Annotated in this window: 204 protein-coding genes, 3 tRNA genes and 1 riboswitch (2 of these 208 only partly in view); of the genes, 95 read left to right on the forward strand and 112 right to left on the reverse strand. The window is 46.0% G+C overall.

The annotated features are described in order from the left end of the window. The 3 genes from Q1A08_RS02190 to Q1A08_RS02200 form a co-directional block, all read right to left on the reverse strand. Window positions 1-520, reverse strand: partial view of a GGDEF domain-containing protein gene (locus Q1A08_RS02190; RefSeq protein WP_299769103.1) — the 5' portion only. It extends 428 nt beyond the left edge of the window; the window shows 520 of its 948 coding nt (coding positions 1-520); it begins with the start codon at window positions 518-520; the stop codon falls past the left edge of the window. A gap of 319 nt (window positions 521-839) precedes the next feature. Further along, window positions 840-1,142, reverse strand: coding sequence for a hypothetical protein (locus Q1A08_RS02195; RefSeq protein ID WP_299769106.1), 303 nt, complete (start codon window positions 1,140-1,142; stop codon window positions 840-842). A 197-nt stretch (window positions 1,143-1,339) separates the two neighbouring features. Then, a complete protein-coding gene (locus Q1A08_RS02200) occupies window positions 1,340-2,158 on the reverse strand; it encodes a DUF5694 domain-containing protein (protein ID WP_299769109.1) in 819 nt (272 codons plus the stop codon). Between the two features lie 270 nt (window positions 2,159-2,428). Between Q1A08_RS02200 and Q1A08_RS02205 the strand changes: the two genes are divergently transcribed. The 3 genes from Q1A08_RS02205 to Q1A08_RS02215 all read left to right on the forward strand — a co-directional run bounded on the left by Q1A08_RS02205 (window position 2,429) and on the right by Q1A08_RS02215 (window position 4,660). Continuing rightward, window positions 2,429-3,208 (forward strand): enoyl-CoA hydratase/isomerase family protein, encoded by a 780-nt coding sequence (locus Q1A08_RS02205; RefSeq protein ID WP_299769113.1) that lies wholly within the window; start codon window positions 2,429-2,431, stop codon window positions 3,206-3,208. Window positions 3,209-3,279: 71 nt separating this feature from the next. Then, entirely contained in the window at window positions 3,280-3,717 is a 438-nt protein-coding gene (locus Q1A08_RS02210; RefSeq protein ID WP_299769116.1) for a DoxX family protein, read from the forward strand. A 196-nt stretch (window positions 3,718-3,913) separates the two neighbouring features. Next, window positions 3,914-4,660, forward strand: coding sequence for a hypothetical protein (locus tag Q1A08_RS02215; RefSeq protein ID WP_299769119.1), 747 nt, complete (start codon window positions 3,914-3,916; stop codon window positions 4,658-4,660). Between the two features lie 13 nt (window positions 4,661-4,673). Here Q1A08_RS02215 and hpaR read toward each other — a convergent pair whose 3' ends face one another. Both hpaR and Q1A08_RS02225 read right to left on the reverse strand, forming a co-directional pair. Continuing rightward, window positions 4,674-5,111, reverse strand: a complete 438-nt coding sequence (gene hpaR / locus Q1A08_RS02220; protein ID WP_299769122.1) for a homoprotocatechuate degradation operon regulator HpaR — start codon at window positions 5,109-5,111, stop codon at window positions 4,674-4,676. Window positions 5,112-5,149: 38 nt separating this feature from the next. Next, on the reverse strand, window positions 5,150-6,010 hold the full coding sequence (locus tag Q1A08_RS02225) for a fumarylacetoacetate hydrolase family protein (protein ID WP_299769125.1): 861 nt from the start codon (window positions 6,008-6,010) through the stop codon (window positions 5,150-5,152). A 169-nt stretch (window positions 6,011-6,179) separates the two neighbouring features. Here Q1A08_RS02225 and hpaE point away from each other — a divergent pair, with 169 nt between their 5' ends. The 7 genes from hpaE to Q1A08_RS02260 all read left to right on the forward strand — a co-directional run bounded on the left by hpaE (window position 6,180) and on the right by Q1A08_RS02260 (window position 13,230). Beyond that, window positions 6,180-7,697, forward strand: a complete 1,518-nt coding sequence (hpaE, locus tag Q1A08_RS02230; protein WP_299769128.1) for a 5-carboxymethyl-2-hydroxymuconate semialdehyde dehydrogenase — start codon at window positions 6,180-6,182, stop codon at window positions 7,695-7,697. A 72-nt stretch (window positions 7,698-7,769) separates the two neighbouring features. Then, window positions 7,770-8,873 (forward strand): hypothetical protein, encoded by a 1,104-nt coding sequence (locus Q1A08_RS02235; protein ID WP_299769131.1) that lies wholly within the window; start codon window positions 7,770-7,772, stop codon window positions 8,871-8,873. A gap of 10 nt (window positions 8,874-8,883) precedes the next feature. Further along, the gene (gene hpaD / locus Q1A08_RS02240; RefSeq protein WP_299769134.1) at window positions 8,884-9,735 is read left to right on the forward strand and encodes a 3,4-dihydroxyphenylacetate 2,3-dioxygenase; all 852 of its coding nucleotides are present in this window, start codon (window positions 8,884-8,886) and stop codon (window positions 9,733-9,735) included. 38 nt (window positions 9,736-9,773) lie between these two features. After that, entirely contained in the window at window positions 9,774-10,163 is a 390-nt protein-coding gene (locus tag Q1A08_RS02245) for a 5-carboxymethyl-2-hydroxymuconate Delta-isomerase (RefSeq protein ID WP_299769137.1), read from the forward strand. 54 nt (window positions 10,164-10,217) lie between these two features. Then, window positions 10,218-11,036, forward strand: a complete 819-nt coding sequence (hpaH, locus tag Q1A08_RS02250; RefSeq protein ID WP_299769141.1) for a 2-oxo-hept-4-ene-1,7-dioate hydratase — start codon at window positions 10,218-10,220, stop codon at window positions 11,034-11,036. 51 nt (window positions 11,037-11,087) lie between these two features. Further along, entirely contained in the window at window positions 11,088-11,897 is an 810-nt protein-coding gene (locus Q1A08_RS02255) for an aldolase/citrate lyase family protein (protein ID WP_299769144.1), read from the forward strand. 361 nt (window positions 11,898-12,258) lie between these two features. Further along, window positions 12,259-13,230, forward strand: coding sequence for a GGDEF domain-containing protein (locus Q1A08_RS02260; RefSeq protein ID WP_299769147.1), 972 nt, complete (start codon window positions 12,259-12,261; stop codon window positions 13,228-13,230). Window positions 13,231-13,233: 3 nt separating this feature from the next. On the opposite strand, the gene Q1A08_RS02265 is transcribed toward Q1A08_RS02260, so the two are convergent. Beyond that, complete coding sequence (locus tag Q1A08_RS02265) at window positions 13,234-14,598, reverse strand: HD domain-containing phosphohydrolase (RefSeq protein ID WP_299769149.1); 1,365 nt, start codon at window positions 14,596-14,598, stop codon at window positions 13,234-13,236. Between the two features lie 97 nt (window positions 14,599-14,695). On the opposite strand from Q1A08_RS02265, the gene Q1A08_RS02270 reads away from it, so the two are divergent. The 7 genes from Q1A08_RS02270 to Q1A08_RS02300 all read left to right on the forward strand — a co-directional run bounded on the left by Q1A08_RS02270 (window position 14,696) and on the right by Q1A08_RS02300 (window position 22,682). Continuing rightward, window positions 14,696-15,244, forward strand: coding sequence for a heme NO-binding domain-containing protein (locus Q1A08_RS02270; RefSeq protein ID WP_299769152.1), 549 nt, complete (start codon window positions 14,696-14,698; stop codon window positions 15,242-15,244). Beyond that, window positions 15,195-16,163 (forward strand): ATP-binding protein, encoded by a 969-nt coding sequence (locus Q1A08_RS02275; protein ID WP_299769156.1) that lies wholly within the window; start codon window positions 15,195-15,197, stop codon window positions 16,161-16,163. The genes Q1A08_RS02270 and Q1A08_RS02275 overlap by 50 nt, the downstream gene beginning before the upstream one ends. Before the next feature lie 211 nt (window positions 16,164-16,374). Beyond that, the gene (locus Q1A08_RS02280) at window positions 16,375-17,568 is read left to right on the forward strand and encodes a polysaccharide biosynthesis/export family protein (protein WP_299769159.1); all 1,194 of its coding nucleotides are present in this window, start codon (window positions 16,375-16,377) and stop codon (window positions 17,566-17,568) included. 26 nt (window positions 17,569-17,594) lie between these two features. Next, complete coding sequence (locus Q1A08_RS02285; RefSeq protein WP_299769161.1) at window positions 17,595-18,965, forward strand: hypothetical protein; 1,371 nt, start codon at window positions 17,595-17,597, stop codon at window positions 18,963-18,965. Next, a complete protein-coding gene (locus tag Q1A08_RS02290) occupies window positions 18,920-20,203 on the forward strand; it encodes an O-antigen ligase family protein (protein WP_299769164.1) in 1,284 nt (427 codons plus the stop codon). Before Q1A08_RS02285 ends, Q1A08_RS02290 begins: the two co-directional genes overlap by 46 nt. Before the next feature lie 275 nt (window positions 20,204-20,478). After that, window positions 20,479-21,657 carry a polysaccharide pyruvyl transferase family protein gene (locus Q1A08_RS02295; RefSeq protein ID WP_299769167.1) on the forward strand — a complete coding sequence of 393 codons (1,179 nt, stop codon included), beginning with the start codon at window positions 20,479-20,481 and terminating at the stop codon, window positions 21,655-21,657. Then, on the forward strand, window positions 21,642-22,682 hold the full coding sequence (locus Q1A08_RS02300; protein ID WP_299769170.1) for a glycosyltransferase family A protein: 1,041 nt from the start codon (window positions 21,642-21,644) through the stop codon (window positions 22,680-22,682). The genes Q1A08_RS02295 and Q1A08_RS02300 overlap by 16 nt, the downstream gene beginning before the upstream one ends. Window positions 22,683-23,262: 580 nt before the next feature. On the opposite strand, the gene Q1A08_RS02305 is transcribed toward Q1A08_RS02300, so the two are convergent. The 3 genes from Q1A08_RS02305 to Q1A08_RS02315 form a co-directional block, all read right to left on the reverse strand. Then, a complete protein-coding gene (locus Q1A08_RS02305) occupies window positions 23,263-24,273 on the reverse strand; it encodes a glycosyltransferase family A protein (protein ID WP_299769173.1) in 1,011 nt (336 codons plus the stop codon). Next, the gene (locus tag Q1A08_RS02310; protein WP_299769176.1) at window positions 24,266-25,537 is read right to left on the reverse strand and encodes an oligosaccharide flippase family protein; all 1,272 of its coding nucleotides are present in this window, start codon (window positions 25,535-25,537) and stop codon (window positions 24,266-24,268) included. Before Q1A08_RS02310 ends, Q1A08_RS02305 begins: the two co-directional genes overlap by 8 nt. Window positions 25,538-25,714: 177 nt before the next feature. Beyond that, a complete protein-coding gene (locus tag Q1A08_RS02315) occupies window positions 25,715-27,256 on the reverse strand; it encodes a sigma-54 dependent transcriptional regulator (RefSeq protein WP_299769179.1) in 1,542 nt (513 codons plus the stop codon). A 312-nt stretch (window positions 27,257-27,568) separates the two neighbouring features. On the opposite strand from Q1A08_RS02315, the gene Q1A08_RS02320 reads away from it, so the two are divergent. The 3 genes from Q1A08_RS02320 to Q1A08_RS02330 all read left to right on the forward strand — a co-directional run bounded on the left by Q1A08_RS02320 (window position 27,569) and on the right by Q1A08_RS02330 (window position 30,465). Continuing rightward, on the forward strand, window positions 27,569-28,828 hold the full coding sequence (locus tag Q1A08_RS02320; protein ID WP_299769182.1) for a WecB/TagA/CpsF family glycosyltransferase: 1,260 nt from the start codon (window positions 27,569-27,571) through the stop codon (window positions 28,826-28,828). Window positions 28,829-28,840: 12 nt separating this feature from the next. Next, window positions 28,841-29,527 (forward strand): sugar transferase, encoded by a 687-nt coding sequence (locus Q1A08_RS02325; protein WP_299769185.1) that lies wholly within the window; start codon window positions 28,841-28,843, stop codon window positions 29,525-29,527. Window positions 29,528-29,610: 83 nt separating this feature from the next. After that, window positions 29,611-30,465 (forward strand): DMT family transporter, encoded by an 855-nt coding sequence (locus Q1A08_RS02330; protein ID WP_299769186.1) that lies wholly within the window; start codon window positions 29,611-29,613, stop codon window positions 30,463-30,465. A gap of 44 nt (window positions 30,466-30,509) precedes the next feature. Here Q1A08_RS02330 and Q1A08_RS02335 read toward each other — a convergent pair whose 3' ends face one another. Beyond that, window positions 30,510-31,367 (reverse strand): VOC family protein, encoded by an 858-nt coding sequence (locus tag Q1A08_RS02335; RefSeq protein ID WP_299769189.1) that lies wholly within the window; start codon window positions 31,365-31,367, stop codon window positions 30,510-30,512. 419 nt (window positions 31,368-31,786) lie between these two features. Here Q1A08_RS02335 and Q1A08_RS02340 point away from each other — a divergent pair, with 419 nt between their 5' ends. From Q1A08_RS02340 to Q1A08_RS02355, 4 genes are all read left to right on the forward strand, one after another. Continuing rightward, window positions 31,787-33,940: a carboxy terminal-processing peptidase gene (locus Q1A08_RS02340; protein WP_299769192.1), complete on the forward strand. Its 2,154-nt coding sequence runs from the start codon at window positions 31,787-31,789 to the stop codon at window positions 33,938-33,940. Window positions 33,941-34,016: 76 nt separating this feature from the next. After that, window positions 34,017-34,829, forward strand: a complete 813-nt coding sequence (gene xthA / locus Q1A08_RS02345) for an exodeoxyribonuclease III (RefSeq protein WP_299769195.1) — start codon at window positions 34,017-34,019, stop codon at window positions 34,827-34,829. 336 nt (window positions 34,830-35,165) lie between these two features. Beyond that, window positions 35,166-35,804 carry a hypothetical protein gene (locus Q1A08_RS02350; RefSeq protein ID WP_299769198.1) on the forward strand — a complete coding sequence of 213 codons (639 nt, stop codon included), beginning with the start codon at window positions 35,166-35,168 and terminating at the stop codon, window positions 35,802-35,804. Window positions 35,805-35,938: 134 nt separating this feature from the next. After that, window positions 35,939-39,325, forward strand: coding sequence for a sensor histidine kinase (locus Q1A08_RS02355; protein WP_299769201.1), 3,387 nt, complete (start codon window positions 35,939-35,941; stop codon window positions 39,323-39,325). 30 nt (window positions 39,326-39,355) lie between these two features. Here Q1A08_RS02355 and Q1A08_RS02360 read toward each other — a convergent pair whose 3' ends face one another. Together Q1A08_RS02360 and Q1A08_RS02365 are read right to left on the reverse strand one after the other, a co-directional pair. Next, window positions 39,356-39,793, reverse strand: a complete 438-nt coding sequence (locus Q1A08_RS02360; protein WP_299769204.1) for an OsmC family protein — start codon at window positions 39,791-39,793, stop codon at window positions 39,356-39,358. Between the two features lie 110 nt (window positions 39,794-39,903). Then, window positions 39,904-41,358, reverse strand: a complete 1,455-nt coding sequence (locus Q1A08_RS02365) for an NAD(P)/FAD-dependent oxidoreductase (protein ID WP_299769206.1) — start codon at window positions 41,356-41,358, stop codon at window positions 39,904-39,906. 210 nt (window positions 41,359-41,568) lie between these two features. Here Q1A08_RS02365 and Q1A08_RS02370 point away from each other — a divergent pair, with 210 nt between their 5' ends. Beyond that, window positions 41,569-42,606, forward strand: coding sequence for an AraC family transcriptional regulator (locus Q1A08_RS02370; protein WP_299769209.1), 1,038 nt, complete (start codon window positions 41,569-41,571; stop codon window positions 42,604-42,606). Here the strand turns inward: Q1A08_RS02370 and gorA are convergent. From gorA to Q1A08_RS02385, 3 genes are all read right to left on the reverse strand, one after another. Further along, window positions 42,599-43,963 carry a glutathione-disulfide reductase gene (gene gorA / locus Q1A08_RS02375; RefSeq protein ID WP_299769212.1) on the reverse strand — a complete coding sequence of 455 codons (1,365 nt, stop codon included), beginning with the start codon at window positions 43,961-43,963 and terminating at the stop codon, window positions 42,599-42,601. The two genes, Q1A08_RS02370 and gorA, sit on opposite strands and share 8 nt — an antisense overlap. Window positions 43,964-44,110: 147 nt before the next feature. After that, window positions 44,111-44,350 carry a hypothetical protein gene (locus Q1A08_RS02380; RefSeq protein WP_299769215.1) on the reverse strand — a complete coding sequence of 80 codons (240 nt, stop codon included), beginning with the start codon at window positions 44,348-44,350 and terminating at the stop codon, window positions 44,111-44,113. Window positions 44,351-44,580: 230 nt separating this feature from the next. After that, complete coding sequence (locus Q1A08_RS02385) at window positions 44,581-44,811, reverse strand: GrxA family glutaredoxin (RefSeq protein WP_299769218.1); 231 nt, start codon at window positions 44,809-44,811, stop codon at window positions 44,581-44,583. 168 nt (window positions 44,812-44,979) lie between these two features. Between Q1A08_RS02385 and Q1A08_RS02390 the strand changes: the two genes are divergently transcribed. Then, the gene (locus tag Q1A08_RS02390; RefSeq protein ID WP_299769221.1) at window positions 44,980-45,642 is read left to right on the forward strand and encodes an acyltransferase; all 663 of its coding nucleotides are present in this window, start codon (window positions 44,980-44,982) and stop codon (window positions 45,640-45,642) included. Between the two features lie 85 nt (window positions 45,643-45,727). Here the strand turns inward: Q1A08_RS02390 and Q1A08_RS02395 are convergent, their stop codons facing one another. The 3 genes from Q1A08_RS02395 to Q1A08_RS02405 form a co-directional block, all read right to left on the reverse strand. Beyond that, a complete protein-coding gene (locus Q1A08_RS02395) occupies window positions 45,728-46,498 on the reverse strand; it encodes an AsmA family protein (protein WP_299769224.1) in 771 nt (256 codons plus the stop codon). Between the two features lie 13 nt (window positions 46,499-46,511). Beyond that, window positions 46,512-46,904 (reverse strand): hypothetical protein, encoded by a 393-nt coding sequence (locus Q1A08_RS02400; protein WP_299769227.1) that lies wholly within the window; start codon window positions 46,902-46,904, stop codon window positions 46,512-46,514. A gap of 62 nt (window positions 46,905-46,966) precedes the next feature. Then, window positions 46,967-48,010 (reverse strand): nucleoid-associated protein, encoded by a 1,044-nt coding sequence (locus Q1A08_RS02405; protein WP_299769230.1) that lies wholly within the window; start codon window positions 48,008-48,010, stop codon window positions 46,967-46,969. A gap of 151 nt (window positions 48,011-48,161) precedes the next feature. Here Q1A08_RS02405 and Q1A08_RS02410 point away from each other — a divergent pair, with 151 nt between their 5' ends. After that, window positions 48,162-48,695 carry a DUF3806 domain-containing protein gene (locus Q1A08_RS02410; RefSeq protein WP_299769233.1) on the forward strand — a complete coding sequence of 178 codons (534 nt, stop codon included), beginning with the start codon at window positions 48,162-48,164 and terminating at the stop codon, window positions 48,693-48,695. Window positions 48,696-48,758: 63 nt separating this feature from the next. Here Q1A08_RS02410 and Q1A08_RS02415 read toward each other — a convergent pair whose 3' ends face one another. The 3 genes from Q1A08_RS02415 to Q1A08_RS02425 form a co-directional block, all read right to left on the reverse strand. Further along, window positions 48,759-49,514, reverse strand: a complete 756-nt coding sequence (locus tag Q1A08_RS02415) for a TIGR00266 family protein (protein WP_299769236.1) — start codon at window positions 49,512-49,514, stop codon at window positions 48,759-48,761. Window positions 49,515-49,666: 152 nt separating this feature from the next. Then, window positions 49,667-50,248, reverse strand: a complete 582-nt coding sequence (locus tag Q1A08_RS02420) for a hypothetical protein (protein ID WP_299769238.1) — start codon at window positions 50,246-50,248, stop codon at window positions 49,667-49,669. 149 nt (window positions 50,249-50,397) lie between these two features. Next, window positions 50,398-51,324, reverse strand: coding sequence for a hypothetical protein (locus Q1A08_RS02425; RefSeq protein ID WP_299769241.1), 927 nt, complete (start codon window positions 51,322-51,324; stop codon window positions 50,398-50,400). 102 nt (window positions 51,325-51,426) lie between these two features. On the opposite strand from Q1A08_RS02425, the gene Q1A08_RS02430 reads away from it, so the two are divergent. Next, entirely contained in the window at window positions 51,427-51,678 is a 252-nt protein-coding gene (locus tag Q1A08_RS02430) for a hypothetical protein (RefSeq protein WP_299769244.1), read from the forward strand. A 131-nt stretch (window positions 51,679-51,809) separates the two neighbouring features. Here the strand turns inward: Q1A08_RS02430 and Q1A08_RS02435 are convergent, their stop codons facing one another. The 6 genes from Q1A08_RS02435 to Q1A08_RS02460 all read right to left on the reverse strand — a co-directional run bounded on the left by Q1A08_RS02435 (window position 51,810) and on the right by Q1A08_RS02460 (window position 58,597). Continuing rightward, complete coding sequence (locus tag Q1A08_RS02435) at window positions 51,810-52,469, reverse strand: invasion associated locus B family protein (protein ID WP_299769247.1); 660 nt, start codon at window positions 52,467-52,469, stop codon at window positions 51,810-51,812. 158 nt (window positions 52,470-52,627) lie between these two features. Next, window positions 52,628-53,119, reverse strand: a complete 492-nt coding sequence (locus Q1A08_RS02440) for a peptidylprolyl isomerase (protein ID WP_299769250.1) — start codon at window positions 53,117-53,119, stop codon at window positions 52,628-52,630. Window positions 53,120-53,132: 13 nt separating this feature from the next. Further along, entirely contained in the window at window positions 53,133-55,772 is a 2,640-nt protein-coding gene (gene hrpB, locus Q1A08_RS02445) for an ATP-dependent helicase HrpB (RefSeq protein ID WP_299769253.1), read from the reverse strand. Window positions 55,773-55,783: 11 nt separating this feature from the next. After that, window positions 55,784-56,887 (reverse strand): patatin-like phospholipase family protein, encoded by a 1,104-nt coding sequence (locus Q1A08_RS02450; protein WP_299769255.1) that lies wholly within the window; start codon window positions 56,885-56,887, stop codon window positions 55,784-55,786. A 238-nt stretch (window positions 56,888-57,125) separates the two neighbouring features. Then, window positions 57,126-58,184, reverse strand: coding sequence for a zinc-dependent alcohol dehydrogenase family protein (locus Q1A08_RS02455; protein WP_299769258.1), 1,059 nt, complete (start codon window positions 58,182-58,184; stop codon window positions 57,126-57,128). Continuing rightward, window positions 58,184-58,597 carry a thioesterase family protein gene (locus Q1A08_RS02460; RefSeq protein WP_299769261.1) on the reverse strand — a complete coding sequence of 138 codons (414 nt, stop codon included), beginning with the start codon at window positions 58,595-58,597 and terminating at the stop codon, window positions 58,184-58,186. Before Q1A08_RS02460 ends, Q1A08_RS02455 begins: the two co-directional genes overlap by 1 nt. 120 nt (window positions 58,598-58,717) lie before the next feature. Here Q1A08_RS02460 and Q1A08_RS02465 point away from each other — a divergent pair, with 120 nt between their 5' ends. Both Q1A08_RS02465 and ylqF read left to right on the forward strand, forming a co-directional pair. After that, on the forward strand, window positions 58,718-59,425 hold the full coding sequence (locus tag Q1A08_RS02465) for a hypothetical protein (protein ID WP_299769264.1): 708 nt from the start codon (window positions 58,718-58,720) through the stop codon (window positions 59,423-59,425). Between the two features lie 24 nt (window positions 59,426-59,449). Beyond that, window positions 59,450-60,382 carry a ribosome biogenesis GTPase YlqF gene (gene ylqF / locus Q1A08_RS02470; protein ID WP_299769267.1) on the forward strand — a complete coding sequence of 311 codons (933 nt, stop codon included), beginning with the start codon at window positions 59,450-59,452 and terminating at the stop codon, window positions 60,380-60,382. Between the two features lie 88 nt (window positions 60,383-60,470). Here the strand turns inward: ylqF and Q1A08_RS02475 are convergent, their stop codons facing one another. From Q1A08_RS02475 to Q1A08_RS02505, 7 genes are all read right to left on the reverse strand, one after another. Continuing rightward, window positions 60,471-61,298, reverse strand: a complete 828-nt coding sequence (locus Q1A08_RS02475) for a trypsin-like serine protease (protein WP_299769270.1) — start codon at window positions 61,296-61,298, stop codon at window positions 60,471-60,473. 250 nt (window positions 61,299-61,548) lie between these two features. Further along, complete coding sequence (locus Q1A08_RS02480) at window positions 61,549-62,364, reverse strand: ion transporter (protein ID WP_299769273.1); 816 nt, start codon at window positions 62,362-62,364, stop codon at window positions 61,549-61,551. 33 nt (window positions 62,365-62,397) lie between these two features. Then, on the reverse strand, window positions 62,398-62,622 hold the full coding sequence (locus tag Q1A08_RS02485) for a DUF3012 domain-containing protein (RefSeq protein ID WP_299769276.1): 225 nt from the start codon (window positions 62,620-62,622) through the stop codon (window positions 62,398-62,400). Between the two features lie 15 nt (window positions 62,623-62,637). Beyond that, window positions 62,638-63,615 carry a porphobilinogen synthase gene (gene hemB, locus Q1A08_RS02490; RefSeq protein ID WP_299769279.1) on the reverse strand — a complete coding sequence of 326 codons (978 nt, stop codon included), beginning with the start codon at window positions 63,613-63,615 and terminating at the stop codon, window positions 62,638-62,640. A 97-nt stretch (window positions 63,616-63,712) separates the two neighbouring features. Beyond that, window positions 63,713-64,441, reverse strand: a complete 729-nt coding sequence (locus Q1A08_RS02495) for a hypothetical protein (protein ID WP_299769282.1) — start codon at window positions 64,439-64,441, stop codon at window positions 63,713-63,715. A gap of 31 nt (window positions 64,442-64,472) precedes the next feature. Next, complete coding sequence (gene cysS, locus Q1A08_RS02500) at window positions 64,473-65,858, reverse strand: cysteine--tRNA ligase (protein ID WP_299769285.1); 1,386 nt, start codon at window positions 65,856-65,858, stop codon at window positions 64,473-64,475. An 85-nt stretch (window positions 65,859-65,943) separates the two neighbouring features. Then, window positions 65,944-67,647: a glutamine--tRNA ligase/YqeY domain fusion protein gene (locus Q1A08_RS02505; RefSeq protein ID WP_299769288.1), complete on the reverse strand. Its 1,704-nt coding sequence runs from the start codon at window positions 67,645-67,647 to the stop codon at window positions 65,944-65,946. A 278-nt stretch (window positions 67,648-67,925) separates the two neighbouring features. Between Q1A08_RS02505 and Q1A08_RS02510 the strand changes: the two genes are divergently transcribed. The 3 genes from Q1A08_RS02510 (at window position 67,926) to Q1A08_RS02520 (ending at window position 70,544) form a co-directional block, all read left to right on the forward strand. Continuing rightward, a complete protein-coding gene (locus Q1A08_RS02510) occupies window positions 67,926-68,426 on the forward strand; it encodes a peptidylprolyl isomerase (protein WP_299769291.1) in 501 nt (166 codons plus the stop codon). Between the two features lie 14 nt (window positions 68,427-68,440). Next, on the forward strand, window positions 68,441-69,154 hold the full coding sequence (locus Q1A08_RS02515; RefSeq protein WP_299769294.1) for a UDP-2,3-diacylglucosamine diphosphatase: 714 nt from the start codon (window positions 68,441-68,443) through the stop codon (window positions 69,152-69,154). Between the two features lie 229 nt (window positions 69,155-69,383). Continuing rightward, window positions 69,384-70,544: an iron-containing alcohol dehydrogenase gene (locus Q1A08_RS02520; protein WP_299769297.1), complete on the forward strand. Its 1,161-nt coding sequence runs from the start codon at window positions 69,384-69,386 to the stop codon at window positions 70,542-70,544. A gap of 29 nt (window positions 70,545-70,573) precedes the next feature. On the opposite strand, the gene Q1A08_RS02525 is transcribed toward Q1A08_RS02520, so the two are convergent. From Q1A08_RS02525 to Q1A08_RS02545, 5 genes are all read right to left on the reverse strand, one after another. After that, entirely contained in the window at window positions 70,574-71,716 is a 1,143-nt protein-coding gene (locus Q1A08_RS02525; RefSeq protein ID WP_299769299.1) for a patatin-like phospholipase family protein, read from the reverse strand. Window positions 71,717-71,719: 3 nt separating this feature from the next. Beyond that, window positions 71,720-72,169, reverse strand: a complete 450-nt coding sequence (locus Q1A08_RS02530; RefSeq protein ID WP_299769301.1) for an NfeD family protein — start codon at window positions 72,167-72,169, stop codon at window positions 71,720-71,722. Between the two features lie 9 nt (window positions 72,170-72,178). Beyond that, window positions 72,179-73,093, reverse strand: coding sequence for an SPFH domain-containing protein (locus tag Q1A08_RS02535; protein WP_299769302.1), 915 nt, complete (start codon window positions 73,091-73,093; stop codon window positions 72,179-72,181). A gap of 227 nt (window positions 73,094-73,320) precedes the next feature. Next, complete coding sequence (gene ggt / locus Q1A08_RS02540) at window positions 73,321-75,069, reverse strand: gamma-glutamyltransferase (protein WP_299769305.1); 1,749 nt, start codon at window positions 75,067-75,069, stop codon at window positions 73,321-73,323. 175 nt (window positions 75,070-75,244) lie between these two features. After that, window positions 75,245-76,891: an aminotransferase class V-fold PLP-dependent enzyme gene (locus Q1A08_RS02545; RefSeq protein ID WP_299769308.1), complete on the reverse strand. Its 1,647-nt coding sequence runs from the start codon at window positions 76,889-76,891 to the stop codon at window positions 75,245-75,247. A 174-nt stretch (window positions 76,892-77,065) separates the two neighbouring features. Here Q1A08_RS02545 and Q1A08_RS02550 point away from each other — a divergent pair, with 174 nt between their 5' ends. Then, window positions 77,066-77,515 carry an Lrp/AsnC family transcriptional regulator gene (locus Q1A08_RS02550; RefSeq protein ID WP_299769311.1) on the forward strand — a complete coding sequence of 150 codons (450 nt, stop codon included), beginning with the start codon at window positions 77,066-77,068 and terminating at the stop codon, window positions 77,513-77,515. A gap of 251 nt (window positions 77,516-77,766) precedes the next feature. Next, window positions 77,767-77,961 (forward strand): hypothetical protein, encoded by a 195-nt coding sequence (locus Q1A08_RS02555; RefSeq protein WP_299769314.1) that lies wholly within the window; start codon window positions 77,767-77,769, stop codon window positions 77,959-77,961. 326 nt (window positions 77,962-78,287) lie between these two features. Here the strand turns inward: Q1A08_RS02555 and Q1A08_RS02560 are convergent, their stop codons facing one another. Then, a complete protein-coding gene (locus Q1A08_RS02560) occupies window positions 78,288-80,102 on the reverse strand; it encodes a sigma 54-interacting transcriptional regulator (protein WP_299769317.1) in 1,815 nt (604 codons plus the stop codon). A 303-nt stretch (window positions 80,103-80,405) separates the two neighbouring features. Here Q1A08_RS02560 and Q1A08_RS02565 point away from each other — a divergent pair, with 303 nt between their 5' ends. The 10 genes from Q1A08_RS02565 (at window position 80,406) to Q1A08_RS02610 (ending at window position 88,689) form a co-directional block, all read left to right on the forward strand. After that, window positions 80,406-80,837, forward strand: coding sequence for a DUF1348 family protein (locus Q1A08_RS02565; RefSeq protein ID WP_299769319.1), 432 nt, complete (start codon window positions 80,406-80,408; stop codon window positions 80,835-80,837). Between the two features lie 24 nt (window positions 80,838-80,861). After that, complete coding sequence (locus tag Q1A08_RS02570) at window positions 80,862-81,281, forward strand: nuclear transport factor 2 family protein (protein ID WP_299769321.1); 420 nt, start codon at window positions 80,862-80,864, stop codon at window positions 81,279-81,281. A 17-nt stretch (window positions 81,282-81,298) separates the two neighbouring features. Further along, entirely contained in the window at window positions 81,299-81,922 is a 624-nt protein-coding gene (locus tag Q1A08_RS02575; RefSeq protein ID WP_299769324.1) for a glutathione S-transferase, read from the forward strand. 80 nt (window positions 81,923-82,002) lie between these two features. After that, window positions 82,003-84,045, forward strand: a complete 2,043-nt coding sequence (locus Q1A08_RS02580) for a pyridoxamine 5'-phosphate oxidase family protein (RefSeq protein WP_299769327.1) — start codon at window positions 82,003-82,005, stop codon at window positions 84,043-84,045. A 62-nt stretch (window positions 84,046-84,107) separates the two neighbouring features. Next, complete coding sequence (locus tag Q1A08_RS02585) at window positions 84,108-84,857, forward strand: cupin domain-containing protein (protein ID WP_299769329.1); 750 nt, start codon at window positions 84,108-84,110, stop codon at window positions 84,855-84,857. Between the two features lie 32 nt (window positions 84,858-84,889). Beyond that, window positions 84,890-85,288, forward strand: coding sequence for a VOC family protein (locus Q1A08_RS02590; RefSeq protein WP_299769332.1), 399 nt, complete (start codon window positions 84,890-84,892; stop codon window positions 85,286-85,288). A gap of 99 nt (window positions 85,289-85,387) precedes the next feature. Next, window positions 85,388-86,440 carry a potassium channel family protein gene (locus Q1A08_RS02595; protein ID WP_299769335.1) on the forward strand — a complete coding sequence of 351 codons (1,053 nt, stop codon included), beginning with the start codon at window positions 85,388-85,390 and terminating at the stop codon, window positions 86,438-86,440. A 53-nt stretch (window positions 86,441-86,493) separates the two neighbouring features. Further along, window positions 86,494-86,910, forward strand: a complete 417-nt coding sequence (locus Q1A08_RS02600; protein ID WP_299769338.1) for a DUF350 domain-containing protein — start codon at window positions 86,494-86,496, stop codon at window positions 86,908-86,910. A 19-nt stretch (window positions 86,911-86,929) separates the two neighbouring features. Next, entirely contained in the window at window positions 86,930-87,520 is a 591-nt protein-coding gene (locus Q1A08_RS02605; RefSeq protein WP_299769341.1) for a DUF1190 domain-containing protein, read from the forward strand. Continuing rightward, entirely contained in the window at window positions 87,520-88,689 is a 1,170-nt protein-coding gene (locus Q1A08_RS02610) for a glutathionylspermidine synthase family protein (protein ID WP_299769344.1), read from the forward strand. Before Q1A08_RS02605 ends, Q1A08_RS02610 begins: the two co-directional genes overlap by 1 nt. Here Q1A08_RS02610 and Q1A08_RS02615 read toward each other — a convergent pair. The 3 genes from Q1A08_RS02615 to Q1A08_RS02625 all read right to left on the reverse strand — a co-directional run bounded on the left by Q1A08_RS02615 (window position 88,686) and on the right by Q1A08_RS02625 (window position 90,778). Next, window positions 88,686-89,615 carry a glycosyltransferase family 2 protein gene (locus Q1A08_RS02615; protein WP_299769354.1) on the reverse strand — a complete coding sequence of 310 codons (930 nt, stop codon included), beginning with the start codon at window positions 89,613-89,615 and terminating at the stop codon, window positions 88,686-88,688. The genes Q1A08_RS02610 and Q1A08_RS02615 overlap by 4 nt on opposite strands. Further along, window positions 89,608-90,219, reverse strand: coding sequence for a tRNA isopentenyl-2-thiomethyl-A-37 hydroxylase MiaE (gene miaE / locus Q1A08_RS02620; protein WP_299769357.1), 612 nt, complete (start codon window positions 90,217-90,219; stop codon window positions 89,608-89,610). Before miaE ends, Q1A08_RS02615 begins: the two co-directional genes overlap by 8 nt. Window positions 90,220-90,322: 103 nt before the next feature. After that, window positions 90,323-90,778, reverse strand: a complete 456-nt coding sequence (locus Q1A08_RS02625) for a DUF1289 domain-containing protein (protein WP_299769360.1) — start codon at window positions 90,776-90,778, stop codon at window positions 90,323-90,325. Window positions 90,779-91,015: 237 nt separating this feature from the next. Here Q1A08_RS02625 and Q1A08_RS02630 point away from each other — a divergent pair, with 237 nt between their 5' ends. From Q1A08_RS02630 to Q1A08_RS02640, 3 genes are all read left to right on the forward strand, one after another. Beyond that, window positions 91,016-91,237, forward strand: a complete 222-nt coding sequence (locus Q1A08_RS02630) for a hypothetical protein (protein ID WP_299769362.1) — start codon at window positions 91,016-91,018, stop codon at window positions 91,235-91,237. Window positions 91,238-91,716: 479 nt separating this feature from the next. Beyond that, window positions 91,717-94,341: a bifunctional aconitate hydratase 2/2-methylisocitrate dehydratase gene (gene acnB / locus Q1A08_RS02635; protein WP_299769902.1), complete on the forward strand. Its 2,625-nt coding sequence runs from the start codon at window positions 91,717-91,719 to the stop codon at window positions 94,339-94,341. Between the two features lie 267 nt (window positions 94,342-94,608). Beyond that, window positions 94,609-97,464, forward strand: a complete 2,856-nt coding sequence (locus tag Q1A08_RS02640) for an EAL domain-containing protein (protein WP_299769365.1) — start codon at window positions 94,609-94,611, stop codon at window positions 97,462-97,464. A 144-nt stretch (window positions 97,465-97,608) separates the two neighbouring features. Here Q1A08_RS02640 and Q1A08_RS02645 read toward each other — a convergent pair whose 3' ends face one another. The 3 genes from Q1A08_RS02645 to Q1A08_RS02655 form a co-directional block, all read right to left on the reverse strand. Continuing rightward, window positions 97,609-98,958 (reverse strand): SPFH domain-containing protein, encoded by a 1,350-nt coding sequence (locus tag Q1A08_RS02645; RefSeq protein ID WP_299769368.1) that lies wholly within the window; start codon window positions 98,956-98,958, stop codon window positions 97,609-97,611. Between the two features lie 241 nt (window positions 98,959-99,199). After that, on the reverse strand, window positions 99,200-99,325 hold the full coding sequence (locus tag Q1A08_RS02650; protein WP_299769371.1) for a hypothetical protein: 126 nt from the start codon (window positions 99,323-99,325) through the stop codon (window positions 99,200-99,202). A gap of 189 nt (window positions 99,326-99,514) precedes the next feature. Then, the gene (locus Q1A08_RS02655; RefSeq protein ID WP_299769373.1) at window positions 99,515-100,114 is read right to left on the reverse strand and encodes a TetR/AcrR family transcriptional regulator; all 600 of its coding nucleotides are present in this window, start codon (window positions 100,112-100,114) and stop codon (window positions 99,515-99,517) included. Window positions 100,115-100,258: 144 nt separating this feature from the next. Here Q1A08_RS02655 and Q1A08_RS02660 point away from each other — a divergent pair, with 144 nt between their 5' ends. Genes Q1A08_RS02660 through Q1A08_RS02670 form a run of 3 tightly spaced genes read left to right on the forward strand, consistent with a single transcriptional unit; the run spans window position 100,259 to window position 103,593 of the window. Further along, a complete protein-coding gene (locus tag Q1A08_RS02660; RefSeq protein WP_299769376.1) occupies window positions 100,259-101,101 on the forward strand; it encodes a crotonase/enoyl-CoA hydratase family protein in 843 nt (280 codons plus the stop codon). Window positions 101,102-101,111: 10 nt separating this feature from the next. Continuing rightward, window positions 101,112-101,513, forward strand: a complete 402-nt coding sequence (locus Q1A08_RS02665) for a hypothetical protein (protein ID WP_299769379.1) — start codon at window positions 101,112-101,114, stop codon at window positions 101,511-101,513. A 58-nt stretch (window positions 101,514-101,571) separates the two neighbouring features. After that, window positions 101,572-103,593, forward strand: a complete 2,022-nt coding sequence (locus tag Q1A08_RS02670; protein ID WP_299769904.1) for an NADPH-dependent 2,4-dienoyl-CoA reductase — start codon at window positions 101,572-101,574, stop codon at window positions 103,591-103,593. A gap of 72 nt (window positions 103,594-103,665) precedes the next feature. Here the strand turns inward: Q1A08_RS02670 and Q1A08_RS02675 are convergent, their stop codons facing one another. The 4 genes from Q1A08_RS02675 to guaB form a co-directional block, all read right to left on the reverse strand. After that, window positions 103,666-104,247 carry a thymidine kinase gene (locus Q1A08_RS02675; protein WP_299769382.1) on the reverse strand — a complete coding sequence of 194 codons (582 nt, stop codon included), beginning with the start codon at window positions 104,245-104,247 and terminating at the stop codon, window positions 103,666-103,668. Between the two features lie 7 nt (window positions 104,248-104,254). Beyond that, window positions 104,255-106,093, reverse strand: coding sequence for an alpha/beta fold hydrolase (locus Q1A08_RS02680; protein ID WP_299769385.1), 1,839 nt, complete (start codon window positions 106,091-106,093; stop codon window positions 104,255-104,257). Window positions 106,094-106,181: 88 nt separating this feature from the next. Continuing rightward, window positions 106,182-107,759, reverse strand: a complete 1,578-nt coding sequence (gene guaA, locus Q1A08_RS02685) for a glutamine-hydrolyzing GMP synthase (protein ID WP_299769389.1) — start codon at window positions 107,757-107,759, stop codon at window positions 106,182-106,184. A gap of 74 nt (window positions 107,760-107,833) precedes the next feature. Beyond that, a complete protein-coding gene (gene guaB, locus Q1A08_RS02690; protein WP_299769391.1) occupies window positions 107,834-109,309 on the reverse strand; it encodes an IMP dehydrogenase in 1,476 nt (491 codons plus the stop codon). 323 nt (window positions 109,310-109,632) lie between these two features. On the opposite strand from guaB, the gene xseA reads away from it, so the two are divergent. From xseA to Q1A08_RS02705, 3 genes are all read left to right on the forward strand, one after another. Then, the gene (xseA, locus tag Q1A08_RS02695) at window positions 109,633-110,976 is read left to right on the forward strand and encodes an exodeoxyribonuclease VII large subunit (protein ID WP_299769393.1); all 1,344 of its coding nucleotides are present in this window, start codon (window positions 109,633-109,635) and stop codon (window positions 110,974-110,976) included. A gap of 163 nt (window positions 110,977-111,139) precedes the next feature. Then, the gene (locus Q1A08_RS02700; RefSeq protein WP_299769395.1) at window positions 111,140-111,649 is read left to right on the forward strand and encodes an NUDIX hydrolase; all 510 of its coding nucleotides are present in this window, start codon (window positions 111,140-111,142) and stop codon (window positions 111,647-111,649) included. 12 nt (window positions 111,650-111,661) lie between these two features. After that, entirely contained in the window at window positions 111,662-113,173 is a 1,512-nt protein-coding gene (locus Q1A08_RS02705) for an alkaline phosphatase (protein ID WP_299769397.1), read from the forward strand. 85 nt (window positions 113,174-113,258) lie between these two features. On the opposite strand, the gene der is transcribed toward Q1A08_RS02705, so the two are convergent. The 18 genes from der to trmJ form a co-directional block, all read right to left on the reverse strand. Continuing rightward, on the reverse strand, window positions 113,259-114,671 hold the full coding sequence (gene der, locus Q1A08_RS02710) for a ribosome biogenesis GTPase Der (RefSeq protein ID WP_299769399.1): 1,413 nt from the start codon (window positions 114,669-114,671) through the stop codon (window positions 113,259-113,261). Window positions 114,672-114,868: 197 nt separating this feature from the next. Then, window positions 114,869-116,005, reverse strand: coding sequence for an outer membrane protein assembly factor BamB (bamB, locus tag Q1A08_RS02715; protein ID WP_299769401.1), 1,137 nt, complete (start codon window positions 116,003-116,005; stop codon window positions 114,869-114,871). Between the two features lies 1 nt (window position 116,006). Continuing rightward, window positions 116,007-116,681: a tetratricopeptide repeat protein gene (locus Q1A08_RS02720; RefSeq protein WP_299769403.1), complete on the reverse strand. Its 675-nt coding sequence runs from the start codon at window positions 116,679-116,681 to the stop codon at window positions 116,007-116,009. Between the two features lie 120 nt (window positions 116,682-116,801). Then, a complete protein-coding gene (gene hisS / locus Q1A08_RS02725; protein ID WP_299769405.1) occupies window positions 116,802-118,091 on the reverse strand; it encodes a histidine--tRNA ligase in 1,290 nt (429 codons plus the stop codon). 140 nt (window positions 118,092-118,231) lie between these two features. Further along, a complete protein-coding gene (gene ispG, locus Q1A08_RS02730) occupies window positions 118,232-119,347 on the reverse strand; it encodes a flavodoxin-dependent (E)-4-hydroxy-3-methylbut-2-enyl-diphosphate synthase (RefSeq protein WP_299769407.1) in 1,116 nt (371 codons plus the stop codon). A gap of 13 nt (window positions 119,348-119,360) precedes the next feature. Further along, window positions 119,361-120,365, reverse strand: coding sequence for a RodZ domain-containing protein (locus Q1A08_RS02735; protein WP_299769409.1), 1,005 nt, complete (start codon window positions 120,363-120,365; stop codon window positions 119,361-119,363). Next, window positions 120,365-121,132, reverse strand: a complete 768-nt coding sequence (gene pilW, locus Q1A08_RS02740; RefSeq protein WP_299769411.1) for a type IV pilus biogenesis/stability protein PilW — start codon at window positions 121,130-121,132, stop codon at window positions 120,365-120,367. Before pilW ends, Q1A08_RS02735 begins: the two co-directional genes overlap by 1 nt. A gap of 14 nt (window positions 121,133-121,146) precedes the next feature. Then, window positions 121,147-122,286 carry a 23S rRNA (adenine(2503)-C(2))-methyltransferase RlmN gene (gene rlmN, locus Q1A08_RS02745; RefSeq protein ID WP_299769413.1) on the reverse strand — a complete coding sequence of 380 codons (1,140 nt, stop codon included), beginning with the start codon at window positions 122,284-122,286 and terminating at the stop codon, window positions 121,147-121,149. A gap of 17 nt (window positions 122,287-122,303) precedes the next feature. Then, entirely contained in the window at window positions 122,304-122,729 is a 426-nt protein-coding gene (gene ndk / locus Q1A08_RS02750) for a nucleoside-diphosphate kinase (protein WP_299769415.1), read from the reverse strand. Window positions 122,730-123,173: 444 nt separating this feature from the next. Next, on the reverse strand, window positions 123,174-123,377 hold the full coding sequence (gene iscX, locus Q1A08_RS02755) for a Fe-S cluster assembly protein IscX (RefSeq protein ID WP_299769906.1): 204 nt from the start codon (window positions 123,375-123,377) through the stop codon (window positions 123,174-123,176). Between the two features lie 12 nt (window positions 123,378-123,389). Next, complete coding sequence (gene fdx, locus Q1A08_RS02760; RefSeq protein WP_299769417.1) at window positions 123,390-123,728, reverse strand: ISC system 2Fe-2S type ferredoxin; 339 nt, start codon at window positions 123,726-123,728, stop codon at window positions 123,390-123,392. Between the two features lie 42 nt (window positions 123,729-123,770). Further along, the gene (gene hscA / locus Q1A08_RS02765) at window positions 123,771-125,648 is read right to left on the reverse strand and encodes a Fe-S protein assembly chaperone HscA (RefSeq protein WP_299769418.1); all 1,878 of its coding nucleotides are present in this window, start codon (window positions 125,646-125,648) and stop codon (window positions 123,771-123,773) included. Between the two features lie 74 nt (window positions 125,649-125,722). After that, window positions 125,723-126,271 carry a Fe-S protein assembly co-chaperone HscB gene (gene hscB / locus Q1A08_RS02770; protein ID WP_299769420.1) on the reverse strand — a complete coding sequence of 183 codons (549 nt, stop codon included), beginning with the start codon at window positions 126,269-126,271 and terminating at the stop codon, window positions 125,723-125,725. A gap of 116 nt (window positions 126,272-126,387) precedes the next feature. Further along, complete coding sequence (iscA, locus tag Q1A08_RS02775) at window positions 126,388-126,711, reverse strand: iron-sulfur cluster assembly protein IscA (protein WP_299769422.1); 324 nt, start codon at window positions 126,709-126,711, stop codon at window positions 126,388-126,390. A gap of 49 nt (window positions 126,712-126,760) precedes the next feature. After that, entirely contained in the window at window positions 126,761-127,147 is a 387-nt protein-coding gene (iscU, locus tag Q1A08_RS02780) for a Fe-S cluster assembly scaffold IscU (protein ID WP_299769424.1), read from the reverse strand. Window positions 127,148-127,199: 52 nt separating this feature from the next. Next, window positions 127,200-128,414 carry an IscS subfamily cysteine desulfurase gene (locus tag Q1A08_RS02785; protein WP_299769426.1) on the reverse strand — a complete coding sequence of 405 codons (1,215 nt, stop codon included), beginning with the start codon at window positions 128,412-128,414 and terminating at the stop codon, window positions 127,200-127,202. Window positions 128,415-128,459: 45 nt separating this feature from the next. Then, window positions 128,460-128,957, reverse strand: a complete 498-nt coding sequence (gene iscR / locus Q1A08_RS02790) for a Fe-S cluster assembly transcriptional regulator IscR (protein WP_299769428.1) — start codon at window positions 128,955-128,957, stop codon at window positions 128,460-128,462. Between the two features lie 146 nt (window positions 128,958-129,103). Next, a complete protein-coding gene (gene trmJ, locus Q1A08_RS02795) occupies window positions 129,104-129,904 on the reverse strand; it encodes a tRNA (cytosine(32)/uridine(32)-2'-O)-methyltransferase TrmJ (protein WP_299769430.1) in 801 nt (266 codons plus the stop codon). A 266-nt stretch (window positions 129,905-130,170) separates the two neighbouring features. Between trmJ and Q1A08_RS02800 the strand changes: the two genes are divergently transcribed. Then, window positions 130,171-130,971 (forward strand): inositol monophosphatase family protein, encoded by an 801-nt coding sequence (locus Q1A08_RS02800; RefSeq protein ID WP_299769432.1) that lies wholly within the window; start codon window positions 130,171-130,173, stop codon window positions 130,969-130,971. 97 nt (window positions 130,972-131,068) lie between these two features. Here the strand turns inward: Q1A08_RS02800 and Q1A08_RS02805 are convergent, their stop codons facing one another. Next, entirely contained in the window at window positions 131,069-132,487 is a 1,419-nt protein-coding gene (locus Q1A08_RS02805) for a sodium-dependent transporter (RefSeq protein WP_299769434.1), read from the reverse strand. 300 nt (window positions 132,488-132,787) lie between these two features. Further along, the gene (locus Q1A08_RS02810) at window positions 132,788-133,216 is read right to left on the reverse strand and encodes a YiiD C-terminal domain-containing protein (RefSeq protein ID WP_299769436.1); all 429 of its coding nucleotides are present in this window, start codon (window positions 133,214-133,216) and stop codon (window positions 132,788-132,790) included. Window positions 133,217-133,465: 249 nt separating this feature from the next. Between Q1A08_RS02810 and Q1A08_RS02815 the strand changes: the two genes are divergently transcribed. Continuing rightward, a complete protein-coding gene (locus Q1A08_RS02815) occupies window positions 133,466-135,307 on the forward strand; it encodes an ABC transporter transmembrane domain-containing protein (protein ID WP_299769438.1) in 1,842 nt (613 codons plus the stop codon). A 126-nt stretch (window positions 135,308-135,433) separates the two neighbouring features. Next, a complete protein-coding gene (locus tag Q1A08_RS02820; protein WP_299769440.1) occupies window positions 135,434-136,813 on the forward strand; it encodes a DEAD/DEAH box helicase in 1,380 nt (459 codons plus the stop codon). A gap of 120 nt (window positions 136,814-136,933) precedes the next feature. On the opposite strand, the gene Q1A08_RS02825 is transcribed toward Q1A08_RS02820, so the two are convergent. The 5 genes from Q1A08_RS02825 to purL form a co-directional block, all read right to left on the reverse strand. Beyond that, window positions 136,934-137,860, reverse strand: coding sequence for a hypothetical protein (locus tag Q1A08_RS02825; RefSeq protein WP_299769442.1), 927 nt, complete (start codon window positions 137,858-137,860; stop codon window positions 136,934-136,936). A gap of 111 nt (window positions 137,861-137,971) precedes the next feature. Continuing rightward, a complete protein-coding gene (locus Q1A08_RS02830) occupies window positions 137,972-138,274 on the reverse strand; it encodes a DUF3144 domain-containing protein (RefSeq protein ID WP_299769444.1) in 303 nt (100 codons plus the stop codon). Window positions 138,275-138,431: 157 nt separating this feature from the next. Then, window positions 138,432-139,043 carry an FKBP-type peptidyl-prolyl cis-trans isomerase gene (locus Q1A08_RS02835; protein ID WP_299769446.1) on the reverse strand — a complete coding sequence of 204 codons (612 nt, stop codon included), beginning with the start codon at window positions 139,041-139,043 and terminating at the stop codon, window positions 138,432-138,434. A gap of 63 nt (window positions 139,044-139,106) precedes the next feature. Beyond that, window positions 139,107-139,592: an NUDIX domain-containing protein gene (locus Q1A08_RS02840; RefSeq protein WP_299769448.1), complete on the reverse strand. Its 486-nt coding sequence runs from the start codon at window positions 139,590-139,592 to the stop codon at window positions 139,107-139,109. A gap of 82 nt (window positions 139,593-139,674) precedes the next feature. Continuing rightward, complete coding sequence (gene purL, locus Q1A08_RS02845) at window positions 139,675-143,544, reverse strand: phosphoribosylformylglycinamidine synthase (RefSeq protein ID WP_299769450.1); 3,870 nt, start codon at window positions 143,542-143,544, stop codon at window positions 139,675-139,677. A 579-nt stretch (window positions 143,545-144,123) separates the two neighbouring features. On the opposite strand from purL, the gene mltF reads away from it, so the two are divergent. Both mltF and Q1A08_RS02855 read left to right on the forward strand, forming a co-directional pair. Continuing rightward, window positions 144,124-145,557: a membrane-bound lytic murein transglycosylase MltF gene (gene mltF, locus Q1A08_RS02850; protein ID WP_299769451.1), complete on the forward strand. Its 1,434-nt coding sequence runs from the start codon at window positions 144,124-144,126 to the stop codon at window positions 145,555-145,557. 88 nt (window positions 145,558-145,645) lie between these two features. Continuing rightward, window positions 145,646-145,912 (forward strand): hypothetical protein, encoded by a 267-nt coding sequence (locus tag Q1A08_RS02855; protein ID WP_299769453.1) that lies wholly within the window; start codon window positions 145,646-145,648, stop codon window positions 145,910-145,912. A 38-nt stretch (window positions 145,913-145,950) separates the two neighbouring features. Here Q1A08_RS02855 and azu read toward each other — a convergent pair whose 3' ends face one another. After that, window positions 145,951-146,388 (reverse strand): azurin, encoded by a 438-nt coding sequence (gene azu / locus Q1A08_RS02860; RefSeq protein ID WP_299769456.1) that lies wholly within the window; start codon window positions 146,386-146,388, stop codon window positions 145,951-145,953. Between the two features lie 488 nt (window positions 146,389-146,876). On the opposite strand from azu, the gene Q1A08_RS02865 reads away from it, so the two are divergent. The 9 genes from Q1A08_RS02865 (at window position 146,877) to Q1A08_RS02905 (ending at window position 155,765) form a co-directional block, all read left to right on the forward strand. Then, window positions 146,877-147,287 carry a hypothetical protein gene (locus tag Q1A08_RS02865; RefSeq protein WP_299769459.1) on the forward strand — a complete coding sequence of 137 codons (411 nt, stop codon included), beginning with the start codon at window positions 146,877-146,879 and terminating at the stop codon, window positions 147,285-147,287. Between the two features lie 155 nt (window positions 147,288-147,442). Then, the gene (locus tag Q1A08_RS02870; protein ID WP_299769462.1) at window positions 147,443-147,994 is read left to right on the forward strand and encodes a hypothetical protein; all 552 of its coding nucleotides are present in this window, start codon (window positions 147,443-147,445) and stop codon (window positions 147,992-147,994) included. Between the two features lie 108 nt (window positions 147,995-148,102). After that, the gene (locus Q1A08_RS02875) at window positions 148,103-148,561 is read left to right on the forward strand and encodes a DUF4124 domain-containing protein (protein ID WP_299769465.1); all 459 of its coding nucleotides are present in this window, start codon (window positions 148,103-148,105) and stop codon (window positions 148,559-148,561) included. 62 nt (window positions 148,562-148,623) lie between these two features. Further along, window positions 148,624-148,748: riboswitch (TPP riboswitch) on the forward strand. 68 nt (window positions 148,749-148,816) lie between these two features. Continuing rightward, window positions 148,817-150,718: a phosphomethylpyrimidine synthase ThiC gene (gene thiC, locus Q1A08_RS02880; RefSeq protein WP_299769468.1), complete on the forward strand. Its 1,902-nt coding sequence runs from the start codon at window positions 148,817-148,819 to the stop codon at window positions 150,716-150,718. Between the two features lie 6 nt (window positions 150,719-150,724). Continuing rightward, window positions 150,725-151,852, forward strand: coding sequence for a glycine oxidase ThiO (gene thiO / locus Q1A08_RS02885; protein WP_299769470.1), 1,128 nt, complete (start codon window positions 150,725-150,727; stop codon window positions 151,850-151,852). Between the two features lie 56 nt (window positions 151,853-151,908). Beyond that, a complete protein-coding gene (gene thiS, locus Q1A08_RS02890) occupies window positions 151,909-152,127 on the forward strand; it encodes a sulfur carrier protein ThiS (protein WP_299769473.1) in 219 nt (72 codons plus the stop codon). A 3-nt stretch (window positions 152,128-152,130) separates the two neighbouring features. Next, window positions 152,131-152,919, forward strand: coding sequence for a thiazole synthase (locus Q1A08_RS02895; protein ID WP_299769475.1), 789 nt, complete (start codon window positions 152,131-152,133; stop codon window positions 152,917-152,919). Window positions 152,920-152,976: 57 nt separating this feature from the next. Further along, window positions 152,977-154,599 (forward strand): thiamine phosphate synthase, encoded by a 1,623-nt coding sequence (thiE, locus tag Q1A08_RS02900; protein ID WP_299769478.1) that lies wholly within the window; start codon window positions 152,977-152,979, stop codon window positions 154,597-154,599. Between the two features lie 26 nt (window positions 154,600-154,625). Beyond that, on the forward strand, window positions 154,626-155,765 hold the full coding sequence (locus Q1A08_RS02905; RefSeq protein WP_299769481.1) for a HesA/MoeB/ThiF family protein: 1,140 nt from the start codon (window positions 154,626-154,628) through the stop codon (window positions 155,763-155,765). A 69-nt stretch (window positions 155,766-155,834) separates the two neighbouring features. Here Q1A08_RS02905 and Q1A08_RS02910 read toward each other — a convergent pair whose 3' ends face one another. The 3 genes from Q1A08_RS02910 to Q1A08_RS02920 form a co-directional block, all read right to left on the reverse strand. After that, window positions 155,835-156,935 (reverse strand): hypothetical protein, encoded by a 1,101-nt coding sequence (locus Q1A08_RS02910; RefSeq protein ID WP_299769484.1) that lies wholly within the window; start codon window positions 156,933-156,935, stop codon window positions 155,835-155,837. Beyond that, on the reverse strand, window positions 156,914-158,059 hold the full coding sequence (locus tag Q1A08_RS02915; protein WP_299769487.1) for a hypothetical protein: 1,146 nt from the start codon (window positions 158,057-158,059) through the stop codon (window positions 156,914-156,916). The genes Q1A08_RS02910 and Q1A08_RS02915 overlap by 22 nt, the downstream gene beginning before the upstream one ends. Window positions 158,060-158,557: 498 nt before the next feature. After that, window positions 158,558-160,231 (reverse strand): hypothetical protein, encoded by a 1,674-nt coding sequence (locus Q1A08_RS02920; protein WP_299769490.1) that lies wholly within the window; start codon window positions 160,229-160,231, stop codon window positions 158,558-158,560. A gap of 764 nt (window positions 160,232-160,995) precedes the next feature. On the opposite strand from Q1A08_RS02920, the gene Q1A08_RS02925 reads away from it, so the two are divergent. From Q1A08_RS02925 to Q1A08_RS02960, 8 genes are all read left to right on the forward strand, one after another. Further along, window positions 160,996-161,448, forward strand: coding sequence for a hypothetical protein (locus Q1A08_RS02925; protein ID WP_299769492.1), 453 nt, complete (start codon window positions 160,996-160,998; stop codon window positions 161,446-161,448). A 2,577-nt stretch (window positions 161,449-164,025) separates the two neighbouring features. After that, window positions 164,026-164,349 (forward strand): hypothetical protein, encoded by a 324-nt coding sequence (locus Q1A08_RS02930; RefSeq protein ID WP_299769495.1) that lies wholly within the window; start codon window positions 164,026-164,028, stop codon window positions 164,347-164,349. A 36-nt stretch (window positions 164,350-164,385) separates the two neighbouring features. Then, window positions 164,386-166,635: a hypothetical protein gene (locus tag Q1A08_RS02935; RefSeq protein ID WP_299769497.1), complete on the forward strand. Its 2,250-nt coding sequence runs from the start codon at window positions 164,386-164,388 to the stop codon at window positions 166,633-166,635. Beyond that, window positions 166,632-167,156 (forward strand): hypothetical protein, encoded by a 525-nt coding sequence (locus Q1A08_RS02940; RefSeq protein WP_299769500.1) that lies wholly within the window; start codon window positions 166,632-166,634, stop codon window positions 167,154-167,156. The genes Q1A08_RS02935 and Q1A08_RS02940 overlap by 4 nt, the downstream gene beginning before the upstream one ends. Continuing rightward, on the forward strand, window positions 167,153-167,947 hold the full coding sequence (locus Q1A08_RS02945) for a hypothetical protein (RefSeq protein ID WP_299769502.1): 795 nt from the start codon (window positions 167,153-167,155) through the stop codon (window positions 167,945-167,947). Before Q1A08_RS02940 ends, Q1A08_RS02945 begins: the two co-directional genes overlap by 4 nt. Next, window positions 167,940-169,229 carry a hypothetical protein gene (locus Q1A08_RS02950; RefSeq protein ID WP_299769505.1) on the forward strand — a complete coding sequence of 430 codons (1,290 nt, stop codon included), beginning with the start codon at window positions 167,940-167,942 and terminating at the stop codon, window positions 169,227-169,229. Before Q1A08_RS02945 ends, Q1A08_RS02950 begins: the two co-directional genes overlap by 8 nt. Then, window positions 169,222-169,917 (forward strand): ABC transporter ATP-binding protein, encoded by a 696-nt coding sequence (locus Q1A08_RS02955; protein ID WP_299769507.1) that lies wholly within the window; start codon window positions 169,222-169,224, stop codon window positions 169,915-169,917. The genes Q1A08_RS02950 and Q1A08_RS02955 overlap by 8 nt, the downstream gene beginning before the upstream one ends. Before the next feature lie 274 nt (window positions 169,918-170,191). Then, window positions 170,192-171,058, forward strand: a complete 867-nt coding sequence (locus Q1A08_RS02960) for a phage integrase N-terminal domain-containing protein (protein ID WP_299769510.1) — start codon at window positions 170,192-170,194, stop codon at window positions 171,056-171,058. A 96-nt stretch (window positions 171,059-171,154) separates the two neighbouring features. Here Q1A08_RS02960 and Q1A08_RS02965 read toward each other — a convergent pair whose 3' ends face one another. Continuing rightward, a complete protein-coding gene (locus Q1A08_RS02965) occupies window positions 171,155-173,266 on the reverse strand; it encodes a prolyl oligopeptidase family serine peptidase (RefSeq protein ID WP_299769513.1) in 2,112 nt (703 codons plus the stop codon). Window positions 173,267-174,123: 857 nt separating this feature from the next. On the opposite strand from Q1A08_RS02965, the gene Q1A08_RS02970 reads away from it, so the two are divergent. Beyond that, a complete protein-coding gene (locus tag Q1A08_RS02970; RefSeq protein ID WP_299769516.1) occupies window positions 174,124-175,215 on the forward strand; it encodes a tyrosine-type recombinase/integrase in 1,092 nt (363 codons plus the stop codon). 72 nt (window positions 175,216-175,287) lie between these two features. Here the strand turns inward: Q1A08_RS02970 and Q1A08_RS02975 are convergent. From Q1A08_RS02975 to Q1A08_RS02985, 3 genes are all read right to left on the reverse strand, one after another. Further along, a tRNA-His gene (locus tag Q1A08_RS02975) sits at window positions 175,288-175,363 on the reverse strand. Between the two features lie 54 nt (window positions 175,364-175,417). Continuing rightward, window positions 175,418-175,494, reverse strand: a tRNA-Arg gene (locus tag Q1A08_RS02980). Between the two features lie 30 nt (window positions 175,495-175,524). Next, a tRNA-Pro gene (locus tag Q1A08_RS02985) sits at window positions 175,525-175,601 on the reverse strand. A 277-nt stretch (window positions 175,602-175,878) separates the two neighbouring features. Here Q1A08_RS02985 and folD point away from each other — a divergent pair. From folD to Q1A08_RS03005, 4 genes are all read left to right on the forward strand, one after another. Further along, window positions 175,879-176,724 carry a bifunctional methylenetetrahydrofolate dehydrogenase/methenyltetrahydrofolate cyclohydrolase FolD gene (gene folD / locus Q1A08_RS02990; protein WP_299769519.1) on the forward strand — a complete coding sequence of 282 codons (846 nt, stop codon included), beginning with the start codon at window positions 175,879-175,881 and terminating at the stop codon, window positions 176,722-176,724. Window positions 176,725-176,913: 189 nt separating this feature from the next. Next, window positions 176,914-177,678, forward strand: a complete 765-nt coding sequence (gene truC / locus Q1A08_RS02995) for a tRNA pseudouridine(65) synthase TruC (RefSeq protein WP_299769521.1) — start codon at window positions 176,914-176,916, stop codon at window positions 177,676-177,678. Between the two features lie 8 nt (window positions 177,679-177,686). After that, window positions 177,687-178,376 (forward strand): pseudouridine synthase, encoded by a 690-nt coding sequence (locus tag Q1A08_RS03000; RefSeq protein ID WP_299769524.1) that lies wholly within the window; start codon window positions 177,687-177,689, stop codon window positions 178,374-178,376. 31 nt (window positions 178,377-178,407) lie between these two features. Then, entirely contained in the window at window positions 178,408-179,451 is a 1,044-nt protein-coding gene (locus Q1A08_RS03005) for a methyltransferase (protein ID WP_299769528.1), read from the forward strand. 78 nt (window positions 179,452-179,529) lie between these two features. Here the strand turns inward: Q1A08_RS03005 and deoD are convergent, their stop codons facing one another. The 7 genes from deoD to recQ all read right to left on the reverse strand — a co-directional run bounded on the left by deoD (window position 179,530) and on the right by recQ (window position 187,715). Next, entirely contained in the window at window positions 179,530-180,237 is a 708-nt protein-coding gene (gene deoD / locus Q1A08_RS03010; RefSeq protein WP_299769530.1) for a purine-nucleoside phosphorylase, read from the reverse strand. 57 nt (window positions 180,238-180,294) lie between these two features. Continuing rightward, window positions 180,295-181,611, reverse strand: coding sequence for a phosphopentomutase (locus Q1A08_RS03015; protein WP_299769533.1), 1,317 nt, complete (start codon window positions 181,609-181,611; stop codon window positions 180,295-180,297). Between the two features lie 11 nt (window positions 181,612-181,622). Further along, window positions 181,623-182,204: a phosphoribosyltransferase family protein gene (locus tag Q1A08_RS03020; protein WP_363323477.1), complete on the reverse strand. Its 582-nt coding sequence runs from the start codon at window positions 182,202-182,204 to the stop codon at window positions 181,623-181,625. A gap of 380 nt (window positions 182,205-182,584) precedes the next feature. Then, window positions 182,585-183,478: a transporter substrate-binding domain-containing protein gene (locus Q1A08_RS03025; protein ID WP_299769536.1), complete on the reverse strand. Its 894-nt coding sequence runs from the start codon at window positions 183,476-183,478 to the stop codon at window positions 182,585-182,587. Window positions 183,479-184,091: 613 nt separating this feature from the next. Next, entirely contained in the window at window positions 184,092-184,715 is a 624-nt protein-coding gene (locus Q1A08_RS03030) for a DUF998 domain-containing protein (RefSeq protein ID WP_299769539.1), read from the reverse strand. Window positions 184,716-184,758: 43 nt separating this feature from the next. Next, a complete protein-coding gene (locus tag Q1A08_RS03035) occupies window positions 184,759-185,553 on the reverse strand; it encodes a pseudouridine synthase (RefSeq protein WP_299769541.1) in 795 nt (264 codons plus the stop codon). After that, window positions 185,553-187,715, reverse strand: a complete 2,163-nt coding sequence (gene recQ, locus Q1A08_RS03040; RefSeq protein ID WP_299769544.1) for a DNA helicase RecQ — start codon at window positions 187,713-187,715, stop codon at window positions 185,553-185,555. The genes Q1A08_RS03035 and recQ overlap by 1 nt, the downstream gene beginning before the upstream one ends. Before the next feature lie 227 nt (window positions 187,716-187,942). Between recQ and Q1A08_RS03045 the strand changes: the two genes are divergently transcribed. After that, entirely contained in the window at window positions 187,943-188,209 is a 267-nt protein-coding gene (locus tag Q1A08_RS03045; protein WP_299769547.1) for a hypothetical protein, read from the forward strand. Between the two features lie 129 nt (window positions 188,210-188,338). Here Q1A08_RS03045 and Q1A08_RS03050 read toward each other — a convergent pair whose 3' ends face one another. Then, window positions 188,339-190,111 (reverse strand): DUF885 domain-containing protein, encoded by a 1,773-nt coding sequence (locus Q1A08_RS03050; RefSeq protein WP_299769550.1) that lies wholly within the window; start codon window positions 190,109-190,111, stop codon window positions 188,339-188,341. Window positions 190,112-190,324: 213 nt separating this feature from the next. On the opposite strand from Q1A08_RS03050, the gene Q1A08_RS03055 reads away from it, so the two are divergent. Beyond that, a complete protein-coding gene (locus Q1A08_RS03055; RefSeq protein ID WP_299769553.1) occupies window positions 190,325-190,564 on the forward strand; it encodes a DUF2970 domain-containing protein in 240 nt (79 codons plus the stop codon). Between the two features lie 93 nt (window positions 190,565-190,657). On the opposite strand, the gene Q1A08_RS03060 is transcribed toward Q1A08_RS03055, so the two are convergent. After that, complete coding sequence (locus tag Q1A08_RS03060; protein WP_299769556.1) at window positions 190,658-191,116, reverse strand: MarR family transcriptional regulator; 459 nt, start codon at window positions 191,114-191,116, stop codon at window positions 190,658-190,660. Window positions 191,117-191,619: 503 nt separating this feature from the next. On the opposite strand from Q1A08_RS03060, the gene Q1A08_RS03065 reads away from it, so the two are divergent. From Q1A08_RS03065 to Q1A08_RS03075, 3 genes are all read left to right on the forward strand, one after another. Continuing rightward, complete coding sequence (locus Q1A08_RS03065) at window positions 191,620-193,284, forward strand: nitrite/sulfite reductase (protein WP_299769559.1); 1,665 nt, start codon at window positions 191,620-191,622, stop codon at window positions 193,282-193,284. Further along, window positions 193,268-193,765: a DUF934 domain-containing protein gene (locus Q1A08_RS03070; RefSeq protein ID WP_299769562.1), complete on the forward strand. Its 498-nt coding sequence runs from the start codon at window positions 193,268-193,270 to the stop codon at window positions 193,763-193,765. The genes Q1A08_RS03065 and Q1A08_RS03070 overlap by 17 nt, the downstream gene beginning before the upstream one ends. 516 nt (window positions 193,766-194,281) lie before the next feature. Next, window positions 194,282-195,841 (forward strand): PAS domain-containing methyl-accepting chemotaxis protein, encoded by a 1,560-nt coding sequence (locus Q1A08_RS03075; RefSeq protein WP_299769565.1) that lies wholly within the window; start codon window positions 194,282-194,284, stop codon window positions 195,839-195,841. 161 nt (window positions 195,842-196,002) lie between these two features. On the opposite strand, the gene sohB is transcribed toward Q1A08_RS03075, so the two are convergent. Genes sohB through Q1A08_RS03095 form a run of 4 tightly spaced genes read right to left on the reverse strand, consistent with a single transcriptional unit; the run spans window position 196,003 to window position 200,320 of the window. After that, on the reverse strand, window positions 196,003-197,091 hold the full coding sequence (gene sohB, locus Q1A08_RS03080; protein WP_299769568.1) for a protease SohB: 1,089 nt from the start codon (window positions 197,089-197,091) through the stop codon (window positions 196,003-196,005). Window positions 197,092-197,115: 24 nt separating this feature from the next. Then, window positions 197,116-197,766: a cation/multidrug efflux pump gene (locus Q1A08_RS03085; RefSeq protein ID WP_299769571.1), complete on the reverse strand. Its 651-nt coding sequence runs from the start codon at window positions 197,764-197,766 to the stop codon at window positions 197,116-197,118. Window positions 197,767-197,783: 17 nt separating this feature from the next. Then, entirely contained in the window at window positions 197,784-198,614 is an 831-nt protein-coding gene (gene nudC / locus Q1A08_RS03090) for an NAD(+) diphosphatase (protein WP_299769574.1), read from the reverse strand. Next, window positions 198,611-200,320 (reverse strand): pilus assembly protein, encoded by a 1,710-nt coding sequence (locus Q1A08_RS03095; protein WP_299769576.1) that lies wholly within the window; start codon window positions 200,318-200,320, stop codon window positions 198,611-198,613. Before Q1A08_RS03095 ends, nudC begins: the two co-directional genes overlap by 4 nt. A gap of 443 nt (window positions 200,321-200,763) precedes the next feature. On the opposite strand from Q1A08_RS03095, the gene nhaB reads away from it, so the two are divergent. Next, a complete protein-coding gene (gene nhaB / locus Q1A08_RS03100; protein WP_299769579.1) occupies window positions 200,764-202,266 on the forward strand; it encodes a sodium/proton antiporter NhaB in 1,503 nt (500 codons plus the stop codon). Between the two features lie 97 nt (window positions 202,267-202,363). Beyond that, a complete protein-coding gene (locus Q1A08_RS03105; protein WP_299769581.1) occupies window positions 202,364-203,023 on the forward strand; it encodes a DUF488 domain-containing protein in 660 nt (219 codons plus the stop codon). A gap of 7 nt (window positions 203,024-203,030) precedes the next feature. Here the strand turns inward: Q1A08_RS03105 and rraA are convergent, their stop codons facing one another. The 3 genes from rraA to Q1A08_RS03120 form a co-directional block, all read right to left on the reverse strand. Continuing rightward, window positions 203,031-203,525 (reverse strand): ribonuclease E activity regulator RraA, encoded by a 495-nt coding sequence (rraA, locus tag Q1A08_RS03110; protein ID WP_299769584.1) that lies wholly within the window; start codon window positions 203,523-203,525, stop codon window positions 203,031-203,033. A gap of 167 nt (window positions 203,526-203,692) precedes the next feature. Further along, window positions 203,693-204,016, reverse strand: a complete 324-nt coding sequence (locus Q1A08_RS03115; protein ID WP_363323478.1) for a Rieske (2Fe-2S) protein — start codon at window positions 204,014-204,016, stop codon at window positions 203,693-203,695. After that, window positions 203,955-204,908, reverse strand: coding sequence for an alpha/beta fold hydrolase (locus Q1A08_RS03120; protein WP_299769587.1), 954 nt, complete (start codon window positions 204,906-204,908; stop codon window positions 203,955-203,957). Before Q1A08_RS03120 ends, Q1A08_RS03115 begins: the two co-directional genes overlap by 62 nt. A gap of 515 nt (window positions 204,909-205,423) precedes the next feature. Between Q1A08_RS03120 and pabB the strand changes: the two genes are divergently transcribed. Beyond that, on the forward strand, window positions 205,424-206,806 hold the full coding sequence (gene pabB, locus Q1A08_RS03125; RefSeq protein WP_299769589.1) for an aminodeoxychorismate synthase component I: 1,383 nt from the start codon (window positions 205,424-205,426) through the stop codon (window positions 206,804-206,806). 383 nt (window positions 206,807-207,189) lie between these two features. Here the strand turns inward: pabB and Q1A08_RS03130 are convergent, their stop codons facing one another. The 9 genes from Q1A08_RS03130 to ccmA form a co-directional block, all read right to left on the reverse strand. After that, window positions 207,190-209,760 carry a TonB-dependent receptor gene (locus Q1A08_RS03130; RefSeq protein ID WP_299769592.1) on the reverse strand — a complete coding sequence of 857 codons (2,571 nt, stop codon included), beginning with the start codon at window positions 209,758-209,760 and terminating at the stop codon, window positions 207,190-207,192. Window positions 209,761-210,205: 445 nt separating this feature from the next. Next, window positions 210,206-212,794 (reverse strand): TonB-dependent receptor, encoded by a 2,589-nt coding sequence (locus tag Q1A08_RS03135; protein WP_299769594.1) that lies wholly within the window; start codon window positions 212,792-212,794, stop codon window positions 210,206-210,208. Window positions 212,795-213,192: 398 nt separating this feature from the next. After that, window positions 213,193-213,723 (reverse strand): DsbE family thiol:disulfide interchange protein, encoded by a 531-nt coding sequence (locus Q1A08_RS03140; RefSeq protein ID WP_299769596.1) that lies wholly within the window; start codon window positions 213,721-213,723, stop codon window positions 213,193-213,195. A 24-nt stretch (window positions 213,724-213,747) separates the two neighbouring features. Then, entirely contained in the window at window positions 213,748-215,724 is a 1,977-nt protein-coding gene (locus tag Q1A08_RS03145) for a heme lyase CcmF/NrfE family subunit (protein ID WP_299769598.1), read from the reverse strand. Between the two features lie 14 nt (window positions 215,725-215,738). Next, window positions 215,739-216,227, reverse strand: coding sequence for a cytochrome c maturation protein CcmE (gene ccmE / locus Q1A08_RS03150; protein ID WP_299769911.1), 489 nt, complete (start codon window positions 216,225-216,227; stop codon window positions 215,739-215,741). A gap of 37 nt (window positions 216,228-216,264) precedes the next feature. After that, window positions 216,265-216,477 (reverse strand): heme exporter protein CcmD, encoded by a 213-nt coding sequence (gene ccmD / locus Q1A08_RS03155; protein ID WP_299769601.1) that lies wholly within the window; start codon window positions 216,475-216,477, stop codon window positions 216,265-216,267. Window positions 216,478-216,485: 8 nt separating this feature from the next. Beyond that, window positions 216,486-217,226, reverse strand: a complete 741-nt coding sequence (locus tag Q1A08_RS03160) for a heme ABC transporter permease (protein ID WP_299769604.1) — start codon at window positions 217,224-217,226, stop codon at window positions 216,486-216,488. Window positions 217,227-217,254: 28 nt separating this feature from the next. Continuing rightward, window positions 217,255-217,959, reverse strand: coding sequence for a heme exporter protein CcmB (gene ccmB, locus Q1A08_RS03165; RefSeq protein ID WP_299769607.1), 705 nt, complete (start codon window positions 217,957-217,959; stop codon window positions 217,255-217,257). Continuing rightward, window positions 217,960-218,640, reverse strand: a complete 681-nt coding sequence (gene ccmA, locus Q1A08_RS03170; RefSeq protein ID WP_299769610.1) for a cytochrome c biogenesis heme-transporting ATPase CcmA — start codon at window positions 218,638-218,640, stop codon at window positions 217,960-217,962. A gap of 225 nt (window positions 218,641-218,865) precedes the next feature. Here ccmA and Q1A08_RS03175 point away from each other — a divergent pair, with 225 nt between their 5' ends. The 4 genes from Q1A08_RS03175 to Q1A08_RS03190 all read left to right on the forward strand — a co-directional run bounded on the left by Q1A08_RS03175 (window position 218,866) and on the right by Q1A08_RS03190 (window position 222,682). Then, the gene (locus Q1A08_RS03175) at window positions 218,866-220,593 is read left to right on the forward strand and encodes a flagellar hook-length control protein FliK (protein ID WP_299769613.1); all 1,728 of its coding nucleotides are present in this window, start codon (window positions 218,866-218,868) and stop codon (window positions 220,591-220,593) included. Window positions 220,594-220,596: 3 nt separating this feature from the next. Continuing rightward, entirely contained in the window at window positions 220,597-220,893 is a 297-nt protein-coding gene (locus Q1A08_RS03180) for an EscU/YscU/HrcU family type III secretion system export apparatus switch protein (RefSeq protein ID WP_299769614.1), read from the forward strand. A 127-nt stretch (window positions 220,894-221,020) separates the two neighbouring features. Continuing rightward, entirely contained in the window at window positions 221,021-221,872 is an 852-nt protein-coding gene (locus tag Q1A08_RS03185) for a sulfurtransferase (RefSeq protein WP_299769617.1), read from the forward strand. Window positions 221,873-221,950: 78 nt separating this feature from the next. Next, a complete protein-coding gene (locus tag Q1A08_RS03190; RefSeq protein WP_299769620.1) occupies window positions 221,951-222,682 on the forward strand; it encodes a sulfite exporter TauE/SafE family protein in 732 nt (243 codons plus the stop codon). Window positions 222,683-222,791: 109 nt separating this feature from the next. Here the strand turns inward: Q1A08_RS03190 and msrA are convergent, their stop codons facing one another. The 3 genes from msrA to Q1A08_RS03205 form a co-directional block, all read right to left on the reverse strand. Beyond that, a complete protein-coding gene (gene msrA, locus Q1A08_RS03195) occupies window positions 222,792-223,436 on the reverse strand; it encodes a peptide-methionine (S)-S-oxide reductase MsrA (protein WP_299769623.1) in 645 nt (214 codons plus the stop codon). 47 nt (window positions 223,437-223,483) lie between these two features. Continuing rightward, window positions 223,484-224,650: an acyl-CoA dehydrogenase family protein gene (locus tag Q1A08_RS03200; protein WP_299769626.1), complete on the reverse strand. Its 1,167-nt coding sequence runs from the start codon at window positions 224,648-224,650 to the stop codon at window positions 223,484-223,486. 154 nt (window positions 224,651-224,804) lie between these two features. Then, a complete protein-coding gene (locus tag Q1A08_RS03205; RefSeq protein WP_299769630.1) occupies window positions 224,805-225,239 on the reverse strand; it encodes an Lrp/AsnC family transcriptional regulator in 435 nt (144 codons plus the stop codon). A 257-nt stretch (window positions 225,240-225,496) separates the two neighbouring features. Here Q1A08_RS03205 and Q1A08_RS03210 point away from each other — a divergent pair, with 257 nt between their 5' ends. After that, window positions 225,497-226,684 carry a type III PLP-dependent enzyme gene (locus tag Q1A08_RS03210; RefSeq protein WP_299769633.1) on the forward strand — a complete coding sequence of 396 codons (1,188 nt, stop codon included), beginning with the start codon at window positions 225,497-225,499 and terminating at the stop codon, window positions 226,682-226,684. Window positions 226,685-227,111: 427 nt separating this feature from the next. On the opposite strand, the gene panP is transcribed toward Q1A08_RS03210, so the two are convergent. After that, complete coding sequence (gene panP / locus Q1A08_RS03215; protein ID WP_299769636.1) at window positions 227,112-228,722, reverse strand: pyridoxal-dependent aspartate 1-decarboxylase PanP; 1,611 nt, start codon at window positions 228,720-228,722, stop codon at window positions 227,112-227,114. A 223-nt stretch (window positions 228,723-228,945) separates the two neighbouring features. Between panP and Q1A08_RS03220 the strand changes: the two genes are divergently transcribed. After that, window positions 228,946-230,686, forward strand: the 5' portion of a protein-coding gene (locus Q1A08_RS03220; protein ID WP_299769639.1) for a DEAD/DEAH box helicase. The gene runs 62 nt beyond the window's last position; the window shows 1,741 of its 1,803 coding nt (coding positions 1-1,741); it begins with the start codon at window positions 228,946-228,948; the stop codon falls past the right edge of the window.

Raw genomic sequence — 230,686 nt, forward strand, 5'->3', positions numbered from 1 at the left:
GAGATAGGGGTTTGGAATCACGCTTGCACTGACGCCATTGCATTGAAAGAAAATCATCGAAGGCCCTGCGATTAGAAATCTTTGTTAAGGGATCTTGTTTCGCAAGTGTTCTAGCTTCTTGTTCTAATTTGACGCGCTGAGTAATATTTTTATGTGTGATGACAAAGTACTTGTCTGCGTCCATGCAAAACGATTCAATTTGCATATTAAACCAACGATCTTCAGACGCAGAGTGACAAGGGTAGTCCATATTGAACTGATCGATTTTACCGCTCAAAATATCGTCAAGCCCTTTCAACACAAGCGTCGAAAATTCATCACCGTCTTCAGCGGCGTTTATACAGGCTTTACGATAATTGATGCCCAGCCACTCGAAATCTAGTGCTTGTCCATTCTCAAAGCCGAAATTTCGCCAGGAATCATTGACTAAAACAATATTAAAATGCTCATCGAGCACTGCGATATTATTGCCGAGTGTATTTAACACCTGCATCAAAAATCCATTTGATAAAGACGTCATGATTAAAATTACTCTAAGTGGTAAGGGCTAACACAGTAGAATTCACCCAAGCTCATTATCATCAATGATTAAGCGCTCAAGCAAAAAAACTCTACATTCTAGATTGCTGTTTCCTTGAGCCGTGCAGAAGACATTAAAAAACCCTATTAATAAGACGACAAGTCTTCCACTTCTCGAAGCAGATGTTTAACACGTAATGCTAGCAGCCTAAAAGTGATTGATAAAGATTGTTTAGGCATACATTTCTACAACTTAGAATTTATTGTTATTTAAGCTATCAGTCATTGCTATTACCAGTAGGCTGGCGTTTGCAGGAGCTTTATTTAGGGCAATCTACTCTAAGCTCTTGATTTTCTGGGGTTTCAATACCATTAAAAAGGTCAAGCTGACGCTTTATTTCTCTTTTTCGGGATGAGGGGTTTTGTTCGAGGAGTAACTGATAAGCCCTTCTAGGAGTTAGAAAGATACCACCACTTGTAGGGCCTCTAAGGCATTCACCGCTAAGTAGCCAATACCGCTGCCTTTCAGGGCAGGAACTTGCCACTTGAATCTGGCAAACATCCTTTACGCCATAGACGATCTTGCCTGAGCTTAACTCTTTAAAAACAACGTTAAATTCCATTTAAAACGCTCCTTTTATTTCAGCTTAAAAGCTACCACAAATGACAGTATATCTGGAGTGAGTTTTAGGAATATCAAGACGAAAGGTCTTAAAAACGGTACTGCAGGTAAATAAGCCAACAGGTCTAAATATTGTTGGCTTTTTGTCGAGAATATTTTGAGAGTGTTTTAAATAATCTAGCTTTTTACGGTGCTTTGCTACAAGTAATCCAGTGGGTTTACCAGTGTTCGTTCACTATCTATCTGTAACAAACCCCTAATAATTGCCGTATGACCTGTTCCGCCGATCAAAACTATTCGCTGCCCTGCTTTGGCCTGTTGTTGTAAGTTTGCGTACATTCTAAAGTTTCGATGCCACCAGCTAGCCGTCGAATCGGCGCCAGAATAACTGCCAAATGCCCCTACTTCGTTTAAAAGTAGGTAAAGTGCTTTGTTCTTTCGCTCAGTTTCCACAGTGTTGTTAAAACGTAGAATAGTTTTAAGACTTTCTGTTTGATGAAGCCGATTGCTTTCCAGGCTCATTTCTTCAATTTGCTTATTAACTTTTTGACCGATTGCTGGCGCATGCTTGCTCATTTCTTCAAAGACCGAGCTAGATTGCCAGTGCACTTCTTGCTCGTCATAACAAATGATATTTTTTAAGCCAGATTGCTTGGCTATTCGAAAACCTAGCTGCTGATTTTCGTTAATGCTTAGCTGGTGTTTGTTGGCAAGATAATTTCTGTAAAATTCGTTTAGGCTGGTCTGCTGTTCTTTTCTACATTCCAAAAGAACCTTAGTTGGCTTATAGCCTTTGGAAATTTCTTTGCTTAAACCGATTAGATAGGATTGACTTTCCTCATCTGTAACATCCAATACTTCAGTTTTTACTTTATCTAAGCCAGGGTTGGCAAAGTGGAATACGCTTATCGGCATAACTTGTGCTGGGCTGCTCGCAAAGCTGATACTGCTAAAGACAATTGTCAGCCAAGCTAAAGCGCCAATCTTGTTTTTATCTATATAAACTTTTCTTTTCACCTGCTCTTTACTCCGTTAAAAAATTACTTTTTATTGATTTTCAGCTTTAGACGAAACTTCTCTTTGATTGGATGTTGCGAATACTGCCTGCCTAAATATCTACCTATCTACTTTCTCCTCGGTATTGCTTTAGCCTATGAATTGACCTTATTTACCAGTGTTGAGACGACCGGACTGTGGCTTAATAGCCAATTGAGCCAGATTTAGCTCGAGGCCGTATATGCTTCGACAAAGGATCTAGTTTTTGACGCATAGAGAGTTGGGAAAGTCATGGGTAATAACGACGTCATTATTAGTTACGAGCAAGAGCTAGTGCGGGTGCATCTTAACCGACCTAAACAGCGCAATGCCTTAAACGATAGTATCCGACAGAAAATATCGACTCTGCTTGATGAGCTAATGGAGCGGCCAGACATCCGCGTATTGCTCTTTACTGGTGAGGGTGAATCTTTCTGCTCTGGCGCCGACCTTAAAACGACCTCATACCCTAAGGTAGAGGGCTCTTGGTCGCAGAGGCGAAACCGAACATCTACCTGGCAGCGTGTTCTCGAGCAGCTAGACCGTATCCCACAAGTTACCGTCGCAAGCATGCAAGGCTTTGTGATTGGTGGCGGCGCCCTTCTCGCAACGGCCTGTGACTTTCGCCTGGTGGCAGATAATGCCATTCTATCCATACCCGAGGTTGCCATGGGGATACCCAATGTCTGGAATGGCACCCCTTTATTGGTTCGAGAAGTGGGCTTGCCGGTAGCTAGAGATTGGGTGATGACGGCTAAAAGAGTTAATGCCGAAGAGCTACTCAAGGTCAACTGGGCCCAGCGCCGCTTTCAAACTGAGCAATTGGGCAAAGAAACCCAGGGTTTTATTGAAGAACTACTGGAAATGCCTGCCGCTTCACTGGCTATGACAAGATCTATGTTCTCTGCCTTAGCTCGGAGCCAATCAGGCATGCAATTGGGCTGGGCAGATGCTGATTTGCAGCAATGGTCCTTTACCGAAGAAGAATATCAGCAAAGTACCATGCGCTATTTAGAGAAACTTAAAAAATAATCTAAAGCTAATTTAAGCGATATTAAATAAAACATAAATAGAAAATAAATAAAACACAAGAGAAGCTAGCCATGTCCAACACAACAAACAGTAAGCTAATACTCAGCGGCAAGATCCTGATCGCCCTCTACTTCCTACTACCCGGTCTCATGAAATTTTTGCAGTTTGAGTTGCACCTAGGGCTAATGCAGCGCCATGGTGTTCCCGCAGCAGAGCTAATGCTCATACTGGCCGGTATCGCCAATATCGGCGGTGCAGTTCTGCTGCTCGCCAACCGTCATGTTCGCTTGGTCGCCTTGGGTTTTGCAACCTATGTGCTATTGGTTAATTTTATGCTGCATGATTTTTGGAATTTTGAAGGCATTGAGGCCAAGCACGAGCTACAGAACTTTATCAAGAACCTGGGAATATTGGCCGGTTTGCTAGTGCTGGCAGGGGCAAGCAAAAAGCGCTCGCTTGAGATGTCTAACTTACTTGAATCTGATTCTAAGGCGACATCCGCTAGCTAAGGCTAGCTAAGTTGGCTGGCAACCCAAATTTGGGGCGCCTTCAACGATGTTGAAGGCGCCCATTGGCTTATCACACAGCGGTACAAGAACCAAATGAGACTAGCCACAGCAATAATGCGCCAGAACGCTTTTTAGCCTCTTTGGGCGCCCCTTAAATCTTGTTACTGTATGGTCGTTGTTTACATTTGGTACGATCATGTTGTGCAAGCCCCCTATCCTCAAACTACTGCTAGTCTCTTTTATAAGCGCTCTGCTTAGCTTTAACTCTTATGCTAAGGATACAGAGCAGCTTACTGCTGAGTACAAAAAGCTCGCTAATGGCCCATCAGCCGAGCTAGTAAAAAACAAGCTGCGAGAAGCCTTTGGCGGCAAAGAGGCGCTTCAAGGGCTACGCAGCTTCGAGGCGAAACTTACTATTCGCGCTCCGCAGGAGCCAACAAAGAGTAGCCGAAGCTTTTACTCATTTGCCCGTAAAACCATCGCTAAACAAGATACCGATGGAAGCTTGTCAATGCTCAAAGGCCAGCATGCCATTAAGCTTGTGAATGAAAATGTGATCCGTTTGAGCCGCAAAGAAGTTAAAAGCTTGGCAGGAAATATGAAGCTTAACTTTTTCTACCTTTTAAGAAACAAACATTTAAAACTTATTGGTCCTTTGGAAGTAGCCGAACACCCGAACGAGAGTTGGTGGATATTCAAGCTTAGAAAGACTCAGTCACCGCCGATTGGTGTTGACCTGAAGAGCGGCCAAATACGCAAGGTGCTGTTTGATGATGGAAGCTATGTAGCCGAAAGCAATTATCAAAAGATCAGCTGTGGCTTGAACTGGCCTTTAAATTTTACCGTATTTAAAGGCAATTCTGTTCAGCTGCAGGGTGAGTTTAGTGATATTAGGATCAATCAATCGCCCAGCTTTGAAACGCCGCTATGGTTCTACCCTTAGATACGGCTTTCACTTAGTCCTCGATCTTTTCGACCAGTTCATCGAGTAATTCATACAGTAACTCTAGCTTACCCGGGCCAAAGCGCTGGCTAATAAATTCGTATCGTTCGCTGGACTTTGGTGCAATCTCTACAAATAGCTGATGCCCAACATCGGTTAAGGAAATCAGCGATCGTCTTTGATCGCTAGAAGAGCTAGAGCGAGAAATGATATTTCTTGATTCAAGGTTCTGAATAATTCGACTTAAGCTGGGTTTTAATAGATAACAGGCCTCTGCAAGCTCAGAAATATCCATATCGCCATCGGCCTGCAATGCTCGTATTACTCGCCACTGTTGTGCGGAGAGGTTGTGGGCTTTTAGTGCCGGCATAAACTTTTTCATTACCGCTTCCCTTGCCCGCAATAAAGACATGGGCAAGGAGCGGTCAAAACTGCGTAAACTGTCGTTCATAGATCCTCAGTATCCCGCAGCATTAGTAGTGCGGGCAATTACAGGGGCTCGTCGATCACCCCATTTACCAAGGTGCCCACCCCTTCTACTTCTACCTTAATTTCGTCTCCCGGTACTAAGTACCTTGGAGGATCGAAGCGTGCTCCAGCGCCATTGGGCGTACCTGTAGCTATGACATCACCGGGTTTAAGATGATAAAACTTCGAAAGATAGCTAATGATATATTTAAAGGGGAACATCATACTAGCGGTAGTGTCATCTTGGCGTAATTCACCGTTTACCCAGGTGCGCACGCGCATATCTTCGTACTGCTCGGCGGTAAATTCATCGGCGCTAACCATCCAGGGGCCAATACTGCCGGAATTAATAAAGTTTTTACCTTGGGTAACATTAAATTTTGCGTGACGTACCCAATCTCTCAAGGTGCCCTCGTTCATAATGCTCAGCCCGGCAATATGTTCATAGGCGTCTTCCTCCGCAATACGACGTCCCTCCTTGCCAATAATAATGACAATTTCACCCTCATAATCTAACTGATTGGATTCAGGTGGCCGCCACAAGGGCTGACTGTGCGCGGTAAAGGAGTCGCTCGTGCGCATAAACAAGCTAGGAAACTTAGGCTGTTCAGAGCCATCTTTGTATTCGGCATTGCGATTTGCATAGTTCACACCAATACAGGCGATCTTTTCTGGTGTTAACACCGGCTGCAACAGCTCAACGTCAGATAATGCACAATCGGTGCTGGCATCAGCTGCAAGCGATTTGGCCTCCTCTAAACGCCCCTCCCTAAGGGCCGAAAACAGGCTTCCCCCGAGTTTTTGACCTAAATCTACAATTCCATCCTCTTTGAGCACGCCCCAGCTAACTTCGCCCGCTTTTTTAAAGCTAATAAAACGCATTTTTCCACCTTTGAAAGCAATTTATAATTAACATGTTAATTTAAACCCAAGGGGAATGGCAAGTTCGGCAGCCTATTTAGCGCATTATTAGCTAATAAAAATGGGCTTGCAGCGAATATAATTAACATGTTAACTTAAATAACACGTTAATCAAATCCATGGAGTTACCATGTCTAGCTTTGCTCAGAACAAAGAATCGGCAGCACGCTATCTAGAGCGCTTTAACAGCCAGAGCACGGGCCATTTTATTAATGGCGAATTTGTCTTGCCGAACAATGCTACAACTTATGAAAACCTGAGCCCTAGCGATAATCAGAGCATGGGTAGAGTTGTTGCTGGCACTGCAGAGGATATGGATGCGGCTTGCCAAGCCGCGGCAGACGCCTTTCCCGAATGGCGAGATATGCCCGGCCAGGAGCGCAAAAAACTGCTGAATCATTTTGCCGACTTGATTGAGGCCAGAGCTGAAGAGATAGCCCTAGTAGAATCCTCTGACTGCGGCCAGGCGATTCGCTTTATGAAACAGGCGGCTATCCGAGGAGCTGCTAACTTTCGATTCTTTGCCGATAAAGCCCCAGAGGCCCAAAATGGCTTAGCACTTCACCAAGCTGAACATACCAATTACACCCTTCGCAGCCCAATCGGCCCTGTTGGCATTATCACACCTTGGAACACGCCATTTATGTTGGCGACATGGAAAATTGCACCGGCCCTAGCAGCCGGCTGCACCATCGTTCATAAACCAGCGGAGCTCACCCCGTTAAGTGCTATGTTGCTGGCCGAAATAGCTCAGGAAGCCGGCTTACCAGCAGGTGTTTGGAATACCGTCAACGGGTACGGCGAAACAGTAGGTAAGCGACTCAGTGAACACCCAGCTATACGAGCCGTGGCCCTGGTAGGTGAAAGTGCGACGGGCAGCCACATCATGCGCCAAGGTGCCGATACTTTAAAGCGTGTGCATTTTGAGCTTGGTGGTAAGAACCCAGTCATCGTTTTTGACGATGCGGATTTCGAGCGCGCTTTAGATGCCGTCGTTTTTATGATTTATAGCTTAAATGGTCAGCGCTGCACTTCTTCCAGCCGCTTGCTCATTCAAAGCGGTATTAAGGATAAATTTTTAGCGGCTCTTGAGCAGCGAGTCAAGAACCTAAGCATTGGTCACCCGCTCGACCCAGCGAGCGAAGTGGGCCCACTTGTGCACAAAGGACATTATGAAAAAGTCATGTCTTATATGGATATCGCTAAGCAAGATGGCGCAACGGTAAAAGTGGGTGGTGTAGCTCGTAAAGATCTAGGGGATGGTAATTATGTTAGCCCGACCTTATTCACCGACGCGGATAACACCATGCGAATCGCTCGTGAAGAAATTTTCGGGCCGGTATTAACTACCATCGCTTTTGATACCGAAGACGAGGCCATCGCCTTAGCCAATGATACCGAGTATGGCTTATCAGGTTATATATGGACAGAAAACAGTGGTCGAGCGATGAGAATGGCCAGAGTGGTAGAAGCCGGAATGCTTTGGGTTAACTCAGAAAATAATCGCAATCTGCCCTCACCTTTTGGTGGCATAAAAATGTCCGGCATTGGCCGTGATGGTGGTGACTATAGTTTTGATTTTTATATGGAAACCAAAAACGTATGTATTGCGCATGGTACTCACAAGGTACCGGTCTTGGGTGGCTAGTTACCATTGAAGTGATAGCTAACGATAAGACGTGGTTAGCTTTTAGTATCGAAACCAGAGCATGAGACCATTATGAAACAACCGATTTTAGGCCTAGTCAGCACAGCGATAATTGCAGCGCTCGCACTAGGAATAATTGCTTTATCAGAACCGTCATTTTTTATGGGCTGGCTTTCTTTTGCGGTAATGGCCTGTATCCCAACCCAAATCATCGCTGCCTTTGTGTGGGGGCCATTATTAGAAAATACGCCAACCGTCCGAAAAGGCGGTATTCAAACCGCCATCAGCCTGTTAGGTGGATTAATCTTTGGCTCCGCCTTACACTTTTTAGCTGGGCAAAGTTTTGGCCCAACACCCCAACTGATGATGCTAACAATTGTCACTGTTATCGCTACATTTTGGATTATGGTGGCTTGGAATGCTTGGCCCTTTCCCGCAATAATCCAGTCTCCGATTGCCTTAGGTATTGTTATTCTCTGTTCAGCCTATGTTTTAGCCTACGGCGTTTTTGTCAGTCTGTTTAACTTTCACTTTTTGGCGGGAGCAGATATCTATATTAGCAGCTTAGAAACAGACGGTTTATTTTCAGCCTGGCCAGTTTTAGCCTATCTGGTTACCACCGTCGCCATAATAATGCTGTGCTTGCTACTCGACTTTTACCCAATTAACCAGTTATCCCTTGAGGGATCTAAAGCGGCCTTTGTTAATAGCCTCTGGATATTGGCCTTAGCGGCAATTCCCTTTTATGGTTTTGTCTATCTTGCGGGATTTGATCCTGTTAAGTATATGGTACGTGGCCCGGTCAGCTTTATTTTCGGAGCTTTCATTGTGCTTAATCTCTTGGAGAATAGCCTATTTGGAAATCAGCGAGCGATTATCAAAGCGCTACTCTCAGCGCTCTTGGCACTGGCATTGGCTTTTGCCATGCAGCTGATTTATCAAGCCTTTGCCCAGTGGCTAAATCCAGATATCAATTCTGGGCTACCTGACTATCAGCTAGAACTTTGGTTGGCAAACGCTATGCTGGCGATTACCTTTCCATTGATTGTGATGTTCAGCGATTTCTTTGGTTTTTGGCCATTTCGAAATCTACGTGACCAACAAACACGAAACGAACAAACAACGAATGGTTCGCCAAGTGTTAATGACACACTAAAAACAGAAATTCAAAACTAGGAGTATTAACATGGGGCAAATATCTTTAGCAGCAAAAATTACTCATGTTCCTTCCATGTATCTCTCCGAGATGGATGGGCCCAATAAAGGTTGTCGCGAAGCGGCCATCAACGGTCACAAAGAAATCGCGCAGCGTTGTCGTGATGCAGGCGTCGACACACTGCTGGTATTTGATACCCACTGGCTGGTAAATGCGGGCTACCATATTAACTGCGCCGAGACCTTTTCAGGTGTATACACCAGTAACGAACTGCCCCATTTTATTAAAAATCTTCCCTACGACTACAAGGGCAATAAAGCACTAGGTCATCTTTTAGCGGATGCCGCAACAGAGGCTGGAGTTGTCACCCGAGCCCACAGCGATACCAGTTTGCCTTTAGAGTACGGCACCCTAGTGCCAATGAGGTATATGAACGACGATAATCATTTTAAGGTGGTCTCTGTTTCGGCTATGTGCCAAGTGCACAACTTAGAAGACAGTCGACGACTTGGCGCTGCTTTTCGCGAGGCAATCGAAAAGGACTATGACGGCAATGTGGCGATACTCGCATCGGGCTCCTTATCCCATCGTTTTGCGCAGAACGGCGTATCTGAAGAATATCTTTTTAGAGTTTGGTCTGAGTTTTTAGAAACCACCGATCGAGAAGTTATCGATATGTGGAAAAACGGCGAGTGGGAGCGCTTTACCCAAATGCTGCCTGAATACGCTGAAAAGTGTCACGGCGAAGGCTTTATGCACGATACGGCAATGTTATTAGGCGTATTAGGTTGGGATAAATATCAGGGCCAAGTAGAAGTAGTAACGCCCTACTTTGGAAGTTCAGGTACTGGGCAGATTAATGCCGTCTTTCCAGTTGAATAATGCATCTACCTGAAAATCTACGCTCTAGGATACAAAAAATGGCACACTTTATTCTTGAATATTCAAGTAACCTTAGTACTGGCGAACTGCAGTTTGAACACTTGTTTGCTTCCTTACATGAGGCGGCCCTTGATACTGGGCTTTTTCCAGTAGCGGGCTTGCGCAGTCGTGCTCATTGTTGTGAGCATTTTCGAGTGGCTAATGGCGATCCAGATTTTGCCTTTATCCATTTGGAAGTTCGCCTTGGCGCTGGTCGAAGTGAGGCGGAAAAACAAACGGCGGCCGATGCAATTTTTGCAGCGCTTAGTAATCACTTAAAAGAACTTTACGAACAGAGAGCTTTGGCCATATCCTTCGAAATGAACGAATTGCCAGCGAGCTTAAAGTTTAATCAGAACAACCTCAGAACTTATCTTGCAGAGCCCTAAGCCCTCTTTCAGAAAACAAACACGTGAAAACTTGCACCCTATACAGTGATTATTATGAGCGAACAGCTAACACTATCAACTTCCGAAATTAAGCAAGCCGCCAAGGAACTCTATGAAGCCGAACGTCAAGCTCAGCCTATAGATCCGATTAGTTTACGCTTCCCAGAAATGACTATTAGTGATAGCTATGCCATCCAAGAGAAATGGGTACGGCGTAAAATCGATGATGGCCAGCGGGTAGTCGGTTATAAAATTGGTTACACCTCCAGGGCCATGCAGAAAGCGCTCAATATTAAGGAGCCCGATTATGGTGTGCTACTGGAAGATATGGTTTTCGCTGATGGTAGCGAAATTGAGGTCAGTCAATTTTGTGACCCGCGCATTGAAATGGAGCTCGCATTTATTCTGAAAGAAGAGCTTAGCGGTGAAAATGTCACTGTCTTTGATGTGCTCAATGCCACTGATTATGTGGTGCCAGCATTAGAAATTATCGCTGCTCGAAGTCATCGCGTTCACCCAGAGACACAATATAAGCGCACCGTAAAAGATACTATTGCCGATAATGCAGGCAACGCAGGAATTATTATGGGCGGCCGCCCTATTAAACCCGATGCTAAAGATCTACGCTGGTGCGGCGGCTTGTTGTATCTCAATGGTTTGCTGGAAGAGACCGGCTTGGCTGCTGCCGTTCTCAATCATCCTGCTAATGGGGTTAGCTGGGTAGCAAAACGATTTGCGCCACACGGGGTAAGCTTAAAGCCTGGGCAAATCATTTTATCGGGCTCCTTTACAGCGCCGATAGCCGTAAAAGCGGGTGACACGGTTCATGCTGATTACGGCCCATTGGGCGGAATCTCCTGCCACTTTGTATAGCGCCCTCGGCTACGAGTACAAAATTTCTGGGATAAAACAAGGCGAGCGATAATGCAACTAGAAGAAAATCAATTTAAGCGAAAGCTCAATAGCGGCGACTGCCAGTTCGGTCTTTGGCTTGGACTACCCAATCCTATTTGTGCAGAAATTGCGGCAACAGCAGGCTTCGACTGGCTGTTAATTGATGCAGAACATGCGCCCTTTTCCCTAAAAGATATTCAAGGGCAGCTGCAAGCTTTGGCCCCATATCCCAGCAGTGCGTTGTTGCGCCCACCGGAAGGCAGTACCAGCAATATTAAGCAGTTGCTCGATTTAGGGTGCCAGACACTATTGATTCCCATGGTGGAATCTGTCGAGCAAGCTAAACAACTTATTAATGCCATGTACTACCCACCTAAAGGAGTGAGAGGTCTGGGTACTTCAATGGCAAGAGCCGCGAAATGGAATGGTATTAATAACTACGTTGAGCAAGCCAATGATAATGTTTGCCTTATCCTGCAAATCGAAACCCAGCAAGGACTGGAGCAGCTTGATAAGATTCTAGAGCTGCAAGACTTCGACGGAGTTTTTATCGGCCCTTCAGATCTCTCTGCATCCTTAGGCTATATTGGTCAACCCAACCACCCAGATGTGGTCGACAAAATTGAACAAGCCATTTTAAAAATTAAATCTAAGGGCAAAGCTTGCGGATTATTATCGGTCGATACCGGTATGACCCGACATTACGAGAAGCTAGGCGTCGATTTTATTGGGCTTGGTGTCGATGCTGCCTTACTGGCCCAATCCTTACGCTCACTCTCCGCGGAGTTTTGTGGGCATGCTGGTGATAACGACATGAGTAACAATCGTGCCGGATATTGATTGCTCGATGTATGTATAACTGTAACTGTAAAAACTACCCCTATTGTTTCGAGCCACAACATCGAGATGAGCTGGACTTATTGCTTAGTACCCTAATGCTTATTGGGAACGATCCCGGCGCTGAACTCGCTCATTGCCCAATCTGTGGGCAAAGTTACAAAATAGAACAACTCAGAATGGGCACATTAGTGACTAAGTTACTGAACCCATACTATGCCTGTTTCTAGGGATAACTCTCATTTCTTGCATATTTCTTCTTATCAATACTTCTGGGCTGGTAATTACCTAAATTTATTTCTTGTATTCTCTCTATTGTATAACTACAGTTAGCTCTGTTACTAAGGATAAGTAAGAGGCTAGCATGACTGGGCTCCAACACTGGTCTACAAGCCTCAATGCCTACCCAAGCTTGGATTTAGATCAGCAAAGCACAAAACTGGATGCGTTATTTAAGCAGGCTTTACAATATAAAAGTGTGCTCGAAACCCTTCTAAGCATCACTGATGACTTTGTTTATATCAAAGATGCACAACATAAGTTTATGTTTGCCAGCGACGCCTTTGCACGCCTTACGGGTCATGAGCAATGGCGTGAACTGCAAGGCAAGGACGACTTCGATATCTTCCCTAAAGAGCATGCCGAGCTTTATTTTGAGCACGAGCAAGATGTTATTAACAAAGGCATTAGTCTTGCTCAGCATGAAGAGCCCTACTATTTGCCCAGCGGCGAACTCGGTTGGGTGAGTAGCACAAAAAATCCAGTATTCGATGACAAAGGTAAGGTCATTGGTCTTATTGGCATCAGTAAAGACATTACCCAGATAAAGCGACACCAGGAACTAATAGCTCATCAAGCCACTCATGACTGTTTAACCGATGTCTACAATCGTAAGGCTTTCTATGATTTTGGTGAAACCATGTGGGCCAAATTGCAGCGCGATAAAGCTGAATCTACCCTGCTCTTTTTGGACCTCAATGAGTTTAAACAAGTTAATGATCGCTTAGGGCATCAAGTTGGCGACAAAATACTCTGCAGCTTTGCGAGTTTTCTTAAAGAGGAATGCAGGGATTCTGATCTTTTGGCTCGATTAGGTGGAGATGAATTTGTTATCTATATGGGCGGAGATAAAGACGCTGCGCTTAGTTTAGCCCGAAGATTGATTAGCGCTTCACACAAAGAAGAATTGTTAGGCTGCGCAATTAGTATCGGTATTGCACATAGCAGTAATGCCGAAAATTTAGCTGAGCTGGTAAAACATGCTGACGATGCGATGTATAAAGCTAAAAGAAGCAAATCTCAGCAGTATTGTTTTTATCCATTTTTAAGGGCCTAAAAATCATTCCGGCTCTTTGACGTAGACTTTTAGCTCCTCTTCCATTTGCGCGGCCAAACTCTTAAGTCGCGTAATCATGTCCTGATCTATTTCAACACCCTCGGCAAGCAGAGTGGCACCATTGCTGGCCACCAGATCACGTTGCAAACACATGCCAGCCTGAAGTTGATCCAACTTAATATACTTGTCTGCAGCATCTCGCAGAAACAGTTTCAACTCACTTTGTAATGTACAAAGCTGCTCGACAATAACAGGATCATATTTGCTGCCAGACTGCTCTTTTAGTTTTCCTAGCGCTTCATCGATAGACAAGCAATTCGTTTCAATCAATCCTTGGCAATACAACAACAAGTCTGACACTACGGATAAAATCTTGGCTGCTGTAGAGATGTCTTGTGAATTAAGCCCTTTGGGATAACCTTGGCCATCAAGCTGCTCATGGCGCTGGCTAATAATCTCGGCGGCACCCTTTAAAGGCGGCATACTGGACATCATGTTTTCTGCAATACTGATATGCGTTTGGAAATCGCGCTGCTCTTGCACGTCAAGGTCCAGGTAGGCACGCTTTATAAGTTTGTCTGGAAAACTAACCTTACCTAAATTTCGCAGAATTCCCGCATAGATTAATGCCCGAGTTTCATCTTTTTCAAGTTCAGACAGCTCAGCCATCTTTTTCAGCAATAACATAAGGTTCTGCTTGCTGATCAAAGAGTTACCCATTCTTTGTTCTATTAGGCTAGAAAACAAATTGGTTGTCTGTTGGTAATTGACTTTAAGCTGATCCAAGGAGCTCTGTAACTTACTATTACTAGCTGCTAGGTCTTTGCTTCTCTCGGCGACTTTATTTTCCAAACTCTCATTGAGTTCTTTAAGTTGTTGGTTTTGTAATTTTACCTTGTCTTCAAGCAGTTGCGTACGATGCTTTCCGTGGCTAATCTCTATGCCCTTTTGAACAATTCGGCGCAGCCTATCGTCATCCCAAGGTTTTTCCATATAGAAGTTGATTTTTCCCTTGTTGATAGCCCCAATGGTGGATTCTAGGTCGGCATAACCGGTAAGTAGAATGCGTTCAGTTTCTGGCCAAGCATTAGCAACTTCATTGAGAAATTCAACACCATCCATTCCCGCCATGCGCATATCCGAAATGACAATATCGGCTGCTTGATCTTGTAAAGCCTGGAGGGCCTCGTGGCCGCTTGTTGAGGTGCGAATATTACAGTCCATATCAAAAAGCAGCCTTTGTAGGCTGTTTAAAATCGACTGCTCATCATCAACAATCATAATCTCGATGGCTGGCAAATCACCGCTATCAAATGACAGAATGTCGCTACTATTGGAATCCATGCCGAATTTCTCTTTAGATTTCATGGCTTTAGTATAAACCTAATACAAAACTTAGCCATTACAGTTTGCTATTTGTGATATTCAGCATAAACTGAATACGTCGCAACATGGAGGCTGTGCTATGAAAGGAGTGGTTTTTACAAATTTTGCCGAATTAGTAGAGGACAACTACGGTTTGGCTATGTGGCAAAATATTCTCGATACGGCGAATCCGCCATCCGGAGGTATCTATGTCGCTACCGCACAATATGACGATCAAGAGTTGATTTCTCTTGTCGGGGCGGCCTCTGAGCTACTAGATATGCCTGCTCCAGTGCTTATTCGACGTTTTGGCCAGTTTCTATGGCAGTATTTTGAGGAAAACTACCCTCAGTTTATCACCAGCCACGATAATCTCTTCGATTTCTTAATCTCGGTAGACTCTGTGATTCATATGGAGGTGAATAAACTCTACCCCAATGCCTCTACCCCTGATTTTGAATACGATCGAGAATCACCCAAGCAACTATTGATGCACTATCGCTCTCCACGAAAGCTATGCCACCTATCTGTCGGATTAATAGAAGCATCCGCAAATTACTATCAAACCCCCATACGCATAGAGCACCCAGTGTGTATGCATGAAGGCTCAGACCATTGCGAAATACGAGTTACCATTGCCGATGGATGAGATTGAAGTTTATAAAAAATCACTGGCACGTGAGCGCAAAGCCAGGCAACAAGCTGAGCTTCTTCTGGAATCCAAAGTAAGAGATATATACGAGGCTAATCAGCAGCTCGAGGCTGCAAACGCAAAGCTTAAACAGCAGCAAAAAGAACTTATACAAACCGAGAAACTGGCCTCTTTGGGTACGCTTTCTGCGGGCATTGCCCATGAAATCAATAACCCACTGGCCTTTATCAAAAGTAATATAGGCACCTTAGAGCGCTATTTTTTGTTTTATCAGCAGCACCTCCCTGAAAAAACTGGCGCTCAACACAGCGATATTAACCACGCCCGCCTAGAAAAAATCAAGTTCATTGCTGGGGATTCAGAAGCGATATTCTCTGAGCTGCGAGAAGGCGTGGATCGGGTACAAGCCATTGTTGCCGATTTAAAATCTCTTGCTCGTTCAAAATCTGCGGATGTGCAACTTAACGATAGCAATGACGCCGTCCTTTCGTCGATTCGCATTACCAATAATAAGGTCAAATACCACTGTGAAATTCACACTGACTTGGCCGAATTACCGCCTATCATGTGTAACCTAAATGAATTGAGCCAAGTTTTCATTAATCTTATCGTCAACGCTTGTGACGCTGTCGATGAGAACGGCCTGATCAAAATAAAAGGTTATCAAGAGAGCGGCTATATTCACTACCTAGTAGAAGATAATGGCAAGGGCATATCTGAAGAGGACATGGATAAAATTTTCACCCCCTTCTATACCTCCAAGGAGGTTGGTAAAGGTACTGGTCTAGGACTTTCCGTTTCCTATGGCATTATAGAGAGCCTTGGAGGCACGATTCGCGTCTGCAGTGACATTGGCAAAGGCACCAGTTTCCACATCAGCTTACCGATCAATCGCGAGCCTATCGCAGCCGAATAAACTCCTTCGAATAGCTTTCTATCCTGCGACTTACATAGGATTTTCCTCTTTGCAAAATGCAAAAATTGCAATTTGGCAATACATTCACAAAACCCCATGAAGCAATAAACCCCTTATTATCAATCGCTTACAGGTACAAATTTATCATGGCTTAAGTTTTGCAGTGCTAGTACTAAGAAATCATCTTAATTTAGCTATGTGGAGTTATGCCATGAGAAAACAAGCCAGCTATCCCCTGCTTGGACTTGCAGCCATACTCAATTTAGCGGCCTGTACCCAGCAACATGGCCTAGGCCTGCCTGACAATGGCAATAATAGCGAGCGCCACTTTTTATACGGTAGCCAAGTTGACGTGCCAAACCACGTTTACGGTATCGAGCCCATGTGCAACGCCAGCTCCTTAAACAACCCGCGTAACTCTCCCCAGCAGAACAACAATGCGCCGAAATCCGTGCTAGGCCCTGGAGATCTAATCGAGATCGAAATAAGCCTGGATAAAGCACACTCAGGTCACTTTATCATTTCCGCTGATGGCTATTTGAAGTTAGCCATGATCGAACCCATTAAGGCCTCAGGCTTGAGCAGCGTCGAGCTACAACAGCAGCTAGAACTGGCCCTTATCAAAGGTTCTATCTACCAAGCCCACGCCCTGATGGTTGATGTGCGAGTCCTGCAATGGGCCGCAATCGATATTACGGTGCAAGGTTCTGTATTCGAGCCTGGTCGTGTTCGTATCAATGAAAAAAATAAAGAGCAGCAGGCCGAAAGTAAGTTGCTTGCTAGGGGTGACTTTGCACAAACTCGCTTGCTGTCTGAAGCATTACGTGCAGCCTCCGGCGTAAGACCAGATGCGGATCTTAAAAATGTGCAGATCAGTCGCGGCGATTGGCGCTATCGTGTTGACGTTTCGGGAATCGTAGATGGCGGTGACTACCAAGATGTCGGTTTACAAGCTGGCGATAAAATTCATGTGCCGAGCACCGGCTGCATGCAGGAATACTTAATCCGCCCGAGCATGATCACGCCAAAAGGAATGCGTGTATTCCTCTCTAACCTCAGTGAAACCGCTTCTAACAATGCTAATGCGGCCGTGGGGCGATACAGCAGCAACCTACCCTATGGTTCACGTCTGCTGCATGCCGTCACCTCGGCTAACTGTGTTGGAGGCGCGAGCCTGAGTAACTCCTCTCGTAAAGTGATCCTAGCAAGCCGTAATCCATTTACTGGAAAGACCCGCGTCTTAGAACGATCCGTCGAAGAACTTATTAGGCACCCAGGTAGAGACAGCCTCAACCCTTATCTAATGCCTAATGACGCTGTTGCCTGCTATGACTCTGACATAAGCAATGCTCGTTCATTAGCACGCTCTTTGTTAGACATATTGTCACCGATTAAATTGTTGTAAAAGCCAAACAAATATTGAGAACTGATATGAAATCAAGCAAGAAACAGCTAAAGAAAAAGCAGGCAAGCCGCACTAAGCGTCGCTTGACTGTGCTGCTGTTTCTTGCCTTGAACATAATCCCAATATTGATGGTTGGACTGTATCTAATAAAGACACCGATTTTTCAAAGTAAAATGTCCATTCTTCTGCCGGGCAAAGGCAGCAATAGTAATGTAAAACTAGAAAATGTTGGCCAGGTTAGTTCCAGTTCGAGCTCACCGTTCAGCCAGCAGTTTAATCCTAGAGCGAATTACAAATCGATTCTAGAAAGCCGAGATGTCGCCGAAAAAGTAAAGCGTCAACTTAATCTAGCTGAAGCCCCTGCTAGGCCCAAAGTTAAGCTATTGCAGCAAACTTCAATTATCGAGCTCGACATTCGAAGTGTTAATGCCGATCACAGCCAAGAACTCGCATGGGCTTACTTTTCTGCACTGCAAGAACGCTTATCGGAGCTGCGTGAGGATGAGTTAAAAAGACGCCAACAAAGCACACGCAAGGCCCTGTCTGTACAACTGAGTACGCTCAATGACAGTCGCTTGAAACTACTTAGTTTTCAGCAGCAATCCTTACTGCTAGACAAAAAAATGATGAGTGACCACCTCGCGTTAATTTCAGACACTCGCAGCAAAAAATCATCGCTAAGCGCCGAAATCAAGCGACTTGAGTACGAGGTGGATAGGCTCAGTAAGGATCTTGGCATTTCACCCTATATTGCTGCAAAAGCCCTTAATTTACAGTCTGATATCCGTTTCAACGTATATCTGGAAGAGCTGGCCATCATTAACGTTAAATACAATGAGCATCGCGCTAAATTTGCTAAAAATCACCCAGAGATGCGCAAAGTTCAGCAACGTTACAGTACCGCTCGAGCCAATATTCGCAAACGTAGCGAAGAAATAGCTGGTGGGTTTTCAGCACAAATACTGCAAAACACTAATTTAGGATCAAGCAAACAGTTGGCATCACTATTTTCTAAGTTGCTCATGGATAATGCCGAGCTAGAGGGTCTCAATGCAGAATACGAACAGATCAAACTTAATGAACTTCGCCTACAAGACGAGTTAAAAATTCTGGCCCGTGAAGCTGCTGAGTTAGACCGTCTTGAACGGGAGTTTCAAAGAGCGGAAGCTGTTTATAATTCCGCGGCGGCGCGTCTAGAGCTTAACCAAAGTGATATTTATGCGTCCTACCCTATTGTTCAACTACTCGCTGCACCGAGTATGGCTCTGAATCCAATCAGTCCTAATCCGATGATTGCCTTATTGGCCATTATTGCTGCGCTAGTTTTACTGAATTGCGGAGGGGTTTTGCTATGGCAAAGACAAGCCATTATTCAATTCTTATTGAAGAAAAACTGATCATTTATGCAATTCTAGCAACCTGGCCAGCGTATATTTTTGGATTGCTATATCTATTGGGCTCAGTTATTGCCTGGGTACTATTGCTTATCGTAATGCTTCGCCTGTATATCGAGGGCCCTAAGCACTACCAACACTTATCTGTTTTGGTACTACTCTGGGCCTTAGGCATGTTATTACTGCTTATTTGTCTATTGATCGCGCATGGAGAGTGGCAACTGGGCGCGGCGAAAACAATTAAGTCCAGTTTTGGCTGGGCTAAGGGCTGGGCGCTATTCTCCCTGTTTATTGGTCTTGGCGCATTGCTGCCTTTAAATTTATCGAATATCAGCCGTGCTTGCTGCTGGCTTGCACTAATGGGCGGGCTTTATGCATTTGTATCGGTATTTGCCTTTATACTAAAACTGCCGCAGAGCTTATACATCTCTCCTTTGCAGTTTATGGGTGGTGGTGGTCCAGAGTTCTTTGATGTGCGTTTATACGGTATCAACCCAGAGACGGGCTGGCCACGCTGGTTTTTCTATGCGCCTTGGGCCCCAGCTGGGGGGCTAGTCGCCAGCTTGCTGCTGATCATGTGTAGTCGCACAGAACATCGACCATTGAGATTTGCGGGAATGGCGAGCTGTATACTTATGATGATACTTTGCCAGTCTCGTGTCGCTTGGATCTTACTCGTTATTTGTGGGCCCCTTTATGTTTTTATGCGCTTGAGCGCGCGGCGTCCGATATATCTTTTACTTGCGGTCATTGCGCCGGTATTGCTGTTGTTTAGTGTTGAGGCTATAGAGCTTTTACAGACGACTATGGACGACATTAAGAATGCCCGACCAGACTCCACGAGAGTTCGTGCCGAGTTGGCGCAGATCGCCATCCAAAGCTGGCAGAATGACGCCTATTGGTTTGGCCATGGGATCGTAATCGCTGGACCTAAGAGCGTAGAGTTTATGCCTATTGGCTCGCACCACAGTTGGTATGGTCTGCTTTATGTTAAGGGACTAGTGGGCCTACTGGCATTTGCTTGCCCACTCATCATAACTGCACTCTATCTGCTCTGGCGTGCCCACGAAAATGCTGATATCTGCTGTGGCTTCGTACTCTGTTTTATACTCTGTATTTATAGTTTCACTGAAAATCTAGAAATCCTCGCCTATATAATCTGGCCCGCTTTGCTGTGGATTGGCGCAAGCCTAAAAATACCTTGGGCACCTCTGAATAATGGCTTTGGTGCTCAGGCCTAGTATCTGGGAGCTTTAAACCTCCGCTGAGCACTAACGCCATTATTCAGAGCTGCCCTAGCTATCACTGAATCGATAAAAGTTGCCTTGAGCCAATTTTGCAAAATGCAAAATATTCCTAAACTGCAGTGAAATATGCTCTTGCAGGACCGTAGCTTTCCTTTGCCTCAGCAAAAAGATTTCATTTAATCCATATAAAACAGCAACTTACCAACACTCAATTTACTGGTACAGCGATTGCAATAACAGCTGTACGACTACAGAAATGGAGTGGTGTTATGAATAAAGCATTCTTATTTGGCTACTATGGCATGCACAATGCAGGTGACAATGCCCTTCTGCTAGCCAGCGCCTGGGGCGCAAAGCGTTACTTCCAAGCTGAGCAAGTTACAGTCAATGCATGCCATGAACTCAAATTGCCACTACTCGGCTCTATTCCCTCGTTGATTAATGAGCATCAAGACTTTCCCGGACAGAATAGATTGCTGCAATACCGAGCTGCCTGGCAAAACAAGCACTTAATTTTCGGCGGCGGAAGTGTCTTTCATTGTGCCCGTGATATTCAACATATGCGTCATTTGTGCCGCATTAACCAAGGGCGCAACTCCGCCTTAGGTGTTGGGCTCGGGCCTTTTAAAAATACTGCCGCTGAAAAAGAGTGTAAAAAGTTCTTAGAGCAATGTGATTTTGTTGGCGTTAGAGACCTGCAAAGTTATGAAATCGCTAAATCTCTATCTGTTAACGCGAATGTAGAATTAACTTTCGATCTCGCTGCGATACTAAGTGAAATCCCCAAGGCTGAGTTGCATCGCTGTTCGGAAACTCAAGCGAAACCTGGAGATAATAGCATTGTAGTAAATACCTCAGAGAAAGATAAACGACGTGGGATTGCTGTTGCTCTATGCCCAGTTGAAAGACTCGGTGGCGACTATGCCGCTGAAACCTATCGCTTAAAAACCTTAGCGCGGAGCCTAGCCTTAATACACGCATTAACGGGTGAGCCTATCTATTTATTTGATTTTAATGGTCATCCTTCTCTGGGTGATAGCGCGGTTCACAAGCAGCTCAAAAACCTTATTCCCCAAGGTGTTCCCGTTATCTATTACTACTACCAAAGCAACCCCGCCTTGATAATAGAAAAATTTAAACAAATGCGTGTTGTTTTGGCTATGCGTTTGCATGCCGCTGTTTTTTCCTTTTTGGCTGAAACACCCTGCATCAATCTTTCCTACCACAGTAAATGTGATGGCTGGCATCAGCAAGTTAAGGCTCCAGCTCGATATCGCTTTGATGCATTTAAACTTAATGAAATGAGACTACAAAAAGAGCTGATTGACGGACTTGAGTATGGTTTTGACGGCGCGCAGCTTGCTATCTCGGATGCATTGAGAGCTTCTTTGAAAAACTTTGATCTTCGTTCAATCGCTATGGAGGATCTGCTATGCGTAAATCACTAAGCATTAGTGTGGTAATACCCTTGTACAATAAAGCTGAGGAAGTTATTGCCACTCTTGAATCGGCAATGAAACAAGATCGTGCAGCCGACGAAGTTATTATTGTTGATGATGGATCTACAGATTCTTCCTTTGAAGTTGTCAGCGCCTATATTTCCAGCTTAGCTAGTAACCAAAAAGACGCCATAAATCTTGTTAGGCAACATAATCAAGGCGTTTCGGCTGCTAGAAACCACGGCATTGAACTAGCCAATAGCGAGTACATTGCCTTTTTGGATGCTGATGATGTTTGGCTGCCCCAGTTTTTAAGTCAGATTGAACAACTATATTTTGAAAGCCATTCAAGTGAATTTCTTGCTACAGCCTATCAATATCAGCTTGGTAAGCTTGATTACCAGGCTGCTAAATTTCGCTATGGTCGCAATGCTGATTTAGAAAACTATTTTGATATGGTGGCTGAAGGAGATCTTCCTTTTAATGCTTCAAGTGTTTGTATCGCTAAGGCCTTATTACTCAAGCTAGGTGGCTTTCCGCTTGGCCAGCGTATGGGCGAGGATCAGGAGCTGTGGCAGCGAGCGGCATTGTGTGGCCGTATCGCCTATTCGCCTCTACGCTTAAGCGTATACCGTTTGGAAGCGGATAATCGTGCCTGTGAACAAAAACCTGAAACCCAGGAGTGTCAGTACAGCCAGCAGTTGCTAGATATAGCTAGCCATGATGGCTTGCAAGATAGTCTGCGTGACAGTTTGCTTTCTTGTACAGCCACGCACCTTAGACATTTAGCTAAGCTCAATATTGATGCTGCTTGTTTTGATCAAGCTAAGAGTTTGCTCGTCAGTAGTTTAGAGAGAAAATTTACTTTTAAGAGCTTGTTGTATCTGCTTTTTTGCCATGCTTTTTTGTACAAACAAGGGCTAAAGGCTTGGTTCTGCAAGATAGTTGAATTGAGGAAAACCGAGAAGAATTCGCAGCTGTCGCAGCTACGGTATAAAAAGCGCTGGAGAGGTAGTTTGGATCAGCTTTATTAATCAACAGTACTTATAGGCTTTTTGTACTTCTAGGTAAATATCCAGCCCCCAGCTTGGAGGAGCGATTTTCCGTTCCGACGCTGCATGGACTCGCTACATCCAGTTGCTCACCCTTCGGGCAAGCCCTATTCTGCTCCTCGCAGAATAGTCATGCAGCCACCCGTTCCGTGGATTCGCGCCATCCGGGCGCTCAGCCTTCGGCCAAGCCCAAAACTTCTCCGAGAGATTTTGTCAGGAGCCTAGTCACTCCAAATCGATCCCCCAAGCTGGCGTCTTCTCTATGTGGCCAAATTGAGATTTTTTTACTTGTTATACTAACGATGAACGATTCCGTTATTGCTCATCATAAAACTTTACTCCAACACAACTCTCGCTGCTGAAGCTCAATATATTGGTTTTCATTAATCGATAAATATAATTTGGAACTAGATAATGCTCTAGGGATAGTTGTACAAGCCCGAATTCAACACACTCGAGGCTTGAGTGGAACCCAACTCTACACTAATTGTCGAGATAACAGATTAAACGAGGGCTATTTTAGGTGCCTATCAAGTAGCCAGGCACCTATTTACATTGGGTTCTATGCACCACTTGATTTCATATTAGAAAAGGCTAAAGACTTCACCTTTTCAAAAACAACACCAGGCAGATAAGATGCTATTACACCGGCGAGCGTCATTAGTGTGCGTATCGGCTCTTGGATGATGATCTTGCTATTACAGGCTATTGCTTTAATAAATAGCACGGTTGCTTTAAGGCTTTCTTGATTCATAACCGCACGCCTTGCCAGGTAGCGTAGTTGATAGGCCCTGGCCAAGGGGTAATAGCGATTAAAAAACTTCTTATGCTTTTGCTTAAGTTTGGCAACTGCAGATTCCCAGCTAGCCAGTTGCTTGGAAACATTACCTGATAAACCCTGCTGATTTACACGGTAGAATGTTAAGGCTTGCCTTAGTCCCTGTACCTCCCATTGTGTTTGTAAGGCAAGACGTAGCCAGCAATCTACATCTTCAGACTGTCGTAGATCTTCATCAAAGTATTGTAATTGGCTGGGCTTGGCACTGTTGGGGTTGAAGAATGCAATCTGATTTAATGCGGCTCTTCGTAAAACAGCAGCTGAGCCATTGCCTACTGGATTACGGCAAAATACATCGGCCGCGCTAATATTGCTTAATTTAGGATACTGGCCAATGCCTAGAGCTTGATCAAGCTCATCGACAAACAGAGATGCGCTATAGCTCAGTCCTAACTTAGGGTTCTGTAGGAAGTGTTCATGATGCAGTTTGAGCTTGTCTTGATGCCAAAAATCATCAGAGTCTAGGAATGCTATGTAGATACCACGACTATAGCGGATGCCTGTATTACGCGCGGCAGCCAGTCCGCTATTCGCTTGCTGAACTAATCGAATTCTTCCATCTTGGTATCGATTGAGCTTTGCGAGCGTTTTGTCGGTGCAACCATCGTCAACGCAAATGATTTCAAAGTCTTTATAGCTTTGATTTAGCAGTGAGTCTAAGCAGCACTCAATATAGTCCTCGACGTTATACATAGGCACGACGACTGAAAATACTGGACGTTTACTATTATTCATAATGGCCTCCTGGCATTTTGTTGAAATATAAATAGGCAATTAGTGCAATCATCAAAAGAAAGCTCATAAGCCCTAGCCCGATAACAAAGGCTTGAGCGAAGGAATAGGCGGAATCAAAGTAGTTGAATTGCAACAATGCACATAGGCTTAGCAGGCCAGCGCTTTGTAATAGAGCTTCCCATTTAAAGTAATTTAGGCAGCGAATAATCAATAAGCTGCAATCAAGCAGCAATAGAGCTACGCTGGCATAGCAGAGTAGACTCACTAGTTTTACAGCCCCCTGCCATGCCTCACCAAAAAGTAGCGGCACATATAAGGGCGCTAACAGAGATTGCAACACGAAAAAACTGCTAGTGATTAGACAAAGTCCATAGCTACGCCAAATCGATGAAAAACCTTCATTGCGGGAAAATTCTTTAGCTAAATAAGGATGAATAGCTCTTAGGAAAGCATTGCCCAGTGATTGGGCAATACCAATTGCTGCATTACGAGCGAAGCTATAAAAACCGAAAGCCTCAGGCCCAAGTACTCTTGCTGCAATAAATACATCACAACTTAGGCGAAATTGTTTCGCGAGTTCCGAACCAAAAACGGGGATAGCTTGGCGTAAGAGTTTGTGTGCTAGATTTGCTTTGAACCTAGCTTCAATATTATCTTCGCTATAGCGATAGAATAGAAAACACCACATCGCTGCGGAAGCCAACTTTGCAAATACTATGCACCATGCGGATTGCAGGTAAAAGGCTAAGAATGCACAACTTAGATCTTCTACAACAACAGAACTGGTGCTAAGAACAGCGAAACGTTTTAGCTGTTGACGACGATGCATTAGATTTACACGCACCATAACCAATGGATAAAGCAAGTGGGCAAGCGCACTGTACTTTAGAAGCGTTGCTGCCTCCAATTGATTAAAATAGCTGCCGATAACGTTGGCCAATTGCCACTGGAGAATCATCGTAATAATAGCGATACCCCAGTTTAGGCTGGCAGCCTGCTGGGCTATCCAAAGTAGATCTCGCTGTTTGCATTGGATAATGAGCAGGCCGCCAGATAGCTTGGAAAGGCTTCGGAAACTCTCATGACAAATCGCGACAAACACCATTGTGCCATAGGCCTCGACCCCCAGTGCCCTCGCGATCACGATTATACTGAGCAAGCGACTAATACGATGAACCCCTTCTGCACTCAGCAGTGATAAGAGGTTCTGTAACAAGCGACGATTGCTTTTGTCTAGCCGTTTAAAGGCTGCCGATAGATCCATACCCAATCTCCTTTTGTAGGGTATTTCAATATTCGGGCCAATCTAGATAGTTGCTGTAAGTGCTTGATTATTATAGAGGTGCAGGGGTTTTACAGCTGGGGTACGAATTCGTTTTTTGCAAATTGCATTGCGTTTTGTTGATAGTGGGAACGCCTCTGATGGGTCCCCAAGAGGGTTCTAGTCCTGCCACTGCTGCATTTTACGATATAAAGTAGACGGGCTGACTTCCAGCATGGCGGCCGCTTTTGCTACATTCTGATCACAATACTTGATAGCATCTTCAACCGCTTTACGCTCAACTTGGCTTAGGGGTATAGGGCATGGAACAGCTGAACTATCAATGACAAATCCATGTTGCTGAGTAGCCGCCTGCTCCATCACTGCCTCGCCGGCCTCTCCTTGCACTTGGGAAACTGCTAAGGTTTTAGCGCTTTCAACCGCAGTACTGTATGACTTAGAGCGTATTTTCTTCGGCTTAATAAGTTGGGCAAGTTCATCAGCGCTCAATTTAAGGCTGTTATTGAGTTCAGTGCTATTAATCAACTGCTCCGAACTAAGGATTACCGCACTATAGACCGCGTTCTCTAGCTGGCGAACATTTCCTGGCCAATGATAATTACTAATCAAGGCTTCCGATTTTTCATCAAAACCGATAATCAGCTTGTCTTCCTTTTGAGCAAAAAGCTGAAGAAAGTGGTTTGCCAATAGTAAAGCATCCCACTCACGCTCTCTAAGGGCTGGCATATCGACAGCGATGACGTTCAGTCGATAATACAAATCTTCCCGTAAAATACCGTTTTCAATTGCGGCTAATGGATCCCTATTACAGGCGCTAACGAAACGAATATTGACAATCTCTTCCTGACTTGAACCGACTTTTGAATAGAGACCTGTTTGGATAAAACGCAACAGCTTCGACTGCAAAGACATATCCATTTCGCTGATTTCATCGAGAAAGAATGTTCCTCCGTCCGCTTTACTGGCTAAGCCATCATGCTCTTTGTGTGCCCCCGAAAAAGCACCTTTTACATGGCCAAATATTTCCGATTCCAATAATTCACTGGGTATGGCGGCGCAGTTCAGAGTAACAAATGGTTTATCTTTACGTTTACTATGTTTGTGTAAGGCTGCGGCCACTAGCTCCTTACCCGTTCCGCTTTCGCCTGTTACAAAAACACTGGCTTCACTGGGCGCAGCTTTGCTAATAAGCTGATATACGCACTGCATGGCGAGGCTGTCGCCTATAAAGTCATCGAATTGCTCTTGGTTCAAGCAGCTAAGCTGACTCACGCTACGCTGCAGCATGAGTCGCTCTAGAATTAGACTTCGCAGGTACACAGCTTGCTCTAAGCTGTTTAGCAATTGATCGTTATCCCAAGGCTTTGTTATAAAACCCCAGATACGGCCTTGATTGATGGCATCCAGCACCGTGTCTTTTTCACTCATGCCACTGAGGGCCATGCGAATAATTTCTGGATATTCTTCGGCGACTTGAGCGAGCAATTCAATACCACTCATTTCGGGCATATTAATATCAGATACCAGAATGTCGACCGGGTTTTCCCTTATATAATCCAGCGCTTGTAAAGGAGAACTGAAAAATAGACAGTTGGCTTCGCTTTCGAAGGTAACACGTTCGATAGCTTTTAAGATCGATTGCTCATCATCCACAAAAAGGATGCTGTACTGTCTGCTTCTTGCGACGATATTTGCTTCCATACCCTGGCCACTAATTCAGAAAAAGGCGTTAGCAGTTTAGCTTATAAAGGCCAGTTTTGCATGAAAGCTCATAATGTTTGGAGGCTATTCTGACCAAGAGTAATGGCCATCGAACTTTCCGCTTGGCCACTATTACCTCTATTTGCATATCCATTCGCATTCTGCCTTGCACAGTAAAAATTTTAGCAAAATGAAATAAACACATAGAAACCAGAGAATGCATATCTTCTTTATTTTCAATGACTTAAGTGATTCTTAAGTTTTGGAATAGCCATTGCAATAGCCCTGTTACATAACAAACAGGAGCTTGCTATGACTAAAGATAAACTATCCATCGTACCCCAAGGGAAGTTGACGCGCGCCTGCGACGTGGTTACTGCAAGCCTCGCATTAGGTCTCTATAGCCCATTTATTTTAAGCGCCGCAATACGCTCATATTTCAAATCTGAAAGCCTCTTCAAAAAGGAAATCGCACTAGACGCCTTGCACCGACCTGTCCACCAGCTGTTACTTAGAAACAGTGAGCACGCCAATATTGGCCTGTACTTGAGTGTATTGAGGGGCCAGTTAAGTATTATCGGGCTCGATCGCTTGCCCACTGATAGCCGCCTCGTTCCCAATGATATTAGTCCAGAGAATAGTAAAGCAGCTTATCCGGCAGGAATATTCAGCTTGGCCAGCAATCATCGTTCGATCGGCTTGTTAGGCCCTAGCGAAACCCTCTCTTTGGAGCGGCAGTTCCAATCTCTGCAGGGAATTACCTACTTTAAAACCCTTGCTAAAACTGCCTTATGCAGTTTGCTGTATAAAGGCAAAAAACTCAAAAGCGAAACAAGTTTCTATTTGTTTGGCTTAAAGATAGACAACCATTCCATGAGCGAAGCGATTGATTGGCTTTTCGACAAACCTGAACAAGGTTGTGAGACCGCCGTTTTTGTGAATGTTAATTCTGTCAATCTTAGCCACGAGCAAGCTGAATTACGCCATGCAATCAACTCGGCCAATAAAGTTTTTGCAGATGGCTCAGGTGTGCGAATGGGAGCGCGTAAATTAGGTATTGCGCTAAAAGGTAATGTCAACGGAACCGATATGCTACCAATTCTGTGCCGCCAAGCCAGCTCGGCCTCCAAGCGTTTGTTTTTGTATGGCGCAGCGCCCGGTGTGGCTGCTAAAGCCGCAGATAAACTCCGCAAGAAATACCCTGGCCTACGGATCGTAGGCGTACAACATGGCTTTGCTAATACTGGGAATAATGACAAGCTGGAACAACAAACCATTGACAGCATTAATAACAGTAAAGCGGATATTTTATTGCTAGGTTTGGGCTCGCCTTTGCAGGAGCAGTGGCTAAAGCGTAACCGCCATAAACTCAAAGTCGACAAGGCCTTAGCCGTTGGTGGTTTGTTTGACTATCACTCTGGAAACATTCCCCGCGCACCACTGTTTTTACGAGAGCTTGGTTTTGAATGGCTATGGAGGCTGTTCCAGGAACCAAGTAAAAAATTCTATCGCTATGTTATCGGTAATCCACTCTACCTATTGCGCCTGCTTCGTTTAAAGCGCCAGTTATAAGGAGTGTTTGTAATGAATAATACAAGAATTAATTTTGACGCCATCAAACACAGTGGCCAGTTATACGTGCACGCTAATTGGCTTTATTACCAAAACCCCGATCGAGGCTTACCAATCCTGCTGCAGCGCACAGCGGCGTTATTGGGGATTGTAATCTTATCGCCACTATGGCTCTTGCTTGTAATTGCAATACGAATGGATTCTAAAGGTAGCGCTATTTACCGCCAACTCCGGGTGGGCCGGCATGGGCAATGTTTTGCATTTTACAAGTTCCGAACCATGTATTGCGATGACGATCCAAATTATATAAAGCCTGATCCGAAAGACAGTAGTCGTGATGGTATTTGCCTGAAGTTTAAAAATGACCCACGCATTACCCGCATTGGTGGCTTTCTGCGGCGCTCTTCGATTGATGAGCTGCCACAATTGTGGAACGTGCTAACAGGCGATATGGCCCTTGTCGGCCCTCGCCCTGCACTAGCCCAGGAAGTCGCCCAATACAGCCTTGCACAAATGGATCGCTTAAAAGTGCTCCCCGGTATTACGGGTATTTGGCAGATTTCCGGTCGTGCAGATATCCCATTTGAGCAGCAGTTAGAAATGGATCGCCAATATATCCACTCGCAATCGGCATTAGCCGACATAAAAATTCTACTGTTGACCATTCCAGCGGTTATACAAGCTAAAGGCGCCTATTAATAGGCGCCCGTTAATCTGTAATTCCTGCTTTAGTTTACTTAGCGCATAGACTATTATCCGCAGCCGCAAAAACGGATTCTATTATGCCTATTCGACTCATTTTAATTGCTGTCCTTGCTGTGCTCAGCATGTCCTTAGTGCCGGTGTTGATAAAGTCGACCAGCGCTAACGTGGTGAGCATTGGCATTTTTAGATTAGCCATAGCGCTCATTATTATTAGCCCTCTGGTTTTTTACAAAAAGTTATTGAGTACTTTAAGTCGCCAGCAATTACTGGGATTGCTTTATATCGGCTTTTGCTTTGGGCTACATTGGCTGAGTTATTTTTATAGTATTAAAACCGCCGGGGCTGCCCTAGCCGCTATCGCTGTATCCACTTATGGGGCCCATCTCATACTGCTAAACGCCCTATTTAAGGGATACCGTGTTTCATTGCCGGAATGCTTAGCGATTACTGTGTGCATCGGTGGCTGTGTATTGGTTTCTCCAAAGGTCAATTGGCAAGAGGCCTCATCTATCGGTCTTATCAGTGGCTTAATTAGCGCCATTTTATACGCCGCTATGCCATTACTTCATCAGCGCGTTAGCGAGCTGCCTACTCTAACGCGTACCTGGGGACAATTCGCCTTTGCGCTGCTGGTCTTTCTTTTGTTCTTTAGTGAATTTGAGATGCCCAAAACAACACTGGATTGGCAACAGCTATTGGCACTGGCGATCATTTGCACATTGCTGGCTCATGGCCTTTGGGTAAAAGCCAGTACCGAACTACCCGCCTTGTTTACCGCCATGATTTATTATTTGTATGTGCCACTGGCCATGCTATCGAGCTATTATTTTTTGCAAGAAGAAGTTGGATTTCAAATGATACTCGGCGCCGCATTAATTATTCTGGCGAATATGAGTTTGGCCCTATTACAGTGGCGTCGTCAAAAATCATAAACCCAAATACTTAGTAACTGCACTTATTAAAATTGCGGGCTACGCTAATCCAAGCTAATTAACAATGTCGCTATACCACAGTGGCTACTCTTGACAGTAGCTACCTTTGTTCCCGCTTTCCGCCCTTTTCGCGAGTTACTCACTTTGACAGAATCTTCTGCCAGGCGTTCGAGGCAGCTATCGAGATCTGGTACAGAAAAAGCGATACCCCAAAAGTGGTCATGCTCTGCTTTTTGCTTCCTATCAAGGAACTCCATCGCCTCAAGAATGTTGGCGCCAACCCTGAAAAATAATTGCCGAGCCCCCCATTCAGGTCGACTTTGATCAAGGCGAAGTGATAAGCCAAGTCCTTCGGTCAGATAACTTTTCAACCTATCACCATCACTACTATTGAGCACAATATGGTCGACATCGTCTATCAGGCTTGCTGGATTAATACCCTCCCTAGCCTTTGCGAAAGGTAAGCGCAGCTTGTCTGGGCTTTCAACAACAAATATACCTAAATCCATAAAGTCTGCTGACTCGCTGATTAACATTTGTTCGCCAGCCAGATAGTCTTCAGCTTCGATACGAGTATAGGAAGCCCCCTGCTCATCTAATAGATTGCAGCCAGCTTCCAATTTTTCACTTCGTAGTGCAATTGCCATAATGCCTTCGCCATAGCTCGTAAGGCGATTGGAGAGTAGGCTTGAAAGAGGATTAGCGGAGCCTTCCTCGGGTAACTTAGCGATAAGCTCAAGGGTAGAACTTAACAGTCGAAAACGGGCATATCGAATGCCAAGCTTGTTGTCTTGACCAAGCTCAGACTCATATCGACCTAGTAAGGCCCGATAGCTACTAACGCCATTTTCGAGATCATTTACAGCGATCATAATTCGGTCAATAGCACTAAAAGTAGCCATAGCGGTTCCTTGTCTCGGGTTGTCCGTATCTCAGGTATTCAGCAGTTATCTGTTGGGACAGCAGTTTACGTTATCACGACAATTGGATTTAGGGCGCAGACCGCCAATATTGGCGGATAAAACGCCCATTTTGGGGCTTGTTCCAGTCGAGTTGGTTTTGGAAGAGCATGTACCCACGTGCTTAAACGCTCCTAAAGAGCTTATTTGGACTTAGTTCTTGCTGTATTTTTGAACAATTTAGAGGCATTTAACGCGAAAACCGCTCCGATCGTGGAGGCTCGGGATCAAACGAGCTAGTATTGGGTCTATAAATGCATACTAAAGCAAGTCTGATGCTCGCTGGCATAGCGCTCAGCGCCCGTTCAGATCAATGGATGTAACAATAACGTCCCATGTGGGCTAAATAGCGATATATGATTATGAGAAAAACTGCCTTGTCTCTTTGCCTTCCGCTGTCGACCTTTTTGATTAGTGGTGCACTCGCCCTATTGCCGGGCCAGGCTGCTGCGCTGCAGAAGCTCAGCTACGACAAAGACCAATCTAAAACGGCCCAGGACATTCTGGAAACCCTCAATAGTCAGCATTATCGTCGTCAAAATATCGATGACAATCTGTCACAACGCTTGTTTGAAGAATATTTAGACCGGCTAGATCCTTATAAGGCCTATTTCCTTACACAGGATGTCGCCTTGTTTTCAGAGTATAAAAAGCAATTCGACGATCAGCTAAGAGCGGGCTCCCTAGATGCCGGTTACGATATTTTCAATCTGTTCAGAGAGCGACTCAGTGAGAGAACCCAGTGGGTCCTTGATCAACTGGGCGATGAGCAATATAAAGTCGATTTTAGTAAGGACGAAGTTCTTAATTTAGACCCTGATTTACGCCGCTGGGCCCAATCGAGCAAAGATCTCGACGAATTCTGGCGCAAACGCCTTAAAAGCGATCTGTTAAACCTTAAGCTCGCCGACAAAGACTTAGCGGAAGCCAAAAAAACCCTGAAACGCCGTTACAGCAACTTGCTAAAACGCGTGGAGCAACAAGATACCCATGATGCCTTTGAGGCGTATATGAATGCCCTGGGTGCTTTGTATGACCCTCACACTAATTATCTATCGCCAAGAACGATGGAAAATTTCAACATCAATATGTCTCTATCCTTAGAGGGTATTGGTGCGGTGCTACAAACCGAAGATGAATATACCAAGGTCGTCCGTATCGTGAGTGCGGGCCCTGCTGATAAACAAGGTGACTTAAAGCCTTCAGATCGCATCACCGCTGTTGCCCAAGGTCGTGACGGTGAAATGGTCGATGTAATTGGCTGGCGCCTTGATGAAGTGGTCCAGCTGATTCGAGGCAAAAAAGGCAGTGTTGTACGCTTACAGGTTTTGCCTGCAGGTGAAGACAGCGGCTACAAAATTGTAGAGATACGTCGTAATAAGGTGAAGCTTGAAGAGCAAGCCGCGCAAAAACATATCTTTGAAGTGAGCGATGGAGACAAGCTTTACAAGCTAGGCGTGATTGATCTGCCAGCGTTTTATTTGGATTTTAACGCCGCTCAGCGTGGCGACCCGAATTATAAAAGTACAACTAAAGATGTACGCCGTTTAGTGCAAGAACTTAAAGCTGCAAAAGTCGACGGCATTATTTTGGACCTACGTAATAATGGCGGTGGATCTCTTCAAGAAGCAACACGATTGACAGATTTATTTATTCACCGAGGTACTGTTGTACAAATTCGCCAAGCCAACCAGACGATTAGCCGCGCCCATAGATCACATAATACGCCAGTCTATCAAGGACCATTATTGGTGCTAACCAATCGCCTTAGTGCTTCAGCGTCCGAGATTTTTGCTGGCGCAATTCAGGACTATGGCCGCGGTCTTGTTGTTGGTACCCAGACCTTTGGTAAGGGTTCCGTACAATCTTTAAGTCGCGTACACAAAGGGCGTTTAAAAATTACTGAGTCGAAATTTTACCGAGTTTCCGGTGATAGCACTCAGCATCGTGGCGTTATTCCAGATATTGCCCTACCTTCAATGTTTGATTTGGAAGAAGTGGGTGAAAGTGCTTATGACAATGCACTAGCATGGGACACTATTCATCGCGTTCGCCACGGTTCTTATAGCGATATAGGCGCCATTAAACCAAGCTTACAAGAGCTTCATGATAAGCGTATTGGCAAGGACCCAGATTTTAACCACCTACTCTCTCAGCTTGAAATTATTGAGCAACAAAGAGAGAAAAAATACGTTTCCTTAAACGAAGAAAAACGTCGAACTGAAAAGAAAGAACGCGAAGAGACGGCTTTTGAACTGGAAAACACCCGTCGAACTGGTAAAGGCATGGAGCCTTTTGCTACGATCGATGAGTATAAAAACGACGGCAAAGAAGAAACTGAGGGTGAAGAAGCCGAAGAAACAGCTCAAAACCAAGAGCCGGAGAACCGTATCGACCCAGATAAAGATCCCCTTTTGATGGAAAGCGGATATATAATGGCGGACTTCATTCGTATACAGTCTGATCAGAGCCAATTTGCCAAGCGCTCGCAGTCTGACAAGCTTACGAAACGATAATACTAAACAGTAATCCCCGACGAGAAAGCAAGCGATTGCTTTCTCGTTTTATTTTTAGACCTGGTTTTCAAAAAATATGCGCGCAATCTCATTCAATACCAACAGTATTCGCATGCGCCTGCACCAATTGCAGGCTTTAACAGACACCCACCAACCTGATTTTATCGGCATTCAAGAAACGAAAGTAACCGATGAAGACTTCCCAATCGCTGATATAGAGGCCTTAGGCTACCATGTTATTTTTCATGGTCAGAAAACGCACTATGGTGTGGCCCTATTAAGCAAACACCCCTTTAAAGAAGAATTTAAAGGCTTCAGCGGTGATACCGAGGACAGTCAACGCCGTTTTATCGGCGGTCGTTTCGATGTCGATGGCCGGGAGATCACCGTATTAAATGGCTACTTTCCTCAGGGCGAAAACCGCGAGCATCCTGTCAAGTTTGTCAATAAACGTAACTTTTATTCGGATCTAATGGGCTTCTTAGACGAACACTGCAAGCCCGAAGATGACTTAATTGTTATGGGTGATATGAATATTTCACCTGAAGATATCGATATCGGTATTGGCGACAGCAACCGTAAGCGCTGGTTAAAAGATGGTAAATGCAGTTTTTTACCTGAAGAGAGAGAGTGGCTAAAGACCCTATCCGATTGGGGCCTAAGCGACAGTTATCGTGAAATTCATCCAGAAAAGGATGATAAGTTCAGCTGGTTTGATTATCGCAGCCGCGGCTTTGAGCGCGAACCTAAACGCGGTCTTCGAATCGATTTAATTATGCATACGAAAAGTCTGGCTACAGGCTTAAAGGATGCTGACATCGACTATGATGTGCGTGGCATGGAAAAGCCTTCCGACCACTGCCCCATCTGGGCTCACTACGAGTTGTAGCGCTAACAAATAGCCCGACAATCGAGCGGCAAGTCTGGCAATAGTCGGACTTGCTGGATTGGTTTTAATCAATTAAGGCCGTTACGCAGTCCAAAAGCTTTTCCCCTACCCTTTCTAGCGATTACTGCATCTAAAAGTCTAACCATTTCTAGCACTATAACTTTTGCCATCTTCTGCCGACAATAGAATTCATACGCCAACAGCGACAAGATAAATAACGCCAAGGACTCTATATTCAAGCTCTTAAGTAAAATGTTTAAGACCTCCTTGTTTACAAGGTCAAAATAATATTTTGCTTAGAATATAACGGCTCTATCCAGCCATCGGATGCGCAACATGAACACAGCTGCCCTACTTTTAACCGTTTTTGGAAGCCTATTAGGAATCGGCGGTTTTTATGGTGCTTACTTATCCATTCAGCGAGTCCAAAGCGCAGCGGTACGATACGATTTCAGTCAAAAGCTGAGCCCCTTGGTTATAGCGATCATACTGTTTCTCTTATCTTGGTATTGTTGGGCAGAATTGCGGAGTGATTTGGGAAACAAGCTCATATACACAAAGCAAATCAATCATCAGGTATTAAACCAAAACAAAATCATCAAACTAAATATTCCTCTAAGTAGCCAACACGTTGTTTTATCCAGCGATTCTCCCAATATTTTAGCTAAGAACAGCTCAGCACTGCTGCTCGACATAAAACCCGTGGAAAAAAATAAGGAAGCAAAAGAAGCCCTGAGCTATTCTGTACAAATAAAAAATCAAGATGGCGCTATAATCTTTAGCCAAAGTAGAGAGCATCGTTTGTTTGAAGCTAAGACTAAGAGCAGTGCAAAACCGAGTAAGGAGACGGCCAAACAACACTGGTTAGACTTACCCGCCATACATCTTAATCCTCATGGGCGCTACTTCACCTTGCTGTTAAGTGAAATAGATGTGACAAATACTGATCTAAGTATCACTGTCACTAAACAGTAGTAGAAAGATCAATCCCACCTTCCCTTACGACAATTAAGGCGCCTGTTCGACAGCTGATTAGCCACAACAAGTGCCCAAAGCCTCCATATTTGATCTACGCTTAAAGTATTCGCTTATTCTCATAGGTTCACCCTGTGCAACATTGCGCCTCTATAGCGGTAAATGGCGGCCATAAATCAAGGCAGAACAGCTCAAAGACACCGGGATATTGCCTAATCCACTGTATTGCTAAGATACTGATATTTCTATTTGCCAGCATGACTCAAGCCGGCATCTTCGATTTAGCCTCACCGGAATTTCATAAAACAATCGATAATCGTGATGGCAATGCCCGCATTACTACCTTTGCGCAAGATCAGCAGGGCTTAATCTGGGTGGGCACAGAAACCGGCCTGTATTACTACGATGGTTATAATTATCAGGCGGCTGACTTTATTAATAGCGAACACACTGCTCTGCCAAAAGCCTGGGTAACTGATATAGCGATAGATGGAGCAGGTACTATTTGGGTATCCAGCTATCAAGAGGGATTACTCAAATTAGACCCTCTTCTAAAGCGCTATAAACAATATAAGAATGACCCAGCGAGCTCACATAGTATAAGCGCGAATCGAGTCGCTAAAATACTCCCGGACAACAATCGCGGTTTATGGCTAGCAACAGATAATGGCCTTAACTACCTTGATATAGAAAACGAAGTTTTTAGCCACCATCAACACCCAATACATCAAGCACAATCAAAGCTCGCCAATAGAACCAGAGAAATACTTATCAATAAAAAAGGAGAGCTACTTATAGGCAGCTGGGACGGCATTCATCAATACGACCCTAGCCAAAACAGCTATCGCCGAGTAAGTGGTCAGAATAGTAATCTTTTGGCCAATAAAATTGTTCGTAAGATCGTTGAAGATAGCCAGGGACGACTATGGATAGGAACCTATGATGATGGCCTCTATACATTGAGTTCACGGGGAGAATTACAGCGCCTGGAATCCGATCAAAGAATAAACGATATCCTGCAAGTTAACGGACAGCACATTTGGACGACCTCATTAGAACAAGGAATATCTGTCTATGACATCGATAGTTTAAAGAGAATTCAAATTTATCGACATGATCCCTACAACCCCGCCTCACCCAGCGCCAATTACTCAAGAGGATTATTGCTAGATCAGGCGGGCCAAATCTGGATTGCCATTACAGATTTCGGTGCTAATCGCGTGGACCCAAACAATCAATTCAGTCGTACTCTATTTCCTTCCTCCCAGGACGCTAGCAAACTCAGCTTTAAGGATGTCTATAGTATTGCCCAGCTTCAGGATGGCAGCATTTGGTTTGGCAGTTCTGGCAATGGCATTGATGTTTTCGATCCTAACACTGGGCGCAGCCATAGCTATCGTGCCAATAGTGATATTAAAGGTGCGTTGCAAAGCAATTTTATCACTCGAATTATGGAACATAGTAATGGTGATATTTGGATCGGAAGCGCAGGTAATGGATTGTTCCATTTTGATAAGCGCAGTGGAGTATTCGAACAGTTTTCGCTTGGCGAGAGCAGCGCCGTTAACACTATTTCCTACATTATCGAAGATGGCAATGGAGACTTAATTCTAGGCACTGGATCAAGCTATATTAAGTTTGATGTCAACAATCAAAAATTTATTGATATTGAATTTCCAGAAAATCAATCATCTAAAGTCGGCAATGTTATGGCCTCTGGGCCGGATGGCAGTGTCTGGGTGGCCAGCTTCAATGAGATTGCGGTTCTTAGACAAGGCCGCACACAACTAGAACAAGTGCCTTTGAGTATACCCACAGATGTCGATAATAATTTTAGGATTCAAGGCCTGAATATTTACCCGGATGGCGAGCTGGTATTGGTTAGCAGCAATGCGATACTAAAAGCCGAAAGTGTACAAACAAATCAAGATGGAGCTTTAGAGCTTGATCTATTAGCCCGCCACCAATCCCCGATAGAGACATTATTTCGAATGAATAATGGTGACTACTGGGGAGCAACCGCCTTTTACGATGCCAGCCAAAAGAAAGTCATTGCGCTCAGTCAAGCAGACGGTGTTTACAACCGTAGCCAGTTCCTAAGCAGCGCCATTCAAAGTTCAGATGGAACACTACTTTTTGGCGGTGGTTTCGGTGTTACTGTTGTACGGCCGGACTATTATCGACCTTGGAACTTCAAGCCCAGCATCATCACTACCGAGATAAAGCTTGACGGTAACATTTTACATGGAGATGCTAGAAACTTAACTATTCCAGCAGGATATTCAAGCTTCAGTATAGGCTATGCAGCCTTAGACTATACCTCCCCAGCTGAATTAAAGTACATGCAGAAGCTGGAAGGATACGACGATGACTGGGTAGAAGTCAGCAGTAAGGATCGCAAGGCTACCTACACAAACCTTGCAGCAGGTGACTACAGCTTACAACTTCGCGCCAGTAATCGCAGTGGCGCCTGGAGCGACAAGCAGCTCACTATCAACATCAGCATCTTGCCAGCTTGGTATGAAACATTAGTTTTTAAATTGCTTGTATCTCTCACGATTATTGCTCTTATTTGGCTAGCTTTTCAGCTGCGCCTCAAGCAAATCAATGCCAAGCGCCAGCAGCTAAGCCTACTAGTAAAGCAACGTACTCAGGAATTGGAAACTTCGCTACAGGAACTTCGCGAAACTCAGGATCAATTAGTGGCTAGCCAAAAAAATGCAGCACTTGGGCGTTTAGTCAGCGGTATGGCGCATGAATTAAACACGCCTATGGGCGTCGTTAAAACAGGCTTCTCACTGGTAAAAGAGCAAGCCAAATTCGCCATCGAAGAACGCGCTTCAATGCCTATCAGTCATGATGTAATTAGTCGAAAACTCAAACACTTAGAAAAATCATGCGAGCTGGTGGAAAGTAATGTAGAGAAAATGATCAATTTAATCTCTAATTTTAAACTGGTCAACGCAGATCAAGACAATCCTCGCCCGCAGCGTTTTATGGTTATGCCGATGTTAGAGGAACTACTGAATCCTCTTAAAGACAAGCTCAAGCAAGCAAAGGTAGAAGCTTTTATTACAGGGGAGCAACATGTATTCCTTAATTCTCTGCAAGGAAGTCTTCGGCACTGCCTAAATGAGCTCATTGAAAATGCGCTGCGCCATGGCTTTGATAAAACGGCATCAGTGAGCGGCCCACGCTTTATTGAGATTCGAGTCAGTCAGTTGCCCTGCGCCCATGAGAACAGTCGAATTTCTCATTGGGTAAAGCTTCGTATTCGGGACAATGGCAAGGGTATAGACGATCAACTCATTGGCAATATATTTGACCCCTTTGTAGCCAAACAAGCCCAGGATACTGGCTTAGGTCTGCACATCGTCTATAACACCATCACCTTACAAATGCGCGGTGAAATCTCCATAGCGAACGAAGACGGCGCCTGCATCGAGATAAAGCTACCCAGCTATCACTTCAATACCGAATCACTGCCTGAATTGGATAGCTATGAGCCTAGCAATGACTGAACTTAAATCAACAGCGCAAGCTAGTAGCCTCTAACTGCGCTGGGAAACATTGATTTTTAGAAAGCTCTCAGCCGTCATTGACGCACTGATAAAACAGCTACTTTCTGCCTTATGCAAACATTTTTCAGCCTTCTCGCGGTCGTTTATATCGTCGACTACCAAATGCACCGTGTTATGAATCTCAGTAAATTCAACGTTTTTACCGGCTTTAGCTAATACCAGCTCTACCTCGGAATTTATGGAGTTCCAAGACAAATTAGCGGCTCGAGCAATTGCTCGAAACGACAAGCAAAAACAGCTGCTGATTGCTGCACTTTGCAAATCTTCTGGTGACCAGATGTCCCCTGGACCACCAAAATTAATCGGAGCAGCAATATCCTGCTCCGACAATCCCGTAACCGAGACCTTTACTGTGCCCTCAGACTGGGTCTGGCTTTTACTAATATAACTATGTGGTAACGCGGCCATATAAACTCCCTAAGTGAATGATGTCTTAGGGGCTATCCTAGCAGTAGCATAGATAAAAACCTTGATTTACATTAGGATTAGCTTAATTAATGGTTTTCACCTAGCTTTAACTAAGCTCCCTTACTAAGGCTTAAGTCTTGATAGTCAATTTGATCCATTTCCTGGCACCACTGCTTCCAGGTAAATGGCCAAAGTATAGGATCACCATCGGCATCTTGGTACCAACTCTGGCAACCACCCACCCAAGTGGTTTTTTTCATACCCGCTTTCATGCGCTGATTAAATGTATCAACGGCAGAGTCTTTTACATCAAACTCATCATATTTTTCTTTTTGCCAGTCTTTAATCAACTTGAGAATATAGTTTGTTTGCACTTCGCTCATTGCGATAACTGAAAAATTTCCAATCGGCGTGTATGGACCAAGCATAAGAAACATATTGGGAAACTTTGGCACTAATAAAGATCGATAGCAGTTAATTTTGTCCTTCCAAGCGCTATCAATATGCAGGCCATCTTGGCCTAGCAGCTCCATAGGACGCATAAAGTTAAATGGCTTAAAGCCGGTCGATAAGACAATGACATCAAAGTCATGCTGTTGACCATCTTTGGTTTTTATACCACCTTCATTGATGCTATCTATACCTTCACAAATCAAGCTGGCGTTTGGTTTCTGAATGGCATCGTAAAAGGTGTTATTAATGATTACGCGCTTACAGCCCACCTTATAGTCGGGGGTCAATTTTTCGCGTAACACAGGGTCTTTAATGCTCTTACGCAAATAACGCTTACAAGCCCAGCTTAATAAGGCGCCTTGAAGCTTCTGCCCGGTTACCGCCTTGGTAAATATATGCTCTAATCCAAGTTCTGCTTGTTTACGTATACGTTGGATGGTTTTTGGATTGCGGCGCATTTTGGCTTTATCAGCTTCGCTGTATTGCTTTGAGCCTAAACTTAGCAGCCACTGTGGGGTTCTCTGAAAGATCGAAACTTCCGCCCCCGCATTGACTAACTCAGGGATAAACTGCGCCGCCGTAGAACCCGTACCGATAACGCCAACGCGCTTGCCCTTGAAATCAATACCTTGATCCCAGCGAGCCGTATGAAACATTTCCCCTTTAAAGCTATCGATACCGGCTATATTCGGCAAGGAGATGTGATGGAGGATTCCTGTTGCGTGGATGAGGAAGTCAGCTTCATAACGCTCCCCGCTTTTGCAAGTGACCTGCCAGCGACCGTTTTGGCGCTCAGCCTGGCTAACCTCCTGCTTAAACTTAATATGCTCATGAACCTTATATTTGTCAGCTACATGCTCAAAATACTGCTGTATCTCGGCCCCTTTGGCGAAAAAATCACTCCACTCAGGGTTATGCTCGAAAGAATAGGTATACATATGGGCTGGCACATCGCAGGCGACACCTGGATAGCGATTTTCACGCCAGGTCCCACCTACTTTTTCCGCCTTCTCTAAGACCGTAATCTTGTTGATGCCCGCTTCTCGCAGCTTGATCGTCAGCAGGATGCCTGTCATGCCAGCACCGACAATAATAATTTCAGGGGAACGCATTGTCTTATTCTCTATTATTTTGATTTATGGGCTCTTGGGGTAGTTTAACCAGCTTATGGCAGTACTGGCATGTGACAGCAGGTCATAAAATTGTGAATTTCGGCCATTGCGAAGATTTATTAGATTGCATAGCATCAGCATTTCGAGATTTTCATGAAATAAGCTGTTAACAGGCCCTAATAAGACAAACAGCAGTAAATAGAACCCTAAATGGTGAATATACAGAACATGCACCTAGAGCAAGCTAGTAAACACCATTTAAAAGGCCTGCAGCCTGTTTTACGCCTAATGCACGCCAAAGGTATCTCTGCGGAACGCTGTTTAATGGATACAGGCTTGGATCTGGCAGATATCCTTTCGGATCAGTCTGAACTCAGCTTGGCCCAGGAATTCAATATCTACCGTAATATACTATCCGCCAGTGAAGAAGAATGCTTGGGGCTATCTTTGGGGCAGGCCTTTGAGCTGCAAAGCTATGGTGTATTGGGCTATGCCATTTTAAGCGCAGCAACGGTCGCCGAAGCCCTGTCGCTGGTAGCCGACTTTAGCGAACTCACCTACTCCCATTTTAAAATATCACTTGAACAGGTTGGTAGGCTCGCCGGCCTCGTTTTTAGCCCGCGAATTCCTCTACCTAAAGATCTCCTGCCGCTATACGCAGACCGAGATATTTCTGCGGCTGTCACGGCCTTTAATAGCTTCTCGCTTCAGAATCATCAGGCCCAAAAAATCTTGATGATGCATAGTGAAAAAAAACACGAGAGCACTTATAGAGAATTTTATAACTGCGATATCGAATTTAATGCAGAATATAATGCCCTGCTGTTTGAGCCAGAGTTGCTAGAACAGTTGTTACCACAGCGCGACCCACAAGCGGCCAGCTATTTACGTAAACAATGTGAACAACTGCATCGTAGTTTTAGTCAAAACAGTGAACTTGCTAATAAAATCAGAGAGCTAATGCTGTCTGAGCCAGGTATATTCCCAGACATAAAAACCTTGTCTGAAGAGCTTCATATATCGGAAAGAAGTTTACGAAGAAAACTAAAAGAAGAAGGTTTTAGCTTTCAACAACTGTTGAATGATGTACGTCGGGAGTTGGCCAAACAATATTTGGAAGCCGGCTTGAGTGTTGAGCAAATCGCAGAACTATTGGGTTACAGTGAAACTGCAAACTTTTCCCATGCTTTTAAACGCTGGACCGGCATGTCGCCGGTCCAGTATCGAAAGACAAAAATACTTAGCTAACCGGCTCTCGCATCGTCACAAACTCTTCTGCCGCTGTTGGGTGAATACCAATAGTGCTATCAAAAATAGCCTTAGTGGCACCGGCACGAATGGCGACTGCCAAGCCCTGAATGATCTCGCCCGCCTCACTGCCTACCATATGACAGCCTAAAACTTTATCAGTATCGCGATCAACGATAATTTTCATCAAGGTGCGCTCAGGCAAGCCACTCAAGGTGTGTTTCATATGCTTAAATTCAGACTTATACACATCTACGTTGGCATACTTTTCATTGGCTTGGGCTTCGGTTAAACCAACCGTAGCAATATTAGGCTGGCTAAATACCGCCGTTGGAATATTGTCGTAATCTACCTTACGACCGCCTTCGCCAAATAAATTATGCGCTAAGGCCATGCCTTCGGCTAGCGCTACCGGCGTTAACTCAATGCCACCAATCACGTCTCCCAGTGCATAAATGCTCGGCTCAGCGGTTTGATAATTTTCGTTAACGACAATTGAGCCATTCGCACGCATTTCTACATTGGTGTTTTCTAAACCTAAGCCTTGAGTTTTCGCTCTACGGCCAGTGGCATACATAACACAGTCGACTTCGATCTGTTCACCGTTATTAAAGCTAACCTTAAGACTACCATCAGCATTTTTAACAATTTCAGTCACATCGCTATTAAAATGAAGATTCACGCCCTTCTGTTGCATTTCGTTTGCTACAAACTCACGTAGATCATCATCAAATCCTCGCAGGAACATAGGTCCGCGATAAGCTTGGTGGGTTTGAGCGCCTAGTCCTGCAAAAATACCCGCAAACTCAACAGCAATGTAACCACCACCGACAACCAAAGCACGCTTTGGAAACTCTTCTAGATAAAAAACTTCGTTAGAGCTAATAACATGCTCACTGCCTGGAAATTCTGGTACAAAAGGCCAGCCACCTACAGCGACAAGAATGTATTTGGCCGTGTACTGCTGCTGGCCAACCATAACGCTATTTGGGCCACTGATAACGCCGCGTCCATTGATAAGCTCTACACCGGCACCGCCTAAGATATTTCCGTAGATACCGTTTAGGCGCTCAATCTCGCTGGTTTTACGATCACGCAAAGTTGGCCAATGAAACTCAGTATTTCCTACGCTCCAACCAAAACCTTCGGCCGCTTCAAACTCTTCGCTGAAATGGGAGCCGTAAACAAATAGCTTTTTAGGTACACAGCCAACGTTTACGCAGGTTCCACCTAAGGCACTGTCTTCAATCACCGCTACCTTTGCACCCAAGCCAGAAGCCATTCGGCTAGCGCGTACGCCACCAGACCCAGCGCCAATCACCAAAAAATCGTAGTCAAATTGGGTTTCACTGCTCACAAGATTGTCCTTTATTTATCAAATTCTGAATGACCTTACTTTAGGTCAAGTGGGGAAATTGTGGAATTATTTTAATCCAATGCGAATGATAGATTTTAGCTATTTTGCTGAACTTTACTTCACTTATCTATCACAAACACTTAATGGCTAAGCGTTAATATCTATATGCGGGTGCTCGTCATCGTCCTTGCGGCGTTTTTCCTGGCGCGTGTCCAAAACTTTCTCTTTGTCTTCTTTACGGCGTTCGCCTTGACGACGATCAATGTTGCCATATTCACCCACAGAGTCAGTGGCCTGAGTATGGGTAACATTACTCTGCCCTGGAAGTTTGCGCTTTAGCGCCTTGCGGCTAATGTTAGGGCGAAAGATATTCGGAATATTGATCATGTGGCACCCATTTTCTTCTAAAGTTTGCTGCCTTGCAGCCTTCTGAACAAATAACGGCCTACCTATTTGTAACAGTTTAGCGCACTTTCACGCATGTTTAATGGTTTGATAACTACTATAGCGACCAAAATGTCTATTTATTAAACAATACACTAAAGCATAAAAAAACCCGAGTTAAGCTGAGCTTAGCTCGGGTAAAGGGTTCGGCAGGGATGTATGAAGAAAAAGGATTAACTATCGAAACTCGCCGCTAGGTCGGTATATCCACCGATATACTCACGACCATTGAAGATCTGTGGCACAGTTTTAACCGGCTTGCCAATGGTCTTCTCTAAATCGGCTTGGCTAATGCCTTCAGCGTGAATATCGACATATCGAAACGGCAGCTCTTTTTGCTCTAACAAACGCTTGGCTTGCTCACAAAAGCCACAGCCTGGACGGCCAAAAACGGTATAACTCATTACTAAATCTCCTAGAAACATTTCGTGTTGCAGTTGCTATGTTTGTTATTATCCACACGGAGATCTATATAGATATTTAATTTAGCAAATGCGCCTGATAGGTTTTATTAATCATCAAGGTTTTGCCTTCTAAACACCGAATAAAGTTAATTCACATTAAATAGAAATATGAACAATAACAATGAGATAGACTACATACCTCAACATAAACTTAGATTAAGTTATATGCCATGGTTGTATTTTCGGTTAAAAGCTAAACAGATTGCCTGGGCTAAACCTTGGCAAGAAGCCCTACAAGAGCAGCTTGAGCATCTCGAAACGGTTGAGTTTGCAGGCAATTGTTTTGTGGCTCCAGAGGCCCGCCTGTTTGCTGAGCCGGGGCGTTTAATCCAAGTAGACGAAGGCAGTTTTATTGCCGCTGACAGCGTCCTGCACGGCCCAATCCAACTGGGTAAACGCGTCAGTATCAACCACCATTGCTCCTTAGATGGCGGCAAAAATGGTATTAAGATCGGCGATAATGCTCGTCTAGCGCCCTATTGCAGCTTGTACGCCTTTAACCACAATATCGCTTTGGATCGCCCTATCAACCAACAAGGGGTCAGCTCTAAAGGCATCACCATCGGCAACGATGCATGGCTAGGCACGAAAGCAGCTATTGTGGACGGGATTAGCATTGGGGATCACGCCGTTGTTGGTATGGCTGCAGTTGTGACCAAAGACGTGCCCGCCTATGCAATCGTGGCAGGGAACCCAGCGAAGTTAATTGGTGATCGAAGAAAGTTAAGCCCTGAAGAATTAGCCAACTTGGCTATTGAAATTGGGCTATGAGTGAAGTGAGTGCAGGGAATGCTGCAAATATTGGCGAAGATATATTACCGGACTAGGCAGTGCCGCAAGGGCACTGCCAGTAGGGTTAACGACCAAACAAGCCTTTTAGCTTATCTACCGTATCACCACCAATCTTGTCTTTTAACTTTTCTTGTAGCTTCTCTTTAAGTTTTTCTTCCGCTTTATCTTTGGCCAGTTCGGTAATTTCAGCCGTTACAGCAGTTTTGACTTGCTGCAAAAGTGGAGCCACAACGGCCTGCCCCAATTCTTCTGGGGTCAATCCTTTTGTCTTGTCGCCAATATTATCTAAGGCAATTGTTGGTAAGCTTATTTCACGCTCGCCAAATTGAGCGCTCTTGAGCTGTATTTTACCGTTGGTAAAACGAAATTTCTCGACCATCAGGCGTACATCGGGGCCTGCTTTAGCCTCAGCGGGCTCACTACTGCCAGCGCCCTGTTGGATGTTATCCAATAGCGCCTGCAAGTTAGTGTCTTTTAAATTCTTTTGCTCGGCCAATAACTTGGCGCCATCAACACTGATCTCTTTGATAACTTTCACATCACCAAGCAGTGATTGAGGGTCGATTTGCAATGTTACGGCGCCCATCTCAACCGCGTTGGCCGCACTAAAGCCGGGAGGGTTTGCCACGGTAAGATTTTGCAGACTGCCCTTGCCTTCGCTTAGCTCGATATTGGCTGCGCCAAGCTTCACATCAGTCTTAAGCAACTGTGAGCCTTGGCTCTGTACAGTATCTACCGTTAACTGGTTAATATTATTAAGAAACAGCATGGTAATAACCACGGCGGCGATAATCACCACGACTACCAAGCCTAGAATGATTTTTAGGGCTTTCATAAATTATCCTTAATTAAGTCTCTGTTGCGCTACTATCATTTTTGGAGCCTTGATCAGCGGGCGGCGTTGCAGGCTCAGACTGCTTGCGGCGTTGCTGCTCTAGGTTTTTACGTGCTTGATCGATTTCCTTACCTACTATACCGATAAGGGATTCCCATCCCTCTAAAAATGCATCATTGGCCTGATCGGCAACACCCTTCAGGCTATGTTTTTCAAACTCTAGCAGCTTTTCTCGCATAAAGCTCATTTCATCTTGATTGGCTTTAAGTTCGGCCAATAACTCTTCATTATGGCTCTGAATGGATTGCATTTGTGTGGCAAGCTGCTGCGACTGCTGCCATAGCTGATAGCAGGTAACGGCCAATAGAATACTGACGATTAACGAAAGCAAGGAAAGGTATTTCATAAGCAACACTCCACGGCTGTATGACTACGGACAATTATTCTAAAAGCCAGGTTAACCCAAACTTAATCAGGCTTGCTTAGGTGATCCATTAAACGCATTTTTAAGGCGCTAGGGATGGCTTTGATGGTTAAACTATCCGCCGATGGATCATAGACAATACTATCGCCCAAACATTCCGCATTAAAGCTCATACTAAGCTGTTCGCTGCGCCCACTGATCCTAAGAAATTGGCGCAATTTTGAACGATCGGGAATCAGCTCTTCGGTTTTAGCGATATCGCGCTGAGATTGGTAGTCCGCGACAAAGTCCGAGAAACTACTATCGTCTTCAATCGCTTTTGATTCGGCTAATGCGCTAGACAGTTCTTCAAAAATCACGGTCTCGCCAAGTTTGTCTTGGGCGATGCAATAATCAACCACCTCGTTTCGACATAGAGCAGCCTTATCCTCGTCCATATCCCGAGTAAACTCCTCGACAGCATCAAGGAAACTAGCGGTATCGGCCTTTGTATCGAGCGGGTCACCCATCCCCATAACTTCACAAAAGAAGTCACTGAGCTCTTTATCCCCCCTTGGGCGTAGCATGGCGATAGGGCTATCACTTTGTATCTCTTCGTCATTTATCAGTGCATCGGTGATGTTAATTTTGCAGCCCGCAATAATCTTGCTGACATCAAGATATAGACTGTCACCCAGCTGGATGTCGCTGTCCAGATACAAGCCTTCCTTGTGATCTAACAAGTAGAGGTGGAGGAAATCACACTCAGCGAGGCTTTCGATAAACACTAGAATATGCGCATCTAAATCCACGCTACTACCGGCCAAGCTGGTTTCGAAATGCTGCCAGAGTTTATCCGACAGACTTTTGAAGCTCATCTTTTCTTCTTGCAGTTCCTGCAACCAAGGCTTTAGCGGGGCCTCAGATAAGTCGCGGCTAAAGTTACCGTGAATTTTGCCCGCTTTACCGACAAAGGCTTGTTTCAATTCACGTAATAAATACTCTGGCCTACCGCCGGTGCCGAGCTCTTGTGCGGGTTGTTGACAGCGAAACTGATTAGCCTGTGCAGTGTGCTGCATATAACAAGCCGTAAAAAAACTAAGCGCCATAAATAGTAAACACCCTTGTGATGGTAGCGGTTCAAATACAAAGCACGATTATACCTCGCCCACGGTGCTAATCACATCCTATCTATCAGCAATGTGCTTGGTTATACTGCGCTTAATAGCGTGATCCGCCGACTTTATTCAAGGAGTTAATATGGTGAATAAAATACGCCACAGCAAAGCGGGCCTGCTTGTAGGTCTGGCCTTATTTACTCAACTGTTTAGCACATCGACCTTGGCCCAAGATGATGAGCTAAGCGTAAAAGACTTTCGCTGGATCGACCGTAGCCATATCCAAAAGCAGATCGACAGTGTAGAAGAAATAACCCGCCGCCATTTTGGTAGTGGCCTGCATGGCAGCAAACAAGACCTAAAGCTGATCCAGCGTGTGATTGATCGAAGCTTAATAAAGCGCGATGACCGCCTGATGCTACAAGCCCTAGGTGCTGTTCTAGGTCGAGTGCTAGTCAATGAAGAAAATCTCGTTTGGCAAAACTACGAAGATCAACTGGGTAAAAGTCGTGCCGTTTGCGTGCCTAAAACACAGCACTGCCTATTCCCAGTCACTATGCTTTCAAGGCGTATGGAAGTTGGTTTATTGCCGAGAGTCGATGATGTCTACAAAAAGGCCATGGAGCAAATCGCCGACTATCAACCTAAAAACCCTTATGACGTTGACGCCAATTAGCTCGTAATCGTGCTTGCGGCATTTTTTTATATGCCGCAAGCCTCTATTCAGTTTAATGCCGTGCTAGCTTTCCCCTTGATCACTGCCACCCATACTTGGCGCGTGAGAGATGATTCGATCCGCCAAACGAGAGAAAGGTAAGCTTTGTAGCCAAACCGTACCCGTGCCACTTAACTCTGCTAGAAATAGCCCTTCGCCACCAAAAAACATACTTTTCAGTCCGCTGGCAAGCTTGATGTCGTAATCAATTCCCGATGTAAAACCAACAATACAGCCAGTATCTACTTTTAGAGATTCGCCGTTTAGCTCTTTTCGAACCACTGAGCCGCCAGCGTGAACGAACGCCATTCCGTCGCCATTTAGGCGTTGTAAAATAAAACCTTCACCGCCAAAAAAGCCCGCCCCTAAACGTTTTTGCAAGGCGATACCAATACTGGTGCCCTTCGCGGCACATAAAAAGCTGTCTTTCTGGCAAATCAATTCGCCACCGATGCTCGCCATATCAAGGGCGACAATACTGCCTGGGAACGGGGCCGCAAAAGCTACTTTAGATTTACCTTCACCACGATGGGTGAAATGTGTCATAAATACTGATTCGCCTGTCAATGCGCGTTTGCCGGCACCCCAGAGCTTGCCAAGGATGCCCTGTTCAGCATCAGAGCCATCTCCCATTTTAGTTTCAAACTCAATCCCTTCCTCGAAATAGTTCATCGCTCCGGCTTCGGCAATCACCGCCTCACCTGGATCCAGCTCAACTTCCACTAACTGCATGCTTTCGCCGATGATCTGATAATCTACTTCGTGACACTTTGTGCTCATGGAGGCTTTCCTTTAATCCAATGTAAAGAACAATAATAAGCCGCAGTGTAAACAAAATTGGCGCTTTAAGACAAGAAAAGCCCGGCTCATGGCCGGGCAAAAGATAACTAACTGCAGGGGTGTTAAATGACTGAAAACGGTAAGGTCTATAATCAATAGTTGCCTAGATCATTACTCAAACGCTGCCTAGCGGCGCTCAGCTGATTCCGGTAGGTAACCGCTAAAAAGCTCGGATCATTTACACCTTGATCCTTTAAGCGACGTCTTTCCTGGTGTAAGTAGCGCGCAAAGTTGTGATACTTAGCCTTATCAATACCGTACAAGACCTTCACCCAGCGATTGATGCACTCGATATAATCTCGGCCGTGTAGACAAAAGTAAGGAGTAAACTGATTGTGAATACCCTGTAAAGTCTTTTCACCTGGGGCATTGAAGCCGCGCGGTGGTAGGAAGGTTCCTAGGTATCTGAAGGGAAACAGCATCCATAACCAGCACTGCTTCAAAAGCTGCCACAGGATGTTAAACGGCAAAAAAAGTAAGTACAAAAATAGCTGCACTGTAAGACGCCAAGGGGTTTTGGACCAGCTTAGCGAGCTCATGCTAATCGCACGAAAAAAACCTGCACCGTCGAAGGACCTTTTACACAAAGCCTTACGCTGTAGTTGACGCCCTATTTCGAAGCACTCGACTTCTGCCTCTGTAAGGAGCGTGTCAGAAAATACCAGACTTTTCATGCTAGTCCCTGCGTCAGCTACGGTTTGCACTATGACCTCCATTTGCGCAGCTCTGTTGAATCTCTACAAGTGCGCTGCGCTTTTTACTTAATATGAAGGTATTCTGGCAAAGTGGAGCTTAACAGGGTCTGAATTTGATGGGCTAAGCATTAAAGGTGCTGATATGACTCGACACCCCTCTCTAGAAGCTGGCGGGCCAAGGTTTCATCCAATTGAGCCAAATCGGACAGGCTCAAACTAATATAGGAGATTCCGTGTCGATCATAGTATTCCTGTCTTTGAAATTGAGCGCTAATTTCCTGGGGAGCTAGGTTTAAGCCCCATACCTCGATATAAAGACGGCTATCTGGCAGATAGAACTGACTTTTTAGCTCACGAGCCTGAGGCAGGGGTCGGCCACAACTATGCCCTAAGCCCGCCAGATAGAGCCAGTCACCAACTAACTTTAGCGCTCGACAAGGGTGGCTTTGCCCATCTAAAGCAATGCACTGGCAAGCTTCAGCTAAGGTCTCTTCACTCAGTTGATTGCCGGCTGCGAGATCCTGCAGCTCCGCAGCCATGGGCTTTAAGCGGTCTAGCAAGTCTTGCCCCCACAAGGCGAAAGTTCGACCAGAGGGCTCATGAATATGGATACTGCCGCCACTTTGCCTACCAAAATCACTTAGCCGCCACCCTCTGATGTCCCGCTCTATAAGGCCCTGCTCTGCCAACAGGGCGTTGACCTGGCGAGCCTTAATGCCGAATTTTTGTGCAATCGCCGAGGCATTGAGTTGGCTGGGTGCTCGATCAGCGAAGATTGCGTGATCGCGGACTTTTGCGGGCCAGACAATATATTCACCATAACGCTTGCTATGACGAATCTCTCCGCCCTCGAACTCTCCTTTAGCAGTCAACTTCCAAGCCTCGTCCACATACTGAATCCAGCCAGCATCTAATAACGTTTTGGTCAGTAACTTAAGCGGCATATCGAGCTTTTCTGCTAGCGCTGTGCGCGAATAGAAGCCTGCCATTGTTTCATTTCGTTCTTGAGTCACTGTTTTACCATTAGCCTTAAAGGATCGCTCATTATAACGCATAAAAGATCGTCAGGCTCTAACACCTCATTTCGCAAAACTCGACAAGCTTCTATGCCTCAGGTAAGGTGGCGCGAAATCAGCCAAGCAATCGGATTAACATCAATGGACCCACAAAAACTACTCGCTAAGCACAATATCCATTCCGCGGAATTGGAGCTTATATGCCAGCAATTTGAGTCAAGAGTGGCCGAGAAAGGGCTACCAAGGCAGGCAAAGATTTTGTTGGAAACAGCCGCAGTAGATCTCGCTTTAGGGGCTATCGAAATGAGTCAAGAAACCGAATCAGCCATGGGTGAATCTCTCAGCGCGGTACAGCTACTTGAAATTTTGTGCGGGTTAGAATTAGCCTCCTAAGAGGCTTTAAAAATACCCACCAGCCCCTAGATTTTGAAAAACTTTCTTTGCGTCTCAAATCAAACCAACCAAAAAACAATACAAGCGCCAGCAAAGGCGCTTGATCAGAAATCTTTAGTCTATCTAACTAGCTAGCGTTTAAGCTTAGTTTTGGCGATCGCAGGAAGTTCTTTAAAATGCTCAAGAGCCTTGCTAAAGCCAAACAAAGAGTGAATAGAATTAACCACTCGGCCATCCAAGGCCGCAAAGGCCAGCTTTAATTTACGCCCCGCCTGCATTGGTTTAATCAATTCGTCACCGAGTGTGTAGGTCAACATGCATCCTATCTGGGTGCAATAGGAATAACCGTAATTTTTCTTATATATCTCTTTACCATCGTATCGAATAATACTGAGATCGACACCATGATCGATACGCGTCATTAATGGCACGGTAAAGGTGATTAGAATTGAATCGGCTTTTTGATGTAATGATACAGAGCTGATAACGCGTTTTTTTTCGTCGAGGATGTATTGGTGAACAATGCAGTCTCCGTCGCCACAATTTAGCACCCAATCTTTAAATACTGTTCGATCAGTTTCTCTTTGGGCGCTAGGGTTTGTTGCTGGGCTACTAGCCGCTTCATCAGGTAAATTGTTAGGTTTGCTCAAGGTGGTGGTCTTAGCGACATTGCCATTCAGTTCAGCTTGCGCGCTACTGTGCAAGCTAGCACTCGCCGCAAATAACAATGTTATTAGTGCAAAACCCCTACGAAGATTAAAGTCCTTAGACTGACTGCGTCGTTTATCCATATCACACCCTCTTCCTTTAGTGATTTCTATTTATATTATATACATCCGGGTCGAGTAGCAGAAAAGCAATACCTTTCTGCTCACTAGGACCTGACAACACTCATTCAGCCATCACTGCAAAATTAGTGTTAACAGACCCTAGCTAAGTATGCCCTGCTTTAATGTTGATGGCCACCGGGTCCATGGGCATGGCCATGGTCGATCTCGGAGTTGCTAGCTTCGCGGATGCTCAAGATTTCAATATCAAACTGAACTTCTTTACCTGCCAGAGGATGATTCGCATCAACATCGACATTTTTAAGGCCAACTTTAAGAACGGTTGCTTGCTTTTGGCCCTGGTCGGTATTGATATGAACGATGTCACCTTTCTTGGGCTTTTTGTTACCGAGTAAATGCTTGATTGGCACGCGCTGCTGCCAATTGTCACGACGCAAGCCATATGCTTTTTCTGGGCTCAAGGCAACACTAAAGACATCACCCTCTTCGTGATCTAGCATCGCCTCTTCTAGCGTCGGTAAAATATTGCCGTAGCCATGCAAGTACAGGCTAGCTTGTTCGCCATGGGAGGATTCCAACTCGACTGAAGGCTCTTCTGCACAATTCCAAAGTCGGTAATGGAAAGAAACAACTTTGTCTTTACTGATTTTCATAACTCACTCTCGTTTAGTTTTTCTTCTCTCGTGCTAGAGAAGCTTTTGTCTTAGCAGTGGCGATTGCCTCCATCGGATTATCCGGCCATGGGTGTTTAGGATAACGGCCACGCATTTCTTTTTTAACATCTTGGTAAGCATTTTCCCAAAAACTCTCCAAATCATTAGTAAGTGCCAATGCACGTCCAGCCGGCGATAGTAACTGAAGCTTAATGGCCAAGCGGCCATTTAATAAAGTGGGCGCTTGTTTGGCACCAAACATTTCTTGTAGCTTTACCGATAATTCGGGCTCACCAGTTAAGTAATTAATATCTTTAAAGCTGCCACTGGCGACTTTAATTTTGCTAGGCAAATGCCGATCTAAGTACTGCTGTTGCTCCCAATCAATAATGGCCTTTAGCGCTACAGCGATATCCAGCGCTTCGAGCTGGCTAAGTTTGTCAATTCTAGTCAACTGAGGCTCTAAAACCGGCGCTATCCTATCCAAAATGCTCGGCCAACTCACCGCAAAGGGCATTTTATCAGGCGCATTTTTGTGCATGATATTAATCCGCGCGCTTAGTTGCCGGGCCTCTTCGTTAAGCGATAGACAATCACCGTGATGCTGTTTTATATAGCGTAACAACGCTTGAACTTTGATTTCGGGATCTAGCTTTTCAATCGGCTTATTATCGAGTAATAGCTTTCCGAAATAGTGGCGCTCCTGTGCTATAAAGCGCCCTAGCCTTTTATCCCAATCGACAAAGTGGTCTACTCTGAGCTCATCCGAGCAATGGCTTAATACACTATTGTGATCAGCTGCAGCAGCAAGATAAATTCGGTCATATTGCTGCCCTTTGCGGCCACCCAATTGCGCTACGACTAAAAAATGCTCCTTTGCAATCGGGTCTGCGGCATCCAAAATCGCTTGACGGCCGTTACTTAGATGATAAATAACCTCGGCATTGTCGGTTTCACGAATACGTTTGGCCAGGCGATCAGGATAGGCAAGCAGCAGTAGTTCGGTAACGTCGAGTGTGGCTTTATCCTCAAACCTTACAACATTGGGTTTTTCAAGCTGCTGTTTTCTTAGCTGTTGTACACTGGCGTTGATACGCTTTCTGATGGAAGCTCTTTGCTGACTGTTATCATTTAGCCATTGCAGGCGTAAGCCAATATCACAGCTATGGGCTTGCGAGGACAAAGGGTCCTTTTCCAGTAATAAAGCCGCCAGCTTTTCAGCTAGCTTTTCTTCGGCTACATTGTGCTCCCTACTCAAGGAAATCATATGTGCTAAACGCGGATGCAATGGTAATTTAGCTAGGCCCTCTCCATGAGCCGTGATTGCCAAGCCAGGCTGCTGATTACTGTCAGCAGTGATGCTCGAGTGCTCTATAGCTTGCAAAGAGTGCAATAAATCATGCGCTTGCCAAGCATTTGCAACGGGTGGCTTATCTAACCAATGAAGCTCATCGAGACTTTCGGCCCCCCAAGCTGCCGACTGCAAGCAGAGATTACTTAAATCAGCCCTGAGTATTTCAGCTTGACCGTGTTCAGCTAGGCCTTGCTGTTCACTTTCACTCCAAAGGCGCAGGCAAAAGCCCGCTTTTGTTCGCCCTGCTCGGCCAGCTCTTTGCTTGCTGTTTGCCTTAGAGCTGCGCTCAGTAAGTAAGCGATTCATGCCGGTGTTAAGATCAAAAGCAGAACTTCTTTTTAAGCCACCATCAATAACAATGCTGACATCTTTGATGGTTAAACTGGATTCTGCAATATCAGTGGCCAGCACAATTTTACGCTCACCATTCTTAGCAGGAGCAATCGCCTGAAACTGCTTTTCTAATGCCAATTCACCATATAAGGGCACAAACTTTAAGATCGATTGATCGCTAATCGTTCCGGCTTGATACTGCTCCTCTAAATACTGAAGGCAGCTTTGAATTTCGCCTTGCCCTGGAAGAAACAGCAGAATCGAACCTTCGTGTTTCCCTAAGGCAATCTTAATAGCTCGAGAAATAGCTTCGCATAGTTCCCGGCGAGATTTGCCATAAATAGAAAGCTCAGGAAAATAATCCACACTTACCGAGTACTGGCGACCTTCGCTGGCGATAAGAGGTGCATCGGGAAAGCTCTCTTGCAGTTGCTCACTTTGCAAAGTCGCCGACATCAACAGCATCTTAAGGGGCTGTTCATCTCTAAATATTTCTCTGGATTGCAGCGCAAGTGCCAGCGCCAAATCCCCATCTAAATGACGCTCATGCAATTCATCAAAAATGATCAGAGCAACATCCTTGAGCTCAGGGTCCTGTTGCAGGCGACGAATAAATAAACCCTCAGTCATGACCTCCAAACGAGTCTCTTGGCTGACACGGCTCTCCATTCTTACGCGGTAGCCCACGGTTTTCCCTACGGGCTCAGCTAAGAGGCTGGCCATTCTTTCAGCTGCCGCTTTTGCGGCTAATCGTCTAGGTTCCAGTAGGATAATTTTCTGTTGTGCAAGGGATGGCATCGCTAAGGCCAATAGAGGTAGCACAGTGGTTTTACCGGCTCCCGGCGCAGCCTGTAAGATCAGGGTGTCTTGCTGACCATCCAAAGCCTCGGCTAATTCGTCAAGCAATTCAATTATCGGAAGCTCTGGTAGCGTAATATTCGCTAATAGATTTGATGCAGCAGACATAGCAATCGGTTTTAAAAATCTTTTAATTTGGCCGCTAGATCATCGCCATTAACCCAAGACAAAAATTCTTCGCCTAGCTGGGTGCTAGCGTGCATCGCTTGTCGCCAGCGCTGTTGTCGAATTTCGTTGCGCCCTTTGTAAATAGAGAAATCTTTTCGATCAGGTAAGCGGCCATCCGGCAAAGCAGCCACAAACTCAGCGCTTGGCGATAGCATTATGACATTGTCCAATTGCTTGGCGCTGGCTTTACGCGAAGCGTAGAATTTATCGAACCAGTTCGGTACCAAGTAATTGTAAAAATGCGGATATAAAACCAAACCACTTGCTTGCCAAAAACGACTGGGTATCGGGTGATAATCCAGCAAGCCGCCATCGCGATACAAACCTTCGCTTGCCCCTTCTATTCCGGATATTGGATCCATAATATAGGGAATGGCCGCTGAAGCGCGCAAAGCCTCACGTAAGTTTTGCTGGCTTAATGGTATATGTTGGGTTTGAACACCGGCTTCGTCTTTTAACTCTGGTAAATCTCTTGCGTCGCTAAAGACTGCCCTATCAAACATTGCGCCATAATTTTTGTTGCTGACTGAACGAACAAAGCCTTCACTCATTCCCAGTGCCAAACTAAAGGATTTTTCTCTAGATAAAAAGCTGTGACACTTTACGGCACCGCAGCTGTACCTAAGGTAAGGATGCTGCAATAACTCATCGAGCTTATTTTCAGGCATCAATGTATCAAGAATTCGTTCGGTTTGATAAACCACCTCCGCTGGCTTCGCTTTTCGGCCATAGCTTTGGTTGATATAAGCGTTCGCTAAACGCTCTAAGCTTGGCCCTGGATCAGCTTGGCAGGCCGCTGCCAACTTCCAAGCTCCTACGGAGGTGCCATAGAGCTTGATTGGCGAGATAGCCTTATCAATTACCGCATCATTTTTCTCACCATCGAAATATTGCGGCAGCCACTGTTCAAATACTGCACGATCCAAACCGTATATTGCTAACCACTTGGCAGCACCGGAAGCGCCAAAAATGGCTTGGATATCTTGTGGTTTTAAACCGTGTTCTTGTATATGTCGCTTAGCCTTTGCGCCCGCGGATATTTCTAATAGAGCCATAGTGACCGAAAAACAGTAATCTAATGGTATTTAAGGTAAGCCATCAGGATCTAAATGATACGCCGATAGCAATCGAGGCGGTAATGATAAGCTAAACGGCGTAAAGTATCAGCACAGCGAAAAGCCTTATTTTAATACTCTAACTTAAGGCTTTTAGCAGTGACTTAAGAACTTAAGTGTCCGAACCTAATAAATGGCCGCCAAAAACAAGATTTTCTAGCCATAGCGGCAATGACTATCAAAAACTCAGTAACACCTTTCCACCGCGAGAGGGCTGCTGACTTAACTCAAGTGCCTTTAGATAATCTTCCAGCGCAAACACTTCAGCGACCTCAGCCTTAAAAATACCTTTTGCCGAGAGCTTTGCCATCTGCCGAATCGTCGAAATCAGTTTTAAGGTAGATTGCTGAGCAAGCCAGTTCCCAGCAAAAAAACCTTCTATTCGACAACCGGGCATCATTAGATCACGGCTGTTCACTGAGAAACCATTCGCAGCTAAAGTGCCATAAAGCAGCATGGTGGTGTTTACCGATAGGCAGCGCGACATATCGCTAGTGAGCTGCCCACCAACACAATCCATCGCATAGCGCACACCACGGGAGCCCGTAATCGAAGAAACCTTCTCGAGCAGATCTTCCTCCGGGTAGACGATCACCTCATCGGCTCCCAAACTTTTCAGCTCGTCTTTTTGAGAACTGTCGCGCACAATATTGATGGTACGAAATCCAAACTCCTTACTCAAGGCGATTACCATTCTTGCCAAGGCAGAGTTTCCAGCACTCTGTAACAGGTACTCTCCAGCTTCTACTTTTAGCACTTTGCGCACCATGGCAAAGCTAGACAATGGGTTAATCGTGTACATTGCAGCCTGCTCATGGCTGAGCTGTTCTGGAACCGGTATCGCTTTTTTGGCATCGACAAGGGTATATTCCTGCCAGCTACCTTCAGGCGGACCGGCGCTAATAGCCACCCTCTTACCTTTTAGCCGTCGCGCCAAAAGACTACTGCCACAGGCCTCGACGATCCCCACACCTTCTCCACCCAATACATAAGGGTGCTCGGGATAAGGCATTGTTCGGGCCGGATCGAAGCAACACTGCTCTTGTTGATAATTCCATATAAGACGTTGCAAGGCGTCTTTGTAATCGCCACGAATAAAATTGAAATCCGAAGGGTTAATGACCGCGCGAAGCATCTTAACTCTAACTTGATTAGGGGACGGCTCTGGCAGCTCACGCTGCTGCAGCTGCATATTGGTTAAATCTTCAGCAAAGCCTGTTGCAACAAGCGCTTTCATCAAACTGCACCTCTGTCATTGTTTTGTTTAATCGCTTCGGTAATTTTTTCTATGAACTCTGCAGGCATTGGACAGGTATGCTTGTTCTTTAAATCGAAGTACACCAATGTTGAACTTGCCTTAAGCAGTTGGCGATCTTGCTGAAAGATGTCCGTACGAATCTGCAATGAGCTATTACCCACTTTATCGATCCAGCTGTGATTGCTTACCTGGTGTCCGAAATAACCTTCAGCCATAAAATCCATATTGACGTTTGCCAAGACGAAATTGAAGCCGGCCGGCAGCTCTACGGCACGATCCCCCATCAGCAAACTGGTTCGGCTCTGCTCAACCCAGGCACTGTAGCTGACATTATTAATATGCCCCAGGGCATCAGTCTCGCAGAAGCGAGGCATAAAGTGTTCTACCAGCATTGCTTATCCTTATTATTGCTTAGCGTGAGTAGACGTCTTAGCGGCAAGTTTGGTTTTTACCTTTATCGCTCTTTGTTATACTAGAGCCTTTGTAGACGGCTAGTTATAGGCGATTTTAGCATGAATATTTTGGCGAAATTTGACAGAAAAAGGCTATTGGCAGCGGGCGCTTCAAGCCTATTCTGCCTATTGCTAAGTGCCTGCGGTCCGGCACCTGACAGCCCTCCAGAGCGTATTGTCAAAGGGCTTCCTTGGCAGATAGAGCAATTTGAAGATGGCAGCAGTGAAGTCTTTGGACTTAGACTCGGTCAAACTACCCTTGCTCAAGCCCTAGAAATCATTGGCAAGGACAGTGAGAGCGCTATCGTTATCGACCAGCAAAACAATGCCAGCCTTGAAAGTTACATCAGCCATTACAAGGCGGGGCCACTGCAAGGCAAATTGATCTTATTGGTCGATATACCAGCAAGCCAGCTACAACAGATGATTCAAAACCTTGAGCATGGCGATTATATGGCCAGTGGCGCACGCAAGCTGTTACCGACAGAAAGCGATTGGCAACTTGCACAGCAAGCCAGCATCGCAGGCATTAGCTTTATCCCGGCGATTAATCTTGATGACGGCATCATCAACAATCGCTTTGGCACTCCCGAAACCCAGCTGCATTCAGAGGAACTGACTCATTACCTCTACCCCCAAAAGGGCCTAGATATTGCGTTAAGTGAAAATGGCAAAGAGGTTTTGCAGTATATTGCGCCCCGCCAATTTCATAAATTAAGCCAACCACTGCTAAATGACCCAAGCTTTAAAGTGGCCAGCCAGCAATAAGTACAACTTCATAGGATTTTAAAGATGGCCATTCAGTGGTACCCAGGGCATATGCACAAGGCCCAAAAGCAAGTTCGTGAAGCGGCCTCGCAAATTGATTTGTATATTGAGGTTTTGGATGCGCGCCTGCCCTATTCCAGCCAAAACCCAATGATTGCCGAGCTTCGTCGCAATAAACCTAATATCAAAGTACTTACCAAAACCGATCTGGCTGACCCCAAAATGACGGAGTTGTGGCAACAGCACTTCGAACAAGAGGCTGGCGTTAAAACACTGCTAGTAAGTAATGATCATAATTCGAAAGCTAAAATCTTGCCCGATCTATGCCGCAAACTACTACCGGATAGCAATCAGTTTAAAACCATCAATGCGATGATCTTAGGCATACCGAATGTCGGCAAGTCTACTTTGATAAACACCCTAGCCGGGCGTTCCATCGCCAAGGTGGGTAATGAGCCTGCTGTCACCAAGGGACAACAAAAAATTAATCTACGCAATGGCATCATGTTATGGGATACCCCAGGAATGCTCTGGCCTAAAGTTGAAAATGAGCACAGTGCTTATCGACTTGGCGTATCTGGCGCCATTAAAGATACGGCTATGGAATATGAAGACATCGCTTTTTATGCGATTGGCTTTCTTCAGCGCCACTACTCTGAACAACTACAAGAGCGCTATCAATTAGAAGAGGTATTTGAAAGCGAGATCGAAAACCTAGAAGCGATAGCGAAGCGTCGAGCTTGTGTTAGAGCGGGCGGGAGAGCAGACCTTCATAAGGTTTCTGAACTGCTCATCAAAGATCTTCGTGGCGGAGTCATCGGAGAGATAACTCTGGAGACACCAGAAATGATCGCCAAAGAACTGATCGAGGTTGAACGTAAAAAAGCAGAGAAAGAAGCTCAAAAAGAAGCTCGCCGAAAAGCAAGAGCTCCACAACGTGGCAACCACAAGACCTAACTACTTGCCCGACCTTGAGTATTGGTTTAGTGCTTGGCGGCTGGTACTTGATGTTTGATTCTTGATGGCTGAATATTGAGATTAGTAACTAGCGGCTAGCAGATTTAACCGCCCTGCTGGCCACCGCCACTCCCCACCGTCGCGCTTCCGTTTTAGCCTCCAGAGATTGAATACCTAAAACCTGCCATTCGCCGTTTCGGCGTCGCAAAATTGGCCCGCCAGAGTCGCCCTGAATAATCTCGCAACTATGATCAAAGGCAGAGCCATCTTTATTCCAAGCCAGCAGCTTACAGTTAAGCTGGGCCGTTAATACCTCAGGGCGATCGCGACGATAGCCAGCGAGACTAATCACATCACCCGCAGTAACAGTGTGCTCCCGAGATAGATCTAAAAAACCTACCTCAAGCCCTATATCTTGCCGCAGATGAAGTATGGCCCAATCGGTATGAACAGAGTCCAAATCTATTTCACCTTTTTCATTGAACTTGCCGGCCGCTTGGAATGATTCAATCCGGCTATACGCTAAATAGTCGCCGCGCGCATAAGCCGCCACAAAATGAATTTCCGATGGGCCATACCAATCCTTGTTATAAGCATCCCAAAGACAGTGGGCCACAGTAAGAACCTTATCTTTGGCTATTAACACGCCACTGCAATAGTGAGAGGCCGCAACATTGACCTGGCCAATTGCACGCCACGGCCACAACTTAGAGTTCACTTGTTGGCGCTGTTTCGGGTAATTTAGGTGTAAGCCCCGTTCATCTAAGGTGATTACTTTAGAGTTGTTGGCCTGATCGTCTAACAGCAAATGGTGGGGAATACTGGTAGTACGAGAGGATTCCTCAGCAACAAGTTGCCCACAAACAACTAGCAAGACTATGGTCAGACATACCGACATCTGCAGTTTATGATGCATGGCGAGGCTCCTTGCTTGCGCTAAAAAACTGAACAAAATGGTTCAAGCTCTAGCAAGTGTAGCCAAGAATGTGAGGCTAGAATGTATACAATCGATTACAGCGATTGCCACAGCAAAGAATTGCGCTGCATGCGCCGCAGAATAAGCACTTTAGGCGACTTACAACGTTAAGATTGTTTCTTCATTAAGCCGTGGCCACTTAAGCATATTGCTAATGTGGCCGGTTAATTGCTCGACAACCGTCGTGACTTTATTTAGTTTGTTTTAGGTGCGCCAACTGTTCTTGAATGTCTTTTAACTGATCTTGCAAATCAAACATTGTTGGCTCACCACTAGCTTCGGCGGCCTCCTGGCGCTCTCGGTTGTGCTCTTCTTCCAGGACATTCACGACGATGCCAATGATCATGTTTAAGAAAGCAAAGGCCGTAAAGAAAATAAAGGTTAGATAGAAGATCCAGCTCAGTTTGTAAACCGCCATGGTTTCATACATGACATCGGTCCAATCTTCAAAGGTCATTACCCGGAACAAGGTCAATAGCGCGATACTGATATCGCCCCAGAGTTCCGGGTTAATCTCGTGGAATAAGGTACTGCCTATAGCGGCATAGATGTAAAAAATAATAAACATCAAAAGCATGACATAACCCAGCTGCGGCAAAGCCTTAGCTAGGGAATTCAGCAGCATCCGCAACTCTGGAATGATAGAAACCATCCTCAGCACCCTAAAAATACGGATCAATCGCCCAAGTAATGCCATCTCACCATTTTCGATGGGAATCAAACTCACCACAACAATCAAGGTGTCGAATATATTCCAGGCTTTATGAAAAAACCTTTTCTTATTGGGCTCAGCAATAAAGCGAATGCTAATTTCGATCAAAAAGATAAAAGTAATCACCCAATCCAAAACCGCCAACACTTTGAGAGCAGCTGGAGGGACAGCATAGGTTTTTGCACCGACAACTAGGGCGGACAATATAATGACCGAGACAACAAACATCTCAAAAGCCTTATTGGCCATCAAGCGAGTAAAAACATTGTCTTCAACAGTTGCTTTTTTCACCATATCATTTCTACTTTATCTAGCTATCGATTGATCTTACAAACACTCTTCGGCAAAGCGCTGAAAATCACCTTCTTGCCACTGTTTGTTGGGTTTGTTTTCCATATCAGCACACCATTGCGATGCACTTGTATTCTGCGGTGCTTGAACCGTGTCTTCGCTGCCTAAAAAGAGCGCAAGCTCTTCTGGTCCAACGAGCGCAGCAAACAACAATAACAGCACGCTAAGCCCAAGCAGAAAAAAGGTGAATTTTTTCAACATATAAGGTTCGTACCGTTACTCTTCTTTTAGCCAGTTAATGATGTCTTCGGCATAGTAGGTCAAAATCAAATCGCAACCGGCACGCTTAAAAGCAATCATGCTTTCTAGAACAATAGACTTCTCATCGATAACGCCAGCGGCGGCGGCCGCTTTGATCATCGCGTACTCACCGCTCACATGGTATACCGCCAAGGGTTGATTACTGCCGTCACGTATCTCACGGATAACGTCGAGGTAGGCCATGCCGGGCTTAACCATCAAAATATCGGCACCCTCGCCTTCATCCTGCAAGGATTCAGCTAAGGCCTCACGGCCATTGGCGGGGTCCATCTGGTAGGTATTGCGAGTGCCTTTAAAGTTACTGTCAACCGCATCTCTAAACGGACCATAAAACGCCGAGGCGAATTTTGTCGAGTAGCTCATAATCGGTATATGGGTATAGCCCTCACTGTCGAGCGCCTCTCTAATGGCGGCGATCATGCCATCCATCATGCCCGACGGAGCAATCATATCGACACCGGCACGTGCAGCGGTTATCACTTGTGCCTGTAGGTTCTCTAGCGTGGAGTCATTATCAACATCATTATCATGCACCACACCACAGTGACCATGATCGGTATACTCGCAAAAACAGTTATCACTGATGATTAGCATATCTGGCGTAGCGGCTTTGGCCGTTCTAATGCAACGAGCCATTAAACCCTTGTCGTTCCAAGTATCGCTGCCGCAGTCATCTTTATGTTGACTGACACCAAAAAGAATGACGGCCTTAACACCAAGCTGCCATAAACGACGTAGTTCGCCCCCTAACTGAGTTTCAGGGAATCGCTTAACGCCTGGCATGCTGGCGATTTCAACCGGCTCCTGAATGCCCTCTTCAACAAAAATTGGCAGAATAAAGTCTTCAGGGCGTAAATGATTTTCTCGTACCAACTGTCGTAGAACTTTGGTACGGCGTAGCCTTCTAAAACGAAAATCAGGAGTCGTCGTCATTACTGTCTCTTAAATTAGTTTAGTTTTAAACAACACAATTATTTGTTTAACACATAGTACCAGCTAACAAACTACTAGCCCTAAACAAGCCGAAATATCAGTGGCTTTTTTCTGCACGAGGTTTATAAGGGCTAAAGAAGTACCAAGCCAGCATCAGCAGCAACAAAGCGCTGCTTACTGTAAAAAGCTTATTCCACAAACGCTTTGCTTCACGTACCACTTCAAATTGCTCAACATAAATGGTTTCACAGGCACCATTCCCGGTATCATCCCGGCGAATACTGGTGCCTCGAATTGCACCTTGATCATTACCATATTCAGATAACCAGCCTTTAATAACAATTTGATCGCCGATATTGATATCGGTAATTTTCTTTCGAATGTATGGATCTGCGCTAATTAAATGGTTATTTGAAAGCTGATTCATATTAAAGCTTTGCCAAGCTTCATTACTCGAGGTTCGCACATTGCAAGTGAACTGGCCATTCCAAAAATCAATTTGGTTTAGAAAAGGCGACTGCGCAGTATCGCTCCATACCACACAGACATCTGCAATATTCAAATGATCGCCCCAGCTTTTATGAAGCATTTGGTCGCCATCGTGCTCCCGAAACGAAACCACCATGCCGTAGAGTTCATAGCGAAACTTTCGATCAACAAAGTACTGGCGATCCTCAAACGGCAATTGCTTGCGTTGGTGCTCATCGGCGTATTGCAGAGGCTCATTCAGTAAGCGTGAATCTAGCGAGACATTGCTTTCAAATTGATTGCGTAGAAAAAAGCTCAACACACATAGCAATACCAGTGACCACGCTAATAACTTCATTCAACGCCCCTGCAATCTACGCAATACTAGCCTAGCTTTCTCGGCGCCATTTGGTGGCGATACCGCCGCCTTCAGCACGATAGTCATCAAGCAGAACGCCTTGTTTTTTTAGCTGATCACGAATCTCATCAGCGCGCGCAAAGTTTTTATCCGCACGTGCCTGTAGCCGCTCTTCGATCAACGCCTCGATCACTTCAGCCGCTAAATCGTCAGCTCCACCCTGGGTGAACCATTGCTCAGGATCTTGCTCAAGCAGCCCTAAAACCTTAGCGATGGCCATAAGCTCGCCTTTAAGAGCCGGTTTGTCTTTGGCCTCTGCTAACTTCAAACGCTTGGCTACCGCCAACAACTGAGTAATTGCCTCACGTGTATTCAAATCATCCAGCAATGCCGCAAATACAGGCAAGCTTTGAAGCTCACATTCGGCACTTGAGGTATCAGCCTCGTCTCTTAAAACACCGTAGATATAATCTAGGTTATCTTTTGATTCCGACAGCAGCTTCTGAGAAAAATCCATATCCGAGCGGTAATGTGCCGAAAGAATGGCATAACGCAACACCTCGCCCGGGTAAGCTTTCAACAGATCGCGGACTAAGCGGAAGTTGCCTAAGGATTTAGACATCTTCTCGCCATCAATATTGATATAACCGTTGTGCATCCAGTAGCGTACATACTCTTCAGCGTCATTGGCGCAGCAGCTTTGAGCAATCTCATTTTCATGGTGAGGAAAGATAAGATCTTTACCGCCGCCATGAATATCAATGCTTTCACCCAAGTGCTTTTTAATCATAGCCGAACACTCTAGGTGCCAACCTGGGCGACCGAAGCCCCAAGGACTTTCCCAGCCCGGCTCATCACCAACTGAAGGCTTCCAAAGTACAAAGTCGCCGGCATACTTTTTGTAGTCAGCCACTTCAACACGGGCACCATCAAGCATATCTTCCAACTTTCGATTTGAAAGCTCGCCATAATTTTCCATGGATCGAACATCAAATAGGACATGCTTTTCGGATTCATAGGCATGCCCTTTTGCGATGAGCTTTTCGATCATCTCGATCATCTCAGGCAAATGCTCTGTCGCCTTTGGAATAATATCGGGCACTAGGCAGTTAATCGCGGCCATATCTTCGGCATAGGCAAGGGTATATCGCTCGGAAACGTCCTGGATGGTTTCGCCATTATCTTTTGCGGCCTGCATAATTTTGTCGTCAATATCAGTAATATTGCGAGCATAGCTAACCCTTGGGTAGGCAGACTTTAAAACACGATAAAGTGTGTCAAAAACAACGGCCGGACGCGCATTACCAATATGCACATAGTTATAAACAGTCGGCCCGCAGACATACATACGAATATGTTCAGGGTCGATTGGTTTAAACTCTTCTTTTTCTCGTTTCTTGGTGTTGTACAGTTGCATAAACTTAACTCTATTTTTGATCTCCTGCGCAAAAGTTACATCTAGCGTCTGGCAACTAGTAAGTAACGCGCAGAATATCGAATCTCTATACTTTGTTAGCCCAGTTGTCTTTTAGGCCTATGGTGCGATTGAAAACCGGCTTATCGGCTTCACTGTGTTTGGCGTCCAAACAGAAATAACCTTCGCGCTCAAACTGATAAGCCTGTTCTGGCTCAGCATCCGCTAGAGACAGCTCAGCCTTTGCACCTGAAATAATGCTCAGGCTATCTGGGTTAATAAAATCTAAAAAGTTTTTATCTCCCGCATCAGGCGCTTCGTCATTGAACAAGCGATCGTAAAGTCGAACCTCACAATCCACATTGTGAGTCGCCGAGACCCAATGAATCACACCGCGTGGCCGAATGCCTTCAGGGGGATTATTACCTACTGTTCCAGGCACCAAAGAGACCTTTAGTTCGGTAATTTCACCCGCATCGTCTTTAATGATGTCTTCCGCCTTAATGACGTAGCTGCCGCGCAAACGTACATATTCACCGGCCACAAGTCGTTTAAACTTTTTACGAGACAGGCTGCTATCTTCATTAAAATCAGCGCGATCAATATATAGAGTTTGTGTGAATGGCAAACGGCGCTCACCGCGACTTTCATCGTTGGGGTGTACCGGTTGTAACATTTGCGCCACACCATCAACAAGCTCATGACCATCATTCGCTACTTCATCAAAATTAGTTACCGTGATCAGCAATGGATCAAGTACACACATCGCTCTAGGGGCAACATTGTTTAGATCATCACGAATAGCATGCTCTAAGGTTGCCACATCGATAGTACTGGACGACTTGGTTACTCCAATCAGATCGCAAAAATGACGAACCGCTGTAGGGCTAACACCGCGACGGCGTAAACCTGATATGGTCGGCATACGAGGATCATCCCAGCCATCGACAAATCCTTCGTCCACAAGCTGCTTCAGCTTGCGCTTCGAGGTAACGGTGTAGTTCAACTCAAGGCGTGCAAACTCATATTGTTTAGGCTGGCTAGGTACCGGCAAGTTTTCAATAAACCACTCATACAAAGGGCGATGATCAGCAAACTCCAAAGTACAAATTGAATGGCTAATGCCTTCAATCGCATCTTCTTGGCCATGGGCAAAGTCGTAAGTTGGGTATATACACCACTTATCTCCAGTCTGGTGATGACTTTGCTTACGAATACGATACAACATCGGGTCACGCATATTCATATTTGGGCTTGCCATATCTATCTTGGCCCGCAAGACACAAGCACCCTCTTCATACTCACCCGCGCGCATTTTCTCGAACTCAGCCAAGTTCTCTTCAACGCTGCGATCACGATAGGGGCTGTCTTTACCCGGCTTGGTTGCCCAACCACGATATTCTTTGGTTTGCTCGGCATCCAAATGGCAAACATAGGCCTTGCCTTCTTGAATTAGCTGTAAGGCCCACTGATAGAACTGCTCGAAGTAACTAGAGGCATAACGGATTTCACCATCCCATTTAAAGCCCAGCCATTCTACGTCGCGAACAATTGACTCAACGTATTCTTGATCTTCTTTTGCCGGGTTGGTGTCATCAAAGCGTAGATTACAGCGACCACCAAAACGCTCAGCCAGGCCAAAGTTCAAACAGATCGACTTGGCATGACCAATGTGCAGATAACCATTCGGCTCTGGCGGGAATCTTGTCGTCACAGTTTGATGTTTACCGGCCTCAAGATCTTGGCTAATAATCTGCTCTAAAAAGTTCAGCGGTTTGCTCGTTTCGCTCATGGCGTTTGCTTTGTCCTTACTTCATTGGCTTATAGAGATCTCTGGCGGAAGAGCCGCTGGTATCTAGATATCACAGTTCCACTATGGCAGCTGTGCACAGGGCTATTCCTTTTACTGGCTTATGAAACTGCTTTTCGAGCTTCATAGTTTGAGATCCCAGTCAAACCGCGTATTATAGCCGCCCCAAGGCCCTCTCGGCACCCTTTTCCTTTGGTTTTTGACCCTCCGGCAGCCAATGGCTTAATAAACGACCGGTGACAGCAGTTATAGGACATAAAATGATTACTTTACATACCAATTTCGGCGATATCAGCCTTGAACTAGACCACGAGAATGCCCCGAATACCGCGGCTAACTTTAAGCAATACGCCGAAGACGGCTTCTACGAGGGCACCATCTTTCACCGTGTTATCGACGGCTTTATGGTACAAGGCGGTGGCATGACAGCGGATATGGAAGACAAAATGGAAGGTCGTCGCGCCGCCATTGAAAACGAAGCCGATAACGGCCTTAGTAATGACCTAGGCACTGTCGCCATGGCACGCACCATGGACCCACATAGTGCTACCTGCCAGTTCTTTATCAATGTGTCTGATAACAACTTCTTAAACCACACTGCAAAAAACAGCCAAGGCTGGGGATATTGCGTATTTGGCAAAGTCGTTGAAGGTATGGATGTCGTCAATAGCATCAAGGCTGTTTCTACCGGTAACATGATGGGCCATCAAGACGTACCAAAAGAAAGCATCGTCATCGAGAAAGTAACCGTTAGCGATTAATAGCGACCAAGCCCATGAACCTACTGTTTATCTCCGATTTACACCTTGATGAAAGTCGCCCAGAGGTGACCGAAAGCTTTTTGACCTTTCTTAAAGACAGGGCAAGCAATGCCGACGCACTTTACATCCTGGGAGATTTCTTTGAAGTTTGGATCGGAGATGACGACGACGCCCCCCTGGCTTCCTGTATTCAGCAGCAATTGCTAAAGCTCAGCCAGGGCGGCACCGCTGTGTTTATCATGCATGGCAACCGCGATTTCCTCTATGGTGAACGCTTTTGCCATGCCAGTGGCGCAAGCTTATTGTCGGAGCCGACCCTCTTAGAAGTTGCCGGTAAATCTTGCTTACTTATGCATGGTGATAGCCTCTGCACAGACGATGCGGAATATATGGCCTTTCGCCAGCAAGCGCGTAACCCTGCTTGGCAAGAGCAATTACTCTCCCAGCCTTTGGAAGTCAGGCGCCAACTCGCCCAGCAGTTACGCCAACAAAGCAAGTCTATGAGCGCCATGAAGGCTGAAGACATCATGGATGTAAACAGCGATGCCGTGTCACAAGTTTTGGCCGAGCATAACGCTGACATCTTAATTCACGGCCATACTCATCGCCCAGCCATACATTCCTTAGACAATGGCAAAGAACGGATAGTTTTGGGTGATTGGCACGATAAAGCTTGGTGTATCAGTGCAAATCAACATGAGATCAAGCTGGAATCTTGGCCTATCTAGGCATAAGCAACGCAGCAGCTTGCAAGTAGCGCATTATTTGGCAAGCGTCGTAGTTTAATTTTAAACCCTTTGTCTATTTTCACCCTGTGACATACGCTAAGCTTTAGTTTTAATAAAGCCTATTCCACTCCCAGAAATAATTGACTGCGATCGCATTTCTTTGGAGCCAGCTCAATATGAGCACGAAAGGATAAAGGAATAAATCAGCAATAATAAATCAGGTGCCAATGTGGACAATTTTGTTTTTAATACAACCAAGTCATTGATCAATCAGCCCGGAGCCATAGCCCTACTCGCTCAGGTTTGTCGTCAACAAGGTATTAAACGCCCAATCATTATTACTGACCAAGGCATAGTCGCCTGCGGATTATTGGCGAAACTAGAAGCTGTTTTGCACCGCGAAGATGTGCCTTTTTTCAGCTTTTGCGATATCGTCGCTGACCCACCAGAAAACATCATCTTGCAAGCATTGGAAAGCGCCAAGGCGCATCAGGCCGACGGTGTCATCGGCTTTGGTGGTGGCAGCTCTTTAGATAGCGCCAAACTAATTGCGCTGATGCTGGCTTCTGGTGAGCAACTCGCCGATATTTATGGTGTGGAGCAAGCACAAGGACCAAGATTGCCCTTGCTCCTAATTCCAACTACAGCTGGCACTGGCTCAGAGGCCACCGCTGTCGCCATTGTAACAACCGGAGAAACCACCAAAATGGGTGTTGTTTCACCTCTGTTACTGCCAGACGTTGCCATCTTAGACGCGGAGCTAACAATAGGATTGCCGCCAGCAATAACCGCCGCTACCGGCATCGATGCAATGGTTCATGCTATCGAAGCTTACACCAGCGCCCATAAAAAAAATCGCTACTCTGATTTACTCGCCAAAGAAGCCCTAGCCTTATTGAGCACAAACATTAGCGAAGCCTGCCAAAATGGTAGCAATTTAGAAGCTAGGCAAGCCATGTTGCTCGGTGCGTTTATGGCGGGCCAAGCCTTTGCTAATTCCCCTGTGGCCGCGGTGCATGCTTTAGCCTATCCACTTGGCGGGCATTTCCATATTCCCCACGGCTTAAGTAATTCTTTGGTTCTTCCCCATGTCATGCGCTTTAACAATAGCCACTGCCATGAACTGTATGCTGAGCTGGCCCCGATAATTATGGGTGCAGAGTATATAGCCCATGACAACAGCAAAGCCGTCAGCATTGAATTGATAAAGTATATCGAGCGTTTGATTGGAAAATTAAAACTCTGCACACATCTGCGCGATTTGGAAATTGGCGAAGAACACCTACCCACTTTAGCAAAGGACGCCATGCAGCAGACACGATTACTGCAAAACAATCCAAGACCTCTAGACGAGGCAGATGCTTTAGAAATTTATCAGCAAGCCTGGTAGTCGCAGGCTCACCAATGTGCTGACTACCATTAAACCTTGAAAAAGGTTTCTATTTTATCTTTTTCCCACATGGCATCTTGATAGCCCAGATCCATCAGCTCCTGGCAATACTCTGGGCAAAACAACAAGTAACTGGCCGCTGCAGAACCGCCACCGCTCGCGGTTGCACCCGTAGAGCGGAAAAACCATTTTAATGAAGAAGGCAGGTAGCGAACATTGCGGCCTGCGATTTTATCTAAAGGCTTGGAAGGCGAAATAACTAAGCTTTCAATAGGACGTAAACGTTTTTCAGCTTCCCTTTCCTCTTGACTCATTTTTCTTAGTAAGTCATTCACACGCTCTAAGTGTTCAATATCGCCTTCAAGACTATCAATAAAAGCACTATTAAACATATGACCGATAATCTGAGCAATCGATGGCGAGTGCCTAATTGGCTGAGGCTTTTTGTTCCACTGTTTCACATTGCGGTTGCCACTGACACCGATAATAAAAACACGGTCGGCACCTAGGTGCAAAGCCGGACTAATCGGTGCCAACTGACGCATGGCACCATCACCAAAGTACTGCTCACCAAGCTTTATCGTAGGGAAAATAGTGGGAATGGCTGAGGATGCCAGCAAATGCTCCACTTGGATTTCACTGCGACGCCCTACTCTTCTATGGCGACGCCACTCATTAAGCTTAGGGTTCGACTCTGAAGCTTGAAAAAAACTAACAGATTCACCGGTGGAATACCCCATGGCGGTGATCGACAGCGCCTCTAAAGCGCCCTTTTCCAGCATGGTAGATATTTGCTGAAACTGAATAGCTTTGGATAAAAATGTTCTTAGAGGGGAGTTATCCAAAAGGGAAACAGGTTTACTTACTCCAACACCTCGGTTAAACAATGAACCAAATAAACTCAAGCCGCCCTTGCTAACATCCAGCCAGCCGGATTTAAATACATGATCGGCCGTCAAATTTCCCCAAAAATTCTCCAAATTATCGACAGCAAAAGAAAAGTCATCGCAGCGAGAAGCCAAACTCACCGCATTAATAGCACCCGCAGAGGTTCCACAAATGATAGGAAATGGATTTTGATGAGTTGGGACGATTTCCTTGAGTGCCTTTAGCACTCCGATCTGGTAGGCAGCGCGCGCACCACCTCCAGAGAGAATCAAAGCGTTCTTCATAAGTTACGACTGCGCTTCCACCTGTAAGCTCATACCATTGACGGCCAGTACTTTCACTTTAGTGCCGGCCGGATAGTTTTCAGTAGCGTTTACTTCCCACAAGGTATCAGCTATTTGCACCTTACCTTTCAACGCACTCATATCCGCAATAAGCACCGCTTCCTTACCAAGCAGCCGAGCTTCGGCGCTATTAAGTAAAGGTTGGTCAGTTGCTTCGTTGATATGGCGAAAACGCATCCAATACAAACAGGTGGCTGCGATCGATAACACAGCAAAGCACAATAGCTGAGCCTGCCAGCTCATATCACTAAGCACTGCGGCAATAACAGCCGTTAATATCGCACCAACACCAATGCCCAATAAAAAGCCCGCAGCGCCTAACATTTCGAGTATTAGAAGGATGATGCCTAGAATCAGCCAATGCCAGGCTGATAAACCGCTCAAAAATTCCATCAAAACACCTTAGCTTTGCTTTGCCGACTTAACCAGCTCGTGAATACCCTCAATTGAACCGATCACGCTTGAAGCCTCCAATGGCATTAATACCACCTTACTATTATCGGCAGAAGCAATCTGCCCTAGAGCATCGACGTACTTTTGGGCAACAAAGTAGTTGATCGCCTGAGAGTTACCCTTAGCAATCGCCTCGCTCACCATAAAGGTTGCCTTGGCCTCGGCCTGGGCTTCACGCTCACGAGCCTCCGCCTCAAGGAAGGCAGATTCCCGCTCACCCTCGGCTCGCAGGATTTGTGAGCGCTTCTCACCTTCAGCCACTTTAATCGCAGACTCTCGCTCACCTTCAGCCAATAAAATTTGTGCGCGTTTTTCTCGCTCCGCTTTCATTTGGTTGGCCATGGCGTCAACTAAGTCCCGCGGAGGAGTAATATCCTTAATTTCAATACGAGTGACTTTAATTCCCCATGGATTGGTCGCTTCATCAACTTTGACCAACAGTGCACTATTAATCTGATCGCGATTCGACAACATTGAATCGAGCTCCATGGATCCTAAAACCGCACGTATATTGGTCATGACCAAATTCTGCATGGCACGCTCTAGATTATTAACCTCATAAGAAGCTTTTACTGCATCGATTACCTGGTAAAAGCAAACCGCATCTGTTGTTACCATCGCATTATCGGCGCTGATTACTTCTTGGGGCTGAATATCCAATACCTGCTCCATGACAATCTGTCGATGGCCAATGCTATCAATAAAGGGCACGATGACCTGTAGGCCAGGAGGCAATAAACGGGTGTATTTGCCAAAGCGCTCTACCGTCCACTCTTCACCCTGCGGAACACTTTTAACTGACCTTAAGATCACCACTAACGCTAATACCACAGCGACAATCACAGCGACGTTCATATCGAACATAAAACCCCCAAATTAGAGAAGCCAAAATTTATAAGGCAACGCTAACAGATAGTTGTACAGACTGAAAGATATGAATATAGATCTAGCACCCAAATAAAAGGCAAAGGTAGACAAAGCTAAGGCGCTAAGGGCCGTTAAAGCAGAAAAAATGGATAGAGAATGGAGAGAAAATGAAGGGAGAGAAAGAAAAAACGGCCTACAAGACGCAGGCCGCCGAAATATAGATCTTAATAAGCTACAGTCGCTGCATCAGGGCGACGAGTATCGGAAGCGCCATACATATAGCCCTTTAGGGTAGCAATGGACTGGGTGCTACCCATGGTTCTGGAGTACTTCACATCGTGACCCTTTTGCTTTAGCAACTCTACGGTATCCTTGCTGACACCGGGCTCTACAAAGACTTTATCTGGGAACCACTGATGGTGCATTCTCGGAACGGAGGTCGCCTCAGCAATGTTCATTTCAAAATCGATCGTATTTAATACGATCTGCAGCACGATGGTAATAATCGTACTGCCACCTGGGCTACCTGTTGCCAATACTGGCTGACCGTCTTTAATGACCAATGTTGGAGTCATAGAGCTTAATGGACGCTTACGGGGCTCAATGGCATTCGCCTCACTACCCAACAAGCCATAAGCATTTGGCTCACCTGGTTTAGCGGAGAAGTCATCCATCTCATTGTTTAACAAAATGCCAGTTCCATCGACAACAATACCAGAACCATAGCTGTAATTAATGGTATAGGTATTAGACACAATATTGCCCCAGCGATCGGCGACCGAGTAATGGGTGGTATCGTTACTTTCTTTACCAAATAGCTTAGTAGGCGCAACCTCTTCCGATGGCGTGGCTTTGTTAGGGTCAATCTGCTGACGTAATGTCTTGGCGTATTGCTTGTCCAATAACTGTGCCATCGGCACACGGTAGAAATCCGGATCACCCAAGTGCTGGCTACGATCGGCATAAGCTCGACGCATCGTCTCCGTCAAGGTATGAAGATACTCAGCGCTATTGTGTCCCATCAGTTTAAGGTCATAAGCCTCAAGAACATTAAGCATTTGAATTAGGTGCACACCACCTGAACTTGGTGGTGGCATAGAAACCACATCGTAACCACGATAGTTGCCCTTTACGGCCTCGCGCTCCACAACCTTATAGCCTTTAAAGTCATCTAAGGTAAACAAGCCATTGTACTTATCAGATGCCGAGACGAATTTCTTAGCGATAGAGCCGCCATAAAAGGCTGACTTGCCATGCTTGCTAATTTCAGACAAGGACCAAGCCAAATCTTTTTGGATTAGACGCTCACCTGCCTGCAGGTTACGGCCATCGCTGTGGTAAAAAATTTCTTGAGTGGCTGGGTATCGCGTTAAGCGCTTACGCTTTACGACTAGGTCATTTGCTAGCCCGGGAGTAACAATAAAGCCCTCTTTCGCCAGTTTGATCGCTGGGGCAATAACTTGCTCTAGCTTCATCGTGCCGTAGTTTTCAAGAGCATGAATCATGCCCGCTACTGTACCTGGCACACCACCGGCTCTATAGGTATAGCCGGCCATATCACGATCGAAGTTTCCGTCTTTATCTAAGAACATATCGGCATAGGCTTTGATAGGCGCCATTTCGCGGTAATCTAAAGCAACTACTTTGTCGCGCTCTTTTAGATAGATCATCATAAAGCCGCCACCACCAATATTTCCGGCCTTAGGCAAGGTTACCGCCATCGCAAAGCCTGTTGCCACTGCCGCATCCACAGCATTGCCACCTTGCTTCAGTATTTCTAAACCAACTTCCGAGGCTAAAGCCTCCTGACTAGCAACCATTCCGTGCTGGCCAATCACCGGGTGAAAACGGCTGTCATAACTAATAATGGCTGAATCCTGCGCGCTCGCGACAGAGCCAAACACTAATGGCAAGGCCATTAATAGGCCCTGACTAATGCTCAAGACGGAAGATTTGAAACGGGAAAAAAACATAGCGTGTCCTATAGTTAATTGCGGGACAGATGATGACACAATAACAGGCAGGGGCCTAGAGCCCTGCCCGGTTTTGCATTTCTAGCTTTGTACTTCTAGCTTTGTACTTCTAGCTTTGTACTTCTAGCTTTGTACTTCTAGCTTTGTACTTCTAAATTTGAACCGAGCGCTTTAATCAAAACAACTCTTGCGGCAATACAAACCAACGTACAGCTTCGGCCTCTGCCTGTAGACTCATGCTGTATCGCTGCCAGCCAAGGTCGGGCGACAGTAAATGCGCTTTAGCAACGGCCAGTGCTTGTTTATAGCTTTCCTCTCGGCTTAATTCCGCCTCCAAAGTGTCATTTAAATCCTGTCCGGCCAACCAATTATCCAACGCGGACCTTAGGCTTGCGCTATCACCATGGCGTTGCCCCTGGAAGCACCAGACTCCTGGGCTCTCCTGATACTGATAAAAAGGTAGCAACTTGGCACCATGATTGGCCACCATTTCAATAGCCGACAAGATATAGTCAACTGTTTGGTGATCAAGAAAATAGTTTAAGTTGAAACGTATCCAGCCTGGACGTAATAGCATAGCCCCGCAGTACATTTGCTCCTCAATCCTACGACTTTGCTCATCACCGAGGTCTAACAAATAATGCCCATAGGGCCCAGCACAAGAACAGCCCCCGCGCGCTTGAATACCAAACAAATCGTTCAGCAGGGCTACCACAAAGCTGTAGTGTAGATGTTTATCATTATGGCGAATTCTAAACGAAATAATGGACAAGCGATCGGCGTCTGGATCACCTAGAATCTCGATATTACTATGCTGACTTAAACGCTCGATAGCTTCCTGGGTATGAGCCCTTTCAAGTCGCTCAATATTTTCTGTACCGACAGCTTGCTGTAAGGAAAACACTAAGCCAGCACGGATAGACTCGACAATACCCGGAGTACCTCCCTCTTCTCTTCGCTCAACATCACTTAAATAGGTGTGCTCATTCGGGGTTACAAATGAGACAGTGCCTCCACCCGGTACTGCCGGTATATCATTGGCCAGCATATCTTGATTAACGAGCAATATGCCTGGCGTGCCGGGCCCGCCAATAAACTTATGAGTAGAAATAAATACCGCGTCCAGCTGCAGGCTTTGCACGTCAATACTCACATAAGGACCCGCAGCAGCATAATCCCAGCAGGACCAAAAACCATAGCGCTTCAGCAATTTTGAAACCTGCTCAACCGGCGTACGCAGGCCAGTTACATTGGAAGCTGCTGAAAAGCTACCAATTTTAAGTGGGCGCTGTTGATACTCCTCAAGCTTTTGCTCAAGCACGACTAGATTCAAATGCCCTTTTTCATCTAGGGGGATCGAAACGACTTCTGCTTTAGACTCACGCCATGGCAACTCATTAGAGTGATGTTCATAAGGCCCGACAAACACGACCGGGCGTTCTGCTTCTGGAAGCTCATCTTTTGTCGCGCCACAGCGCTTGAGCTCTAACATAGTGATCAATTTATCAATTGCCGCAGTAGCGCCACTGCCACTAAAAATGAGCCTATGTTGTTCACCAGCATTTAAAGCCTTGCGAATAGTTTGGCGGGCTTGCTCCCTCAACTCAGTGGTATGTCGACCAGTATAGGAGGTCTCGGTATGTGTATTGGCGTAATAAGGCAATACCTGAGTCTGGATAAATTGCTCTATGAAGCGAAGACTTCGACCTGAGGCTGTGTAATCCGCATATACCAAGGGCTTTTTACCGAAGGCCGTCTCAACAACACCATCGTCACCGATAATTTCCTGTCGAATTTGGCATAACTGTGGGGGGTGGGACATCACTGGCTCCTGTAAGCACGTTAGTTGAGACTGCTCTTAATGGCATACTGTGATGTGTATATTAATACCTCGCACTAGGAACATTGTTGCTATAATCAGCTTATAACACATCATTTCGTAACTTTGTTACAATACTTACAACCTTTCCGCAACTTTGTTCTTTTGGCTGTAATAATGGATAAAATTGATAAATTACTACTCGACGCCCTACAAAATGATGCGTCACGCTCCATTGGGGCTATAGCTGAGGAAATAGCCATATCCAAAACAGCGGCATGGCGGCGTATCAAAAAGCTCAGTGAAGAAGGCGTGATCAAAAGCCAAGTCGCACTATTAGATGCTGAGAGCTTAGGCCTGCCCTTAACGGCCTATATCGCTCTACGCACCAGTCAACACAATGCCCAGTGGTTTAATCGATTCAAGGAAGTGCTCAACACCATCCCCGAAGTTCTGGAGGCTTACAGAATGAGTGGCGAACTCGACTACCTAGTAAAAGCTCAAGTTTCTGACATGGCCGGCTATGATCGTCTTTATAAGCAGTTGATAAAGGCTGAACTTAATGACGTAAGCTGCAGCTTTGTGATGGAAACACTCAAACACACCACAAAACTCCCTATCAATTGACGCTTTACACTCCCAGTCTAATACTTTCAAACTAGATAAATTACTCCCAATATTTTATGGGTCTCAGATAGCTGAGATCCATAAAATTACCTATCCTATTGTTTTTACTTGCTTTTTTAAATTGGCACAGTGCTTGCCATTAATTACAGCAAGTAGCAAATTTATTAGTTTGCACCGCTAGATTTCACAAATTATTGAGACTAAGCCGCGTTGGAGTTGAAGGGCTGACGCGAGTATTCAGGGAGAAAGCCATGAGATCTTTTGTAAAACGCGTAGTAGAACAAGTCTTATGCCAATGGCAGGACTATCGCAATGAACTTAGCCTGCTGGCGTTAAGCGCATTGATGCTAATGAGTAATTATTGGCGTGACTCAAACAATTATCGAGTTGAAGATTTGTGGAGAGAGATTTACCTAACACATATTTTACTGCCCGGAGTTTTTTAATCCCTTATGACAAATTACACTGGGTAAGCGTCAGCTTTTCTTAAGCTATGGAAAACTAGAGCTTAAGAGAAGCGCTGTTACTCACTGAATTAATCAAGCTCAAAGGCAAGTTTTTGCTAAGCTACTGACTGGCTATTGTTTGTTCAGATTAGAAGGCGTTTTAATTATCGTGGCAGGCCCATTACCCATACCACATTAAGATAACAAGAAGCTTTGATTGCTTAAGTGCTCACATCTCTATGCTTTTTGGCTTCAAAGCTAAAGTATGTATTTGCCTAGAATTTTAAAAAAGTGGCCTAACAATTATCGTTAGGCCACTTCATGTTTTAACGCGGCCTTTCGATGGAAAAGTTATTCATACGATAGCTCAAGGTCGATGGCTTAATTCCCAGCAGCGCGGCCGCTCCTTTCGCTCCAGACACCTTCCAATCACACTTTTCTAAAGCCTTGATGATGTTGGCACGTTCTAAAGCTCTAAATGCTTCTTCATCTAAAACTTCTGCCTCAGGCGCACTAACTTCATGAAAGACCTCTTCTACATTCTGAACCAGGTCCGGCATGGCTAAATCCAATCTCAAGCGAGAGCCCCGACTTAAAATAATCGCTCTTTCAATAACATTCTTAAGTTCTCTAATATTACCCGGCCAGTTCAGCGCACTTAGAGCTTGAGCCTGAGCCTTACTAATTTGCATTGCCTCACGACCCAACTGTTGACACTGCTCTTCCAGGAAATGCTGAGCTAACAAAGGAATATCTTGGGGTCGTTCTCGCAATGGCGGTACTGAAATCGGGAAAACGCTCAATCGATAATACAAATCTTCTCTGAAACGACCTGCAGCAACCTCTTTTTCAAGGTCGCGATTCGTCGCCGCCACAATGCGAACATCAACGGCATGAGTCGCATCATCTCCGACACGTTCAAATTCCTGCTCCTGCAGTGCACGAAGCAATTTACCCTGTAAATCCAGAGGTATTTCGCCCACTTCATCTAAAAATAGCGTGCCGCCATTAGCAAGCTGCATTCGCCCAACACGATCTTTATGGGCGCCGGTAAAGGCACCCCTAACGTGACCAAAAAACTCGCTTTCAAAAAGATCCTTGGGTATTGAGGCGCAATTTACTTTTACCAAAGGCTCATCTTTTCGCGGGCTTTGGGTATGTATAGCCCGCGCAATCATTTCCTTACCGACACCCGACTCACCTAGAATAAGTACGCTACTTGGCGTCGCCGCCACGGCCTCTATTTGAGCCAGGGTTCTATTCAAGGCAGGGCTTTGCCCCACAATATTGCCAAAGCTCGCTCCGGCGTGTATTTCGTCACGCAAATAGTCTCGTTCTAACTCCAACTCTTCCTTTAGTTTTTTGATCTCTTGAAGTTGCAGATCTTTTTCGGATTCTAGTTTTTTGCGCTCCGATATATCTTTGAAAATAACCACAGCACCTTTAATTTCACCGTTGTGAACGATGGGGGTGCTCACGTATTCTACAGGTATTGAGCTACCATCAGCTCGCCAAAAAACTTCATCATCAACACGGTGCACATCACCGTCTTTAAATGCCGCATATATCGGGCAACATTCACGAGGATATGGACTACCATCCGGATAAGAATGATGATGAATATCATGCAAGGGCGTTCCAAGAATATCATCCGGGTGCCAACCTAAAATATCAACAGCCGCCTGATTTGCAAAGGTCGTACAGCCATTAAGATCTAAGCCATATATCCCCTCACCGGCTGCTGACAAAATCAATTCGTAACGTTGGCGCAGAAGATCTAACTCATCATTTAAACAGCTTGCATCTTTGTCCATTAAGACAACATTTAAAGTAATATCATTCTCACCCCAGGGCTCCTGCCACAACATAAGCACCCTGACATCTTCGGCATTTTCCGTCGAGCGTACCTCCACACTAACAACAGCAGAGTTTTGCAACACATCATCTACTAAGCTCTTCGCGGAACCCTCGCTAAGGAGAACGATGGTGTTTAAGAAGCCGGCCAGATTCGGCTGAATGATTGATTCGCGCCAAAGCCGGCTCTGCTTTAACCAATTACCCTCTGCATCACAAACCGCACTGCAAAAAGGGCTTTCCAACAACACAAGGCCATCAAAATCTTGTTGAGTTCTACTTTCCATATAGCTTTCCATATAGCTATCCACTTAGTTTTTCTCAGTTAATTCCCGTAAATAAGCTCCCAACATCCTTAAGTTTAACAACGTAAAACTAACAAATAACTGTGTCTCACAGTTTTCTGAGACACAGAGAATCATACTAAGCTGTTGTTTTTAAAGGTTTTATTAAATTGGCACGCTTATCGCAATAAACCACTTAGCGGGATTAGCGAGGAGAATTTGGTATTGCTTGTGTGAGAACAGCAACACTAAAAGCCTTGCCCCTCTGTTGTCAAGGATACCGAGTAACGAAAACTTGTTAGTGAAATGAAAAACGAAAAACGATTAATACCGCCCCCATTAGACAAAACCAGCGCTGAATTCAACCGGCAGCTTATTTGCGACCTCCTTAACGAAGGTGCATTACAGGCGCTACTGGATTTGGGCACAGACGATGCCAGCTGGCAGCACCAGGGGGAAATTTGCAAAAACAAAGATGAGATTGCCGAGCTACTTAACAAGCGCAATCAAAGACTGTTGCACTACCGCTGGCACAGCACCATTTGGAATTACTCTGAAGAGCGCTTGAGCTTACAAATTGTCTCTGAATGGCAACATTGCAGCAGCGGTCAATGGTATCGAAGCAATGGTCAATTGCTATTGAGTTTTAACGAATCTGCACTGATTACCGGCGCCGTAAGCACGTCGCAAGATCATAAAATTAGCGCCGATAGCAGGGAATTATTTAAGCCGCAATAAGTTGGATTTTTTAAGGAGAACAATATGACGCAGCAGCGACCACCATTACCGCCGTTTTCATTAGAAACAGCAAAAGCAAAAGTCCAAGCCGCTGAAGACGCCTGGAATAGCAAAGATCCAATCGCCGTTTCCATGGCCTATAGCGAAGACAGCCAATGGCGAAATCGAGATGCCTTTTTTAGTGGTCGTGAAGCCATACAACAATTTTTAAGCCAAAAATGGCAAAAAGAACAAGACTACAAACTCAAAAAAGAGCTTTGGAGTTTCACCGAAAATCGAATTGCCGTTACCTTTCAATATGAATGGCACGATGAAGATCAACAGTGGTACCGCTCTTACGGGAATGAGCTGTGGGAATTCAATGATGACGGTTTAATGAGTCGCCGCATCGCAAGTATTAATGATGTTCCCATTCAGGCCTTTGAGCGTCAACTAACCCCTTAAGCAAAGAGGACTTTAGCATGTCTACCATTAAATTATATCGTCATCCTTTATCTGGGCATTCACATCGAGTGGAGTTGTTTTTATCACTGCTCAATTTAGATGCCGAAATTATCGATGTAGATCTTTTAAAAGGTGAGCACAAATCGCCTGAATTTCTAGCGAAGAACCCGGCCGGACAGGTGCCTGTTTTGGAAGACGGTGATGTTATATTGCATGATTCAAATGCTATCTTGGTTTATTTAGCGGCAACTTATGACAAAAACCACAGTTACTATCCCCATGACCCCGTAGCAGCCGCTGAAATACAGCGTTATTTAAGCGCCGCTGCAGGGCCAATCGCCAGCGGACCAGCAACTGCACGATTAATCACGGTTTTTTCGGCAGCACTGGATGCCGACAAAGCCATTGCTACCGCGCACGCTATCCTTGCTCGATTTGAGGCAGACCTAAACGGCAAAAACTGGCTAGTAGGCGAAGAGATTAGTCTTGCCGATATCGCGAATTACGCCTATATCGCTCATGCGCCCGAGGGCAATGTCAACCTTGCCGATTACCCCAATGTGCAAGCCTGGCTAAAGCGTATCGAAGCATTGGATAATTTTGTCGCCATGACATCAACCCCCATTGGCTTAGCCGCTTAGCGATTAGAATCCATGAGCCCTTTGCGGACAATGCCCGTGACAGCAGCTGGGCGGCGTCCGCTTTTTTTGGAGAGCAAGGAATGTCAGAGGCAATTTTTCATAGTGGTGAATTAAGCATACAAGAACGCCTTGGTGTGAAAGATCAGATGGCGGCGTTTGCGCAACGTGTGGTCAGACCCTTCATGCCAGATCAGCATCGAGAATTCTACCAACAACTGCCCTACTTATTCTGCGCTCATCAAGATAAAGATGGGCAAATGTGGGCTTCAATTTTGTGGCAAGAAACTGGCTTTATCGAAAGCCCATCGGAAACCCGCTTGCATATTCGTGGTGGGCAGGTTTATTCCGACTTTTTCTTTAACGATTTAGAGCCTGGACAGGCGCTAGGTATACTAGGTATCGATCTATCCAATCGCCGTAGAAATAGGTTGAGTGCTAGCGTAGCTTATAGTGATGGCAAACTGCTTGAACTTGAAGTCAGGCAGAGCTTTGGTAATTGCCCGCAATATATCCAAACACGGGATTTTTCGCAGCTGCAAAACGGCCCTGGCAGAACTAAGATTGAAACCGAAAAACTCAGTCCAGAAATGCTGTCTATCATTAATCGCTCCGATACCTTTTTTGTTGCAAGCAACAGCGGAACAGAAAACGGCCAAGCCAGTGATGGCGCTGATATTTCGCATCGTGGTGGAAAACCAGGTTTTGTTTATGTTGAAAATAGCCAAAGCCTACTAATACCGGATTTTCCAGGCAATTTTCATTTCAATACCTTGGGTAACTTTTTAAATAGCCCAAGTGCAGGTCTCTTATTTCTTGATTTCGAATATGGTCATCTATTGCAGCTAACAGGAGAAGCCGAAATAGTATGGCATCATGAGTTACTAGCGCATTTTGATAATGCCGAGCGCTTTTGGAGATTTAAGCTCAGCAAAGCGCGATTGCTACCGAAACGTTTAGCTGGTTTAAGGCATATTGCTGATTATTCTCCAAACAGTTTATTAAGCGGAGACTGGGAAACCGCCAAGCAGCGCTTAGCAAACTCAAAAAGAGCGAACAAATGGTTCCCAATGCTCATCAAAACGACTGAAATGGAATCGGACATTGCCAAATCACTTTATCTGGATGGCCAAGTAGATAGCTTTATTCCTGGGCAACATATCAATGTGTCACTGCAAAAACCTGACAGTAAAAATAAAAGCGTTCGAAGTTATAGCGTGTCTGGCTCAAGCGCCGATGGCGATTTGCGGATTACTGTAAAACGCGATGGTGAGCTGTCCACCCAAATACACCAAGCGTTGAAAGCTGGAGACACTATATGGGTACAGCAGGCTAGAGGTAATTTCACTTTTGACAGCCAGTCAAAAAAGCCTGCCCTACTCATCGCCGCCGGAATTGGAATAACCCCAATAGTGGCTATGGCCGAACGCCTTATTAAAGACGCCATACGTCACCGTTACGCCCGCCCCTGCCATATTGTTGCGATCGCCAAGAGTCGTGAAGAAGCTAGCTTTTTTGATTTACTCAATGATATGGCGCATTACAGCCAAGGTCGATTAAACATCAGCTGGCATTTTACTCAAGCTACTGCCACCTCCAGTGCTAAGAATATTCTAACTGGCCGGCCAAATAGGAGTTTTTACAGCAACTTAATATCAAGTTGGATCGGGGATATCACTCCGGGCAGCGAATTAGATCTAGAGGCCTATTTATGCGGCCCGAATGCATTTATGCAAGAGACCTATGAGTATCTAATGGATTTAGGTTTTAGTGATGAACATATACATGGGGAAACCTTTGGCCCTTCCCAGTTAATACGGCAAAACCAAATAAACCTTCTTCAACTGCCCGAGAACCAGATCGTCGAAATTGAGCTAGCAGACCACCTGCGCCATGAGCTCAACTGGTTTCCCAAAGACGGTAGCTTGCTAGATAGCTTTTTGCAACACGGACTAGAAATTGATTTTTCTTGTCGTAGCGGGCGCTGCGGTAGTTGTCGCTGTCGATTAAAAGGTGGTGAGGTTCAATATCAGAACGCCCCTGAGTACCCTCTAGCTGACAATGAAATATTGCCCTGTATTGCCTACCCGGTCGACGGGCAGCCATTACAACTTGTAAAAGACTAAGTAGATATTCAAATTAAAGCAGGCGCAGCTCCATTACTGTGCCATTTATGAAAGGACGCCCCATGAACCAAGCCGTTAAAAGTAAATACTGGTCGAAAGACGTTTTACACAGTAAAGACAGTACTGAGCTGAACGCCAATCAAAACTTAAGCAGGCCAGTGAATCTAAACACCAACGCCAAACGACAGGCTTATGTTAGTACTAACAATGTGGCTTGGCAAAACAGCCCCGCCTTGGGCGTAGTTCGCAAGCCTTTAGCAAGACGATTTTCAGAACACGGGCACGCCACCAGCATTGTCTGCTATGAGGCGGGCAGTAGTTTCAGCTCACACTCACACCCTGGCGGCGAAGAAATATTGGTGCTCGAAGGTATTTTCAGCGATGAGCATGGCCACTACCCTGCTGGTAGCTATATTCGCAATCCTGCCGGTTCTATCCATCAACCATACAGCGATAGTGGCTGCACCCTTTTTGTAAAACTTCATCAATTTCAAGAAAGCGATCAACTTAGCACCCGCATCGATAGCGGCAATAATAAGCTCTACCATCAGCACAGCCCAGCGCACAGTAGTTTGTGCTTGCACGAGCATAAACGTGAGGCCGTCTATATCCAGCGCTACTTAGCAGGCAGTAGCCACCAAGCTATTTACAGTCATGGGGTGGAAATTTTACTGTTGAAAGGCTCGCTACAACATGGCGAACGCACACTCCTTAACGGCGACTGGCTTCGCCTCCCAGCCGGAAGCCCAGTACAGTGGACGTTTTTAGAAGATTGTGAATTTTGGATCAAAGAAGGCCATCTAGGGCTCTAAACTCGGGAATGTTTACACCAAGGAGCGTAGCCATGCAGGCTGAATTAAGTTGCATCGATCATGTACATATATTCACCAGCGATAGGAATCAAGCCTGCGATTGGTATTGTCATCATCTAGGTTTTGAGATCGACACACGCTATCAAAGTTGGGCTGAAGACCCTGCAGGCCCCCTAACACTGGTAAATGGTGAAATCCACATAGCACTGTTCAAACGCGATAGCGCTATTCAATCCCGCCATATCGCCTTTGGCTGTGACGCTAAAAATTTTCTTTTGTGGCGCGAATATCTTAGCTCAATAGCAGCGCTTAAAAGTTGTAGTGATCACCATTTATCCTGGTCACTTTATTTTGAAGACCCTTGGTCCAACCAGCATGAAATCACTTGCTATGAGCATCACGCGATTCGATCAATAATTTCTGAATCTTAAGGCAATTACACAGCAATCGATTGCCACTTTTTAGCGACTTCTACCGTCTAAGGCTCATGTTATACTTGAGCCTTTATCAACAGAGATCGCAAATTCACCATGCTGCTATTAAGTCGCCTACGTCGAATCATCCTAAAGCACTTTATGGATTTGGGTTGGCGCAGCATGTTACTCATCATCGCTTGCTATATTGGCAGTGTTTGGATATTGCTCTACACGGCAGGCGAAACCCACCTCTTAGCGGCAGATAGCTTTTTCTATTGGCTATTGGTTACTGCTTCAACAGTGGGCTATGGCGATCTGTCGCCCACAAGCGCAAACGGCAAATTGATTACGGCCCTCTATGTAATCCCTCTGGGCCTAGGCTTATTTGGTCTAGCGATTGGTCGAGTTGCTGCATTTATGTCCTACCAATGGAGAAAGTCTGTGCAAGGTTTAAAGCCTATAGATTGTAGTGGCCATATTTTAGTCGTCGGTTGGAATGAAAACCGAACACTGGAATTAATAAAACTGCTACTACGGGAAATGGAACATCAGGCTGATAAACGTCGAGTGGTACTCTGTGTTAAAGCTGATATTGAGAACCCAATGCCCGAGCATATAGGTTTTGTAAAGGTCAACAGCCACAGCAAAGATGAGGAAATGGACCGCGCCTCTGTTGCTCAAGCGGCCAGTATCATTATTGACAATAGCGACGATGACGCCACCATGACGGCGGCTTTATACTGCACAGGCCGAAACCCTGATGCCCATACGATCGCCTACTTCAATCAAGAAAAACTCGGGCAGCTGCTCAAAAAACACTGCCCCAATGTTGAGTGCATGCCCTCGGTTGCCATTGAAATGATTGCTAAATCGACCATGGACCCGGGCTCCAGCGCACTTCATCACGAACTTTTAGATGTCGACCAGGGCATGACCCAATATTCGATTATCTATAATCACAGCAACAGCAGCTCAGTAGCCGTCATCTTCCCTTATCTAAAAGCTGAATATGAAGCGACACTTATCGGCATTAAGCACGGCGATGATCAGAGGCTAAATATTAACCCCTGCTTGAGCGAAGAAATCGATCGCGGTGATCGATTGTTTTACATCGCTGACGAACGAATCGAAAATATTGATTGGCAAGCGGCGCAAAAAAGTCAGTAAGGCTTCGAATCTCTAAATACCAAACTAAACACGATTTATAGGTGGAAAGATAAATGGATGCAATTATTGAATCACTAAATGGTTTTAGCAGCTTTTTAGTGTATTTTGGCTTCTCTATTGGCCTTTTTTTAGTCTTTAAGATTCTGTACACCTTAATTACCCCTCACGATGAGTGGCAGTTGCTCAAAGAACAACGCAATACCAGTGCCGCTTTAGGATTGGGCGGTGCACTCATTGGCTTTGCCATAGCCTTAGCCGGCGCCGCTAGCAACTCTGTGTCTATTCTGGACTATGCCATCTGGGCAATTATCGCGCTAGTCGCCCAGCTCATCGCCTTTGCGCTTGTCCGTTTTGTTTTGATGCCTAAATTAGTCGAGCGAATTGAAAACGACGAAATCTCCGCCGGTATTATTCTGGCCTCAATGTCAATCGCTGTTGGCTTAATCAATGCCGCTTGTATGAGCTATTAACTAGCCCTTGGAGATAACGATGAAACGAAGCAAAAATGTCGATTTATCCCGTATGCGCAAAGCTTGGCATTACCGAACAAAACTAGCGCCCTCTCTTGCAATCATCGCAGCAGGCGGCAGCTTAAGTGGTTGTGGAGAAGATGTAGAGGTATTTTCAACACTAGGTGATTGCGAAAACCGTTACCCCTTACGAAGTGAGGAATGTCGCTACAGTTACCAGCAAGCTCTACATGACGCCGATCGATACGGGCCGCGCTACACAAAAGAAAGCGATTGCGAATTCGATTTCGGCCAAGACGCTTGTCGTGAACGTGAGCTCGATAGCCATGTATGGTTTATGCCTTATATGGCAGGCTTCGCAATGCACGACGATGACTACCGACGCAGTGCGCCCTTATTTAGCTCTAAGAAACGCAGCTCCCCCCTATATAAAAAGTGGGTCAATTCTCAAGGTTCTATTTTGGGGCGACAGCAATTCGGCCCGCAGAATTTTTCCAGTAGCGCGTTTAATAAAAGTAGCAGCTCCCAACGCGTGTTTGGTCGCGGCGGCTTCGGCAAACTCGCAGCAAGCAAAGCTCGCTCTGGTGGCAGCTTTTCCAGAGGTGGCTAATGCGTAGAATTTCAATTCCAGAAAGGCAAGATTGGAAAGCGCTGGCTGACGATTACGGCTTTCACTTCCATACTATGTATGGCGAGCCTTACTGGGACGAATCCGCTTATTATGAATTTACCCTAGAACAAATCGAAAACGATCTTGAGGATCCTAGCGAGCAGCTGCAAACTCTTTGCCTAGAGGCCGTCGATGAAGTATTGCAACGTGAATCTTGGTTGCAGCAATTTCAAATACCCGAGCAATACTGGGACTGGATTAAGTTATCTTGGGATCGTAAAAATCCCAGCCTCTATTCTCGCTTTGACCTTTGCTACGACGGAAAGAGTAAGGCCAAGCTGCTGGAAAACAATGCCGATACACCAACCAGTCTTTATGAAAGCGGCTTTTGGCAATGGCTATGGTTAGAGCAGCTCATCGAAAATGGCTCCCTAGCTAGCAACAGCGACCAATTTAACTCCCTACAAGACAAGCTTATTGAGCGCTTTCGCTTTTTCAAACAGCATTACAACATTAATGAGATGGCTTTTAGCAGCTGCCTGGACACAGAAGAAGACCGAGCAACCGTACAATATCTACAAGACTGCGCGAAAGAAGCTGGCATTAAAGATCGCTTTTGCTATATCGAAGATATCGCGACAAATGAGCAACATCAATTTTGTGATCCAGAAGGACTTGGCTTCAATGCCATGTTTAAACTCTACCCTTGGGAGTTTATGCTACGCGAGGAGCTAGGCCCGAAATTATTGCTGGATCAATGCCAATGGTTTGAGCCACCCTGGAAAGCGATTCTGTCTAACAAGGCTATTCTTCCAATATTGTGGCAAATGTTCCCTGGACACCCACATTTACTGCCCGCTTATTTTTCAGAAAAAGAAGCCTCTGAAAAGCTCACAAACTACGTTAAAAAGCCTATCTTTTCTCGCGAAGGTGCCAATATCAGCATAATCAAAGACGGGGAAGAGATAGCAGCTTCCTATGGTCCTTATGGCGAAGAAGGGTTTATTTACCAAGAGTATCAAGCGCTACCTAAATTTGGCGATAGCTACACCCTTATTGGCTCTTGGGTAGTAGGCAATCAAGCGGCAGGAATTTCTATCAGAGAAGACAGCGAGCTTATCACTCAAGACTTATCTCGCTACCTGCCGCATGTTATCAATAACCACTAAAGCTTCCTAACAATACGATAAACAAGCTTCTGAAATAAACCTGCGCGCATATTAAGCAAAAGCGAAAAACGTAACACCCAGCGTTGATAGAGACTCAGAGTTTTTCCATGCTGCCCCATAAAAGCTCTCGACTGATCGCAAACATAATTGAGATCATGGCTTGAAAACAACCAGAGATATAGTTTTTTATGGATGCCAAGATCAGAACTTAAGCCTGTTTTTTGCTTAGCTCCCAATGTATTTGCACCATGTTGACGATACTGTATTGTAGGCTGCCTAATAAAAACAATTTTACCGAAGGCTTGCGCTATCAAAGCTAACCACCAATCATGCATTACTGCTTCTTCTGGAATCGGTAGAGATCTGTCTAGCAGTTGCCTATTAAAGAGCATCGTACAACCGGTCACAGAGCTATTGATCAACGCCCTCCCAAATAAGTTATGACCTGGCAACAAGCCCTGATATTCACTTAGACTTTTAGAAATAAGCCCCAAACTTTCATCGACCACCTTAAGCTCGGAATGGACTAGAATTGGAACATCCCCCAATTCCGGAGCCACAGCTGTTATCGCTTCAATAGATAAAGAGATCTTGTTAGGCAGCCACACATCATCCTGATCACAAAACATAAAGTAATCTGCTGTTCGATCAGAGTTCAAAAAGTCTTGCATTAATGATGCAAAACTCCCGCAAGGCTTTAAGTTTCGATCTTCGCCTTGTAACCACGAAAATTGCGTAGGATATTTAGATATATACTCTTGAATAATATCCTGAGTACCGTCGCTAGAGCCATCATCACGACAATACACACAGAAATTCTGATGATCTTGTGCCAACAAAGAATCTAATTGGGCGTTTAGAAACTCAGCGCCGTTATAGCAACTCAGAAATATGGCGACGGCACTACTTGCAGTATCGTTATTCACCTGATACCGGCCCACTATGAAAACGAAACTCAGAATCACCGCTCTCTACTAGCTTTTTATCAAGCGTAAGAAAAATATCTACTCGTTCGTCAATAGCCTCGCCAGCAGCGGCTTTTTTCGCCAAGCCCAAGTAATCTTGATAGTGACGCGCCTCTGACTTTAAAAGGGAAAAATAGAATTTTTTAAGTTCCTCATCAAGGAATGGTGCTAGCTTATTAAACCGCTCACAGGAACGTGCTTCGATGATGGCTCCCACAATTAATGTGTCAATTAAACGTCCTGGCTCATGAGTACGAATGGGCTTGCGAAGTTCAGCCGCATAACGCGACGCTTGAATCTGCGGGTAGGCTATGCCGCGAGATTCCATAATCGCTATCACCTGCTCAAAATGACGCAGCTCCTCGCGCGCTAAGCGAGACATTTTATTTAGCAATTCAAAGTCATCAACATAACGGTACATTAAATTCATCGCTGTGCCGGCGGCTTTTTTCTCACAGTTTGCATGGTCAATCAGCATGAGATCTTGATATTGCAAGGCCTGCTCTATCCAGGCGTCTGGTGTCTCACACCATAAAAAGCTGTGAATTTCACTGAGGTCAATCATGGAGTTTTAGAAGTTCCTTTAGGGCGAATACCGTCGAGTTAGCGCGGCATAAAATATTTGATTCAGTTAGTTGATACTGTTCCTACTACTTTATTAGCCAATATTACTCGTCATCAACTTTACCCGGAGCGATATAGCGATCGTAGTAAGCGCAGGATAAAGCATAATAGTCTTGATCAATGGCATCTTTGATTTCGACCAATGACTTGCCCTTCCAAGCGACCTGCAATTGCAGACCAAACTCTTCAGGTTCTACCTGTGAGGCGCCAGCTTTTAACAGATTAAATACCCAACAGTGTGGGTCTTGCTGATCGTCTATACGAATATTTTGATGCTTTATCTGTAGCTGTAACTTCTCAGGGTCTATGACCGAAACTTTATTGGCAACTACCTGCTGCAGAAAGCTTTCTAAGCGCTGAGCAATGGTACGTCGTTGCTCTTCGCTATAGGCGTTCCAGTCGATAACTTCATGGCTAAAGCGCTTGCAGCCCCGGCACACGTCATCCCCTAGGCTCGCTGAGCAAACACCAATACAGGGGGTACGAACACGCTTTAGCATTAACTGTTTTCTCCGCAAACAAAAAGCGCGCACCTTATCTGAGCGCAGCCTAAAAATAAAGCCCCCTACAACGGCGGCTCTATCGAATTGGCCTATTTTAAAGCACATTTGGCCATCTTGTGGGCGTCACAATGATGAGGCAAAATTTGCTCAAAATCATGGTGATACACAAGCGACATACCCTATCATAGCTTGACAATTCCCTTGGGTACTAATTGATCAAATTACGGAGCCAGCATGAGCGGTGAATACAAAACGGCACAAACTTTAATCGAAAATGCCTTAGCAGAAGCAGACAACAGCGCCAACTCTTCGGCCGACGCCTTAAGCCAAGCCCTATTAGGTGTTCTTCTGCAGTCTATGGCAAAGCAACGCGGAATCGCTGATTTAAAGAGTTTTATAGATTTCCAGCTGGAAAACCTCGATACGGACGAGATTGTGGTCACCCGAGGCTGTTAAGATCTTTCTTGAGAACTTTCCTCGCCCTAGTAATGTAACGATTAAAGCCATTACTGGCTTCAGCTAAGTACAGCCATGTACATCAATCGCATTACGGGCCGCGAACAAGTGCCCGCTATACAAGACTAGCGGGATCGACCAATCGCTAATTGCTCATCCTTGCCGTTTTTAGCACACTTCTTATACGCTAACAGATTTCTTTTATCCCGAGTTTTCAGCAACTTAGCGTCACGAGAAATCCATTAGCCGCATACCAATGGTTAAATATTAGGCAGCTTTCATTAGCCGCACAAGCGTGCTAGCTTAAGATTAGCCGCCCGATTAGGACGATTGCCCTTTTACTTGTACCTGCTGTCAAATAAGGTGGCAGTCTTACTGTAAAGAAAGTCGGCCAAAATCAAGCAAAGACTTGATCAATCAAAGCAAGCTACCCATAGGTCGCAATAGCGACCACCCACCCGGAATTGAGGATGACAACCGTGCTTGAAGCTTATCGTAAACATGTAGTAGAACGTGCCGCCCAAGGAGTTCCCCCCAAGCCTTTAAACCCGGAACAAACAGCGGGTTTGGTGGAATTGTTGAAAAACCCGCCTGCTGGCGAAGAAAGTACCTTAGTAGACCTGATAACTAACCGTGTTCCGCCGGGTGTAGATGAAGCAGCCTACGTCAAAGCTGGATTCTTATCTGCTGTGGCCAAAGGCGAAGCCTCAAGCCCACTGATCAGTGCCGCTAAAGCGGTCGAGCTCTTGGGGATGATGCTGGGTGGCTACAACATCTCTACCTTAGTGGAGCTGTTAGATGACGCCAATCTTGCCGCATTGGCCGGCGAGCAATTAAAAAGCACCCTACTAATGTTTGATGCCTTCCACGATGTGGAAGAGAAAGCTAAAGCGGGTAATGACGTTGCCAAATCAGTAATGAAGTCATGGGCCGATGGCGAGTGGTTCACCGAGCAGGATAAAATGCCCGAAAGCATCAAGATGACCGTATTTAAGGTTACCGGTGAAACCAATACCGATGATCTATCACCGGCACCCGATGCCTGGAGCCGACCCGATATACCACTGCATGCACGTTCCGCTTACAAAATGACTCGCGATGGTCTAAGCCCGGAAGAGCACGGAGTTACCGGACCCATGCAGCAAATAGAAGATATTAAAGCTAAGGGCTTACCAGTAGCCTTCGTGGGTGATGTGGTCGGTACAGGCTCCTCTCGTAAATCAGCCACGAACTCCGTTTTGTGGTTCTTTGGTGATGATATGCCTGGGGTCCCCAATAAACGAGGGGGTGGTGTCTGCATTGGCGGCAAAGTCGCACCTATTTTCTTCAATACTATGGAAGATGCTGGCGCATTGGTATTTGAAGCCCCTGTAGACAATTTAAAGATGGGCGATGTGATTGAAATACGCCCTTATGATGGCCAGATTCTATCCGAGTCTGGTGAGGTGCTATCAGAGTTCGAATTTAAATCGGACGTCATCCTTGATGAAGTCCAAGCTGGCGGGCGCATTCCCTTGATTATTGGTCGCGGCCTGACCAGCAAAGCCCGTGAATCTCTCGGCCTACCGGTTTCCGATATCTTCCGTCAGCCAGAAACCCCAGAAGACAGCAATGCTGGCTTCTCTCTGGGGCAAAAGATGGTTGGGCGCGCATGTGGACTGCCCGAAGGCCAAGGCGTTCGCCCGGGCACTTATTGCGAACCCAAGATGACAACCGTTGGCTCGCAGGATACCACTGGCCCCATGACACGAGATGAGCTGAAGGACTTGGCGTGCTTGGGCTTTTCAGCCGATTTGACCATGCAATCCTTCTGCCATACAGCAGCTTATCCTAAGCCCGTTGATATCAGCACTCAGCACACGCTGCCAGATTTTATTATGACTCGCGGTGGTGTTTCATTGCGCCCAGGCGACGGAGTCATTCACTCTTGGCTAAACCGCATGTTACTGCCCGATACCGTCGGTACCGGTGGCGATTCTCATACTCGCTTTCCAATGGGCATCTCATTTCCAGCGGGCTCAGGTCTAGTGGCCTTCGCTGCGGCAACCGGTGTAATGCCGCTCGATATGCCAGAGTCCGTATTAGTACGCTTTAAAGGTGAAATGCAGCCCGGCATTACGCTGCGCGACCTAGTACACGCGATCCCCTATTACGCCATCAAAGAAGGCCTATTAACGGTAGAAAAGAAGGGGAAGAAAAACATCTTTTCAGGCCGCATTCTAGAAATCGAAGGACTAACTGGGTTGACCGTGGAGCAGGCTTTTGAGCTATCTGATGCATCCGCCGAACGCTCGGCGGCTGGCTGTACTATCGAGCTGGAAGAAGATTCTGTCAAAGAGTACCTGAACTCCAACATCACCCTACTTCGATCCATGATTGCCGACGGCTATGGCGACCCTCGCACTTTAGAGCGCCGAGCAAGAAAAATGGAAGGCTGGCTGGAAAGCCCAAGCTTGATGAAAGCGGATGATGATGCGGAATACGCCGCTGTCATCGAGATTGATCTGGCGGAAGTTACAGAACCGATCGTTTGCTGCCCGAACGACCCAGATGATGCCAAGTTACTGTCTGAAGTTGCTGGTGATGAGGTAAACGAGGTCTTTATTGGCTCATGTATGACCAATATTGGGCACTTCCGTGCAGCGGGTAAGCTGCTAGAGCAACATAAAGGTGGTATCTCAACACGCCTATGGTTGGCGCCACCCACCAAAATGGATGAGCACCAACTTATGGAAGAAGGCTACTACAACATATTTGGTCGCGCTGGTGCCCGTATGGAAATGCCTGGCTGCTCGCTTTGCATGGGCAATCAGGCTCGTGTCGCCGCAAACAGCACCGTTCTATCAACCTCTACCCGTAACTTCCCCAATCGCCTAGGCGATGGCGCGAATGTCTATCTAACCTCTGCCGAGCTAGCCTCTGTAGGCGCTATTATGGGTAAGCTGCCAACGCCAGCGGAATATATGGAATACGCGAAAAATATCGACGCCATGGCCGATGACATTTATCGCTACCTAAACTTTGATCAAATTGCTGAATTCCAAGCTAAGCATGATGAAGGTAAAAAGATAGCTGCCGTTGAGATAACAGAAATCTCTCTGTAGATAGGCCTTTAAAGAGAGAAAGCCCCTTCTGCAGGGGATTCTCTCTTGCTTTAGGCCAAATCAGCCTCCCCAGCTCTACAAACAGTGTAGGCTGACAGGTTTATGCTACCCCAGCCTACATAAACTGTTACTTTTCATCGCAATTTAATTTTGGCGCCATAAAAACCAAGGTTTTTTTGTGTATTAATTGTCTATACACCTATAATTAGTTTTGCCTAATGCTTTTGTAGTAGATCGGCTAGCAGGTTTTAGTCTTGGTAAAGCGGTATGAAGAACTGGACGACTCAAAAAAATAACATCCAAATCATTGTAGCAACGGCCTTTATACTCCTAATCGCTGGCGGTGTCTGGGGCATGATCGACCATCAGCAAGGCTTTATGCGCCAGCTAATACAAGATCGCCTACGTGACTACAATCTCGCCTTCTGGGAGTCTGTATCACAAGATGCTGATAATTTGTTTCAGATCACCCAGGAACAAAAAGCTGACTTTATCAACAAAGATACGAAGCTAATCAGAAATCAGTTAGCCGAAACCTTTCCATTGCTCAACAGCACAAGAAAGGTCCACCACCTAGCCTTTTATGGTAAAGATACCAAGCTACGAGGCTTGCAAAACCAGCAGGGCTTACAGCTTGATCGCCACAGTTTACAACTATTAAACCTACCTGGAGCGCCTTCGCAATGGCATATAGAGCTTTCAACAAGAGGCGAAATGCTGCTGTGTGTATTGGATGAGGTAAAGGTTGATGGCACTGTACATGGCTACCTCGAAGTCGCCAAGCCTGCCTCCGAGAAGATGCTGGGCCTCGCCAAGCAGTACAATATATTTTCTTTAATTGCCGCTTCTAAAACCCGCCCTATCATTGGAGACACTGAGGCCAGTATTGATTTTAGCGATCTCAACAAGGGCGACTTTGCACTCATCCATAACGATTTTAAAGAGCTATCCCTGATTGAACTGCAAGAAGAGCAAGGGTGGCTAGAGAATATTAAACAGATCCGATTCCGCTACCAAGGCCGTGAATACCAAGGTAGTCTAAGAAAAGTTTTTGATAGCAAGCAACGATTGGCCATGATTCATATGGCGGCGATCGATATCACCGAAATGATGGCCGCCCATAAAAGAAAGCTGGCTATTTTTCTAGGGCTCGCGCTATTTTCCTTTACACTACTAAGTTATGTTGTTATTCGCTACCTACGCGCCGTAGAAAGGGATTTAAACTCGACTTACGCATCGTTAGCAAACGAAGTGGAAGAGCATAAGAAAACCGAATCACAACTTATAGAAGCCAAACAAGGTTTGGAGCATCGCATTGCTGAACGAACCACAGAGTTAAGACGGCTAAATGAAAAGCTTCAAGATGACCTTAAAACACGGCATAGCATGCAACAAGCCTTGATGGTCAGCGAAAGGCAATATCGAACGCTCTTCGATCATTCTTCCGACGCCATGATTTTGCTCGAGGATGGAAACCCTAGCCTCTGCAATACCGCTGCCGTTGAACTCATAAAATTAGAAAGCCACAATCAAATCAAAGAAGTTGATCTATATGATTTACTGGCTGAAGACACAGATAAAAACAATGGTTTTCGCAGCCAATTTATCCGAACCTTAGGCTCGAGCATCTATGGACAACCCTTAAAGCACGAGTGGCGCTGTAAAGATTTTGAAGGTCGCGAGTTCTTCGCCGATATCACGCTTAGTAAGATACCCTCGGAAGATCATCGCCGCCTAGCGCATTTAACAATTCGAGATATTACTGAGAAAAAAGAAGCTGAACTAAAAATTTCAAGCCAAGCCTACTACGACTCCCTTACCAGTTTACCCAACCGTAATTTATTTATGGACCGACTCCACCAAGCAGTGGCTTTTGCCGATCGCAATCAATGCTACGGTGCCGTTCTGTTTATGGATCTGGATAACTTTAAGTATATCAATGACTCGCTTGGCCACGCCGTAGGTGATGCCGTACTTATTGAGGTCGCCAAACGCTTAAATGCCAGCGCCCGCAGCCAAGACACGATTGCAAGATTTGGTGGCGATGAATTTGTCATGTTGATTCCTGCCAATTTCGCCAATAAACGAATGGCAACTATCAACACCCAGAAGATTGCCGAAAAGATACGACGTACTTTTTCACCGCCAATTAACTATCAATCCCATGAGTTTCACCTCACTCCGAGCATAGGGGTAACGCTGTTTAATTCTAATGAGACCGCTGTAGCAGATATCTTGAAGCACGCCGATACGGCCATGTATCAAGCCAAGAGCTTGGGTAAAAACTCTATTTGCTTCTTTGAATTAGAAATGCAGCGCAGCATCGATCAACGATTGCACTTAGAAAGCAAAATGCGTGAAGCCATTAAGCGAAACGCCTTTGAATTGCGATTTCAACCTAAAATCGATCAACAAGGAAATATCATTGGCGCTGAATCTTTGTGCCGCTGGCAATTGCCAGAAGGTGACTGGGTCTCCCCCGCCGAATTTATTCCTATCGCTGAGGAAACCGGCTTAATCACCGAGCTTGGCAACTGGGTTTTCGAAATGGCCATTGCGACACTAGCTGAAATTCAACAACAGCACCTCAGTAACTTCACAATGTCTATCAATGTGAGTCCTTTGCAGATCAACCATAGCAATATTGTTCGGCAGCTCTTGCATACCTGCACACATCACCAGGTAAAACCCAGCGATGTCACCCTTGAAATAACCGAAAGTGTACTAATGCAAGATGCCAAATCGACTGAAGAGAAATTGCGCCGCCTGAAATCGCACGGCTTTCAAATTTCTATCGATGATTTTGGCACAGGTTACTCTTCACTCGCCTACCTAAAGCATCTCAGTATTAATGAGCTAAAAATCGATCGTTCATTTGTTTCGGATATCGGCCAAGATCCCGATGACGACGCCATCGTAGAAACCATTCTTGCCATGTCTCGTCATTTAAAACTCAGCGTTGTCGCCGAAGGTGTAGAAAGCCAGGAGCAACTTCAGTTTTTACAGCGCCATAGCTGCGAGCAATACCAAGGTTTTTACTTCAGTAAGCCTCTCAAAGAAAGTGAACTGATGGATTTTATTTGCAAGAAACAACAATCTTCAGTCAGCGAAATTAGCGTTTAGGGCTACGATTCGAATGCTTAGCTATCGTATAGTCAGCATAAGAACAAATCTTCAACCTTAAAAACAGTAGAAAAGAAAAAAGGCGGTAAGCCAATTCAGCCATACCGCCTTTTCTCAACGATCAAATATTATTAAGGTCTTAATCTACTTCTTACTATCGACTTCACGCTGGTAGTTTAAACGCTTAGCGGCATCCAAAGTCAGCATCTGCATAAAGGCGCGAGTCTCAGAATCACTGCCTGTTGGTGCAGATCCAGATCCAGATCCAGATCCGAACACATTGGTAGGAACCTTACGGCGTGCAAAGGCATCCGCCCAAAGTTTCTGAATTTCTATTTCCGCTTGTAGTTTTTGCGCCAGAGCATTATCCGCCTGCAAAATCACCTTCTTTTGGTAAGCTTCTGCATCAGCCAAGGTTTTCTGAGTCTCAGCCTCTACTCGAGCCTTTTCCAAGTTAATTTTGGCAGTTTCTGCCGCAATGGTGGCTTCTTCTCTTAGTTTGGTGGCCTGGGTTATTGCCAACTGCTTCTCGGTTTCAGCTTCAGTGGTTTTTTGAATCTGCTCCACCTTGGCACTGGCCTGACGCTCAGCAACTTCACGCTCACCTTTAGCAATCGCTAGTAATCGCTGCTCTTCTTCCTGAATTCGTTGCTCGCGCGCAATAGCACGATCGGCAGAAGCCTTTTGCTTTAAGCGCATACGCTCAACAAACTTGTTGTTCGGCTTGATATCAGTCACTCGAGCATCAACGACAGAAATTCCAAACTCCGTAAAACGCTGTTTTTTACGGCGGGCTTGGCCATCTTCACCTAGCACTTTTTTCACCACAAAAATCGTTTTGGATTCATCGCCATACTCTTGCTGCTGAGTGCCCAGCGCAGCATTGGCCGAGCCTGATACCTTACGCTGAGACTCAACCGCTACTTCTTCCCTGCGCACCAAGTAAATACCTTGAGCCATTTGTTGCTCAAATTCAGAATTAAACTCAGTACGACCACCGGAGTAGTATTCTTCGGCACTCATTAAAGAAGCATTGGCCTGCAAGGTTTCCTTAAAAGCCGGAATTAGGGCTGTGCGCAATAAGTTTTCTGGTGAACGGTACTCATGAGCCAGATTCAAAAAAGCCTCTTCATCTGAAGGGATGGAATATCGCACCGTAGCCTGCGCATGGGCGTCGACCTGATCTAAAAACATGATGCTTAGCGGCGGTAAGCTTGCACTGGTTTCGCTGCTTTCTCGCTCAGCGTTCACCTGATCACCCATGGTTGCGGCAGTCGCCTGCACTGTCATAGCACGCTTCCAGGCATTCCAACGCCCTAGGATAAATAAGTGATAGCCCACATCAGTTACAACCTGCTCATCACCAGTTACCGTACGTACGTGGTAGATATAACCTGGTTCGGCATAAAAAACAGATTTTCGAAGCAATAACAGCAATGCCAGAACGACAATTGCGATAACAACATACTTTGGGGATAAGCGATCTTTGATCATCGGCTGTTCCTTTTATTCACCGAAATTAAATGATGCAAAAAAGAAACGCTAAGTTACACGGTAAATCAAAGACTTACCAGCGTAGCAGATCACTATTTAAGGTCATTGAAAGAACAGCCAAAGGACGGCTAAAGAAATGGACAATTAAAACCATAGAGTGAACGGAATAAAGCCCACCGACTATACTACTCAGCCTAGCCGGTGGTATTGCCCGAAGGCAAACCTGTCAAATCAGAGCGATTTACTTGCCGCTCTTCTTAATATCATCTTTTACGTGGTTGTACATAAAACGGCCTATGTACAAGGTGATTACAGTTGTAGCAACAACAATAACAACTCCGGCAATTACAGCATCATCAAAATACATGGCTAGTTCCTCTCACAGTTGATAGGTATTTCTGTTTTGATCTTGTATAAGCACATACTAAAACAAGATACAAAGAGGATATTGACACGGATCAATTACGGCCTTTGCCGCATATGAGGACGAGCGTCAGCGTGAACTTTACTTGAGCTGGATCAATATATGACCAGCAAGGCATGTCTAATCAGCCGTTTAAACCTTAAAGAAAATGGTGGCGGCCGCGCTACAAATAGCCTCTTGGGCCTTTTTATCGACATAAATACCATCGATTAGCAGACGACTGATCCCGTGTAAGCTACTCCAACTGACCTGCGCAAACCTTAGCGCACTCAATTGCTGGCTAATATGGCCACTTTCCTGCCAGCGCTGAACTCTATCAACGTAGCGCCTGAAATAGCCCCTAGACTCCTGGGCAAATTGCTCTGGTGGGGTGCTGCCCTGCCACACCTCACTGCCAAACATTAAGTCATAATATTCCGAGTGCTCGACCGCCCAATTGACGTAGGCATGAACAAATTGCATAACCTGGGCTTCAAAGGCTGGTTCACCTTGCGCTTCAGCAGAATCGATCGCCTCGGCCTGTAACACAAAACCCTTATGGGCAATGGCACTTAGCAAAGCCTGCTTGTCTTCAAAGTGATGATAAGGTGCGCTACGTGAGACTCCGACCTTATCAGCCAGCTTGCGCATCGAAAGTCCATTAACCCCTTCCACACGTATTATTTCAACAGCAGCATCTTCTAGAGTGCCTTTGAGGTCACCATGATGGTAGCTTTTCTTCGCGGTCGTCATCTCTGCCCTGTTTAACGTCTATACAAACCAATAACTGCCTTTACGAGCTGAGACAATGTATCAGCACATCTTGACACTGTCAAAATTGCACCGTAACCTGAGCACATCCATCTTGACAGTGCTCAGTTAACCGGAGTCAGAATAATGAATTACAGCACTTTTAGCGTCACCATCAATGAACATATTGCTCATATCGAATTAAACCGCCCAGATGAACTGAATACCATGGTTCCGGCATTTTGGCGCGAGCTACCTGAAGCGGTCAGAAAAATCGACCGAGAAGCCGCCGCCCGAGTGATTGTAATCTCTTCAACCGGCAAGCACTTCAGCGCAGGTATGGATCTAGCCGTCTTTACTAGCGGCGGATTAGAGGAAGAAGCTGAACTTGGCCGCAAGCATGAACGTCTTCGCCATATGGTGCTGGAGCTGCAGGATAGCTTTAGTGCCCTTGAAAACTGCCGAATCCCTGTTCTTGCCGCGATTCAAGGTGGCTGTATAGGTGGTGCTGTCGACATGACCACCGCATGCGATTGCCGTTACATCACTGAAGAAGGTTTCTTCACTGTTTATGAGACCAAGATTGGCATGACTGCCGACGTAGGAACCCTTCAGCGCCTACCAAAGTTGATTCCTGAAGGCTTAGCCCGCGAACTGGCCTACACTGGACGTCGCATGTATGCCGATGAAGCAAAGGCATGCGGTCTAGTTAACCAAGTATTTACTGATCAGCAAACCATGCTCGCTGAAGTAATGAAAATCGCCAAAGAGATGGCGGCCAACTCTCCACTGGCGGTTAGTGGTTGCAAAGAGATGATTAACTACACCCGAGATCACAGCACTGCCGATAGCCTGCGCTATATGAGTATTTGGCAAACCGGTATGTTCCAACCACAAACCGATATGATGGAATGCTTCACCGCCAAAATGGAAAAACGTGAACCCGTGTTCGCCGAACTTTGCAAAATCGGCCCAGCCATCAAAGAATAAGGAGATTACCATGAGCGATCAAAGACTGGCAAAGTGGCACGAGGTTGTCGCCCAAGGCAATACCGAATTATTGACTGAACTACTGCATCCTGAAATGGAATTTCACTCACCTACTTTTTGGGGCGCAAAAGAAGGCGGCCATGTTGCGCACTTTATTCTTTGCCAAGTACTGGATATTTTCGAAGATTTTGAATACCACCGCGAATGGATAGATGGTAATAACTTTGCACTGGAGTTTAGCTGCAAAGTCGAGGACAAAAACATCAAAGGCATCGATTTGATCCGCTGGAACGACGAAGGCCAAATTATTCACTTTGAGGTTATGGTAAGGCCATTAAATGGTTTAGCCCGCCTCGCCGATTTAATGACTCAACGTTTTGTTGAAGCTGGTTTTATTAAAAGTTACACCTAAAAACGATTATTTATAAGCTGCGATAGACAGCAAAAAAGATTAGCTAAAGGTAAGAATGATGACTCAACATTTCCCCAAATTAATGGAGCCCCTCGATCTTGGTTTCACTACTTTAAGAAACCGCTCGCTAATGGGCTCTATGCATACAGGCTTAGAAGAAGCACCGGATGGTCATGCTCGCATGGCAGCCTTCTTTGCCGAGCGTGCCCGCGGTGGCGTAGGCCTTATCGTTACCGGTGGTTTTGGTCCCAACGATCGCGCTGCAACTCATGAACACACCAAAAGCCTCAAAACTGAAGATGATGTAAAAGATCACCTACAGATTACCGAAGCTGTACACGCTGAGGGCGGTAAAATTTGTATGCAGATTTTGCATACCGGTCGCTATGCCTTTAACGAAAACCCCATCGCGCCCTCTGCAATTCAAGCGCCCATCAACCCATTTAAGCCTTCCGCCGCCACTGAAGATGAAATTGAACAGCAAATTGTCGATTTCATTAGCACCTCTGTATTAGCACAAAAAGCTGGCTACGATGGCGTTGAAATCATGGGCTCTGAAGGCTACTTCCTAAACCAGTTTTTGGCAGCACGCACCAATCAGCGTGACGACGATTGGGGCGGCAGCTACGAAAATCGCATGCGCTTACCGGTCGAAGTGGTAAGACGTGTTCGCGAAGCTGTTGGTGAAAACTTTATTATTATCTACCGCCTATCGATGTTAGATCTAGTTGAAGGTGGCAGTGATTATGAAGAAATCGTAACACTAGGCAAAGCCATTGCCGAAGCCGGCGCTACGATTATTAATACAGGTATCGGCTGGCATGAAGCACGTATTCCGACTATCGCCACCAAAGTTCCACGCGCTGCATTTACTTGGGTAACGGCCAAATTCAGAGATGAGCTGCCAATTCCAGTAGTCACCTCCAACCGTATCAATACACCAGAAGTCGCTGAAGAAGTACTAGAGCGCGGCGACGCCGATATGATTTCCATGGCACGACCCTTCTTAGCCGATGCCGACTTTATTGCTAAATCAGCCGCAGGCAAAAGCGATGAAATCAATACCTGCATCGGTTGTAACCAAGCCTGTTTGGACCATATCTTTAGCGGCAAGATGACCAGCTGCCTAGTTAACCCAAGAGCATGCCATGAAACCGAGCTAAATCTGCTACCTACCAGCAATGTTAAAAAGCTCGCCGTTATTGGTGCCGGACCTGCTGGCTTGGCATTCGCAACATCTGCAGCTAGCCGTGGCCATGACGTGACTTTGTTTGATGCGGCCGATGAGATTGGCGGACAATTCAATATCGCTAAGCAAGTCCCCGGCAAAGAAGAGTTTTATGAAACCCTGCGCTACTTTGATAAGCAAATTGAGCTTACCGGTGTTAGCGTAGTATTGGGCAAAAAAGTAAGCGCTGAAGATCTAAACGAAGGCGATTATGATGAAGTTATCATTGCTACGGGCATCAGCCCTCGCACGCCAGATATTCCAGGCATCGACAGCCCGAAAGTACTGAGCTATTTGGATGTGTTAAAGCACAAAAAACCCGTAGGTAAAAAAGTGGCGGTTATTGGTGCAGGCGGTATCGGTTTTGATGTATCCGAATACCTTGCACATTCAGGCGAAGCGACCAGTCAAAATATTGAAGCCTTTATGAAAGAATGGGGTGTCGATATGAGTCTGCAAGCACGTGGCGGTATCGAAGGCGTACAAGCTGACGTTACCCCACCAGCACGTGAAATTTACCTATTACAGCGCAAAAACTCTAAAGTTGGCGGCGGCCTAGGTAAAACCACCGGTTGGATTCACCGCACCGGCCTTATTAACAAAGGGGTGAATATGATCCCTGGCTGCCAGTACGATAAAATTGACGAACAGGGTTTGCATATCAGCCACGGGGATAGCAGCCAGGTATTGGATGTCGATAACATTATTGTCTGTGCCGGGCAGGAGCCCCTACGCGAGCTGGTTGAGGGTTTAAACAAGCCACACCACTTAATCGGTGGTGCTGATGTAGCAGCTGAACTGGATGCTAAACGTGCTATCGATCAAGGTACGCGCTTGGCTGCAGAAATCTAAGCAAATTGATTGCTACTATTGGGCTTAGCGCGTTCTGCGCTAAGCCCAAACTATCACACTAGCCTTGCCACATTAGCCTTCCCAAACAAGCTCAGCAAAGTGCTTACGACACATAGATTCGTAGCTATCGTTGCCACCCACTTGAACTTGCTCACCTTCCCTAACAACACGACCGCTCTCGTCTCTACGAACCACAAAATTCGCCTTTCGGCCGCAATGGCAAATCGTCTTTAACTCGACCAGTTTATCGGCCCAGGCTAGAAGGTAATGACTTCCTGCAAAGGTCTCGGCTAAAAAATCCGTACGTAAGCCATAGGCTAGTACCGGAATATTTAACTCATCAACAACTTTGCACAATTGCTTAACTTGCGATTTCGACAAAAACTGCGCCTCATCGATAAAAACGCAATTCATTGCATTGGCGGTATGCAAGGCGCTGATGGCAGAAAACAAATCGGTTTCATTTTGAAACAGATGCGCATCAGCGTGCAAACCAATTCTCGAACTGACCTTACCGCGACCATAGCGATCATCTAAAGCCGCCGTAAAGATTTCCACATTCATGCCGCGTTCTTTATAGTTATATGCAGATTGCAGCAAAGCTGTAGATTTACCCGCATTCATTGCCGAGTAATAAAAATAAAGTTGAGCCATACTTCTATCAGTTAATTAAATGTTCACCCAAAAACTTATCGATCTCTGTAAACGTCGCCAACTCTTGGGCATTGCTTGAACGCCAATGTTCGCCGCCTTTTAACTCGATAAACTTCACCACGCCTCCATTCTTTTTCACCGCCTTTTCCATCCGGCGGCTGTGTTCAGCATCGGCTACTGCATCAGTTTCAGCATGAACCAAGAGCAGCGGCGCCTTAATATTTTCAGCTAGATGCACCGGAGATACCTGCTCAGCTTCATCTCTATCATTTAGAGTTTCACGCTGCAAACCTTTAAATAAGGCAGTATCTCGAATATCTCTCCTTAACAAGGGGAAATCCAAGACTCCATTGATACTGATACCGCACTTAAACAGTTCGCTATCTCTCGCCAAGCCCATCGCGGCGGCATAACCACCATAGGAATAGCCCATAATACAAATACTACCTTTTTCAGCTACACCCTTTTCTAGCAGCCAAGACACGCCATCTGCAACATCATCTTGCATGAGCTTGCCCCACTGTTTCATGCCAGCCTCACGGTGCTTACTACCAAAACCTGTAGAGCCCCTAAACTGCGGCTGAAAAACGGCGATACCGCGAGAAGTTAGCATCTGAACCAGAGTTTGATAACCAGAAAAATCTCGCGCATGTGGCCCACCATGAACCAGCACAACCGTTGGCGCCGCTTCATTGGTACTTTGCGGCACACTTAAATAGGCCGGCACCTTGTAGCCATCGCGAGCCGCATAAACGACTTTCTGTTTTTTGCTGCCATTGAGCATATCAAGCTCTGGGTATTGTGAAGCTAAATATTGTAACTGTCCCGTCTTTGGGTAATACAAGTGGTATTTCATGGGCTTATTACCACGCTCAGACTTCAATACCAACACGCCTTTATCCCGACTACGGCTGACGACCTGAAAATTCTCACCATCTAAAAGAAAGGCTACATCCTCTTTAATTCTCTGCAAGTCTGGATCTACATATTCAGGGCCGTATTCGCGAGTTATAAGATTAAACTCTCTCAATACAGGCGTACTGTCGATTTTATCAAGTCCGGATGATTTCTCACTCGCCACGAGTAAAGTATCTTTACTATCTGGCTTCATGCTGACAGGAGTCATTCGATCGGTATCAAAAAAATTCTTCTTTTCAAACACATCCCAAGCCGAGCCCGCTTCATTTCGAAATAGCACCTCGGCATGCTTACCATCTTTCCCCTTTTCTAAACGCCCACCAACACGAAGCTCTCCCCAATCATCGGCAAGCCAATAAGAAACCTGATTCGGGTTATCTTGCACTCGAGTTCGAACGCCCGTTTCCAGATTAACCTTGTGAACTATGGGAGATGCCCAATTGTTTGGAGAATCATCTAAGCTAAGCAAAACATGATCGGGGTCGTCCTTCATTAAGCTAATCAGGCTTGGGTTACGCTTATAAAAGCCTCTACGATTAGGCTTCGCCTTATAGAATATAGGGCCTGTTCCGTCACGCTTAACACTGCCTATTGTTGAAAGAATGACGACATAATCACGTATTTCGCGGGTTTTTCGAACGCTCAATAACAATCGCTCATCATTAGCCCACTTAAACCAGTTAATATAGTATTCACCGTCCGACAAACGCGTCAGCTTGGCCTCAGGATCTGCGAGATCCCGCATTACGATAAAGCTATTTGTTCCATCGGACATTTTGGCCGCCAAGTATCGACCATTGGGTGAGATCTCGGGATTGGAAAATCTAGGCAGCTTCGCAAACTCAGACACATCAACAACAGCGCCCATTGATGTAGCGCTATTTAATAAAACGATCAGTAACAACGATATCCAGATAGTGTATTTCATAAGCATCCCTTCATATTAAACTTCACACATCAGATCAAAGAAAAAAGGGAGCGACCAGCGCTCCCTTTGAAACTGGCTTACAATCCAGTTACTCCCATTCGATTGTTGCTGGCGGCTTACTTGAAACGTCGTAGGCCACACGAGATACACCGGATATCTCGTTAATAATTCGATTGGAGCAACGTTCTAATAAATCATAAGGCAAATGCGCCCAGCGTGCTGTCATAAAATCAACTGTTTCTACAGCTCGCAAAGAGACAACCCACTCATAGCGGCGGCCATCTCCAACCACACCAACAGATTTTACCGGCAAGAATACCGCAAAAGCCTGACTGGTTTTATGATACCAATCCGCTGCATGCAACTCTTCTAAGAAGATGGCATCCGCTTCACGTAAAATGTCAGCGTATTCCTTTTTAACTTCACCCAGGATACGCACACCCAAACCCGGCCCCGGGAACGGATGACGATAAACCATATCGTAAGGTAAACCTAACTCTAAACCAATTTTGCGTACTTCATCTTTAAACAGTTCACGTAATGGCTCAACCAGCTCAAACTCCATATCGTCAGGCAGGCCACCAACATTATGGTGCGACTTAATGACATGAGCTTTACCGGTTTTTGCAGCCGCCGATTCGATTACATCTGGGTAAATGGTGCCTTGCGCCAACCATTTAACGTTCTGCAACTTGGCAGCCTCTTGATCGAAAACCTCAATAAAGGTATTACCAATAATTTTGCGCTTGTCTTCAGGGTCAGCAACACCTTGCAGTTTGCCAAGGAATAAATCTTCCGCATCGGCACGAATGACTTTTACACCCATGTTCTTAGCAAACATATCCATTACTTGATCGCCTTCATCCTTACGAAGTAGGCCATTGTCAACGAATACACAGGTTAATTGATCACCGATTGCCTTGTGCAGCAAAGCGGCTACTACCGATGAATCTACACCACCTGAAAGGCCAAGCAGTACCTTATCAGTACCCACCTGCTCTCTTACTTTCTGGATGGCGTCTTCAACGATATTGGCGGGATTCCATAGCGCTTCACAGCCTGCAAGCTTCAGTACAAAATGCTCAAAAATGCGCTTACCTTGCAAAGTATGAGTTACCTCTGGGTGAAACTGCACGCCATATAGGTCACGCTCTTCGCAGTACATACCCGCAATTGGGCAAGAATCTGTAGAGGCCATTAGCTCAAAGCCTGCAGGCATTTCACTAACTTTATCGCCGTGACTCATCCAAACATCCAGCAATGAGCCGCCATCGTGGTCCACATGGTCACGAATATCATTCAGCAGCGCTCCACGGCCATGCACTTTAATCTGGGCGTAGCCGAATTCGCGCATATCAGAAGTGCTAACCTTACCGCCCAGCTGTTCAGCCATGGTCTGCATGCCATAGCAAATGCCCAGAACTGGCACGCCCATGTTAAACACACATTCTGGGGCACGTGGTGACTCCCCGGCGGTGACCGATTCGGGGCCGCCCGCTAAAATAATGCCTCGAGGATCGAAATCTCGGATTTCCTCCTCAGTCATATCAAAAGCACGAATCTCAGAATAGACACCAATCTCGCGCACTCGGCGTGCAATCAACTGTGTATATTGAGAACCGAAATCCAAAATCAAAATGCGTTGAGCATGAATATCGTGAGTCATAGAACTGTCTTGTCGCCTAATAAACAAAAAAGGCCAGCCCGAGAGCTGACCTATAGATCAATAATCAATTAGCCTTAGCGGCCACCCACCGGATAATTGGGTGCCTCTTTGGTTATTTGCACATCGTGCACGTGGGATTCTCCCATACCGGCTGCGGTAACTCTTACAAACTCTGGCTGAGTACGCATAATATCGATAGTACGAGAACCGGTGTAGCCCATTGAAGAGCGCAAGCCACCCATCATCTGGTGAACAATGGCTGACATTGGGCCCTTATAAGGTACTCGACCTTCGATGCCTTCAGGTACAAGCTTTTCAGCACCCTGGCTAGCATCTTGGAAGTAGCGATCTGATGAGCCTTGGGTTTTAGCCATAGCACCCAATGAGCCCATACCACGATAGGCCTTATAGGTACGGCCCTGGTACAACTCCACTTCCCCTGGAGCTTCTTCAGTACCCGCAAACATTGAGCCCATCATCACACAGTGGGCACCGGCTACAATTGCTTTGGCAATATCACCAGAAAAACGTACACCACCATCAGCAATAACCGGCACATTGGTATCTTTAAGGGCATCCACAACGTTAGCAATTGCCGAAATCTGTGGCACACCGACACCAGATACAATTCGTGTGGTACAGATGGAGCCTGGGCCAATGCCCACTTTAACACCATCGGCTCCCGCCTCTACGAGCGCCTTGGCAGCCGCCGCAGTAGCGATATTGCCGCCAATCACCTGTACTTCAGGGTAATCCGTCTTAATTTTACGTACGCGATCGAGTACGTTTTTAGAGTGGCCGTGGGCAGTATCAACAACCAGCAGATCGACACCAGCTGTAACTAAAGCGGCGACACGATCATCGGTGTCAGGGCTTGTGCCCACAGAAGCACCAACGCGCAAACGACCTTCAGGGTCTTTACAGGCATTTGGATACTGCTCAGCTTTGGTAATATCTTTAACAGTGATTAGGCCGGTTAGTTCAAAGTTATCATTAACCACCATCACTTTTTCGATGCGATGACGATGCAGTAGAATCTGCACCTCATCCAGTGGCGCGCCCTCGGAGACAGTAACCAACTTGTCTTTAGGAGTCATGATATCCGCTACAGTAGCGTCTAAATTGGGCTCAAAACGCACATCTCGTGCCGTTACAATACCTACCAGGTCGCCATTATCCAGTACCGGGAAGCCAGAGAACTTGTTCTCTACAGTTAAAGCAACCAGCTCTCGGATAGTCGCTGACGACTCAATGGTAATTGGATCTCGGACCACGCCCGCCTCAAACTTCTTAACGGCACGCACTTCGGCAGCCTGACCTTCAATGGTCATGCTCTTGTGAATAATACCGATACCGCCCTCTTGAGCGATGGCGATAGCTAGGCGAGCTTCTGTTACCGTATCCATCGCGGCTGACACCAGCGGGATATTTAGCTCAATATCGCGACTAATACGTGACTTTAAGCAAACATCTTTTGCCGTGATCTCTGAATAGCCTGGAACTAGCAATACATCATCAAACGTTAAAGCTTCTTGTGCGATACGCAACATTGTTTCGAAGAACCTATATAAAACGGTTTATAAATACTGGGCCATCCCCCCTTGATATAACTATTACTAACTAAGCCAATAGCTATAGAGCTTCGGCAAAGTGCGATAGGACTACAAGGTGAAGGAGTGGCTTAGATAAACCGGCAATTATATAGATTTTCTAGCCAAGGGTAAACAAGAGACACGAGCCTTAGCCCAGCCGCAGCATGGCTAGCGACAATTTAGCCGAGCTATTGATCAAATAAGCAACAAGCCATGACCTCAACTAAAATCACTACGCTTATGGCTGTGCTCAAGGCAACTGATCCCATACAATAAGCGCCATGAATCAATCTCAAAACAAACAAGTCCTTAGCGTTAGTCAGCTAAACCGTAAAGCCAAACAGCTCTTGGAAACCCACCTCCCCCTAATTTGGCTGGAAGGTGAAATATCTAACTTGGCCAAACCGTCCTCTGGACACTGGTATTTAACCCTTAAGGATCAAGGCGCCCAAGTCCGCGGTGCAATGTTTCGAAACCGCAATCAAATGCTGCGCTTTAACCCGCAAAATGGCGACAAAGTCCTAGTGCGGGCCCGGGTAAGCTTGTACGAAGGGCGTGGTGATTATCAGCTGATTATCGAACATATGCAGCCTGCGGGTACCGGGGACCTTCAAGCACAATTTGAAGCCTTAAAAGAAAAGCTCTTCCAACAAGGCCTGATGGCGGAAGAACGCAAACGTCTACTACCCGACCATATCGGCAAATTAGCCGTTGTCACCTCACCCAGCGGCGCAGCGGTTAGAGATGTTTTAAGCGTTCTGAAACGCCGAAGCCCCAGCACTGAAGTGACCATACTGCCCTGCCAAGTCCAAGGTGATATTGCTGCAAGCCAGATTATTAATGCCATTGAGCTGGCTAACAAGCATGCGGGAGCGGACGCGATACTGCTTACCCGTGGTGGTGGCTCACTAGAAGACCTATGGGCATTTAACAATGAAGCACTGGCTTATGCCATCGTGAATAGTGACATCCCAGTTATTTCAGCAGTTGGCCACGAAGTCGACTTCACCATCGCAGACTTTGTCGCCGACTTGCGGGCAGCAACCCCTTCAGCAGCCGCTGAGCTACTCAGCCAGGATCAAGAAAACCAACAACAGCTGCTATTAGGCAACGCGGTATTACTTGGTCAAGCCTGCCAACGCAAGGTGGCCACTGAAAAACTTAAGCTCAAACAGCTATCGCGTCGCTTACGTCATCCTGGGCAAACTTTAGAACAACAGAGCCAACGACTAGATAATCTGGAGATTCGCTTACAGCGAGCATGGGCCAATCGCCTGACACTCCAACAACACAAGTTCAAAGGCCTGCAGTTTCGCTTTGCGCAGCAACACCCTAAGCAGCGACTTGTAGAGCTACAACAAACAGTGAGCCAGCAAAGCAAAAATCTATCGCTATTGATGGGCAACAAAATACAAAAGTTAGAAATGTCGCTCAGCACACCGGTCGGCAAGCTACAGGCTTTAAGTCCTCTGGCGGTTTTGCAACGTGGATTCAGCATTAGTCGCGATAGCGAGGGTAAAATCATCCACAAGGCCACCCAGATCAGCACAGGAGATCTTATTTCAGTCCAGCTGGAGGAAGGGAAATTAGATTGCCAGGTGGCAGCGATACAAACAAGCAAGTAGACTTGCAATATATAAGGCTATGTCATCAAATTGTTGCATAAGCCTGATTTAATATGGCGTTTATTTTTTGCGTTGCTCATGGCGAGCGACACAGCTGTGCAAACAGCGCTGAATGAGACTGGATTGCCAATTCGCAATATCAGCACAGATGACACGGATTATCATGTTGAATACTTATAGATCAAAACCTTTAAAGGCAATCGCGGTAACGGCTGGACTTGTAATGCTAGGCGGCTGTGATCTTTTAAACAGCCCCACAACCGGTTCTGGCCAAGCGAATGCTGGCTGCCTGCTGGAACACAATGCCAGCGGCGGCGAGTATCGCATCATGATGGTTCAGCAACATAACGGCGAGTGGAATTTTCCAGGTGGCGGTTTTCGCTGGCGAGAAACACCCGCGCAAACTGCTGAACGGGAAACCCTTGAAGAAACCGGCGTCGCTGTAAGCGCCGATAAAACAATCAAAACCTTTGATAATGGCTTCCAGTTGTTTAGTTGCACCAATAAAGAAAAGATGCGACCAAACCCCGAAGACAATATTGAAATCTTAAGCGCACGCTGGGTTAATCCCTCGCTTATTCCTGCAGTGCAGTGGCGCTTCCCCTATCAAAGAGCTTGGCTTATGGACTATTTAAACCAATCCAATGCCAGCCAAAACAACAGTGAAAATTAATCAGGCTCAATCATGATTTTTAAGAAAAAAATTCTTTGCTTATCGTTAGGGCTCGGCTTATTAGCTGGCTGTAGTGACGACAGCATCACCCAACAAAAAACCAATCCCTGGTTTGAACAAGGGCAGGCTCAGCTTAAAGCCGCCTTAAAGCGCGAAAACAATGAAAACAAAGCGAAAAACGTCATCGTATTTGTGGGTGATGGCAACGGTATTGCCTCAGTAACGGCAACTCGCATATTCAAGGGCCAAATCGACGGTGGTGATGGCGAGGAATTTCAGCTTTCCTATGAACACTTTCCGCATATGGCATTATCGAAAACCTATAACACGAATGCTCAGACCCCAGATTCGGCTGGCACTGCGACAGCCATCATGACGGGCATTAAAACCAAGATGGGGCTTATTTCGGTTAACGACAGTATCGACCGCGGCGATTGCCAAGCCGCACTGAAAAATCATGCCGCTACCCTGATGGAGCTGGCTGAACTTGATGGACGCTCAACCGGCGTGGTTACAACTACGCGCATTACCCATGCCACCCCCGCTTCTACTTACGCACACTCTGCAGACAGAAACTTTGAGGACGACAGTAAGCTTAGCGCCCACGACAAAGAAGCCGGTTGCAAAGACATAGCACAACAACTCATCGAGTTTTCGTATGGCGACGGCATTGAGGTAGCTATGGGCGGCGGGCGTCGACACTTTCTACCAAGCAATGTCAGTGGACCAGAAGGCAAATTTGGTAAACGTCGAGATCAGCGCAATCTAATTGAAGAATGGCAAGAAAAACACCCCGACGGCCGATATGTTTGGAATCAAAAAGGTTTCGATAAGGTAGACCCAAAAGAAACCGATAAATTGTTCGGCCTATTTAACAGCTCTCATATGGAATACGAACTTGATCGCGAAAAAGATCAAGGTGGCGAGCCCTCTTTAGCCGAAATGACTGACAAAGCGATTGATATTCTGAGCAAAAATGACGATGGCTTTTTTCTCTTGGTTGAAGGCGGCCGAATTGATCACGCCCACCACGCTGGCAATGCAAAGCGTGCCCTAACCGACGGTATTGCAATGGCCGATGCCGTTGAAATGGCTATGCGCAAAACCGATAAAGAAGACACTCTAATTATTGTTACTGCCGACCATTCACACACATTTGTTATTCAGGGCTACTCTTATCGCGGTAACCCAATTCTTGGTTTAGCCCAAGGTATCGATAAAAAAGGTCGGCCAGCCAACACACCAAACCTAGCTTTAGATGGCAAGCCTTACACCACACTTTCTTATGCTAATGGTCCAGGTGCACATAGTCACGGCCCCCGCCCTCATGCCACAGAAGAGCAAGCTCAAAGCCACGACTACAAGCAGCAAGCTTTAATCCCGCTTGAGTCAGAAACTCATGCTGGCGAAGACGTAGCCATTTATGCCCGTGGTCCTTGGGCTCACTTGTTTAATGGTGTCGTTGAACAAAACTATATTTTTCACGCTATTAATCATGCTGCAGAGCTAGACGCTGAACGATAGGACGGTAATAAAACGCTAACAGCGGAAAATAAAAAAGGGAGCAAAAGCTCCCTTTTTTATTTTTGAACCCAGTAATTCCAGCAAGCTATTTCTTCTTTTTCTTTTTAGCGTTTTTATAGTGCTCCATCAAACGCCTCTTTTTAGCCGCTTGACGAGAGCTCAGTTCATTTTTCTTACCGTTGTAAGGGTTATCAGTAGACTTAAACTCCATTTTGATTGGAGTGCCGTGCAAATCTAAAACACGACGAAATGTTTTCTCTAAGTACTTTTTATAGTGTGCAGGAACAGATTCCGTCTGATTACCATGAATTACAATAATCGGAGGATTTTTACCACCGGCGTGCGCATAGCGCAACTTGATTCGATGCCCACCGACCATAGGTGGTTGATGAGTAGAGACAGCATCCTGCAAAATTCTCGTCAAATGATTGGTGGTTAACTTATCGGTTGCGGCACTATAGGCCTGCTCGATAGACTCATACAAATGACCAACACCGGTACCATGCAAAGCCGAAATAAAATGAATATCGGCAAAGTCGACAAAACGCAGGCGACGCTCTAGCTCATTTTTAACAAACTCTTTATGCTCGCTATCCAAACCATCCCATTTATTTAAAGCAACTACCAATGCTCTACCCTGGTCAATTACATGCCCCATTAAATGAAGATCTTGATCAACCAAACCCTCAGTCGCATCCACTAATAAAACCACAACGTTGGCATCATTAATCGCTTGCAAAGTTTTAACGATAGAGAATTTTTCTACGGACTCTTTTACGTTTTTGCGGCGTCGAATACCCGCCGTATCGATGATCGTATATGGTTTTTCGTTGCGCTCATAGTTAATATAAACACTATCGCGGGTGGTGCCCGGCATATCAAAAACAACCACACGATCTTCACCCAACAAACGGTTTACCAAAGTAGATTTACCCACATTAGGGCGACCAACAATGGCCATTTTAATACCCTTGGCTTCCTCCTCCTCTTCATCCTCAAAGACGTTTTCAGGGAATTCCTCAAGCACTAATTCCATCAGTGTTTTCACACCACGACCTTGGGTAGCCGTCGTACCATACACCTCACCAAGACCCATCTCATAGAATGGCGCCATAGCGACATCGTGGTTCTGACCATCAATTTTATTGGCCACCACATAGGTACGCTTATTATTAACGCGTAAATGTTCTGCGATCATTTCATCGGCCGCCGTTAGGCCATCACGGCTATCGACCAAAAACAACACGACATCAGCCTCTTCAACAGCTAATAGCGACTGCTCAGCCATAGCCGAATCGATACCCTCTTCGTCACCTGTAATACCGCCAGTATCAATCACCATAAACTGACGCTTATTAATCTCACCGTCACCGTATTTACGATCCCGTGTTAGGCCGGCGTAGTTTGCCACTAGGGCGTCACGACTGCGGGTCAGACGATTAAACATGGTAGATTTGCCCACATTAGGGCGACCAACCAAGGCGATTACAGGTATCATTTGGTATTCCAGTAGAGGTTTAGGGTTATCTAAGAGACTTCTAACCCATTTTGATGTATCTCGTGGGCCGCGAGTATAGGGATTTTCTCGTCAGTAGCAAGTTTTAGTGGCCATGTGGCAAATCTGGCCTGGATATAAAGAAGCCAATAACGAAAAAAGGGCCAAAAGGCCCTTTTTGCTTGACTAAGGGATCACACTTACTGGATACGATAAGCGACTAGATCCCCGCTATTACCGTATACGTATAGCAAGCCATCACCACTGATCATGCTAGCGCGAACACCGTCGCCATCAACCTTTTCGCGAGCTACGAAACGACCATCTTCGCGATCCAATATGTGGATATAACCTTCAAAGTCGGTGACAGCTACATAACCACCAATGGCATGGGGAGCGCCCAGCTCTCGGCGTAGCATATTATCGTTTTCCCAAACCTGCTCACCATTACCACTGTTAAGTGCACGCACTCGATCATCAGCGGAGGAAACGTAAATATTGCCGTGCAATGTGCTGATATCTTTGTGGCTAGAAGAGTCCGCCGCCCACATTGGACGACCATTACTGCGATTAATCGCCATAATACGACCCTGGTAGGCCGATGCGTAGATAATATTACCTTGCAATAGTGGCGTAGCATCTATATCAACAACACGTTCTAGCTCAGTTTTACCCTGGGGCACGGCAACACGCTGCTCCCAAACCTGCACACCATCAGCCAACTTCAATGCAACGGCTTTACCTGACGCAAAGCCCGCATAAACCTTATCAGCAAAGATAACAGGGTTCGCGGTACCGCGTAACGTTAACACAGGTACTGGGTTGTCATAGCGCCAAATTTGCTCGCCATTCTGAGCGTTTAAGCCGTACAAACGACCATCTAAAGTCTGTACAACGACCACCTCACCATTACTCTGTGGCGCTGAAAGAATCTCACTGCTTAGCTTGGTTTGCCACTGCTCCGAACCATCGTTACGAGACAGCGCATATACTGAACCAGTGTAACCACCCAAGTACAGATTGTTTGGGCCAACACCGACTCCGCCCGCCAGCTCTCGATCCAGATCTTTAGACCAAAGCTCTTTACCTGTTTGGGCATTTAAACTGACAACTTCACCCTCAGAGCCCGCTGCGTACAAAGTATCGCCGTCCAGCGCAGGAGTTAAGCGACTAAAACGTGTGTCTTGACCCGCACCGATATCTTTGGACCATACTTCTTTTAGCTCAACTGCAGCTTCAAAGTCCACCAATTCCATTGGCTCGATATTCACTTCATCAGTAGAGGAACAAGCAGAGATAATTGCTGACATAAGCAGCAATGCTATTGGTTTTTTCATATTATTGAGCATTCCCATCCTGAGTTGCTGCTGCCGGTACGCTAGCGAGTTTTTCCTGTAAAGGTTGACGTCGAGCAATATCCTCAGCGGCCAATGAATCTATCGCCAGCTGATAGGAAGCACGGGCACGGTCGGCGTCGTTCTGAGCCATATAGATATCACCGCGAGTCTCAGCGAAAGAACCGATTACTGCTTGAGTTTGACCTTTATCCAATGTTGCCAAGGCGGCTGCATTATCACCTTTAGCCGATTGAACTTTAGCGAGTCGCTGGTAAACAATAGGACGTAGCGCTTCGCTAGGGCCTTGCGCTATCGCTGAGTTTAAATGCGTAGCGGCTAGATCTAATTCATTCGCCTGCACAGCAATCTTAGCCAAAAACAAGTCACCACTAATGCCATAAAAGCTGCCACTGTGCTCATCCACTAGCTGTTGAGCCAAAAATTTAGCAGTATTCTCTTGTTCGGCCGTAGGGTTTTGAGGGCTAGCGGCTTGCAGCAGCTCCTCATAAACGACCGAGCCAGCTTCGGCCTGAGCCTGTTGCTTTGTTTGCCAAAATTGAAAACCCGAATAACCCGCAACAATCAACAATGCGGTGGTCAGCAATGCTTTGCCGTTTTCGTCCCACCAGCGTTTAATGGCTTCTAATTGTTCTTCTTCAGTGAGATGTTCTGCCACTGTAACTCCTACTTACCTGCATTCTGTTTGTTTTTTGCACAAGGCCAAAAGCCAACGCCATAAAGCCCGCTAGACTATCATAAGCCGCTTATAAGCCCTAGGGCTTATTATGGCTTTGACTTAGCTCTCTAGCGCATTAGATAAAGCGGAAACCAAGTCAACTTGGTCTAACAACTGCTGCTCGCCCTGCCCACGTAAAGGCTTCATAAGTACCTTAGCTTGCTCTAACTCTTGATCGCCAAGAATCAGTGCGAAGGCAGCGCCGCTTCGGTCCGCTTTTTTGAGCTGACTTTTAAAACTACCTCCACCGCAATGATTGACCACTCGACAGCCCGGGAGTTCAGCACGAACTCGCTCTGCCATATTGGCCGCCGCACACTGAGCCGCATTTGCATCGTTGCTAGCCGCCACAATATAGATATCTGCAGCATTTGGCAGGCTGCCTGGAAACTTATCCAAAGCCTCCAGCAACAGTATTAAGCGCTCAACACCCATAGCAAAGCCAACCGCTGTATTCGGTTTGCCGCCCAACTGCTCTATAAGTCCATCATAGCGGCCGCCGGCACAAACGGTTCCTTGGGCACCCAGCTTATCGGTCACCCATTCAAAAACCGTCTTTGAGTAATAATCTAAGCCTCGAACCAATCGGGGATTTACTTTGAATGGCACGCCCGCTTCAGTCAAAAGACGCTGCACTTGTTCAAAATGCGAACGCGACTCGTCATCCAAATAATCGGACAAGCTAGGGGCTGCATCTAAAAGCTTTTGAGTGTCAGGATTTTTGCTATCTAGAATTCGAAGCGGATTACTATCAAGACGACGCTGGCTATCCTCGTCTAATTGATCTTTTCGCTCACTTAAATAGTCTACTAATGCCGCCTTATAAGATTCACGAGCAGCATTTGAACCCAAGCTATTAATTTCTAAGGTCAGCGCATCGAGAATCCCCAACTGGCGCCACAAACTTGCGGTGAGCAATAATAATTCTGCATCAATATCGGGCCCCGGCATTCCGTAAGCTTCGACACCTATTTGATGAAACTGACGCAAACGCCCCTTTTGAGGTCGCTCATAGCGAAACATCGGACCGGTATACCATAGGCGCTGGGTTTGGTTGTACAACAAGCCGTGCTGTTCACAAGCACGCACACATGAAGCCGTGCCTTCCGGACGCAAAGTTATACTGTCACCATTGCGATCATCGAAGGTGTACATTTCCTTCTCTACAATATCGGTGACTTCGCCAATCGAGCGCTTAAACAAATCAGTTGACTCAACGATCGGAAACCGAATCTCTTGGTAGCCATAACTCGCCACACAGTCTGCTACGGTTTTTTCTAGATACTGCCAACGCACAGACTGCTCTGGCAACAAATCGTTCACGCCTCGAATGGCTTGGATCTTTTTCAAACTGCTACCTATCTCTCTAAAATGAAACTCACAGGTTTACTGTAATGTTTTTTTGTAATGGTGTTTTACGCTGTTGTTGCACGATAGCTCTTCACGATTGAGCTTTACGATTGCACATTACCCAGGGCCGCTTTGGCTTTCTACACCGATTTAGCAATCAAATCTTTTTCGGCTTCTGCTTTTTCTTCTGCCTTGGCTCGAATAATACGCTCTAGATTATCTACCAAGTTATCCTTACCCAATTTGTGGTCAGCCTGACCGTCGATATAAATTGAGTGGCTTGGCGTTCCGCCGGCCAAGCCCACGTCAGATTCTTTAGCCTCGCCCGGACCGTTTACCACACAACCAATTACTGACACATCCATAGGGGTGCGAATATCATCCAAGCGCTCTTCTAACTGATTCATGGTAGCAACCACATCGAAATTCTGGCGAGAACAGCTTGGACAAGCAATAAAGTTAATGCCTTTCGCGCGTAGCTTTAGGCTTTTTAGAATATCCCAACCTACTTTAACCTCTTCGATCGGGTCGGCAGCCAGGGAAACCCTCAAGGTATCACCGATGCCATCCATCAATAACATGCCCAGACCAACAGCTGACTTTACGGTTCCAGAGCGTAGACCACCGGCCTCTGTTATGCCCAAGTGAAGCGGCTGCTCAATCTGTGTAGCCAGCTTTCGATAGGCTGCAACGGCCATAAAAACATCAGACGCTTTTACACTGACTTTAAAATCCTGGAAATTCATCTTATCCAGAATATCAACATGACGTAAGGCCGACTCTACGATGGCTTCTGGTGTGGGCTCGCCATATTTTTTCTGTAGATCTTTTTCCAAAGAGCCGGCATTAACCCCAATTCGAATCGGTATATTTAGGTCTCTTGCTTTTTCTACAACCGCAGCAATACGTTTCTCCCTACCGATATTACCAGGGTTAATTCGTAAACAGTCCACACCTAAATCGGCAACACGAAGCGCAATACGATAATCAAAGTGAATGTCTGCAACCAAAGGTAAAGTTACAGCTTTTCGAATTTCACCAAAAGCCTCAGCCGCATCTAAAGTTGGTACAGACACCCGGACTATATCAGCGCCAGCATCCTGCAAGCCTTGTATCTGAGCTACGGTAGCATTTACATCACAGGTATCGGTATTTGTCATACTCTGCACCGAAATGGGTGCATCACCACCTACGGCCACATCGCCAACCATAATCTGTCTAGATTTGCGGCGTTTAATCGGGGATTCAAAGTGCATATTGTTTACTTAATTATGGAATAGTTACCGCTAGGGTTTTACGGCCAGCTCTGGCTTGCAAAGACACAGCCTCACCATCGATCGTCAACGATACCGCCCTAACGTTACCAAAGTTCATTCTAAACGGTGGCTGCCCTTGCAGGCGCAGCTCTTGCCCAGCCTGTTTAGTATTGCTGTATAAGCGTTTTCCTGTCGCATCCCGAACTTGCAGCCAACAACTATCAGAAAAGGTAAACACTAAGGATTTCTCAGCGGAACTCGTTGATGACTCAGCTGCATCCTCAAGCGAGGCTTCTAAAGTGCTTGCCCGCGAAGCCGCTTCAGCGGGATTGTTAACATTCTCTGGAGCTTGGATGCTTGTTTCAGCCGTTTTAACGAGAGGCTTCTCATTAGCTAGCTCTGTAGAATTATTTACGAGCTCTTTTGCTGGGACTTCATCAAGGCCTGATAATTTTTCAGACTCAGCGCCTTTAGGTTCTTGAGCGACGACGCCCTTAACTTGACCACTATTTGTTGAGCTTTCGACCGGTTCAACGCTATCGAGCGGCTTAGGCTCAACTAGCGGCACTTTAGTAGTCTGCTCTTTAGCACCTTTGACCTGCTCAGACTCCCCGCTCACTTGCTGGTACAGATACCAAGAGCCGCAAAGAAGCAGCAATACCGCAGGGATAATCAACATTAATTTAGATTTTGGCTTAGCTTCTGCTCTCAACGTTTCAGCAGGCGCTTGATTGTCTTTATGGGGGTTTTCGACCTCACAAAAAGCTTCATATTCAGCCAATAAGATATCGATATCGAGTTGTAAAACACGCCCCGCATTGCGCAAATAACCACGCACAAACGTTTCGGTGCCAGCCTGCTCAAATTGATTAGACTCGATAAAATGAAGCTTATGTTTGGTAATCTTTAGCTCGGCCGCCAAATCTTCTGAGCTGATGCCAAGTTGCTCGCGAGCGTAAAGAATAATTGCTCCAGGACCAGGAGCCTCAGTTTCTCTAGGGGATTCAAGCTCGCTCATTAGCGCTTACCCGTCAAAGAATTCCCCTGCAACGGCTTGCCATTAGGGAACATATTTTTCAGTTTTAAGCGAGCGCTAGATTCACGGTTTTTATCACCTAAAACCTTAGCTAACTCCAGCTCCATTTGCACAGAACGTGGTGAAATTGGTGACACCCGATGATATTGATCAAGCAATCTTAGCGCCGCTCTATACTCGGTCTTTTCATAGGCAATTCCCGCCAACTCAAGATAAGGTCGCGGCATGTTTGGACTTAAGGTTACAGATCGCACAAAAGCTTTTTCAGCAGCGTCAATTTTTCCTAAGGAAAGTTGAGTCAATCCAACATTGTTAAATGCCAATGGGCGGCGATCATAATTAAGATCTTGCGCAGCACTTTGAAAGTGAACCAGGGCTTCACTAAAGCGCTGCTTACCATACAAAAAAGAACCATAGTTATTGCGAGCTTGAGAAAGGCTACCATCTAAACGAATAGCTTTTTTATAGAAGCGCTCAGCATTCTCATCGTCGCCTTCACGCAGCATAAGAGCTGCCAAGCCACTATAGGCACCGGCAGAATCCGGATCAATTTTCAGAGCTTTGTTAAGATGAAAGCGTGAAGAATCCAAGTTGTTTTGACGCAGGTATTGTAGGCCCAGGCGAATGTGAGTCTCTTTAGCCTTTTCCATATTGGGCTTTTTGGGCTCTCGGTCATAAGTAGTGACGCAAGCTGTCAAGCTCAACAACAGCCAACTTGTTATGGTGGTTTTTACTAGGCTGCGAATCATTTTGTATTCCGGTTCTATGCGTTATTAATAATTCGAACGGCTTGCTCTTGGTATCTCTGCGAACGGCGAGTCCGGTCATTTACATTGCCAGCCAATTGGCCACAAGCGGCATCAATATCATCTCCACGAGTCGTCCGCACGGTGGTGATGTAGCCCTCTTCCGTTAGGATATCCTGAAAGCGTCGCAAACTGTTGTTACTGACACGCTTGTAATCAGACATTGGAAACGGATTAAAAGGGATCAGATTGATTTTGACCGGAATATCTCGCAATAGTTGCGCCAACTCACGCGCATGCTCTGGTCGGTCATTTACATGATCGATAAGTGTATATTCGATGGTAATTTTACGTCGATTATCGGGCAAGTTATCAATATAGCGCTTAGCGCTGTCCAATAACATGGCGATGGGATACTTTTTATTGATAGGCACCAACTCATTGCGAAGCTCATCATTCGGCGCGTGCAAAGAGATCGCCAAGCAAGCATCGGTTAGACCATCGAGCTTATCGAGTGCCGGTACCACGCCTGAGGTACTTAAAGTGACTCGGCGTTTTGAAATTCCGTAACAATTATCGTGCATCATCAGATTCATCGAATCGACGACATTGTCAAAGTTGAGTAATGGCTCGCCCATCCCCATCATCACGACATTGGTGATTTTTCTTGGACGGTCTTCACCAAATTGACCGAAAGATTTTGCTGCAATCCATACCTGGCCAATGATCTCGGCCGCCGTCAAATCGCGATTAAAACCCTGTTTACCAGTTGAGCAAAAGCTGCAATCCAAGGAACAGCCTACTTGCGATGAAACACACAAGGTGCCACGCTCGCCATCTGGTATAAACACTGTCTCGATGGCACTGCCACCGCTAACCTTAATCAGAAATTTGCGAGTTCCATCAGCAGAATCTAACTGCTGCATCACCTCAGGGGCTTTAATTTCAGCCTTAGCGGCCAGCTTGGAACGCAGTGCTTTGCTGATATTGGTCATCTCATCAAATGAATCCACACCCATTTGGTGGATCCACTTGAGAACCTGCGCCGCACGAAAGCGCTTTTCACCCATTTCTTCAAAAAAGGCTTCCAGCTTTTGCTGAGACAAACCCAGCAAATTAACTTTTTCGACAGTGTTTTCGGACGGCGTCAGGGACATCAATCTACTACCTAAACTTAGCGGCCGCAGATTTCGTCAGCAGCGAAGAAGTAAGCTACTTCGCGCTCAGCAGAAGCTGCAGAGTCAGAGCCGTGTACAGCGTTGGCGTCGATGCTTTGAGCGAAATCAGCGCGGATGGTACCTGCGTCAGCTTCTTGAGGATTGGTAGCACCCATCAACTCACGGTTTTTAGCAATAGCGCCTTCGCCTTCCAATACCTGTACAACAACAGGACCAGAGGTCATGAAAGAAACTAAGTCACCAAAGAAAGGACGCTCTTTGTGCTCGGCGTAGAAACCGCCAGCCTTTTCGTCGTCCAACTGAACCATTTTCATAGCGACAATCTTTAGGTCTGCAGCTTCAAAACGAGCGTTAATCTGACCAATTACATTTTTTGCTACAGCATCTGGCTTGATGATGGAAAGAGTGCGTTCTACCGCCATGAGTTAATCTCCAAAAATAAATGAATAAAATTCTTAAAACCGCAGAATCCACTGTCGACCCAATTTGGTCGTTTTACGGGAATCCATACGGAAAACCCGCGACTTGCCAGCTAGGCATTAGCCACGGGTTTAGATCTGTTGGGAGCTGACTCGCCCTGCATGGCAGCCTGCTCAGCGGCGGACTCTATGTTACTGATCTATATGATCATTTTTCAGCTTGATGAAAAATGCCAGAAACCCAGAGCCCTGTGTCTACAGAGGCGCCGATTATACACCTCTGAGGACAGCGGTTAAATAGCTTAAGATCGCGTAAAAGCACCTATTTTCACACTAAATGGCTTCAAAGAGCGCCTTATGGTGAGCAAAATCACCGTGTGTAAGGTAGTTTTTGAATCTTGCGCGAATTGGGTCAGCTTAAGCCCCAGGCAAATCCCATATCAGACGCTAGTCGCTGGCTTCTTCTATCCAGGCTGCCTGGATCGCTTCAAGTATCTTTTCCCCACAGCGCTCAGGCTGATCATTAAAGCCTTCCAACGCCATAACCCAGTTGCGCAAATCAACAAAATTCACGTATTGCGGGTCCACATCCGGGTGCGCATCATAAAGCTCAATGGCGATATCGCTCACATCCGTCCAGCGTAAGTCCAACATATCGCCCCCTTAGTGATGCTCAGAAACCTGATTAATGGTGTATTTTGGAATCTCGACAACCAAGTCCTCTTCCGCAACCAAGGCCTGACAGCCTAGGCGTGAGTCCGGCTCAAGCCCCCAGGCCTTATCAAGGTAATCATCCTCCAGCTCATCAGCCTCTTCTAAAGAGTCGTAGCCCTCACGAACCACCACATGACAGGTAGTACATGCACAACTCTTCTCACAAGCATGCTCAATTTCGATACCGTTGCGAAGTGCAGCATCAACAATGCTTTCGCCTTTTTCAGCGTCAACCTCTGCACCCTCTGGGCAAATCTCTTCATGGGGTAAAAATACTATCTTAGGCATAATTCACACTCGTTAAACTCTTCAGCAGCTGCTAATTAGCAACTACTCTGAATCAATATCATCTAGGCTCTGGCCTGCCAAGGCCGCCTTAATACTCTTATCCATTCGGCGAGCTGCAAAGTCATCGGTGCATTGAGCCACAGCCTCGATGGCCGCCTCAATATCTCGCGGGCTTTCAGCGCTCTGGCGAACTTGAAGCAGCCTCTCCATGCTTGCAACAATGGTTTCTTGCTCTTCATCGTTGAGCAAATCGCCATCCGCCTCCAGTGCCGGCACCAAAGCCTCCAAAACACGCTCTGCCTCCACCTGCTGCTCACGCAAAGCTCTTGCCTTCATATCATCTTCAGCATGACTGAATGACTCTGAGAGCATGCGACTAATTTCATCGTCCGCCAAGCCATAAGACGGCTTGATATCAATACTGGTTTTTACACCGCTATTGAGTTCTTCGGCTGACACCATCAGCAGGCCATCTGCATCAACCTGGAATACCACTCGAATTTTAGCCGCACCGGCCACCATCGGAGGAATACCGCGCAACTCGAAACGTGCCAACGAACGGCAAGCCGACACCAAATCGCGCTCACCCTGCAAGACATGCACAGCCATGGCAGTTTGACCATCTTTGAAAGTGGTAAATTCTTGCGCCTTGGCTACAGGAATGGGCGTATTACGGCTAATAATCTGCTCGACCAGGCCGCCCATTGTTTCAATACCTAGAGACAAAGGGATAACGTCCAATAACAACATATCACTATCAGGCTTGTTACCCACTAGTATATCGGCCTGAATAGCCGCACCTAGAGCCACCACTCTATCGGGATCGATATCGGATAAAGGCTCACGTCCAAACAAATCAGCTACCGCTTCTCGTACAGCAAGAGTTCGGGTAGAGCCACCTACCAAGACCACATTATCAATTTCATCAGAACTTACATCAGCATCACGCAAAGCACGACGGCATGACTTGATACTGCGAGCAATTAGCGGCTGCAAAATCTCAGACATTTGCTGACGGTTTAGACTGCCCTGCCATGTGCCAAACTCAATATCTACAGACTCATTTCCTGCAAGGGCTTCTTTGGCAGCTCTAGCCTTAAGCAATAGCGCTCGCTGCTCTTGTGCTGATAACGCATGCTCATTGTTGCTTTGTTGCAAAATCCATTGAGCTAACAATTGATCAAAATCGTCACCACCTAAAGCAGAGTCTCCGCCTGTAGATAGCACCTCAAAAACGCCTTTACTCAAACGCAGGATGGAAACATCAAAAGTACCGCCACCCAAATCATAAACCGCAATCAAACCTTCAGCTTGCTGATCAAGGCCATAGGCAACGGCAGCCGCCGTAGGCTCGTTTAATAAACGAAGAACTTTTAAGCCGGCCAAAGTTGCCGCATCTTTGGTTGCCTGTCTTTGAGCTTCATCAAAGTACGCCGGAACGGTAATAACCGCTCCATCCAAATGCTGAGATGCACCGCTGGCCAAACTACGCTCACCCAATGCCGAAAGGTGCTTAAGTATTTCAGAGGAAATTTCTACCGCACTAAAATCTCCTGCCGCCGTAGACAAATAAGGCAATGCACTGCCATCTTTTTCTACAAACCGATAAGGAAGTTTTTCACCTAAGCTGCCGATATCTTCAGCACCGCGCCCCATAAGGCGTTTTATAGAGCTAACTGTATTAGCTGGGTCGCTTAATAATTTTTTCTCGGCACCATGACCAACGAGAACTGGACCAGAAGCTTGATAGTGGACAACAGACGGGCAAATTGACTGCCCTTCCTCATCGGCCAGCACCACCGGCTCACCACTGCGTACAGATGCAACAACGGAGTTACTTGTACCTAAGTCGATACCTACCGCGAGCTTTTTCTCGTGGGGCTTAGCGCTTTGTCCAGGTTCTGAAATTTGAAGTAACACAAAATACCTATTTCTTATCGGCAAATCTGGTCGCCAGTGATCACGGTTATACTGTCGGCCAAGATAGTAATCAGTTAATCTAAATCGAGCAGTTCATCTTCTGCGGCTCGCAACTCTTTAGCGAACTTAGTGGTAAAGTGCATTTTAGCCAAAGGCGCAACACAAGCAGAAAAATCCCCAGACTCATAACATTTAACGAATTCAGCTTGAATTTTTTGCTCGAGTGATCGCTGCTCAGCATACAAAGCTTGCAGCTTTTCTTCTGCCGCTGCTTCATCACTAGCAACCAATTGACGCAACTCAGAAAGCTCTTCTCGCCATTCCATTTGTTGCATCAAAAAAACTGGATCTTGATGGGTTTTGTTTTCAAGGTTGGCCTCAAAGCCAGCGAGCTCCAACAAATATTCAGCCCGCTTAACACTCACACTTAGCGTCTCAAAGGCCTGATTTACATAAGCCATAGCTTGCACGGCCAAACGCTGCTGCTGCGCACCTTCGGCGCTAAATTTATCAGGGTGGCACTGTGTCTGTAGCTTGCGATGCGCTACTTTTAGCGCAGCCAAATCAATATCAAAGCTCGGCTCTAACTGATAGAGGGCAAAATAGTTTTCACTTAGATCCATAAATATGCTTACTTGTCTTCGCCGAGTAACGACTTACAAAATTCATACAAAAAAGCCGGGGAAACGCCCCGGCTTTAATCTTTTCAACTGCGACGCCTACAAGCTTATGACACGAATTAAACGTGAAAGCTCTCACCACATCCGCAGGCGTTTTTAGCATTGGGGTTATTGAATTGAAAACCTTCGTTCAAACCTTCTTTCACGAAGTCCAGTTCTGTGCCATCTAAATAGGCCAAACTCTTTGGGTCGACCACTAAGCTAAAGCCGCCTTGGTCGAAAGCCTCGTCCTCTGGATTAAGCTCATCAACAAATTCCAGAACATAGGATAAACCGGAACAGCCTGTGGTTTGAACGCCCACTCGAATACCAACGCCTTTACCGCGTGTACTCAAGTGACGCTGAACATGCTCTACCGCTGAGTCTGTCATGGTTAACGCCATGATATTACCGCTGCCTTTTAGCTAAAATTATAACGAAAGCGATGAAGCCTTAGTCTTCACCGCGTTTTTCACGTAAATCACGCACTGCCGCTTTAATAGCATCTTCAGCCAAAACCGAGCAATGAATTTTTACTGGAGGCAAAGCCAACTCTTCAGCAATCTCAGTGTTTTTGATCGATTCAGCCTCACCCAAGGTTTTACCCTTCACCCACTCTGTTAGTAGCGAGCTTGATGCAATTGCAGAACCGCAGCCATAGGTTTTGAACTTGGCGTCTTCGATAACACCTTCGTTATTTACCTGAATTTGAAGGCGCATTACATCGCCACAGGCTGGGGCGCCAACCATACCAGTACCAACGCTGTCAGAAGCCTCATCCAACTTACCAACATTACGAGGGTTTTCATAATGATCGATTACTTTATCACTATAAGCCATTTTATTTACTCCACCTTAGCTATGCTAAAGGCTATTGCTTAATGGAATACGCTTAGTGCGCAGCCCACTCAATTTTACTTAAATCAACACCATCTTTATACATATCCCAAAGTGGCGATAACTCGCGCAATTTGGCTACGGCGTGGCGTACTTTTTCGATCACAAAGTCAATTTCTTCTGGTTTAGTAAAGCGGCCCACACCGAAACGGATTGAACTATGAGCCATCTCATCATCAACGCCCAAAGCGCGCAGTACATAGGAAGGCTCCAAACTGGCCGAGGTACAAGCTGAGCCTGAAGATACTGCCAAATCACGCAAAGACATCAATAAAGACTCACCTTCCACATAGGCAAAGCTAATATTGATATTGGTTGACACACGCTGGTCAAAAGAGCCGTTTACAACAACTTGCTCCATATCCTTCAAACCATCCCATAGACGCTGTTTTAAGGCGTTGCAATGATCAAAGTCTTGCTGCATTTCAGCTTTTGCCAAGCGGAATGCCTCACCCATACCAACAATCTGATGGGTCGCTAAAGTGCCCGAACGGAAGCCACGCTCATGTCCACCGCCATGGATTTGAGCTTCCAAGCGAACACGTGGTTTACGGCGAACATAAAGGGCGCCAATGCCTTTAGGGCCATATATCTTATGGGCAGAGAAAGACATCAAATCGACCTTCATCGCTTCAACATCGATCTCAATTTTGCCAGCGCTTTGGGCCGCGTCGACGTGGAAGAAAACCTTACGCTCTCTACACAACTCGCCGATGGCTGCAATATCGGTAATGGTGCCGATTTCATTATTCACATGCATCAAAGAAACCACTGTGGTGTCTTCACGCATCGCATCAGCCACTTGCTGTACGGTAATTAAACCTTCGGAATCTGGATCTAGGTAGGTAACCTCAAAACCTTCACGCTCTAGCTGACGACAGGTATCTAAAACGGCCTTATGCTCGATTTTCGAGGTAATAATATGCTTGCCTTTGCGCACATTGAAATGAGCCACACCTTTGATAGCTAGGTTGTCGGACTCGGTTGCACCGGAAGTCCAAACGATTTCGCGTGGATCTGCATTGATAAGATCAGCGACTTGCGCCCTGGCGTTTTCAACGGCCTCTTCAGCTTTCCAGCCGTACACATGTGAGCGGGAAGCCGGATTACCAAAATTGCCATCCATAGTTAGGCAATCCATCATTAGCTCAGCCACGCGCGGGTCCACTGGCGTTGACGCAGAGTAATCCAAATAAATCGGTAACTTCATGATTTAGCCTTCAATATCCCGGGCTCTACCCCGGGTTCACGGTTATCAACCCAAGCTAGCGGCAGTAATGCGCTGCATTGAGTTGGCCTCTGCTTGCTGCAGAGCTTCTTCTTTGTCCAATCGCTCAGATACTTCTTGAATATCTTTGCGGGCCACTAAACTGGCCAAGCTGATTCCACTTAAGAAATCATGAATCTGTTCGCTTAAATCGCACCATAGGTGGTGAGTTAAGCAGGTAGCTCCATTTCTGCAGCTGCCACTGCCACCGCAGTTTGTCGCATCAATGGACTCATTGACAGCGTCGACAATCTGAGCGACATAAATGTCTTCGCTCGGACGGCTCAAGCGATAACCACCACCAGGACCGCGCACGCTACTTACCAAGTCGTTTTGACGCAATTTTGAAAACAGCTGCTCCAAGTAACTTAGAGAGATCTCTTGTCGTTTAGAGATTCCTGCCAGGCTAATCGGGCCCTTATCGGCATGGAGCGCTAAATCCAGCATTGCTGTGACCGCATAGCGGCCTTTTGTTGTTAGTCTCATTATCAGGCTTCCAGCATTGAGGCGCGGCGCGCATTATTAAAAAACCTAGGATTAGAGTCAAGAATAATACCTAGTAATTAACTCAGGTATATACCCTAGCATTCTACTCAGGTTTAAGCAATATACGCCCTTATGCTAAGAAGCTATTAATCAGAATCTTTCGACTTAAGCTTATTCTCCGTGTGATAAACGTAATTCTGCATAGCGGTTAAAACACCGCGGAGAATGTTTAACTCCATCTCATCCATACGCACGCGACTATATAAGCGGCGCAGACGAGTCATGGTTTGACGCGGGTTATCAGGCTCTAAGAAACCAATCTTCTCCAAAGTCTGCTGCAAATGCTCATAATAGTGCTCCATCGCCTCACTCTTGGCAGGCGGCATATCCCAATCGTCGAAGCTAAGAGCCTTGCCTTCACGCTCATATTCGATACACGCCAGCCTCATTTCATAGGCCAGCACTTGTACAGCGGCACCTAGATTGAGAGAGCTATAGTCGGGGTTGCTAGGAATGTGAACATGGTAGTTACATTTCTGTAGCTCTTCGTTAGTTAGGCCACGGTCTTCACGACCAAAAACCAAGGCTACATCATGCTCTTCAGCTTCTGCCCAAGCACGCTCACCACACTCTCTCGGGGTTAACATTGGCCAAGGGATTCGACGGTCTCGAGCGCTGGTTCCCACTACCAAGGCGCAGCCGGCAATAGCTTCATCTAAGGTATCAACCACTACTGCCCCATCAAGTACATCAACCGCATTCGAAGCTCGCCAGACCGCTTTATCTGCTGGGTATTCTTTCGGAGCAACCAGATATAAGCTAGCCATCCCCATGTTCTTCATGGCTCGAGCTACACCACCGATATTGCCTGGGTGGGATGTATTGACCAAAACGATACGAATTTTCTGCAAACGTTGGCTATTTTCTGGAGCTAAACTGTCGGCCATGTTGATTCCTACTAACTTACTGGACTGGCCTAGGGCCAAAACGGCGGCAAGTCTACCCGAGAATAGCGCCGCTCGCCAGAGCAGCTGCTGCAAAGGCCATATAGATAGACCCGGCTCTCTCGCCCCACCGGCATTTTGAGACCAAATTATCGCCCTCAAACCGCAATATTATTGGCTAGCGCAGCAACTCGCTTTACTCTATAATCGCCGCCAACCGCTGCGCTGGCCGCAGCCGTATGTTCTTTGACAATTGAAATTGGTGATCCATGGAACCCATGCTGACTATTGCCCTGCGTGCTGCACGCAAGGCCGGCGAGCTTATTGAGCGCGCTCTGGAACGTGTCGATGTTGTAGCTTTTGAAGAAAAAGGCCGCAATGATTTCGTAACTGAAATCGACCAAGCTTCCGAAAAAGAGATTATTTACCATCTACGCAAAGCCTACCCAGACCACACCATTCGCGGTGAGGAAACAGGTCTAAGCGTCGGTGAGAACAGTGATTATGAATGGATTATTGACCCACTTGATGGCACCACCAATTTCATTCACGGCATTCCCCACTTTGCCGTTTCTATTGCCTGTAAATATAAAGGCCAGATCGAACACGCTGTTGTGCTAAACCCTATCACCCGAGAAGAATTCACCGCTAGTCGCGGTCGCGGCGCTGCCTTGAACGGCCGACGTATCCGTGTTTCTTCACGTAAAGGCATGGACGGCGCATTGATTGGCACCGGCATTCCTTTTAACGGTTACGCCTTTGAGCACATGACTCCTTATTTAGCAGCAATGCACGAGATTGCTGGCCAGACCGCTGGCATCCGCCGCCCTGGCGCTGCATCCTTAGACTTGGCTTATGTCGCCGCTGGACGCTTTGATGGCTTCTGGGAAATGAACCTACAAGAGTGGGATATCGCAGCAGGTGTTTTGCTGGTTAAAGAAGCTGGCGGCCTAGTATCCGATTTTAAAGGCGGCAACAGCTTTATGGACAGTGGCAATATCCTTTGCGGCACACCTAAAGTCTTTAAGCCATTGCTACAAATTGTTGGCAAGCAGATGGGTAATATCTAAAACCCTAAGGGCCGGGCGCCCTCAGAGCTTAAGACCCTACAAACAAAAAAGGGGGAGAACGAAAGTTCTCCCCCTTTTTTATGATCAACAGATCCAGTTAACCAAAGAAACTTAAACCAAAATATTTGGTGGCTACAGTATTTACAAATATCAGCAACAACACCAACGGAATAAAGGTAGACAGTGAAAAGTTAACGTACTTCTCAGCAAAAGAACCACGATAGCTCTCATCGCCCTGCTCTAGCTCTTCATTAAAGTTATGCTTCTTCCAGCGATAAATTACAAACAAACAAGCCAGCAAGCCATTTAGCGGCAAAATGGTGTCGTAGAAAATATCGTATACCACGTCAAATAAAGACTTATTCGCCCCAGCGTACTCCATAAACTGAGTAAGGAAGTCGACACGACCAAAGCTCAAGATACAAGCCACGGTAAACAAGCCCATGGTTACACCTAAAATGCTCAACGCTTTTTTACGGCTGTAGCCCTTCTCATCCACTAAGCTTGCCGTTGGCACCTCAGTAATGGATACCAATGAAGTCAGAGCGGCGAAGAAGACCAAGGTAAAGAACAAAATTGCAACAATGCTGGCACCAACATAACCAATGCTTACCTGCATCGCTAAGAAAATCTTCGGCAAAAAGCTGAAGATCAAGCTGACTGATGAATCACTCAAAGCATCAGTATCGGTAGCTGGGTCGAAAGAGAAAATCGCCGGTAAAATCATTAGACCCGCAGAAAAGGCCACCATGGTATCAGTCAAGGCTACAAACTTAGCCGAGCTAACAACATTTTCTCGACGCTCCATATAAGAGCCATAGGTAATTAAAATACCCATACCCAATGAGAGAGAGAAGAAAGCCTGAGACAAAGCACCATTGATAACCGATGCATTGATCTTGCTGAAATCAGGAACAATATAATACTTAACCCCTTCCATCGCGCCATCTAAGGTTAAGACAAATATCACCAAACCAATCAGCATGACGAATAGGCCTGGCATCAGGATCTTAGCACCCTTTTCGATACCGTCTTTAACGCCACTCACAAGAATAAAGTAGACCAGGCCAACAACCACCAACAAATGAATAAAAACCTCATTGCTGTTGATAAATTGACCAAAGTAGGACGGCTGCGCCAGCTGATCAAGATTTCCCATCAGCGCAGCAACTAGGTAGCCGAAGATCCACACTGTAATAACGCTATAGAACACAGCGATCATATAAGGCGTGATTACCGCAAGCCAACCAGCTATAGACCACAAACCGCCTCCGGCAGAGCTGCTATATGCCCCTAAAGGATCTTTTTGAAAACGGCGACCGATTGCTAGCTCGGCCATCATGACCGGAAGACAAATCAAGGCCACAAAAATGGCGTAAATGAAAAGAAAGGCGCCCCCACCATTCTTGGCGGCACCTACAGGAAAGCCCACCAAGTTACCGATACCCACCGCACTGCCTGCGGCGGCCAGAATAAATCCTATACGGGACCCAAAATGCTCTCTGGCTGCAGTCATAAATTGTCTCTTCTAAGTATTATCATCTTTTAGCTGCCCAGCTCTTTGGCCAAGCTTTTTGTCATCATCGCCCATTTGCCGCTTTTATGCCAGTCAATCACTATTCATAACTGAACAACATGCAAGAAGGCTAGCTGCCAATTGCAGTCAAGCGATAATAGTAGGCTTGCTATCTAGACGAGCTAAGGGCGTGATGCCGCAAACAGGCTACAAGTAGGATCGATAGCAGCAACAAGCAAAGGGAAGGCAATTAGAAGGGAATTAGGCAAGGAGCACACCCCTTGCCAAAAGAGTTCGCGCTTAGGCTTTTAACCACACATAGCGAGCTTCAGAAATAGCAACAACCTCACCATTATCATCGGTTAGCTCCTGCTGGTGCTTCATCTCTGCTTTACCATTCGCCAAAGTTTCCTCTTTCATGCGATCCAGATCCGCAATATCCATCTGCATATCCACATGAATATCGGTCATGGCCGGGCGACGATAGCGAATGTTCATTTCAGCGACGATGGGGTATATTTTTTCGCCCGCTAAGTAATCAAGGAACAAGACGCCACCTGGAAACTCTGCCAAGGTGAATAAGGAGCCCGCATACATGGTACCTACGTGGTTCGCATTCGGCGCCAAAGGCATTTTAGCTTTAACTCTGCCAGGGCTTACTTCGATTACATCTGCGCCCATATGGCCAAGAATGGGTATGCTAATTCCAACGTCTTTTGCATCGCTCATTATTTTTCTCCATAGAATATGTCTTATTAGATGCCGCACCGGGCATAGCTATCATCATACTCATGTGGAGGTGCGATGGCTTTACCAGAAGTGACAAAGCATTTACCGATTTGCTCAGTAAACAAAGCAATTGGCGAAAAGGCTTTACAAAAACTAACCCGCCAATCACTCACAAACCTTGTTATTTATAGCACTCGAAGCCATTGTAAGCTGATAACCCAGAAAATATTTTGATAGCAGTGCCGATTTATGAGCTCATCGATAAACTCCGTAGAAAGTGAAGCCCCAAATGAGGGCGCGAGTAACAGTAACGAGATAGGGAAAACCTCCCAAGAACAAGATAAAGCCAAAGGCAACCGCCTAAGTGTTTTGCTTGAGCTTAGCCCCTTTGTACGCCCCTACAAGAAGACCTTAATAGCCGCCCTATTCGCCCTTCTTTTAACGGCGAGTGCAAGCTTAGCTATTGGGCATGCTGTACGCCTATTAATCGACCAAGGCTTTGTAGGAGGTTCTGTCGAACAACTCAATCAAGCCATCTACTTTTTAATCGGTATTATTTCGGTCATTGCATTCGGTACATTTATTCGCTTTTATTTAGTGTCTTGGCTTGGCGAAAGAGTCTGTGCAGATATTCGCACAAAGGTTTTTGATCATCTTTTGACGTTAGAGCCCAATTTTTTCGAAACCAATCGCAGCGGCGAAATAATGTCTCGCCTAACTACCGATACCAGCCTGCTAGAAAATATAATTGGCTCTTCTTTATCTATGGCTTTGCGTAACAGTCTCACTTTTATTGGCGGACTGTTAATGCTGTTGCTGACCAACTTTAAATTAAGCCTGATCGTGCTCAGCGCGGTGCCACTGATTTTAGGTCCATTACTTATTTTTGGTCGCCGAGTCCGCAAACTTTCACGCTCCAGCCAGGATCGAATTGCCGACATGGGCACTTACGCCGGCGAAGCCATTGAGCACATTAAAACAGTTCAGAGCTTTGGCCAAGAAAACTATGAGCGCCAAGCATTTGCTACAGAAGTTGAAAATGCCTTCAAGGTAGCCCGCAAAAGAATTAAGCATCGCGCCCTACTTATCGCGGCCGTAATTCTATTTGTATTTGGCGCCATCAGCGGCATGCTCTGGGTTGGTGGTTACGATGTACTGCAAGGCAAAATGAGCGGCGGCGATCTTGGGGCTTTCGTATTTTATGCTGTCATGGTAGCCAGCGCTGTCGCGACGCTTTCAGAAGTTTTTGGCGAACTACAAAGAGCCGCTGGTGCAGCCGAGCGACTTGTCGAGCTAATTAATGTCGAGCCAAAAATCAGCACTAACAGCGAGCCAAACAGCTCGCTAGATGAGCATGCTCGACAGCTAGAGTTTAAATCTTTGAACTTCAGTTACCCCAGCCGCCCTGATCAAAAGGCACTGGATAACTTCAGCTTAAATATACCCACAGGACAAGCTGTTGCATTAGTTGGCCCGAGCGGCGCAGGCAAGTCGACTGTATTTGAATTGGTGCAACGTTTTTACGACCCGGAATCGGGCGAGCTCATGCTATCCGGCATTAATTTGCGTGAGTTGGGCCCGCAGCAACTGCGAGAGCACATGGCCCTAGTGCCTCAACAGCCCGCTCTCTTTACAGCTAGCGTCGCTCATAATATTGCCTACGGTAATCTTGAGGCTAGTGAAGCTGAAATCATTGCTGCCGCTAAAGCCGCTCATGCGCACGACTTTATTATGGCGCTGCCTCAGGGCTACCAGACCGAACTTGGCGAAAAAGGCGCCCAGCTATCCGGCGGACAAAGACAGCGGGTAGCTATTGCCCGCGCCATTCTAAAAGATCCCGATATCTTGTTATTGGATGAAGCAACCAGCGCATTGGATGCTGAAAGTGAATATCATGTGCAAGCTGCATTAAATGAGCTCATGAAGAACCGCACCACCCTGATCATCGCCCACCGCTTGGCAACCATTACCCATGCCGACAACATCGTGGTAATGGATCAAGGCAAGATTGTCGCCCAAGGTAAACATGAAGAGCTTTTAGATAGCTCCCCTCTTTACAAACGACTGGCTGAGTTGCAGTTTAACAAATGAGAACTCAGCCACGGCACAAGACGGTGACACCGCAGGCCTAAAGACCTGAACAGCGGCATAGGCCTAGAGGGGCTTCGATGATATAATCGCGCCCCTTTTCTGCCCTGTAAACCTGAGGTCACACCTTTGAACGCAAGTAACACCCCATTAAACGAGCTTATCCAGGATAGCCAATTGCATCGCGCCCTGGAAGCTCAAGAGCTAAGCACTGCGACCCCAGTACAGGAGATTGCCATTCCAGCGGCTCTAGACGGCCAAGACCTGATGGTTTCCGCTGCAACGGGCAGTGGTAAGACTCTTGCTTTTTTACTACCGGTTTACCAAAAACTGTTGGCACAAGACGCCCCCAAAACCGGTACTCGCGCCTTAATACTCTGCCCTACCCGTGAATTGGCCCGCCAAATCCTCAAGCAAGCGACGCTACTGAATAAATTTTGCAAAATTGAAGCGGCGGTTATTGCTGGCGGAGCGGAGTTTAAATATCAAAAGGCAGTACTTCGCAAGAACCCCGAGGTCATCATCGCCACACCTGGGCGCTTGGTTGAACATATCGACAAAGGTAATACCGACTTAGCAGACCTTGAAGTGCTCGTCCTAGATGAAGCCGACCGCATGTTGGATATGGGCTTTAGCGAAGATCTTGAGCGTATTGCCGGCGAATGCGGCGAGAAGCATCAAAGCTTGCTGTTTTCAGCGACCTTGGCACATAGCAAAGCCGAACATTTGGCCAGCAATATCTTAAAAGATCCTAAGTCCATTGCGCTAGAAAATCAGGAAGAGAGTCAGCCCGATATTCACCAGCAACGCATTTTGGCCGACAGCCCACAGCACAAAAAGCAGCTTTTAAGCTGGCTACTTGCTAATGAACGCTTCAACAAAGCACTGGTATTTACCAATACCAAATCACTTGCTAGCGAATTACGTGGCTTTCTTGCCTATACAAAGCAAAGAGTCGGCGCCCTACATGGTGACATGGAGCAGGAAGAACGTAATCGCACCATGGATCGATTCCGCCGCAATCATATTAATGTTTTAGTAGCGACCGATATCGCCGCCCGAGGACTCGACGTAAAAGATGTCGATCTCGTCATTAATGTCGATATGGCACGTAATATCGATGACTACACCCACCGCATTGGGCGTACCGGCCGCGCTGGCGAGCAAGGTGTAGCAATCAACCTAATCAATGCCAACGAGTGGAATTTGATGGCGAAAATTGAGCGCATTCTAGAGATAGAAATGGAAGCTCGAGTCATCGATGAACACCCAAGCAACTTTAAAGGCCCCAAGAAGATTAAAAGCACGGGCAAAAAAGCGGCGGTTAAAAAGCGTAGCGACAAGGACGATAAAAGCAGTAAAAAAGCGAAACCCAAAAAGCGCTTACGCGATCAGAAAAACATCGGCAAACGACGTAAAGCGAGCACCAATCACGCTGAAGCGCTTGGCGATGGCACCAACAGCTTCAGCCCTGTTAAGCGTAAATCTTTTAAGGATGACAGCGAGTAGCCTAAAGCGCCGTAGCACTTACATCTAGCCATCCAACTACTTACTTCCAATTGGAGCAGGCCTAGATACAAAAAAGCCCCGCCAGTACTGCAAGCGGGGCTTTTTAATTTCAGGGTTAAACTAGAATTGCGTTTTAGTGAGTGCAACACCGCCCTGCTGATTTCCCTCTCGACTCAACCAAAGCAAACCACTTTTCTTTTCATCCCACACCAAGGCCTCCCATTGACCATCGGGCTCGATGTCGTAACGCTGAGCACTACTCCAATCCAAAGATTTACCATCTACCGAACGTTTAGCACGCCACAGGAAGCTGGACATTCCATTCCAACCCAACTGATAACCCAATAAAGCAAATTCATTACGCTTCGCATCAAAATCAGCTGCTGTAACCAGCATATCTACAGGATAACTCGCCGCAGGCGTCACGCGTTGCGTGCTTTTGCTTTTGTCTAATCGGTACAAACTGGTCTGGCCATCTTGACGATTCTTACTAAACAACCACAAATCATCACCGACACTGCTTAGGCCTTCAAAATCAAAATTATGTACATTTTTATCCGCAACGGTTTTCGGTTTACCTGAAACGGTAATCGTCATTTTGTGAGCGGAGACACTACCATTGTCACCGGCCTTGGCTAAATCTTTCCAGCTTATACGGTATAAATACAGCTCATCCCTCTGAGCAAAATTATCGCCAATATCAGCCACATAAAGATGCTTATCATCATGAGCCATCTCTTCCCAGTCAAAGTGATGGCCATCTTTGATGTTAACAGTTTTTAAAATCTTACCCACTTCATCAATGGCATAAATACGGGGCTTATCGCCACTATCATTATGGGTCCACATTAGACCATCATGCTGAGCCAAACCTGAGGTTTCTTCTAGTGTTTTTTCAAGGCTAAACATTTGTGACTTCGGGAAACTCAGGCCCAACTCACTATGCTGATGCATCCCAGTAACAGCGCAAGCCACCATAAAGGAGCTCATTGCTACAACAGCAATCTTCGCTGCAGATTTACAAAAAGTCGTTTTAATTTTCATCATAATGTTTAACAAAGTTCAATGGTCTTTTAATTAAAGCCAATACTTAGCGCCTTTTCTCTTATAAACATCCCTACTCGAGCGCTTTTGAATTAGCCATTCGCTCCCTTCAGCTTATTCCGCTTCTTCGGGCCTTTCCAATAGCTGGTGGTAATTTTCACCATAGTCATCGAGATTATCATCCAGAAAATCCCGAAAGCGCGAAGCTAGATGTTTAAAATACTCTGAGCGATCTTCAACAAAATCAGCTTGAGACTCGCTATTAGCGGCCATTATAAAAGTGGCAAAGCGCGCCGCAGCATACATCAGGGCTTCGCTTGCGACACCTGGGTCAGCAGCCTGAGCTTTATCATTAGCTAGGTTCAATGCCTGCTCAACCGTTTCCCAGAAGTATTTTTCTAAATCTTGATCACTCATAAATCTACCATTCAAATTTAAGCGACGACTAACCACTTTGACTCAAGCAGCCTCATTAAGCCATTCGTTTTTAACAGAGCTATGACAAGGCAATTAAGCGGCTATAAAAAACCCGGCGAACTAAGCCGGGTTTTCACTAAGCTCAATAGCTGACCAACTAAACGATAGCCAACAACTCAACTTCAAATACCAATGCAGCATATGGACCAATAGCGCCACCAGCCCCACGCTCACCATAGGCCAGCTGATATGGAATGAATAACTTCCACTTAGAGCCAACTGGCATCATCTGTAAGGCCTCAACCCAACCGGCAATAACACCAGTAACCGGGAATTCAGCTGGCTGACCACGATCAACAGAGCTGTCAAATACAGTGCCGTCAATTAGAGTGCCGTGATAGTGAACACGAACCTGATCGCTGGCTTTTGGCGTTTCGCCATCACCTGCATTCAGAACTTCATATTGCAAGCCACTTTCAGTGATAGAAACCTCACCACGCTTAGCATTATTAGCTAAGAACTCTTCACCCTCCACTGCCAACTCTTTAGCGCGCTCTGCTTCTTCGGCCTGTAACTTAGCCTGAATAGCTTGGAAAGCCGCATTGATATCAGCCGCTGAAACCTGGCTCTCCTCGCCTTGCAAGGCATCGGTAAAGCCAGCTAAAGCGGCTTCGCGATCAAAACCAGGAAACGGACCCTGGGCCAATTGATCAGCCATTTGACGGCCAATACCGTAACTCGCGTGCTGTTCTTGTGTATCGAATGACATAATTCTCTCTTATCCTGTCAAAAAGCCAATAAGCAATTGGCGCTAATAATTATTCAGTCAACGTTATTCGCTGCTGTTTCTCGCGGCGACAAAATCCCTTACCGCCAGGCCGGTTCCAAAATTCCAGCCCTGTAGCTCGTTCACAGGAACGAGCTTGGTGGCATCCAATTCGTGGTTTAACTTTATCTCACCCGCCGCTTTTACATGGTAGGCAATGATTACTTGGTTCATTTGAGCAAACGGATAAACGCCCACAAGCTCTGGCTCAAAGGCATTTAAGCCCAGCTCTTCGTGAACTTCTCGCACCACCCCTTCAACGGGATCTTCGCCCTGTTCCAAGAATCCAGTGATGACAGAGAATACCCCTTCAGGCCACTGTACGTTGTGAGCGAGTACAATATTTTCACCATACTCAACAATTGCAGCGACAACTGGTATTGGATTATTCCAATGCACAAAGCCGCATTCCACATCCATACAAGCTAACCGTTCTTCATTGTCAATCAAAGCATTGACCATATCAGAGCGACACTCGGGGCAATATCTCACCGTTTATCCTTATTCTTTTTGTATTTACGATAATTTCTTGTAACAACAACTAATGTAACAACAACCAATGTAACAACGACAATTAATCAACAAAAACGCGTGCATTGCGGAACAAGCGAGTCCAAGCACCATCTTCTTCCCAAGCATCAGGCGCCCAAGAGTTTGTCACAGCACGATACACACGCTCTGGGTGCGGCATCATTATAGTGCAGCGACCATCTTCACTGCTCAAGGCTGTAATACCCAAAGGAGAACCATTCGGATTCATCGGATAGGTTTCGCTCATCTGCAGGTGATTATCCACATAGCGCAGCGCTACCAAACCTGAATCATGGCAGGCCTGCAAAGCTTCTTCGCTAGCAAACTCAGCGCGACCTTCACCATGAGAAACCGCAACCGGCATGCTAGAGCCAGCCATGCCAGCCAACAATACCGAAGGCGACTCTTGAACTTGTACCATTGAGTGGCGTGCTTCAAATTGCTCAGAGCGGTTGCGCACAAAGCGAGGCCAATGAGCGGCACCAGGCACCAAATCTTTTAGATTCGACATCATCTGGCAGCCATTACACACGCCTAAACTAAAGCTGTCATCGCGATGGAAAAAGCTCTGGAACTGATCACGCACCTGCTCATTAAACAGAATGGTTTTTGCCCAGCCTTCACCGGCGCCCAATACATCACCGTATGAGAAACCACCGCAGGCCGCTAAACCTTTAACATCGGCCAAGTTAATGCGGCCCGCCAAAATATCACTCATGTGAACATCAACGGCTTCAAAACCCGCGCGGGTAAACGCCGCAGCCATTTCAACGTGGGAGTTAACGCCTTGTTCACGCAGCACAGCCACTTTAGGTTTTACACCCGTGGCAATCATTGGTGCAGCCACATCTTCACTTGGGTCGTAACTCAAATTAGCGCTTAAGCCAGGATCGACTTTGGTGATTTGCTCAAACTCAGAGCGTGCGCAATCGGCGTTATCGCGCAGTGCCGCCATACGATAGCTAGTTTCGCTCCAAGCCGCTTGCAGTACCGCACGCTCTTGTTCGTAGATCACCTCGCCATTGGCTTCAATACGCAAGCAATCTTTATCGTTTAACCAACCTAGCTTACTGGCATGAATACCGACTTTTTCAAATTCAGCAATAAAATCGTTAGCATCTTCACGGCGCATCTGCACCACCGCACCCAACTCTTCAGAGAATAAGGCGGCCAGAATATCTTCACCAAGCAAGTCGATATTGATATCGACACCCACGTGGCCAGCGAAGGACATCTCTGCGATCGTCGCCAACAAACCGCCATCGCCTTTATCGTGATAGGCGATCAATTTGCCTGCCTGATTAGCGGCCTGAACAATACCAAAGAAGGCTTTTAGCTGCTCAGCGCTATCTACATCAGCCGGTGCATCGCCCATCTGGTTATACACCTGAGCTAAGATACTGCCGCCCATGCGGTTCTTTAAGTTACCAAGATCGATATAAACAAGATCGGTACTGCCCTTATCGCTACGCAACTCTGGCGTCAGGGTCTTGCGCACATCCGTAACCGGCGCAAAAGCGGTAATCACCAAAGACAAAGGTGCAGTTACCGACTTATCTTCACCGTCTTGCTGCCAAGCGGTGCGCATGGACATGGAGTCTTTACCTACCGGAATGGTGATACCCAAGGCAGGACACAAATCCATACCGACGGTTTCAACGGTGCGATAGAGCTTTTCATCTTCACCTGGGTGGCCGGCCGCACACATCCAGTTGGCGCTCAACTTGATATCTTTAATGTCGGCAATGCTGGAAGCGGCGATATTGGTGATCGACTCAGCAATGGCTAAACGACCAGAGGCTGGAGCATCTAACAGCGCAACCGGTGTACGCTCACCCATCGACATGGCCTCACCTGCGTAATTGCCGGTATAGGTGTCGTAGGCTGCGGTAGTTACCGCGCAATCGGCAACCGGCACCTGCCAAGGACCAACGAACTGATCACGTACAACTTGGCCGGTCACAGTGCGATCGCCAATGGTGATCAAAAAGCTCTTACTGGCTACCGTAGGATGCTGCAATACACGGCGAATGGCTTCGCCGAGTTCAATATTGGCACCATCAAAGGACTGGGTTTCATAGTCACGCTTATCGCCTTCACGATGCATCTTAGGCGGTTTACCAAAAAGTACCGACATAGGTAGATCGACGGGCTTGGCATCAAAGTGGGTATCGTTAACGATCAATACATCATCATCTGTCGCGGTACCCACCACCGAATAAGGCGCACGCTCACGCTGACAAATAGCCTCAAATCGCGGCAGGTCTTCAGGTTTAACTGCTAATACATATCGCTCTTGAGATTCGTTACACCAAATCTCTAATGGACTCATGCCTGGCTCATCATTAGGTACGTTGCGCAGCTCGAAGTGGGCACCACAGCCACCGTCTTTGGCCAGTTCAGGGAAGGCGTTAGAAAGACCACCAGCACCTACATCGTGAATAAAGGCAATGGGGCTATTTTCGCCTTGCTGCCAACAAGCATCGATCACTTCCTGACAGCGGCGCTCAATCTCAGGGTTTTGGCGCTGAACGGAAGCAAAATCCAAGTCTTCACTGGAAGAGCCTGAAGTCATAGAGGAAGCGGCACCACCGCCTAGGCCAATCAACATAGCTGGCCCACCTAGCACAACTAGCTTAGTGCCCGCATCAAATTCATGCTGATCTACATGTTCTTCTTTGATATTTCCGTAACCACCAGCCAACATAATCGGCTTGTGGTAACCACGGCGCTCGCCATCAAAATTTTCTTCAAAACTACGGAAATAACCGCAGATATTCGGGCGACCGAACTCATTGTTAAAAGCCGCGCCACCAATTGGACCTTCGATCATGATGTCCAGCGCGGAAACTATGCGACCAGGCTTGCCGTAATCCTGCTCCCAAGGCTGAATAAATTCAGGAATCTGCAAGTTAGATACGGTAAAACCGGTTAAACCAACCTTCGGCTTAGAGCCCTTACCCACCGCGCCTTCATCGCGAATCTCACCACCGGAGCCCGTACCCGCACCTGGAAATGGCGCAATTGCGGTTGGGTGGTTATGGGTTTCAACCTTCATCAAGATATGAATATCTTCTTGTTTAAAGGCGTAGCTGCGAGTTTCAGGGTTTGGGTAAAAACGACCAGCCTTGGATCCACGGATCACCGAGGCATTATCAGCATAAGCCGAGAGTACGTTCTCGCCACCCTGCTCGTATGTGTTTTTGATCATCTTAAACAGTGATAGATCTTGATCTTCACCATCGATGGTCCAGCTGGCATTAAAAATCTTGTGCCGGCAGTGCTCTGAGTTAGCTTGTGCAAACATCATCAGCTCGACATCGACCGGATTGCGGTTTAGCTCTTTAAAGCTGTCTACCAAATAATCGATTTCATCATCAGCCAGCGCTAAACCAAGCTCGACATTGGCTTTCTCCAGCGCCGGGCGGCCACCACCTAGAATATCTACATCACTGGAAGGTTTTGGGCTCTCATGGCGGAATAAGGCGCTAGCCTGCTCGGCTTCAGTAAATACCGTTTCAACCATACGATCGTGCAAAATAGCCGCAATTGCATCACTGCGCTCGGCGCCAACAACATAGTAAGCGATACCACGCTCAACGCGTTCCACATTGGCGAGTCCCGCATTATGAGCGATGTCTGTCGCTTTTGAGGACCAAGGGGAAATCGTTCCTGGGCGAGGCACTACCACATAAGCAACCCCAGCAGGCTCTTCCATAGCCTCACTGGGCCCGTAATGCATTAGCTTGGCCAGAACCTCTTGCTCAGCCGAACTCAAAGATTCAGAAAGCTCTGCAAAATGCATATATTCAGCATAAACCGCGCTCACTGATGAGTTCGCAGCCTGTAATTGCTGTAAAAGTTTCTGTTTACGAAAAGAAGAAAGTGCCGGAGCGCCGCGAAGGGTCAGCATAGTGTTAAATCGCCTCTTAAAACAGGGAGTTAGCCAGGGTCTTGGACCTAAAAGGACCTAGAAATATAGGCGCGGTATTGTACTAGGCTGCACAGCCCGGGTCTAGCAATGGCGAGAATTGTAATGGCTCCACAGCGGGCCAATTAATAACTCCAGCGCAGGCAGCGAGTCGGCGGCGGCCTACTTACTTAAAACACAGCAAGAAAACGTTCAATAATCGATCAGTAACAGCGCCATCAATCCGTCAAAAACACCACTCGGCCCTAAATGCTTAAGGTGGTCACTATCTGCGCAAAGCCTATTGTAAAGAGCCTGAATAGGACCGGCGCTTAATCTGAATTAACACAATTGTACGAAATTTTGCACACGGCTGAGCGTTCTTGCACTGGTGAGCTAAGCTTTGCTTAGATACACTATAACTTTGGAAAGAGCTGATACCTGAAAGTAGGATCTAGGTTAGCAAGCTGAAGTTGGGTGCACCTCAACTTGAACCTCTTTACCTCACTTCTAGGGTATTCACTTACGCAATAGCCAATTCGTTCATGCAAGCTTTAGACAGGAGGCGCGACGATGATTTCAATGCGAACAGCCCTCCGCCACGTTAGCCGAGGCTTGATACTGCTATTTTTCGCCAGCTGCTTATACTCCAGCCATTTTCCTTCTCAGCTCGATCGCATTAAACAGCGAGGCTATTTGATCGCCGCAGCAAAAGGCGCACAAGATGATGGCCATGTGGCACCGCATTTAGAGTTTGAAGCCGCACTGTTAAAACAGTTTGCAGACTACCTTTCCGTTGACCTCAAACTAAAAAGTCCGCAAACCTTAAGTCAGTTGCAATATGGTGTCGCCAAAGAGAAATATGATATAGGCGCCGCTAACACCCGCCGACATCTTTTCCCAGTTCGCCAAGGGGTGCCTTATCTATTCGTAAAAGAATATTTAATTTACAAAAAAGGCACAGAAAAGCCTAAAACCATTAATGATGTCATCGGCAAATCTCTGCGTGTTGAATTTGGCAGCCACCATAGCCACAGCCTAAAGAAATTACAGCAGTTACATTCTGATTTACGCTGGGAGGAGCATGCCGAAACCGACAATATTAATTTAATTGCCGAGGTACAGAGCGGTCAACTTGATTACGCCGTTGTTGACTCAAATATTTTTGATATTAGTCGTCATCTTTACCCAGAAGTGCGCATCGCATTTTCGCTTTCTGAATCCAGCGAAATCGCGTGGAATTTTTCTAACACCGCCGACCACAGCCTATACAATGCAGCGGCAGCGTTTATGCAAGATATTTATGAAAACGGCAAGCTAGAGCAACTCACTGCACAGCACTACAGTCACATTAAAAAAATGGACTATACCGATGCTGTAGCCTTTTATCGAAGAGTGCAAACTCGTCTGCCACAATGGCGTGAGATGCTGGTAAGCACATCGAAAGAACACAATTTAGATTGGAATTTGTTAGCGGCCATTAGCTATCAAGAATCGCACTGGAATAAAAACGCCAAGTCTTACACCGGCGTGCGCGGCTTAATGATGCTCACTAAAGCAACCGCAAGAGAAATGGGCATCAAAGACAGAACTGACCCAGCTCAAAGTATTGAAGGTGGCGCGCGATATTTTAAAAGTATTTTCAAACGACTGCCCAAGGGCATTCAAGGGGATGACCGAACATGGTTTGCTCTTGCCGCTTACAATGTTGGTTTTGCCCACCTAGAAGACGCACGTGTGCTAACCCAGCGCCTAGGCGGCAACCCTAATCAATGGGAAGATGTAAAAAAACGCCTACCACTACTGGCCCAAAAGAAGTACTACAGTACCTTAAGGTACGGCTATGCCAGAGGCCGTGAGCCGGTGAAGTATGTGCAAAATATTAGACAGTATTACGGCATCTTGTCCTGGCAGGATGATATCGCACAAAGCCGCCCAAATAGCACGATCAAGAAAGATATCGAAACAGTCAAGATTCAGCAAGACGAACGCGACTTGAATATGTCATTGCTGTAATAGCAAGCAAACTGACGGCAGCCCTCCTAATAAAAGCTATACTTTAGACACGCCCACAGTGATAGTCATCAGTTGAGGTATAGCTAAAATGAGATTTTCACACAAGCAAGACAAAAGACTACCCACCACAGCCTTAGTGCTTATCTCAAGCCTTTTTGTTTCTGCAATGATTGTTAGCTCAAGCGTTTCTTATAGCCAACAAAGCCATGCCGCCAAAACACAAGCTTGCATTGATCTCAATAGCGGGCGCTTTGAACTGGATACGCAAACTGGAGGGGTGGAATTTGTGATTGAAGGCTGCGACGGCCAATTGCACCGCTGGGGTACGGCACAGCAAGAAGATACGCGACTGTAGCGTCAACTCGCTATTTCAGCCGCGCATAGTGGTTTGTTTTACTTAATAACAAACTTACCCTTCATGATGGCCCAGTGACCTGGAAAAGAGCAGAAGAAGCTGTAATCGCCGCCCTTTTCTAGTTTGCTCAAATCAAACTTAACCTCAGTCTCCTCGCCACCACCAATTACCTTGGTAGCCGCCAAAACACGGGCATCACCGGCAGGTAGATAACTGTTCGCTGCGCCAGCACTCATACCAGCAGTTGCAAGCGGAGCAACGTCTGTTGTTTTAGCAAGCACCCAGTTATGGCCCATGCTAGCAGCAGGCAATTTACCAACATGCTTCAATTTAACAGTAACCTCTTTACAAGATGCATCTACAGCCATCTCAGGCAGGTTAAAACGCATAGCATCATTGGCCTCCACCTCTAAGTTACAAGCTGCAAATGAGCTTGAAGCCAACAACATCAACGGCAAGGCAAAAATAGACTTCATAAGGTTTTCCTTAAATTAAATTGAGAATCAATATTATTGAACACCAAGCTATATTAGCTTTTCAAGGAAAAGCTGCGACAATATGTCACACCGTTGATTTGGCACAAGAATTTGACTTTATACGTTTAAGAAATGAGCAATCAGCTACTTAGACCGATTAATATTTGAGCACAAAGTTCAGTCGATAGTGCTTGCTTTATCGCCATTCATGTAATAATTTTTAGTTATGGGCGGGATAGCCCATCATTGTACCCTACTCGGCCGCCTTAAGTGCGGTCGCTTTTTAAGAGCCTCCTTTCAAAAAGCCCACCGAGGCTAGCTAGAAGTAATTCCAGCACGAAACACCCTACTTATTTACTAGCTAAATTATCCTAAGCCGCTGAATCTATTAGATTTTCAATTCAAAAAACAACACTAGCCGCTGAATCAAAAGTGCCAGCAGCTAGGTTAATCTTTGGCTAAACAAAGAACCTTGAAAGGAAACTCTCATGGATGGGCATACCGTCTCGGAAAAGTTAGTACGTCATTTACCTTCCAAGCAGCTAAATGCCTTGGTACTGCCCTTATTCGACCTCAATTTGAACGGTGCCCCACAGGCACATGAAATCATCAAAATGTATAAAAGCGGCCGCCTAATTCAGGTTGTATGCCGCTTAAAAGACTTTGAAGGCTTAGTAAGCTTCACCATAGACCTTCTTAGGAAGGAAGCTATCAACATTCACGCCTTTGCACTCAAAGACCAACAGCTAGAACTCAAGCCACTCAAGATCGACATTGTTTACAAAAGACTGCTGGTGAAGGGCGATAAATCCCAAATGCATAGCAACAAGGGTAAAATAGCTATATCGGCAAGCAAGCATCATTTTAGCAGTTTCAGCGCTCAAGATATTACCGAGTAAGACTGGCAGCTTCTGGCAGACATTTTCTAAAAGAATTTCAATTAAAAGGGCAGCGGCTAAAAGAACTGCGGCACAATATCAAGCAATTGCTTTTGACAAGCAGGTACCACTTCATTTATATCTACTACCAACTTTATTCGCCCAGCGATCTCATAATGCATCAGTTCGCCACACAAGAAAGACAAAAGCAGCAGGCTCTTAGCAAGCGAACTAAAATTGAGTTTTTAGCAGTTATCGTTTTTTTAGTGCTTCTTGGTATTGGTAGTCTAATCTACAACAGCTCTAATTCGACACCCTACTTTTACATTCCTATTGCAGAGCTTAAAAAATCTGATATGAATGTATTTTATAAGGGGCAAAATACCTACCTTGTGTTTGCACTAGATGACAGTTTTCGAGAAGAAAACGCCCCTACAACAGCCTGGCGTGTTTTCGCGGTAGATTCTCGCTATGGTCATGTACTTTTGGCCTATAAAAAGCATCGCTACCCTAGTGTAAATTGTCCCAACTTAAGAATTGAAAAATCAGGTTTTCACTACAATGGCCGCTACCTAGAGAGTGGAATTCGCTGCATCGATACCATCGAACGCTGGAAGCAAGATACCTTTGTTTATGACCTACAAGGCAAAAGCCATAACAAGTTTATCTCGGATTTATACCGGCCAAAAACCATACGTTTAGAGAAACACCTTCGAATAAATTTGTAACATACAGATCATCTACATTAAGCAAGCCTTATTCACCAACACACAAGCCAAGGCAGGCGAAACTAACCGAACACCTAAGGAAAGCTAAAACATGAAACTTTTATTGCTTTGATTTTATTTTCAACTTTTGCGCAAGGGCAAAATGTTTACAAGTGCACAGACAAACGTGGTAATGCAATTTACAGCGACAAGCCTTGCAAAGGTGTAAAGGGTGTCGAAGAGGAACTCTCGGTAAAAGCCCCGGCCTTAAGTGGCACTCAAATAGCAGATGGTGAAAAAGTTGATGCTTTGCGAGCCAAGTGGAATCGAGACAAACTCACTTCTGGTATTCGCCAAGCAGAACGCGACATTGTTAAATATCAACGCGCAATGAGTAAAAAACTTGCACGGCTCGAAGAAGAACAAAAGTACGCCACTAACAACCTGGCCGGAGCCCATTACCACAGCGGTTTGTCCACCAAAATGCAGGCCGTAACGCAAAAGTACAACACCCTCATAGAAAGTAAGCGTGAGTTGATAAAACGCAACCAAGCCAAGCTTGATAAACTCGAAGAAGATAAAGAATAAAATAGACCGACACAAAAATTTGTTGATCTATCAGGAAACTAATGGTTAGAATGGCGCCATCACGCGTCTTGTCGGGGTGCCTAAGTGTTAACGATCAATATCGTTACACCATGGCTGAGATGGTAAATCCAAACCCGTTGCACCTGAACAGGTTAGTACCTGCGTAGGAAACAAGTCTTTGACCAAAGGGACCCATAGGGGTATTTCACCCTCTCTCCGTCAGGCCGCATGTATTTTCTCTTTTTGGAGCAAAACATGTCGAAGCCGAATAGCCAAACAACTTTTTTAAGTGAATCTGCCAGCGTTGACCAGCTATCAACAACGCCCTTACCTAATTCTGAGAAAATTTATATCCGCGGAAGCCGTGAGGATATTCGCGTCGCCATGCGCGAAGTTTCGCAATCACCAACACATCAACAAGACGGCCGCTTAGAAGATAATCCAGCTGTACGCGTTTACGACACTTCTGGGCCCTACACAGATCCCAATATTGAAATTGATGTTCGTAAGGGCTTGGCGCCTTTACGTCACGACTGGATAAACGAGCGAGAAGACTGCGAAGAATTAGCCGGATTTAGCTCTGATTATACCCAGCACAGGGCTCAACATATTGGTTTAGAAGCCCTACGTTTCCACACCACCCGAAAACCTTTGCGAGCCAAAGCTGGTAAAAATGTTAGCCAGCTGCACTACGCCAAGCAAGGCATTATCACGCCTGAAATGGAATATATCGCCATTCGGGAAAATCTAGCCCTAGAAGAGGCTGCCATCGAAGAGGCCTCAAAGAGCCAACACCCCGGCGAAAACTTTGGCGCCAATACACCTAAATTTATTACCCCGGAATTTGTTCGTTCAGAAGTTGCCGCCGGCCGCGCTGTTATTCCAGCTAATATTAACCACCCGGAATCCGAGCCAATGATTATCGGACGGAATTTTTTGGTTAAGATAAATGCCAATATTGGTAACAGCGCAGTAACCTCTTCCATCGAAGAAGAAGTTGAAAAATTAGTATGGTCCACACGTTGGGGCGGCGACACCGTGATGGATCTATCTACCGGTAAAAACATTCACGAAACCCGCGAATGGATTGTACGTAATTCACCTGTTCCCATAGGCACCGTGCCTATTTATCAAGCCCTAGAAAAAGTTGATGGTATTGCCGAGAATCTTAGCTGGGAAGTCTTTCGCGATACCTTGATTGAACAAGCCGAACAAGGCGTAGATTATTTTACTATTCATGCAGGTGTCCTACTTCGCTACGTTCCAATGACTGCAAAGCGAGTTACCGGTATTGTTTCTCGTGGTGGTTCTATCATGGCCAAATGGTGCCTAGCGCACCACAAAGAGAATTTTCTCTATGCGCACTTTGAAGAAATCTGCGAGATTATGAAGGCTTACGATGTAACCTTCTCCCTAGGTGACGGCCTACGCCCAGGCTCTATCGCAGACGCCAATGATGAAGCCCAATTTGCTGAGCTGCGCACCTTAGGCGAGCTAACCAAAATTGCCTGGAAGCACGATGTGCAAGTATTTATCGAAGGCCCGGGCCATGTTCCCATGCACATGGTGAAAGAGAATATGGATGAGCAGCTAAAACACTGCCATGAAGCCCCCTTCTACACACTTGGCCCCTTGGTGACAGATATTTCACCTGGATACGATCATTTTTCTTCGGGCATTGGGGCCGCAATGATCGGCTGGTATGGCTGTGCCATGCTCTGCTATGTAACACCGAAAGAGCACTTGGGGCTCCCCAACCGTGACGACGTAAAAGAAGGCATTATCACCTATAAGATAGCGGCACACGCTGCAGACCTTGCGAAAGGCCACCCTGCCTCCCAGATAAGAGATAACGCCCTTTCCAAAGCTCGCTTTGAATTTCGCTGGGAAGATCAATTTAACCTAAGCCTTGACCCTGATCGCGCCCGTGAGTTTCATGACGAAACCCTGCCCAAAGAATCCGCCAAGGTTGCGCACTTCTGCTCTATGTGCGGGCCCAAGTTCTGCTCGATGAAAATCACCCAAGAGGTACGCGATTACGCCGCACAAAACCCAGAGTCACTGACATCCCCGGAAACCCATTTTGCAAACGCCGGTATGGAAGAGATGGCCGAGAAGTTTAAAGCCAGTGGCAGCGAGATTTATCAAGAGGTGTAAGTAGGCGTGGCTAATCTCGATACAAGCATTGAGCCCAAAAACTTAGCGATCGTAGGTGCCGGCATTATGGGGCGCTGCCTAGCTTGGCGCCTATCCGGCTACGGACATCGTATTACGCTGTTTGATAAAGATAGCAAAAACCATGGCTCGGCAGCAGCCTATACCGCCGCCGGAATGCTGGCGCCTTTTAGTGAACTGGAAGCGGCAGAAGATAATATCTTTTTGTTAGGCCAGCACAGCATCGCACTATGGCGAGACTGGCTAAAGACTTGGAATGCTGAAGATCTAATGGCGGAATCAGGTACCTTAGTCCTAGCTCATCGCCAAGATATTGGTAGCTTACAAAACTTCAATCAACAGCTAGAAGCAAAATTAAACGCCCTAGCCAATCAACAGAAAGAAGCCGCATTACTAAGCAAGCAACAACTCAGCGAAATAGAGCCAGAACTGGCACAACACTTCGATCAAGCTAACTTTCTAAAAAGCGAGGCCTATTTGGATAACCACGCTGTAATGGATTGCATGGCCAAGCAGTTAGAGGCTGCCGGTATCAGATGGCGTGAAAACGGTGAGATTAGCTCTGTTAGCGACAACCAACTGGTGAGTGACAATGGCGAAGAAGCATTCGACCATATATTTGATTGCCGTGGGCTTGGCGCTAAAAACGATATTCAAAGTTTAAGAGCCGTAAGAGGTGAAGTACTAAGGGTATACAGCAAAGAGGTGCGCCTAAGGCATATGGTTAGACTAATGCATCCGCGCTATCGGCTTTACCTGGTACCAAAGCCAAACCATGAGTATGTGCTTGGTGCTACCCAGATAGAATCTGAAGACTACAGCCCCCTTAGTGTTCGCTCAGCTTTAGAGTTACTTTCCGCGCTCTATACCATTCACCCAGGCTTTGCCGAAGCAAGAATTGTTGAAACCCAAAGCAATTGCCGCCCTGCTCTGCCTGACAATCAACCTTTGATTAAACACGGCAAGGGCTTAAGCCAGATTAACGGCTTATTTAGACATGGTTTTCTACTCGCTCCGGCCCTCGCCGATATTACGGCACGCTTATTTCATGGTGAAAGCCAGGAAAACGAAGAGCTTACCATCTTGAGTCAAGCAATCATTGATTCACTGGGGTGAAGCATTAACAGAAATGACAAATTTGAAACTATTTATTCGGCCTAATTAATATCACTATGAACATCACCTTAAACGGCAAAAATATTGAAATAGCGCAGTACAACACGCTAAACGATTTCTTTTCTAGCCTCAAAGAAGAAGGCTCGGCCCTGCAGGTTCCCAAGCAGTTTGCAGTCGCTTTAAATGGCAATTTTGTTCCCCGTGAGCAATACGATAAATCCTCGTTACAAGAAGGGGATGAGCTCGAATTACTTGTACCCATGCAGGGTGGATAAATTATGTGGAAAATCGCCGACAGAGAAGTTAATAGCCGTTTATTGATTGGTAGCGCGCTTTACCCCTCACCCGACATTATGTGCAAGGCCATTCGCGCCAGCCAAAGTGATATCGTTACCGTCTCTTTGCGCCGCCAAACTTTTGATGGCACCGCGGGCGAACAGTTCTGGAATTTATTAAAAGAACTGAATATCAATATCCTACCCAATACCGCAGGCTGCCATAGCGCCAAAGAGGCCATCACCACCGCACAAATGGCTCGAGAGCTGTTCAATACCAACTGGATTAAACTCGAAGTTATTGGTGATGACTACAGTTTGCAACCCGATCCTTTTGCCCTGCTTGAAGCTACCCAGGAGTTATGCGCACAAGGCTTCGAAGTCTTTCCCTACTGCACTGATGATTTTGTGCTGTGTGAAAAATTGCTCGCCGCGGGCTGTCGGATACTCATGCCTTGGGGCGCACCAATTGGCACAGGTAAAGGCCTAATGAACCCTTACGCCTTAAAGCAACTTCGCCAGCGCTTGCCAGAAGCCACCCTGATTGTAGATGCCGGGATCGGAGCCCCCTCCCACGCCAGCCAGGCCATGGAGCTAGGTTACGACGCCGTTTTGCTAAATACCGCAGTCGCCTCGTCAAACAAGCCGATTGCAATGGGAGAAGCCATGGGGCTTGCTGTACAAGCTGGGCGCCTCGCCTATGAAGCGGGAATTATTCAAGAGCAAGAAACCGCACGACCCAGCACCCCTACATTAGGCACCCCGTTTTGGCACCAAGATTCAACGCCCTAACGCCTCTAACTCCACATACTAAAAGCACTAGCTAACGCAATAAGACAGCCATAAATCATGATGGATAAAAAGTTACACCGTCCTTTAAACAGCCGAGCACAAAGTCACGCTGCACCACATAGCGGCCCCAGCCGCCCAGCCGTATTGTGCATAGGTGGCAGCGACAGTTCAGGTTTAGCTGGACTGCAAGCCGATGCTCGTTTTTGCGAAGCCCTCAATGTGCATTGCTGCCAGGTAATAACCGCGGTAACGGCGCAAAACAATAACGGTGTTTATGCATCTTCGATAAGCTCAATCGCCGATTGCCAAGCTCAACTGGATGCCGCCCTTTCCCTAAAGCCCCAAGCCATTAAAGTTGGTCTTATCGCGAGCATTGAACAGCTCAACTGGCTATGTGAAGCCCTACCAAAGATAAACTCCCTACCCGTCATCTTTGACCCGGTTACCATTGCCAGTAGCGGCCAACCTTTGGCCGACAGTAACGTTAATAAACACATTGCAAAGCTATTACCCCATTGTGAGCTAATTAGCCCTAATTTACTGGAAGCCGCCGAGCTCAGCCAGCTAGCCATTACAACAGAAAAAGATATCCAAAAAACGGCCGATGTTTTTCATGAACTTGGCGCACCCTGGGTTTATATAAAAGGTGGTCATGGCGATGAACAATCCTCGCTAATCACCGATATCATCAGCCATGAGAAGCACAGTTTTGCTCTAGAGCAACCCCGCCAAAGCAATACCAACAACCGAGGCACGGGGTGCGCCCTAGCAAGCAGCATTGCGGCTTGCTTAGCACTTGGTTACGACATGGTAGATGCACTGGTCATCGCCAATATGGTTTTGGCCGAATCCATACAAAATGCCGAAGCGGTAAACGAACAAAAAGGGCCAGTAAAAGCTTGTGGTTTTCCCAAGAGTCATTGGCCGCACTACCGAGAGTTCCATAAAAACGAGACCACCGCTTTTGATTTTCCTGATTGCATTGGTGATAACTGCGGAAAAGATCTTGATACGCAGAACAAACAAAACTTGGGCCTTTACCCCGTTATCGATAGCTATGAGTGGCTAGAGCGCTTGATACCCCTTGGCATAAGCACCATACAATTGCGTATCAAGAACCTTGAAGATAGCGCATTAAAAGAAGAAATTAAAAAATCCATCGAGCTCGCTGCACAATACCAATGCCGTTTATTTATTAACGATCACTGGCAGCTTGCAATTGAGCTGGGTGCTTACGGCATTCACCTAGGCCAAGAAGACGCTGAGACGGCTGATTTTCAGGCAATTGCAAGCTCGGGCTTGCGCTTAGGTATAAGTAACCACACCCATTTTGAATTGGCCCGCTGTTTAGCCATAAACCCCTCTTATATTGCCTGCGGCCCAGTTTTTGCCACCGACAGTAAGGAGATGCCCTGGATACCCCATGGTATCGCCGGCTTACAGTATTGGTGCGCAACTCTAGCGCAGCAAGCACGTCCACTTGTTGCCATTGGCGGTATCAATGAATCAAATATCGCTGATGTGGCCCAATGCGGCACTAGCGGTATCGCACTTATATCCGCCATCAGCAAAGCCAAGAATCCAGAAGCCGCCTGCAAGCAGCTACAAAAGCTAATCGATAGTATTCAGTCCCAAGCAAGCGACAGCCGACTGACACTCGATCAGCAGCTCACTCAATAAACCCACAAACTAGCAGCCCCTAAGCCATGCCTTCAAAAGAAAACTTGCAACTAAGCCAACAAGAACAGCAGCGCTACCTTCGTCAAACTCAATTGCTTAGCTTTGGTGAATCTGGGCAGCTCAAGCTTAAACAAAGCAAAGTACTTATTATCGGCGTAGGCGGTCTGGGCTGCCCCGCCGCCCAGTATCTAACAGCCGCTGGCATTGGTGAGATTACCCTAGTCGATGAAGATCAAGTGAGCCTAAGTAATTTGCAAAGGCAAATCCTATTTAGCGAGTCTGACATCGGTAAAAATAAAGCCCAGGCCGCAAAGGAAAAACTGCAAACGAATAATAGCGACATCAAAATTATCGCCTTCCCCCACAAACTAAACCCACATAATGCGCATCAGCTTATTAAACGTAGTGATCTCGTTTTAGACTGCACCGATAACTTTCATAGCCGCTATTTAATCAACGATATCTGCGCTCACTACAACAAACCCTGGGTCTATGCCAGCGTATTGGGTTTTGAAGGCCAAGTCGCATTGATCAAACCAGAGCATTCCTGTTTTCGCTGTTTATACCCTGAACTTGCCGAAACACCGAACTGCAATCAAGCCGGTGTGCTAGGCGTTGTGCCGGGTATTGTAGGTAATATGCAAGCACTATTAGCCATTGATTATCTAGCCCGCATCAATAGCAATGGTGAAGCTAGCAAAAGCAATAAACTACAACTTATCCAAGGCCTCAACAGCCGATCCATTAATCTTTTCAAGTCTGATGATTGCCAGCTATGCAGGGGCGAAAAGACTTATTTAGATTACACCAGTGATTATCAAGCCTACGAGCAGCTTATTGAAAATATTCCTGAAGAACAAAAAATTAGCTGGGCGGATTTTGAGAAGTTTCCAGCAGAGAATACGGTTTTGATTGATGTACGGAGTGAAGAGGAGCATTTGGCGTTTAATCGGGGCGGGATCAATATACCACTGGAGGAATTGGGTGGTAATTTAAGGATTGAGGTGGGTAAACGCCATGTATTTTATTGTCAGAGCGGCAGAAGGAGTCAGTTAGCCCATATCAAAACACTGAGCCTGGAAAGCGACTCTATAAGCTCAGATAAGAGAGTGTATAGTATTACTGAACCACTGCTTTCACCGGTAGAAAAACTAACTTCACCTTAACGAAGACTCTACAGACACGACAAATAAAACAACTCTGAAAACCAAGAGATATAAAGTCGTACACCCTGATTACTGGCAGGTATCAACTGAATCCACAGGCCAATAGAAATCAAGGTCTGTTTCAGATACACCATCATATGCCCATACACACATCCCACCATCGCTTGAGATCAAAACATAGTCAGGATTGGAGCCAATCTTATCAGCCCAACGCTGGCAAGCCTGTGAAGGGCTCACCCCATAAGCATTCTCGCCAAACCCTTCTACATAGTAGCGTAATGTAGACGCTGGCGTGAAGTCCACTGCAGTGTATCGCCTGAAGGATTCGCCGAGCTCACCATATCCTGAAACAACAGTGGTTATAGTGCTATCTGGATATCCTTGTACCCATTCCTTCTCGCCCGATGGACCTTCGCGATAACCTCGAATACCATCAACAACAGATCCCCACGCCAATGTTTTAGAGTAAACATGTCCTTTCTTACTGTCGTCAATACTCGCCATATGCGTAACTGTACTGCATTCATCCGAAGTACTGGATAAACTGATGTTAGGAAGCTCCCAAAGGCGACGGTCGAATAGTTCAAAATCACGACTAATATCCAAAACTTCACTAAATGGGATATTTATCGCAGCAATAAGACTCATATCCCCTTTTGTACCGGTAGTAAACTTCCCTATTTGAATTTTGGTATCACCATAGTATTCTTTAAGAACCTCATATTTTGGTACAGCTTCAACGCTAGCTTCTAAGCTAGATGCAAATTTAGGCTCTGCGCTAAGGGTTAGCGCATCCCAACCTACAATAGTAATTGTACCTACTGCAATTAGACCTGCCTCGACATTACCAGTCCCGCTAAGAGTTTGTGAACTCTGAGCTTCTCCTAACCCTGAATGAGATGTGTGTTTTATACCTATAAGCTCGCCGGCTACCACCCTTTCGTGGACCATTGGATTGGCAGTCAATTCAAGTGAAAAGCCCACTCCTGGGTCAACTGTAGCTTTCATTTCCCACCCAAATTCCCCTTTCAGGTGAACCAAGACAGGTAGCCGCCCACCAATCAGTATAAGCACGGGTTTAGACTCGAAACTACGTTTTGGAGCAATCTCTTTCTCAATGATTAGTTTTTCGATTGAAACCTTATAATCTAACTTCGCACTAACGTCCATTGGGATATGAACGTCTGAGGAAAGCCACCTTCAAAAATCTTCATATTTATATTAGCCCTACCAGATAACTTTCCTTCCACATTTACGCCTTCCACTTTCCCTTTGAATGAGGACGAAAAGTCATCCTTAAAGGGCACAGTTATGACGCTCAGAGGCATATCTGCCCTGGACTCGCTAGACTGGGATTCAATGTACTGAAGACCTCCGACATTTACCTCCCCTTCTGTTAATAGCTCAAGCGGTTCTGCTGGTTCAATATCAAGTAGAACCTCGTCACCCAGATCGCTTACAAACAATACGCGCGAGTAACTTATTCTACGGGCATGGTATTCAACTACTATGTCACCAGGCATAAACTCAATATTCAAACCCGTCTTTCGAACTTTTATGTCTAAGTCAGTCTTTGAGTACGTTAGGTTGAGTTTGATTAAGTCACGAATAACCAGATCAGGCAAAATATCAACCCCTATATTCTGCTCCATAGTGTTTATTTCCAAAGGTCCAGCAGGCGCTGAAGTATTCCCTGCTTCATCCCGGGCTACTAAGTAAATATAGTACCTGCTTCTTTCGGAAAGCCCCTCTATCCTCCCACGCTCTTCACCCTTGTATACCTCATGAGGAAGGTCTGAAAAATCGCTCTCATTAGGGTCATTTGAGCGATAAAGTAGATAGTCGATATTCTCATGAGTCGACTTATTGTCTGTAGTTGTGTCCCAGGATACTGAGGCCGATACACCTGAAACCAAGAATGAAGTTATTAAGGGTGTTTCAGGGGCTACGGTGTCTGAGTTCACCTCAATAAATATTGTTTTCTCAGTTTTTCCATGCTTGTTACTCACAGTAAACGTAAATTCCCCAGATCGAACTGGCTGCAAGATAATTTGTCCTCGCCGTGTTTTTCGTGGTCTTTTTTTACCTGTGTACCTCTTTTTATGTTCCGGACCAGTGACAACGATAAAGTTGGACGCATTCTTTGATCTCCAATTGACCTGCACCTTACCCCCAAGCTCAATTGAAGTGTTAGAAACCTTTAGTTTCAATTTGGGAGTATCACCAGTCGCATGTATCGACGCAGCCGAAAGTACTGCTATAACTATAATAAAAAATTTACCACTCAATCTCATTTCTACTTCCCTCCAAAAACAATACGACGCCGTGCTTACATAAACTACGACTGAGGGTTTTAAATGAAATAAGCCAAGCTAACTATTCGTCACGCAATATATAGAGCAATTGTAGGGTTCTTGAAAATTTAATAGCGAGTACCAAGGTCGTTCACAACAAGATGGAAATGATGTCGAGACGAGCTTAAGGTATCAGAAATTTTGAGGATTATCGGCTAAGAGTCATAGTCCATTGTGGCTGGGATGGAAGTATTAACCGACCAATATGAGTGCCACTCCTCGTTAATAGGGTAAAGCCAGAGAATGTAATGAAATACGCAGGTTAAATGGGGTGGCTGACGGGGATCGAACTCGTTTCAGTATGTTTTAGGTGTTACCAAGTGCACTCTAACCCTCTGATTTTATTGGAATCGCCTCTTAATGACCACTCGATTTCACTACGTTTTCGAAAAAAGTGGCGGCAAAGTGGCGGAAAAATTACAACACTGAGTGTCCTATTTAAACCCTGAATCTATTCCTCAACCCTAGGCCAGTCAGAAACAACAAAATAGATGATCCAAAACCTTGACCAACCCTTACAAGCGTATAGATGAAACTGCCTTTCAGACCAGGGTTTAATAATCCCAAGCTTTCCTTAGCCTGCCCTTTACTCAAGTATGGGAAGGCATTAGCTAACGAAAGATCCGCGGCCGGCTTTATCTTTTCTAAGGACCACCCAGAGTAATATAAGCCGCAGAGTAAAGTTAAAAAGCCGAGTGTTATTAACGGCCTTGCGACACTCCTGCCGTAATCACAAACTCCTGAATAAATCATATCCAATATAGAGTCTATTGCCCCTTGATGATGCCATCGTAGCGCCTTAAGCTCTGAAGCATGAAACTGAAGCGATAACTCTTTGTTGCGCGCCTGATCCGCCAAGTCCTTTAACCTTCTAAATCTACCTGCTGACTGGTCACAAATCGCTACCCTTCTGTAAAAAGGCCCCCTTCTCTGCAGCTCCACATTAAAATTGTCCAACGAGAAATGACCTTTTATATCGGTATTGCGAAAATCTATTGGACAACGGTAACTACCTTCTGCGACAAGTCCCTTCTCAAATTTCGCTGAGTTAAAGCTGATGGATCCTAGCAAAGGTGTCGGCTTTCTATGATGTCTATAAACAGATTCATCTACAGAGCTTGACACCTTAACTTCGGCACCAAATTCTGCTGACTCAAGGTATATGTTCCCACTGAAGCCGCTGATACCACTCAGAAACATTCGTCCAGCACACCTAACATATGAAAGATCTATTATTCCGTCCTGGAAGTACTTAGGCGCCAGTACAAGATCTCCTTCGCCAAAGGTGGCATTTTTAAATGAAAAGATTGGGGTATTAAGTTTGGCGCCGCTAAAATCAACACCGCCATCACCGAACTTAGCGTTGGAAAAGTCGATTCCTCCACCTTCAAACGTGGAGTCCACAAAATATACTCCTCCTTTTCCAAATAAGACATCACAAAAGAGAGTGTTGTTACGGCCAAATGAGCAATTCCTAAATTCAATTACACCATCGCCAAAGGCAGCCTCATAAAAATGAACCCCCGCTAAGCCAAAACAACTTCTAGAAAAATAGACCTCTCCATCCGCAAACGTTGTGTGACTAAAATCAACTAAGCCCTGACCATACTTGTTCCGGGAAAATGACTTATAATCTGCGTTAAATACGGCGCAGCTAAAACTGACCCCACTTTCAAAAGTCAATTCACTAAAGACGAAATCTTCAACATCAAAGACAGCATTTTCAAAACTCACCCTCCCACTGCTAAATGTGGTATCGCTAAAAACAACCTCTCTACCAATGAACTTTGAGCCAGAGAAGTCAACATCACCTTCACCAAAGGTTGCCTCACAAAATGAAACGTAATGACCTTCGAATTCCGCTCCCTTGAAGCTAACGTCACAAGGTGGAAAAGTAACGTAGTTAAAACTTATACCTCTCCCGTCAGGGCTAAACAACCCCTTATTTTCACCAAATCTATAATCCTCAAAATCAATTAGGTCATACCCTCCCTCTGCGAGCCACTGATTAAATTCATCGATGGTATAGACATTGCTCTCGGAAACAGCAAGCACGTATTTTTTAGAAAAAACTTCAGCAGTTAAAATATTTTTATATTTTCCTTTATTCATGACAGGGCATTCCTTGGCGAATATTAGAAGAGGAGCTAGCTATAATACATTACCCATCAGAAATATCCGAGATTGCTATAACAGCTCGAAACAACTGGCAGTTAATTTAAGTACATACCACTGGCCGCCAGCGATGAGCAAGCACATAAACACCCCAGCCCACTAACGCACCCTGGTTGTACTGGCCTTCTTTGAGGTATTGCCAGCGCTTCATTGGATCGTTACGTCAGTCATTAAAGATCAGGTTAACCAGCTCTGATTCTAGCGGGGTTCGGTTTTTATCGATAACGCCAGCTGGGTCGAAATGGGTATCAAAGCTCTCTACCCAATAGCATCACGGCTATGGGCATCGGCTTCGATATTCTTGAAATTGAACTTAAATAGTATCTGCATACTGTATATATAAACAGTCTCTAGTCATTTAGCTAGGGCAGCCTAATTGAAGAAATAGCGACCACTCATGCGAAAGTGGTAGACTAGGCAGCTAATTTGACTGAATAACGAAAATAACTAAGCGGGCCATAGATTAAATGTTCAATAAACCTGTTCATTCCATCGCATTACTTCTAACTTTGTTCTTGAGCCAGGTCTCTATGGCTCAGGAAACTACTCTGACCGATAGAATTACTGGTCATGTAGCAACCGCAACAAATTCCTTAAACAACCAGACAGCAGGTCTAGGTGCCGGCAGGCAGATACTACACACACAAGTTTCGATTACTGCGCCAACAATAATCACCAGGGTTCAACAACTAAGTAGTATCTTGGCCACAACTGCAACCACTTTCGAGTATGCTATTCGTAACGTTGATGCGCCATACAGCTTAGTTGAAACCGGGTCGGCTACACTTACTAGTCGCTCTGTGTACACGGACGTTACAATTGCTGGCAACAACACAAACCTCGATGAATTTACACTCACAACATCACAGCTACCCCCTGGCACATATTACATGTCAGTGCATGCTTCAGATGGGAATAGTTACCAGTCTATTGCCAATTCGGGCGGCGCTGTTGGGCCTTTACTTGCTGAAAATGGTGGCGTACCGTTCCTAGCTGGTGCCAACTTTCATATGTATGTCTCCTTCTTCGGGACTGTAACCCCTACCTCAGCAACTGGCGTCCCATCACTTCCCCCATTGGGAATCTTGTTCCTAGGTGTCGCACTTGCCATAGTCGCTAGATTCGGTCTGAAAGTGCGTAGAGCTGCTATCTAATCCTGAGTATGTAAACCAGCACCTGTGCGTTTACCAAAACTCAGGAATACAGCTTATTAAAATGCGCCCGAACAATATTCATACAGGGTTAAGACAAAAGCACTAGAATAAGCGCTAATTTAAGGTCACTGCTTGCCGAGGTAGAACCACCCTTCTTTGTGCCCCCCTTTTCGCACAAAGTTGTTTATAGCCGCTGCCGCTCAGCGGCTCTTTTTATCACTAACCTTGCAAATGCTGTAGCGTGATCTAATCTAATTTATGTGCCTCGTTGGTTAGACAACGAAAAACTTGAGCGTTCGCCGCCTATTTAGGCGGCTTTTTTATGCTTCTCAGTTGGACACCCCAGCCCTTAGCGGCCGACACTATCCCTCCCAAAAGGTGGCCCTATCTATTGCAAGCAATAACCAAGCACTCAAATCAGTTCTTTTGGCTAGACCAAGCTTGTATTTAATTGGTAGTTGCTGCTTATGGAATATTCCCATAAAGAATTTAAGACATAACTGCGATATATGGCAAAGTAACGATGCTCAAGGAAGAGTTTTATTACCCGCCGAATTCTGCGCACCCTGCACAGTCCATTTAGAAGCCACTAAAACTAGTATTTGTTAGACCAAGTCTTTGATTAAGCAGGAATTTCTGCTATTACTTAAAGTAATGCCAGCGAACGCTGGCACTAGGTTTACCCTACTCTGGTGTTGGAAAAGAACCCTAAGACCCTTTAGCCACCTTTACTTGGCGGCCTTTTTCATCCCTGTCACCCTACCCTTTTTGTCAGGTCAATAATCTCAATATAGATATAAACTGCAGGTATTTCAATCATTACACGGATCAGCCATTTTAATAGGTGGCGACCCGAAGGCCGCCACATACGCTAAAGCAATATAGATTGAAGATGAGCTATACGATACCTGGCGAAATCAGATAGCCGCTCGTAAATCCAGTGGGTTGGATCCAGTTCGGCCAACTCAAAAAACAGGCCGTTAGTAAGCATAACTATCTTGTCTTCAATAAATGATATGCACAGTATATCAAGTGTCCGTGACACAGCGCTGCTGTCACATTCATTGTCATTTTCAATATTTAACGCTATATTCCCCATGCTAATTATTCCCTAACTGTTAGGTCAACACTGGGCTTGGGGAAGTTGCCGCTTTCCTAAGCCCTACTACTTGTGCTTGAGTGGTTTAATAGATCATACAAGGTTTACAAGTTTCTGTTTTACTCACCTCGACACGATGATGGAATGCTGTTCAGAAACCAATCTAACCCCCTTTTCTATCCAAGACTGTATTTTTAACAGAAGCTCAGGAAACTTGCTGAAGTACCACAAGGGTTGATTTTTATTTCTTGGTTGCGTGCTCTGCTCATTCTTTCCCAACTGCAGCCAGCCATCAGTGATCGACTTGAATTTCTTAGTGCCGCCCTTGCTCGCCGAGCGCTCCAGTTTCAATCCAAAACCATAAGCAAACAATTTCCTTACTCCGAAGAAATATTTGTTCAGCGCTTGTCAAGGCGGAGCATAGCCTTAAGCGGGCACCTCTTAGAAAGTTCCAGTTAGTACGTCACTGCCCTTCCCAAAGGGTAGTGACGTACTGGGCAGCCCCTGAAATCCATGAGCTTAAGATAATTTCTCAGAGTTATGGAAGAGTTTTTAAGAATTTTCATCGTCCGTTACTTATACTTTGTCTTAGTTTCTTTTCAATGTGTGGCTATTGCACTCTCAATAGCAAAACCGCTCATTAGAGCAATCGAGCAAATCTCGCAACAGCGTAGGCAAGCTCATCACCAATAACATAGGAGAAACATCGAAACAGAGAACCCAATGAGTTAGGCAGACAAAAACTGCTCAACTGAAATACAAAAGGGGGTGGTGTCCCTTGCCTATATCCTTATCTACATTCGACAAGGAACCTTACTGCTCATATCAGTAAGGCTGGCATCAACACTAACCAATGAATACAGCACCAGTTTTTAACCGTAATATCCGTGGGCAAACATTCGCCTGAATTACGATGAGGCCAGTCTATGTGCGAACACTACGTTCAGACTGACCTATGAAACAATCTCAAACATTCAAGGCTCATGGGAAAACGTTTCGAAACGGTCGTACCAATGGCAAAACCTTTCTCAAAACCCACCCCGCTATACAGGCACATGGATACAGGAAGAACACCACACAATCGAACGCCATAAGATACCGTGAAAGCTCACATTATCCTTGACTCCACCGTATTAACCCAAAATGGATGCGTCAGTCTACCGTCAAAGAGTCGGTCTTTCGCTGCCACCGCTAGATATCATTTATCAACGTTACGCTCACGCTCAAAAGCGCTAAACGAGACAAGGAAATCCAGCCCCTGAGTAATAATCAGCTTACGCCCTAGAGCATGCATGCCTACAGATATCAAAAAGCAATGCAAAACCTTCATGTAAGGCGGAAAAGTTTTTCATCGATTATTAAACCAGTTTCGATAGCTTTAAAAACCCGCCAAAGACTCGCAGGTTTACTAATTAAAGGAGCTTTGGCAGGACGAGTAATCTGGAGGTCAATCATCACAAACCTAATGAGGTTATCCCATGAAGATTAATAAAACTCTACTTTCCACCCTATTACTATCAGGGCTTCTTGCAGGGCCCGTTGTTTCAGCCAATCAGGAAGATGTACTAAGCCTGGAAATGAACAAAAACCAAAAAAAAGAACAAACAGCAGACGAGCTTTTTCAATTGAAATCGGTATCGATGCAATCTACAGAAGTGGATGTGCCGATTGGCTACCGCTGCGTATCCAACACCGACAGCAAGCGTCTGTGCCCCCCTGGTACTCATGCAGAGTTTGTATACCAAACATTTGAGGTAGAAGCCTGCTTCGGTGTTGGGGTTTTGTCTGTTTGCACTCGATAAAATACCGTGGTGAGAGGGTGCTTAGCACCCTTTACTATGAAAAATATTGAATCACTTCTATTTCACCTCCTACTATCCATCTTAGTTCCGATAGCGATGGTCAGTGCAAGCTATCTGTATATAGAGAGCACATACGACACGAGCTATCCAGATTATCAACGAATTTACCGCATTGAGGTTGACCGAGGCAGCCACACCATCGCTGGGCTTGGGAACCACCTGTTTCCAATAACTCCCCAAAAAGAAATTGAGAACATCCAGCAATCATTTACCCCTACAGAGGTAACCGCTACCTACATTTCCCAGGACATTTGGGTCAATCACAGAGGAACCGGTCCCCAGACATACATAGCGCTGATCATTGATAACAACTTTCTGCCCATTTTTTTCCCTGACAAAAGCGAGTTACTTTCAAAGGCCCAGGCGGGAAGCAACTACATCAGCACCGACCAAGAGAACGTCAGCCAAATTATTTTCAAAAACCAAAGGCCAATAAACCTAGATACGCAAGTACTCGCCTTCCCTTTTAATTCCCATTTGAAGCCGAGCTTCATTCGATATTTGGATCACACCTCAAAAGAGGCTGCCAGCACAGAAATCTCAGGCAGCACATACGTCAAACTCAACAATATAGATTCAGAAGGTTTTCTGTCTCGAATGCGATCGCAACACCCTCATTGGAGAGACTATCGTCTGACACGAATTGACCAGATCCACTTCCAGTCAATTAGCCAATTTGGCGGCATAGAAGGAGACCTAGCGACCTTCTATGCGATCAGCCTAATCCTAGTAACCTGCCTACTTTGCTACAGCCTTGGCCTAGCCTTGCTTTCACGCTACGACTTAACATCCTATGCCAACCAGATCTATGTTGAAAAGTGCTTGGGAGTTACCCCGACAAACTTAGTGAAGCGCAGATTCACTGCCCTACTAAGCTATTTCGCAATACAGTACACCACATCTACCTTGTTGATGCTGATGATCACATTCAATATGGATATATACCCTGAGCAATTCCATGTCTTGCCCTCACCCAGCGCATACATTCCAGCTCTTGGCGTGATCGTCGCGATGCTTTTCCTGCTTGTTTTCTGTCTTACCGAATTACCACTCCTATTACTTTCACCCACAGATTTTCACGAGAAACTAAAGTCGGAGATCGGATTCCAGCTTGACACTCTGCCCAGCATGCAATCCTTTGGCAAAACAACCCTTGTGATATTCATTATGATTCATATCTTCGATCTATTTGGTAATGAACAACCATTTAGCTCGTTAACCTCTCTGAATACACCATTAGTCAAAGCTATGGAGAACACTGAGGCCTTCGATACGCTTCCGCATCTTACTAAAACCAGCGATAGGATAAATCGCTATAAGGAACTCGCCGCCGAACATAACATTGAGTTCACGATGTCTTCCTTACAAATTCCCAGTAAAGGCTTTAACGCATTTCCCGTAAAAACGCTTAAGGATGATCGAAGTAGCATGGCGGTATACATGGATGTCGATCGCAAGTTCTTTAACTTCTTCGAACTTGATGTAATCCTAGGGCGTCAATTCGATGAAAATGATAAGGCACCGCCATTAAACTCAGGTCAATATCTATCAACTCGGCACGCACTGGTCCTATCCAATACCGCCTGTGTTCGCTTATACCAAACTTGTAATGAGTCGGTCATAGGAAAAGAAATTGTCCTGCAATTTGGAGCCACCGCTCACATTATTGGCGTGGTTGAAGACGCACACACATATTTATATAAAAACACGGCAGGTACAATTTACAGATACGATCCAGACTCGGCCAAAAACCTCTACTTAAGAAGTAGCCTTTCAGTGGCTGAAGCGATTAATAATGATGGCTTTGGGAACACCATCATCATTACAGACATTCAAAGAGAGGTTTACAACTTGAGTGAACCAAGGCGTCAGAGAATATTATTCACCTTTTTTGCTTGTCTTTGGCTACTTGGATTGACTGGCGCCTTAACCCTATTAACCTCCCGACTTGCTATGAGGAAGACCCGCAGAGAAGCCAGCATCAGACACCAGTTGGGGCAAGGTTTTTTGAAGTCTCTTTTAGTATCATCGATGTACCGAACAAAGCCCCTCCTATTCACCGCCTTTGCCATAATATTGGGCGCCATCGCTTACACCGTTTTTGCAGGTATCCAGATCCAATTAGCTTGGCTGGCGCCGCTATCTCTAGCGTCAGTCATTACTTTTTTCTTCATCTTTTTAGTCACTCTATTATTCAACTACATAAACCTTCGAGGCGTAAAATGAATAACAAACTTCTACTGGCTGGACTCATTACCTTGATTCTTTCTGCTTGCGACACAGGCCAGCCGGAACAAACAGAAAGTGTCCCGGAGGAAGCTGTTGTACGGGTGGTACAAAGTGACAATCTTGAAGGCTTTGACCCAGCCATCGTGTCAAGAGAGGATTTAATAGGCGTATGGCAAGGAGAACTACACTTACCAGGGGAAGCTACCCCCCTTACCATTAAGATCTTGAATAAAAACATCACTCTAAGTGAAGCAAGCGGTATACTGTCTCTACCCGCTGAAATAACTTACAAAGGCCAATCAAAAAAAACACTGCTCCGTTACGACAATGAGTTTGTGACGTTCATACTTCCCAGTGGTATTTACAACTTTAATACCCACAGAGAGAAAGACTATTCGGCGAAGATTCTGATTAAGCCAGGTGCCATGCAAGGTCACTTCTCACTGACCACTGATGCGCTAATAGGTAATGAAGCATTATCTGCTTTCTACCCCGTGAACCTTAAAAAATCGATATGAAGCGACCACATCGCCTTGGGGCTATCATTTTGTCGATATACCTCGCCGGCTGTGAGCCGTCAGACATGGTAGAAAGTAATAACGAACAGGAAATTACCCAAGGACGCCACCATCTGTCAGCTATACGAGAAGCTGAACGTACCTTATATTGCAACAATTCCCCAAAACAATTGGTCATTCGGTCGGCGAACATGAATGAAACGATTTTTAATCGATCCCCTCAAGACGCCATGGTTCTTCCTTGGGCATTTATGCACGCAAAGTCTGGGGGGCTTCTCAACTCGGAATTCAATGACGCTATCCGTCATGAATTTGGGCACCTATTGCTCCGGGAGCATTACAAAGAACGTAACGCAAAAGCTTCGGAGTACGGCACAAACCTGCCCGACTGGATAGATGAAATCTCTGCGATCGCCTTTGATACAAAACAGACTAGAAATCGGCGGACTACACAATTCTTACGCGCTTATAAAGGGGAGCTACCTTCAACGCTACCGTGCATTCTTGCGCATGACAGAGCTGAAACGACTCGTGCAAAACAGAAGACTAACTGCAAGGGTAATCAATCAGTTCACGCCAAACACCTTTATGCGCAGTACACAGCAGTATTCCTCGCTATAGAGAACATTGAAGGAAAGCCGTGTTTACTCGCCAAGATCCTAAAACGCGATACACACAGCTTGCGTTTTGACAAGCAATACAACCTTAGCCTCTCATCAATTAATAGAATAGAGAACGAGATTGAGAGAATGGTTCAAGCCTATTCTGCCAAGAGCGGTAGCCATGAATAGAAAGCTAGAACTGTTTTTGGAAAGCAGTGAAACAGCATCGGGGTCCAATGACAAGCTTATCGTTCGGAGCATTCCACGTTGGTTGATCTCGGCATCCTGTTTTGTCCTACTGGCGCTGGGTGTATCAGTGTATTTCAATATGAAGCCTGACCTGGTGGACCGGAAAAACATCACAATCTCCACAGTCTTCACAGACTCTTTTTCCAGCAACAAAGAGTTTGATGCTCGGCTAGCACATAATGTCCTAGAGGTAGTCACCGTCAGAGCTGGCGGTTACACACAGGAGGTACTGGCCCATGATGGCGATATTGTTGAGGCGGGAAGCATTCTGGCCAAAATTTCCAACGACGATATACGAGCCAGCAACATCAATTCCGAGCTGGAGCTCTTAGAGGCAACTCGATCGCTGGAAGGCGCGAAGGAAAGCCTGAAGAAGAGAGAAATACAATTTCAAATAGACCTGACGGAACATCAACACAGTCTCAACGAACTCTCGCTGGATATCGAAAGAAAAGAGAAGCTGTTAAGCCAGGGCTACTTCTCTACCGTCGAATTCGACAAACTTAAAAGAGAAAAACATCGCCAGATGGCCAATCACGAAATAAAACATAAAACCTACAAAGCGGATCTCCGAAGCCTGCATCAAGACATCGCATCGTACCGCCGTAAATTGGAAATACTAAAACGGCAATCCAACTTGAAAAACGAGCAACTGCAAAATCTCATCATCCGCCCAAAGCGTAAGGGGCTGCTTACGGACTTTGATCTGAAGATTGGACAAAAGCTGAATGCCGGAGACCCCATTGGCTCTATCATCAAACACCCTAGCCTCATGCTGGAAGCCGACATCGATGAGTACTTCCTCAATCAGATGCACATCAATCAATCTGCTTATATACAAGCTCATGGAAAACATATTGCTTTGCATACCGCGCACATTTCTACCCTGATCAAAGATGGCAAGTTTTCCGTTCGTTGGGCGTTTAACACTCCAGAAGACGCCACCAGCCTGCCTCCAGGGAAAGCCTTCCGTATCCACCAAAGTCTAGGTACGGAGAAAAATGTACTTCAGCTAAAAACTGGAGATTTTCTTAAAACCAAAGGTGGCAACTTTGTTTTTGTTGTTGATCAGCATGGTATAGCGACCAAGAAGCCTGTCCAGATAGGCCGTACAGGAAATGGTAGCGTAGAAATAATCGCTGGACTGCATGAGGGCGATCAAGTGATCACCTCAGACTATTCCTTATTGAACTCATACGAGAGGTTTTCTATCCGTGACTGAACAGGTTTTGGAGCTAACAGGCATAAGCAAATCGTACTCTACTCAAAAGATATGGGTTCCCGCCGTAAGTGAGGTAAACCTCACCATTCAAAAGGCCACATTCAATGCCATTATGGGGCCTTCCGGTTGTGGGAAATCAACACTATTGAGAATGATGGGATTACTTGAGCCGCCCAACTCAGGGAAACTAGCCATTATGGGAAATCAAACCCACACACTGAATCAATCTGAGCTGGCCGACCTAAGAAGAAAGCATATTGGCTTTATTTTCCAACACAACAATTTAATCGATCGCTTAGATATCATTTCTAATGTAGCCTTGCCACTTATCATTAATGGGGTAGCCAAACAGCTGGCCAGAAAAGTGGCCATGGATGCGCTGGATGTTGTTAATCTGGTCCACCGGGCTTCCCACTTCCCCATAGAGCTGTCAGGTGGGCAACAACAAAGAACCGCGATTGCCCGGTCGATAGTAAAACGCCCAGAGTTAATATTTGCTGACGAGCCTACAGGGAATCTCGACACCAACAACAGTACCCAAGTCCTAGAGCTCCTTTCCCAACTCAAGGCGCTAGGGTCAACTATTGTTATGGTTACCCACTCTCTCGAAGATGCGCACTATGCTGACCACCTAATACACATGCGGGACGGCACGATTGAAAGCGACGAACAAATTCGCTGTGACTAGCCAGCAATCAAGTATAATGAGCCAAAACTACCATCATACTCAATGCCCCATCCCCAATACTGCAGCGAATCAATTTAATTTTCTAAAAGGTCTGGAAACGTTTTTGGTGACTTCTATACCCCCTCATTTATTCTAAATCCTAGATTTGATCTCCAGACCAATCGATATGCAACAAGCTAAAATCCGATTGGCCTTCAAAGCAATGACGGCCATTCAGCTATAGCACTCGGCAACATTCTACTCAGCGAGGAATGTACTCCAACGCGTGACACACATGAGAAATCTTAACTACGGACTCAAGCAACTGTGTAAGCACAATCGAGATGGCAGCTACGCCACCCAATCTGACCGTCACAAAATACTGCAAAAGGTCGCGAACGATCTGCACCATTTAGGTTATCGTGGCATGTCTCCGACCTCGCTAAAACAAAAGCATGTTCAAGCACTGGTTAGCTACTACAAAGAACAGGAACTTTCCGTAGGCACCATTAAAAATCGATTATCAACCCTACGCTGGTGGTCAGAGAAGATTAATAAGCCCCAAGTGGTCGCCAAGGAGAACACCTTTTACAAGCTCGGCAAGCGAGAACTCATTACAAAAACCTCGAAAGCTAGACTGTTGGATCAAGATAAACTCTCACTAATCACCGACAAATACACAAGGATGAGCCTTGAGTTACAGGCAGCCTTTGGACTACGTAGAGAAGAGAGCATTAAATTCGAACCAACCTACGCCGACAGAGGAGACCACATTCAACTAAAGAGCAGCTGGTGCAAAGGTGGACGAGCCAGAATAATACCGATCCGCAATTACCATCAAAGGGAAATCTTGAATCAGGCGCACGAATTAGCCGGAAAAGGCTCCTTGATTCCTGCCAGCTGGAAATACGTGCAACAACTACGATGTTACGAAAGACAAACCGAAAAAGCTGGCCTTTCTAAAATGCATGGATTGAGACATGCCTATGCACAAGCACGGTATGAAGAGCTAACTGGCTGGCTGGCCCCGGCTTGCGGAGGCCCCACCAACCAACAGCTTACAGCAGAACAGAGAAAAACCGACCTCAAAGCTCGTCTAGAAATATCACTAGAACTTGGGCATGGACGAGAGCAAATTACTGCTGCTTACTTAGGCAGGTGATCGAACTCATCAAAACCTATTCAAATAGATGCCTATTATTCACTCAAAAACTACCCACACCAGACACTATTCACTGCCATGCTGCCGTTGACGACACTATCGAGCTGCATGTTTAAAAAGTTTCTGTCTGAAAAAAGAGTAGATGGTAGACTCACTAACCGCCCAAGCATTGTAGATTTTGTTATCGTGACCGCCAGTCTTGGATTCCCAGTAATAGACGTCAGCACCCACCTCTTCCAATACCTGGACCATCAAACGCGAATGGCCTACGTCTACAACATCGTCATCTTCGGCCGCCACCAGGAGTACCGAAGGGTATTCAACACCCTTATAAACATTATGTACAGGTGAATAGCTTTTCAGATAGTCCAAATGCGAAGGGTCCTGCGGGTCGCCGTACTCACTTATCCACGCGCCACCACCCATTTCAACAAATCGTTCCATGTCTAACAAGCCAGATTGAATAACCATCGCACCAAAAAGTTCAGGCTTCCTAGTCATTACGGCCCCGACTAACAATCCTCCATTGCTTTCTCCTCTGGCTCCCAGCATCTCTGGCTTTGTTAGCTTTTGGGAAATAAGATCTCGTGCTATGGCCTCAAAGTCGTCAAAGCTTCGCTTTTTATGCAATTTCGTCGCCGACAGATGCCAGCGATTCCCACGCTCGCCACCGCCACGGACACCTGCCAAAACAAAAATTCCCCCTTCGTCTAACCAGTGCTTAATAAGCTCCTCACTGTATACAGGTTCTGCTATGAGCTTAAAGCCTCCATACGCCTGCATAATAGCTGGACTAGGTTTCTTAAGGTCTAAGTCAGCACGATGAACCAAGTAGTATGGAATTTTCTCTCCATCGTCCGATATTGATTGATTATAGCTGATAGAGTACTCAGATGAGTTAGGTAACGTATGCTTACCTTGTATTGTGGAAATTCTGTAGCCAGAAGCATCAAGGCTTACCCAATTTTTAGGGGTTAGAAAGCCCTCTTCCTCTACGATCGCATGCCCTGTGTGCCATGCAAGGCTTTTTATACTCAGCCTGTTGTTTGAACTTCTTACTTGGCTTGTATTATAAGAGCTGTCATCCTCAGTTCTACTCAAGCGTATGATTTCATACACACCGCTGCTATACAGCGTAAGTAAAGCTCCAGATTGGCTGACGTTAACATTCAATATTGAAGCATCATTGGGAGAGCAATAAAGATATCTATACTGCCCTTGACCTCCAGAGGCTATTAACTCTTTGCTAACTGCGGCCAGACATGACGAATTATCTGCCGCGCCATTACCGCCATCCACAATGAAGAAAAAGTTTTTATCATCTCCAGAATAAAACCGGAAGTTGCTAAGTATTTTTAGGCTAGTCAACACTCCATTAATGTATGAATAGTATTTACGCTCAAAAAAACCCAAGTATTCTGAGATAAATATGTAGTTAGAATTTTTCCCTTTGATTGAAAGGCCTGTCATGCGTATGGCCGAACTCTTATGTAGTACTTCGGCTTCTTCAAATTCCTGTCCCCGCAACCAACGCTTTACACTACTGCCTCCGGTAGAAGAATCTAACACTGATACAATTAACGAATCCTTGTTTTCCCAGTCTATAAAATAATCTTCATCAACTAGGTAAAACCCATTTCGTACACGCTTCCTTTCGAATCCACTATATTCAACCCAGAGTACAGTATTATCATTGGGGCTCGATATCGGTAACATGCATCGAGTCAAATATTCGCTTGAACAGGATATTTCATTACCAGCCATGTTGAAGTGAGCGTACTGAGGGTCATGCGGCAGATAAAACTCCCACTTCCAGTGGGGACTGCCCTTCTCATAAGAACGAGAGTCACTGTAAATTAGCCCCTGCTCAGCCAAATCACTGCCAAGAGTCACATAGTACCGTTGCCCCCATGCAACCGCCTCGCCGAACGATTGATCTGATGCCCTTACAGAATCAATCGTTTTAAATACAGCGTCGTAATATGAGTCGGATTGGAACGCTTTCTGAACTCGTTCAGTTCTTAGATCCACCCAATCTTCCCAGCTATCTGGGCTTCCAGAAAAATCTTTAAGCACATCTCCCGGACTTGCATTACTCCCCGATTGTAAAACCTTAAGGGCGACACTAAGAATCAATACAAAGGTCCCAGCTACCGCCACAGCCAGTGTCAACTTACCAATAATCGAGAAACCATTCCATATAGCCATGTGAAATCCTATGCACTACTGAAATCAATGATCAACTCATTACTTACCTCCCCAAAAATAATCTTTTCTGTTTGATTTTAGCTGTATTCGTGAAAATGTTTTAACGACAGCGAAAGTAAGGTGGAGGCAGGCTTTCCTCGCCCCCTCCTTGAGCAGTTACCTATCACTAGATATTTATGGCTTAAGGAACAACAAAACACCTCCCAATGCCAAATAAAGTAGAACCTCAAATATATTTCTAGCAGCTTAAATTGAATGCTATAACAATCGTCAAAGGCCATTGCTTACCAAGCTTCTAGTTCGCACATTGGAAACAATTACCATATGCAAAGCCACAACTCGTCATAGCTGGGTTATTAGCAGGCACTCTGTTTCGAAAAGACTCCAGACCAGTGCGCAGGTCCTTTTCAATTGAACGCAAATGGCAGCCAAACGACTTTGAGCTTTCAGGAACTAAAATGGCAATTGTTAGCCCACTTATTATCTCGATCAACAATTTACTGGATCCCCGATTACTTAGAAATTCGATTTTACTCAACCTTAATCTTCAGGCAGCAACTAGAAACTTAGAATTAATCGAGCAAAAAAAGCGAACCAATCCAGAATAAATTATTCGACAAGTATGCAAAGCCGTTCAAATATAATTATCGCATATGATAAACACCAGTTTTAGGTGAGGCCAAAAGCATGAACACTGACAAAACTTCAACCTGGTTAAAGGAGCCAGCTTTTTGCACACTCTTTGATTACACATCTAATGAAATACGCTCAAAAATCCAAAGGAAAGTTTGGGTCCAGGGCGTGCACTGGGCCAAGATTGATGGGCGCAGACGATTTAACCCGGAGGCGATACAAGCATGGACTACCCAACAGGCATCCGCCCAAGCAAGTGCGGTCGAAAGCTCGAAATTAGATACCAAGTCGCGGGTGTTAGACGCTCACAAATCGTCGATAAAAAGCCCAATAAAACCAACATCAGGTATGCGGCTAGTCTGAGAAATCAATTAATTGAGGGTCAGTTTGAACAAACCAAGGGAGGCGGATCACCAAACTTCGGCACCATTGCCCAAGAGTATTTGAACACAGCCAAACTCACCCTGAGCAGCCGAAACAGTTACAGAGATCTACTTAATAAATATTGGGAGTCGCTATATCCCTACCCCATAGACTTAATCGAATACAATTTGATTTGGCAAATGGACAACAACACAGAGTGGCCAAGTCCTAAAACTAGAAATAATGCTGTCACCGCATTAAGGCAAGTTTTTAAACTAGGCAAGAAGCGCGGCCTTTGCCCAACCAACCCGGCAGCCGAGCTGGATTACGAGAAACACCAGAAGGCAGAAATTAAGCCCTACACTACGTTAGAAAAGGAACAGATTCTCAGCTCTCTAGAAGGTCAAGCTTTAGCTTATTTCACACTGGCATTTGAGACTGGAGCTCGCACTGGCGAACTATTAGCATTAACTTGGGATGATATTTCCGGAAACAAAATGACCGTAAATAAATCTACTGTTAGACGGGTGGCCAAGGACAGTACCAAAACAGCCAAAGGTCGAACTGTACTGCTAACTAAACGGGCTCAAGAAGCGATCAAGCAACTACCGACTATATTTAGTGGCGGGCATTTATTTGTAGTTGAGCAATTTGCTGGCGGACTAAATACTCAAACTGTAGGGCAACCACACAAATGCGCCCGCTGGCTTAATAAACAATTTAAGGTGGCAGCTAAACAACATGGTATTAACTACCGTAGGGCCTATAACTGTCGACACACCTACGCAAGCCTAGGCTTAACCGCTGGAGCGAAGCCTGGCTTTTTAGCCGACCAGTTGGGGCATAGCTTGGAAATGTTTTTCAATCGATATGCCAAATATATGGCCACTGAAGATGACTTAGCAGAGCTGGAAAAGTTAGAGAATTTCACCAGTTCTCGCGGAGCAAAATAAGGCAAGTGGGGGCAAAAATGGCGGCAAAACTCGACTGGAAAGGAAAAAGTTCAATAAAATCAGCAGGTTAAATGGGGTGGCTGACGGGGATCGAACCCGCGACCACCGGAATCACAATCCGGGGCTCTACCAACTGAGCTACAGCCACCACTGCAAAGGATGAATATCCTTGAGGGTGTCGCTGGATGGGCTTATAGGAAAATGGCGCGCCCGGCAGGACTCGAACCTGCGGCCATCCGCTTAGAAGGCGGATGCTCTATCCAGCTGAGCTACGGGCGCCTATAAGGTCAAACGTCGCTCTTAAAAAGATGGTCGGAGTGGAGGGATTCGAACCCCCGACCCTCTGGTCCCAAACCAGATGCGCTACCAAGCTGCGCTACACTCCGACTGCAAACTCGGTAACGACCGCGTTTGAAGAGGTGCGAATAATACAGAGGCCCCCTATGGTCGTCAACGTCTTTTTTTAAAAAAGTTAAATTTCTTTTAATTCAGCAACTTATGCCGTTATTTTGGCCGCTTTGGCGTTTTATCAGTCATGCTTATTTTCACCCCGCTAGCCACTAGGCTAAATCTAATTTAGCGGCTCTTAATTCAGCCCAAATGTTGGCCTACTGGCCCAGCTATGGGAGAATACGCCGTTTTTAATTGCCCGAGGTTCAACCTATGCCTGCCCTACTGTTAGATGGCAAAGCCCTTGCCCAAAAAACAGAAGAAGAACTGTCTAGCCGCGTTGAGGCCCTAAAAGCCCGCAGTGGCGGCCAAACGCCTATTTTGGCCACTATTCTAGTGGGTGGCGATCCTGCCTCTGCTACTTATGTAAAAATGAAAGGCAATGCCTGCCAGCGTATTGGTATGGACTCTTTAAAGGTAGAGCTACCTGAGGAGACGACTACTGAGCAGCTATTAGCTGAGATCGACTCTTTAAACAACAACCCCAATGTCCACGGTATACTGTTGCAACACCCGGTACCGGCTCAAATTGATGAGCGCGCTTGCTTTGATGCTATTGCGCTTGAGAAGGACGTTGACGGTGTAACTTGCCTTGGCTTTGGCCGTATGAGCATGGGTGAAGCAGCCTATGGCTGTGCGACCCCTAAAGGTATTATGCGCCTTTTAGAGGCTTATGATATCGATCTTGAAGGTAAACATGCTGTTGTCGTTGGCCGCAGCCCTATTTTGGGTAAGCCGATGGCGATGATGATGCTGGGCGCCAATGCAACAGTGACGATTTGCCATTCTCGCACGCAAAATCTGGCTGATCATATTAAGCAAGCCGATGTTATTGTGGGTGCAGTGGGTAAGCCTGAGTTTATTAAGGCTGAGTGGATTAAAGATGGCGCGGTTGTGGTTGATGCTGGCTATCATCCAGGTGGTGTTGGTGATATTGAGCTTGGTCCTTTGGTGGATCGTGTGGCTGCGTATACGCCGGTTCCTGGTGGCGTTGGCCCGATGACCATTAATACTTTGATTTATCAGTCGGTTGACTCTGGTGAGAAGAAGATTGGCTAGTAAATAAAAACTGCTTAATCTTTTTTAATCCGCTTAAAGGGCGGGTGCTGACTTCAAAGGGGCGCATAAACCCGTCCGTGGGGCTCTGCTTTTGCTTCCTGCAAAAGAAGCCCTTTGAAGTCAGCACCCGCCCTTTAAGCTATCTACCTACAAAGCTGAAACCATTATTTCTTTTTTGCTCGATTACACATGACAGAAACACTGACCATTCTCTATCAAGATGAATATCTAATTGCGGTAAATAAACCCAGTGGCCTGCTGGTGCATCGTAGTATGATAGATCGACATGAGACACGCTTTGCGATGCAAATTTTACGTGATCAGATCGGTCAGCATGTGTTTCCTATTCATCGCCTGGATAAACCAACCTCTGGGGTTTTGGTTTTTGCGCTTTCTAGCGAAGTGGCGGCCTTGATGAATAAACAACAAGAAGCTGAAGAAAGTAAGTGGCATAAGGGTTATTTAGCGGTGGTTCGTGGCTGGGCACCGGAAGATGTGTTTGTTGACCACGCTTTAAAAGAAAAGCTCGATAAAATTGCTGATAAAAAAGCCCAGCAAGATAAGCCAGCTCAAAGCGCGCAAACCCAGGTTAAACGTTTAGCCACAACAGAGCTGAACGTCAAAATAGAAGGCTTTGATAAGAGCCGCTACTCTTTAGTTTGGGCTGAACCCAAGCAAGGGCGTAAGCACCAGATTCGCCGGCACTGCAAACATATTAGTCACCCAATCATTGGGGATGCCAAGCATGGCCGGGGGCGACACAATCGTTATTTTAAAGAGCAGCTCAACTGCCCTCGCCTAATGCTGCATGCCGCTTATTTGCAGCTGCAACACCCAGCAACAGCAGAAACAATCGTTTTGTGGGCCGAGTTGGACGACTGCTGGAAACATTTATTGCAAGGTTTCGGTTGGCAGAGTGCCCTTCCTGAAAACCTGCAGTTTGATAGTATTTGAAGGTATTTATGATTCGTTTAGATAAATTTATCGCCAGCGCCACCGAACTGTCGCGCAAGCAAGTACAACGCTTAGCTAAGCAAGGCTTCATTACTGTAAACGGTGATAGTCAAAAAGATACCAGCATTAAAATCAATGAAAGTGATGAAGTCATTGTCGATGGCGACTTTATTAACGCCGCGCGGCCGCGCTACTTTGCTCTAAACAAACCGCAAGGTTATGTATGCACCAATCAAGATGATGAACACCCTACCGTTCTAGAATTACTTGATGAGCCTCGTAAATCCACATTGCAAATCTGCGGGCGCCTGGATATCGACACCACCGGCTTAGTATTGATCAGCGATGATGGGCAATGGAATCATAAAGTTACCTCACCCAATAAAAACCAGGGTAAATGCTATTATGTCTGCCTGGCAGGCGATATCAGCGATGAAGACATTGAGGTTTTAAGAAACGGTGTGCGACTGCAAGGCGAACCAAAACCTTGCAAACCTGCCGAGATTAAAAAGCTATTCAGCAATGAGCTTGAGATTACCATTAGCGAAGGCCGCTACCACCAAGTTAAGCGTATGTTTGGCGCAGTGAATAATCGCGTTGTGGAATTACACCGTAAAAGTGTCGGTAAGATTGTGCTTGGCGACCTGCAAGAAGGTGAATATCGTGAGCTTAGCGCCGAAGAAGCCTCCTTATTTTAAACAGGCAAAAATACAAAGAGCTTAAAGACCTATGGATTCCGCCATTCAACTTTGCCTACCCTACTTACGCAACTGTGACAGCAGCGTACTGTGCCTTGATGAAAACACCTTGGGTAGCATTGCCACGCTACCAAATAGCTGCACTATTGTAAGCAACCGTTTTGATGTGGCCGCCCAAAGCGACAAGGCTATTTTTTGCGACTGGGATATTAAGCAAGGCCGTGAAACTGGAAACATAGATTGCCTAGCGTTTCGCTTAAGCAAAGAAAAAGCCGTAAACCACCACATCATTAATCAAGCCTTGTCAGTCTTAAAAGATAGCGGCGAGCTGGTTTTTGCTGGGCAGAAAAACCAAGGCGTTAAAGGCTACGCAAAAGCTCTTAAGAACTTATTGGGTAACTGCGAGATAGAAAAACACGGCTTAGATTACCTATGCCACGCAACGGTAACTAAGCAACAGAACATTACCCCGCTGGACGATCAAGACTACCAAGAATTGCGCCCCTGCCTTGAACATCAAGGCTTTGATATCCAAAGCAAACCCGGGCAGTTTGGCTGGAACAAGTTGGACCAGGGTAGCTTATTGCTCTTAGAAGCACTATCTACTGAACTTAAGGTAAAGCCAGCAAAAAAGATATTGGATCTTGGCTGTGGCTATGGCTTATTAAGTGTAGGGGTGGCTTTAAACAATGATTTAGAGCTTTTGATAGCCACTGATAATAACGCTGCGGCTGTGGCTAGTTGTTCGGCCAATCTAAGTAAGGTGCAGGAATACCGGGGTCAGATCCCTGTGGGGCCTGCCCCCTACTTAGTGATTGCCGATGATTGTGCAGCAAATATTAGCGAGAAGGTTGATACCGTGATTTGCAACCCACCGTTTCATCAGGGCTTCGATGTTGAAAATCAATTGTGCGATAAGTTTTTGAAAAGTGCGCGGGATCATTTATTGCCATCTGGCCGTGCCTACTTTGTGGTGAATAGTTTTATTGGGATTGAAAAGAAGGCCCAGCGATTTTTTCAGCAGGTGGATTGCTTGGTGAATAATAAGCAGTTTAAGGTTTTGAAGTTGAGTTGAGGCACTTTGTAATCTTGCTAAATGGGGCTTCGATTGGGGGTCAGAACCCTTGGGTTCTGACCCCGGTATTTCTGGTATTTATTTAGAGATTGTCGCTAGAGCCAACTCGATCATTTGATCGAATGTAGTCTGACGCTCATCAGTACTTAGCGCCGCACCTGTGCGAATATGATCGCTAACGGTGGCGATAGCCAATGCTTCCACATTAAACTCTGCCGCTACGGAATATACCGCTGCAGCTTCCATTTCGATAGCCAAGATATTGTACTTAGCCAAACGGTCGTAGATATCCCCTTCCGGCCAGTAAAATAAATCGCTGGTGAAAATAGAACCGATACGATGCTGAGTACCAATTTCGCGGGCCGAGGTTACCGCTTTTTCCAACAGGTCATAAGTCGCTGTTGCTGCAAAATCAAAGGCCCCAAATCGCTGCTTCATTGCGGCAGAATCTGTTGAAGCACTTTGCGCAATAATAATATCGCGCAGCTGTACATCTGGATGAACCGCGCCGCAGCTACCCACACGCAACATACGCTTTACACCATAATGCTGTACTAACTCGGTACAATAAATCAGTGCCGATGGCGTACCCATACCATGAGCCATCACAGACAAAGGCTCACTTTTATAGCTGCCAGTAAAGCCCAACATATTGCGTACATCGGTAACTTGTTTGGCATCATCCAAAAAGGTTTCCGCAATATACTTGGCACGTAATGGGTCACCCGGCATGATGACAGTTTCAGCAAATGCACCATCGGGCGCATTCATATGTAAAGAAGGCATGCTTTGCTTTCCTATATTTTCTATTTTGTATTACGCCCGTTCATTTTAATACGAGCATTAAATAAAGCTCTCGCCATACTCCAAGGGCGGCAATCCTAAATGGCTGGCAATGCTCTGCCCTATATCGGCAAAGCTTTCTCTCTTACCTAGGTTTTTAGGGCTTAAATCTTTTTTATAGACCAATACCGGCACATGCTCACGAGTATGATCGCTACCAGGCCAAGTTGGATCACAACCATGATCGGCGCTAATAATTAGCAAGTCATCTTCGTTCAACGCATTCAATAAAGCGGGCAGCATTGCATCAAATTCTTCTAAGGCCTTAGCGTAGCCGTTAACGTCACGGCGATGACCAAAGCTGGAATCGAAATCGACAAAGTTGGTGAATATCAGAGCAGCTTCGCTTCCATTTTCAGCACCCTCATGATTTTCTGCCGCGACATCACTTAGTGCCGCCATGGTCTGCTGAAACAAGGCATCAATGCCATTGGCTTTATAGCGGTGGCTAATGCCCTGCTGGGCAAATATATCCGCGATTTTTCCTACGGAATACACCTCACCTCCGGCTGCCAGTAATTTATCCAACAAAGTGGCTGAAGGCGGTGGCACAGAATAATCTCGACGATTACCTGTGCGTATAAAATCTTCGGCGCAAGTGCCCACAAAAGGCCTAGCAATTACTCGCCCCACGTTAAGGTTTTCATCGGCATCCAATATCTTGCGAGTTGCCTCACACAATTCAAGCAATCGCTCTAAGCCAAAGCTTTCTTCATGGGCTGCAATCTGCACCACACTGTCTGCAGAGGTGTAAACAATAGGCTTGCCACTTGCCATATGTTCTTCACCCAAACGAGCAATAATGTCTGTACCCGAGGCGTGACAGTTAGCGAGAATTCCCGGAAGATCTCCCGCCTTACAAATCGCATCCACCAAAGCCTCTGGAAAGCTATCGTTTTTGGCTTCAAAGTAGCTCCAATCAAAAAAAACTGGAACGCCTGCCATCTCCCAGTGGCCACTGGAAGTATCTTTACCGGTACTTAGCTCTTTGGCATAAGCATAACTGCCAATGATGGAAGTTTCTGCTTCGGCTAACTGATTTAGAGCAGCAATAGCGTTATCGCTTTCTTGCCCGGCCTTAAACAAACCGAGCTTTGCCAAATTAGGTAACGTTAATGCCCCGCTGCGGCCTTCTTCACATTGCCCAATGGCGCACTGCTCAGCAATATGCCCTAAGGTGTTGGCACCTACGTCACCAAAATTTTGGGCATCAGCGCTGGCACCAATACCAAAAGAATCAAGCACCAGCAATACTGCGCGCCCTTTTGCCTTGGCTCCCGATGAAGTAGCAGTCGAATGGTTAGAAGTCTCTAGCATCGCAATGCAGCCTAAGCTTCCTTAGGTGCCCACTCATTCACTTTGCCCAACAACCCCGCTAGCTCTGGCTTACTGTTGGTAATCTCTTCGTGGCTCAAACCTAAGATTTCGTGGGGGAATACCAACCACTCTTCCGATTCATGCACGTAAAAATCTGGTTGGCTATCAGTTTTGTTGTTCTTTGGCTTGTAATACAAAGTCGCCACACGCACATCTTCTGGCGTGTTCTTACGACAGCGAGCTTTAAGCTCACGCAATACAGCCTGCACACTCAAACCACTGTCGTAAATATCATCTACGATCAGTAATCGATCATCCGAATTAATCTTATCAACGATATAGCCCAAGCCGTGTACACGTACATTATCGCTACGCTTACCAATGCCATCATAAGATGACGTACGAATGGCGATGTGATCGGATTCTACGCCACAGAACTCAAGCAATTCCTGTACAACAATGCCCACCGGCGTACCACCACGCCATACACCAACTATGTAATTTGGACGAAAATCGCTTTCAAAAATCTGAGCCGCTAATTTGAAGGAATCCTCATAGAGGGACTGCGGCGAAATATACGTTTTTTCAATCACAGAAAAACTACCCATAAACTAAATATTAAAAGCGCCGCTTCGAGAGGCGCCTTGTACAAAGCAGCGTTTTGACCAGTTTTCACACAGCAGTAAGCGTCAAGGGTGCCAAATGCCTACCTAAAGATGGCATTATATAAGGCGAGGCATTACTTGGGGCTGTGATCAAGCTAGGTCGATCGCGAGCAAATGGCCATGAGCTTGATGCCCAACATACCATCTCTAGAGACTGCCAATCCCTTCAGTAAGCGGCTTTGGCTTGCTGAGGATTCCACAAGTCGAAGGTAAAACGATAAAACGTGCCGTAAAGGCGCGATAATACCAGTGTTAGGGGTTTGATTAAAGATCTACCAATCCTTAGATATACCGACTTGATGTGTCTATCAAGGCTTTTGACGCCCACTGAAATACGCCAAATATTGGTCCTTATGCTCCCCATTTGGGCGATCATTCATGATTTTAGCGAATTTTCCTGATTCAACTAATAACTGGTAAGCCGATGTCAACCTATGAACCAGATCACGATCACTTTGCTTACTTAAAGCGAAATAAAGACCAGTACTCAACTCCGGCAATTTAGCAACAGCAACAAATTGACTGCAATCTAGTGTATATTTCTTGCAGATGTTATACAGCCCTCCAGAGCTTGAGGCAAACATCGAAATCCGACCTCGATTCAGCTTTTCAATATTTTGGCGGCCAGTGTTCACTGTAGCCAATTCAGTAAACCCTTTAAGTTTTAAATAGTGATGAAGTAAATTCCCGCTTACCACGCCCACAGCCTGTTTATTGAGCATTGAAAGTCTATCAATACCCTTCTCGTCGGGATCCAATTCTGATATTTCTCCGCCAAGCAGATCTTTTGAACTAAATAGGTAATAGTGTACTGGTGTTATTTCACCGACCCAATAAAAGCTATTTTCACGTGATGGAGTCCTTGCCATTGGAAACAAGAGAACATTGCTTTCTCTCAAAACCAGTCGATAGCCTCGCTTCCAAGGCGTGTAATCAAAACTAAACGGTATATCAGCTGATGCCAGAAGCTCACGTATCACTGCAGTAGCCTGCCCGCCCCGCTTTGTTTCAGGACTAAAGTGAGTAATGGGGGACTTTTCGGCAAGCACTCTAAGCGACGTACCAGGTTTATGACTATTTAACCGCTCAGTAGCTCTTTCTTCATATTGGTGGCACTCAACGGTTGCGGTCACCGCTAGCAACAATAAAGCCGCTATAATTCGGTAGTACAAAACCCTCTCTCGTAACAACATAAACGACATCAGAATTCCATTTAAAACGCCATACAAATCACTGAGTACCTCAATCAACCACCAGCAAACCGGGCTAAATGCTTAGTTAGAGCATTTTAAAGATCTTCTAGAGCGAACTTGACTATTATTCATTATAGTCAAAATATGATTTATGCGAGCAGACCGCATTAGCTGATTAGATAGAGCTGAATAGCCCAGTGCAACCCTACCAATATAGGCAAACTGCTAAGGCCAGACAAAATAGCTCGCAGAGATCCTAATTCGATATGCCCCTTAGATAAAAACCAGATTAAACCTACAACTCCAAGCGTAAAAGAAGTTAGTAAAATCTCGATGTTTCGCCGGTGACCCAAAACTAAAACCCCAAAGGCCTCCCAGAAATAGTAAACTCCAAACAATCCACCAATATAGCTTGGGATTATCCACTCGGGCCTAGCAAATGCACCGAATGGAAGGAGAAGCGTGCATACACTCATCAGGAGGGTAAGTGGCATTACAATGACAACAAGCTCTATCCACATCAGGATTTTCATAGGTATACAATCCTTTGTATATCAGCTGCTAACGAGCTTCTTAAAATGACAACATTTAAAATGTATCTCTAACCAACTAGCACTGTGAACTAACTTGGAAGCTGAGATGAATCCATGTACTTACAAATATTCCAAGCTAAAATCAAAAACCAAGTATAGATCAACAATTCCGTACTACGCTGAATCAAGCCCACAAAAGGTATATCCGGGTTCAAGTTTAGCATCAAAACCAGCGCGACAATCGACACCAGCAAACCCGATAGAAACGGTACATTTGATTCACACCAAGTTTTAGAATCGATCGCCAAAATAGCAATACCAGCAATCCCCGCAAGGTAGGCCATTGCGCTAAAAAGCATATGCATGTCATGGGAAAAGCTAGGGTCCACAGGTCTACACTGGAAGTCACAGGGATAAATCGCCGCCACTATTAGTGATAAGGCATAAACGAAAACACACGCTACACCTAGCACCATTAGCTTTGTTTTGTGCATTACTTTCAGCAAAGCAAAGAGGAACAATAGAATAAAAAGCTCAGTGGGTATAAAGCCAAAATAATTTACTAGATCACCATTAGGGCTTCCGCTAGCGCCAAGTTCACTCATAAACTGTGACACATGGCTATAGTCTGGATAGGTGCTACCCGCAAGGATTACGGTAAAAGCTAGCCACAACAAACTCAGCGAGGGGAAAATCAAGATTATTTTTTTCATTACGACGTCACACCTTTTCTCAATTTTTATTCTATCTGGCTGCCTATAACTTTGGCCACTCTAGCTTATCAGGCTCACCATAAGATTCGACAGCAGTACGATTATCATCGCCGTTCACTGATGAAGCATTACTACCAAGCAATTTATCTATATCAAAGCTGGGTAATATTTGGTGGCAATAGGACTTACCGCCCAACTCAAAACCAATCTGAAAAGCATGTAAACAGAACTCACACTGCTCTCCTAGCTGCTCATTACAGCCATAAAGTTTATCTCCCAATATTGGGCTGCCTAAACTTTTCATGGCGACCCGAAGCTGATGAGTCTTGCCGGTTTTGGGGCGCCACAGAAATAGGCGATAACCATCGCCTAGGCCTGCACTAAAAAACTGGCTAATGGCATAGTTATCTTTGCCTTTTCCGAGCTTCCAGGCGCCTCGCCGCGCCTTTTCCATGCTGCCTTTAACGGCACCTTGTTTCTTTTTAGGCTTATACTTGCTTAGTGCCAAGTAATACTTCTGCACTCGGCCTTCCTCGAAGGCCGCCCCAAGCTCTTGAGCAACCTCTTTAGTCCGTGCAAATATCAGCAACCCGGAAGTGCCTTTGTCTAAGCGATGTACTGGATATAGCTTGCTGTTGATCAGATCATTTTCCAGTAGTGCGTTTTGAACTCGACTAAAAACTCCCTGTTGTCGCAGCTCTTGCCCATTCTTAATTTCAAGCTCGTCGTGAAAACCAATGCCACTGGCTTTATTGATCAATACAAATTGTGAATTTAACTCCATCAACTGGAAGCCAAGCCGTTCAAATTGGCGGCCCTGATCTGAATTAATGCCCATCAACTCACGCCCGAAACGGGTGCCAATCTAGCAGCCCTTACACAACGAATTTCATTGTAGTTATAGCATTCATCCAGCGCCTCGAAAACGGGTTTTAGGCGAAATGGCTCGCCCTTTGATTGGCTTTCGACCTCTACTTCATCTAGCGCGTCTTCAATGGCTTGAATATCTTCAGCTTGCAGTCCTAATACCTCCGCAACACTCAAGGCACCATCACTGATTAACTGCTCTAGATGTTGATAGATAGTGCCTTCGCTCAAACCTCTCTGGGCCGCGATTGCGGAAATTTCCATCCCGGCTTTAAACAGTGTGTAGCTCTGATAAACAGTGTGCTCTCTCTCAGCGTCAGCATCACCTTCGTCGGCATGCTCTAGCAAACATTCCAAAAAGGTATCGCCATACAATTCAAGTTTGCTATCACCCACCCCGCTTACATTGGAAAGATCACCCAAGGTCTTGGGGTTCATCCTGATCATTTCCATCAAAGTGGCATCATGGAAAATCATATAAGGCGGAACATCTTGCTCCTGAGCCAACTCTTTACGCAAGCCTCGCAAAGCCTCCCAAATTGCTTGCTCGCTGTCCTTAAGAAAGCTCTTGCCAGATCTTGCAGCCTTGCCTTTAGTCGCTTTCGCTTTTAAGGCTTCTTTACGCAGATAGAGTGCTTGTTTGCCCTGCAAAACCGCTCGGCAAGATTCCGCTAAACGCAAGCCACCGAAGGCCGAAACATCAACATTCAGTAAACCTTGGGCAACAAGCTGACGAAAGATGTTGCGCCATTGGGTCGCATTAAACTCTTTACCAATACCGTAAGTGCTTAAGTTTTGATGGGAGAACTGAAAAACTTTCTCTGTCTCTTTACCTAGTAAAACATCGATAAGGTGATTAACGCCAAAGCGCTGGCCACTACGATATACCGTACTCAGCGCTTTTTGAGCAGCCTCACTGGCATCCCAGGTCTCTGGTGGCGTAATACAGTTGTCGCAGTTACCGCAAGGCTCGGGCAGGTCTTCACCAAAGTAGGCCAATAAAGTTTGGCGCCGGCAAGTCGTCAGCTCACAAAGGCCCAGCATGGCATCAAGGCGGTGGCGCTCTTGCATTTTAAACTGCTCAGAGCCATTTGAGCCCTCTGCCATTTGTCGCAGCTTTATGACATCTTGCAAACCATAGATCATCCAGGCTGTAGCCTCTTGACCATCACGGCCAGCACGCCCCGTCTCCTGATAGTAAGCCTCAACACTTTTAGGTAAATCCAAATGCGCCACAAAACGCACATCGGGTTTATCAATACCCATGCCAAATGCAATGGTGGCAACAATAATAATGTTTTCTTCGCGCAGAAAACGATCTTGGTTTTCTTGTCGCAAGACTTGGCTTAAGCCGGCGTGATAAGGCAGCGCATTAAAACCCTGCTGTTGCAAAAATTCGGCTATATCTTCGACCTTTTTACGTGACAGGCAATAAATCACTCCTGCCGATTCTGGATACTCTTTTTGCAGAAATTGTAATAGCTGACGTTTGCCGTCCTGCTTTTGTTCTATACGATACTGAATATTGCTACGATCGAAGCCACAAACAAAATTGCGCTGCTGTCGCAGTTGAAGCCGACTGATAATTTCCGCACGAGTGTTTTCATCGGCTGTTGCAGTAAGAGCAATCCTCGGCACATCGGCGAAGTTCCCCATCAGCTCAGCGAGATGCAGGTAGTCCGCCCTAAAGTCATGCCCCCACTGGGATACACAATGCGCCTCATCGACTGCAAACAAGCCAATATGCAATTGCTCAAGCAATGCAGCAAAAGAAGCGGTATTAAAACGCTCTGGGGCGACATACAGCAGATCTATTTCACCAGCCAGCAGGCCCTGCTCTACCGCCATAGCCTCTTGATGGCTAATAGATGAATTGAGAAAGGCAGCGGAGATGCCCAATTGTGCCAAGGCATCCACTTGGTTTTGCATCAGAGCAATCAAGGGCGATATAACAATTGTTACTCCTGTTCTTGCTAAAGCAGGAATTTGATAACAGAGGGACTTACCGCCCCCTGTTGGCATGATCACAAGCGCATCTTGCCCCTCAATAACAGTATTGATGATATCTTCTTGAGGGTCGCGAAAAGCGTCGTAGCCAAAGCGGTGCTGTAGTATTTCGAGTGCAGAATTCATGAGGCGCAGTATACCTTGCTTGCTCTGGCAGTGCTTGGGGCAAAGCCATGAGATTGAAAATGAGCCCCGCCTCAGGGCGATCATTTTTTGTACTCAGCCTCTTTCAAGCTTCGTCTCATTTTAGGGGCTAGATCAATACTTAAGCGCTTTTTTTGGGTATGATTTATCTATAAAACATATGGCCGAGAATTGGCCACTTAATTATAAAACCACTAAGGGCTCTAACCATGCAATACGATGTTTTTAAAGAGGTACTTCCGGTCTTCCCCATGGGCCGCTATCTAGTTAACAGCTTCCAGCTGCGTAACCTAATTCAACACGAGGGCTGCACCGGTGTCGCTACACGTATTTTGCATGTAGGCACCATTGGATTAGATAAAGACGATTTATGCGCTCGTCTGGCCAGCGATCAGCACCCTAGGCTGGATGACATTAAAATTACCTGTTTGGATGGTGAGATTATCATCGACAACCCAGATCTGGGCTGCCAGTAAACAGTCCCTTGCGCATTAAGCGTAAATTGACAAGCCAACAAAAAAGCAGCCATTGGCTGCTTTTTTGTTTATGGCTTATATGCTCCTAGGCCCAATATAAGGCCATTGTAGGAGCTATTGTTAGCAGTGTTATTTGGCCGCTTGTGCTTCAACCCACTCTTTTATTAAATCTTCCAATACCGACAGCGGCACAGCGCCATTGGTTAGAATTTTGGTGTGAAACTCACGCAAATCGAACTTTTCACCAAGCGCCTTTTCTGCATAAGCTCGCAACTCACGGATTTTTAGCTCACCCATTTTGTAAGACAAGGCCTGCCCCGGCCAAGTAATATAACGGTCAACTTCGGTGGTGATATTATGCAAAGACAGAGCGCTGTTATTAGCCATAAAATCAATCGCCTGTTGGCGCGTCCAGCCTTTAGCGTGCATCCCAGTATCTACCACTAAACGTAATGCTCGCCACATTTCATAGGTTAAACGACCAAAACGCTCGTAAGGGGTTTTATACATACCCATCTCTTCACCTAAATACTCGGCATATAGAGCCCAGCCTTCACCATAAGGGTGAAAGTAATAAAAACGGCGAAATTCTGGCAGCTCACCCATTTCATTTTGAATAGAGATTTGTAAGTGGTGTCCAGGCACTGCTTCGTGCAATGTTAGGGCTGGCAGCTCATACAATGCTCGGCTTTTCAAATCGTAAGTATTCAAGAAATATTTACCCGAACGTGTGCCGTCAGCAGCGCCGCGCTGGTAATAAGCGGGCGTGACCTTTGGAGCGATTTGATCAGGCACCTTCTCAATACCATAGGGCAAACGTGGCAAGTAAGAGAAATACTCGGGTAACTTACCGTCCATTTCCTTGGAGATTGCCGCAGCTGCAGCCATATACTCTTTGGCTGTCTTAGGATAAAACTGCGGATCCGTTCTTAAGAACTCTAAGAAAGCTTTAAAGTCACCTTTAAACTCAACTTCCTCCATCACCTTTTTCATATCATCACGAATACGCTTCACTTCACTTAAGCCAAGCTTATGAACCGCTTCTGCATCCGTATTGACAGTCGTGTAATATTTAACGAAGTGGTCGTAAAGTTCTGCTCCACCTTTTACCGATGAGATACCCACAACTTTACGACAGGCGGGTGCGTATTCATTTAAGTAAAAATCCAAATACTCCTGATATTTTGGCATTACAGATGCGCTAATGGTCGCTTTCGCCTTAGCCTGCAGCTGCTCCTGGAGTTTGCTATCCATTGTTTTAGGCAGAGTTTTAAAAGGTTTATAAAAGTCACTTTCCTCAGCCGGCTTTATGTAACCTCGAATGCCCTCTTCGTAACCCACCAAAGTTTCGCAAGGCTGTGTATTTCCAGTTTTAATGCCCTCTCGCATTAATGCCATGTTTTGATCAGCGTAGGTTTCAAAAGCTTTTAAACGATTAATATAACTCTTGAAATCACCAGCATTCTTTAAGCGAACTCGCGGCGCTGAACGAGCAAAGCCATCATGCCAACCTGCATAGGTGGTGAAGGTATACATATACCAATTGGATTCTAAAGTATGACGCTCATGGCGTAACATCCAATCCATTAATTGATAGTTAACTTTTTGCTGAGCACTGAGTTTTTCAACATCAATGCTCTCGAGCTCAGCAATCGATTTATCAAACAAGCGCTCAAGAGACGTACGTCCCTTTTCATCCACTTGAGATAACTTGTCGCTGTGGCGCATATCCCCATTCATATTGGCGGCAAGCGGATACTGATCCAAATAGGCATCCCAATAATTCGCCATAACTTTATCAAGCTTGTCATTGGCATTAGTAATAGCCAAGGCATTACCCGAACTCAGCAGCGCTACACAACAAGCACTTACAGCCGATTTAATGAAGGTTTTAGATTGCACAATTGTTCTCCAGTATGGGATGTCGCAAAAGCCTATTCTATCTTATTCGCTACACATAGGTAGTAGATCGACGCTATAGACACAGGCAAAACACATTGCGATATGAACTTTTGTAAAGGCTATAGCTGAATAGAATTTAAGCAGCTAACATAGGCCTCGAACACAAACTCAATGTCGCCTTTGCTATGAATTTACAATAAAAGACGGTTAATTATGGAAAAGCCCCAAGATAAACAGGACCAACAAGAAATAGATGCCACTCAAAAGCCCGGCTTTCTTGCTTTAATTGTGAGTACATTTGCCGCAGCATTTGGCGTACAGACAGATAAAAATCGCGAGCGCGATTTCCAACATGGCAATATTTATAGCTTTATCGCCGCCGGTATTCTTTTTACGGTCTTTTTTGTATTGGGGACGGTATTTTTAGTGAAGTTTATCTTGGCTGGAGATTAGAAAATCATCTAAACGCATAAGGCGTTAAAGAAATCACTGCCATAAAAAAACTCAGCAATCGCTGAGTTTTTTATGGTCTTAGCTCGACAATAATTAATGAGGCTCTACGCCCAATTGCTTCAGCAAAACACGCACCTGACCATTTAAGGCCACCACATTATCTTGCCCCAAAGACATATTTAAACGTCTTTGATGCTCATCAGCCTGCTGATTCAAGGTAAAGATAATACGACTACCTCTTGGCGTTAGGCACAGCTGTACGCAACGACGATCTACGCCATCTTGCTTACGCTCTAACAAACCTTTTTTAGCGAGGCGATCGGCCAAACGGGTTACCGCTGAGCGATCAATACCCAAATAATCAGCCACCTGGGCCGGAGTTTGAGCAATCTGATGGTATAAAACATTCATTACCATCCATTGCGGCCAAGTTACATCCGTATCGGCTAAGTTTCTATTAAAGGATTCCTGAAGCTCGTGACTTGCTCGGCCTAACCAAAACAAAAAACTATCATCCAGACGAAATCCATGACTGCTACTTAATGTTTCCATAACACACCCTTTTTGTGATTACGGAGTAGCAGGCTCTAATCCCTGTAAAGCACTCACTCTTTGGTGATTTATTGGACGTTTATTGCCCGCTAATCCAAAATATGCAAGTAGCCACGAATATTGTTATTAAGGCTACTGCTGCGATTGCATCTGCAGTACTGTCCGCTTGATCTTGTAAGCTTACTTCTTCATTCATTTTTATTGCTCCGCCTGTTATAGATTATTCAATGTACGAAGTACTTATATTTGATTGTATCTCTAATGCTTAAGGCTGCAAGGTGATTTTGGCCATATTCTCAATTGTTCTTAACATATGAATAGGCAATAGTTTTATATTCTATCGCGAACTGGTATTGTGCCGCTCTACGCGTGAATCTAGGGGTATATTACCGGCAAAATGCGGCGAAAAGATCGCATCTCCAGCCATTATCCCCAAAGCAATGGAATATTCCCCAAGGAAGTATTCTGAATTTTTATACCATTTGCTTATATGGCCTGAGAAAATGTACATCTACGACCAGCACGACCATAGCATTCTTCAACAGCGTGTTGAGCAGTTTCGCCAACAAACTGAACGCTATTTAGCCGGCGATCTCGCCGAAGAAGCCTTTTTGCCGCTACGTCTGCAAAATGGCCTATATGTCCAGCGACTCGCACCTATGCTGCGAGTGAATGTGCCCTACGGCATGATTAACAGTACTCAGTTGCGCCGTGTGGCCCGTGTCGCTCGAGATTACGACAAGGGCTATGTCCATATTAGCACTCGCCAGAACATTCAATTTAACTGGCCAGATCTCGCCGATGTCCCTGCGATCTTGGCAGAACTTGCCGAAGTTGAGATGCACGCGACTCAATCCAGCGGTAACTGTATCCGTAATACCACGGCTGACCAATTCGCCGGTATTGCGGAAGATGAACTATTAGACCCACGCCCCTATTGCGAAATTATTCGCCAGTGGTCTACTCTGCACCCTGAATTTGCCTTCTTGCCCCGTAAGTTCAAGATAGCCGTCAACGCCGCTAAAGAAGACCGTGCGGCAAGCCAGGTGCATGATATTGGCTTAGACCTGTATCAAAATGAAGCTGGTGAAACCGGTTTTAGAGTACGCGTAGGTGGCGGCCTTGGCCGTACACCACTGGTCGGAAGTGTGGTTCGCGAATTCTTACCTGAACAAGAGCTATTAAGCTATCTCGATGCGGTCTTACGGGTATACAACCAAAAGGGCCGTCGCGATAACAAATACAAAGCCCGAATTAAGATTCTGGTTAAAGCCATGGGACCAGGGGCATTTGCCGAATTAGTTGAGGCCGAATGGGAGCGCATACGTGAAGGCTATACTCGCCTCACCCAAGATGAAATCGATCGCGCCAAGAGTTTCTTTACGGAACCGGCTTATAGCAGCTTTGATACCGTCGCAGTTGATAACAGCATATCTGAACTAAGAGCTGAACATACCGCTTTTGACAAATGGCTAACCCGCAATGTTCGCCAACATAAAAAAGCGGACTATGCCTCTGTCACCCTATCGCTGAAGCCCACGGGCGTTGCACCTGGTGATGTTACCGAGAAGCAATTGGAAATCATTGCCGATCTTGCCGATGAATACAGCTTTGGCGAAGCGCGCACGACTCATGAGCAAAATATTGTTTTAGGCGATGTGGCCAAAGATAAGCTGTTTGAGCTCTGGCAAAAAGCCAAAGCTGCCGGTTTTGCTACCCCCAACATTGGTACCTTAACGGATATTATCTGCTGCCCAGGTGGTGATTACTGCTCACTCGCTAATGCCAAGTCAATTCCAATCGCCGAAGCCATCCAGCGTCGTTTTGCCGATATGGACTATTTATACGACCTTGGCGATTTAGATTTAAACATTTCTGGTTGTATGAACGCCTGCGCCCACCACCACGTCGGCCACATCGGCATTCTTGGCGTTGATAAAAAAGGCGAAGAGTTTTATCAGGTTCAGTTAGGCGGCAATGCCGGTAACGATACTAAGCTCGGCAAAGTACTCGGCCCGGCTTTTGATGCTGATGATATACCAAGCGTATTGGAAAAAATCTTGAATATCTTTGTAGATAATCGCCATGAAGGTGAAGAATTTCTACAAACCTATGAGCGCATCGGTATGGCGCCATTTAAGGAGCGTGTCTATGCCAAAGATCATTAAAGACGGCCAGGTTGTTGACGACAGCTGGCAACTGTTCGAATTAAGCGAAGATTCTGAACTGGCTAATGCTGCAGTGCCAACTGGTCAGTGGATCGTGCCCCTGCAACTGTGGTTAGCCCAGCGAGACAAATTAAAAGCTCGCTCAGATATCGGTATTCAGATAGGCATTGACGACGATATCGAATTGTTAGCTGATGACTACGACAGCGTGCCTCTTTTAGCTTTCGATTTTCCTGTGTTTATGGATGGCCGTGGTTTTTCAGCCGCTTTTTTGATTCGTGATCGCTTTGCCTTTAAAGGTGAGTTACGTGCAAGTGGTGCCTTTATTCGCGATCAACTCTGTTACTTGCAGCGCTGTGGCTTTAACGCCTTTGCACTGAGCGCAGAAGATTTAGAAGCCGCCAAGGATTCCTTAAGCGATTTGCAAGAAGCCTATCAGGCGTCGGCCGACAAAGCGCCTTTGTTCCGTCGCCGCGGATAAGCTCTCACCGATATGAGTTAGCAGCAAAGTCCTCATTGGGGCTTTGCTGAATCCCCCTCTAGCCCGCTCTCTCAGACTCCTTATCCCTAAGCCAGTCACAGCAAAGAACTACACATTCAAACCTTTGGCCAGTTTAAGCATCGCAGTAATCGCGTCAGCATATCTACATCTTAGGGCGGTACGAGAATAAATGATGCCAATGAAATTTCCAGAGCGACTTTCCAAATCGAGAATCTTTATATCAGGTATATGCTTTGGAATCTCAATAGGCATATCAATCGGTATGCTAATTTCCTATTTTTTTGGCGCTTAAAAACTGTTCGCAACAGCGCCAATTTAACTCACATCAATGGTTAAACTGTCACCCCAAAGAACAGCTTTAGGCACATATCTCATCAAAAACATGGCTCGATTTTATTGTTTTTCTAATTTGATAAAAAAGTACTAAAGAAACCGAGCGCTGCTCCGATAGCACATTTAGATGACTTGTAAATTATTGGTGTTGGAGCCATAGCCATGTCAAGCAGGCAAAGCCGGGGACAGGAAGTTCAGTTTAATGAAGATGAAAGGATCATCTCGACCACCGACTTAAACGGTGACATTACCTATGTAAACGACGTATTTATCCGCATTAGTGGCTTTACCCGCGACGAGCTCATCGGGCAACATCACAATATCATTCGCCACCCCGATATGCCCAAAGAGGCCTTCGCAAATCTCTGGGAGCACATTAAAAATGGCCAGGCCTGGGTGGGCGCCGTTAAGAATCGCTGCAAGAATGGTGATTATTATTGGGTGGACGCCTATGTCAGCCCAATCTATCAAAACGGAGAACATATCGGCTATCAATCGGTTCGCTCTGTACTCTCAGAGCGTTTAAAACACCAGGCCGAAGCCTTGTATCAATCGATAAATCAAGGCAAATCTCTAAACTTAGATCCCCAAGGAGCAATATCCACCCAGTTGATCTGGGGTGGCATCGCTACTTTGTTGATCACCATGCTATCGATTTTCTTTTTTGACAGCGGCGGCGCCAAAGCCGCTCTTATAGCCGCCGGTTTCAGTGCTTATATTTTATTTATCCAGCACCGTTTAAAGCTTCTCGGCTTTTTACGCAAAGACAGCCAAAAGCTGGTCAATAACCCATTGGCACAATATATCTACAGCAAAAACATGGGTGATCTCGGCGCCATTTATTTTGCAATGCATAAAACCAAGCTACAAATCAGAACCGTACTCTATCGACTTAGAGAGATTGCGGATAACACTTCTGATGTTATGCATACCAATAAGGATATATCAGCAAGCAATGTCAGAAACATCGCCGAGCAAACCGAAAGAATTGACTCAGCCAACAACGATATCGCGGACGTCAGCCAAAGCATCGACAAATTTTCAACGCGAATTACTGAAACCTCGCTAGCTAGTGGCAAGGCGAAAGCGGAGGCCATAAAAGGCCAGCAGCTAGTTGAACATCTGAGCTCCGACATCGAACATATGGCCAGCAATATCGACAAAGCGAGCCAAGCCACGGAAGGGCTTAAAAACCAAGTTGGTGAGATTGACTCGATAGTCAGCTTGATTACTGAAATCGCTGAACAAACCAACTTGCTTGCTTTAAACGCCGCTATTGAAGCGGCACGCGCTGGACCGAATGGAAGAGGCTTTGCTGTGGTTGCTGAAGAGGTTCGAACTTTGTCCAATCGCACTCAACAATCTACCAGCCAAATCAAACAGACCATGGAGCAGATCCAAAAGCAAGCCCAAGAAACAGCAGGCATAATGGACAAAGGCAAAGAAACTGCACTAGCCGGCCTAGAATACGCCGGCAAAGCCAACGAAGCCTTAAACAATATTACCGTACAAGTAGCCAATATTGCTGATGCTAACGCACAGCTATCAGAAGCTGCTCAACAGCAAGCTGGCTTAGTCAAAGATATAAACAATAGTATTGAAGATATACAGCAATTAGCCCACCAAACGAATGGCAGTTCAAAGCAGGCGGTAAATTCTAGCCTCGAGTTAGAGAACTTAGTAAATCAAATGGATTCCGCGGTGAAAGGTTCTAGCTTTTAAGCAATAACCGTCATTCTAAACGCTATTAAAAAGACCTTCAAAAAGTGCTTTTAAAAAGACGAAAGACATAAAAACAAAACCCATTTGGCAAACTGAATCACCAAATGGGTTCTCATTCAAGCTACAAAGACCGCGATGCAGCTACAGCATTAACTCAATACTTACCAAAAGCGGCGCTGATTTGCTCGCGCCCACCATTTACTGGCCAAGCGATCAATACTCGCCTCGATGGACAAACCGAGTTTTTCCGCCACAGATTTTTTATGGGTAAAGCTAAGTTGATAGATATCTCGCTCTTTGGCCTGTATTTGCAAATAAGCGTCACTGGTTTGTATTTCATCAATCAGCTTATTTTCAATTGCTTTAATACCGTACCAAACCTCTCCGGTTGCTACCGCCGCAATATCTAACTCTGGGCGACGCTCGCTGACATAGTGCTTAAAGAGCTCATGGGTTTCCTCTAGCTCTTCGACAAACTTGCTGCGGCCCTTTTCCGTGTTCTCGCCAAACATAGTCAAGGTGCGCTTGTACTCACCTGCCGTCAATATTTCCATATCGACGTCATGTTTTTTCAATAGGCGATTAAAGTTAGGGAGCTGCGCAAGCACACCAATTGAACCAAGTAAGGCAAACGGTGCCGCTAAAATTTTATCGCCGACGCAGGCCATCATATAACCGCCACTGGCCGCCACTTTATCAACACAAATAGTCAGACCGAGTTCCGCTTGACGAATCCGATCCAACTGGCTGGCGGCAAGACCATAGCTATGTACCATACCACCGCCACTTTCCAATCGCAGCACAACCTCATCACCCTTTTCAGCAATGGTGAGTAATGCGCTAATTTCTTCACGCATGGATTCGACTGGGCTTGCTTTAACATCGCCATCGAAATCCAACACAAACGTACGTTGACGCTTTGAATCAGCCTCTTCGTTTGTCTCTGTATCTTTTGCAGGCTCTTGTTTGGATTTCTTTTTAGCCAACTTCTTGGCGTCTTTTTGTTCCTGTTTTTTCTGCTTGGCCTCTTCTTTCTGTAGCTCTTTGTAAGCTTCAGGCTCTAGCGTGGCCGATCGCAATTGATCGCGGTACTGATCGAACTGATCGTTTAACTTCTTAACTTCGATACTGCCCTGCTCTTCCGAACCGCCACGCTTGGCAGAAGCCAAAATCGCTGCGATAAAACCAAAGGCAATAACGACAGTAATGGCTTTGGCCAAAAACAGGCCATAGTCACTCAAAAACTCCAAAATACTCTCCTATCGATTGGCGGCTTAGCGCCACTGATTTAATGCGTCACGCGCTTTATCATTTAAAGGCTTAGAGCTTAAGCCATTTGCGCTGAGACTAATTTCATACAAACCATCGTCAACCATTGGCATAAAGGTCGCGCTGCCAAAGGTGGTTCGCTGCAAAGATAATCGCTGATAATGGTTTTGCAGTAATTGCCACACATCAACACTGATACTGCTATTGAGGGGGTGTACGCTGCGCTCACTATCGCGCTCCTGTCCTAATGCATAATAGCGACCGCTAATACGATCTAAACGAAAACCGGGTTTTAGGTGCATCATGCCGCCAATATTTGGCCAACGGATGATACGCGCATCGACTTGCCACTGATCACCCTTTATTTCAAAGCGCTTTTCCTGACCATTGCCAAACAGCACATTAACTTCGTATTCCTGCGCCCCAATGGCTCTGGTACTAATCGTTGCTATGGCTTTTGGTTCATTAAGCTGCTGGTAGCTGTAGATGTCATAGGCGGCCAAAGCCACCAAAGCAGCCATTGCCAATACCGCCGCCGCGCAGCAACCGCGGATAAAACCTAAAATCCAGCCTGTACGCAAGATAATGCGCAAGCCCACATAAAGCAGCAGGACACTCAGCATTCCTATGCCAATTGCCAAGCCCATATAAACCATGCCGTACTCCTAGATCCTTAGCGAAAGCTGTCGACAAAATTTTGAACCAGCTGCCCTGAAATACTTACCGTTGGGGGCACCTGGGGCAGCTCACTGTAATGATACCAGTCAGCCTCAGCGATTTCCTCTTCATCCACATTTATATCGCCACTGTGATACTCAGCCGTAAAGCCCAACATCAACTGCCCTGGAAAAGGCCAAGACTGGCTTCCTTGGTAAAGCAAATTCTGAACCTGAACACCAACCTCTTCAAACACTTCACGATGCAAGCATTGCTCGGCACTCTCGCCCGCCTCCATAAAGCCAGCAAGACAGCTAAACATCGGGGTTTTGTATCGCTGATGACGCGCCAGTAAGCAATATTCACCACGCGTAACCAAAACAATGATGCAGGGTGAGATACGAGGGTAAGTATGTAAACCACAGCTGCCACAGACCCTGGCTCGATCTTTGGCATGGTAATGAGTAGTGGTACCACAGTGCCCACAGAAGCGATGGTTGCGATCCCATTGACACACCTGGCTTGCACGCCCGATTAGCTCAAACTCATCTTCACCTAAATGTGGCAGTAATTGGCGCAAGCCCAGCCATTGGCCATCAACTAAGGCATCTGCTGCTTCTAGGTAAATGGCAAAGAAATCTTGGTCATTATATTCGGCAATATAATGCAGCTCCTCGCGCTTTAAGCCAATCGACTCAGCATTGTCCTGCCACCACTGGAAGTCGACAGTTTGCCAGTGCTGCTCACTGGCCCAGACGCCCTCTTCAGCGATCAATAAGATCTTACAGCCCAGCTTAAAACGCTCGGAGGCTAAACCGAGGTCTTGGGGATGAACTATTGCACTCATTCTTCGTCAGCCGGAATAGACACAGGGAAGCCCAATGACATCAAACTCTCTTCACCCAGAATTAAAATGGACTCATCAGCTTGGTGCAGCGCGCCATAGCTAGCTAGATAGTATTCTAAACTGATTATAGAATCGGCCAAAGTTTCCAGTAAGGTATCCAGAGCCGGCGGCTGAGCACCAGAGAGCAATATTTGATCAACAAACTGCTGGATAGATTCAACCATAGCGCCAGCACGGCGCAAGGAAATCATATTTAAACCACCGCGCACACTGGTAATGGTGTTACTGATATTGCCAATATGATTAAGGTCGTAGCCGGATTCAGAATAAGAAGACAACGCCCGCTTAATCATCATTAACCCAGATTGGCTTTCGCTAATAACAATAGCTTCCGCCTCTGCCAATTGATTCCCAGCCACGGCTTCGCGTGTCGCCAAATGATTCAACTGATCTAAGTTGTCATCCGACAAAGAAAGATTTTCTAATCCCGCCACGGTGCTCTCTACATAGACAAGCGCATCAGCAACCGCAACTAGGCCATCACTTTGGTATTCCACCTCACCATCGTGCCAGTCTTGGATTTTACGCACCTGCTCACGCATAATTTGGTGGGCTCGACTTAAGCCCAAAACTGAAAGCGCATCGGTAATACGTTCGAGCGTAGCGATAAGTTCTTCAAAGTCGACGATCAAGCTATCGCCAGCCTGGGAAGCCATCTCCAGAATTGATTGGCTAACTTTAAACTCTTCGGCCAGTGCCTGTACCACAGAGTGCACTGTATTAAGACTAGGCCCATGCAACTCATGCTGAAACTTTTTAAGTTCGGCCTCGCTGTACCAAGCCGCGCCACCCAAGCTTTCTTGCAGTTGCTCTGTCAGGGCCTCATCAGGTAAACCTTGGCTAGCGAGATAAAGCAATTCTCTTAGCAACTCTAACTTTGGCGGCTGATCTAATACGGCTTCGCCTTCTTGTTGCAGGCGACGAATCTCTCGGTCAATGTTGCGTAATAGGATCTTACGACTCGCGGTCAATGTGACGCCTTGCTGCAAAGCATTCACCGCAGCACTGGCTACCCACCAAAACGTGGCGAATCGATAGCCCCCACAAACGGCCTGTAAACGCTGCAAAGAACGCTCCATTAGACCAAGTGCATTCATATTGGGAGAGCGAATAGTCTGCAACAAACCTAATTGGTACATATGCCGCAAGCGGCGACATAAGCCACCAAACTCTTCTCGTATGCTGCTACTGCTTTTATCCGGCGACTTGAGCAGGTGCAAATTCGCTGGAAAAAAATAACTTTCCGGTAACGGCGATTGCTGTGTACAAGCGCGCAGTTCATTAATCTGCGGAAGCAATAAATCGGGTAAGTTTAGTTTGCGCTGTGCGGTTAGCTCTAAGTATCTGGGGAGGATAAACAAACTCGCGCTAATAGCTGCAAAGTCATCCGTGCCGACACTACGGCCCTGCAAAATGGATTCAAGCAAACGCATTAACTCACTGCTCAGCAATTCTACTCCGCTGAGCTGCACCATTCTAACGGCACCATGTATTTGTGATACCAATGCAATGGCATCACCCAGCAAATCCATATTGTCTGTTTCGCGGCTAAACTGCTCTAGTTTAACTACCGCCATTTCAACATTGGCATTAAGCTCCGGCGAAACGAGGCTTAGGGAGACCAACTGTTTATATAAATCTGTCACCGCAATGTTACCTTCCAGGTGATCCTATTACGCTGTTCAATAATTGAGCGCCCCATATTTCATTGGCGTCTTAAGTACTTTTGAACACTAAGGGTTTAGACGAGCTTTTGTCGGCTATCAGCAGTTTATCCTGTTTACCGCATCGTTTTCGCAGCCCAGTCTACATATCTGACACAGAATGAAAAAACCAAAGGCGGACAGTAACATAGACAAGTAAAAGCTGGCTAGCAATCAGCTACTAGCAAACAATTTGGCGCCTGGAATGCCCTTTAATGATGAAATTTCGTGCGCCCTTTGGTCAGAATTTAGCCCATTCGATGCGAAAGGGACTAATAATCCTTCAAATAAAGCCGCTGTAGGATAAAGCGGTGGATTTCTAGCGGTGAATGTCTAAAATCAACCCAACCAAACGATGATGCTAGCAACAGCTAAGGATTCTTATAATGACAAAAACCATGGGCCAAGCGCTTACCAGTAACTTTCTAGGGCATGCCCCAGATTGGTACAAAAAAGCCATCATTGCCTTTTTAGTCATCAACCCTATCTTGATGGTAACTGTCGGTAAATACGTTACTGGCTGGGTTATTATCCTCGAATTTATCTTTACCCTAGCGATGGCACTAAAGTGTTATCCACTGCAGCCGGGCGGCTTATTAGCAATTGAAGCAATCGCGATGGGTATGGCCACACCAGAAGCGGTTAAAGAAGAGCTCTTTGTTAACTTTCCGGTAATCTTGCTACTGATGTTTATGGTTGCCGGTATCTTCTTTATGAAGGACCTGCTGCTTTACGTGTTCACCAAGATTCTCTTAGGCATACGCTCTAAGATGATTCTGTCATTCTTGTTCTGTTTAACCTCAGCGGTATTATCAGCGTTTCTTGACGCTCTCACCGTTACAGCGGTACTGATTACCGTTGCTGTGGGTTTTTACTCGGTTTATCACAAAATTGCCTCGGGCAAGAAATTTCATCATGAGCACGATCACGGCCAAGATGAAGAAGTTTATGAGTACCACCGTGAAGACCTAGATCGCTTCCGCTCCTTCTTACGCAGCCTAATTATGCACGGTGCCGTGGGTACCGCTCTAGGTGGCGTATGTACCGTGGTCGGCGAACCGCAAAACTTATTAATTGCCAATGTGGCCGGCTGGGATTTTATTACCTTTGTTAAGATCATGGCGCCGGTAACCATGCCTGTATTAGTAGCCGGTTTAATGACCTGTTTGCTGCTAGAAAAAACAGGCTGGTTTGGCTACGGCGCGACTCTACCTGAATCTGTGCGCGGCGTTCTAGAAGACTTCTCTGAAGAGGAAGATGCCAAGCGCACAATTAAAGATAAAGCCGCGCTAATAGTTCAAGCCTTGATCGGTTTAGTTCTGGTGGTATCTTTAGCCTTGCACGTAGCTGAGGTGGGTCTAATTGGCTTGATGATTATCGTCCTACTTACCGCCTTTAACGGCATTATCGACGAGCACCAGATTGGGCATGCCTTCGAAGAAGCATTGCCATTTACCGCCCTACTGGCTGTATTCTTTGCCATTGTTGCCGTAATTCACGCCCAGCACTTATTTCAGCCGATTACCGCACTCGTTCTTTCTTTGGAACCAGAACAACAAACACCGATGCTATTTCTTGCCAACGGTGTCTTGTCGATGATTTCGGATAATGTATTTGTGGCAACGGTTTACATCAATGAGATTAAAGCCGCTTTGGATGCTGGCACAATCACTAAAGAACACTTTGATAAGTTGGCCATTGCCATCAACACCGGTACCAACTTACCGTCTGTTGCAACGCCTAATGGTCAGGCTGCATTCTTGTTCTTGCTGACTTCAGCACTGGCGCCACTTATTCGTCTATCGTATGGCCGCATGGTCATTATGGCTCTACCTTACACCTTCGTTTTAGGTGGCGTTGGTATTGCCTGCGTTATCGCATTCGTATAAGCGCCTTCACGTAAGGATAACCGGGGCAGCAAACGCTGCCCCAAGCTTAGCCCCTCTTCCAATCGCCTGCTAACACTTAAACCACTTACCTTGCGCAATGACGACGCTTTATACCATTGGTTATGCGACAAAACCCTTTGATGAATTTTGCCAGCAACTCAAGCAATACAATGTTACTGCGCTAGTTGATGTTCGATCTGTGCCCTTTAGCCGCCGCTTTAAAGAGTACGACCAGCCCAACCTGCAACGCAATTTACCCGCACAGTCCATCTACTATATCTATATGGGGGATAAACTTGGACCACGCTCAAAGGACGGTCGACACTACAATAGCGACGGGCAAATTGACTTTGGAAAGCTGCAGGCAAGTAACTTGTTTTTAGCCGGAATTGATCGCCTAAAGAACGGCATCAGTAAAGGCTACGGCATTGCCCTTATGTGTGCTGAGAAGGACCCCGCGAGCTGCCACAGGAGCCTATTAATCGCGAATTTTCTGGAAGCTAACAGTAAATGGGAAATTCAACATATTCTTCATGATGGCGCGCTGGAAACCCAAGCTGAACTCATGAAGCGCTTAGTAGACGAGCATAAGCTAGAACAGGATATGTTTAGCTCTGCCGAAGATGTGAGGCTGCAGGCTTACCAAGCGCAGTGCTGCGCAGTGAACTATCGCCGCCCCAAAGCAGGCGGCGAGCTAGAAGCCGTCGACACCCCAAAAAAGAGTGTCACAAGCAATAAAGAGTGTCACAAGCAATAAAGAGTGATTATTCGGCCGGCATGCTCAGTGGTTCGGCACTCACAATTACACCATTACTATCGGCATAGACATATTCACCAGGAATAAAATCAACACCGGCGAAATTAACCGGCACGTTTAGATCACCCAAACCACGTTTCTCGGTTTTCAATGGAATGGTGCCCAAGGCCTGAACACCCAAGTCCAAAGTAGCCATAACGGCTGCATCACGGATACAACCGTAAATGATAATACCCTCCCAGCCGTTTTTAACCGCATTCTCGGCAATCATGTCGCCTAGCAGTGCTTTGCGCAATGAACCACCACCATCGACCACCATAACCTTACCGCGACCGTCGGTACCTGCTTGCTCCTTAACCAAGGAATTATCCTCATGGCACTTGATGGTCACTATTTGTCCACCAAAGTTTTCACGGCCACCAAAGTTACGGGTAATTGTTGGGATGGTTACTCGCACGAGCTCAGGATAAGCATCGCATAGATCCGGTGTTGCTATAGTCATATGACTTCCCTCAAGGAACGTTTGTGGCATGAAATGGATATGGCAAGCGTTGAGTATGGCAGCATCTTAACAGGCAAGCGCCAAAACCAAAGCTATAGCTATTATTCAGGAGATTTATTTAGACTGGAGTTTTACAGGCTAGGCGTTGATTTAGTTAAGTAAGACGGTTAAAGCTCAACCCCTAAAGTGTCGCCATCATAGGCAACGGGGTAATGACTTAACTTGAATTTAGGCTGTTCGATACACTGCATAGTGCTAAGGCTGAAACCCAGCCCATGAACAGGGCAACGTAGAACCTTACCATCACAGCTGCCATTCGCCAAAGAGCGCCCGGCATGGGGGCAACGACTGTCGATTAGATAACTTCGACCATTTTCATGAATTAGCAATATCTCTCGCCCTGCTACACGAAAACAGCCTCTATAGCCCTCAACAAGCCGGTGCAATTTGATCAGTGGGTAAAAGGCCAAATGCCAACTCCAGTTGCCCAAACCAGTGCTCTAAAGGAGCCCAAATAGAGGAGACTTCATCAGCTGACATCAACTGCTGTAACAGTTCTGTTGCCTCAAGGCCCCCAGCCAATGAATTGAGCTTGCCCTGTTCAATCAATTTGAGCAAGCCTGCATCGCCTTTGCTGGCGGCATTAGGGCGCTGAATGGCCATAGGCAGCTGGAGGCGCTCCAAGGCCGACCATAGATCGACATCTAAACTACGGCCTCTGCGGCCAAAAACGCCCTGTTCCCGCCAAAGCTGATGTCGCAAAGCCTTTGATTCCAACTCAGGCCCAAGCGTCTCGTTTCGCACGTCACCAAAACTGACCATATCGGCCAAATGGTTAGCCAAGGGCAAGCGGCGCAAGCTGCCTAGCGGAAACGGCTCACCTAGACCTAAAGCTGCACATAGTGACGTTTCACTCAATGCACCACAAGCTAAAGACATCAGCAATGCACCAAAGCCCTCATTATGCCCTAGCCACATGGGTGGCGTTTCGCAGACCTCCGCAACAAAAGCCACTGCAGCTGGAATATCGTAACGCGCATAGTCAGCTAAGGTATTATTTTCGAAACCGTCATTGACGATGGAAAGGCCATGTCCGCGCGCATCAAGCAACCACACATCAAGCCCCTTGCGGGCAAGCATCGGCGCCAAGCCGTCGTAAGATTCACCTAACCACATTTGGTGATTCTGATAACAACCATGAAATAAAATGAGCGGCGCTTGATTGCTGTGCTCAACATCCCGAGCACCTAACCGTGTGATAGCAAGCTCAACACTTTTATCAGGGCTATTATTGGGTTTGATTAAATACACGTCCTCTAGTAAATCACCTCTAGATTCGGCGCTTTCTAAACGAACAGGAAATAATCGACTACTACTTTTCACTCGGAATCCTTTAAATCACCCAGAGAGTTTTATTGTAAAGTTCTGGATTGCTAGCACGAAGCAAACATTCTAATTCGCAGCAATAATTTACAATCGACAGTACTTTTGTTTGGATATTTTTTGTACTCATAGACCTAAAACTTATCTATAGCTAATTATAGGTCAAATATGAATGGCGCCAGAAATATATTCTACATAAATCAGAATATTTCTTTATAAGCTGACTCGATATTCAATACAAAAATTTTTATCTTTGTAATTTAATCACTTGCGATCTGATGCTACGCTGAATAGTGAAGAATTCACGCCAAGTCCTTGTAGCAAGGTCGCGCTTTAGAACAACAATTGACGCTATAGTAATAGAGGCCAAATTGAAAAGCCCATTACATGAAATAACAGCTTTGAAGCTAGACTACATAAGGTTTTAGCGGTACACAGCCGACATTACTTTGCCCTATATATAGCTAAACGTTAGAATGGTGCGTTTATAGCCTGTACTGACACCACCGTTTTTTATGCTTTGCTTTGACCTACCCTACTTCTCGGACAGCGCCGATCTTTTTAAGCGCATCGCCAATTTACCAGGTGCCATTTGGCTAGACAGCTGCGCGCACGGCCCGCGTAGCGGCCGCTACGATATTATGTCCGCCCAACCCATCCGCACCATCAGTGTAGAAGACGGAAAATGCCTCATAAAAGAAAATGGTCAACAGCAAGAATATCGCGGCGACTTTTTTGAGTTGCTTGAAGAGCAAATTCAATCATTGCCAAGCGAATGCTCTAACACCCATATATTTTGTGGCGGATTACTGGGCTACATATCCTATGATCTTGGTATGCAGCTGCCATTTAACCGCGTAACAAGGCCCCCCAACAATAACTATATCGCTGATGCCCAAATGGGCTTATATGGCTGGGCAATTGTGCAAGATCACCACAGCCAACGCGCCTGGTGTCTAGGACCTGCTCTCGGCTCACAACAGCAACAGCAAATGGCCAAAGTGGTCGAGGCCTGTCAGAGTAAGGCTAGTCCAAAAGACATCGGCAGCTACCGATGCGGTAACTTCAAAGCCCAAATCAGCAAAACTCAATACCAAGAAAATATCGACAAGGTTCAAGCTTACATTCAAGCTGGCGATTGCTACCAAGTTAACTTTGCGCAACGATTTAGCGCTGATTTTTCAGGCGACTCCCTAAGTGCTTATTTGACCCTAAGACAAGCGCTCCCCTCGCCCTTTAGTGGCTATTTGAAGCTTGAGAAAGGCAGCATATTAAGCCACTCACCCGAGCGCTTTATTCGCGTTCAAGGTGACCAGGTGGAAACCAAGCCCATAAAAGGAACCATTGCTCGAGGAAATAGCGCAGAGCAAGATCAAGAACTGGCCCAAAGCCTCCAAAACAGTGAGAAGGATCGGGCTGAAAATCTCATGATTGTGGACCTATTAAGAAATGACCTCAGCCGTAACTGCAAACTCGGCAGCGTTCGGGTCCCTGAGCTGTTTGCCTTAGAAAGCTACCCCAATGTACACCACCTAGTCAGCACAATTACCGGCACCCTAAAAGAAGACAGTAGCGCCATCGAATTGATAAAGGACAGCTTTCCTGGCGGATCCATCACTGGCGCCCCGAAAAAGCGAGCTATGGAAATCATTGCCGAGCTCGAGCAGGAGCAACGCTCTATTTATTGCGGCAGCATGGTGTATATCAGTGCAAATGGAAATATGGACAGCTCAATTACTATTCGCACCCTCTTGGATGATGGCGAAGGCCAGATTCACTGCTGGGGCGGTGGTGGTATCACCGCAGACTCCTCCAGCGAGAGCGAATACCAAGAAAGCCTCACCAAAGTCATGAAACTAATGACTAGCCTACAGAACCATTCAAACGACACTAATTAAAGACACTCCTCCCACATGAGAGGGGTTCACGCCAAATTAGCCGTTAACTTCTCGCCTAATAGCGCGCAACGAAATCAAAAGAAGATAAAAAAACCGCGCAGGAGCGCGGCCACAACAAAGAGCGCCTAAGCGCTCTTTGTTGTGCGAGATCGTTTTAAGCAAGTAGTTTCACACAGCTGCGCCGATTAAAGCGATCGACGTTGCTATAAAAATAGGAATTTTTATAGCAACAGAAGGAAAAAGCAGCGCGGCCATAACTAAGAGCGCCTAAACGCTTTTAGTTATGCGAAATCGTTTTAAGCAAGCAGTTTCACACAGCTGCGCCGCTTAAAACGATCGACGCTGCTATAAAAATAGGAATTTTTATAGCAGCAGTAGGCAAATCAGAAGCGATAACCCAGATCCACACCTACCATACGAGGCAAGCGGCGAGCTACAGTATGAGAACCTACAGCACTACCAGGGCCGGTGTAATCCAACAGATCTTCTTCGTCGGTTAGATTATTTGCCCACAAAGCAACACTCCAAGTGTCATCAGAGCTGATTAAAGTAGCACGAGCATTCACAGTGAAATAATCTTCAATTTCTTCACCACGTAGCTGGCCGATACGGTCATCAACCCAGTTGTAATCCGCGCGTAATACCAAATCACCTACATCAGTTACCGGGATGGTGTATTCACCCATGATGTAGAACTTGTGCTCAGGAGTGTTAGCCAATGGCTCACCAGTCTGATCACGCTCACCAAAGATTACATCGTAACGAGTAATTTCAGTATCTAAGAAGCTGTAGTTTGCCGATAAGAAGAATGCATCAGTAACAGACCAGTACAATTCCATATCAACGCCCTTACCTTCAGCATCAGCGGTAGTAATGTTGTAGCTTGGAATCGCATTAGCAGGACCGATCAATTGCAGATCTTGTTTATTGTCATACTCATAGAAATAAGCAGCAACGTTATAACGCAGTTCGCCATCTAGGAAATCACCCTTAAAGCCGATTTCATAGTTGGTTACTTCTTCCTGATCGAAAGTTGGCTCGATACCTGGACCAAAGCTTAGACTGTTAAAACCACCAGACTTAAAGCCCGTTGCTACACTACCGTAAACCATGGCGTTTTGGCTGAAGAAATAATCAACTACTAAACGACCAGATAGAGCGTCCCAATCTTCATCGTATTGCTGAACAACATTAGCGCCATCAATACCGGAGTTAAAGAAGAAAACACCTAGCGGTAATGGCTGACCAAGAATATTAGTTACCAAATTATTGGCTGGGTTATAACCCGTTTGAACCGTAAAGCTCTTCTCGTCATAGGTATAACGCAAGCCCGCACTAATGTTCATATCGTCATTAACGGCATAGGTGAAATCGGTATACAAAGCACTACTCTCGTAGGTACCGGTATTACGTACAGATTCCTGCCAAGTTGGGTTATTGTTAATGCGCGCTTGAATTTGCGGCAACATACAACCACCAATGGCCGCAAAGGCACCGGCAGACGCTGCAACATCACCCGCATTCGTCGGACCACAGCTTACAATATGCAAAGCGCCAAATGGGCTAGCTGGATTAAATGGGTTTGGCGTAGCGGCATATGCAGAGAACAAGAAACTTGAAAGCGCCAAGCCCTCTAAGCCAGCGCCGGCCAAAGTACTACGAACGCCATTAACCACTTCGGCAACTTCTTGCTCGCTGGAATTAGCATCGATACCTAGTTGTGCACCAGTAATCTGCAAAGGAGTTGCCGCCAGTGCATTCGGGTCAGCTAACAAGGCATTATAGATTGCGAAGTTTTCCAACATGCTGGTGGTAGCGGTTGCTTCAGTGATGTGGTCGACATGCTCTTTGCTGTATGCCAAACCTACTGTCCACTTAAGATCATTCCAATCGCCGACTAGGCGAAACTCTTGTGAAAACTGATCTTGATCATCGATGTTTTCAGAAGCAAAATAATGGGAAGGATCAGAAGAACCATCTTCGTCGTTGATGAAGTTAACATTCATCGAACGGAAAGCCGTGATCGAGGTAAAGGTCGCGCTTTCGAATTCGTGATTCACTTCTAGTGAAGTACCAAACAAATCACGTTCTTCCAGCGATGTTTCATCTAGAGACACATCACCGTAAAGATCGTAAGCACCTTCAACATTGCCCGCGGCATAAACGCTTTCGGTAGTGGTATAGACGGTACCAGAGTTTTGCGAAAGCTCGCTGTACTCACCACGCCAAATAACTTCAGTGTTATCACTTGCATCCCAACGAATAGCCGCACGTACAGACTGGCTGTCAACATCGTTTAAATCTGGGCCATTATTGTTGTTCAAATAGCCATTGCGGTTATTCACCGTACCACTTACACGTGCTGCAACCGTATCACTAATTGGCTGATTTACGGAAAAACTAAATTTCTTTTTACCGTAGTTACCCAAGCTTAGATTTACTGAGCGCTCGGCCTCATCACCAGGTTTTTTGGTAATGTAATGTATCGCACCACCGGTGGCATTACGACCAAACAAAGTACCCTGCGGGCCTTTCAAAATTTCAATGCGCTCAACATCTTCTAGTGGAATCTCTGCACCAGCACCACGAGCGGCGTAAACACCATCAACATAGAGCGCAACTGCAGGATCAGAACCTACGGTGAAGTCATCGGTTTGAATACCACGCACATTATAATTTGGCTGCGTAACACTCTCATTGTTCATTTCAACACCAGCCGTGGCACGACCGATATCACTGATGCTTTCAGCACCCATCTCTTTTAGCGCGTCGCCACTAAAAGCAGAAATAGAAATAGGCACATCTTGCAAATTTTGCTCACGCTTCTGGGCGGTTACAACAACTTCTTCTAACAAAGAAGACGCTTGCACCCAAACAGGCGCAGCAGTTACAGCGCTTAAAGCAACCGCAACGGACAGACTTTTTACGGGAAACGGAATTCGATTGTGTTTCATACTCTTCTCAAAAATATTTTGTTCTAAAAATAAGCAATCGCTAAAACAACAAAAAGCGCAGCATTATAGAACAATAGAAATCGCAATCGCTTGCCGAGACGACCATATGAACTGTCATTTTTAACCAACTTTCTTTACACACAAGGCAAATTGATCACTTAGTCGGCAACCAGTGTACGATACGCACTATTTTAGGTGCACAACGTTTCCCATTCGAAAAAAGTAAATGATATTTTTTGACGAAAATATGACATTAGAAGCCGAAGAAATATAAGCAAATAACTCATCGAGTATTTTTTAAACAACAGGGGTTTGGGATTTCGATCTGTCCAGCCAGATAAAATTGCGCACAGCCAAACAACCAATAAACACTCAAACTCGTTTCAGCAAAACATAAAAAAACCGGCACTAGGCCGGTTTTTTTATGTCGCTAATTTTCAGTTAATTAAAAATCAGCGCTTACACGCATGTACCAAAAGGCGCCGTTAAAGCCAAATGGAGAAGTTACTGCATACTGCTGACCCAAGAAGCCCAATACGCCATTACCTTCTCTGTCTGGATATTCGTCGAAGATGTTTTCACCACCAATAGCAACGGTGTATTTATCATCAAAGACAACACGTGCTTCCAAGTCTACCAGTACCGCACTGCCGTAATCGAAGACATCGCTGCCATCACCTGGGCCAAATAGACCACCGGTAGATTTCCAGTCGCCGTAGCGATTTACGCGTAGTAGGCCTTCAAAGATGTCCTGGCTGTAGTTGAAGCTAAGAACAGAGTTGTGCTCAGGTACTTGATTCTCCAAATCGAAAACTCGACCTTGGTTAATCGTACCTGATTTAACATCAGATACTTCCTGCTGGTTGTAGTTGTGGCGGAAATCCACATCTAACATACCCTGACCAACTTCAAATGAAGAGTGGATATTCAAGTCAATACCAGAAACATTAGACTCAAAGCCATTCACAAAGAAGTTACCATTACTGCCCGCTAGCAAGTCCGCATTAGGAATATTAGCCGCTTTTAGCTTCGCCAGCTCATCATCACCAATGGTGAAGTTTTGCAGAGCGATACGATCTTCGATAGTAATATCGTAGAAGTCCATGGTAATGGTTGTGTTATCACCTGGGGTGTAAACAAAACCAATGGTGAAACTGGTGGATTCCTCAGGAACTAATTCTTGAGCACCTAGCGCTATAGCTATTGGGTGATTAACTGGATATGTACCGCTAGGAATCAAGTTGCCAGCTGAATCAGCAGTGGTCGTCACATTCAAAGTATTAACCTGACCAGGTGTCGGAGCACGGAAACCGGTGTTAGCGGTAGCACGTACAGCAAACTGCTCGGTAAATTCGTAGCGACCAGAGATTTTCCAATCTAGGGTAGAGCCAAACTCTTCGAAATCTTCATAACGCAGAGCTACCGCTGCAGAAAGTTGCTCGGTAATATCGGTTTCAGCATCCACATAGAAAGCATAACTCTCACTGTCGAAAGTACCAGCAGACTCGACAGGGAAACCCTGGAAACCGTCTGAACCTAAGCCAAAGATTGTGGTGGTCGGACCTGCTTGAATAGAGGCTGCATCACCCGCACCGATGGTGTAAGACTCTTCACGCCATTCAAAACCAAAACCTAAGTTAAGCGGTGAATCGTCCCAAGTTTTAACAAAATCAGCATTCAAGCTAGATTCTTCTTGAGTCAAAGTACCTGGCTTAAAGCTAGTTGGCGATAAGCGACCTAAACTTGGGTTAATACTTTGCTGAAGTACGTACTCGACTTCGTTTTCCGCAGAACGTAGACGTACGTCCCAGGTCAAGTTTGGATTGAACTCGCCCTTAGCACCTAGCACTACGCTGTAATCGCTAATGTTTGCACCAAACAGTGGGCTATAACCGCCAGGGAATAACTCATGGATTGGGTTACGCAATACAAAGCCGCTCGGGCTATTGCTGTCAGCTGTTAGATAGTCTGCTGGGTTTAAACCTTGGTTAACAATGCTATTTACAATATCTGCAGAAGCATTATCTGGCAGACCATCGCCATCAGCATCAATCTGCAAAGTAGTACGAGCACCAATATTCTGCTGATCAGCAGCATTTGGTAGTACTGGAGTACGATAGAAGAAACCCGATAAGGTTTCATTGTCTAGGTAAGAAACGTTACCGTAGACTTCTGTGGTTTCATTCAACTCGATACCGGCATTTACAAAGAACTTCAACGCTTCAATATCTGGATCACCCCAGCGTTGACCAAAGCCGTTATAAGGCACTAGGTTATCACCAACAATATCGCCAACTGAGGCGGCATCAGGACGTGGTGTACCACGACTGGTAATATCAGAAGCGCTGTACTCTACAGTGGTGTTAATGAAACCGTTTTCAGTTAATGGCAAACCAAAGTTCGCACTAACCATTGAACGCTCGCCGTCACCTTCGCTGTACTCACCATATTGAGCCGCCAAGCTAAAACCTTCGTCGGAATCATTTAAAACAAGGTTTACAACACCAGCAATGGCATCGGAACCGTACTGCGCCGATGCACCATCACGAAGAACTTCTACACGCTTGATCGCAGCAGATGGGAAAGCCGAGAAATCAACGCCCTGCGAACCTTGGTTAGTGGTCCCTAGAGGAGCCAACTGCAAGTTCACCAAAGCTGAGCGATGACGACGGGTACCATTTACGGTAACTAAGGTGTGGTCTGGGGATAAATTACGCAAAGTCACCGGACGGACGAATGCAGTACCGTCCGCAATTGGGAAGCGCTGAGTATTCAGCGAAGGGGCAACCTTGGTTAATGAATCGGTTAAGTTAAAAGAAGCTTGCTGGCCTAGCTCATTACCACCCATTACATCAATGGGCGATAACGTTTCTTCAGGGGACAAACCTTCTTTACGAGTACCAATGGTAACAACTTCTTCAATTAGCTGATCATCACCGTTGGTTTGCGCTACCGTGGTATTTGCACTGGCAGCAATGGCAATCGCTAGAGCCGATTTTAAAAACAGGCGCTGCGAACTGTCGCGGTTGAACATGGATGCTCTCCTATCACATTGACCCAATCGGGCCGATTATTATTCTTAGAGAGGCACGGCAGAAGGTTAAAAACCATTATTATCACTGCCGGCCCGCTATGGTGCCGCGCTGATTCTTTATATTGCGCATCTGCTTAGACGGCAGAAAACACAGAAAATGATTAAGTCTTATTGCTCAATCACCGACCAACACTGACATTGCAGCAATTATTACAGTTTTAAATTGAAATATATATCTAAAATATTGCATAAATGTGCGCATTTATTTCGATAAAAACATTAGAAAAGCCTAATTTTATTCGATTTAGCTATTTTTGCAGCACTTTGTAAAAAAAATCCCGCTTAATTAAGCGGGATTTTTTGCGGGAAAAGCTACTTTTGTAAGCAGACTTTATGGATTATTTTGTATTTAATTGCTCAATAATCGGCAGGAAATCGCGCGCCCAGACTTTATCGTCCACCACGCCAACGTGTTTATGGCGGATAAATCCTTGTTGATCCACCAAATAGGATTCAGGAGCACCAAACACACCAAGGTCTAAGCCCAAGCGTCCATCACGATCCATCACGCTAAATGCATAAGGGTCTTTTAGATCTTTTAACCACTGGCGTGCCGCATCGGGTTGATCTTTATAATTAACACCAACAATGCGTACGCCCTGCTCGGCCAATTCTAATAAGTACGGGTGTTCGACTCGGCAGACGACACACCAAGTCGCCCACACATTCACCAGTGTTACTTGTCCCTTTAGATCACTTTGATTTTTCAGCTGCTGCTCATCTTTCAGTATCGGCAAACTAAATTGAGGGAAAGCTTTATCTTTCAAAGCCGAAGGCATCGCCGTCGGGTCTAGCGACAGGCCTTTCCATAACAATGCCGCCAAGGCGACAAATATCGCTAATGGAACAAAGAGCTTTAATCGAGCCATTGGGTCTCCAGATGGTATAAATATTTAAGCGGTAGTTGATGTCGCCGGCATTTCGGATTGCACGGCGCTTAAGCGGCGATAGCGCTTATCCGCTACCGCAACGAAGCCACCAAAGCCCATTAATAGGCAGCCGATCCAAATCCACATAATGAATGGTTTTACATAAACCCTTACCGCCCAGGCGCCCTCACCTAAATGCTCGCCCATCGCCATGTATAAATCACGACCAAAGGAAGAATCTACCGCAGCTTCCGTCATCATATTCCCACCAGAAAAATAGCGGCGTTTTTCAGGGCCAAGTTCAGCAATCTGTTTGCCATCTTTTAATACGGTGACATTGGCTCTATCGGCAATGTAGTTAGGGCCACGAACGCCCTCAGTACCAGAAAAGTTAAACTCATAGGCTCCGACACTAACCTTATCGCCAGGTACGAGTCGCACATCGCTTTGCACACTGTAAATCGAACTCAATCCACCACCCACGACGGTCATACCTAATCCGATATGGGCTAGCATCATGGCATAAAAGCTCGCGTTCATATTAAACAGCTGCGAGAAAGTTGAACCTCGTTTCTTACTCGCTTTACTCCACCAGTCTCTTAGACTTACCGCAATCACCCAGAAGCCAATCGCTGCACAGAGCCACCCTTGCCAATGAAAGCCATCGCCATACATTAGCGCTACCGCCAACCCCATTAGAACAGCAGCCGCAGCTGGAACCCAAAGGAAGCTCGCCAACTTTTGGCCTTTGGTCTTTTTCCACTGCGACACAGAGCCAAAACCCAAGAGAACACTGAGCACTAAAACCAGCGGAACGAAAAAGGCATTGAAGAACGGCGGGCCTACAGAGATACGACCCAAGCCCATTGCATCCGCAATTAAAGGATACAAGGTGCCTAGCAAGACGGTTAACATAATCACGATTAACAACATATTGTTAAGCAGCAAAAACATTTCCCTAGACATCCAACCAAAGGTTGCAACCGCTCTCATAGTGGGTGCTTTAAGTGCGTAGATCGTTAAAGAACCACCTACCACCAGGGCCAAAAATCCTAAAATAAATACACCGCGCTCAGGGTCGGTAGCAAAGGCATGTACTGAAGTGATTACCCCTGAACGAACCAAGAAGGTGCCCAACAAACTTAGAGAGAAGGCGAAAATTGCCAACAAAATAGTCCAGCTCTTAAATACGCCGCGTTTTTCAGTTACCGCAAGAGAATGCACCAGCGCGGTAGACACTAACCAAGGCATAAAAGAAGCGTTTTCAACCGGGTCCCAAAACCACCAGCCGCCCCAGCCAAGTTCGTAATAAGCCCACCAGCTTCCCAAGGCAATACCTAATGTTAGAAAGGCCCAAGCCGCCGTTGCCCAAGGGCGAGACCAACGCGCCCAAGCACTATCCAAACGACCGGAAAGAAGCGCTGCGATCGCAAAGGCAAAGTTAACGCTTAAGCCTACATAGCCCATATAAAGAATAGGCGGGTGGAAGACAAAAGCTGGATCTTGTAATAAGGGATTTAGATCGCGCCCTTCGCTCGGGGTATCCGGTAGCAGACGATCAAAAGGATTGGAAGTGAGCAGCATAAACAGCAAAAAGCCGATGGTTAAGAAGCCCAATACCGACAGCACTCTGGCAACCATTGCCATTGGTAAAGAGCGACTCAAACAGGCGACCGTGAATGTCCATCCAGTAAGCATCAACACCCACAATAAGAAAGATCCTTCGTGACCACCCCAAACCGCTGACGCTTTGTAGTACCAAGGCAACATAGAGTTTGATGTCGCTGCGACATAAGCAACGGAGAAATCACTCTCCATAAAGGATATTGTTAAGCAGGCATAAGCCAAAGCAATAAAAACAAACACCCCTGTTGCTAAGCTGCGAGAGCTACGCATCCACAAAAGGTTATTGCTGTAGCTACCAATCATTGGAATAGCGGCCAGCAAAAATGAAAGTCCCAAGGCTACAATGAGCGCAATATGTCCAAGTTCGGCTATCATCAGAAATCCAATTATTAGTAGTTTTTATTACCAGACATATCCATGCCATCACAGCTGGCCTGGTGTGATGTTCCGGTTTTTGCGCTGGCATCCGCCATCGCTTCTGCAACCTCTACCGGAGTATAGTTCTCATCATGCTTAGCTAACACCTGCTCGGCCATAAAAATGCCGCCTTGCATTTGGCCATTTACCACAGCGGCCTCACCTTCGCTAAAAAGATCTGGCAGTATGCCTGTATATTTGACCGTAACATCACCCTTGCCATCAGTTATCGCAAAGCTCACCGCAAGATCGGTCTTACTGCGTAAAATAGAGCCTGGTACCACACAGCCACCAGCTCGAATATTAACGCCCTCTGGAGCCTCGCCATCAATAAGCTTGGATGGTGGATAAAATAGATTAATGTTTTGTCGTAGCGCGAAGGCCATTAAGCCAACCGCCACTGAGGCGAAGACGACAATAAATAAAACAATCATTAAGCGCTGCTTTCGCACCGGGTGCATTGGCATAGTACTTCTCTTTCTAATCAGACTTTAGAGGTTAAGCGTTACTGTTATTATTTTGCATAGCTAATTGTTGCTCGGCGATTTTCTCCTGCCTTAGCAACTGAGTTTGTATCGACTTTCTTCGGCTAATCGGAGCCAAAATGATATAGCCCAGAGCCAACACGGCTGCAAAATAGCAAGCCCAAACATAAGGACCGTGACCAGCCATAGATAAAAATTCAGCGAAGCTATCGAATCGAAATTGCATACTAATCCTTAGGCTTTTTGCAGAAGCGCCTGCTTAACCCATTTTGTTTTAATCTCTCGCTGTAAAATTTCGCTGCGAGTCGCCGACAATAGGGCCCAGGTAAAAAATAGATAAAAACCGATAATCATTGCCAACAATGGGTACAGCATCTCTGAAGCAATACTGCTTGAGGTCATTTTGATTGACGCTGGCTGATGAAGGGTAAACCACCAATCGACAGACTTGTAGATAATGGGAATGTTCACCGTACCTACTAAGCTCAAAATGGCACTGGCTTTGTCGGCCATTTCTTGATCGCTAAACGCTTCTTGCAGGGCGATCACCCCCAAGTACAAGAATAATAAGATGAGCACTGAAGTGATACGAGCGTCCCAAACCCAATAGGTACCCCAAGTAGGTTTTCCCCATACCGCACCGGTAAACAATGCCAAAGCCGTTAATACGGCACCTATAGGTGCGGCGACCTTCATCACCATATTGGACAATTTCATTTTCCAAATGATGCCAATACCACCGGCTATTGCCATAACATAGTAAGCGGCCATTGCGACGATAGAGGTAGGCACATGTAGATACATGATTCGATAGCTATTGCCCTGCTTAGCGTCCATTGGGGCAAAGCCTAAAGCCCAAATAGAAACAGAGATAATGATCAACAGGCTGATACTTAATAGCCAAGGCATCCAAGCTGTCGTTTTTTCATAAAACCACTTTGGCGAACCTAATCTGTGAAACCACTGCCAAGCCAATGTTTGCCTCTCTCAGCCGCTGGGGGCGTTAATTATTCACACTCATTTTCAGCGCACCGGCAATCGCCAGTGGTGCTGCGATAATAGCTAGGGCTAAAAAAGACCCCAATACCGCCAACTGGGTATTATACGCAAATCCCTCAATGGCTGCTCGTACTCCGCTGGCGCCAAAGATTAACACTGGCACGTACAGGGGCATTACGATTAGGGACAACAATAAGCCCCCTTTTCTTAGGGAAACCGTCAGTGCCGCCCCTATTGCCCCTATCAAACTTAAACTGCCCGTACCCAGTAACAGACTCAATAAAAGTGGAATATATCCCGCTTCGGGCAAGGACATCATTACGCCCAGTAACGGTGCCACAAGTGTTAATGGCACGCCGGTTGTTAGCCAGTGCACAAACACCTTCGCCATCACATTGATATAACTGGATTGGGGACTGAGCAGTAACTGCTCCAAGGTTCCGTCGTCAAAATCCGATCGAAACAAGGCATCTAAAGACAGTAAAGTCGCCAGCAATGCCACCACCCACAACATCCCAGGTGCTAACATGGCCAAGGTTTTAGGACTAGGACTCACCCCCAGCGGCACCATGGTAATCACTAACAAAAAGAAGATCAGCGGATTAGCCAGTTCACCACGGTGTCGAATAGCGATTTTTAAGTCGCGCTTTAGGGTCGCCCAAAAGGCCTTACCTACTGTTGGGTTTGAACTATGCAGACTTGAACTCACTTACAAGCCCCCCATTAACATATCGGGAGTCGGCAAGTAGTCTTGTAAGTCCACCTGCTTCAGTGTGTCCAGCTTTAAATCTTGATGAGTACTAAGAATTACGATTCCGCCACTGGCACTGTGTTCGGCGAATCGGCGCTCAAGCTTTGCAATACCCGCCTTATCAATTGCGGTTAGCGGCTCATCCAATACCCAAATACGAGCCTTGCTCAGATACAAGCGTGCTAAAGCAACTCGACGCTGCTGACCGGCCGATAGATTGAAACAGCTTTGATCCTCATAGCCATATAATCCGACTTCTTTCAAAGCCGTTTCGATTCTCTCTTCCAAATTGACATCATCGCCTTCCAAACCGGCATACCAGCGCAAGTTTTCTGCGGGGCTTAAGGTTGATTTGATACCAGCAAGATGGCCCAGATATAGCAACTGGCTGCGATAGGCATAGAGATTTTGATGCAAAGCTTGCCCATTAAAGCGGATCTCACCCACTGCAGGCTGGGACAGGCTTACCAAACACCTAAGCAAGGTCGTCTTCCCAGCTCCATTAGGCCCAAGTAACTGCAATACATCCCCCGCATTGATCTCGATACTCAGTCCGGAGAACAATTGGCGCTCATCGCGCTGGCAGGCGATATTATCCAGGCTAATAGCAAGGGCTTGTTGGTCTTTACTGTTAGCCATTATCTAGGGCTTCCACTCGGGCTGATTCAAACGAGCGGCATTATAGAGCTTTTTTCGGCAGGAACCTATTGCACAGGATCAAACTCTAGGCATTTCAGAGACTTATCTCTTATCTATCATAGCAGCAATCCTTACTAGGAAGCCCTCTCCACACTCTAGAAAGCTTGCCGATTGCCGATACAGGCATATAGGCAACATTTTGAAGCGAATTCTTGGGGCAATCTTATGGTGATAGCAAACACGGCAAACCCTAGTTCAGGGCAAAACGTAGCTAAAGCAGCCAAAGAAGAGCCGACTGCGCTTAAAGAACAAAGCCAAAAATCAGATTCAGCAGCTCCTAAACAGAGCTCCACGGAAAAGCCATCGCTAAACACCAGCTTAAGCAGCGTATTAACTAGCCGCCTGAACAGCCTGCAGTCGAATAACCCCAGTAGCTCAACAGTTCAGCTCACTACAGATAAGCAACTTTTTAAGCTGCTACCTGCTCGCTTACAGGGCTTGTTTGCCCTTGGGCTTATCAGCACACATAGTGACGCCAAAGCAAAAGTCGTGGCCAGTGCCGCCGCCGAGGCTAGACAGGTACAGTTATTACTCCCCCTATTAAAGCAAGACAAAAGCTTTAGCAGTGCAGAGCTCATAAAACAGCCACCTACCCTACTTAAACTTGATCTGGCCGGCCATCAAATTGTAACCGTTTCCAAAGAGCCAATCGCCAAAGGGGAATGGGTAAATCTTAGACTCAACCAACAAGGCCAACTAATACTCAGCAAGCCAACGAATGCTATTGGGCAGCCCAACAAAGGCAATGTGAGTACATTGGCTAAAAGTCCTCAACTTACAATTCAGCAGGCCTTACGTGAAGCCCTACCAAGCCAGCAAAACTTGGACAAGGCTATTGGCCAAATTCAGCGACTCCATCAAAGCTTAAGCCTGCTCCCTCCTAAACATAATCTGATCAATGCCAATAGCCGCATGATGATTCAGCAGCTGGCCGAAAAGCTCCCCAGCCTGCAACAACTTGGAAGCAGTAATGCTGTAAAACTAAGCCTGCAAAACAATGGCATACAACATGAACAACAACTCGCCAAACTTGCTGAAGCCCTGGGTCAACTTCCCAACAAAGAGGCAGCAACATCTACACAACCAAATATTATTAAAGGGCTATCAGGTTCTGCGCCACTGAATGATCTAAAGACTCAATTACTGCGCTTAGCACAGAGTCTCAAAAATGATGTGCAGCTGAGCCGATTACAGCAATCCATAAGCCAGAGCGCGCCGAGCAGCAAAGGTATACCGAGCGCAGAGCCAAGCGGCTCAAACCAGAGTCAGACGAGCAGCCTGCCCAGCAACTTGAACCCTAAGCTCGCCAATATGTTGGATCTTTTGTTAAATCCCAAACATCTTGAAGCTAAGAACCAAGCTTTTCTTTTAGATCAATTTAAACAGCTGCAAGGTCCACAGCTGCGCGTCTTACGGGAACAACTCAAACAAAAGCTCCTTAGTATTAGCCAAGCGGGGGTCGCAAAAATTCAAACCCAGCAATTAAGCTCCCTTAGCGAGGCGGCAAACGGTGTTGTACAACGCTGGTTATTGGAGCTTCCCTTCACTCACCAAGGGCAGGTGCACAGTATCGAATTGGAGATACAGCAGCGCGAAGCGAAGAAGCAAAGCAAAGAACAAAAAGCCGTAAAACAATGGCAGCTGCGCCTCAATATCGACCTAATGGAGTTAGGTGCACTACAAGCTGATATCAAGCTGCACGAGCAACAAAGCAATATTCAACTCTGGTTTAATCACGCCAGTACGCAAAAGCTCGCGCTTAGTTATATTCACGAACTAAAAGAAGCTCTACAAGCCAAGGGGCTGGATGTGGAAGAGCTTCGCTGTCACCAAGGCATACCGCCTAAGCTAGAGAACAAACTGCAGTTTCAACTTATCAATACCAGGGCCTAAGCCATGATCAATCACAATGAACCGTTTAGTGATGCCGAATTAAGCCAAGCCGTTGCCCTGTTTTATGATGGCGAAACCGCCCCGCAGGTCACCGCCAAAGGTGCAGGCGCTACCGCTGAGGAGATTATGGACATTGCTCGTGAGCACAAAGTCCCCATGTGCGAAAACCCTGAACTTATCAAACTACTAAGTGAAGTCGAACTAGGCGAGCAGATTCCCGAAGCGCTTTACGCCTGTATTGCTCAAATTTTGTCCTTTGCCTATCAACTACAAGGCAAATCCCCCAACAATGCTCATTGAGATGTGCTAACTGAGCATTAATATTCCCAACAATCTGTCGTCCAGACACTTGAGACAGCTGCAAGCAACAGGTAAGGTTAAGACTCCTAGTCATAACTAACGATAACAAACCTTTATTTGAGCCTTTATGGAAAAGCAGCACCCTCTTGCGCCTTGTGTTTCAACGGATGACCTAAAGCAAGCCATCGATGCACGCGATAATAAAACCTTAATTTTTGACTGCCGCTTCGCCTTAGGTGATCCCAACTACGGCTTGCTCTCTTATGAGCAGGGTCATATCCCGGGTGCTTATTTTTTAGACATCGAGGCGGATTTATCCGCGCCGGTAGAAGGTCATGGCGGTCGCCACCCTCTTCCACGCATTGGCGAGCTGCAAGAGCGCCTACGTAGCTGCGGCCTTACCCGCTTTCACACAGTAATAGTTTATGACGATCAGTTTAGCGCCTATGCGGCCAGAGCTTGGTGGCTATTGAGATTTATGGGTTTAGAAAACGTCTATATCCTGGATGGCGGCTATAAAGCTTGGCTAGATTCTGGCGGCAGTGTGGACAAGCGCGAGCCGGCCCCCAAGCCAGGCAATTTTCTGTGTCGACCACGCGCCGGCTGGATCAGCGATTATGAAGGCATCAGTAGCATTAGCCAGCAATTGCAAAATAACAGTAATAGCGAACATCTGCTTATTGACGCTCGCGAAGAAAAACGCTTTCAAGGCATTGAAGAGCCTATCGACCCGGTTGCCGGACATATCCCAGGCGCTAACAATATGCCTTGGCAAGACCTTGTTGATGAACAGGGTTTTTTCAAACCCCTAAGCTACCACCAAAATCGCTGGGCTTTTGTAGAACCACAACAAGTGCCCATCAATTACTGTGGCTCAGGCGTAACGGCCTGCATGAATTTGGTCTCCCAGTATATTGCTGATAGACAAAACGCGATGCTCTATCCCGGCAGCTGGAGCGATTGGTGTAGCTACCTTTAGCGCTTATTAAATACACTGCTAATAAAGGCTGACTTAAAAGCCACGCCATTGCGCCCTTTTTCAGGCCGACACTAACTTATGATTTACCTATTGCTCTTTGTTGCCGGCGCGATAGCTTGGATGATTAGCACCGTAGCTGCCGGCGGCGCAGCCATGCTATTGATACCCATATTGGGACTAAGCATGTCCGCCCAATCAGTTGCGCCGGTGATCACTGTTGCCAGCCTAATGGCGAATCCCTCTCGCACCTTTGTGTTTTGGCAATATATCCACTGGCCGGTTATAGCTCGCTTGCTTCCAGGGAGTGTTTTAGGAGCCCTTATCGGTGCTTATGCCTTTACCCAAGTCCCCGCTTTTTACTTACAGTTTATCCTGGGCATTTTTTTATTATCTACCCTATGGCAATACCGCTTTGGCAAACGTAAACGCTCTTTTCCCATGCCCAGCTGGGCATTCTTTCCGCTTGGAATTAGCGTGGCTTTTGTATCCGGCATAGTGGGTGGAGCCGGCCCGGTGATGAATCCATTCTTTTTAAATCACGGTTTAGAAAAAGAGCAACTGGTCGCCACCAAAGCATTTAACTCCTTAGCTTTACAAAGTACAAAACTGCTTAGCTATTTAGGGCTTGGAGCGATGAGCTGGGAGATGGGCCTTAGCGGCCTGCTTATTGGGGCTGGTGGCATTGTGGGCGTTTTCTGGGCACGTAATCATCTAGAAACAATCGATAACGAACGCTTTCGCCAATACGCACTTTATTTAATGCCAATTGGCGGCGTGCTGTTAATTGCCAAGGCCTTTGCTAGCCTATAACGCTAGTATTAAAAAGCACTGCGTATAAAAACCATACATAAAAACCAGGCATAAAAAAAGCGCAAGAATACTATTCCTGCGCTTTTGCTGGTCGCCGAACTATAACGACTTAGACATTCAAACCGATCGGACAAGTCACCCCAGTACCGCCAATACCACAATAGCCCTGCGGGTTTTTATCCAAGTACTGCTGATGATAGTCTTCAGCATAGAAAAACTCAGGGGCCATTTGAATTTCTGTGCTGATCTGGGCTAAGCCAGCTTTATCCAGCTGCGCCTGATAAGCATCGCGACTGGCTTTAGCTAGCTCAAGCTGTTCTGCACTTAGGCAATAAATAACCGAACGATACTGAGTACCTAAATCGTTACCCTGGCGCATTCCCTGGGTCGGGTCATGGTTTTCCCAGAACACTTTTAATAGATCTTGATAGCTGATTTTAGTCGCATCAAATAAAACCCTGACTACTTCGGTATGCCCGGTCATACCAGAACAGACTTCTTCGTATGTGGGGTTCTTGGTGTAGCCGCCAGCATAACCAACCGCAGAGCTGCGCACGCCCTCTTGTTGCCAAAACTTTCGCTCGGCGCCCCAAAAACACCCCAAGCCAAAAACCGCTTCGCTTAAACTTTCAGCAAATGGCGGCACGATAGATTCACCCGTAACCGTATGAGCAGTACTCACTTGTATAGCTTCATCACGGCCAGCTAAGGCTTGATCTGGGCTAACCATTTGAGATTTGTCATGTTGCAACATATTAAAAACTCTCTGTTTAAACGCTGTAATAAACGCCAAAGATTTCATTACTGCTGTGCAGCAGCTTCAGCGAGCAATTCGCGTGCAATAATGATTTTTTGTACCTCGGACGTTCCTTCATAGATAGAAGTAATTCGAACATCACGAGCATATCGCTCCAGTGGGTGATCTTTTAAATAGCCAGCCCCACCAAGTAACTGTAAGGCTGTATAACAAACCTGATTGGCCTTTTCAGTGGCAAAAAGCTTAGCCATCGAAGCCTGCTTACCAAATGGCAAGCCCTTGTCTTTCAAATAGGCCGCGTTCATTAATAATAGGCGAGCAGCCTCTAGATCGGTATAGGCTTCACTCATCATCCACTGAATACCCTGAAAATTGGCAATTGCCTGACCAAATTGCTCACGCTCCAATACATAAGCGCGACCATAATCCATCGCAGCAGTCGCTACACCTAAAGCAAGAGAGCCAATACCGATTCGGCCACCGGCCAATTCGCTGACGGCTATTTTAAAGCCTTGGTTCAGCTCGCCCATCATGGCACTGGCAGGCACTCGGCAATTATCAAAAATAACTTCATTGGTAGCCGAGCCATGCTGCCCCATTTTATGTTCAGCGGGCGCAATAATCATCCCAGGAGTATCCGCTTCTACCAAAAAGCAGCTAATGCCCTTGCCTTTTTTCGCATCTTTGTCTGTTACGGCCCAAACTACAAACACACCAGCGTATTCTGCACTGGTGATATAAAGTTTGCTGCCGTTTAGGATAAAGTCGTTACCCTCTCGAACGGCGCTTGCGCGCATTCCCGCTGGGTCCGAGCCCGCCGAGGCCTCTGTTAAACAAAAACCACCTGCAGCGTATTCTCCACTGCAGATTTTCGGAATGTACTTCTGTTTTTGCTCGTCATTGGCCACCGCTTGAATCACCTCAGCAACCATATTAGTAACTGACATGGTTACTGCGGTAGAAGCACAGGCTTTGGCAATTTCACTGATAGCCAAACTAAAGGAAATCACACCGGCTTCGCTACCGCCATATTCTGAAGAAACATTTAGCCCCATAAACCCAAGCTCGGCCAACTTACGTAAATTGGCCAGCATTGCTGCTCTACCTGACCCGCTATCAACTTCCGCGGCAACCGGAGAAAGTTCAGATTCTGCAAAGCTACGGGCAGTATCTTGAATCATTTGCTGTTCTTCGTTTAGGGCTAAATCCATGGAATATCTCTCTTCTTATCTTTTAATCAGTAACTATTGCTAGATATACACTACATCATTTAGGTCGTTTGACATATTACCTGCAGCAACATCAGTTTACCCTAGCCACCTAAGGTTTTAGACATTCAGGCCAAAATAACAATAGTTGTTGCCATTAACGCTCAAACTTGGTGGAAAGCACCACAGATGTCTGGGTACGAATAACCCCATCCAGCTCTGAGATATGATCTACCGCTCGGTCCAGATCTTCAGTCGAAGCCGACTTGATATTAGCAACCAGATCAAATTCACCGCTAATACTGTATAGCGCCCCAACATCATCCATAGCCTGCAGCTTTCTGCAGATCTGACTAACCTTGCGCTGCTCGGTAGCAATTGAGACATGAGCTTCAATCATTGTGCCTCGATAGGCATTCGAGAGGCGTACGGTAAACCCTTGAATTATGCCCTGCAGCTGAAGTTGCTGGATATGACTTTGCACGGTAGCTCGGGTTACCCCAAGTTCACGCGCTAACTCAGCAACTGAGGCTCGTGCATTATTGCTTAGCAACTGAATTAAATGGCGATCCAAGTCAGATACGGTTTTCATATTCAACTCTCAGTAAATGAGACCAATTTAGTGGCGCAACTTAGCGGGCACTTTAGCTTAACCGGGGTATTTGACCCGAAATATTACATTTTGACAAGTTCACTATACGTTTTGATCATCAAAAAATTACATTTTGCAAAGTCTGATTATTAATATTGGCAAGTAAGCTGTCTATACTGCCAACTATCTGAGGGGCACTGGCTCCCGTCGTAATACCCGCTGTAACCCTGTACACAGCAAGCTTAGCCGAGGTCAAAATGAATCAATATCACCCGTTTCCACACTCTGATAACAGTGCTAAAAGCCAGTCTACAGCCAACCCACTGCAAAGCAGCTATAGCGGGCCAAAGATTATCATTGATAGCGCGATGATTCGCCGACAAGCCAAGCGCTTTGCTAAAGCTATGCCGCGTGTGCAAGCCCACTATGCCGTTAAAGCCAATCCCCACCCAGAGGTGCTGCGCACGCTACAAAACTGCGGTGTAAACTTCGAAATCGCATCACGTAAAGAACTGGAAATGCTACTGGCACTCGGTGTGGACCCAAAGAGTGTGTTTTACAGCAACCCATTTAAAGGCCCTCAGCACCTGAGTTACGCCGTAGAGAACGGTGTCCAGTGGTACGTTATAGATTGCATCGAGGAAATGGAAAAAGTGCTCAGCGTCAAACCTGATGCGTCTTTGTACCTTCGCTTGTACACCACCAATAAGGGCTCACTATGGCCACTATCCAGCAAGTTTGGTGCTGCGACAGACGAAGTCATGCCTATCCTAGAGCGTGCGGTCGAGTTAAACGCTGACTTAGCTGGCGTGACCTTCCATGTTGGCTCACAGTGTACCAATACCGAAAACTGGCAAACCGGTATTCGCGAGGCCAAGTCCTGCTTTGAAACTATGCGCAATATGGGCTTAAAACCTCGCCTATTGAACCTAGGCGGTGGCTACCCTATGCAGCCTAGTGAAATTATCGAAAACCCAACTAAGCAGCAGCTTGCCCCTAGCATTGAAGCGATTGCCGATGTGATCAATGCGGAAATTGCCGAGCTGCCAGAAGACATTCAGATTATTGCTGAGCCAGGCCGCTATATGGTGGCTGAGGCAGGTCGCATTATTTGCCAAGTTATCGGCACCACCAAGCGTGGCGGCGATCGCTGGGCTTATGTTGATGCAGGCTTTTATCACGGTCTAATGGAGCTAACTGACGCCTTTGATACGGCGGTTACCTCCAATCACTCAGATGAAGATGAGCAGTCACTTTGGACTTTTGGTGGCCCAACTTGTGACTCAGTGGACGTATTTGGCAAAGGTGTAGACGGCAAAGGCACACCGCTGAGCACCAAATTGCAGACCGGCGATTTTATTACCCTGCACAATACCGGCGCCTATGTACACGCATGTGGTACCGAGTTCAATGGCTTTGAACCTTTAGAGGTGGTTGTTATTTAAGGGTAAAAATACTACCTAGTGTTTGCGTGAACCTGCAGCTGAGAATATTGACCCGCGCAAATAATGACCAAACATTGATAAAACACCGTTAAACCCGGCTAAAAAAGACAGCAAATTGCACAAAGCGGACAAACGGTAAAAAAGTTGGAAAAAAACTACAAATTTTATTGAGGGAGCGCTGCTCCCAGACGTTAAAGAATTGCTATTGCTATGGTGCTTAAGCGGTGAAATTACCGCGGAAATGGATTTTGCAAAAGAGCATGGATGCTCAATTTTCTTTCTTTGCACCCTTTTCTTTTTATTTCTCCCCAGCTAAAGCTCCTGCACTGCCTCTTAAGAAGCAGCTGAAGCTAATCAATCGCGTGAAATTCATCGACACATTACCAAGAAGTGTCTCCGACCTTAAAAAGAAACCAAAACAGGCAACTTAAAATAAGTCGCTCGCTATCGCTCGCTGTTCAGCCAATATTTGCTGTAAATGTTCCAGCTGAGTATAGGGGTTTGCTAAAACAACGCGGAACACATGAATTGGATCACGGCCGTAATGAGGTAAGTGCAACTGAGTGCGAGAAACAAAGCCCTGATTGGCAGCAGCCTGGGCTATTTGAATGGCAACGGTCTGATCACTTAACCTTTTATTAAGCGCCTCCAAGCGAAGCACATCCGCATCAGCGAGAGCCGCATCTAACACGGCCTTGTCCGCAGGCGGACAGTAACGGTAGGCCAGGATATTCAGCTCTGGCTGCAGGATTAACTCAAAATCTTCACTCGCCTCAATAAGCTCAGCAAACGCCTTAGCCATAGCCACCGAGTGATCAACCAAGGCGCCGTAACCTGCCGAACCAATCAGATGAAGCCCTGCGTGTAGCAGCAGCGATACGGCAGGTCTTGAGCCCTCTAGAGTGTATGCACCCAGATCTTTAGAATCCGAGCGAATAATATAGGAAGCGTGCTGTTTGATAGCATTCACATGCTCGGGGTCCTTAAAGAGCACCATCCCCGCTCCCATGGGAACATAGAGCTGCTTATGGGCATCCAAAGTGATGGAGTCGGCTCGCTCTATCCCAGCCAACTTATCGCGATGCTGGGCAGAAAAGATAGCTGCCCCACCCCATGCACCATCAACATGTAAATGGCAGCCCAAATCTTCGGCTAGGTCCGCCATGTCATTGAGCGGATCTATGGAACCAGTTTCTGTAGCACCAGCGACGGCAACCAAGGCAAGAATTTTGATACGACGATTTTGCAGCTCTACAACTTGCTCACGCAGCGCCGGCATATCCATACGATGCTTATCATCGACCGCAACTGCTACTAGATTCTCTCGCCCCAAACCCAGCACATCAGCAGCTTTGCTGAGCGAATAATGGCCACGCTCACTCACCAAAACGGCAAGCCCCTGGTAACCATCTGCGGCCATTGCCGACATGGCTCCTAGCAAACCTTTCTCAGCCAACTGATACTTACTGAGCAGACGATTTCTCGCCACCCATAAAGCCATAATGTTCGCCAAGGTACCGCCGGAACAAAACACACCAAAAGCTTGCTTGGGCTGGTGCATATTAGCTTGGTAAAAATGATCCAATTGCTCTGAGCTGCGATCAGCCGAAAAGAAGCAACGATGTAACATTGCTAAAACTTGACGCTCTAGATCCGTGAAATAACCAGAGGTTTCCAACTTGACGTTGTTTTGATTTAAGGCCGCCATCAGCTTTTGTACCACCGGCATAAAAGCTGGCAGGGCTGAGGTCATATGGCCGATGAAATCAGGTCTCGTGGTGTTTACCGTGCCGCGCACCGCTTGGTTTAGCAGGCGACTATAATCCGCATAACTCTGGGCCTGCTCGGGCAGCTCGCTAGAATAGAAGCATTGTTCAATTTTACTGTTATTGGATAATCCAGGTCGCTCATTGGCCTGCAAATGCTGCTCAACTTGAAAGCTAAGCTGACGTTCAAATTCGGCTAACTCTGCAGCATCGAATTCGAAAGTCTTGAGGGCCCCAAACCAAGCTTGGGACAAAGACAGATCGTCCTTCATGGGCGATTTAATTACTCTTCGGCTCATAAAAGAAGGGCCGGCTAAGGTATCGGATAGCACCTCTAAGAGCAAGCTAATAATGTTAAAAAGAACCGGCAATTGCTGCCAGTATTTCTACTACGTTATACAATGTAGCTGCTCAAACTGAGGGTACCTTAGAGTGTCCCCCAGTGAATAACCATAATCCCACTTAACACAGCACAAACATTGCCACTAAGACCCTATGAGTAAAACCAGTAGCTGGCAATTACGCCCTTATCAACAAGAAGCCGTTGATGCCACCATTAGACATTTTCGAAAGAGCAACGACGCCGCGCTTATCGTGCTACCTACCGGCGCAGGCAAAAGCCTAGTCATCGCTGAATTGGCCCGACTCGCCAAACGAAAGATCTTGGTGCTAGCCCACGTTAAAGAACTGGTAGAGCAGAACGCGGCCAAGTTTCGCGCTACCGGTGCTCAGGCCTCTATCTTCTCGGCAGGTTTACAAGAAAAGCAAACTGATGCACAAATTGTGTTTGGCAGCGTGCAATCGGTTGCGCGTAATCTCGATCAGTTTAAACAAGAATATTCCCTGCTGATCATCGATGAATGCCACCGCCTCGCACAAGACGACAATTCTCAGTACCGGCAGGTAATCGACACCTTAAAAAGCAGCAACCCTGCTTTGAAGGTGTTGGGATTAACAGCAACCCCTTATCGCCTAGATAGCGGCTGGATATACCAGCAACATCTTAGCGAAAATATCTGGCGCAGTGATGCCGACACACCCTTTCAAGCCTGCATTTATGAATTACCACTGCGTTATATGATCGACAATAATTACCTTACTTCTGTTGAGCTGCTAGATGCCCCTGTCGCACTCTATGACTTTGAACAGTTGCGCCCCAAACAAAGCGGCCTTTTCAGCCCAAGCGATCTCAATTCGGTACTCGATAAAAGTAAACGTGCAACTGCGCGAATTATTGAGCAGGTTTTAAGCTTGAGCGAGCGGCGTGAAGCTGTGATGATTTTTGCGGCAACCGTAGAACACGCCAAAGAAATCATGGGCTATTTGCCCGATGATTGCTCGGCCATTGTGCTGGGCGATATGAAGCAAAAAGCTCGTGATTCGGTGATTCGAGCCTTTAAAAATAAACAGATTAAATATCTGGTTAATGTGGCCGTACTCACCACAGGTTTTGATGCCCCACATGTTGACACTATTGTGCTGCTTCGCCCAACCGAATCAGTCAGCCTCTATCAGCAAATTATTGGCCGAGGCTTACGCCTAAGCCCCGGCAAAAAACAATGTTTAGTGCTCGATTATGCCAGCAATGGTCATCGCTTATTTTCCCCTGAAGTGGGCGAAGTAAAACCGAGCGGTGACAGTGAAGTGATAGAAATCCCCTGCCCAGCCTGCGGCTTTAACAATCATTTTTGGGGCAAGCTTGATGAACAAGGTAACCTACTTGAACACTATGGCCGCCGTTGCCAGGGCTTAATAGAGCAAGCCGAACACAGCGAGAAGCCAAATAGCAAAAAACGCCGCTGCGAGTTTCGCTTTCGTTTTAAAGAGTGCCCTAGCTGCGGGCAAGAGAATGATATTGCCGCACGCAAATGCCTAAGCTGCGAGCAACTTTTGGTCGATCCTGATGATAAGCTAAAACAGGCCCTAGCCTTACGTGACCATATCGTTTTACGTTGCGCAGGCCAAAGCCTAGATGCAGGCCATAAAGATGGCAAAGAGCGTTTAGAGGTCTGTTATCACGATGAAGACGGCAGCGAGCTTCAGGAGTATTTTTATCTCAGCACAAGCAAACAGCGCTATGCCTGCTGGCTGCATTTTCTAAAACCCCATAAATTACTGCCCGAACACTTCCCCAAGCGCTGTATTGAAAAACTCAGTGTCAATTATATTTTACAGAGACAGGACCAGCTCAGGTCGCCAGATTTTGTCATTGCTCGCCAGGAAAAACGCTATAGCC

The sequence above is a fragment of the uncultured Pseudoteredinibacter sp. genome (genome assembly GCF_947500695.1).
GTDB lineage: Bacteria > Pseudomonadota > Gammaproteobacteria > Pseudomonadales > Cellvibrionaceae > Pseudoteredinibacter.

Bases quoted from the DNA above. Each gene is read 5' to 3' on its own strand.
- Q1A08_RS02195 (WP_299769106.1), bottom strand. From the start codon at position 1,142: ATGGAATTTAACGTTGTTTTTAAAGAGTTAAGCTCAGGCAAGATCGTC.
- Q1A08_RS02205 (WP_299769113.1), top strand. From the start codon at position 2,429: ATGGGTAATAACGACGTCATTATTAGTTACGAGCAAGAGCTAGTGCGG.
- Q1A08_RS02210 (WP_299769116.1), top strand. From the start codon at position 3,280: ATGTCCAACACAACAAACAGTAAGCTAATACTCAGCGGCAAGATCCTG.
- Q1A08_RS02215 (WP_299769119.1), top strand. From the start codon at position 3,914: ATGTTGTGCAAGCCCCCTATCCTCAAACTACTGCTAGTCTCTTTTATA.
- hpaR (WP_299769122.1), bottom strand. From the start codon at position 5,111: ATGAACGACAGTTTACGCAGTTTTGACCGCTCCTTGCCCATGTCTTTA.
- Q1A08_RS02225 (WP_299769125.1), bottom strand. From the start codon at position 6,010: ATGCGTTTTATTAGCTTTAAAAAAGCGGGCGAAGTTAGCTGGGGCGTG.
- hpaE (WP_299769128.1), top strand. From the start codon at position 6,180: ATGTCTAGCTTTGCTCAGAACAAAGAATCGGCAGCACGCTATCTAGAG.
- Q1A08_RS02235 (WP_299769131.1), top strand. From the start codon at position 7,770: ATGAAACAACCGATTTTAGGCCTAGTCAGCACAGCGATAATTGCAGCG.
- hpaD (WP_299769134.1), top strand. From the start codon at position 8,884: ATGGGGCAAATATCTTTAGCAGCAAAAATTACTCATGTTCCTTCCATG.
- Q1A08_RS02245 (WP_299769137.1), top strand. From the start codon at position 9,774: ATGGCACACTTTATTCTTGAATATTCAAGTAACCTTAGTACTGGCGAA.
- hpaH (WP_299769141.1), top strand. From the start codon at position 10,218: ATGAGCGAACAGCTAACACTATCAACTTCCGAAATTAAGCAAGCCGCC.
- Q1A08_RS02255 (WP_299769144.1), top strand. From the start codon at position 11,088: ATGCAACTAGAAGAAAATCAATTTAAGCGAAAGCTCAATAGCGGCGAC.
- Q1A08_RS02260 (WP_299769147.1), top strand. From the start codon at position 12,259: ATGACTGGGCTCCAACACTGGTCTACAAGCCTCAATGCCTACCCAAGC.
- Q1A08_RS02265 (WP_299769149.1), bottom strand. From the start codon at position 14,598: ATGAAATCTAAAGAGAAATTCGGCATGGATTCCAATAGTAGCGACATT.
- Q1A08_RS02270 (WP_299769152.1), top strand. From the start codon at position 14,696: ATGAAAGGAGTGGTTTTTACAAATTTTGCCGAATTAGTAGAGGACAAC.
- Q1A08_RS02275 (WP_299769156.1), top strand. From the start codon at position 15,195: ATGAAGGCTCAGACCATTGCGAAATACGAGTTACCATTGCCGATGGAT.
- Q1A08_RS02280 (WP_299769159.1), top strand. From the start codon at position 16,375: ATGAGAAAACAAGCCAGCTATCCCCTGCTTGGACTTGCAGCCATACTC.
- Q1A08_RS02285 (WP_299769161.1), top strand. From the start codon at position 17,595: ATGAAATCAAGCAAGAAACAGCTAAAGAAAAAGCAGGCAAGCCGCACT.
- Q1A08_RS02290 (WP_299769164.1), top strand. From the start codon at position 18,920: ATGGCAAAGACAAGCCATTATTCAATTCTTATTGAAGAAAAACTGATC.
- Q1A08_RS02295 (WP_299769167.1), top strand. From the start codon at position 20,479: ATGAATAAAGCATTCTTATTTGGCTACTATGGCATGCACAATGCAGGT.
- Q1A08_RS02300 (WP_299769170.1), top strand. From the start codon at position 21,642: ATGCGTAAATCACTAAGCATTAGTGTGGTAATACCCTTGTACAATAAA.
- Q1A08_RS02305 (WP_299769173.1), bottom strand. From the start codon at position 24,273: ATGAATAATAGTAAACGTCCAGTATTTTCAGTCGTCGTGCCTATGTAT.
- Q1A08_RS02310 (WP_299769176.1), bottom strand. From the start codon at position 25,537: ATGGATCTATCGGCAGCCTTTAAACGGCTAGACAAAAGCAATCGTCGC.
- Q1A08_RS02315 (WP_299769179.1), bottom strand. From the start codon at position 27,256: ATGGAAGCAAATATCGTCGCAAGAAGCAGACAGTACAGCATCCTTTTT.
- Q1A08_RS02320 (WP_299769182.1), top strand. From the start codon at position 27,569: ATGACTAAAGATAAACTATCCATCGTACCCCAAGGGAAGTTGACGCGC.
- Q1A08_RS02325 (WP_299769185.1), top strand. From the start codon at position 28,841: ATGAATAATACAAGAATTAATTTTGACGCCATCAAACACAGTGGCCAG.
- Q1A08_RS02330 (WP_299769186.1), top strand. From the start codon at position 29,611: ATGCCTATTCGACTCATTTTAATTGCTGTCCTTGCTGTGCTCAGCATG.
- Q1A08_RS02335 (WP_299769189.1), bottom strand. From the start codon at position 31,367: ATGGCTACTTTTAGTGCTATTGACCGAATTATGATCGCTGTAAATGAT.
- Q1A08_RS02340 (WP_299769192.1), top strand. From the start codon at position 31,787: ATGAGAAAAACTGCCTTGTCTCTTTGCCTTCCGCTGTCGACCTTTTTG.
- xthA (WP_299769195.1), top strand. From the start codon at position 34,017: ATGCGCGCAATCTCATTCAATACCAACAGTATTCGCATGCGCCTGCAC.
- Q1A08_RS02350 (WP_299769198.1), top strand. From the start codon at position 35,166: ATGAACACAGCTGCCCTACTTTTAACCGTTTTTGGAAGCCTATTAGGA.
- Q1A08_RS02360 (WP_299769204.1), bottom strand. From the start codon at position 39,793: ATGGCCGCGTTACCACATAGTTATATTAGTAAAAGCCAGACCCAGTCT.
- Q1A08_RS02365 (WP_299769206.1), bottom strand. From the start codon at position 41,358: ATGCGTTCCCCTGAAATTATTATTGTCGGTGCTGGCATGACAGGCATC.
- Q1A08_RS02370 (WP_299769209.1), top strand. From the start codon at position 41,569: ATGGTGAATATACAGAACATGCACCTAGAGCAAGCTAGTAAACACCAT.
- Q1A08_RS02380 (WP_299769215.1), bottom strand. From the start codon at position 44,350: ATGATCAATATTCCGAATATCTTTCGCCCTAACATTAGCCGCAAGGCG.
- Q1A08_RS02385 (WP_299769218.1), bottom strand. From the start codon at position 44,811: ATGAGTTATACCGTTTTTGGCCGTCCAGGCTGTGGCTTTTGTGAGCAA.
- Q1A08_RS02390 (WP_299769221.1), top strand. From the start codon at position 44,980: ATGAACAATAACAATGAGATAGACTACATACCTCAACATAAACTTAGA.
- Q1A08_RS02395 (WP_299769224.1), bottom strand. From the start codon at position 46,498: ATGAAAGCCCTAAAAATCATTCTAGGCTTGGTAGTCGTGGTGATTATC.
- Q1A08_RS02400 (WP_299769227.1), bottom strand. From the start codon at position 46,904: ATGAAATACCTTTCCTTGCTTTCGTTAATCGTCAGTATTCTATTGGCC.
- Q1A08_RS02405 (WP_299769230.1), bottom strand. From the start codon at position 48,010: ATGGCGCTTAGTTTTTTTACGGCTTGTTATATGCAGCACACTGCACAG.
- Q1A08_RS02410 (WP_299769233.1), top strand. From the start codon at position 48,162: ATGGTGAATAAAATACGCCACAGCAAAGCGGGCCTGCTTGTAGGTCTG.
- Q1A08_RS02415 (WP_299769236.1), bottom strand. From the start codon at position 49,514: ATGAGCACAAAGTGTCACGAAGTAGATTATCAGATCATCGGCGAAAGC.
- Q1A08_RS02420 (WP_299769238.1), bottom strand. From the start codon at position 50,248: ATGAAAAGTCTGGTATTTTCTGACACGCTCCTTACAGAGGCAGAAGTC.
- Q1A08_RS02425 (WP_299769241.1), bottom strand. From the start codon at position 51,324: ATGCGTTATAATGAGCGATCCTTTAAGGCTAATGGTAAAACAGTGACT.
- Q1A08_RS02430 (WP_299769244.1), top strand. From the start codon at position 51,427: ATGGACCCACAAAAACTACTCGCTAAGCACAATATCCATTCCGCGGAA.
- Q1A08_RS02435 (WP_299769247.1), bottom strand. From the start codon at position 52,469: ATGGATAAACGACGCAGTCAGTCTAAGGACTTTAATCTTCGTAGGGGT.
- Q1A08_RS02440 (WP_299769250.1), bottom strand. From the start codon at position 53,119: ATGAAAATCAGTAAAGACAAAGTTGTTTCTTTCCATTACCGACTTTGG.
- hrpB (WP_299769253.1), bottom strand. From the start codon at position 55,772: ATGTCTGCTGCATCAAATCTATTAGCGAATATTACGCTACCAGAGCTT.
- Q1A08_RS02450 (WP_299769255.1), bottom strand. From the start codon at position 56,887: ATGGCTCTATTAGAAATATCCGCGGGCGCAAAGGCTAAGCGACATATA.
- Q1A08_RS02455 (WP_299769258.1), bottom strand. From the start codon at position 58,184: ATGAAAGCGCTTGTTGCAACAGGCTTTGCTGAAGATTTAACCAATATG.
- Q1A08_RS02460 (WP_299769261.1), bottom strand. From the start codon at position 58,597: ATGCTGGTAGAACACTTTATGCCTCGCTTCTGCGAGACTGATGCCCTG.
- Q1A08_RS02465 (WP_299769264.1), top strand. From the start codon at position 58,718: ATGAATATTTTGGCGAAATTTGACAGAAAAAGGCTATTGGCAGCGGGC.
- ylqF (WP_299769267.1), top strand. From the start codon at position 59,450: ATGGCCATTCAGTGGTACCCAGGGCATATGCACAAGGCCCAAAAGCAA.
- Q1A08_RS02475 (WP_299769270.1), bottom strand. From the start codon at position 61,298: ATGCATCATAAACTGCAGATGTCGGTATGTCTGACCATAGTCTTGCTA.
- Q1A08_RS02480 (WP_299769273.1), bottom strand. From the start codon at position 62,364: ATGGTGAAAAAAGCAACTGTTGAAGACAATGTTTTTACTCGCTTGATG.
- Q1A08_RS02485 (WP_299769276.1), bottom strand. From the start codon at position 62,622: ATGTTGAAAAAATTCACCTTTTTTCTGCTTGGGCTTAGCGTGCTGTTA.
- hemB (WP_299769279.1), bottom strand. From the start codon at position 63,615: ATGACGACGACTCCTGATTTTCGTTTTAGAAGGCTACGCCGTACCAAA.
- Q1A08_RS02495 (WP_299769282.1), bottom strand. From the start codon at position 64,441: ATGAAGTTATTAGCGTGGTCACTGGTATTGCTATGTGTGTTGAGCTTT.
- cysS (WP_299769285.1), bottom strand. From the start codon at position 65,858: ATGCAACTGTACAACACCAAGAAACGAGAAAAAGAAGAGTTTAAACCA.
- Q1A08_RS02505 (WP_299769288.1), bottom strand. From the start codon at position 67,647: ATGAGCGAAACGAGCAAACCGCTGAACTTTTTAGAGCAGATTATTAGC.
- Q1A08_RS02510 (WP_299769291.1), top strand. From the start codon at position 67,926: ATGATTACTTTACATACCAATTTCGGCGATATCAGCCTTGAACTAGAC.
- Q1A08_RS02515 (WP_299769294.1), top strand. From the start codon at position 68,441: ATGAACCTACTGTTTATCTCCGATTTACACCTTGATGAAAGTCGCCCA.
- Q1A08_RS02525 (WP_299769299.1), bottom strand. From the start codon at position 71,716: ATGAAGAACGCTTTGATTCTCTCTGGAGGTGGTGCGCGCGCTGCCTAC.
- Q1A08_RS02530 (WP_299769301.1), bottom strand. From the start codon at position 72,169: ATGGAATTTTTGAGCGGTTTATCAGCCTGGCATTGGCTGATTCTAGGC.
- Q1A08_RS02535 (WP_299769302.1), bottom strand. From the start codon at position 73,093: ATGTTCGATATGAACGTCGCTGTGATTGTCGCTGTGGTATTAGCGTTA.
- ggt (WP_299769305.1), bottom strand. From the start codon at position 75,069: ATGTTTTTTTCCCGTTTCAAATCTTCCGTCTTGAGCATTAGTCAGGGC.
- Q1A08_RS02545 (WP_299769308.1), bottom strand. From the start codon at position 76,891: ATGTCCCACCCCCCACAGTTATGCCAAATTCGACAGGAAATTATCGGT.
- Q1A08_RS02550 (WP_299769311.1), top strand. From the start codon at position 77,066: ATGGATAAAATTGATAAATTACTACTCGACGCCCTACAAAATGATGCG.
- Q1A08_RS02555 (WP_299769314.1), top strand. From the start codon at position 77,767: ATGAGATCTTTTGTAAAACGCGTAGTAGAACAAGTCTTATGCCAATGG.
- Q1A08_RS02560 (WP_299769317.1), bottom strand. From the start codon at position 80,102: ATGGAAAGTAGAACTCAACAAGATTTTGATGGCCTTGTGTTGTTGGAA.
- Q1A08_RS02565 (WP_299769319.1), top strand. From the start codon at position 80,406: ATGAAAAACGAAAAACGATTAATACCGCCCCCATTAGACAAAACCAGC.
- Q1A08_RS02570 (WP_299769321.1), top strand. From the start codon at position 80,862: ATGACGCAGCAGCGACCACCATTACCGCCGTTTTCATTAGAAACAGCA.
- Q1A08_RS02575 (WP_299769324.1), top strand. From the start codon at position 81,299: ATGTCTACCATTAAATTATATCGTCATCCTTTATCTGGGCATTCACAT.
- Q1A08_RS02580 (WP_299769327.1), top strand. From the start codon at position 82,003: ATGTCAGAGGCAATTTTTCATAGTGGTGAATTAAGCATACAAGAACGC.
- Q1A08_RS02585 (WP_299769329.1), top strand. From the start codon at position 84,108: ATGAACCAAGCCGTTAAAAGTAAATACTGGTCGAAAGACGTTTTACAC.
- Q1A08_RS02590 (WP_299769332.1), top strand. From the start codon at position 84,890: ATGCAGGCTGAATTAAGTTGCATCGATCATGTACATATATTCACCAGC.
- Q1A08_RS02595 (WP_299769335.1), top strand. From the start codon at position 85,388: ATGCTGCTATTAAGTCGCCTACGTCGAATCATCCTAAAGCACTTTATG.
- Q1A08_RS02600 (WP_299769338.1), top strand. From the start codon at position 86,494: ATGGATGCAATTATTGAATCACTAAATGGTTTTAGCAGCTTTTTAGTG.
- Q1A08_RS02605 (WP_299769341.1), top strand. From the start codon at position 86,930: ATGAAACGAAGCAAAAATGTCGATTTATCCCGTATGCGCAAAGCTTGG.
- Q1A08_RS02610 (WP_299769344.1), top strand. From the start codon at position 87,520: ATGCGTAGAATTTCAATTCCAGAAAGGCAAGATTGGAAAGCGCTGGCT.
- miaE (WP_299769357.1), bottom strand. From the start codon at position 90,219: ATGATTGACCTCAGTGAAATTCACAGCTTTTTATGGTGTGAGACACCA.
- Q1A08_RS02625 (WP_299769360.1), bottom strand. From the start codon at position 90,778: ATGCTAAAGCGTGTTCGTACCCCCTGTATTGGTGTTTGCTCAGCGAGC.
- Q1A08_RS02630 (WP_299769362.1), top strand. From the start codon at position 91,016: ATGAGCGGTGAATACAAAACGGCACAAACTTTAATCGAAAATGCCTTA.
- Q1A08_RS02640 (WP_299769365.1), top strand. From the start codon at position 94,609: ATGAAGAACTGGACGACTCAAAAAAATAACATCCAAATCATTGTAGCA.
- Q1A08_RS02645 (WP_299769368.1), bottom strand. From the start codon at position 98,958: ATGATCAAAGATCGCTTATCCCCAAAGTATGTTGTTATCGCAATTGTC.
- Q1A08_RS02650 (WP_299769371.1), bottom strand. From the start codon at position 99,325: ATGTATTTTGATGATGCTGTAATTGCCGGAGTTGTTATTGTTGTTGCT.
- Q1A08_RS02655 (WP_299769373.1), bottom strand. From the start codon at position 100,114: ATGACGACCGCGAAGAAAAGCTACCATCATGGTGACCTCAAAGGCACT.
- Q1A08_RS02660 (WP_299769376.1), top strand. From the start codon at position 100,259: ATGAATTACAGCACTTTTAGCGTCACCATCAATGAACATATTGCTCAT.
- Q1A08_RS02665 (WP_299769379.1), top strand. From the start codon at position 101,112: ATGAGCGATCAAAGACTGGCAAAGTGGCACGAGGTTGTCGCCCAAGGC.
- Q1A08_RS02670 (WP_299769904.1), top strand. From the start codon at position 101,572: ATGACTCAACATTTCCCCAAATTAATGGAGCCCCTCGATCTTGGTTTC.
- Q1A08_RS02675 (WP_299769382.1), bottom strand. From the start codon at position 104,247: ATGGCTCAACTTTATTTTTATTACTCGGCAATGAATGCGGGTAAATCT.
- Q1A08_RS02680 (WP_299769385.1), bottom strand. From the start codon at position 106,093: ATGAAATACACTATCTGGATATCGTTGTTACTGATCGTTTTATTAAAT.
- guaA (WP_299769389.1), bottom strand. From the start codon at position 107,759: ATGACTCACGATATTCATGCTCAACGCATTTTGATTTTGGATTTCGGT.
- guaB (WP_299769391.1), bottom strand. From the start codon at position 109,309: ATGTTGCGTATCGCACAAGAAGCTTTAACGTTTGATGATGTATTGCTA.
- xseA (WP_299769393.1), top strand. From the start codon at position 109,633: ATGAATCAATCTCAAAACAAACAAGTCCTTAGCGTTAGTCAGCTAAAC.
- Q1A08_RS02700 (WP_299769395.1), top strand. From the start codon at position 111,140: ATGTTGAATACTTATAGATCAAAACCTTTAAAGGCAATCGCGGTAACG.
- Q1A08_RS02705 (WP_299769397.1), top strand. From the start codon at position 111,662: ATGATTTTTAAGAAAAAAATTCTTTGCTTATCGTTAGGGCTCGGCTTA.
- der (WP_299769399.1), bottom strand. From the start codon at position 114,671: ATGATACCTGTAATCGCCTTGGTTGGTCGCCCTAATGTGGGCAAATCT.
- bamB (WP_299769401.1), bottom strand. From the start codon at position 116,005: ATGAAAAAACCAATAGCATTGCTGCTTATGTCAGCAATTATCTCTGCT.
- ispG (WP_299769407.1), bottom strand. From the start codon at position 119,347: ATGCACTTTGAATCCCCGATTAAACGCCGCAAATCTAGACAGATTATG.
- Q1A08_RS02735 (WP_299769409.1), bottom strand. From the start codon at position 120,365: ATGAGCGAGCTTGAATCCCCTAGAGAAACTGAGGCTCCTGGTCCTGGA.
- pilW (WP_299769411.1), bottom strand. From the start codon at position 121,132: ATGATTCGCAGCCTAGTAAAAACCACCATAACAAGTTGGCTGTTGTTG.
- rlmN (WP_299769413.1), bottom strand. From the start codon at position 122,286: ATGTCCCTGACGCCGTCCGAAAACACTGTCGAAAAAGTTAATTTGCTG.
- ndk (WP_299769415.1), bottom strand. From the start codon at position 122,729: ATGGCGGTAGAACGCACTCTTTCCATCATCAAGCCAGATGCTGTAGCA.
- fdx (WP_299769417.1), bottom strand. From the start codon at position 123,728: ATGCCTAAGATAGTATTTTTACCCCATGAAGAGATTTGCCCAGAGGGT.
- hscB (WP_299769420.1), bottom strand. From the start codon at position 126,271: ATGGATCTAAGTGAAAACTATTTTGCCCTCTATCAGTTAGAGCCGAGC.
- iscA (WP_299769422.1), bottom strand. From the start codon at position 126,711: ATGGCGTTAACCATGACAGACTCAGCGGTAGAGCATGTTCAGCGTCAC.
- iscU (WP_299769424.1), bottom strand. From the start codon at position 127,147: ATGGCTTATAGTGATAAAGTAATCGATCATTATGAAAACCCTCGTAAT.
- Q1A08_RS02785 (WP_299769426.1), bottom strand. From the start codon at position 128,414: ATGAAGTTACCGATTTATTTGGATTACTCTGCGTCAACGCCAGTGGAC.
- iscR (WP_299769428.1), bottom strand. From the start codon at position 128,957: ATGAGACTAACAACAAAAGGCCGCTATGCGGTCACAGCAATGCTGGAT.
- trmJ (WP_299769430.1), bottom strand. From the start codon at position 129,904: ATGGCCGACAGTTTAGCTCCAGAAAATAGCCAACGTTTGCAGAAAATT.
- Q1A08_RS02800 (WP_299769432.1), top strand. From the start codon at position 130,171: ATGGAACCCATGCTGACTATTGCCCTGCGTGCTGCACGCAAGGCCGGC.
- Q1A08_RS02805 (WP_299769434.1), bottom strand. From the start codon at position 132,487: ATGACTGCAGCCAGAGAGCATTTTGGGTCCCGTATAGGATTTATTCTG.
- Q1A08_RS02810 (WP_299769436.1), bottom strand. From the start codon at position 133,216: ATGAGCGATGCAAAAGACGTTGGAATTAGCATACCCATTCTTGGCCAT.
- Q1A08_RS02815 (WP_299769438.1), top strand. From the start codon at position 133,466: ATGAGCTCATCGATAAACTCCGTAGAAAGTGAAGCCCCAAATGAGGGC.
- Q1A08_RS02825 (WP_299769442.1), bottom strand. From the start codon at position 137,860: ATGATGAAAATTAAAACGACTTTTTGTAAATCTGCAGCGAAGATTGCT.
- Q1A08_RS02830 (WP_299769444.1), bottom strand. From the start codon at position 138,274: ATGAGTGATCAAGATTTAGAAAAATACTTCTGGGAAACGGTTGAGCAG.
- Q1A08_RS02835 (WP_299769446.1), bottom strand. From the start codon at position 139,043: ATGTCATTCGATACACAAGAACAGCACGCGAGTTACGGTATTGGCCGT.
- purL (WP_299769450.1), bottom strand. From the start codon at position 143,544: ATGCTGACCCTTCGCGGCGCTCCGGCACTTTCTTCTTTTCGTAAACAG.
- mltF (WP_299769451.1), top strand. From the start codon at position 144,124: ATGCGAACAGCCCTCCGCCACGTTAGCCGAGGCTTGATACTGCTATTT.
- Q1A08_RS02855 (WP_299769453.1), top strand. From the start codon at position 145,646: ATGAGATTTTCACACAAGCAAGACAAAAGACTACCCACCACAGCCTTA.
- azu (WP_299769456.1), bottom strand. From the start codon at position 146,388: ATGAAGTCTATTTTTGCCTTGCCGTTGATGTTGTTGGCTTCAAGCTCA.
- Q1A08_RS02865 (WP_299769459.1), top strand. From the start codon at position 146,877: ATGGATGGGCATACCGTCTCGGAAAAGTTAGTACGTCATTTACCTTCC.
- Q1A08_RS02870 (WP_299769462.1), top strand. From the start codon at position 147,443: ATGCATCAGTTCGCCACACAAGAAAGACAAAAGCAGCAGGCTCTTAGC.
- thiC (WP_299769468.1), top strand. From the start codon at position 148,817: ATGTCGAAGCCGAATAGCCAAACAACTTTTTTAAGTGAATCTGCCAGC.
- thiS (WP_299769473.1), top strand. From the start codon at position 151,909: ATGAACATCACCTTAAACGGCAAAAATATTGAAATAGCGCAGTACAAC.
- Q1A08_RS02895 (WP_299769475.1), top strand. From the start codon at position 152,131: ATGTGGAAAATCGCCGACAGAGAAGTTAATAGCCGTTTATTGATTGGT.
- thiE (WP_299769478.1), top strand. From the start codon at position 152,977: ATGATGGATAAAAAGTTACACCGTCCTTTAAACAGCCGAGCACAAAGT.
- Q1A08_RS02905 (WP_299769481.1), top strand. From the start codon at position 154,626: ATGCCTTCAAAAGAAAACTTGCAACTAAGCCAACAAGAACAGCAGCGC.
- Q1A08_RS02910 (WP_299769484.1), bottom strand. From the start codon at position 156,935: ATGGACGTTAGTGCGAAGTTAGATTATAAGGTTTCAATCGAAAAACTA.
- Q1A08_RS02915 (WP_299769487.1), bottom strand. From the start codon at position 158,059: ATGAGATTGAGTGGTAAATTTTTTATTATAGTTATAGCAGTACTTTCG.
- Q1A08_RS02920 (WP_299769490.1), bottom strand. From the start codon at position 160,231: ATGAATAAAGGAAAATATAAAAATATTTTAACTGCTGAAGTTTTTTCT.
- Q1A08_RS02930 (WP_299769495.1), top strand. From the start codon at position 164,026: ATGAAGATTAATAAAACTCTACTTTCCACCCTATTACTATCAGGGCTT.
- Q1A08_RS02935 (WP_299769497.1), top strand. From the start codon at position 164,386: ATGAAAAATATTGAATCACTTCTATTTCACCTCCTACTATCCATCTTA.
- Q1A08_RS02940 (WP_299769500.1), top strand. From the start codon at position 166,632: ATGAATAACAAACTTCTACTGGCTGGACTCATTACCTTGATTCTTTCT.
- Q1A08_RS02945 (WP_299769502.1), top strand. From the start codon at position 167,153: ATGAAGCGACCACATCGCCTTGGGGCTATCATTTTGTCGATATACCTC.
- Q1A08_RS02950 (WP_299769505.1), top strand. From the start codon at position 167,940: ATGAATAGAAAGCTAGAACTGTTTTTGGAAAGCAGTGAAACAGCATCG.
- Q1A08_RS02960 (WP_299769510.1), top strand. From the start codon at position 170,192: ATGAGAAATCTTAACTACGGACTCAAGCAACTGTGTAAGCACAATCGA.
- Q1A08_RS02965 (WP_299769513.1), bottom strand. From the start codon at position 173,266: ATGGCTATATGGAATGGTTTCTCGATTATTGGTAAGTTGACACTGGCT.
- Q1A08_RS02970 (WP_299769516.1), top strand. From the start codon at position 174,124: ATGGACTACCCAACAGGCATCCGCCCAAGCAAGTGCGGTCGAAAGCTC.
- folD (WP_299769519.1), top strand. From the start codon at position 175,879: ATGCCTGCCCTACTGTTAGATGGCAAAGCCCTTGCCCAAAAAACAGAA.
- truC (WP_299769521.1), top strand. From the start codon at position 176,914: ATGACAGAAACACTGACCATTCTCTATCAAGATGAATATCTAATTGCG.
- Q1A08_RS03000 (WP_299769524.1), top strand. From the start codon at position 177,687: ATGATTCGTTTAGATAAATTTATCGCCAGCGCCACCGAACTGTCGCGC.
- Q1A08_RS03005 (WP_299769528.1), top strand. From the start codon at position 178,408: ATGGATTCCGCCATTCAACTTTGCCTACCCTACTTACGCAACTGTGAC.
- deoD (WP_299769530.1), bottom strand. From the start codon at position 180,237: ATGCCTTCTTTACATATGAATGCGCCCGATGGTGCATTTGCTGAAACT.
- Q1A08_RS03015 (WP_299769533.1), bottom strand. From the start codon at position 181,611: ATGCTAGAGACTTCTAACCATTCGACTGCTACTTCATCGGGAGCCAAG.
- Q1A08_RS03025 (WP_299769536.1), bottom strand. From the start codon at position 183,478: ATGTCGTTTATGTTGTTACGAGAGAGGGTTTTGTACTACCGAATTATA.
- Q1A08_RS03030 (WP_299769539.1), bottom strand. From the start codon at position 184,715: ATGAAAAAAATAATCTTGATTTTCCCCTCGCTGAGTTTGTTGTGGCTA.
- Q1A08_RS03035 (WP_299769541.1), bottom strand. From the start codon at position 185,553: ATGGGCATTAATTCAGATCAGGGCCGCCAATTTGAACGGCTTGGCTTC.
- recQ (WP_299769544.1), bottom strand. From the start codon at position 187,715: ATGAATTCTGCACTCGAAATACTACAGCACCGCTTTGGCTACGACGCT.
- Q1A08_RS03045 (WP_299769547.1), top strand. From the start codon at position 187,943: ATGCAATACGATGTTTTTAAAGAGGTACTTCCGGTCTTCCCCATGGGC.
- Q1A08_RS03055 (WP_299769553.1), top strand. From the start codon at position 190,325: ATGGAAAAGCCCCAAGATAAACAGGACCAACAAGAAATAGATGCCACT.
- Q1A08_RS03060 (WP_299769556.1), bottom strand. From the start codon at position 191,116: ATGGAAACATTAAGTAGCAGTCATGGATTTCGTCTGGATGATAGTTTT.
- Q1A08_RS03065 (WP_299769559.1), top strand. From the start codon at position 191,620: ATGTACATCTACGACCAGCACGACCATAGCATTCTTCAACAGCGTGTT.
- Q1A08_RS03070 (WP_299769562.1), top strand. From the start codon at position 193,268: ATGCCAAAGATCATTAAAGACGGCCAGGTTGTTGACGACAGCTGGCAA.
- Q1A08_RS03075 (WP_299769565.1), top strand. From the start codon at position 194,282: ATGTCAAGCAGGCAAAGCCGGGGACAGGAAGTTCAGTTTAATGAAGAT.
- Q1A08_RS03085 (WP_299769571.1), bottom strand. From the start codon at position 197,766: ATGGTTTATATGGGCTTGGCAATTGGCATAGGAATGCTGAGTGTCCTG.
- nudC (WP_299769574.1), bottom strand. From the start codon at position 198,614: ATGAGTGCAATAGTTCATCCCCAAGACCTCGGTTTAGCCTCCGAGCGT.
- nhaB (WP_299769579.1), top strand. From the start codon at position 200,764: ATGACAAAAACCATGGGCCAAGCGCTTACCAGTAACTTTCTAGGGCAT.
- Q1A08_RS03105 (WP_299769581.1), top strand. From the start codon at position 202,364: ATGACGACGCTTTATACCATTGGTTATGCGACAAAACCCTTTGATGAA.
- rraA (WP_299769584.1), bottom strand. From the start codon at position 203,525: ATGACTATAGCAACACCGGATCTATGCGATGCTTATCCTGAGCTCGTG.
- pabB (WP_299769589.1), top strand. From the start codon at position 205,424: ATGCTTTGCTTTGACCTACCCTACTTCTCGGACAGCGCCGATCTTTTT.
- Q1A08_RS03130 (WP_299769592.1), bottom strand. From the start codon at position 209,760: ATGAAACACAATCGAATTCCGTTTCCCGTAAAAAGTCTGTCCGTTGCG.
- Q1A08_RS03135 (WP_299769594.1), bottom strand. From the start codon at position 212,794: ATGTTCAACCGCGACAGTTCGCAGCGCCTGTTTTTAAAATCGGCTCTA.
- Q1A08_RS03140 (WP_299769596.1), bottom strand. From the start codon at position 213,723: ATGGCTCGATTAAAGCTCTTTGTTCCATTAGCGATATTTGTCGCCTTG.
- Q1A08_RS03145 (WP_299769598.1), bottom strand. From the start codon at position 215,724: ATGATAGCCGAACTTGGACATATTGCGCTCATTGTAGCCTTGGGACTT.
- ccmE (WP_299769911.1), bottom strand. From the start codon at position 216,227: ATGCACCCGGTGCGAAAGCAGCGCTTAATGATTGTTTTATTTATTGTC.
- ccmD (WP_299769601.1), bottom strand. From the start codon at position 216,477: ATGCAATTTCGATTCGATAGCTTCGCTGAATTTTTATCTATGGCTGGT.
- ccmA (WP_299769610.1), bottom strand. From the start codon at position 218,640: ATGGCTAACAGTAAAGACCAACAAGCCCTTGCTATTAGCCTGGATAAT.
- Q1A08_RS03175 (WP_299769613.1), top strand. From the start codon at position 218,866: ATGGTGATAGCAAACACGGCAAACCCTAGTTCAGGGCAAAACGTAGCT.
- Q1A08_RS03180 (WP_299769614.1), top strand. From the start codon at position 220,597: ATGATCAATCACAATGAACCGTTTAGTGATGCCGAATTAAGCCAAGCC.
- Q1A08_RS03185 (WP_299769617.1), top strand. From the start codon at position 221,021: ATGGAAAAGCAGCACCCTCTTGCGCCTTGTGTTTCAACGGATGACCTA.
- Q1A08_RS03190 (WP_299769620.1), top strand. From the start codon at position 221,951: ATGATTTACCTATTGCTCTTTGTTGCCGGCGCGATAGCTTGGATGATT.
- msrA (WP_299769623.1), bottom strand. From the start codon at position 223,436: ATGTTGCAACATGACAAATCTCAAATGGTTAGCCCAGATCAAGCCTTA.
- Q1A08_RS03200 (WP_299769626.1), bottom strand. From the start codon at position 224,650: ATGGATTTAGCCCTAAACGAAGAACAGCAAATGATTCAAGATACTGCC.
- Q1A08_RS03205 (WP_299769630.1), bottom strand. From the start codon at position 225,239: ATGAAAACCGTATCTGACTTGGATCGCCATTTAATTCAGTTGCTAAGC.
- Q1A08_RS03210 (WP_299769633.1), top strand. From the start codon at position 225,497: ATGAATCAATATCACCCGTTTCCACACTCTGATAACAGTGCTAAAAGC.
- panP (WP_299769636.1), bottom strand. From the start codon at position 228,722: ATGAAGGACGATCTGTCTTTGTCCCAAGCTTGGTTTGGGGCCCTCAAG.